This is a genomic window from Rhodobacteraceae bacterium IMCC1335 (assembly GCA_039640495.1).
Lineage (GTDB): Bacteria > Pseudomonadota > Alphaproteobacteria > Rhodobacterales > Rhodobacteraceae > Thalassovivens.
The window spans coordinates 2,520,344-2,751,029 of sequence record CP046864.1 but is presented as its reverse complement, the minus strand read 5'-3'; the positions used below and the strand labels follow the sequence as shown (position 1 = coordinate 2,751,029).

Here is a 230,686-nt window from a genome sequence, read left to right as displayed (position 1 = left end):
TTCTTTGACATTGCCAATCTGTAGCCTCTAGGATTTCTGCATCTCTTTTTATATCAGAAAGTTTATGGTCTTGGTTTCCGTGCTGTCCTTCGTCAATTTCTAAATATAACCTAAGTGATGGAAACGCTAAATCTGCAAGATAATGTCCTTCGTTCTTAGGTGGTTTGATATACTGCTGGCAGACATATTCTATATCTGGATCGTTTAATAAATGAATAACTCTGGTGATGACATAAAGCTCCCACCTCTTGCCAGAAATTTTTTGAAAATTTCTGGTCACATAGGTTTCTTTTGAGATAGAAGGCATATTATTACTCTAACCTGATATTTTTGGAATTCATTAGTTCTTTAAAGGGTGCCATATGCTGAATACCCCAAAAATTACTTAAACATATCTCTGCGTCTGCAAGCTTCAGCACCATATCTTTATTTGTAGCAATATCTTTTCTTTTGCTACTGACATAAAATCTAATTGTGCCAATCCCGCTGCGATGAATATCCATGATTTCTTCATAAGTCTTCCAGGCTTCATACTGACCTTTACGACTTCCATCAAAATCCTTGTCGAAAAAGTATTCCTTAAATTGTTCTAATGTAAGTTTCGGATTTTCATTCAGATAATTAGTTATAACACTATAAACATATTGATTTTTTGGTAACATTTTTCCAGAAAATTTAAATTTAGTTTGGTCATTTTTTTTCTTATCAGACTTAGAAATTGCAGTTACAGTTGCCTCTTGAATACTTTTATCAACCTTTTCATTAGATATTTCTAAATCTTTTCGACATTCCCCAGAGAAATTTGAAATCAATTTATATATTTCATTTTTATCTTCATCCTGAATTTCAACAATCTCACCATCTTCAGCGTAAACTTCATTTAGTTTATCAAAAATCTTCTGGAATGCCTGAATTACCTCATCACCAGCAAGCATTTGCAATCTAATTAGTGGGAATGGCAATCTATTTATTTCTTTTTGAGTTAACTGGCCATCGATAAGCATCTCACTGGTTATATCTAATATTTTTTGGTAAATTTTTACTTTCTCATCAAAGACTCGTTCACTCTTTTTAGATTCTTGTTCAATTTCGGTTTGCTTGTTAAGCAGGAACATAGTTAAAATTACTACAAATATTGCTCCGAATGAAGATCCAATAACTCTTGCAGCAATGCCATCTTCAATTAGCTCAAACAAAGGAGCAAATCCTATTGAAACTGCAAATGCTATAAGCAATAGAGCTAGTAAGGTTTGCCAGCCCTTTCGTTGCGTTTGGTCTGCGGTTTTCTTCACATTATGGCCTTTCGGCTTTTCATTCAAAGAGCTATACCTTCTTAAAACATAAAATTTTTTAAGGCTCAAGACATGACAAAACGTGACTATAGAAGAGCTAGTGATACTTTATATTTCAATTAGTAAAATGCGATAAATGCGTTTCAGCGTGATTGAAAATCGAAAACCGCTCTGATGTATAGATGTTCGTCAGTAACAATTGCCGCAAATTGCAACGGATGATCGAACGCTGGGCTAATGCCAGTAGTTTCGAAGTCGTAGAAAACGTAACGGGACACTAAAAAATATCCTCAGATTGGCGGCATTGGTTCAGATTACAAAGATCTTTAATTGCTTCTGTAACCATGAAGGGGTTTTGTTCTTTTGATATCAATCGATCTATTTTTTCAGCAAACTTACCTGCTACTTTAGCTCCGTTAGCTTTTCCCAACATACTTTTTAACAAAACTAAGGCCATAACGTCAACAATTACAAAGGCGCAGAGCTTGTCATCCTCGCCCCTTGACAATTTTACAGTTTCAGTACGAAGTTTCAGATAATAAAAAAAGAGAATTAAAAGAATTAGGTTTTGAATGGGCGCCGGTAAAAGATGCTTGGGATGCGGGATTTAGTCACTTACAGGATTTTTTGCTCAATGATGAAATCACACAGTTAAACACACAAACCATTCATAATGGCTATAATCTGGGAGGCTGGGTTTCAGATCAACGAAATAAAAGGGAACACTTGGAGCCGGACAAGAAGAAAAAATTAGACGAGTTAGGATTTATATGGGTGGCGAATACCGCAGCTTGGGACAGAGGGGTTTCTGAATTCAAAAAGTTTGTAGAGGAATTTGGACATTCAAAAGTTCCACAAGGGAACAAAATCCGAGAAGGATATGTAACACCCGACGGTTACAAATTAAGTAACTGGGTTGTTAAAGCCAGACAAAGCCGTAAAAATGATAAACTCCCACAACAACAAATTGAAGAATTAGATAGATTAGGATTCATTTGGGATCCCCGTACCCACGCATGGGAAGAGGGTTTCAATACTTTGTTGAAATTTTATACCCGAGAAGGTCACTCCAATGTTCCGGTATCACAAATTGAAGACGGTATAAAATTAGGCCAATGGATACGTTACCAGAGAAGGTGGCAGAAACAGTTAAGTTCAGCGCAGAAATCCAAACTCAGAAAAGTAGATTTCACTTGGGAATAGCTGTAATTTTCATTCACGTTAAATCTTAAGCACAACTGGCAAACAAATCATGAAATGTGTTGAAAACAGCATACAGTTGAGTTCTGGCGATCTCATTGGTCATCTTAATTGTGACCACCTTACATCTCTTAACGTCCAAGTTGCTAATAGGACATTAAATCAGCCCGATAGCTATGACCCACTGCTTCGCTTGTTACAGGAACGAGGCCAGAGGCATGAAGACGATTACATTGAACACCTCAGAAACAAGGGGTGTCAGATTACCGTCATAGACGGCGTAGACATTTCAGATGCTACTGTTGAGGCGACCAAAACCGCAATGATTGCAGGAGACGAATACATAGTTCAGGCCGCATTAAAAAATGAACGATGGGTTGGTCGTGCCGATATTTTACGTAAAGTTAATATTCCCAGTTCACTTGGTTCCTATTCATATGAAATCATTGATACAAAGCTCGCTCGTGAAACTAAAGGCGGCACATTATTGCAGCTTTGTCTCTACTCTGATTTGCTAGCACAAGTCCAAGGATGTGCGCCAGAACGAATGTATGTAGTCTCGCCCTGGAATAATTTGAGCCTGAAGAGTTTCGCTATGCTGACTACAGCGCTTATTATCGAGGCGTGAAGTTAGCAGCAGAAGTCGCTGTTGATCTATCTGCCCTGGCGGTGACGTATCCAGAACCTAAAATGCATTGTGACGTTTGCCGCTGGCAAAAAGACTGCGAAAAACGCCGCCGGAATGATGATCATCTCTGTCTGGTAGCTGGGATATCTAAAAATCAAATTAAAGAACTCGGCTCACATAACATCAACACAATGAAACAGTTTGCTAGTTGGCAGTTGCCTGAGGGCTTTAGACCGAAGAAAGTTTCTATTTCTTCATTTGAAAAGATATTGGCTCAAGCTTCAATTCAAGTTGAGGCCCGAGAAGCCGGCCATTTAAAATTTGAATTCCTTGAATTTGTCCCTGAAACTGGGTTGTCCGCACTACCCGAGCCCAACCCAGGGGATGTATTTTTTGATATAGAAAGTGATCAGTTCGTTGGCGAACACGGTATCGAGTACTTGTTTGGTTATAGCATAACCAATGATGACGGAGAACATGAGTATGTGGCCGACTGGGCATTAGATCGTGTCTCTGAAAAAGCTATTTTTGAACGGTTTGTAGATTTCGTTTGCCGAAGACGGCAAGAGTATCCAGGCATGCACATCTATCATTTTGGCGGCTATGAAGCTGGCGCTTTAAAGCGCTTGATGGGCAGGTATGCCACTCGTGAGAATGAAGTGGACAACCTATTGCGTGGGTTAGTTCTAGTAGACCTATTGTCTGTGACAAAGAATACTATTCGGGCAAGTGTAGAAAGTTATTCTTTAAAACAGCTTGAGGCATTTTGTGGGTACGAACGTAAGGTTTCATTGCATGATGCTAATGTTGCTCTGACGCAAGTGACCGCTGGGCTTGAGTTGAATAACATTGGTTCTATCAGCGATGAAGCAAAATCTATTGTAGAGGAGTATAATGCTGACGACTGTTATGCGACACTGAAGCTACGTGATTGGCTAGAAGATCTTCGCAATCAAAAATTATCTGAGGGCGCACCAATCACACGTCCAGCGCCTAAATACGATGAGCCTAGCGAAGAGCTAACTGCTCAGCAAAAGCGTATTCAAGAACTGATCGAAATATTGGTTCAGGATGTGCCAGTAGATGCAGCTGAGCAAAATAGTGAACAAACTGCCTTATGGCTTTTAGCTCATATTCTTGATTGGCACCGTAGAGAAAATAAGGCTGTGTGGTGGGAAAAGTTTAGGCTCCAAGATCTTAATGAAGCTGAACTTTATGATGAAAAAGCAGGTCTTTCCGGGCTAAGCTTTTTAGAAACTATTGCGGCGAGCAAAACGGGCATTCCAACTGATCGCTACAGCTTTGATATGCAGGACACTGATATTAGAGGTGGAGAAAGCGTTCATAATGTAGGTGGGGCAAAATTAGGTACAATATCCAATATCTCATTTGAAGAACAAACCATCGATATAAAAAAGTCAAAAGCATCCGCTGAGATACACCCAGAAGGTATCTTTGTGCATCAGTTCATCGATCCTAAGGAACAGGCAGCGTCACTACTTCGATTAGGGGAGTATGTTGCCGAAAATGGAATTTTAGGTGAAGGTCCATACAAAAGCTCAAGGGATCTCCTTCTTCGGTCCAAAGTCCCGATGGACAGCATTTCAGTTGAGGATGATAATACAACTGCTCTTTCTAGATCTATCGACTTAGCCAGCTTTTTGACTTCAGGAGTTCTTCCTATTCAAGGCCCTCCCGGGACTGGAAAGTCGTTTACTGGAGCACGGATTATCTGTGAGCTAGTCAGGCAGGGTAAAAAAGTAGGTATCACTGCCAATAGTCATAAAGTGATCCGTAACCTTCTTGATAAAACCCGTGAAGCAGCTGCCGAACTAAATATGGATTTAACCTGCATACAAAAGCCAGAAATGGGAAGCGTTGAGCCGAATTCGCCAAGCCTCATATTCGCTAAAACCAACGATAATGTGCTTGTTTCACTTAATGACGGGACTGCTCAGGTGGCTGGAGCAACTCACTTTTTTTGGAGCCGTGAAGATGCTTTTGAAGCGGTAGACGTCTTGGTGGTCGATGAGGCGGGTCAAATGTCATTAGCCAATGTGTTGGCTTTAGCTCATGCGGCACAAACAGTTATTCTTTTAGGTGATCCTCAGCAATTAGAACAACCAATGCAGGGTACGCATCCAGATGGTACTGGAGTTTCCGCCTTAGACCATTTGCTAGATGGACGAAAAACCATTGCCAGCAATGAGGGTTTATTTTTGGGCGTAACCTATAGGATGCATCCAAAAATCAGCAATTTTGTTTCCGAAATGTTTTATGAAGACAAGCTGACTGCTGTTTCTGGTTGCGAAAATCAGTCTGTTAATACTAGTGGCAAAATAGATGGCCCAGGCTTATACCTTCTTCCTGTGTCTCATGGCGGAAATACTAGTTCATCAGTTGAAGAGGCCACCGCAGTCCAGAAACTAGTGGCAGATATATTGGAAACTGGCGAGACTTGGACAGATCGTGGCGGTACTCAGAAAGTGATTACGCTAAACGATATTGTCATAATTGCACCTTATAATGCTCATGTATTCGAAATTCAAAAACTACTCCCAACAGCTCGAGTTGGGACCGTTGATAAGTTTCAAGGTCAAGAAGCAGCAATAGCTATTTTTTCAATGGCAACCTCTACTTATAGCGACGCCCCCCGTGGAATGGAATTTCTGTACAGCTCAAACCGTTTCAACGTTGCTATTTCTAGAGCGCAATGCGCTGCCGTTTTGGTGGCTTCAGACAATCTATTTAATGTAAACTGTATGACCCCTCGGCAAATGCAACTCGCCAATCCATTCTGCCGATACTCGGAAGTAAGCAAAAGATTATAATTAGACGTCAATCACAGAACTGTGCCTAGCAAATTGTACCAATTGAAATGCTAGCAATTTTTAATGATAAACCTTTTCTAAAAAAAATCATAAGTGTTTAAAAAGCAATTTAACGATATTTAATTTTAAGAATTTTTCCTTGTCACTAACGGCTCACTACTTTTAAGCTGAGACGTTAAATAAGGAATGCTGAATGTCTGAAATCGCAACCCAGTTAGAAGCAACTCGCAAGCGTTTAGTGGAAACAGGAACACGTAATAGGCTGATACATGTCAATCGTTCAACGAAGCGTGGAAACTTAATTAATGTAGTTAATGAGAAGTCGAATGAAATCTTCAAAATCTTAAAAGAAGATTCTAAGCGCATGAAATTTCTGGGTGTTGGCATTGAACAAGACGAGGTCTCAGAAGATGATATTTTGCTGGCTATATCTGAGGAAGTTGATGAAACCAGGTATACCGATTTAATAATCGAAACTGATCTGACGCCGGACGCTTTGCAAAAACGACTTCTGAAAATTTCTAGCGCAGCGAGAACGTCTGAAGAAGAACAAGGGTTGAATATTCTGTATTTAGCCATTGGTTTTCTGCGGTGGTATGAAGATGAAAAATCAGAAGTCTTGCGAGAGTCTCCTCTAATTCTTTTACCGGTAGAGTTAGTTAGAAATGCAAAGACTTCTACCCTTGATTTAGTGAGCCGTGACGAGGACATAGTCACCAACTTACCGCTGCAAGAACGTCTTTATAATGATTTTGGGATTGAACTGCCCGAAATTGAGGAAGTTGATGAATGGTCACCCACTGAATATTTTAACAAAATTGAAAGTATAATTGGTAACAAAGGTAGATGGTCAGTCGACCATGATGGAATGCAATTAGGTTTTTTCTCTTTTGCAAAACTTTTGATGCTTCGAGATCTAGATCCAGAGAACTGGACACTCCAAGATTTAACCCAAAATGATATTATTGATAGATTGCTAGTGTCTGGATTTGGGTCAGAAGAACCAGTAATCGGTCAAGGTGAGAAAATTGACGAAGTCCTTGATGTAAAAAACATCTTTCAAGTAATTGATGCTGATTCAAGTCAAACTAAGGTGATAGAAGAAGTTAATTCGGGTAAAAATCTTGTTGTACAGGGTCCGCCGGGTACTGGGAAATCTCAAACTATCACTAATATCTTAGCAGCTGCAGCTCACAGTGGAAAAAAAGTGTTATTTGTCGCTGAGAAAATGGCTGCTTTGAATGTTGTGTACCAAAGAATGGTTAAAGTTGGCCTTAGTGATCTATGTTTAGAATTACATTCGAAGACTGCGAATAAGAAGGCTGTGTTAGGCGAAATTGGTATGACCCTTTCAAAAAGCTCATCAATTGTGGAAGCACAGTCTGTCGATGAGGATCTCACCATTCATAGAGATAGATTGAACGAAATTTCAGGTATGCTGCATGAGGTAGTTGCCGATAGGGACTATTCTGCATTTTCGGTATTAGCAAAGATTTCAAGATTAATGGGTGAAGGAGTCGAGCCGCCGGAAATTTCATTGCCTGATCTTGAGCATTTAACTTTCAGTGAAATTGACGAGTTACTGCATTCTGTCAAAAAATATGTAGGACTAAAAGTAAAATATGGCAGCTATAATTCTCATCCATTCTTGGGGGTACAAAATTTAGACATACAACCCTTTGATGTTCAGAGGTTACCTAACGAAATTCGTAACTTCCAAAGACAATTTAGTGATTGGAAAGTTTTTGCTTCGACGATAGCAGACTTACTTGAAACTATGAATGATGCATCTGTAAATGCCGTAGCAGAGCATGTAGAGCTCGTAAAACACCTGAGGGATTTTCCAAGTTCTGATACAAATCTTTATGAACTGCTTAAACCCTTAAGTGAAGACGGACGTTTTTTTGATGGTCTCGAAGCGACAGCCACTTGGGCGTCATCTAAAAAAGCATTATCTGAAAAAGTAGCTGACACGGTATGGTCCTTGGACCATAATTCAATTAGGTCGGCTGTTGCTGCTGGAACGACAAGCTGGTTTAAACGAGTTTTTGGCCCCTACCGTAGAATTTGCAAAGATTTGCAAACCCATGTCAAATTTACTTTGCCCCATTCACCTAGCGATCGCTTAGATTTTATAGACGCCATAATTGTGGCGGCAAAAGAGAAAAAGTTATTTGAAGCAGAGGCTGGGTATCTTTCCTCGAAACTTGACTATGCTTGGAGAGCTGAAAGGACGGAAGTTTCAGAGCTTCAACAAGTGCTCAATTGGATCAAAAAGTTTCCTGCTGAAATGAAAGATTGTTCTCCACAAGTGATTGCAAAAGTAAAAGCCACTAACCTGGAGGAATTTGTAAATAACCAGGCGGAAGAATTGAGTTTAAACTTATTTGGGTCTTTAGATCTATTAAAAAGTAAGTTGATGTTGGACGATAACTCGTTGGATGTTTGCGACCAAAAGTTTCAACAAATTTTGGATCATCTTTCGTTGTATCCGGAATGGACTGAGTTTCACTTTTCTCGTCAAACACTCATCGAAAAAGGTATTGAGGCGTACTTAGAAGCACATGATGATAAAAAAATATCTGACAGTCTGCTTGCTAGTGAAATTGAATTCGCAATTTTCGAAGAGAAGTGGCGTATTTGCCAACACAAGTTTCCAGAATTAACTGAAATTTCTAAACTAGATAGACATAAACTAGTTAGTACTTTCTCATCTTTAGAAGAAAAGAAAGTGGATTTCACCTGTAAGAAAATTCTCAAATCTCATTTAGAGAATTTGCCCAAAGGTGCAGTGGGAGAAATGGGTTTAATTCGTGGCGAATTAGCAAAAAAGCGGAGACATAAATCTTTAAGATATATGATGACACATGCGGGTAATATGATCTCTCGTATTAAACCTATTTTTTTAATGAGCCCTATTTCTGTGGCTCAATATTTACCCCCTGAAAAGGTCGAGTTTGACCTACTTGTTATTGATGAGGCAAGTCAAGTGCGCCCTGAGGATGCTCTTGGGTCAATCGCCCGAGCCAAACAAATTGTAGTTGTAGGAGATCAGAAACAGCTGCCACCCACTTCTTTTTTTGACAGGCTAATAGATAATGCTGAGGCTGAAGATTTAGAAGATGAAAGCCCGTCAATTGTTCAGGCCGTAGAAATGGAGAGTATTCTTTCTCTATGTGAAGCGAGAGGCATGCATCAATCAATGCTGGAATGGCATTATAGGTCACGTGATCCTTCTTTGATTATGGTATCAAATATAGAGTTCTATGATAGCCGTTTAATTCTTCCACCAAGCCCTATGGCTCAAGATGGTTTTTTTGGTTTGTCCCTAAACCGAGTGCCCGGGGCATACTCTAGCGCAAGTAAAGGGCAAGGAAGGGCCGGAACCAATAGAATAGAGGCAGAAGCTGTAGTTGATCGATTAACTGAGTTAGCGTCAAGTCATCCTAATTTTTCCGTTGGGATCGTCACATTTTCAAAATCGCAAGCAGATATGGTAACAGAAATACTTGAATTCAAACGCCGCCATAATTCAGTGCTAGATATGTGTCTTCGGGAAAATAAACCTGAAAACGTTTTTGTAAAAAATATTGAGAATGTTCAAGGTGATGAAAGAGACATTATATTGATAAGTGTTGGTTACGGTCCATTTGAACCTAACCAGGCCTTATCAACAATGAACTTTGGACCAATTAATTCGGATGGTGGGGAACGAAGACTTAACGTACTATTTAGTAGGTCACGAGTAGCATGTGAAGTTTATACTTCATTTAATCCCGCTGATATTGATCCGTCGAGAACTTCAAAAGAAGGACCTAAAGTTCTTAAGAAATTTCTGCAATTTGCTGAAAATGGTTTTCTACCTGCGTTAGATGTTTCTACAGAAGAGCCTGATAGCGATTTTGAGGTTGATGTAGCTTTTGAAATCAAAAAAATGGGTTATGAGGTTGACTATCAGGTAGGTACTGCAGGTTTCAGAATTGATATTGGGGTTCGAAAGAGAGGCTCAAATAACTTTTTACTCGCCGTAGAATGTGATGGTGCAACATATCACTCAGCTTTGTGGGCCAGAGAACGTGACCGTTTAAGGCAAAATGTCCTGGAAGGATTCGGTTGGAAGTTCCATCGAGTTTGGAGCACTGATTGGTTTCATAGACGCAATGCAGAATTGGAGCGTCTAAAAACAGTTTTGGAAAATTGTGCAGAGTTGGAGATTGGAACTTTTATAAAAGGTTCCAACCATAACGCACCAAAAATCAAGAATGAAGTTGATACTCCTAAGCTTGATGAAATAATAATTTTGGAAACTAAAATAGAGGTTCCAAAGTATACTAAGGCCACAATAAGCGTTCCAAATGGTTTTGAGCCACATGAACAACCACTTTCGACTATTATGTCCGCATTATACGAAATCGTAAAAATTGAAGGTCCAATTCATGTTAACGAGCTGGCTCGTAGGTACACCACAGCGCATGGAAAGACTAAAGTTGGATCTCGGATCTTATCAGCCGTCAAGAATGCTGTGAAAAAATGCGTTTCTAATGGAATGTTTTTAGAAAAAATGAACTTTTTGGCAACTCAAGAACAATTTCATAAGGTTTCAGTAAGGGATAGATCAGAAGAAACTACTCCTACGACCAAGGCTGAATTTATATCCAAAGAGGAGATAAAATCCTGTGCCGAACTTATAACTGAAGAAAGTGGTGAAATTCCTATGGAAGAACTTGTCAAAGCAATTTCGGGAGTTTTGGGATTTAAACGTACGGGCCCAGATTTGCATGAAAGAATAGTGGACTGCATTGTGGATGATTAAGGGGCTCCTTTTGATATTGAACACTTTGAAAGGATTGGCAGCTAGTCACCGCTTCCGCCCACTATGCACCTCAGCATTCAGCAACGGGCTGTACTTACTATAATGCCTGTCTATCATCTCAGTGCTGTTACCAAGTTGTCTGCTTAATGCGTGTGTCGTCACACCACGTTCCAAGTTCAGCGTGGCATAGAAATGCCTGAAGCTATACAGCGTGCGTGTCCTACCATCTGCACCAGTCTTTAAATCCAATTCCGCCAGCAATGCGTTAAATGCTCGATTGAGATTGTGCACGGTAACTGTCTCACCAAGCCTTGTGGTAAATACTGGCTCGTCTAACTTAGCAGCAATCAAACTATCGAAGTCTGCTGCACGAATGCGTGGATTTAACTTTGCCTGACGCCAAAGAGAATTTTCAACGCTATCTCTAGCTATTGCTGTTCGCTTGTTTGTTTTACCATCCACATTGACTGCCAAGTAACGCTCACCATCACGCTCATACCATTCGATGTTGCGCCAACATAATCCCAGTGCTTCAGTGCCATGCCTCACACCGGTGTTGGCTAGGAATAACACATAGTTTCGGAGAGTTTCTCTTGTGGCGGCTGACTTCTCATTGGGTGTCTTTTTGTGGAACGTTCTTAGTGCGGAATAAATTACACGATATTCCTCAACGCTAAAGCTGCCTCTGCTCTGTGTCTTCACACCTTTGTTGAGCAGGGTAGGGCGCAGTGACTTTACTAACCAGCCATTGAGTTCTGCTTCGTCCAGTACACGGTTTAGTGCTGAGTTGTGATTATTGATGGTACTCTGCGCAGGCACCCGCCCATTCTGTGCCGTACGCCACGCATCAAACGCCGTTACAGCAGCCAAATCCAGCTTTGCTATATCAGTGGTGCCAAAGTAAGGAATGAGCCATTTGTTTAGAGCCTGAGTGTAGTCTCTGTATGCCTGCTTACCCACACCCTCACGTATTTCTGTTTCCATACGTGCGATGGCGTGTTTAGCAACATCCGCAAACTTACGGGTAGTTGCTGGCAGTTTGTTTTGAATGCGAGCATCAACTTCGTAATAAAGACGCAGCGCCACTTCTTTGGCTGTTTCTATATCTTCAGTCTTAGTTGTTTTAACCAGGCGTTTGCCATTTGGTAGTGTCAGACGAGCATACCAGTTGTCACTGCCTGCACGTTTATCCAGCCTCAGCTTCTTGTGTATTCGGATAGATTCTACGCCGTAGCTCATGCTAAAAAGTCCATAAGTATCTGTTTTTATGGAGTAACATGAATCTGTGAAAATTCATATCTAATTTTGTGTACAAATTGTGTACGGAAATTTAATGACTACATGTAGTTTGACGTGGTAGGTTTTAACTAACATCTACAAGATGTTGTGGAGGCGGGTACCGGAATCGAACCGGTGTACACGGATTTGCAATGGAATGTACGCGTTTAAATAATTGTAATTAAATAGTTATTTTTATTAAATGTACGGTGTGTATGTAAATGTGTAAGTCCGTGTGTTGTATTAAAGCAAGAATTGTGTGTTCAACACCACAAATGCGCTTATCGGAACCCTTAAGCCTCGGAAGTAACAGACTATTGCTCGAGATTAACTTTTTATCTTTTCCAGGTTTTTCCTAATCCACTGAGCGAGTTCATCTTCACTCATATCACTCGCAGCTACGCGTATGATCGTCTTATACTTGTCTTCAGGTGAGGCCGCTAAAAAGCGACGAACGGCGCTTTATTCCATGTACTTCATAACCTTTTGACAGCAAAAACTCTGCTAGATAAGAGCCATCCTGTCCAGTTATCCCAGTAATTAAAGCTCGCTTCATTTATCTTCTCCGTTAATTCCTGGAATATACATCTTCGTATCTGACGATACCGCCCACCAGCGCCCGAAGCCATCATCCCGATGGACCAAAGGCCGATCATGCACTAACTTTCAATATGGACCACTCAAGTGGGGCTGCTCAAAACGAGGTACTAGTGCTGTCAGAAAAGCAGAATTTATCCTGCACATTGTGTTCGCATTAGCAGTCTGAGGATCAACTTTTCCAGGGGCATAATTACCGTGTTCAACACCCTGATTTTGCTCAATTTTGTGTGAAAACTGTGTATCAACTGTGTAAGCTGATTTTGAAGGGTAAATTTCTCTTAAGTCGTTGTTTTTAAGTATTTAAATGGGAAGTTTGGGCGAGTGTAACTGTTTTTGCAATCCAGAAAGAGAGACTTCAAAAACAACGACTTAAGGGTGCAAAACACCCCCTGACAAAAAGTGAACAAAAAGCGAAAGTTTCAAAGCCAATTTCGCCGGTTCAAAACGAAAAAGGCCCCGTCACAGCGGCAACTGTGAACCGGGGCCAAATAGAAAAAGCCTGTCAGCTTTCAATGGACAATAGCATAGGCCCGTGCTGCACCGCAAACGCTCAGTCTGCTTTTTCATGGCCTCTGACCGGTGAGGTGGTCCAATGAGCTGGCGTATCGCAAACGAATGCGCCGAACGCCGCTTTGGCAGCGCCGCGCGCAAGCAGATCATCATGTTCCTGGCTGACAAGGCGAGCGATGATGGCTCGGGCATCTGGTGCTCCAAGGGCACGATCCAGCGCACCATCATCGACTTCCTGCGTGAAGGCATCTTGATCGAGACAGGGCGGCGACACTGCAAGAACGGCTACACTGTCATTTACCGCATCGTTCTGGAACGCGTGGCCGCGCTCGACCCCACCGCCGAGCCCGACATTGAGACGGGGGTCACTGTGAACCCCGTCCAGCCTGAACCCGGTACGGGGTCCACGGTGAACGGGGTACGGGGTTCACGGTGGACCCCAAACCATCCTAAAACCATCCATAAACCACCTACGCGCAGGCGCGAGGCGGCGGCGGAGGTTGAAGATTTTGAAACTGAGAAGATCTTGGCGGCCTATCCCGAAGACAGGATCCGAGACCGGCGGACTACTCTGCGCCTGATTGCAGCGGCTGAGAAAGCCGGTGTGGAGCCCGATGACCTGAAGCAAGCGATCAAAGCCTATGCCAACGAAAGCGAAGGCTACACGCGCAGCAAGGTCTGTTTCTCAGACAACTGGTTCAAGATGCGCCGGTGGGAGAAGGGGCTTGCCCAGGTGCAGGCCGACCGTGAGAAGGCGCGAGAGGCCGAAGCCAAAGGCCGTGCGAGCCTCGCCGAGTGGATTCACGAGCGCCATCCCCTGTGCCGCCATATCACGAACCGGCAGACCGAGGATTTGATTGCGTCAAAGCTGGTGACGCCCGAGCAGGTCTGCGCTGCGGGGCTGCAGTCGTGAGTGTAGCTCGCATGTTACGCTGTGGCGTAAAAATAAAATATTTACGTTGCGGCGTAATTTACTTTGATTTACGCTACTCCGTAAAAGGAGCCGCATCATGGACCTCACAGCACGCACGGCCGAGCAGATCGGCGAGGCACTTCGCCGGACTCGAAAGGCGCGCGGCTGGACCCAAAGGCAATTTCATTGCGTACGAAATCGTAGACCGCGCCAATACGGTCATGGGTCGCAAGAGCTTTCCACCCTCTTTCCGCAACCAACTGCTCAATCGACGGATGGCCGAAATTCAGGATTGGGGTGGCTGCTAACAGCCGGTCTTCTGCGCTCATCATACATCTCCTCGAATCGTCTTTGAGTAAGGTATAATTGCTACAGTGACTATAGGTTAAAGGCTTAACTTTAAGCGCTGCGTGAACCTAGGAGAATGACGGCAGCGCCAAAGAGGCAGACAGCCGCTCCCATTGCATCCCACCGGTCAGGCCGCTGGCCCTCAACCAGCCACATCCACGTAACTGATGCTGCGATATACACCCCGCCATAAGCCGCAAATGCTCGCCCCGCGACGGTGGTATCGACCTGCGCCAGCAACCAACCAAACGCTAACAAGGCGCATCCTCCCGGGAGTATCCAAAATGGGGTTGCCCCGAGCCGCCACCAGGTACAGATTGCGAAGCAACCGGCAATTTCGGCCAATGCGGCGAGTGGGTAAGCGGCCAGTGCTGGCATTACTAGGCTCCAATCTCATCGTGGTTGGTCAGGCACTGAGAATGATCGCGTAGAACTTCGAGAACCTTACAGTCGGCCGTATTGCCTCCGCTGCATTCGTGGATCATCCGTTTCAGCTCTGTGCGCAGCGCTTTCAAGCGATCCATCCGCAATTCGACCTGTTTGAGTTGTCGACGAGCGATGGAGCCGGCCTCATGGCAAGATCGATCCGGATTGTCGCTAAGATCAAGTAGCTCGCGGATCGCCTCCAGCGGAAATCCCAACTGGCGCGCGTGTCGAATAAAGGACAAGCGATCGACTTCGGCGTAACCGTAACGCCGCTGCCCGCCTTCAGTGCGACCCGGTTCGGGCATCAGGCCGATCTGTTCATAGTATCGAATGGTTTGGACTTTTGTTCCGGTCTTCTTTCCCAAGCTTCCAATTGTCAGCATGCAACCTCCATATCTATAGTGTTGGTAGCTATAGCTATTGGCATGCGCAAGCCAGCACTGTAATCACATGTCCGTGAAGGGCTGCTTCTTAGCCAAGAAATAGCTTGAACCTCTAGCAGCTAGAACATTTAGACTGCTGTAAAAATGGGCGGAATCGGGCGTAATACGACCAATGAGATTTTCTACGTTACAAAAAATGCTTTGGGGACTCGTCACAATCGCGATTGTTGGGTTCATTTGGCTGCAGGTTTCTACCAGAAGCGAACCGCGGGCTGATGATCCTGCGTTCCGGGCGGATTTCGAACTGACCGATCACCAAGGCAAGGTGCAGACGGACGAAGACTTCGCAGGGCGCTGGATGCTCGTGTTCTTCGGCTTTGCGAATTGCCCTGATGTCTGCCCCACGACCTTGGCCGAGGTTGCCGCCGTCATGGATGGGCTCGGCTCTAACGCGGCCCAAGTCCAGCCTCTTTTTATTTCGATTGATCCGGAACGTGATACGCCCGAACAACTGGCAGGGTTTGTCCCGGCCTTTGATGCCAATATCATCGGTCTCACCGGTACAGCGGATCAGATCAAGCGAACGTCCGAAACCTTCCGTGTATATTACGAGAAGATCGAAGAGGCGGCTTCGCCCAATGGGTACACGATGGGGCATTCCTCTCAGCTGTTCCTCTTTGATCCCCAAGGCGGATATGTCGGGGCTTGGACATATGGCACATCAGCTGAAGAAATTCTTTCTGACCTTAAGGCGCGGATGTCGATATGAGCCGATTGATGTCAAAAGAGACGGCTTTGACCGCCGCGTGGATCGTCGCTTTGGGAAGTTCCCTGGCCGTGCTCTATATCGGTGAGGTGCTGGGGCAGGCTCCGTGCAATCTGTGTTGGTTTCAGCGCGCTTTCATGTTTCCGCTAGCCATCGTTCTTAGCCTTGGTCTCTGGTGGGAAGATCATCGGGTCGGCCGCTACGGTGTTGCGCTCGCCCTTGGTGGGGCCGCCATCGCACTTTGGCATCTGGGCCTCTACACTGGAATTCTCCCGGAGCGCATCCAGCCCTGCACAGCGACCGGCCCGTCTTGCACCGATGACAATCAGGTCTTCCTCGGCGTCCCAATCCCGCTCTTGTCGCTGATCGCCTTCGGGTTGATCGTGGTCCTGTCCATTTTCTCCCTGAAGGAACCACGCACATGAAAAACAAATCGATCGTTCTATCGGTCCTTCTCGTCGGTCTTGCAGTCTTTGCGGCCGCCGTTTGGTTTCAGTCGCGCTCGGCCTCGGTGGTTCAGGTTGAGCTAGTCCAGCCGGAAATCGCGGAAACACTAATCCGGTCCTACTCTCCAATCATTGGTCCGGAAGAAGCCCCTGTGACTATAGTCGAGTTCTTCGATCCGGCTTGCGAAGCCTGCCGCGCCTTCCATCCGATTGTGAAGGACATACTGGCCGAGCATGACGGCGATGTACGCGTCGTGCTGAGATATACCCCCTTCCACGGTGAAGCCTCAGAACAGGCCATTCGTGTGCTCGAAGCGGCACGCATGCAGGGCGTTTTTGAGCCGGTCCTCGAAGCACTCCTTGAGTTCCAGCCCCGGTGGGCCTCCCATGGTGCCCCCGCGCCCGGTTTAATCCTTGCGATCGCTGAACAAGCTGGTCTTAACGCTGACAACGCGCAAACGCAGATGATGGCTCCTCAGACCGTTGGCGTTCTCAATCAAGATCGCGCCGATGTGGAAGCGGTTGGCGTGCGCCAGACACCCACCTTCTTCGTAAATGGAAAACCTCTTGATCCCTTCGGCGCAGATGAGTTGCGCGCCCTCGTGGCTGCGGAAGTCTCGGCGAATGGATCATGACCAGAAAACTATCAGGAACAAACCTATGAGAAAATCTACCTTCCATGCCCTTGCATTCAGTATTCTGGTCGGATTGCCTACAGCTTCCCTTGCGGGTTCGGAAGACATTGTGATCGAAGACGCATGGGCCCGCGCGTCTATCGGTACCAACCGTCCGGGCGTAGCCTACATGACCCTGCGCAACACGGGCACTGACCCGGTGACATTGGTCGGGCTGGAAACCCCATTGGCCATGATGCCGGACATCCACGAAACCACGACTGATTCAAATGGTGTCAGTTCCATGGGCCCTGTCGGTGAAATCAACATTTCTCCGGGCGAGAGTGTCTCGCTGGAGCCAGGCGGCATGCATGCGATGCTGATGCGGTTGCAAGCCAAGATGATCGAAGGCGAGACGTTTCAGCTAACCTTAAACTTTGCCGATGGCGGGACACTGACTGTTGACGTTCCAATTTTTGGCATTGCGGCGCTCGGTCCGGAAGGCTGATGAACCGAAGAACCCTTTTCACTTATGGTGCCGCAATAAGCGGGGCGCTTGCGCTCACGCTATTTATTGGCTGGTGGCGAGTGAACGGTCCCGGCGCGCCTGAACCTGTAGCTCAGCGACCCTTGCCGCTCACCCAGATGGACTTTCAGATGACCGATCAAGGCGGTGCAACCGTCGGACCCGCGTCGCTTCTGGGCAATCCATCCATGGTGTTTTTTGGCTTCACATACTGCCCCGATGTTTGCCCAACCACATTGTCGGATATTTCTGGCTGGCTTGACGACCTTGGAGATGATGTTGCGGACATGAACGTCGTGTTCATCACGGTCGATCCGGAGCGCGATACCGTGGACGCCATGGCGGAATATGTCAATTATTTTCACCCTGCTATCCAAGGCTGGAACGGGACGCTTGAAGAGACAGCGCGCGCTGCCGCTGGCTTCCGTGCGCGCTATGAAAAGGTCGCCACGGACGGCGACTATACGATGAACCATACGGCAAGCGTCTTTCTCTTTGATGCTGAGGGGCAGTTTTCCGGCACAATAGACTACCATGAACAACGGGAATTCGCGGTGCCAAAAATCCGCCGCGTCCTTGCAAGAACCGGAGAACAATCCTCATGAAGCTTTTTACGCTCGCAACCCTTTTTTCAATGAGCTTCGCCGCTCAGGCCATCGCCCAAGCGACCCAAATTGAAGTTATTAAGACGAATGGCTGCGGGTGCTGCCTAGCGTGGATGAAACACCTCGAAGAAAACGGCTTTGAACCCACAGGTGAGGATATGTTTGCAGGCCTTTTTGTACGCTTCAAACTCGATAATGGCGTTCCGCAACGTATGGTGTCCTGTCACACGGGGCTCATCGACGGATATGTGATCGAAGGCCATGTCCCAGCGGGTGATATACGCAGGTTACTCAGCGAAAGACCAGACGCAGTAGGCCTCGCGGTGCCGGACATGCCGCTTGGCTCGCCTGGTATGGATCAGAGCCGCTGGCGTGAGGCCTACGACGTGTTTCTCATCAACAACGACGGGTCGACAGAAGTCTTCTCAAGCTATTCTGGCGACTGAAGAGATTTACAACGAAAGATATAAATTTGGACACTCTCTCCCCCATCATGCTCGGATTTCTGGGTAGTCTTGCCGCAGGTTCAATGACCGCCATTGGCGCAATACCCGTGCTTTTTGGTCGCGTACCGTCTCGCGCTACCCGAGACCTCTCACTTGGTTTCGCAGCAGGCGTGATGCTGGCGGCATCGTTCTTTTCCTTGATTATACCGGCACTTGATGCTGCTGAACTACGGTATGTGAACGAGGCCGCACCGGCAGCTATTGTGTGTATTGCGATCCTCCTCGGGATGGGTGCCGTGGCACTCATGAACGAGAAACTCCCGCATGAGCATTTCAGCACAGGTCGCGAAGGGCCGGAGGCAGCATCCCTTCGACGGGTGTGGTTGTTCATTATCGCCATCACGATCCACAATTTTCCTGAAGGGCTCGCTGTTGGCGTCGGCTTCGGCGCGGACGGTGTGTCAGGTGGTATGCCGCTTGCGATCGGGATCGGGCTGCAGAACGCGCCCGAAGGTCTGGCCGTCGCGGTGTCACTGCTCGGCGAAGGGTATTCGAAAGTCCGGGCTTGGGGGATCGCCGCATTAACTGGCATGGTTGAACCCATTGGAGGGCTTTTGGGTGCGGGGATCATCACGATCTCCGAACCGCTTCTTCCTTGGGGTTTGGCGTTTGCCGCAGGTGCGATGCTCTACGTTATCAGTCACGAGATCATTCCTGAAACCCACCGAAGCGGTCATCAGAACAAGGCAACACTTGGCCTTGCGATCGGCTTGGTCATCATGCTGTTTTTGGACGTCTGGCTCGGATAAAAAAAGATGAAGATATTCATCCTTCCCGGCCTGACTACCGTGTTGATCGCTCTTTTCGTGGATCAAGTCACGAAGTTCTTTGTCATGGACAACGCATCCTCGTTTGCCACCGGCATTCAAATCTTACCCATATTCGACCTTGTGTATGTTCAAAATGATGGGGTTAGCTTCGGGATGTTCGGGGGCATGCCTTGGTGGGGACTGTCGGCATTGGCGCTTTTGATATGTGCCGTTCTCGGTGTGCTGCTTTTTCGCAGCGACAATCGTATCGAAGCTGTTGCACTTGGTGCGATCATTGGCGGCGCACTCGGAAACGTTGTAGATCGCTTCCGATTTCAAGCCGTTACTGACTTTCTGAGCTTCCACATCGCGGGCCTGTATTGGCCGGCCTTCAACTTGGCCGATGTTTTTGTCGTATGTGGCGTTGGCGTACTTTTGTTGTATCCGGTGTGGGACGCACGTCGTCAGGCATAAATGTCGATGGGCGTGCCATCGCGCACCATTGCATAAATCTCTTCAATCTGCCGATCACTGACCGCAATACATCCGGCGGTCCAGTCCTGCTTATTCGTTGGATCGATCCCCCGCCTCGGGCCACCGTGGATAAAGATATCACCCCCTGGAGACTGGCCCTGAGCTGCCGCAAAAGCGCGGTCGGCCGCATTCGGGTACGAAATGCCAATTGAGAGATGAAACAGGCTCTCGGGATTTCGGCGGTCGATGGTATAGGTTCCTTCGGGCGTGCGTCCGTCGCCCTCGAATTGCTTGTGTCCTTCCGGGGCAAAACCAAGCCCGACCGGGTAAGAGCGCAGCACGCCCTGCGCTCCATCGAGAACGAGCAGTCGTTGAGATTTGTAGAGGCGCAGGCGTGTCACGTCAGGGCCAGTGTACGAACTGAATTTGTTGGCGCATCCGGCCAAGAATGTCGCGACCGCACCAGATAGGAACAGCCGTCTCGGTAATTTTGTTATCATTACTGCCCAATGCCTTTTCTTCGGAGGTTCGTTTTGCCTATCTGATACAGCGTTGCCTTCCGCCAATCAATGGCCGTGAGCCAGCGCGCCCTTTGCCAATTCTTCGCCAACTTGCTCTCCGCCGCGCGGTCCTTGATCGTTGTCGCGCGCTCGTAACAACCGCAAGGCATTCGCGACAACGAGGAGCGAAACCCCGACGTCTGCCGCGATCGCGCCCCACATGGACGCCATGCCAAAGGCGGTCGCGACTACGAAGACTGCCTTGGTTGCTAAAGACAGGCCGATGTTCTGTTTGATGATCGACATGGTCCGGCGCGAATGCCCGATCAGCCATGGAACTTTGCCGATATCATCGGTCATGAGCGCGATGTCCGCCGTTTCAATCGCAGCGTCCGACCCAACTGCGCCCATTGCGATGCCGTAATGCGCACGCGCCATTGCCGGTGCGTCATTCACTCCGTCCCCGATCATTGCGACGGTGCTATATTGTGCGACCAGCTCCTCGATCGCTGTGACCTTGTCCTCGGGCAAGAGTTCTGCACGCACCTCGTCGATGCCGACCTCGGCAGCCACTGCACTTGCGGTGGCCGCGTTGTCACCCGTTAGCATGATGATCTTTTTAACGCCTTGAGCGTGCAAGCGCGCGATAATGCCCTTGGCATCTGGCCGGATCCGGTCACGCAGTTCGAGAACGCCGCTGACGCCTTTCGCGTCACCGATCGCCACAAGCGTGCTTCCAGCGCCTTCGATCTGATTGCGTAGATCAGCCGGGATATCCCCGCCAAGGCCCTTTTCCTCGGCAAACCGATCGGAGCCGAGCCATATGGACTGACCATCCATTTGACCCTCAAGGCCGCGTCCTGGAACGGTTCGGGTATCCTCGGCGGCGACAATTTTTATTCCGTCTCGCTCTGCACGGCCAAGGATCGCCCGTGCCAGAGGATGTGACGAGCGCGCTTCGAGGGCAACGGCCCGTGCCATAAGTTCGGCTTCGCTTGTGTCACCAAGCGGATAAATGGCCGCAACCTCGGGCTCACTCATGGTGATCGTACCGGTCTTGTCCATGGCCAGTGCTGTCGTGCGACCCGGGGCTTCGACATAGGCTCCGCCCTTGATCAGCACACCGTTGCGCGCCGAGGCGGCGAGGGCCGCGACAATAGAAACTGGAGTCGAGATCACCAAAGCACAAGGGCAGGCGATGACCAAAAGAACCAGTGCGTTGTAGAACCAAAAGCCCCAATCGCCGCCCGCGACAAGTGGGGGGATTACAGCAATGAGAATGGCAAGCACCATCACAACTGGCGTGTAAATGCGGGCGAACTTTGTCACCCATTGTTCGACCTCCGCGCGACGCGAATGCGCATCGCCAACCATGCGAATGATCTTGGACAGAACCGTGTCAGACGCGGCCTTCGATGCCCGTACAGTCAACGTGCCCTCACCATTTATGGTGCCCGCGTAGACATCGTCGCCTGCCTCCTTTGGCACCAAGGCGCTTTCACCTGTAATGGGGGCCTGGTCGACGGCTCCCGCCCCGTCGACAACTTCTCCGTCGAGAGGAATGCGGTCACCACCGCGCACGATGAACTTGGTTCCAATAGCAACGGCCGCTGCAGGCATATCAGCCTCAGACCCATCATCGTAAATAATCCGCGCCGTAGGAGGCGCGAGGTCGAGAAGTGCCGAGACAGCATTGCGTGCGCGCCCGACGCTCCAGCTTTCAAGATACAGTGAAAGTGAGAAGAAAAACGCAACAGTCGCGGCCTCAAAGAACTCTCCAAGTGCGATTGCACCGGCAACGGCAACCACCATCAACAGGTTCATATCAGGAGAGATCCGACGCGCAGACGACCATGCTTTAGGTGCGACCAGCCACACACCTAATAGAATAGCGCCAGCGAACAAGGCGATTTCCGCAATTGGCATCGCGGCTTCACCATGGCCGGAAAAAATGCCGATGGCCCCGCCGATGCCAGTTTCAACAAGGTGGTAAATGAACCCCGCCGCCCAAAAGCCTCCGCTCAGCATCGTGAACAGCTTTTGTTTCTTCAGATGTGCAGCCTGATCAGCGCTGGCGTCCTCGACATCCCACGGTTTGGCCGTCATGCCTGTTGATGCGACCGCCTTGATGATGTTGTCCGAGGACACTGACGTGCCACCTTCAAGAACGGTCATTCTGGCGTTAATGACGTCAAAGGCCAGAAATTCCGCCCCTCCGACCTCTGGACCGACGACTTTGTTGAGGATCGAGACCTCTTCCGCGCAGTCCAAACCGCTGACGTGAAAACTTCGCCCGTCGGAGGCGCTGACTTGCGTTGGCGCGATAGCATCACCGCCGCAGCAACTTGTACCTGTTTCTGAAGAAGAAGCAGCGGCATGATCGTGATCATGATGAGCAGCAACGTGTGGCATGAATTATCCCTAGATTCGCGACTATTTTGGCAAGGATACGAGCTACAGCAACTAGAGCTTCAAGAAGAAAAACGACAGCCCGTCCGATATTCGTTTAAACTACGAAAACCTGCCTCAATTAGTCACCATCGAACATTTGATGCCAAGCAAGAAAGTACCTGACGGTGTGATGACCACGCGCAAATTCAAACAGATCCTCTCTTCCATCAAAGAAATTGGATTGATTGAGCCGCTTTCTATAATCCCAACAGATGACCAAAACGAAACCTTCCTCCTACTCGATGGGAACCTACGCGTGCTCGCACTCAAGGAATTGGGCGAAGATCAGGCCCCTTGTCTTATCGCCAAAGATTTTGAGACCTACACCTACAACCATCGCATAAATAGACTGTCTACGGTGCAGGAGCACTATATGTTGCGTCGCGCAATCGACAAAGGTGTCAGCAAAGAGCGCTTAGCACGCGCGTTTAATGTCAATCTCTCAGCCATCAACACGCGTGTGAACTTGTTGCATGGTGTGTGCCCCCAGGCCGTTGAGCTCTTACAAGACCAACAGTTCAACCCAGAGGTCACACGTTTCCTGCGCAAAATGAAAGCTGCGCGCCAAGTGGAGGCCGTCGAGTTGATGATCGCCGCAGATAAAATCACAGGACCCCACGCTGAAGCCCTACTTAAGGCAACGCCGCCAGAACAGCGCACAGACACGGCGCCCTCCAAACCAGACATTCCTCAAGGAGATCCGTTAGAAAAGATCGTTAAATTGGAAAAAGAAATGAGCCAGGTGCAAACCAAGTACAAAGATGCAGAGGCCAATTACGGCTCAGACCTCCTTAATTTAGTCGTCGCGCGCGGGTATTTAAGCAAACTGATCTCCACACCAACCGTGAAAGATTACCTCACACAGAACCATCCTGATATTCTCGATACCTTTGAGCTTGTGGTGAATACCGTGAGCATGGACGAGGCCGTCAGCGGAGAAGGTCAAGATCCAGGTACAAGCTCAGACAGTGTGCATTCTGAAGACGATGACTCATCAGATGAGCCTTCGGACGATGAATAACAGTGAATGTGCTGCAAACCATTCTTGCTATGCCTGTCAGGCAACTGATTGGACAAGTCTAGAATGAATATATCTTCACAAAAATCATATATTTTTCATTATAAAACAGACACATGGCTGCGTTATTGCTCAACCCTCGTTTGCGCTCAATGCTCCAATAGGACGCACAGGCTTCACCTTGTCATAGTCGGCTTGTGAGATGCTGGTGCTGGTAGCTTGAGGCAAACCACTCACAGAGTCCTGCGGTTTAGGTGTGTTACGGGACTTTGGAATGGGAGGTGGCGCTGGTTTCGATAGCCCTATCCCCTTGCCAGACTTTGCAGGCTTTTTCTTCTTCACCTCGCCTGCCTTCAGCCTGCTATCGAGCTTGTTTGCCAAGAAGCTGGCCGTATTCGCAAAAGTCTTTAGATCATCGACTGCCTGCTCAATCGTATTGGATCCTGCAGACTTTTCGATCATGTCAATGAGGCGGCGCATTTCTTCACGATCATCCATGAGCAGCTCCTAGGTTTACATACTGGGGTGGCGCAAAATCACCACCCAGAACTGATAAGTACTTCCCTAGAAAAAACCGCAGTGCAAATTTTTTAGCTGCAAGACCCATTTCGAGCGCTGTCATAGACCCATCCTCTCGGGCTGCATCCACTTATGACGCGCTTTTTGGTCTAGGGCGCCCTCGCTTAATTTTTGATGTTTTCTTAGCAAGCGTGCCAGGGCTAGATGGTTGCTTTCTCCAGTCTGCTCAAGACGTTCTGCATAATAGCGTAATTTACTCGCAAAGGTTGAAAGTGCGTCTGCGCTTGGGTCAATGTTTTGAATGCGCAAAGTTCGCAGGTAACATTCACTTTTCCCAAGCCAAGCGCGGCAAAACTCCGTGGAATGCTGCACAAGTCCTGCAGAGATAAGTTCGCGGCGCGCTGTTTCTAAAATATGTCGTGACATCTAAAATTCCTCAACTGTTGGGCAGGAGGACCTGCCTCACAGTTATTTATCACTTAAACATCTGTTTTTATGAGGAATACACCTTAAAGGTGTGATGTGTTCTACTTATTGATGTGCGGGCAAACACTGCATGTTAACATGGCATTTATTTACAAGTGACCAAACAGTACTGTTTGAGCAAAGTGGGCAAACAGTACTGTTGCAAACACAGTGTTTGATTAGCGAACCTGTGGATAAAATGCACCCTAAGGTTGTTTATACTTGTTTTAACGGCCCACAAATTTTGGAAACTCACCCTTGCCGACATTCTCAATATACTGCCGCGCTGTGCGTAGATATCGACTGGTCTGATTGGCAATGCTTGTGCGCGCACGGTGATTGTGTGCTTTGACCTGCATCGCCTGTTTGGTCCGCCGTTCACCATATTTGGTCTCAGGCATAAGATTAGGCTTAAGCCCCGCTTTTACACCTAAGTCATATTTTGACATATCGGGATAATACAGGTGCAGATCCCAGAGTGTCAGTGTTTTGTACAGTGTGTGTGAAGAGACATTTTTATAGATTGGGTAACGTGCTGAGGAAGCACGCGTAGATTCATTATTTTTTAAAAGTGAATGTGCGCGTAAGTGCAGTGCTTTAGTCTCTTCGTGGATCTGATTGAAGGGTTTGCGAGGATCAAGCCAGTAGTTCAGGCCAATGCCTGCTTCTTCTGGCATTGCTTTATTCTGTTCTGCAAAGAGCAATTGATGACTTCGCCACCAAGATAAGAAGTCATTGCCAAAAACATTCCCAAAATCATTATAAAGCCACCCCAGTCTTCCATTGCCACTTTGGCGGCATGTGCGTTTGTATGCGGTGTTGCGCCGTAAGAAAGCCCACCACCAGTAATAAAGCGAGGCCATGAAGGCAGGTGCATCTTTATAGGGCGAATTTCTGGGCTCACGGAATCTCGTGCCTTTTAAATCGTCTATATTTGGCGGAGCTGTCATAAAGCTCAGTGGCGATTGCAGCTCAATGGTCGCGTCGTAGACCATAAAACCATCTCCTTCATGATGTATATGGTTTTAGTTTTTCAAGGTTCAAAGTCGATAGCGTGAGTCTCATTCTGTGCTTGTTTGAACCTACATGCCCGCAAATGACTGTTCACCTTAACTTTGTGTCATGAAGCGTCATCCAGCATCAGAGTTTGCAACCACCCCTGTGTTTTCAGGGGTTTCAATCAAATGTTCTGAAAGGAAAAACCAATGTCAGTTCAATCTCAAATTAAACACGACATCCATACGCGCCTCGAGCAAATGTCCGCCGCGCGCGTGGTCTGGGAAGAAGGCACAATGCGTGCCGCCACAACTGAGCTCTATGCAATCTTGGAGCAAATCTACGCACTTTATTCTGAGTTGAAGGCCGAAGTAGGCAAGCGTCGTGCCTTTGCCTCACTGCTCACAGATTTGGATCTAAAAATTCAGGCAAATACCAGCTTAGCACTGAAGGTCATTCGCTATGTCTTTGGTAAAGCAGGTCGGCGTGAGGACTCTTACGCCCGCGTGATTGCGATCGCCCATGACATGAAAGGTCCAGATCAAAGCTTCACCAGCTATGTGCAAGAATGTGGCGGCATTGAAGAGGTGCGCCGTGTTCCTAAGGCACAAAAAGCCAGCACAATGAGCAAGGATGATTATAAAAAGCTAGCGCTTGATGGCCTGGCAGAGGTCCAGGTCGGGGTCAGCACATTTGAGCTTCCTACCTTCATTCAACCAAATACAGACTATGAAGAAGATTATGCGGTTGCTCTTGTGCGCTGTCACGATGATGGCACAGGTACAATTGTCTACGGTTGCAACGAAGCAGGTGTCATTGACGCAGTCCTAGTATCTTCCGGCAAAGATCTGGATCAACGTGCCCAGGATAGCAAAGCGCAGGTTGATGCTGGTGATCTTGCAGAACGACGTGCACGCGATGTCCGCGAATTTACCTCCAAAATGATCACTGTGAGTTCAATGCCGAATGCCTCGATCAATGGAACAGCGATACGCACAAATGGCGCGACAGCTCCACATTATGGCTAAATTAAATTTCAACGGGCGGCTTCAAGGTCGCCCTTTTCCATTTTTCTCATGGAGGCAAACATGTCTTTTGATCTCAAACATCTTCCATCAACTTTTGAGGATCTCGTTATTGCCGATCCGCTCAACGCAGGCATCATACAGCAATACTGTACTGCTATACCCTCAAAGCCCCTATTACTCGTGGGCCCACCTGGCGCTGGAAAGACGGAAGCCGCGCGTGTCATTGCCCAGACATACTTCAAAACCAAAAACATCCAGAACATGACCTGGGAATTCAATGGGGGAAGTTCAGGGAAAGACCTGCAGTCACAAATTATGGCAGAGACTAATTTCCAGCTCTTTGGCAACTCAGATAAAGCTCTTGTGGTGATCAATGAAATCGACACGCTAGATCTTCGCACGCAGCAACCCTTGTTTCGCGATTTTATGGACGCAAAGCGCTCCTACATTCGCTTCATTGCCACCACCAACCACAAATCGCGGATACTCGGTGCCATCCTAAGCAGGTTTCGCGTTGTAGATCTTACCCCACCAACAAACCAAGACTGGGTGCCTCGTGCAAAAGCTATTCTAGAAGACGAAGGCATGTCGCCATCCACTCAAGACGTTGCACTCATGCTGCAGAGTTTTAAAGGCAGTGCTCGAGATTTGATCGATTTGTTGGAGGAGACCGTGATCGGATGGCGCACTGCACAGTCACCGGCGCCAATCACATCACATTCTTCAGGGAGGGCACTCTGATGAAAGATTTATTTGACGAAAAAGGTCTCTACGAGCTGGAGATGTCGCCTGAACAAACTGATTTCTTATGGTTTCTCGATCAGTGTGGATTTGATGTAAAGGTTCGCGCACTACGACACACTGACGTTTTTGATCGTGTGCGCGGTTTATTAATGCACAAAAATGAGCAGGAAAATCTAGCTCTCGAGTCGAGTCTCCATCACAACTTCCTATTAGACGGATACTCTAGAAATCCTTCCCCTGGACACCCAGCCGTGCGAAGGCATTACAATCGCTTCTGGGGGTATAAATTCCCCAGCAATCAAAAGAGCAATTTAATTCATGTAAAATTGCGCCAAATTGAAGCCGGCTTCACACCCGTACTTCCACATGAAAAACTTACTTTGCCAAAAGGAGTGCAAGATACGGGTAGCAAACGTGCACTCATGCTGATGCTCGCATTGCCCGACAGTATCACTGACCGCTATAAGGAATGGGCACAAAACCTGTGCTTTATTGATCAACTTTTAGAACTGAAGCCGGACTACAATCTATTGCATGAGTTGCGCGACGAATATCATGCAGAGTTTCTGAAGCTCTATAAAAGCGAGCTCAGGTATGCCAAACAGCCAGAGTATGGTAGGCGTAAGAATGGGGAAGCACTGGCGTTTTACAAAAAGCTCTTCAAGTTTCAGTATCCGGTAAAGCGCGATATTATTCGGTGTCTTTGTGAAGCAAAGCTGAACGCGTGATGGAACATAATTCAGACAGAAAGGCTTTTGAGGCTTGCATTGTAGAAATCGTGCAATGCTTAGCAGGTCTGTGTGATACTGAAATTGGTATCCACACTGATCTTAACCAGATTGCATCTTTATCTGATCAAGAAGAGAGCCAAATTCTAGGCTATGAAGTCGCACCAACGCCTCAGCATTTTCAATTTGATTGCGATCTCGTTCCCATTGAAGCCGCATATTTAAAGCATAAAGAATATGACCATTATGTGGCGCGTGTCGGGGTGCGCATTCATCTACCTAGTCAGATTGAAAACATCTTGCGTGCGCAGTTCTCAAGCAGCCTCATGGACCAAGTTGATTACGCGCTCACAGGACATTCAGATCTAGAATTTGAGATGGTATACGATGGTCTCTTAGTCTGTTTTTTAACAACGGGATTTGATAATTTTACTGTTGATGGCATGACAGATACGATGTTGCGGCATTCTTATGCGCAAATTGTACAAGACCTAGACCCTGTTATGCCATGGCTCAAGTTTGCGAGGTTTCTCTCACAACAGCACTATAACCGCGAGCAAATGGAAAATATCCAAAAACGACTGCCCAGTATTCTCGACAATGCGCTGCAAAACAAGGGCATTGCAGATGCACATGTGTTTACGCTTTGTGAACTCAGTGGATCATTTGATCCAGCGCTGCGCTTATTCAAAAAGCGTTATGGTGATCTGTTTGCAGATATTTCTGGTTAGTAATTAAGGAAGATTACAACTCAATATCCGTTGAAGGTTCATCCCTCCGAGCGTCAAAATCCGCGATATCTTCAGCATCTTCAGCCAAAAGCAGATACACAGCTTCATGGACAATATCTGAAACTGAACAATCATCTTGCGCTGCCTTTAACGTTAATTTTTTGTAAAGATCGGGCTCTATATCAATAGTAACCCGCTTTGACAGTTGGCTGGTCATATGTACCTCTCAAAACTAAAAAATTATAACATGATTGAATTCGCCCTCATATCACTGATTTGATACAATTTACCGCATTTGAGCCGGTTTTCTGCGTCTCGTGATAAATAAACGTGTAGGATGGAATAGTTGAACATGCCTCACACATATCGGTAACAGGCTCTATGCATTGGAAGATGCCCCAGGAAGATCCGAACACAGGTCACGCTGTGGCGGTGGATGTTAGGGACGCCCAGCAGTTTATGCCGAGCTGCTAATAAAACAACTGGCGCTTTTTGTCGTATAGCGCCCAAGCAAGAAAACGGCAGGAGTGGGAATACAAGGCTCAAATGAGAACCCCACGCCCGTGTCCACGGTTTGTCATGGCTTTGGATGCACTAGGGTGCGTTGCTGAAAAGGTAGCGCGTAAAGCTGACAGAGTAACCCCAGCTTCCTGTAACAAGGTTGTGCTCATGACAGACGGTAGCAACTCGGATGAGGTCATCGTCATACCAAGGCCGCAGTAAGCCTTGGTATGACTACACAATCTGGATGAGATCCCACTTATATAAATTAACAATCACAAAAGCTGTTTGAGCTTATTAAGTTTGAAATACATGACTGAAGCGGTTTGTGATTGAGCGCAAGCGAATGAACAAACAGCGATAGTCAGCTCGGCGAAGCTGAGCTTGATAGATGACAAATACTATAGGGTTGGAACAGCTCTGACTAAATGATCAGCGCGTTCTACGATCAGCCACATGCATGATGGCATCCAAATAACCCTGTACACTACCACAATCAAAGCGGCGTCCATTGAGCGTGACGGCTTCCACTGCATCTTTCGCGGCCTGTGTGTTGATGGCATCTGCCAGTTGGATTTCCCCACCCGCTCCTGCGGGTTGATTGCGCAGAATAAGCGTATCAATGCCCGCAGCAATCGCTTCCTCAGCCGCATACTGGATCAGAGGTTTGTCCACGATAGGCAGTAGCTCTTTGGGCATGGCTTTGGTCGCGGGCAAAAACCTTGTACCAAACCCTGCGACGGGGAAAACTGCTTTGCGAAGCTTCTGCATTTGGGGCCTCATTATTTTAACCTTAAGTATCCTGTGCCATCTATGATTATTTGAACATAAGTTCAATGCTGTGTGGGTGCCCGGATGAGCTGGACGACAGCGTCCATAATCTCATGTTATCTATATTTCATGAGATTATCGCGTAAGTTTTTGATTTTATTGATGTATGCAGCGGCGCCTCAAGTTGCGTCAAAATCAAATCTCACGATTTGTATTTAATCCAAACAAAACATGAGATTTTGGCCGAATTGGCCTTTTAAAATAAAGTAATTTGAGGGACAGAAACCGGTCGCCCAACCCAAACCTCAGACTTTATAGTGTTTATAGCGAGAAGATGAGATTTGAGGGTATTACGCCATGAGACATGCACAGACACTGAATGAAGCCCAGTTTCGCAAAGTTCTGCACTACTGTCGCACAAGACGACACGCCAATCGTGACACGGCAATTTTTATGGTGAGCTTTTTTGCCGGGCTTCGTGCTAAAGAAATTGCAGCGCTCAAGTTGGGGGACGTGTTTGACGCCGACGGTCGAGTGCGTGAACAGTTTACGCTTGAGAGCGACCAAACCAAGGGTGGGCAGCGGCGCAGCGTGTTTATCAACAAACGTCTCGCAAAAGCATTGGACGACTATGGCCTGGATAAAAACTTTAGCAATTTAGAGCGTCCTTTGTTTGAGAGCCAAAAAGGCGGGCACTTCTCACCAAACACAATGTGTCAGCTGTTTTTGGACATTTTGAAAAACTGCGGCTTTAAAGATGCCTCAAGCCATTCAGGTCGCAGAACCTATATTACCAGATTGGCAAACAAGGGAGTGGGTGTGCGCTTGCTGGCTGCACTTGCGGGGCATTCTCATATCTCCACCACACAAAGATATATCGATGTAAACGCAGACCAGATGAAAGAGGCGGTGGAGCTGCTTTAACTCAGCAGTTTTATCATTGCATCCTCTGACAGGCGTCCGTCTTCAAAAGCTGTGAGCGTGCGCAAGCGTAGGTCTTCGGCAAGTTCAAACCCACTGCGCTCCGCTCCAACAGTAATCAGCAGGGCTTTTTCTGAGAGCTTGCCAACATCAAAGAGATCGAAAGCTTTCTCATGCGCTGATGTTTTAGGGGCAGCGGGCTGATCTGAAGTGCCTGCGGCTTGTGCCGGCACTGTTTGATTGGCAACTGGCGCTTCTTGCAGCTCTCGGTCGCCCTCGGCTTTTGTTGTCGCTTGCTGCGGCTCTGTGGCGGTCTTTGCTGCGTTACGCTGTTCTTGCTGATCACGCCCTGAATGCAGTCCTGGGTTCATGAATGGCGACAGCTTTGAGTAGAAACGGTCCAACACGCCGGTGCTGTTGCCCATCTGCCTGCTGAGAGCGTGGGTGCTGATGCCGCGTTGAAGATCTAATGTGGCGTAGAAATGCCGCCAGCTGTAAAGCGTTCGCTTTTTACCATCGGCGCCATAAACGATTTTGAGAGATTTAAGCAGCGTTTCAAAGTTGCGCGAGAGATTGGGCCGCGCTGCCCGCTCGCCATAGCGGGTGACAAATACATAGTCTTCGCATTTGCTTTCAATTACTTCATCCAGCGTTTTGCCTTTGAGATTGGGATTGAGCTCTAATTGGCGCTCAAGGGGCCTTATAGCGCGATCCCGCGCAATCAGGGGCCGCTGACCCGTCTTGCCTGCCACAAACAGCCCAAGATAGGTCTGATCCTCTTCTTTGATCCACAGCAGGTTTTTCCACTTGAGGTTCAAAGCCTCAGTTCCATGCCGCATGCCGGTGTTGGCAAGAACCAGCACGTAGTTCCTAAGCACTTCACGCGTGGCCTGAGTATTGGGATTGTCAGACGCCTTATGAAACGTCCGCAGTGCCTCATAGATAGTTTTGTATTCTTCTTTGGTAAAACTGCCACGGCTTTCGGTCTTGATACCGTCATTGATGGGCTTGGGTCGAATGGCATGTGTGATCCACCCACGCTGTTCCGCTTCATCTAATACACGGTTCAATGCCGTGTTGTGTGTGTTGATGGTGCTGTGATGCGCTTTGCGTCCCAGCTGTTCTGTGCGCCACTTGCCAAAGTCCACCAGAGCTTTGGCATTGATATTGGCTACATCATATGAACCGAAGAACGGAATGAGATACTTATCAAGGGCAGTGATGTAATCTTTGTAGACGATGTGACCGCTGCCAGAGCGTAGTTCTTCTTGCATCCTGTCTCGTGCAAATTCTGCCACTCGACGAAACTTGCGTGTGCTTTGCGGCAGGTTGTTTTTGAGACGATCTTCAGATGTGTAGAAAAACTTCATCGCGACTTCTGTGGCGCGTTCTATGCTTTCTGTCTTGGTCGAAAATCTATGCCAAGAGCCATCAGCCAGTTTAACCCGTGCTTGCCACTTTGCACTGCCAGGCCTTGTATCCAGTCGAATGTGTTCGCTGACTTTGATGGTTCTCTTGGTCTCCTTCATAACCCAAGTGTACGATCAAAAGTCTCAAAGGAAAACGAAACTTTGCGTCTGTGATTACTGAGTTCGCAAAATCTTTGCTGGCAAACAGCAGAAAAGTGCCGTGCGAGCACAAATTGCTGGCAAACACGGTAAGTGCAATCACTGTGTTCAACACGGTGATTCTGCGCACACATACGCAGAAAACTGTGTATCGACTGTGTATGAGATAATTGTGAGGAAAAAAGCGGCTAAGTGCTTGATTTTATTGGAGGCGGGTACCGGAATCGAACCGGTGTACACGGATTTGCAATGAAATAAGTGTCTACAAATTATTGTTTTTAAACAGCTAAATTATCCAAATTTTCGGTGTGTATGAAAACGTGTAAAACCGCGTGCTACGCCAAAGCAATAATTGTGTGTTGAACACTGTGATTGTGCCTGAGGAGTATTTCAAATACTCTAGGAAATACATTTGAAATACAAAGGTTTCGAACACCCCAATTATTGTAAAGCTCACTGGCCGCTATTTTTTGTAGCCACCGGTCTGATGCCAGCGCCATGCGTCTGTGATCATCTGTTTCAGGTTGGACCGATCAGCCGACCAGCCCAATTCTGTCTTTGCGCGCAGCGACCCTGACACAAGTTTCGTGCAATCCCCAGGGCGGCGCGCACCATGGGTGACGACTATATTTTTTTGTCATCGACATAAGCCTAATAAATATTGGCCATACTTATTTTTGCCAAACAGCTCTGCACGTTTACGCAACTGATCTCTACTGATCCAATCAAGTTGATAGGCCACTTCATCCGGCGATCCGACTTGCAGACCTTGGCGTTCGGTCAGGGTGCGGACGAAGTTGCTGGCGTCTAGTAGGGATGCGTGGGTGCCTGTGTCCAACCACGCATAGCCGCGGCCCATTTTTTCGACGCGCAATGTGCCATCGGTTAGATAGCTTTCCAGTAAGGATGTGATTTCCAATTCCCCACGTGCTGATGGCGTGACCTGTCTCGCGCGTTCTGGGGCCGATCCATCGACAAAATACAGCCCCGTCACCGCATAGTTTGATGGTGGGACCTCGGGTTTTTCAATGATGGTCTTCACCGTACCATCAGCGTCAAAATCCACCACGCCATAGCGTTCAGGGTCTGACACGTGATAGCCGAACACAGTCGCGCCATTCTCTTGTGCATCCGCTGCCGCCAAAACCGGTGGCAGGCCATGGCCAAAGAATATGTTATCACCCAACACCATGGCCGATGGTGCGCCATCCAAGAAATCCTCGGCCAGGATAAACGCCTGGGCCAGACCATCTGGGCTGGGTTGTATTTTGTACTCCAGCCGAATGCCCCACTGGCTTCCATCGCCCAACAGGCGTTGGAATTGGTCCTGATCTTGGGGTGTTGTGATGATCATAATTTCGCGGATGCCCGCCAACATCAACACCGTCAGCGGGTAATAGATCATCGGTTTATCATAAATAGGCAACAGTTGTTTCGACACCGCTATCGTAAGCGGATACAGCCGCGTGCCGGATCCGCCCGCCAGAATAATGCCTTTGCGTTGCGTCATTTTGTACCCTCTAACTCCTGTAATATCATGTTCAATCCATCGCGCCAATCGGGGCGTGGAATGCCAAATGCCCGTTTTGTTGCGCCGCACTCCATCCGCGAATTCAGCGGGCGTTTGGCGGGCGTGGGATAGTCGGTCGTTGGAATGGGAGTGACTGTTACTGCCTTGCCCGTCTGTTCAAAAATCGCCCGCGCAAAATCAGCCCATGAGACATCTGGCGCGCCGCTGTAATGATAGGTGCCAGATTTCGACGGATCCGCGATCAGCTGTTCGGCGATCTGCAAACAAGCCGCTGCAATATCGCGCGAAGGTGTTGGCCCACCGATTTGATCCGCCACGATATTGAGCGTATCACGCGTGTCCGATAGGCGCAGCATGGTTTTGACAAAGTTCGACCCATGGGCCGATACCACCCAAGAGGTGCGTAAAATCGCATGTACGGTACCGCTGTTGCGAATGCCAATTTCTCCCGCCAATTTACTGCGGCCATAGGCATTTTGCGGCGCGGTTGGGTCATCGGGCTGCCAAGGCGCGTCACCCGTTCCCGCAAACACATAATCGGTTGAGATATGGATCAGAGGGATGTCCAGTTCATCACAGGCCTGCGCCATTGCTGTGGGCGCATCGCCATTGATGATTGTGGCCAAGGCCTCTTCTTCCTCGGCCTTATCCACAGCCGTATAGGCCGCCGCATTGATCACAACCCGTGGCGCATAGGTGCGAATGGTATTAGCACAGGCCGCCGCATCAGATAAATCTGCCTGATCCCGACCCAAAGCTACCACGTTACCAAGCCGCTGCAACTCTGTCGCCACTTGCCCGGTTTTACCAAAGACAAGGATCATGATTTCGTGCCCAAGCGTTGCCCAACACCGGTACGGTTCAACAGGGGCTGCCACCAGTTTTCATTGTCCAAATACCACTGCACGGTTTTTTCTAAACCTTCCTCAACCGTCACGGATGGGCGCCAGCCCAGTTCATCGCGAATGCGTGCAGGGTCAATCGCATAACGCGCATCGTGGCCTGGGCGATCCGTGACAAAGGTGATCAAATCGGCATAGCTGTCCCCATCGCGTGGGCGCAGGCGATCCAAAATGCTGCACAGCGTTTTAACCAGCTCTAGGTTCGTGCGTTCGTTTTCGCCGCCGATGTTATAACTGCGGCCCACAGCGCCCTTGGCCAAAACCAACAGTAGAGCATCTGCGTGATCCTCAACATACAGCCAATCGCGGATATTCCCGCCGTCCCCGTAAATGGGCAGCGGTTTGCCCGCCAGTGCGTTCAGGATCACCACGGGGATCAGCTTTTCCGGAAAGTGATAGGGGCCATAATTGTTCGAACAATTCGTTAGCACCACCGGCAGGCCGTAGGTTTCATGCCACGCGCGAACCAGATGGTCTGAACTGGCCTTGGACGCGGAATAGGGGCTGCGCGGGTCATAGGGGGTTTCTTCGGTAAACATGCCCGTCGGGCCCAGCGATCCAAACACCTCATCCGTGCTAATGTGATGGAACCGGAACGTATCGGGTCGGCCTTGCGCCTGCCAATAACTGCGCGCAGACTCAAGCATGTTAAAGGTGCCGTTGATATTCGTTTCGATAAAATCCGCAGGTCCGTCGATGGATCGGTCCACATGGCTTTCAGCCGCTAGATGCATCACTGCATCGGGGGTATGTTTGGCGAACACAGCGTCCAGCCCCGTACGGTCGCGAATATCAACCTGTTCAAACGAATAATTGGGATGATCCGCAACACTGGCCACATTGTCCAAACAGGCTGCATAGGTCAGCGCATCGACATTCACCACCTGATGTCCCCGCGCAATCGCCAAACGCACCACGACGGACCCAATGAAGCCCGCCCCACCGGTTACCAGTATTTTCATGAATTTTCACCATAGACAAAGGGGCTGTCAAAATCTGCCAAGGCCGGCGCAATCGCGTCCTTATCACTTAGGATCGGACCGACCGACAGGGGCCAGTCAATTCTACAACTGTCCCAACGCACCGCCCCTTCGGTTTCGGGGGCGTAATAATCGGTGCATTTGTACACGATTTCGCTGTCCGGTTCCAATGTCACGAACCCATGCGCAAAGCCAACCGGCACATACAGCTGATGACCGTTCTCTGATGTCAGTTCGTACCCTTCCCATTTCCCATAGGTCGGGCTGCCACGCCGAATATCCACCGCCACATCAAATATAGCCCCATGTCCACAGCGCACCAATTTCCCCTGTGCAGCGGGGGGCGCCTGAAAATGCAACCCTCGCAACGTCCCAACCGCGTGTGACAGTGAATGATTGTCTTGCACAAATTCAACATCTATCCCCATCTCTGCATACCGACGATGGCTATAGGTCTCACCAAAAAATCCACGTTGATCGCCATGGCGGGGGGGGTGATTCTAGTTGGGTTTAGCATCAAAGTTACTTTCTAAAATTCCATACGTGTGACAAAGTTCTAGGAGAAGACAACAACAAGAAGCCATTGCACAATACCCTATATCTTTTTGAACCAACTACCCGTACTGTAAGGTTCACGAAAATTCGCATAAGTTTTATCACAACTCCTTGTTCTTCTTTCTGCGCTAAACTTGCTTTTACGGTGGTGTCTCTGCCCAATAGGTTATGCCGTTTGGCAAAACGGATCAAATCGCTGTCATTGAACGGGTCGATCTTATTGCCGTTTTCTTTGTAGTAATCGAGGTAGGCAATCCTCAATGGTGCGCCTATCTTTTCACCAGTTTCAAAATAGTCATACGTGTAATTGCGAGATGTATACGATGCCATATTCAGCGTTTTCGCATTCAATAGTTCTGCGTATTCTCTAAATAACTCCAGAACTTCATATGTTTTATCCTGATCACGCACGGAGCCTCGGTTTGTAATACAATGAGGTTCGGCAGAATTAAATGAGCTTATGTGAGCAAAAAAGAGTGGATCACCATCGATCATATAAACGCCATCTACTATACGTAGTTTATTAAAGCGCTCGAACGCGTTCCAATAAGCAAAGTTGTATATGGGACTGCGCAAAACTTTGAAACAGTCAAAAAAAGCAAAGGCAACATTTAACCACTTTTGATCCGTCGATAGACCAAATTGCGTCTCAAAAAAGCACTGAAAAGTACAACGTTTATCCCACCAATCTAAAAACTCTTTACTTTGTTCACAAGTTCTCACCGCAAAAAAGCCAAGATTAAAAGCGCCGAACCTCATAAGTCCTACATCATCGTTCCACACATCTGATTGCTCAGGTGAGTTAAAATGCGGGGTGAGCAAAACGCTGGATTCACCAAAGTGATGTTGTAACTTATTCGCATCATCATAGAGAACAACATCTGGATCAAAAAAGTAAACATAGTCATGATTTTGGCAAAAATATTTTGTCAGGCGTGGTTTCAATGCAGTCGTCAACTCAACAACATCATAAATCATTGCAAGGTGTTGGAAATCTAGGAAGCCAAATTCTTCCGCAAAAAGTATCTCCGCACTTGAATTTAATTCTAGATCCGAAAATTTCTTTCTACTTTCGAATAAAACAATTTTTAGCTCTATTTTGCTAGTTTTTAGCATGGATTCTGCTAACACTAACGCTCTAGGTAAATAAGCGATATTACAAACTGTGAATGCACAAGATTTCATTTTTTTAACACCATCGACATAAATTGTTTAACATTGAAGCTAAGCCAGCTTTTAAAAAAATATTTCATAAACCAAAACCTTTTCGAAAATGCAGATCGAAAGATCAACCTTGCAATGCTTACGTTGAACTCCGCGTAACGTCTTAAAGGATAGATCCTCCATCTCACTCCCCACTTTCCAATTTTTTCATCAGCATGATGTACAAGAAGCCTTTCACGATCATAAATCAGAATTTTTCTACCGCGAACGTCAGCAGACAAACACCAAGCATAGTCTACACATTCAACGAATAGTTTTTCATCGAAGTTAGGCAAAAACATGTCTAGCTTCAATATTAGACCACTATTGATGAATATGCGTTTCTGCGTGGTTGAGGAATGATTGTTCAGCAAAAACATCCCTGATGCGTCGTTATTTTCGCTTAGAAGTGAAATCGGCTTAGACAACGCTCGATCTACATCATATAAATCTACTGATAGACGCGTATCCTGGTCCAAAATCAAAACGTACTCAAAGCCCTTGGCGCTTGAAATTCCAATTAGTTTATTATATGCGGCGGCGAGGCCTACATTGCGGAACTCTTCGTCTCTGTAAACATTGAGCATTCCGTAACATACACCACCCAAATTACCGTTATCCCAAACAATCACAGGAATATCATTTGCTTCTAAATTTTTGAGGTGACTTATATCTTCCTGTGTTGGCTTGTATAACACTGTCACTACGCAGAACTTGTGCTTCATAAAAAAGCCTTATTCAATTGCCGAATAAACCTCTGCTTCAGCTTTAATTGTTTTCCATCATGAGTGCCGGAGGTACTAAAACACAAATTCCTTATTCTTTGTTCGTTAACTGGGCTGATGAAGTGAGTTACATTACTTTCTGCTAGAGCACTTTTAACATGTAGCTGATCACGTTTTGGTCCTTGCAGGTATTTCGTCCACCAAGACATCGAGAAGGCCTTAGATAAGCTATTGTTCTTCATATAGATTAAATTACATTCAGGTAAACGCGTGATTTTATAATCAACAGCTACATAATTGAGCAAATTCAAAGCAAACGGTAGGAAAAAGTGCCCCGCTCTAGCACATTCTAGGAATTCCTCAATGAATGTTTCTCTCGCCCAGTGCCTGTAAAAACCAACGTCTACATCAGAAAATTCTTCAAAAATTACTTCCGGAGAAGAAATAACGGTTACATTTGAATCGATATAAATTGACTCCGTCAAATTCGAAGGCAAATATTTCCATGGATGAAATTTCACACTCCTGTTCAAAACAGCAGCATTTTGTTTTTCAAGATCAATATATTGTCCTATCCAACCGTGTTTGGATAAGTTTTCAGAAAAAAATTTTGACGGATTATTATGAAAATAAACAAAACTTAGTCCTTCAAAACTACTTACATTTCCACTTAAAAATGAATCGTATCCTCCGAAATTAGAAGTATAAACATATTTCATTATTTAAACCTAGAATTGATCCACAAGCAGAGCACATACACCTGAAATATTACCGATGACTCGTAATGCAAAGGGTCTAATTCACGATCACAAGATTTTGCCATCTGTTTAATTTTTGACAAGTTGATCAGTTGGCACTCACTGATCTCCGCTATAATTAAATCTAAGTTGACATAGACAAATTTTGAAATATTCAAAGAAAATCCCTTTTTTTGCGTAAAATCACAATCAGGTAATTCCTTCTGGAGCAAATCCAGTAAATGCTGTTTCGGATTTTCTTCATGATTTTGATCAATAAGGGCATTTATGACGCTGACGTCAAGAAAAGGAAAAACCACCTTTTTGACAAAAGCTGATTGTAGCCGCACCTTTTTTAGGTGCTGTTCGTTCGCCGCTAATGTGCATACTACATAAGACTTGATTTGGGATAGTGAAAACCTTGAAAGATCTTTTTCCACACTGTTCCATTTACTATGCGGAGGATTTTCAAACTGCACAATTTCATTCACATCGTGAGGCGTAGTCCTTGAAAGCATAAAGCGTTCCAGAAGGCTTCGACCAACATAATTTTTAAGCCTTGATCTAAATAGCCGTCCTACTAAGCGCCAGAAAAACTGGTATTTAAAGAAAAAGTGGAGAAAATGATCGCGTTTGTTTGTGGCAATTCCCAGATATTGATCATTGCCCCCACCGTCAATTAAGATGTCGTTTTTGGAGATTACATTATTAAACAACAACCAGGGATATTGTAAAATTACAAAGTCCGAAGCTGGCTCGCTCAACCTAGAAAAATATTCCCGCAAATAAAGCACAAACGCATCAGACATTCTGCCCAACTCTTCTAGCTGAATATGATTAAAGCCAAGATCTGTGCACAACCTTGCCGCAAAAACACTCTCATCGTTTAGTGCAATATCAGATTTAATTGTGACGCACTTAATTTCTTCTCGCAGATTTGCTTTGGCGGCTGCACACAAGAGCAAATTGCTATCTTTCCCCGAACTTAGCATCAAGACAGCTTGGTTGCCTGACACAGAACTAGCTAAATTATTCGCAAGTAAGTCTAAAACGTTGTCCTGTTTCAAAAATGAGCGTTTAGAATGCCACCAAGTCCTAAACTCGTTACGCCTCATAACAATTTTACCTTTTGAAATACATATTTCGTCATTGGCGGCGCACGTGAAAATATGCCGGTAAATAGTATATGGAGGAACTACGATACCGTTTCTCAAAAAATGATATAATGCGCTTTCATCCAAAATTGGCTTGATACCGATCTCATCCATGTACGTTAGACAGTTATCTAATGATCTGAACTCGACTAAAGTAGTGTCACAAGACAAAAAATAGTATTTATTCTCTAAATTCATTAGCTAAATACTTCTTCAGTGCCTGTACATATATTTCTCGTAGCGACGCACAAGTCATGATATTCAATTTGTGGGCCACAGCATTGTCGTGAACGAAAATTTTTCTAAATTTTGAACTTGAACCAAGCAATCTGGAGCCCCTAAAAAATTTTGGGAATAAAATATGGACTAACATTGAGTCAAATCTGTCATTTATCCACTGTGACCAGTAAGCGGAGAATTCGTATTCATCTTCTTCAATTCTTTGAATTTCGGATAGTTCCCGAGCAATCATTTCTTCATCCAGGCAGTCTTCCTCTATTGGAATATACTCGAGCTGGTAAGACCGTATATCATTGACATCAAGAAGCAAACTAGATCGCACGCTATCAAGATAGGAAGTAGCAGGTCTTCCGAAATTCTTAAAATAAAAATTTCCCAGCCCGTAGCATGTTAATTTTTCATCTCTTGTAAAGGTTCGAGATATTTTATGACTATGACTGTAAATTACGGCGTCAGCTCCTAACTCCATCAGCCGTAAGCAAATATCTTTCTGTTCAGCACTCGGCACCGCACTATGTTCAACCCCGCCATGTATGAACAAAATTAATTGATCATTTTTATTTTTTACATCGATAATTTTCTTTGCCACTTTCAAATGATCAAACGTGGTCAGTGAATCGAGTGCATCACATCCAATTTCGTTTTCACATACATTCAGAACACAAATTCCGGACCTGTCCGTATTTGAAAAAAAATATTCTGAGCCTGGTATATTCACTCCAATATATCTTTGGTTCTGCTCTCGGAGAATACGCAGGCATTTTTCTAATCCATCACGGCCATAGTCCATAGTATGATTGTTTGCCAAACACCAAACTATCTTATCGCTGCCTCTGAAATCAATCTTTTCAGAAGCCCTTAAATGTGGGCCGAATTTCGAAATCTTTCCCTTTTCCGAAAGCACGATCGGAGCCTCTAAATTTGCAAATATGATATCCGCTTTTTTATAATTATCCGTATTTTTGATAATGGTAAAAAACTCATCGAATTCTGATTGGTTTGTAAATACACAATCACCAATAAAATTAATTTTCATATCTACTCGACTTTACTGAAAAATGTAATCCAAGCCAAAACCACCACAGAGCTGTCTCAGTCACGACACTACCGAGCATAAACACTATATTGTAAGTAAAAAACATAAGATCCAATGTATCAAAAGCTCGTCGCCCATGGAAAACCGAAGCATATAAAAATGTCATCATAAAAAGTAAGAAGCCTACTAAGCCATAATTCACAAGGACCTCTATAACGGTGTTATGCGAATAAATACCAAGGGCGTTGTTCTTTTCGAAACCCATCAGACCAAAGCCAAAAAGAGGACGCTCTGCAATTAGTTCCATCCCAATAGTTACAAACGTCTCTCTTAAACTTATACTCTGCTCTTGAACCGCGCCCGAAATGAAAAGATACTGGATCAGCGTTGCCATTCTTTCAAAAAATCCACTGAAAAGCTCATAGTAGTAATAAATAAATGGCACAAACAAAAGACATCCGAAAAATACAGCGCCCAAATTCCCTTTGTGTATCCTTCCAACAAGCCAAGGTACCGAAACAACAATAAACTTCCTAGAAAAAGTAAACAACACTGTAACTATTGAAATGAACGAATAGCCCAAAAGCTGCCTAGAACTTGTATTGTGGTTAGCAACAGAGCATAAATAAAAATAAAACAACACAAAACTGCCAAAATAGTTTGGATTTATCTCCAAAACTATCTTCCTTACCAAGATAAAATTATCAACAAATACAATCAAGTATATTGTGCCCAATATCAACATCGAGATTAACGAAAAGCAGCTGTTTTTCAAATGACGAAGCAAACTTAGCCGACGTCCGAATAATATTCCCCAAAATACAGCAAATGGCGCGAAACTAAACCAAATTAAATTACCAGTGTAAAATTCATCCTTTTCAGACAATATGTTTCTGCAAAACATGTAGAGGAAATACAGGAATAAAATTAAAAAAAAGTCTAATTCGCTTCTACTAATTTTATAACTTCTATCCCGAAAAACCAAATTTAACGGCCAAAAAATGACCACGCATATAATAAATAAAGCAGTATACTTATTACCTACGGAACTGACGGGAACAACGAAAAAAATTGCAGATACAACAAAAACCCAAAACCTATTATATGTATTTTTGGATAAAATATTTGGCATCCTTTAAAACTGATACTGGCGAATTTTTCAAGATGAATAGCGTCGCCGCGATTAAGACTAGAGCCAAATTTTGCTTTTTATAACGATGATAAAGAACATATATGCTTTTGGCTTGATGAAACGTTTTTTTAATTTGTAATATATGTTTTCCAGTACTCGACAATCCCCCAAGATGTACACAGGGAAGTCGACTACTTTGGAAAATTGTTACATTCAACCTTTTCGCTAAAGTACCAAGCACAAATTCTTCGTTATATAAAAATATATCACTTGGCAATGGGGGACGTATCGTCCAGCGCGACATGTTGAACATTAACGCTGCTCCAGAAGGTACTTCGACCAGACTTCCATTTTCTACGATTTGAGCAGACTTCCGTTCACTCTGTGTACCAAAAACTATCTCACGAATTAAGTTTGTAACTGACTTAAGTTTTCGATAAAGGTTCCCATCGAGCTCACCATTTCGATCAAGTATTGCAAATGATCCGATAGCCGAACCGTTTTTATCTATATCAGAACCCATTTCTGATATGCTCGGAGCATTGAATACGAGGTCACTGTTTAAACAACATACAAACTTTAGTCCATGGCGCGCCAAGTAACTCAATCCAACATTATGCCCACAAGAAAATCCAATGTTTTTATCATTTCTTATTACTTTCAGCTCGAAATTATTTTTTAAAATATAAAATTCATATTTCTTAAAAAGTATCTTCCTAATTTCATTTTCATTAGTCGTACCGAAATAATCTTTTGTCGATAGCGAACCATTATCAATGATCACAATGGACAAACTCTGTTCAAAATCCAAAATACTTTTTAAATTTCTCTCCGTAGCGTGCCAATCTTCAAAGTTCAAAATAACAACACCAATCATAACCACATCACTCCAAGGGCAAGTGCTGATAACCATATCATAGCGAGGGTTTTGCTCACCTGGTAAAAGTGGGAATGCAAGAGATATTCCAGCATGGACTTAATAATCATACAGCCCATTAATCCATTGATTCCAAATATAATTCCAAAGGTTGGGTAAGTAAAAACCATGTACAGTATCATTAATGCGTCTATTTTCATAAGATGGTTAGCATTAGTATGTACGATAGAAAAATTGTAATAGTAGACATTAAATCCAACAAAAAAATAGTATATAGAGAGATATCTGGCGATATGGATCGCCGCTTGGTAATCTTCCGAAATCCAGCTGCCATAATCAATTTTAGTTACTGCTAAAAATATAACAAGGATTAACGAAAACGATACGTGGGGACCATATAAAAACTTTATAAAATCAGGAGTTCGCATAAATGAAAACTTCTTGTAACTTAGGCTAGAGTGCACCGTAGGAATAATTGTCGCCTTTTCGACGACTTGATTAGCTAGCATGTACGGCCCAAGAGCTCCAGGAACAAACATAGCCATCATAGCTTTATCAAAGTATCCACTTACGATGTTGCTGAAATAAGAAGAAAAACTCGAACTACTTTTAATTATCAATACTTTATACCACACCCAAAGACGCCGTCGTTTTATGTAGTGTGGAGAAATAAAACTAAACAAAATCATACACTTAAATAAACCCGAAACAAAAATAATTAGGTATATATTATTCGTGTAAAAACTCATCGGAAGTGTGGTTAGCGTTGTAGTAAGAGTGAGCAGAAAATTTAATAGAATGTATTGTCTATTTTTCTCTTCGCTTTGCAACCTAAGCAACACACTCCTTTGCAACAAGGACGCAACTAAAATTGGATAGAGCCAAAAAAATGTTTCAACAAAGCTCTCACCGAAAACAATTGAAGTTAACTTGCAAACATCAGCCAATAAAGCAACCAGAAATAACCAAATAGTTAATAAACAAACTGAGGCGATAATAAGCCTAAATACTCTGATTGAATTTACATGTGCTGCACTAGCTGAAAGCTTTTTTACTAAAAATCTACTGGACCCCATATCAAATATGTAAGCATATCCACATGTAACACTGAAGAATGTTAGTTTTCCATAACTCTCCAAGCTTAAATTACGTAGCAAAAACGGTATCGCAATAAGCGAGATAATAATTGAAATCACATTCAAAGTTATCCCGCTATAGAGCTGTTTCATTTTTGCAAAGCTGAATTCATACCTGGCGGAAAATCGGCTTGAGCCTGAATTAGATCCCAGTTTTCTTTGAACCACTCCATGTTCTTTTCAAGTGTGTCTTCAAAGGATTCTACTGGTTTGTAGTCAATCAGTTTACTCGCCTTTTCGATAGATGCCAGTAGCCGCGGTTTGGTATCCCACTTGCGTCGAGGCATAAAATTAGGCGGAGTGTCGTTCCCACAGGTTTTGTTGACGGCTTCCATCATATCTCTGATTCTTATTTCTCGCCCAGCCGCCAAATTGAAATTTTCTCCAATTGCGTCCTCATAATATCCAGCTTTTACTAATCCCTGAACTAAATCGTATACACTTGTGAAATCGCGAGTTTCGCTTCCATCTCCGGTAATAGGCAAAGATCTACCCAACATCGCCCAATAAACAAAATTTGGAATTACGTTTCTGTACTGTCCCGGGGCTTCTCCTGGCCCAAACGAGTTGAAAAAACGACAATTTACTGTTTTTAATCCGTAGTGATGATTATAAAAATTGCAATACATCTCCCCAGTCATCTTATTAATTTGATACGGAGTTGTAAGATGCATGGAAATAAAATCTTCACTTAAAGGTAGTTTTGGGTATGAACCGTATATTGCGCAGCCAGACGACGCATAAACAAACCTATCAATACCTTTAATTACAGAATAATCTAGCAACCGCGCAATACCGACAACATCTACATCTGCTGACTCTGTTGGGTAGTCTACCGAATTCTGGTTTGCAAAAAAGGCTGCTAGATGAAAGACAATGCTAATATCGCGCTTAAAGATACGATCCAAGCTCTGGCTACTACGAATATCACCAGATATGAAAAGTACATTTGACATATCCGGTACATTCCACGGGTCTTTACCCTTGGATGCCGTCAGATTATCAAGCACAATTACTTTACCTCGTTTGCCCACAAGGGATGAAAGTGCAATCACCAGATTGCTACCAATGGCACCCGCTCCACCGGTCACTAGGATCTCACGATTGTTGTAATAACTTGAAATCTCTGGGTCTAACTTCCAGCGATCAATACTCGATAGCATGTGCTCAATTCGAGTAGAAAATATTTGCTGCATTACGGCACCCTCTTGTTTATCTCTTCTAATAACCCATTTACGACTACGTCGATCACAAAGTTCTCTCTCGCATATGTATAGCCAGACTGGCCCATAGCTTTAAACATTTCGTAGTTGGATACAAAATCTAAAAAAGAACGTCCGATTTCTTTAGCGCCAATACCAGCAACCGTTGTTGCCCCACACTCAGCTGACGCAACCAGTTCATGCGCGTCGCTTTCTCTATTCAAAACGCAAAAAACGGGCACTTTTTTCTCCATGTAACCCAGAATTTTTCCTGGCACTACGGGTGTTTTATTAAGTTCAGACAAAAAGACTGTGCCTAATTGACATCCTGAAAGAACTTTTTGGTACTCATCTGGGCTTACAAAGTCTTCAAACTGAATGTTCGAAAGCTTGTATGCCTCTGCAAGACTTTGAATCTTTTTTCGTTCGGCACCGTCACCCAACACTAAAAAATGCCATTCAGGAGCGTCAACTTGTATTGTGTTAGCTAACTCAATCAAGTTATTCAGTCCTTGAGCGGGTCCCAATACGCCAGCGAAAATTGCGATTTTTTTATCACCAGCTATCCCATATTTTTTCCGAACATAAGCTTCATCTTTATATGATGTATTTTCAAACTTTTGCCAATTGTGCATTATGATAGATTTTCCGGAAAGCTCATTCATAAATTCTTTATTAGCAAGTTCGAGATTACTTTGGGAATGAAAGGTAACCAAATCATTATGCTTGTAACAAAAACGTTCAATGTAGCGAAAGAATTTTATAAGCAGAAAGTTTTTCAGAATACCTAGGTCAATAGCATTTTGCGGGAAAAGATCCTGAACATTAAGTACGGTGGTCTTAGCGAACCTTCGTTTGAGGTATGCGCCAAACAAGCCTAGCGTCAACGGCGGTGAGTAAATAATTACTAAATCATAATTTCGATTCAGGTGTTTCTTAAATCCTTTGTAAAAGTAGTATGGCATCAAGAGCTGAGATATACCTCTAATCACATAGGGCACATTATGGTGTTCCAAAACCTTAATGCGAACAGGCTCAGACACGCCCGCATCATCCTTAAACACGGATTTTTTATCAATGTTATACTTTGCTTCAGTCGTTATTACGTCTGTTTCAAATCCGAGATCCACTAAATGGGTCCGCAAATCATAAACCAGCTTGGATGCTGACCTTATCTCTGGTGGGTACGAGTCGCTTACGAGAAGGATTTTCATATTGAATTCCCTGCTAAAATATCTTCAACAGCAAAGCAAACTTCCATCACTTTACATAAATCATCAAACGATTGTTCTTCCGTTTTACCATGCATCAAATCGACAAATTCTTTGGTTTCTTCGAAATATCCAATATCTTGCCCCAGCGTTTTCTTTGTAGAAGACTTTCCATTACCAAATAGGCGCGTTTTTGAAAAATTGTCGATATGAGCACTATATCCGGAACCAAAAATATAAATATTTTCACGGCTCAACCCTCTATCGCCATTGGCGTAGTAGGAAAGATTACAAACAGCGCCGTTGTCCATTTTACAAACAACTGTCATATTATCTTTGACTATTTCCCGGTCATCAGCTCCATTAATTGGCACTACAGTCACGCTTTCGATTCTGGCACCGGTGATATACTGAAAAAAATCAAAGAAGTGACACATTTCACCTACTATTCTACTGCGGCCTTCCTTCTTTTCAAATACCCAATGATCACGAGGTACAAAACCGGCATTGACCACATAAGTGACATTCGTGATGCGGCCAGACGCGAAAAAGCTTTTGACCCTCTGTGTATGCGGAGAATACCGTCGATTATACCCAACCATAATACTAAAGTCGAAATCCTCTTTTAACGACCTCAAACCTTCCAGTTCAGAACGGTTAGTTACCATTGGCTTCTCGACAAGCACGTAACGATATCCCGCTCGAACAGCTTTTTCAATATAACTATAATGCAGAGAATGTCGCGTAGCGATCACTAGTGCGTTTGTATCTGGCACGTTTGCAAACAGTTTTTCAGGGTCACTGACATTAGAGTGGAACCGAAATTTATTTTTAGCTGAGACACTGCTAGACTGTGTTCTTGTTGCCAACCGATACAAATGTACGTTTTTATTTCTAGACAAGTTTGGTAACAATGCGGATCTTGCGAATTGCCCCGCACCAATCATATCCACTTTAATTTCACCTTTGTAAGCAAGAGGCTGACTATGCTTACTAAACTTTAACAAGTCTTCACTAATTTTCTTTGTATCGTTTTTCTCTAATTTATTCTGATCACTTTTAGAATAGTATATTACCGGCGCCAATCCATGATAGGTTCCTTTAATTATACTATCATAAAGTGATATTGCATCATCAACATATGTATAGCTGGATATAAGTGAACTCGGGTCAATCTTCCCTTCTTGCACCAAACGAAAGAACTCTTTCAGATTTCGTTTCTGAGACCACCTCGCGTATTGTATCGGTAAATCGATACCTTCCTGTTCATATAACTTATCTAACCCACCTGGACCACCAGCACGCGACACAATAAGCTCAATTTCCTTATGCCAAAGCTCGTTACGATCTGGATGTATATCAACAACACCGGTCACAACAATTTTTCCACCATTACGTGTGCTTTCTATAGCATCTTCAATAGGTACATTCGACTGTGTTGCAGCTGCAATTATTGTGGCGTCTCCTCCGGCACCGTTAGATAAATTGTGTAAACATTTTGTATAGGCTTGTCGGTCCGAAAAAACATTATCGAAACCAAATGATTTACACATTTCAATTTTTTCAACATCTGGATCAAAGCCGACAATCTGAAAACCATAGGCTACAAGTATTTGAGCAGTCAATATTCCCAGTAAACCTAACCCTATCACTCCAATCACAGAGCCGGGTTGTTGCGCACTGCATCTTACTCCATGCATAGCGATTATTCCAAGCATGCCGAAAGCAGCACTGTCCCCGATTTCACTATTGAGTTTCAGACACATCATTTCAGGCGCAACGATTATACTAGAATGTGAAGCTATATCCGCGCCAATAACAGCGACAAAATCGCCAGGTTTGATTTCTTCTACATTTTCGCCGACACGTATCACTGTTCCGCAGGCACTATACCCCAACGGAGTCAGTTTTTCCAAACGGCCTAATACATCTTTGTAAGTCTTGCTTATGCCCTCAGTTTGGACTTTCTCAATAACACGTTTGACTAAATCTGGACGAGCCTTTGCTTTTTGAAATAAGTTTTTCTTAGCTAGTGTGGATATTGATTTTTCAGTTCCCACACTAACCACGGAGCTGCGAGTTTGTATAATTATTTCATTTTCATTGCATGCTGGCACTTTAATGTCGATTAACTGTAATTTCCCGTCTCGATAATTCTGTACGATTGTTTTCATAGGAATTTCTAAAGCTCACTTTTTATTATTTCAGCTATTTTCACGCTAGCATCTCCAGTCCCGTACGGATTCATCTGCTTAGAAAGAGTCTCATAGAAATTTTTATTATCCAGTAGCCTTGAAACCTCCTCAACAATATTCACTCTTGAATAACCGACGAGAATACTTGTGCCTGATGTGATACCCTCAGGCCGCTCTGTATTTTCCCTCATAACGAGCACTGGCTTACCTAAAGCTGGAGCCTCTTCTTGAATGCCGCCGGAGTCAGTTAAAATCACAAATGCGCGATCCATTAGCGCAACAAAGCCTTCGTAATCGAGGGGTTTAGTTAGTCGAACATTATCTAGGCCGGAGAGGATTCGGTTTGCTGGTTCTTGCACATGTGGATTAAGATGAACAGGATACAAAAATAATGTTTGTGAATACTTTTTAGCTAGGTCTTTTATTGCAAGGCAGATTTGATTGAAGTTGTCACCAAAGTTTTCGCGCCGATGCCCGGTAATCAAAATCATTCGATCGAAGGAACTTATAAAATCTAACTCTTGTTCCAAAACATCGTTGGGCTCATAATCCGGTGAACTTATAATAGACCTGACCTTCAATAATGCATCGATTACCGTATTGCCGGTAATATAGACGTTACTCGGTGCAATACCCTCAGATATCAAATTCTGGGCATTCAATGGAGTCGGCGCAAAGTGAAATCGCGCTATTTGTGCAGTTAAACGACGATTTCCCTCCTCCGGCCATGGACTATTCAGATCACCAGATCTGAGCCCAGCTTCAATGTGACCTATCGGAATTTTCCGATAATAACATGACAACGCTGCAATAACAGATGTTGTTGTATCACCATGAACTAATACTAAATCTGGCTTCTCCACAGTGAGGACTGCGTCTATTGAGGACAATATGGATGCACTCAATTCCGAAAGATTCTGCCCAATTTTCATTAAATTTAAATCATGATCAGGGTCGATTTGGAACAAATTCAAAACTTGATCCAACATTTCTCTGTGTTGACCAGTCACACAAACCCTAACATCTAAACTAGGATCATTTTTCATATGCAAAATAACTGGAGCCATCTTAATCGCTTCTGGGCGAGTACCAAATACAAACAAAATTTTTCTCATTAATTTACTGTCCTCTGAAGCAGTATCTCGATTGGATAGTCGCTTTTGGTTATTTTCCGTGATAATAGTCTTTGAACCACTCAACAAACTTGGGAACTCCGTATTCGATTTTAGTGTCCGGACAATAGCCCGTTAAAGCTTTCAAATAGCTGATATCAGCCCATGTCTTTTCAACATCGCCTGCCTGAATTGGCAGGTAGTTTATTTCAGCATTGGCACCAAGGGCCTGCTCTAGCACTTCTATAAATCTTAACAACTTTTCAGGCTGTGAGTTACCAATGTTGATAATCCTAAACGGCGCAACGGTAGACATTGAATCAAAATAACATTGGCCGGATCTTGGGACGTTATCGATTAACAATCGGACAGCATGAACTAAGTCATCGATGTAAGTAAAATCTCTGTACATATTCCCTCCGTTGTAAACATCTATTGCCTCGCTTCTGAGGATGCTTTTTGTGAACTTGAAAAGCGCCATATCTGGACGACCCCACGGTCCATATACAGTAAAAAATCGAAACATCGTTATCGGCAAGTTGAACAGATGCGAGTAGCTATGTGCAAAATTCTCAGTAGCCTTTTTAGTAGCCGCATAGAAAGAAATTTGCTGATCTGATTTAGCGTTTTCCTTATATGGCATTACCTCATTTGCACCGTAAGCTGAGGAAGTAGATGCTATTAAGGTGTGCTTCGGTGGAAATGAACGCGCTGCCTCCAGCAGCTCAAAAGTTCCGTTTACATTACTTTCAAGATAAGCACGCGGGTTTTCAGTAGAATATCTGACACCTGCCTGAGCTGCTAAATGAAGAACTATCGACGGCTGCTCTTCTTGAAATAATTCGCACAGCATATTTGGAGTTTCCACTTTCTCATGAACAAACCTATATTTTGGATTTTTCCGCAATATACTTTCTCTTTGTAACTTTAATGAAATATCGTAGTAGTCAGAAATGCAATCGACTCCCACCACCCGCCAACCCTCATCTAGTAATAACTTGGAGAGATGGAACCCAATAAAACCAGCTGCCCCAGTAACAAGCGCAGTTTTTTTTAAATTATCAGCCAAAATTAATCACCTCCAAACAAATCACGCGTAAATACTTTTTCTTTCGTATCTAAAAGATCATCAGTTATTCTATTGGCCACAATTAGATCTGACTTCTCTTTGAAAGCACTGAAGTCTGTCTCTACATACGAGTTAAAGAAATGGCCAGTTTTTAACTCAGGCTCAAAAACTATTACCGTAATTCCCTTAGCTTTCAAACGTTTCATGATCCCTTGCACAGAACTTTGACGAAAATTATCGCTTCCTGCTTTCATTACTAATCGGTAAATACCTACCACCTTAGGCTTCCTCTTTATGATTTCATCGGCAAGAAAATCTTTACGAGTAGCATTCGCATTAACTATTGCTCCGATTAGGTTCTGTGGAATACTGTGATAGTTTGCCAATAGCTGTTTTGTATCTTTGGGCAAGCAGTATCCGCCATAGCCAAATGATGGGTTGTTATAACCATTACCGATCCTTGGATCCAAACAAACCCCATCTATAACCTGTCGACAGTTGAAATCTCCAGCAAATGCATAGCTGTCCAATTCATTAAAAAATGCCACGCGCATTGCAAGGTAAGTATTTGAAAATAACTTAATTGCTTCAGCTTCTCGCGCACCAGTTAATAAAATATCAACGTCAGACTTCAATGCTCCTTCAGCTAGCAAATTTGCGAACGTCTTTGCACGTTCTGATTTCTCACCAACAATAATACGGCTTGGATATAAATTGTCGTAAAGCGCCTTACCCTCTCGCAAAAACTCAGGCGAAAAAATCACTGCTTCAGTATTTAAACGCTCCCTGACATCCTCAATAAAACCAACCGGTATCGTGGATTTTACAACGATGCAGGAATTTGGTTCGGTCGCAATGACTTGTGCGATCACTTGCTCAACCGAGGAAGTGTCGAAAAAATTTTTATTTTCATCATAATTGGTTGGTGTCGAAACGATCACGTAGTGAGCGCCACGAACTGAAACGTTCAAATCAGTACTTGCTGAGATGTTCAAATCTTTTCTGGTCAGATATTCGGATAGCTCGGCATCAATAATTGGGGACTTCCGAGCATTCAGGGCATCCACGCGCTCCTGCGCGATATCGACACCAATGACTTCATTTTGCTGCGCTAGTAGAACCGCATTTGACAGCCCAACGTAACCCAAGCCCACAATAACAATTTTCATGAATTAAGTCTCAAATCTTGTATTTAAATGCGTTCGAAAACACAATAAGCTTGCTACAACATTGCAGTATCAAATCGAGAAAAGTACCCATTCCCAAACTACAATTGCCCATAACATTGCAAAGTCGGCCCCCATAAGTCTTTGTTTTGGGGGCGCTTATTGCACGACGCATGAGACGCTTGGACACCTTAGTATTGCAGGTGGAAGCAGTTAGCTCCATCACCCCTTAGCACCCTGTCCGCGGGCGTCGACTAACATTCACTAACCTTATACCCACTTGGGTTTTGGCTCTGCCAAGCCCAGGTATCTCTGCACATATCTGCGAGGCCCAGTTTAGCCGCCCAGCCCAAGCGGAACTGGGCGCGTTCACTATTTGCATAAAAGCTAGGCAAGTCTCCCGCGCGCCTAGCTACGGTGCTTGTTGTTATGGAGTGGCCGCATGCGATCTCAAAAGCCTTGACCATTTCCTTAACAGTGACCCCACGCCCAGTGCCAATATTAATGACTTCATGCCCTGCCTGGTTAGGTAGGGCGGCAAGTGATAGGACGTGGGCCTCTGCAAGGTCCACGACATGCAAGTAATCACGCTCCCCAGTCCCGTCTCTTGTGTCGTAGTCATCTCCAAATATTTGTAACTCTGACCTTGTGCCAACCGCCACTTGCGCAATGAACGGAATCAAATTGTTCGGCCGGCCGAGGGGATCTTCTCCAATGAGGCCAGACGGGTGCGCGCCAACTGGATTGAAGTAGCGCAGCGAAAGGGCTGACCTTTCGGAGGCAGCTGCAGACCAATCTGCAAGCATTTGCTCGACCACAAGCTTGGTCTGACCGTAAGGGTTAACCGGGGCAACAGGGTGATTTTCGTCGTATGGTAGGTATTGTGGTTCACCATAAACTGTGGCCGATGATGAAAAGACTATTTTGTTACAGCAGTGAGACTGCATGACTTCAAGGAGAACTCTAGAGCCGCTCACGTTCACATCGTAATAGGCCAAGGGATTTTCTACGCTCTCGCCAACCGCTTTGAGGCCTGCGAAGTGAATCACTGCGTCTGGAACAAATTCCGTAAAAATGCCGTCCATAAAAGATTTGTCCCGAATATCTCCCACTACGAGCTGAATGTCAGTACCCGTCAGTTTACTCACGCGTTTAACTGCCTCTGCGTGACCGTTGACGAGGCTGTCCACGACAACTGCCTTATGGCCCGCTTTAATAACTTCCAGAAGTGTATGGCTGCCAATGTAGCCCGCGCCGCCTGTAATGAGAACTTTCATCTTTTGTCTACCAAGTTGCTTTTGAGGCCACGCCTGACACCCTTTTTACGGCGTCGGAAAATTCGTTCGACTACCCGTAACCTTAAACAGTCGGAGGGCATAACGCGCTGGTGTTGTTACTCATAATGTGTCCAAAGCCGTAATATTTTCACGGCCTCTTCTGCTTCCAAAACCTGATAGACAAGACGGTGTTGAATATTGATGCGTCTTGAATACGCCCCGTTCAAGTCGCCCACGAGTTTTTCGAAGGGGGGCGGATTTTGCCAAGGGTCTTTCTCTAGTATCGCCAAGAGCTCCCGCGCCTTAGCTTTGAGGCCAGAGGAGGCGAGTTTTTTCGCATCTTTCTGGGCCTGCTTTGTGTAGTGAAGCGTCCAAGTCACCACTCTAACTCTGTTGATGTCTCGCCGAGGTTTTCCTGCATGCCTTCAATGATAGACTCGCGCATGCCAGGCACAGAGAGCAGATGCAAAGTCTCGTTGATCGCATTCCAATCGTCTTCTGACAGCAGTACTGCATTGCCACGCTTACCGGTAATGACCACCGGCTCGTGGCTCGCAGATGCATCATCGATCAATTTATACAGATTGGCCCGCGCCTCAGTTACATTCACTGTTGTCATGACAGTACCCCTTTTGCCTTAACGTACGCTAAAGCGTACTTTGCGTCAATCGCCACGCCACTCACCATCATCTGCATTCTAAACTTCAAGACACCCATAACCTTGGATTATCGGCAGGCTTAATCACGTGTTCCGCCAAGCAAGTCCGCAATCGCGCTCACATGTGCCGCCAGCGCGTCCGCATTGCCCTTGCCCTCAACATTCAACCGCACGAGCGGCTCGGTGTTTGAGCGGCGCAGGTTGAAGCGCCAATCCTCAAAGGCCAGGCTCACGCCATCTGTCTCATCTAAGGAGAGCGCATCAGCGCGGTAGGCTGGCAAAACATTCTCAATCGCCACGCCCGCGTCCGACACTGTGAAGTTGATTTCACCCGAACTCGGGAAGGCCGCATATCGATCTTTCACCCAATCCCCCAGCGAGCGGCCTGAGCGGGAGACAAGTTCTGCAATTAAAAGCCACGGGATCATGCCGCTGTCGCAATATGCAAAGTCGCGAAAATAATGGTGCGCCGACATCTCGCCGCCGTAGACGGCTCTGCGCGCGCGCATTGTCTGCTTGATGAAGGCGTGGCCCGTCTTGGACTGAACGGCGATGCCGCCCTTTTGAGCGACAATGTCTTGCGTGTTCCAAACCACTCTGGGGTCGTGGACAATCTTGCCGTCGGACTCTTTTTCTAAGAAAATGGATGCTAGGAGCCCCACGACATATTCGCCGGGAACAAATTGACCTGTCTCATCGAAAAAGAAGCAGCGATCAAAGTCGCCGTCAAATGCCACGCCAAAGTCGGCCTTCTCGGCCTTGACCACGTCAGCTGTCGCGGCGTGATTTTCCGGCAGAAGTGGATTGGGGATGCCATTTGGGAACGTGGCGTCCGGTGTGTGGTGCACGCGCACAAACTCAAGCGGTGCGCCAAGCGCCAAAAGCTGGCCTGCAATGGCGTCAAAGGTTGGTCCCGCGGCGCCGTTGCCCGAATTCACAACGATTTTGAGCGGCCGAAGGGCAGGGACGTCAACAAAACTTAACACGCGCCCCACGTAAGCCTGCCGCGCAGCCTCTGAGCGCCCAAACTCTCGACCAACGTCTGTCACATCAGACCACGCCTGAGAGCTTGCAAGCGCCTTGATGGCTTGAAAGTCGCCCAAATCCTCAAGGGGCTGAGACTGGGATTTGACAATCTTCATGCCGTTATAATGGATCGGATTGTGTGACGCGGTTACTTCAATGCCAGCGCAGGCGCCAAATTCAGTCACCGCCCAATACATCTCCTCCGTGCCAGCCATCCCAATGTTAATTACATCCGAACCAGCATCGCGCACGCCTTGTGACGCGGCGGCCGCGAAGGCTGGGCTGGTTTCGCGCGCATCAAATCCGATCACAACAGATGTGGCGCCCAAATGTTGGGCCACGGCGCGACCCACGCGGTAGGCGACGCCCTCATCAATATTGACGCCAATTTCACCGCGAATGTCGTAGGCTTTGAAGCAGCTAAGGTCAGTCATGTGGATTTGTCTCTTCGCGGCGAGGGGATCGCCTCTCCTGCAAGGCCCGCCTCCTCTTCAAGGGCTTTGATTTCTGCCTTCAAAGCCTCAAACTCTTCGCGCTTTCGCTCAATGAAGCTGTGGGTCAGCAAGGATTTCTCGCGGATCCCTTTCGGCGTCAGCAAATGGGCATACTGACCCTTGCGCGGATTTTTCTTGAAATTTCCAAGCTTCACAAAGCCCTTTTCAACAAGCGCGGTGAGCACGTAATAGGCGGACCCGTTTGAAATCCCAACTTCATCCGCAACCTGCCGTGTGGACATTTCAGGGTTTTGTGAAATCAACCGCATGACCTTCAAACGGATTTCCGCCTGCTGTTCTTCGCGCCGACTAGCCAAAGTGACGCTCCAGAACGGCTACCGCACCGAGCTTTGCGTTGCGTGCAGGCTCAGGTGTTAAATTCCAGCAATGTAGGTCAAGAATGTTCATGACTGTTCAGATTTGATGGATAGTCCAAAATCTCTATGACTACAATCAAAAAAATATCAGGTTGAGACGAAATACGTTCCTCCCGGCAGGGTTGCGGGGGGGGTAAACAAAGTGATTAATTTCAATAATTTATGTCATTCCTACGGTCGTGGGTCACCGCCAATTTAGACCAGGATAGGGAGTTTCGGCACGGCAATTGATAGGTTTGCAAGATGTTTCAAATCTGTTATGTTTGTTCAATAGTGAGCGTTAAGTCCGATAGGTGTCAAAATGAATCAGTGGTATTTGATACAGTTCAAGCCAAACAGCCATCGCCTGGCGGAGCGCAACTTGCAACGGCAAGGGTTTGAAACGTTTTTACCCATGCAGAAAATCACCCGCAGAAAAGCCTCCCGCTTTGTGAGTGATCTTAAACCTCTTTTCCCAGGATACATGTTTGTCAGCGTAAACTCTGAATTGGCCCCTTGGCGCTCGATAAATAGCACGATTGGGGTATCAAAGCTTGTGAGCTTTGAGGGCAAACCAAAGCCACTGCCACTCCAGTTGATTTCTGGCCTTATGCTCAGATGCGATGCATCTGGTGCATTGCTCCCACCCAAAAGTCTGAACGAGGGAGACAGTGTAGAAATGCTCACCGGACCTTTTGCCAATTTCATTGCAACGGTGGATACAATTGATCCTGAGCAGCGTATTTGGGTCCTTATGGATTTCATGGGACAAAAAACACGTATGCAGGTCAGTGCTGATCAATTGCAACTCGCTAAATAATCTCTTCCCAAATTTCCTAGCCTTTTCAATTCATTGAAATTTTTTCGGTCGTCCAAGTGCACGTCTGACCATACGCTTTTTGTGTAAACACATAAGGAGCGCATCATGGCACCACTGTCTAAACTTACATTGACGTCCTATCGACGCACGCAGCCCAATCGGGATCCTGTTGAAGAACGGCGTAGTAAAACCCTAACAGCACTTAAGCAGCAAAAACTTGTTTTAGCAGCCGCACAAAAAGGGCAAGAGCACACGGTTACAAAGCCAGGCTGGGCACGGGATACAAATGGCAACCGGCAGCGCGTAGAGAAAACACACGCGGTGCGCCCTTGGTTTTTTCAAGATGGGCAAGGCTGGGTTGTCCAACTCAAATATGGCGCACGCGTTGTCCCGCTTGATGCAGATAACAACGCTGTCATTGTTCATAGCCTAGATGACGTTGCTGCGGTGCTAGATCTATTCGCCAAAGCCGTTGAGGGAGGCGAATTAGACACCGCACTCGCTACACTAGCACAACGCAAAAAAGACCCGTCGGAGGCGCAACATGCTGACGACACATGATCCAACAAAAATAGCAGCGCTTAATGATGCGGCGCGCAAGTCTTTCTCAGGGTGTCGCGTTTACATGACTCCGGGTGTTCAGGCACTTTATCAAACGCAGGCCATTGTCGCGCGTGTGCAAGCTTATGATGCTTTCACAGAGCGCAATGACCCTTATGGTGAGCATGATTTCGGCAGCTTTGAATTTTGCGGCGAAACCATCTTTTGGAAAATCGAGTATTACGATCTCGATTTTCAAATGCATTCATTAGATCCGAGTGATCCAAATATCACGGCACGTGTTTTAACAATTCTGCTGGGCCATGAATACTGAAGCCCAGCATATAAAAGGTGCTTTCAAAGCTGCCCAATACGTACGGATGAGCACAGAGCACCAGCAATACTCCACACAAAACCAAGCGGATAAAATCCAAGAATACGCAGACAAGCGTGGAATTGAGATTATCAAAACCTATGCCGACGAGGGCAAAAGTGGCTTGAGCATTGGTGGGCGGGCTGCACTTCAACGGCTTATTTCGGATGTAGAAACAGGTATCGCGGAGTTTAACGTCATTCTTGTCTATGACGTCAGTCGCTGGGGGCGGTTTCAAGATGCCGATGAAAGTGCCTATTATGAATATATCTGCCGTCGCGCTGGTATCCAAGTGGCCTATTGTGCAGAGCAGTTTGAAAATGACGGCTCCCCAGTTTCCACAATCGTCAAAGGCGTCAAACGCGCCATGGCTGGTGAGTACAGTCGGGAGCTGTCTGCAAAAGTTTTCGCCGGTCAATGTCGCCTGATTGAATTGGGGTTTCGCCAAGGCGGGCCGGCTGGATATGGATTACGCCGTGTTTTGGTTAATGAACGCGGGGAGGTCAAAGGCGAATTAAAGCCTGGAGAGCACAAGAGCCTTCAAACAGATCGCGTAATCCTCATGCCGGGACCAGAGGAAGAAATTGCTTGGGTCAATCGCATGTTCTGCTGGCTTATTGACGAAGACATGAGCTTTCGAGAAATCGCCGATCGTCTGAATGAACATGGGATCGCGACAGATCTGGAGCGTCCCTGGACGACAACATCTGTGCGGACAGTTCTCACAAATGAAAAATACATCGGCAACAATGTTTTCAATCGTCGAAGTTTCAAACTCAAAAGACATCATGTGGAAAACCCGCCAGAAATGTGGATCCGCAAAGAAGGCGCCTTTGAAGCAATCGTCCCTATCGAAATGTTTATGACGGCCCAAGAGATCATCACCGCACGCTCAGCCAAAATGTCTGATGAAGAACTATTGGAGCACTTGCGACGTCTTTATGCGGAACACGGCCAAATTAGTGGTGTGCTTATTGATCAAAGCGACGCGCTGCCTTCGGCAAATGTGTACCGCACGCGCTTTGGATCTTTAAGACGGGCCTATGCTTTAATTGGCTATCAAACGAATTTTGATCACGAACGCGCCGAGATCAATGCGCGCCTTCGGGCAATGTATCCTGAGATAGTGCAAGACACGCTTTCGCAGATTAACACCATGGGCGGTGCTGTCACGCAGGCGCCAGACACAGGGCTTTTGAATATCAACAACGAGCTTGCAGTTAGTTTGGTCCTGTCACGGTGCCAAACATCAGGCGACGGAAGGTTTCGTTGGCGTGTGCGCTTTGATCCTGAGCGCTTCAAGGCTGATCTCTCACTGGTGGTGCGGCTAGATCACTACAATGAAGGCGCGCTCGATTATTACCTGTTGCCTTGGTTGGATTTGCCTAGAAACCACCTCGCCATTGACGCACGAAGCGCCACTCAATTCGAAGCTTTTCGATTTGATGATCTGCAGTTTTTCTATCGCATGGCCTGCCGGGTCAACATCTGGAGGCAGGCGTCATGAAGCGAAATCATCATACACAAAATATCCTAACCCAAATTTCTAATAGGAGTTGCTATGAACACTGACACACCAGAGCGGGTGACGCTCATTCCAATAGAGCGCATTGAGGTCCTGAATTCCCGAGACCGCAATGCCAAAGTCTTTGAAGAGATTGTCGAAAACATCCAAGATATTGGTCTTAAAAAACCAATTACAGTCACCGAGCGTGAGGGTTTAGACAGTGAACCCAAGTATCTGCTTGTGTGCGGTGAAGGGCGTCTAAATGCGTTTCGCATATTAGGAGAAACTCATATTCCAGCGCTGATTGTGGATGTCTCAGATGAAGATGCATTCATCATGAGCTTAGCAGAAAACATTGCGCGCAAGGGGCACCGACCACTAGAGATCCTCGCAGACATTGAACTGCTGCTTACAAGAAACACTGGCATCGACGACATTGTTGCAAAGACGGGCTTGTCGCAAAAATATGTACGCGACATCGTGTTTCTCCTGGAAAAGGGCGAAGAGCGTTTAATTGAAGCAGTTCAACATGGCACACTTCCACTGAGTGCCGCCATTCAAATCGCACGCGCCAAAACCGATGACGATAATTTAGGCGACATGCTGGAAGAAGCCTATCAATCGGGTGAGCTCAAAACCACACAGCTTTATGAAGCAAAACAGCTTCTCGCCAAACGCCGTGACCAAGGTCCAAAGGCTAACAATCGACCCAAACTACCAAACTCTGCGCATTCGCTCGTGAAGACATACCAGCGCGAAGTAGAGCGGCAGCACAAGATGGTTTTGAAGGCTGAACACGCCCAGCAAAAACTGCTGCTTGTAGAGCAAGGCCTCAGAACACTTTTTACCGACACAAATTTTGTGACGCTGCTGCGTGCAGAAGGTTTAGAAACACTGCCTCAATATCTCGCAGAACGGATTGAACTTAACACACTGAACGGAGGTGTATGATGAACGAACCAATGTCCATTCAAGAAATTTTCCCGGGAGCAGCAACTGAACTGCCAGAAGAGGACGCATTCGGCTTTCCAAAGGCGCCTCTCAATCTCACGCTGGGATTTAATTTGGAAACGCACCAGATCCCCATCGAACATTTGATGCCAAGCAAGAAAGTACCTGACGGTGTGATGACCACGCGCAAATTCAAACAGATCCTCTCTTCCATCAAAGAAATTGGATTGATTGAGCCGCTTTCTATAATCCCAACAGATGACCAAAACGAAACCTTCCTCCTACTCGATGGGAACCTACGCGTGCTCGCACTCAAGGAATTGGGCGAAGATCAGGCCCCTTGTCTTATCGCCAAAGATTTTGAGACCTACACCTACAACCATCGCATAAATAGACTGTCTACGGTGCAGGAGCACTATATGTTGCGTCGCGCAATCGACAAAGGTGTCAGCAAAGAGCGCTTAGCACGCGCGTTTAATGTCAATCTCTCAGCCATTAACACTCGTGTGAACTTGTTGCATGGTGTGTGCCCCCAGGCCGTTGAGCTCTTACAAGACCAACAGTTCAACCCAGAGGTCACACGTTTCCTGCGCAAAATGAAAGCTGCGCGCCAAGTGGAGGCCGTCGAGTTGATGATCGCGGCAGATAAAATCACAGGACCCCACGCTGAAGCCCTACTTAAGGCAACACCGCCAGAACAGCGCACAGACACGGCGCCCTCCAAACCAGACATTCCTCAAGGAGATCCGTTAGAAAAGATCGTTAAACTGGAAAAAGAAATGAGCCAGGTGCAAACCAAGTACAAAGATGCAGAGGCCAATTACGGCTCAGACCTCCTTAATTTAGTCGTCGCGCGCGGGTATTTAAGCAAACTGATCTCCACACCAACCGTGAAAGATTACCTAACACAGAACCATCCTGATATTCTCGATACCTTTGAGCTTGTGGTGAATACTGTGAGCATGGACGAGGCCGTCAGCGCAGAAGAACGGGATCCAAATACAGGCTCAGACGATGCGGATGCTGACAACGATGACCCATCAGATGAGCCTTCGGACGATGAATAATAGCATATGTGCTGAAAACCATTCTCGCTATGCCTGTCGTCTTCTTGATTGGGTAAGTCTAAAACTGACGATCTTTATGCAAATAATACACATTTTTCACTTAAAAACAGACACTTAAGTGCGTAACAAATCAACTCTCGTTTGCGCTCAACGCTCCCATTGGGCGCATGGGCTTCACCTTGTCATAGTCGGCTTGTGAAATGCTGGTGCTGGTAGCTTGAGGCATACCACTCACAGAGTCCTGCGGTTTAGGTGTGTTACGGGACTTTGGAATGGGAGGTGGCGCTGGTTTCGATAGCCCTATCCCCTTGCCAGACTTTGCAGGCTTTTTCTTCTTCACCTCGCCTGCCTTCAGCCTGCTATCGAGCTTGTTTGCCAAGAAGCTGGCCGTATTCGCAAAAGTCTTTAGATCATCGACTGCCTGCTCAATCGTATTGGATCCTGCAGACTTTTCGATCATGTCAATGAGGCGGCGCATTTCTTCACGATCATCCATGAGCAGCTCCTAGGTTTACATACTGGGGTGGCGCAAAATCACCACCCAGAACTGATAAGTACTTCCCTAGAAAAAACCGCAGTGCAAATTTTTTAGCTGCAAGACCCATTTCGAGCGCTGTCATAGACCCATCCTCTCGGGCTGCATCCACTTATGACGCGCTTTTTGGTCTAGGGCGCCCTCGCTTAATTTTTGATGTTTTCTTAGCAAGCGTGCCAGGGCTAGATGGTTGCTTTCTCCAGTCTGCTCAAGACGTTCTGCATAATAGCGTAATTTACTCGCAAAGGTTGAAAGTGCGTCTGCGCTTGGGTCAATGTTTTGAATGCGCAAAGTTCGCAGGTAACATTCACTTTTCCCAAGCCAAGCGCGGCAAAACTCCGTGGAATGCTGCACAAGTCCTGCAGAGATAAGTTCGCGGCGCGCTGTTTCTAAAATATGTCGTGACATCTAAAATTCCTCAACTGTTGGGCAGGAGGACCTGCCTCACAGTTATTTATCACTTAAACATCTGTTTTTATGAGGATTACACCTTAAAGGTGTGCTATGTTCTACTTATTGATGTGCGGGCAAACACTGCATGTTAACATGGCATTTATTTACAAGTGACCAAACAGTACTGTTTGAGCAAAATGGGCAAACAGTACTGTTGCAAACACAGTGTTTGATTAGCGAACCTGTGGATAAAATGCACCCTAAGGTTGTTTATACTTGTTTTAACGGCCCACAGATTTTGGAAACTCACCCTTGCCGACATTCTCAATATACTGCCGCGCTGTGCGTAGATATCGACTGGTCTGATTGGCAATGCTTGTGCGCGCACGGTGATTGTGTGCTTTGACCTGCATCGCCTGTTTGGTCCGCCGTTCACCATATTTGGTCTCAGGCATAAGATTAGGCTTAAGCCCCGCTTTTACACCTAAGTCATATTTTGACATATCGGGATAATACAGGTGCAGATCCCAGAGTGTCAGTGTTTTGTGCAGTGTGTGTGAAGAGACATTTTTATAGATTGGGTAACGTGCTGAGGAAGCACGCGTAGATTCATTATTTTTTAAAAGTGAATGTGCGCGTAAGTGCAGTGCTTTAGTCTCTTCGTGGATCTGATTGAAGGGTTTGCGAGGATCAAGCCAGTAGTTCAGGCCAATACCTGCTTCTTCTGGCATTACTTTATTCTGTTCTGCAAAGAGCAATTGATGACTTCGCCACCAAGATAAGAAGTCATTGCCAAAAACATTCCCAAAATCATTATAAAGCCACCCCAGTCTTCCATTGCCACTTTGGCGGCATGTGCGTTTGTATGCGGTGTTGCGCCGTAAGAAAGCCCACCACCAGTAATAAAGCGAGGCCATGAAGGCAGGTGCATCTTTATAGGGCGAATTTCTTGGCTCACGGAATCTCGTGCCTTTCAAATCGTCTATATTTGGCGGAGCTGTCATAAAGCTCAGTGGCGATTGCAGCTCAATGGTCGCGTCGTAGACCATAAAACCATCTCCTTCATGATGTATATGGTTTTAGTTTTTCAAGGTTCAAAGTCGATAGCGTGAGTCTCATTCTGTGCTTGTTTGAGCCTACATGCCCGCAAATGACTGTTCACCTTAACTTTGTGTCATGAAGCGTCATCCAGCATCAGAGTTTGCAACCACCCCTGTGTTTTCAGGGGTTTCAATCAAATGTTCTGAAAGGAAAAACCAATGTCAGTTCAATCTCAAATTAAACACGACATCCATACGCGCCTCGAGCAAATGTCCGCCGCGCGCGTGGTCTGGGAAGAAGGCACAATGCGTGCCGCCACAACTGAGCTCTATGCAATCTTGGAGCAAATCTACGCACTTTATTCTGAGTTGAAGGCCGAAGTAGGCAAGCGTCGTGCCTTTGCCTCACTGCTCACAGATTTGGATCTAAAAATTCAGGCAAATACCAGCTTAGCACTGAAGGTCATTCGCTATGTCTTTGGTAAAGCAGGTCGGCGTGAGGACTCTTACGCCCGCGTGATTGCGATCGCCCATGACATGAAAGGCCCAGATCAAAGCTTCACCAGCTATGTGCAAGAATGTGGCGGCATTGAAGAGGTGCGCCGCGTTCCTAAAGCACAAAAAGCCAGCACAATGAGCAAGGATGATTATAAAAAGCTAGCGCTTGATGGCCTGGCAGATGTCCAGGTCGGGGTCAGCACATTTGAGCTTCCTACCTTCATTCAACCAAATACAGACTATGAAGAAGATTACGCGGTTGCTCTTGTGCGCTGTCACGATGATGGCACAGGTACAATCGTCTACGGTTGCAATGAAGCCGGTGTCATTGACGCAGTCCTAGTATCTTCCGGCAAAGACCTAGATCAGCGCGCTCAGGACAGCAAAGCGCAGGTTGATGCTGGTGATCTTGCAGAACGGCGTGCACGCGATGTCCGCGAATTCACCTCCAAAATGATCACTGTGAGCTCAATGCCGAATGCAAGTGTTAACGGTGGCGCACTCCGCACAAACGGGGCTGCAACCCCGCATTACGGCTAAGGCGAAACGAAAGGGCGGCTTTCGGGTCGCCCTTCTCCCTTTCTCTCGTGGAGGCAAACATGTCCTTTGATCTTAAACACCTTCCATCCGCATTTAACGATCTCGTTATCGCTGATCCGCTGAACGCAGGCATCATAAAGCAATACTGTACTGTTATACCCTCAAAGCCCCTAATACTCGTGGGACCGCCAGGCGCTGGAAAAACTGAAGCCGCGCGTGTGATTGCACAGACTTACTTTAAAACCAAAAACATCCAGAACATGACCTGGGAATTTAATGGGGGAAGTTCAGGAAAAGACCTGCAGTCACAAATTATGGCAGAGGCTAATTTCCAGCTCTTTGGAAACCCGGACAAAGCTCTTGTTGTTATTAACGAAATCGACACGCTAGATCTTCGCACGCAGCAACCCTCATTTCGCGACTTTATGGACGCAAAGCGCTCTTACATCCGCTTCATTGCTACGACCAATCACAAATCGCGGATACTCGGTGCCATCCTAAGCAGGTTTCGCGTTGTAGATCTTACCCCACCAACAAACCAAGACTGGGTGCCTCGTGCAAAAGCTATTCTAGAAGACGAAGGCATGTCGCCATCCACTCAAGACGTTGCACTCATGCTCCAAAGTTTTAAAGGCAGTGCTCGAGATTTGATCGATTTGTTGGAGGAGACCGTGATCGGATGGCGCACCGCACAGTCACCGGCGCCAATCAGATCACATTCTTCACGGAGGGCACTCTGATGAAAGATTTATTTGACGAAAAAGGTCTCTACGAGCTGGAGATGTCGCCTGAACAAACTGATTTCTTATGGTTTCTCGATCAGTGTGGATTTGATGTAAAGGTTCGCGCACTACGACACACTGACGTTTTTGATCGCGTGCGCGGTTTATTAATGCACAAAAATGAGCAGGAAAATCTAGCTCTCGAGTCGAGTCTCCATCACAACTTCCTATTAGACGGGTACTCTAGAAATCCTTCCCCTGGACACCCAGCAGCGCGAAGACATTACAATCGCTTCTGGGGGTATAAATTCCCCAGCAATCAAAAGAGCAATTTAATTCATGTAAAATTGCGCCAAATTGAGTCTGGCCTTATTCCCGTGCTTCCGCTGGAAAAGCTCACTGTGCCAAAGCGTGTGCAAGATACAGGTCGTAAACGTGCACTCATGCTGATGCTCGCATTGCCCGATCGTATTACTGACCGCTATCATGAATGGGCTCAAAACCTTTGCTTTATTGATCAACTTTTAGAACTGAAGCCGGACTATAGCCTACTGCATGAATTGCGTGATGAATATCATGCAGAGTTTCTCAAGCTCTATAAAAGCGAGCTCAGGTATGCCAAACAGCCAGAGTATGGCAGGCGTAAAGATGGGGAAGCGCTGGCGTTCTACAAAAAGCTCTTCAAGTTTCAGTATCCGGTAAAGCGCGATATTATTCGGTGTCTTTGTGAAGCAAAGCTGAACGCGTGATGAAACATAATTCAGACAGAAAGGCTTTTGAGGCTTGCATTGTAGAAATTGTGCAATGCTTGGCAGGTCTGTGTGATACTGAAATTGGTATCCACACAGATGCTAATCAGATTGCATCTTTAGCTAATGAAGGCGGGACCCAAATTCTAGGCTATGAAGTCGCACCAACGCCTCAGCATTTTCAATTTGATTGCGATCTCGTTCCTATTGAAGCCGCATATTTAAAGCACAAAGAATATGACCATTATGCGGCGCGTGTTGGGTTGCGCATTTATCTACCTAGTCAGATTGAGAACATCTTGCGTGCGCAGTTCTCAAGCAGTCTCATGGACCAAGTTGACTACGCGATCACAGGACATTCAGACCTAGAATTTGAGATGGTATACGATGGTCTCTTAGTCTGTTTTTTAACAACGGGATTTGATAATTTTACTGTTGATGGCATGACAGATACGATGTTGCGGCATTCCTATGCGCAAATTTTACAAGACCTAGACCCTCTTATGCCATGGCTCAAGTTTGCGAGGTTTCTCGCGCAACAGCATTATACCCATGAGCAAATGGAAAATATCCAAAAACGACTGCCCAGTATTCTCGACAATGCGCTGCAAAACAAGAGCATTGCAGATGCACATGTCTTTACGCTTTGTGAACTCAGTGGATCATTTGAGCCAGCGCTGCGCTTATTTAAAAAGCATTATGGTGATCTGTTTGTGGAGGAATTGAAATAAGGCTTATCCATAAACGTTTTTGCGATGCCCTATCTTTACGACCTCAATAATGATTTCCTGCTCATTGATGGTATAGATGGCGCGATATTGTCCCACGCGAATTCTCCATCCGTCACGCCCTGTTAATGGCTTTGAATTTATCGGGCGCGGATCTTGAGCAAGATGCTCTAGAGCATTTAATATTCTTAGCACATCTTGCTTTGGGATGGATCGTAAGTCTTTCTTGACCGACGACTTGAAACGGATGCTATATAATTCCGTCATTCTTCAGTTCACTTACAAAGCTCGAATAGTCCATTGACGGCTCATTTTTGCGTGCATCATATTCAGCGATATCTTCTGCATCTTCTGCAGCAAGCAAGCTCACAGCTTCATTAACGATATCCGATACAGAGCGGTTCTCTTGCGCAGCCTTGAGTCTAAGTGCTTTGTGCATGTTCGGGTCAAAATAAATGGTTGAACGTTGTGATAATTGAGCCATGAGGATGTCTCCTAGTTGTCACGAGCAATATAGCATCAAAACGTTATAACGTCAATTTTGTGTTTAAACCACTTTTGAGCCGGTTTTCTGCGTCTCGTGATAAATAAACGTGTAGGATGGAATAGTTGGACATGCCTCACGCATCGGTAACAGGCTCAATGCATCGGAAGATGCCCCAGGAAGATCCGAACACAGGTAACGCTGTGGCGGTGGATGTTAGGGACGCCCAGCAGTTTACGCCGAGCTGCTAATAAAACAACTGGCGCTTTTTGTCGTATAGCGCCCAAGCAAGAAAACGGCAGGAGTGGGAATACAAGGCTCAAATGAGAACCCCACGCCCGTGTCCACGGTTTGTCATGGCTTTGGATTCACTAGGGTGCGTTGCTGAAAAGGTGGCGCGTAAAGCTGACAGAGTAACCCCAGCTTCCTTTAAAAAGGTTGCGCTCATGACAGACGGTAGCAACTCGGATGAGGTCATCGTTATACCAAGGCCGTAGCAAGCCTTGGTATGACTACACAATCTGGATGAGATCCCAAGTATATAAATTCAAAATCACAAAAGCTGTTTGAGCTTGTTAGGTTGGAAATACATGACTGAAGGTGTTTGTGATTGAGCGCAAGCGAATGAACAAACAGCGATAGTCAGCTCGGCGAAGCTGAGCTTGATAGATGACAAATACTATAGGGTTGGAACAGCTCTGACTAAATGATCAGCGCGTTCTACGATCAGCCACATGCATGATGGCATCCAAGTACCCTTGTACACTGCCACAATCAAACCGACGTCCATTAAGGGTCACGGCTTCAACCGCATTTTTAGCGGCTTGTGTATTAATGGCATCTGCCAGTTGGATTTCCCCACCCGCTCCTGCGGGTTGATTGCGCAGAATATCGAAGATGTCCGGGGTCAGCACGTAACGACCAATGCTGGCGAGGTTTGACGGTGCTTTGTCGGCGTCTGGTTTTTCAACAAGACCTGCAACTGATCCTGGTTCGCCATTTGGTACAACTACGCCATACTTGGAAATATCAGGCCCGTTGACTTCCATGACACTAAGTTGTGTCTTGCCGGATTTCTCAAATGCGCTTGCAAGATCAGCTATGACGCCTGCACCCTCATAGGTCAGAAAGTCATCTGCTAGCAGCACTGCAAATGGGTCATTGCCCACAGCACGTTCCGCACAGAGCACGGCGTGGCCAAGACCAAGTTGTTCCGGCTGGCGCACAAAGATACATTCAATACCTTCTGGCAGGATGTTCTTGACCATGTCCGCTTGCTCAGCTTTGCCTTTGGTGCGGAGTGCCATTTCAAGCTCTTGGTTGTTGTCAAAATGGTCTTCAATAGCACGCTTGTTACGACCCGTCACAAAGATCAGAGTGTCAATGCCCGCAGCAATCGCTTCTTCAGCGGCGTATTGGATCAGAGGCTTGTCCACGATTGGTAGCAGCTCTTTGGGCATCGCTTTGGTCGCAGGCAAAAATCGTGTACCAAAACCAGCGACGGGGAAAACTGCTTTGCGGAGTTTAATCATGGAAAATACTCAAAACTTAAAGGGTTGGTTGGATGCTCGGTACATAAAGAACAGCAGAAGTTCAATATCAGAACTCTTGGCACACCTGCGCTTTGCAAGCATCAAAGAGCTGGTTGAAGGCGATACCAGTATTCAATTTCCGATACCACGCTTTGCGGTCTCTGAGCGTTGCGCAAGATTGTTCCAATCAGGTTTGTCAATGAAACCGCTTGCGAAGCCTTGATCTACTGCATCACTCAATCTTTGTATCGCAGTTTGTTTTTGTTCAAACAAACGTAACGCATCTCGCACAACCTCACTTGCTGTTTCGTAACGGCCAGATGTAATTTCTGCTTCGATCAGCTGGTCGAAATACTCACCTAATATAAAAGATGTTGCTCTGCTCATCTCTTACTCCTTGCGCGATAGCAAAATATAAAATCCAGCTTCACTGAAAAAGAAGCGTAGCTTTTTGCTTTTAACTTACTGTACAACACACGAGACACAGTTTCATAGATATGCTGAACCACAGCGTCCAAAACCTCATGAAATACATATTTCATGAGATTATTGCATAAGTCATTGTTATCATTGATATATGAAGCAGCGTATTAATTTGCACCAAAATAAAACCTCACGATTTCTATTTAAAATTAACAAAACATGAGATTTCGGCCGACTTGGCCCTTTAAAATAGCGTAATTGTAGGTGCAGAAACCGGTCGCCCAACCCAAACCTCAGACTTTATAGTCTTTGTAGCGAGAAGATGAGATTTAAGGGTTTTACACCATGAGACATGCACAAACACTTAATGAAGCGCAGTTTCGCAAGGTACTGCACTACTGCCGCACAAGACGGCACGCCAATCGGGACACAGTCATCTTCATGGTAAGCTTTTTCGCTGGACTTCGTGCTAAAGAAATAGCTGCACTAAAACTGGGTGACGTGTTTGACGCTGAAGGTTGCGTACGTGAACAGTTTACGCTTGAGAGCGACCAAACCAAAGGTGGGCAACGGCGCAGCGTGTTTATCAATAAGCGTCTCGCAAAAGCACTAGATGACTATGGATTAGATAAAAACCTCAGCAACTTAGATCGTCCCCTTTTTGAAAGCCAAAAAGGTGGTCACTTCTCCGCTAATACAATGTGTCAGCTATTTCTAGACATTTTGAAAAACTGTGGCTTCAAAGATGCTTCAAGCCATTCGGGACGAAGAACCTATATTACCAGATTGGCAAACAAGGGAGTAGGTGTACGCTTGCTTGCAGCACTTGCGGGGCATTCGCATATATCGACCACACAAAGATATATTGATGTGAATGCAGATCAGATGAAAGAGGCTGTCGAGCTGCTTTAACTCAGCAGTTTAATCATAGCATCTTCTGACAGGCGTCCGTCTTCAAAAGCTGTGAGCGTGCGCAAGCGTAAGTCTTCAGCAAGCTCAAACCCACTGCGCTCTGCTCCAACTGCAATCAGCAGGGCTTTTTCTGAAAGCTTGCCAACATCAAAGAGATCGAAAGCTTTCTCATGCGCTGATGTTTTAGGAGCAGCGGTTTGATCTACGGCCGCTGCGGCTTGTGCAGGCATTGTTAGATTGGCAACTGGCGCTTCATGCAGCTCTCGGTCGCCCTCGGCTTTTGTTGTCGCTTGCTGCGGCTCTGTGGCGGTCTTTGCTGCGTTACGCTGTTCTTGCTGATCACGCCCTGAGTGCAGGCCAGGGTTCATGAATGGCGACAGCTTTGAGTAGAAACGGTCTAATACGCCCGTACTGTTGCCCATCTGCCTGCTGAGGGCGTGGGTGCTGATGCCGCGCTGCAGATCCAACGTTGCGTAGAAATGCCGCCAGCTGTAAAGCGTTCTCTTTTTGCCATCAGCGCCATATACGATTTTGAGAGATTTAAGCAGCGTTTCAAAGTTGCGGGAGAGATTGGGCCGCGCTGCCCGCTCGCCGTAGCGAGTGACAAACACATAGTCTTCGCATTTGCTTTCAATTACTTCATCCAGCGTTTTACCTTTGAGATTGGGATTGAGCTCTAATTGGCGCTCAAGGGGCCTTATAGCGCGATCTCTGGCAATCAGGGGCCGCTGACCCGTCTTGCCTGCCACAAACAGCCCAAGATAGGTCTGATCCTCTTCTTTGATCCACAGCAGGTTTTTCCATTTGAGGTTCAGAGCCTCAGTTCCGTGCCGCATGCCAGTGTTGGCCAGCACCAGCACATAGTTCCTGAGCACTTCACGTGTGGCCTGTGTGTTGGGATTGTCAGACGCCTTGTTAAACGTCCGCAGCGCTTCATAGATGGTTTTGTATTCTTCTTTGGTAAAACTGCCACGGCTTTCGGTCTTGATACCGTCATTGATGGGCTTGGGTCGAATGGCATGTGTGATCCACCCACGCTGTTCCGCTTCATCTAATACTCGGTTCAATGCCGTGTTGTGTGTGTTGATGGTACTGTGATGCGCTTTGCGCCCCAACTGTTCTGTGCGCCACTTGCCAAAGTCCACCAATGCTTTGGCATTAATATTGGCTACATCGTATGAGCCGAAGAAAGGAATGAGATACTTATCAAGAGCAGTGATGTAGTCTTTGTAAACGATGTGACCGCTGCCAGAGCGTAGTTCTTCTTGCATCCTGTCTCGTGCAAATTCTGCCACTCGACGAAACTTGCGGGTACTTTGCGGCAGGTTGTTTTTGAGACGATCTTCGGATGTGTAGAAAAACTTCATCGCGACTTCGGTGGCGCGTTCTATGCTTTCTGTCTTGGTCGAAAATCTATGCCAAGAGCCATCAGCCAGTTTAACCCGTGCTTGCCACTTTGCACTGCCAGGTCTGGTATCCAGTCGAATGTGTTCGCTGACTTTGATAGTTCTATTAGTCTCCTTCATAAACCAATTGTATGATCAAAAGTCTCAAAGGAAAACGAAACTTTGCGTTTGTGGTTACTGAGTTTCCAAAATCTTTGCTGGCAAACCGCAAAAAAGTGCCGTGCGAACAGAAATTGCTGGAAAACACCATAAAAGCAATAACTGTGTTCAACACATTGATTCTGCTCAAACATACACAGAAAACTGTGTATCGACTGTGTATGAGAGAATTGTGAAGGAAAAGTCAGCTAAGTGCTTGATTTTATTGGAGGCGGGTACCGGAATCGAACCGGTGTACACGGATTTGCAATCCGCTGCATAACCACTCTACCAACCCGCCTCAAGTGATGTTTTTTGCTACATTAACACTGAGGAATGTGCAAGAGGCCATCCTTTGTTAATTGAGATAAAAGCACTAATTTCTGGTGGTTTACGTATGATTTAATTGAGAAAAGCCCTGTGAACAGATCCTTCAGGTCAGGCATGTATTTCTGCTTGAAATACACCCAAAGGATGAAATGCGCCTCGTGATCTTTCATCTCAATCAAAACCTCACACCTTAGGGTTGTTAAGGCTTAGCTGCCAAGTCTTGTTCCGACGCAAGCCTAGAGTTTGAAGCGCATCCGGTAACACACTGATATTAGTTGAATTACAATTTAATGTTGTGTGCGCTCACGCTATTGATGTGAAGGCAAACACTGCATGTTAACATGGCATTTATTTACAAGTGACCCAACAGTACTGTTTGAGCAAAATGGGCAAACAGTACTGTTGCAAACACAGTGTTTGATTAGCGAACCTGTGGATAAGTTTTTGAAACATGCATAATTACAGAGTGTTACGTTGCTTTCGCATGTAAACCTTTATTTTGACGTTGGAGCTCTAATCCACGTCCTACATCCCAATACAACATTGTCCAAGAAGGCTCAGTATGTTAGACAGTACTATAATCAACACGATTGGAAGTACGCTATGCCAAGCATACCGGCAAATGAATTGAAGACCCGAGGCGTTACAGCGATCGAGCAAGCTTTGGCGGAGAACACTGAAGCGATTGTTTCCGTACGTGGTAAAGACAAGTATGTGGTTATGAGCTTTGAGCAGTACTCTCACTTGCGTACATGTGAGCTAGAAGCCGCCATTCACGAGACACGTAAAGATCTTGCAGAGGGGCGGTTTATCACCGAGAGTCCTGCAGCTCACTTGAAACGCCTTAAGGAGATGAAATGAGCTACAGGCTGGTCTTTACAGACAGCTATAACAAAAAGGCTGCCAAATGGATCAAGAAGCACCCAACCCTTAAAGATCAGTATCTCAAGACCCTTCAGTTGATAGAGCTCGACATTCAACATCCGTCGCTAAGACTGCATAAGCTGACTGGTAAACTGAGTGGATTAAGTTCTGTCTCAATCAATATGAGCTATCGCATTACGTTGGAACTTATTATCCAGGACAACGACATTATTTTGATCAACGTTGGTTCGCATGATGAGGTTAATAGGTGACGTTAGAAATCCGCGTCTGCAATAGGTATAATTCAAGCACGCGACTTTAGCCAGTTTCATTATGCCAACACGAAAGGCAGGAATACCCTGTTTAAATGCAGTTTGCGCAGGGGGTGCGAGTGCGTTTTGCTAATGCTAGCCAAAGGACAACATCTCAACTCATGAAACGAGGTACTAGTGCTGTCAGAAAAGCAGAATTTATCCTGCACATTGTGTTCGCATTAGCAGTCTGAGGATCGACTTTTCCAGGGGCATAATTACCGTGTTCAACACCCTGATTTTGCTCAATTTTGTGTGAAAACTGTGTATCAACTGTGTAAGCTGATTTTAAGGAGGAATTTCGCCTTAAGTCTTTGTTTATAATAAATTAAACAGGAAATTTGGACGAGTGTAACTGTTTTTGCAATCCGCTGCATAACCACTCTACCAACCCGCCTCAAGTGATGGCGTGTGTTACACAATGACGAAAAGATGTGCAAGCGGTGACTGGTTTCGCGTTAGTCCTGGTGGGCTGTTGCTGCGGTATGATTTATCCCCCTTTTACCGCTCATTCAATTCTAGGCTGAAACAACTCGCGTTATTGATGTGAAGGCAAACACTGCATGTTAACATGGCATTTATTTACAAATGACCAAACAGTACTGTTTGAGCAAAATGGGCAAACAGTACTGTTGCAAACACAGTGTTTGATTAGCGAACCTGTGGATAAGTTTTTGAAACATGCATTATTACAGCACGTTACGTTTTTTTTGCATGCAAGCTCATATTTTAAAGTAGGATCTCTAATCCATGTTTCAAAGGCCAGGACAACATTGCCCAATAGTATTCAGTATGTTAAACTGTACGATAAGCAGCACGATTGGAAGTATGCTATGCCAAACATACCGGCAAATGAATTGAAAACCCGAGGTGTTACAGCGATCGAGCAAGCCCTGGCGGACAGCACTGAAGCGATTGTTTCTGTACGTGGTAAAGACAAGTATGTTGTTATGAGCTTTGAGCAGTACTCTCACTTGCGTACATGCGAGCTAGAAGCTGCTATTCATGAGACACGTAAAGATCTTGCAGAGGGTCGGTTTGTCACCGAGAGTCCTGCAGCCCACTTGAAACGCCTTGAGACGATGAAATGAGTTACAGGCTGGTCTTTACAGACAGCTATAACAAAAAGGCTGCCAAATGGATCAAGAAGCACCCAAGCCTTAAAGATCAGTATCTCAAGACCCTTCAGTTGATGGAGCTCAACATTCAGCATCCATCGCTAAGACTGCATAAGCTGACTGGTAAACTGAGTGGACTAAGTTCTGTCTCAATCAATATGAGCTATCGCATTACGTTGGAACTTATTATCGAGGACAACGACATTATTTTGATCAACGTTGGTTCGCATGATGAGGTTTATCGGTGACGTTAGCAATCCGCGTGTGCAATTGGTGTAATTCAAGCGCGCAGTGTAGCCAGATTCATTAAGCCAACTCGAGAAGCAGAAACGCCCTGTTTAAATGCAGTTTGCGCAGGGGTGTGAGTGCGATATTCTAATGCTTGCCAAAGGACAACTTCTCAACTCATGAGACGAGGCGCTAGTGCTGTCAGGTCAAACAGCATTTATCCTGCTCATTGTGCTCGCATTAAAAGTTTGAGGAGCGACATTTTTGGGGGCATAAATACCGTGTTCAACACCCTGATTTTGCTCAACTTTGTGTGTAAACTGTGTATCAACTGTGTAAGCTGAATTTAAGGAGTGAGTTTCTCTTAAGGCATTGATTTTAAACAATTAAATGTAATATTTGGGCAAGTGTAACTGTTTTTGCAATCCGCTGCATAACCACTCTACCAACCCGCCTCAAGTGATGGCGTGTGTTACACAATGACGAAAAGATGTGCAAGCGGTGACTGGTTTCGCGTTAGTCCTGGTGGGCTGTTGCTGCAGTATGATTTATCCCCCTTTTACCGCTCATTCAATTCTAGGCTGAAACAACTCGCGTTATTGATGTGAAGGCAAACACTGCATGTTAACATGGCATTTATTTACAAGTGACCAAACAGTACTGTTTGAGCAAAATGGGCAAACAGTACTGTTGCAAACACAGTGTTTGATTAGCGAACCTGTGGATAAGTTTTTGAAACATGCATTATTACAGCACGTTACGTTGTTTTTGCATGCAAGCTCATATTTTAAAGTAGGACCTCTAATCCATGTTTCAAAGGCCAGGACAACATTGCCCAATAGTGTTCAGTATGTTAAACTGTACGATAAGCAGCACGATTGGAAGTATGCTATGCCAAACATACCGGCAAATGAATTGAAAACCCGAGGTGTTACAGCGATCGAGCAAGCCCTGGCGGACAGCACTGAAGCGATTGTTTCTGTACGTGGTAAAGACAAGTATGTTGTTATGAGCTTTGAGCAGTACTCTCACTTGCGTACATGCGAGCTAGAAGCTGCTATTCATGAGACACGTAAAGATCTTGCAGAGGGTCGGTTTGTCACCGAGAGTCCTGCAGCCCACTTGAAACGCCTTGAGACGATGAAATGAGTTACAGGCTGGTCTTTACAGACAGCTATAACAAAAAGGCTGCCAAATGGATCAAGAAGCACCCAAGCCTTAAAGATCAGTATCTCAAGACCCTTCAGTTGATGGAGCTCAACATTCAGCATCCATCGCTAAGACTGCATAAGCTGACTGGTAAACTGAGTGGACTAAGTTCTGTCTCAATCAATATGAGCTATCGCATTACGTTGGAACTTATTATCGAGGACAACGACATTATTTTGATCAACGTTGGTTCGCATGATGAGGTTTATCGGTGACGTTAGCAATCCGCGTGTGCAATTGGTGTAATTCAAGCGCGCAGTGTAGCCAGATTCATTAAGCCAACTCGAGAAGCAGAAACGCCCTGTTTAAATGCAGTTTGCGCAGGGGTGTGAGTGCGATATTCTAATGCTTGCCAAAGGACAACTTCTCAACTCATGAGACGAGGCGCTAGTGCTGTCAGGTCAAACAGCATTTATCCTGCTCATTGTGCTCGCATTAAAAGTTTGAGGAGCGACATTTTTGGGGGCATAAATACCGTGTTCAACACCCTGATTTTGCTCAACTTTGTGTGTAAACTGTGTATCAACTGTGTAAGCTGAATTTAAGGAGTGAGTTTCTCTTAAGGCATTGATTTTAAACAATTAAATGTAATATTTGGGCAAGTGTAACTGTTTTTGCAATCCGCTGCATAACCACTCTACCAACCCGCCTCAAGCGATGTTTTCAGGTATATGAACACTGAGGATTGTGCAAGAGGCCATCCTTTTTTTATTGATGTAAAAGCGTTAATTTTTGGCACTTTAGGTGTGAATTTTGTGCGGAACGCCCTGTGAGCTGATCCTTCATTTTACGGATGTATTTTATCTATAAACACATCTTTGAGCTGAAGTGCGTCGTGTTTTCTTTCATCTCAATTACAACCTCACACCTTAAAGTTGTTAAAGCTAAGCTGCCAAGTCTTGTTCACAAGCAAGTCTAGAGTGTGGGATGCCTTTCGTAACGCACTGATAATATTTAAATTACCACTTAATGGTGCGCACGCTCTCGCTAATGAAGTGTAGGCAAACACTGCATGTTAACATGGCATTTATTTACAAATGACCCAACAGTACTGTTTGAGCAAAATGGGCAAACAGTACTGTTGCAAACACAGTGTTTGATTAGCGAACCTGTGGATAAGTCGAGAGCTGGAATGCAGAGCGCGTGGAGCCCTAGGTACATTCACAAAGCAAACACGGGAAGCAGAAACACCGTGGTTAAATGCAGACTGTGCGAAGCTGAGAGTGCTATTTGCTGATGCTTGCCAGCAGACAATATTTTAATTCATGTGGCGAGGGATACACTGTTAGCACAAACCGCATTTATCCTGCACATTGTGCTCGCATAAGGAGCATGAGGGGCGACATTTTTGGGGGCATAAATACCGTGTTCAACACCCTGATTTTGCTTAATTTTATGTGTAAACTGTGTATCAACTGTGTAAGCTGATTTTGAGGGGAGATTTTCTCTTAAGTAATTGATTTTACGTGTTAAAATGATATATTTGAAAGCATGGGTCTTTTTTAAAAGATTTGAACCGCGCAAATTTGGCTGTAGATTTTGAAAGTGGCTCAATTCTCTCCGAATAAGTCGCGCGTGTAGGTTTTATCAGCTACATCCTTTAGCTCGGACGACATGCGGTTTGTCAAAATCACGTCGCAAGCCGCTTTAAAGGCCTCTAAGTCTCGCATAACCGGCGAGTTGAAAAACTGCTCTTGCGCGAGCGCAGGCTCATATATCACAACCTCAATTCCTTTGGCCTTAATCCGCTTCATAAGACCCTGTATTGAGGATTGTCGAAAGTTATCGCTGTTCGATTTCATGGTGAGGCGATAAATGCCAACTTTGCGAGGTGACCGCTTTAAGATATCTTCGGCCAGAAAGTCTTTACGCGTTGTGTTCGCATCTACAATTGCGCGGATGATGTTCTGCGGAACGCTGTCGTAATTAGCCAGTAATTGCCTTGTGTCCTTGGGCAAGCAGTATCCACCATAGCCGAAAGAGGGGTTGTTATAATGCGCTCCGATCCGCGGATCAAAAGAAACACCTTCAATAATTTCCCGGCTATCTAAGCCTCGCGACATCGCGTAACTGTCTAATTCGTTGAAAAAAGCCACACGCATTGCGAGATATGTGTTTGAAAAAAGCTTGATCGATTCCGCCTCGCGGGTGCCCGTAAGCAGCAAGGTCGGATCTTTTATATGTGCGGCCGACTGGAGCAATTCTGCGAATATTTTTGCTTTTTCAGACTGGTCCCCCACAATAATACGGCTTGGGTTTAAGCTATCGTATAGCGCAGAGCCTTCGCGTAAAAATTCCGGTGAGAAAAAAATATTTTGGCTCTGCAATTTGCTGCGCAACCCATCCACAAAGCCAACTGGAATTGTTGACTTTATCACCAAGCAGGCCTCGGGTGCGTGTTGCATGCATTCAGCAGCCACGTCTTCAACGGAACGCGTGTCGAAAAAATTCAGCTTCTCATCATAATTGGTGGGGGTTGCGATGATAACGTAATCACTGCCAGGTAAAGCCTCGTGCAGATTTGTTGTCGCGCTTAGATTTAGATCGCCCGCAGCAAGGAAATCGGGCAAGTCTTGATCCCCGATGGGAGATTTTCGGGCATTTAAAAGTGCCACCCGACTGGAAGAAACATCTACGCCTATCACCTCACAATGTTGCGCCAGAATGGCCGCATTGGCGATCCCCACATATCCCAAGCCTACAACAACTATTTTCATTTCTTAAACCTTCCGAGTGCCGCGGCGTGTTACGCGTTAGATTGCGCCTTTGATAATCGCGCAACTGAACGGTGTAAAGAAACGCATTGAGCGCAGGGCATGTGCAAACTGTGCTGATAGAGGGAATGGGCCCAGCATTTTCTGTTAGGCGCTTTATTTAAGCGGGAAGGCTTTAAGCGCAACTGGCTTTTGTTCTTATTTTATGGCCTGCGCTGGCATCATGATGCCCAGCGTACGCCGCTCTAAACCAAAAGAAACATTTGAGCCTATATCTTGGCCACCCGTTAAAAGGTGAACCAACCATGCAGCATGATATTGAGATTATTCCTGGCACATCGGGCACTATGGGCCATGAGCTGGGCTTGGTGTTGAATTACAAAATCCCTGCCTCGGGCAAGCCGGTTGATTTATCGGGTGCAGAATTGGTGTTTATCGCCAGCGCGGGGGGCAGCGCGGTTCTCACCAAAGCCACCCCAGATATCACATGGAACTCTGAAACAGGGCAGATCGTGGTGCCCTTTAGCGTTGAGAATACGCGGGCGCTGGGCGCGCATTCCTATTTGAAATACACGCTTGAGCGGCGCGAGGGCGCGGCGCAACGGCTTATTCTGCACGGTCAGATCAACGTGACCAAAGTGTATAATGATGACTGACGCGGTTGTTGAGGTGATCGAGGCGCGGCGCGTGATCGAGATTGCGCAGCACCTCAAAACCAGCCTTGAGGTTTTTGCGCCCAAAGCCGAGCTGGTTGAGCTGCCGCTTCTGCCCGCAGCGGTGATCGAGTTGCAAAACCAAAAAGATGCATTGCTCGAAATTGTCACCTCTGGCCCGCAGGGGCCACGCGGCGATAGCGGCGCAAAAGCCAGCGTGTCAGATCACCCCGATAACGCTTTGAGCGCAACGGCAGAGGGAACGCTGTTTGCGCCCTATTTGGAATATTCAACAACAGATTGGTAAGTATCATGGCCCGTTTTCAAATTCACAAAGTCACTGCTTTGCCATCGCCACTGGAAGCACATGCGATCTATCTTGTGACCTCTGGCACAGATTACGTTGAAATGTATGTCACAGGGGCCAGCGCTTCAACGGTGCGCCGCCATATCAATGAAGCGGATGTGCAAAGCCTGATCGATGCATCCGTTGGCGGGCTGGGCGCGATGGATATCGTGGATGATATTGCGGCCCGCGATGCGCTGGATCTAAGCGAGAATGCCATTGTGCTGGTGCTGGATGCCAGCGCCGATGCCACGGTATCCAGCGGCGCGGCCACCTATGCCTATCGCGCCAGCCCCGATCTTTGGGTAAAAATTAGCGAGGCTGAAAGCATGGATCTGGCGCTGACATGGGCCAGCCTGAGCGGCAAGCCGAGCAGCGCGGTGGCCGAGATTGATGATGCCGTGGCCAAAAAGCACAGCCATGCCAATAAAACCCAGCTGGATAAAATCGATGAGGTGGATGGGCAGCTCACCTATGCAGGATCGGCTGTCAGCACCGATTGGGCAACGATAGGCTGGTGAGCGCGTTTCGGGCGCATAAGCTGGTTGCCGCCTTGCCTGATCCGCTTGAACCCAACGCGCTTTATCTGCTGCGCACGGGCGCGGGGTTTGATCTTTATGCGAGCGATCAAACCGGCAGCGCGGCGCATAAGCTGAACGCGGGTGACGGGGGCGGGGGCGGCACAGGCGGCGGCTTTACGCCCGCCCGCCAAAGCGCGGCCCATGCGGCGTATATTTATTTTGATCTGGGCAATCGGATCAATCGCTGGGATCGCGCTGCAGAAACCATGCAAAGCGCGCCGGGGCTTTGGGCGGATCGGGAAGGCTTGAGCTACGCATGATATACGGTTCTGTTTGCTCTGGCGTAGAGGCCGCAACTGTCGCCTGGCATCCGCTTGGCTGGGAGCCGCAATGGTTTAGCGAAATTGAAAAGTTTCCGAGTGCTGTTTTGCACCACCATTACCCAAATGTGCCGAATTACGGCGACATGACAGCTTTTAAGGAGTGGCCCAATGACCCAATTGACCTTTTTGTCGGAGGAACCCCTTGCCAAAGCTTCTCAGTCGCTGGACTTCGAAAAGGACTTAGTGACCCACGCGGGAACCTTATGCTCACCTATCTTGCCATTGCTGCAAAGTATCAGCCCAAGTGGTTGGTTTGGGAGAACGTCCCCGGCGTCTTGTCATCAAACAAAGGACGGGATTTTGGCACCTTTCTCAGAGCGCTGGGGGAACTCGGGTATGGGTTTTCATGGAGAAGCCTTGACGCTCAATACTTCAGTGTGGCCCAAAGACGCAGGCGTGTGTTCGTTGTCGGATACGCTGGAGACTGGAAACGTGCCGCAGCGGTTCTTTTTGAGCGCGAAAGCTTGTCAGGGCATCCTGCGCCGAGCCAAGAAACGCGGGAAGAAATTGCCGGAACAATTGCTGCAAGCTCTTTCACAGGTGGCCCAAGCGGAAAGCCAGAAGGCGCAGCTGTAAATCATTTTGTGCCAGCAGTAAGCAATGCACTCTGCGCGCGTGACTACAAAGGCGCTAGGCCAGAGGCAGACCAGGACACGGCAAGTTGCATAGCATTCGGCGCACAAAACAGCGCAAGCCAAGGCGACAGCGTGTCAAAGCATGTCACGCCCACGCTCGACAAAAGCAAAACGCCAGCTGTGGCAACGCATTCGGTCGCTGGTATAATTATTTCACACAGTGGGTTTAGCAACAGCATTAACCACGCGGCGGCTGGATATATGGCCTTGCAACACATGCAAGTGCGCCGCCTAACGCCAACCGAATGCGAGCGCTTGCAGGGCTTTCCCGACAACTACACGCAAATCCCATACCGCAACAAGACAGCGGAAAGCTGCCCTGATGGGCCTCGCTACAAAGCTATGGGCAACTCAATGGCTGTGCCTGTGATGCGCTGGATTGGCGAGCGGATCAACATGGTGGAGAACCTCATTTGAGCATTCGCACGCATCTTACACAAACGCTGGGCGCAACGCATTTGCTGATGCTGGATAATGCCACCGCCTTGGGTGATGGTTTGCCGATTGCCTTTGACCCTTTGGGCGGCAGCTTTGAGGGTGCAAAGATTTGTGAAGGCATCAGCGCCAGCTATCGCGCCAGCGCCGATAAGTTTCAACGCGGCACCATCCCGCGCTGCGATGATATCAACAATAGAAAGGACATCTATCAGCATCGCAGTTTATGCGTTTGGTTTGCCAGCACCAGCGTGGATGCCCCAACGGGGATTTATGCCCAAGGCGGCGGGGGCAATAACTTCGCCATTCTGGTCGGGATTGCCCGCGCCATTACGGTGCAAGCAGCCGATGAAGGACAACCGTTTTTAATCGCGCAATCGGCATTTCTGGCCGAGGTGGATCGCCCCTATTTTATCTGTTTCATCTGGCAGCGCCCCAGCGAGCATGAGGGGGCGGGCACGCGGATTTTGCTTTATATCAACGGGGTGCACCAACACACGGTGGAAAAGGATGGCACCGAGCCCTTTCCTGGGCATAACGCTGATATTGGCATTGGCAACTGTAAGCTTGGGCTAAAAAGCTATAACGACGCGCAAATGCAAATGGGCGGCGTGATCAAAGATGTTGCCATGCTGGGCATGTTCAACAACCGCTCCTTCAGCGCAGCTGAGTGCCGCGATCTGTTCGAGCGCAGCGTTGTGCCGCTTCACGTGATTGAAGGCAATGTGGCGCAGCAACAAGCGGCGCTGGATGCGCTTTCGGGCACAGAATTTGCCGGTCAGAATTGCGCTATTCGGATTGTTCAGGCAACCAATGCCACCGATTACCGGCTGATCCTTGATAATCTGCTCTTTGAACAAGATCCCAATCTGCGCGATATCGCAGTGCAATATGTTGGGCCGCATGAATTAACCTTACTCAACGCCAATGGATCAAATGCAGCTGAGATCTGCACCCCGCCCGCGGTGGATTTGGATGGCATCACGGTTTTAGAGGGCGGTGGATCATTGGCGCTGGTGGAAAAGGTGATCCGCGCCGCAACGCCGGGGGTGGTGACGGGCGATGGCGATTTGCTGATTATCACCAGCCCTGGCGCTTATATTTTGGATGCCACGCGGATTCCGGTTGTGGAAAATATCAGCGGCGGGGCGGTGCAGCTTTCAGCGATCAACGGCGCGCAATCGCCAACAAGTTTGCTGGAAAGCTTTGGCAGCATCAGCTTGTCTTCTGCGATGCGGGTGCAGGATTTTGGCGGCGCCGCCACCAAATTGATTGTTTGGAATGCCGAAGATGTGGCGCAGGGCAAAGAGCTTTACCCCTATCAAGAGGCGATCAGCCATCGGTTTGACACCTCTGGGCTGACGCGGTTGCGGGTGGCGATTGATAAGCCTGGGCATTATGCGCAGGTTAAAGAGATCGATGTGCGCGAGATTGATCAGCTTGAATTCATGGCGTTGAACGCAACCCCAAATCTGGATGTAAACACCGATATCTCGGCGCTGATCACCGCTTCAGATATGGCGATCATTGCCGATCCTTACGGGGCAGGGTTTGATGTGCTGCGCGCCACGATTAGAGGTGATCATCCCAATATCACCACACAGCAATGGCTGCGCTTTACCGATTATGCGGCGGGCACAAAGGAAGGGCTGACCGCCTTGGGGCTTTATGGCTTAAGCGGCGAGGATGTTTATCAGGCCACGCCATCGGGCTTGGCGGTGCTGCGCCCTGTGATCGAGGCGCGGGCAGATGCCACCAATCGGGTTGAGGTTAAAGCCTATATCGATGCAAGCGGCGCAAAAGCGCTGTTCGCGGGCTATGAGTATGCGCCGCGCAACGCCGAGAATGTGGCCGTTCAAACCACCAATGCCGAGCCTTTGGTGGATTACAATCAGATGCAGTCGATCATGCAGGGCGCGATTGCGCTGACCGAAGATTACGCGCAGATCGCGGCGCAAAACACCCAAAAATAAGAAGGAGCGGATATGGTTGATCGAATGATAAATGCAGGGACATGGAGCGGGGCGTTTATCTCGGCCTTTGGCGCTTTAACGATCAATCAATGGTTGGCGATTGGTGGCTTTTGCCTCGCCGCAGCGGGGTTTCTGGTAAACTTCTGGTTTAAATACTCGTTGCTGAAAATTGAGCGCTCAAAACTCAGTAAAAACTCTGAAACTTGAGGGAGTTTACCCCCTTGGTGTAGGTGGCTAACACAAAGCCTCCGCGACTATTAAATATTTGACACCACTCGTGTAGGTTGTAATCTATCTCCATATTTTATGGAGAAATTTATGTTGAAGAGTAGATATGCAGTTTTCAGGTATACAATCATAGATGCCGGTAACCGAGATATTCATTCAGAACAACGTTTGGAACCCATATAATTAACTAGGCCCATTTGATGATCAGTATTCGATGTGGCCTGACTTTTTTTCGCACCAGAAATAAAACGCAGTTAAGCGCAAAAAGAAACAACCATTAATTTGGCTATTTCGTATAATCCCAAGCGCGGAACAATAGTTTGTGTGAACTTCGATTAGGGCTTTCGTGTTCCTGAAATGGTAAAGTCACGTCTTTGTATTGTAATCTCGCCGCCTATCAAGGCGCGGCCTGGGTTGTGCACAGTTATTCCCCTTAGCCAGTCCATGCCAAACCAAATACAAAAGTATCACTGCGAGATACAGATACCTTTCCAGATGCCGCGAAGATGGGGGAATGATCCCAGGTGGGTGAAGGGAGATATGGTTTGCGCTGTTGGCTGCCATCGGGTAGATCTGTTACGTTTAGGAAAAGACTCTAGCGGGAAGAGATCTTACCAGTTGAACACCCTTTCGAGCATAGATTTACGAGAAATTAGTAATTGTGTTCTACATGGGCTGGGTATTCCCCCTTTCACATAGAGAAAATTCGTGACTAAATTAATAAATGAGGTGGCACTGCTTCGGCATCCACATTGAGACCCTGACAAGGGCCACTGGCCAACTAAACGAAAGCAAGTTTTGGTCAGTGCTGTGAAGCCCCATTGGCGTAAGCTCTTGGGGCCTTTGCTTTCTAAGCAGCTAGTTCAGCATATAGGCCCTCAGCATTACTGTGGGCCTACGTTTCCCCGCCTTTTGGGGGCATTTTTTGTTTTGGAGATCCTATGCCGGGATGATATTGGCCGTTCTTGATTAAGCGCTTGAATGCTTTAATTGTGGATTACGGGGGGGCATTGGCTCTTTCCCATGTCAGTCGGCTTACGCTCCACTCTTGTCACAGAAGGCAAACCACATGAAAATCTCGCTTCCAAAGCTTTTGGATCAGGCATGGGGCCTTCTAGAGGAAGGGCAGGTGGATGGGCAGTCGCCCTTCCGTGTGATGTCCTTGGCGACAGTGGATAGAGAGGGCCAACCACAGGCGCGCCATGTGGTGCTGCGCGACGCTGATCGCGCGGGTGAAAATTTGGAATTTCATACCGATATTGGCAGTTCGAAATGCGCCGAGTTGCAGGCCAATCCACAGGCTCAATTATTGTTTTGGGATCCGGATCGCGCCATCCAATTGCGGCTTCACGTGCGCATCGCATTACGCCAAGATGCCCATCGCGATGCGCAATGGCAAAACGTACCCGGGCCTAGTCAAATTGCTTATGGCAAAACCCCGCGTACCGGCATTGCGATCCGTGACGCCTTTGCCTATGCGCTCACACCGTCGAAATCGCAGTTTATGGTTTGCAGTTGTGCGGTTCAAAAGCTTGAGTTCCTTTCGCTCAAAGAGCAACATTTCCGCGCGGCATTTCAAGCTGATGACCGCTGGGCCGGAACATGGCTTTCGCCCTAATGTGATCAACTAAAGAGATGTTTCAGGCGGCAAAACCCGCAAAAAATGTTAAGTGCCATTGCGGGATGGAGAGGGTGATTTTGTAAAACCTGGTTGCGCCGGTATTCAGCAACTGCGCAAAGCCGGGCAGTGGCGCCAAAAATCTTGGAAGACCGGCGCCTCGGGCGCGCGAAATTTTGAACGTAAAGCCCTGGCATGCAAAGACATAAGACACAAAACAAGAATGAGAGCAGCAGTAAAAATATCGCCTTAAGATCTGTTTTACTTGAGCTTTTTTACAAGCCCCACTTTTTGCCCTAATACGCAAACATATGTTTGGGTTTATCTGCGCCATCAGGCTGCAAATCCTGTAAGAGCTGCGGTTAAATTTGTGCCTAATTCTGGGCAAATATACCCGCCTTCTTGAACCAAAAGAATCGGGCAGCCCAAAGCGCTGATGGCCTGTCCAATTCGGGTGAAGCCCTCGCTGCTCACTGCAAGGCCCTGAAAGGGATCTCCTTCATAAGCGTCAAGGCCCAGGGCAACCACCAAACAATCGGTGCCATAGGCTTGAATGTGTTCCAAAGCTTGCGCAAGAGCGGTTAAATAATCGGCATCACCACTGCGGCGGGGAAGCGGCAGGTTCAGGTTATAGCCTGCGCCCAAACCAGCTCCGGTTTCAGCGTTGTGCCCCCAGTAAAAAGGATAAAACCGCGCCGGATCGGCATGAAGTGATACGGTGAAAACATCATTTCTGTGGTAAAAAATATTCTGCGTTCCGTTTCCGTGATGCACGTCTATGTCCAAAACGCTGACGCGCCGGCCGGCTTTGCTTAAAAGATCCGCAGCAATAGCGGCATTGTTCAAAAAGCAAAACCCGCCAGCCAATTCGCTCATGGCGTGATGGCCAGGGGGGCGGCATAGCACGTAGGCGCGGCTGCCCCCCTGCAGCATATGTTCTGCCCCAGCGATGGCTGATTGAGCCGACCAATAAGCCGCCTCCCATGTTTGGGCGGAAATTGGGCAGGCTGTATCGGCTTGATGAAACCCCGCCTGACCCACCGCAGAGGCTGGATAAGAATCCACTCGGTTGGCGGGGTGGATATTTGGTATCACCTCATCACCACCGTCTTTCATCCGCGACCAGCGGGTATAAATATTTTGTAAAAACGTCAGATAACGCGGAGAGTGGATGGCGCTGATGGGGACAAGCCCGTAATCGCGTGGGGCCTCAAAAGCACAGCCTGCGGCCTCAGCGCCTGCCTTTAAAATTTCAATACGTGCGGGGGTTTCGGGGTTCTCTGCTTGGCGGCCATTAAACATGAAATGCTTTGGATTGTGCAAAATTTGCCTTGGGTCTAAAAAACTTTTCATACGCATCCTCTTTTTGGCTGGGCCAAGCCTAACAGGCCCAACGCGGTGGGGATATCAAAATATCGCGGATCGCTGTGATGCCTCTATCTTGGCTGATAATTTTTTATCAGGGGCTACCATCTTTATTTAATAAAACCCGATTTCATCTATCCAAAGATCTGCGTGGTGGTCTTTTCCGTAGGCGACGATACCTAAGCTTGAAATACTCGCGGGGTCGATTTCTGTCCCCAAGACCCAGCCGGATCGTTCAAAGCTGGAAAACGGTATTGAAAAGCTTTGCCAGTCTGAATTGCTGTCAAAGCTGGCCTGATAATAATGCCAGGGAAGCCGCGTTTGTTTTGTCCGCAGATGCAGGTAATAGCGCTCTCCATTGCCTTTAACTGTGAGCGTCACACCTTGAGAATTAGGGTAATCGGAGCCGTTGATCTCGCGGCGTATTTGGATGAATCCACCATTATTCTGCGTGGTGACCCAACCCGACAAATGCGCGCTAAAGCGGGCATCGGCTTTAACGAAATTTGCTTGGCCTTGTGACAAACCGCCCATCACTTGATCGGAAAAATAACGCCAGCGGCGTTCCGGCTGCTCTTCAAATGCATCGATCATCTTTGTATCGCTCCAGCTGGGGCTGATGAGCAGGCTAAAAATCAACCCGTAGATCCATTTGGTCATCTGCAATTCCCGTAAATTTCAAAACCCTGACGAGGGAGAGCTAGCGCGCATGAGACGATCGCCAAGTCTGGGCGCTGCGCCAAATTAGGCGCGTGCAACGCGGTTTTTCAGCGATAGCTGCGCGCCAACTTGAACCTCAACAAGGTCACCCGGGCGCAAAAACGCTTTTGGGTTGCGGGCGCCGCCCGTCCCATCTGGAGAGCCGGTTGCAATAACATCTCCTGCTTCAAGCGGAAAAAGATGCGAGATATAGGCGATTTGCGCAGCGACTGAAAATACCATTTCTTTGGCGCGGCAGCTTTGGCGCAATTCGCCGTTCACAAAGGTTTTGAGGCGCAATTCATCCGGATCATCCAGCGCATCTTTGGTTAGAATTGCCGGTCCCCAAGATCCAGAATGATAAAAGTTCTTGCCTGCATAAATGCTGTGCTTTTGCCAATTGCGTACCGAGCCATCATTCAAGGCGGAATAGCCTAATACATGATCCAAAGCCGTTTCTTCGCTGATTTGAAACGCAGGCTTGCCAATCACCACGGCAATCTCGCCTTCGTAATCAAAGCTTTGGCCGGCCATGCCAGCGGGGGGCTGCAGCGGCTCGTGATGGGCCACCATGCTGCTTTGTTCTTTTCCAAAAAGAATAATATGCTCTGGATCAGGCGGCGCCACCCCGTCAACCGGATAGGGTTTTCGATAATTGAGCCCAACGCAGATGATTTTTGAAGCATTGGGGATTGGTTGGCGCAATGTTACCGCTTCTAAATCGATGCCCGCCTCCAGTTGCGCTTTTAAAACATCCAGCGCATCATCGGCGATCAGGTCTTTTAGGCTGGGCCAGCGCCCTAGAACATTCGCAGTCGCAGGAAAAAACAAGCTTGGCCCAAGCACGCCATAAACAGGGGTATTCTTTACGAAAGCAGAGGCAAGCAGCATAGCGTTAACCTTTAAAACTGGCTTCTTTGAGTCGGACTTTGGCGACCAAATCATCATTCACAGGGGTGGGAAGGCCCAGTTCTTTGCTCAACACAGGAACCATACCATTAATCGCGTCGAGCTCAGAGGGTTTTTGGGCTATGAAATCCAATAACATTGAGGGGCGCGCATCGGGCATCTGCGCTCCAAAAGCGGTTACATAGGCCACCGGATCTTCGAAGCTAAACGCGATATTTTTAGCTTGCCCCAACCGATAGGCCTCTTGCATTGCAGCCAGCGCAACCATCCAATGATCCGGATCCGCCATCAAAGCGCCTACGGTTTGCTCATAGACAGTGCAGGGCGCGCTAAAGGTGACGTTGCATAAAAACTTTTCCCAAATCAATGTGTTGATATTTTCAAAGGCTTTTGCGTTGAACCCGGCGTTTTGAAACAGCGCTTCCATTTCGCTGAGGCGGGGGGTTATGCCGCCCGTGATTTCACCGATACGGATAAGCTTCATCGCGTTGTGATGGGCGTGTCCGGGGCCTTTCATCGATGCCCCAAAGCCATCGGCCACCCCGAGCAGCACGTTGTGCATCGGCATATGCTGGGCAAGGCGCCGATCTGCACCCAAGCCATTTTGAATGGTTAAAACCAAACAATCGGGCCCGATGACAGGAGCAATGGCTTTCGCCGCGGCAGCAACGCCCGAGGCCTTCGTGGCAATCACGCAGATATCGCATCGCCCGACTTGTGATATATCAACGCTGGCCCTCAGCGTATTTATAACCCGATCACCGCTTGCCCCTGACAAGCGTAAGCCTTTAGCATTGATCGCCGCCACATGCGCCGTCCAAGAATCAATAGCCCATACCTCATGCCCGGCTTCGCTGAGCATACCGGCATAAATTGAGCCCATTGCCCCTACACCGATAATCGCAATTTTCATATTTGGCGCCCCCGGCCTTTTTGTTCGCTTGCTGGCGGTTGCCTGGGCAAGCCGCGTTATCTCGGGCCGTGAAGGTAACGGTCGTGATTTCTTTGTCCAGTTGCTTTTCAACTCTAAGCGATAAAGATCCGTATCGTGCGTTAGGTTTCGGCTCAAGGCAACATTTCGGGCAGCGGTTGTATGAAATTTACAGCGCTGGCCAGAAGCCATGATTTTTCAAACCCAAAATCAACGTGGCCGTTGCCCCTGCGCGCGCTTTATGTCAAAACGCGGGCAATTGTAGATTGATAGAGCGCCAATATGAGTGATTTCGCAGCCCGCCGTTTGATGATGGTTGATACCCAAGTCCGCCCTTCGGATGTAACCAAATTTCCGATTATTCAGGCCATGTTAACCGTTCAGCGGGAATTATTTGTGCCGCGGGACAAACGCGAAGCCGCTTATATCGGTGAAAATGTCGATTTAGGTGATGGCCGCGTTTTATTGGAGGCGCGCAGTTTGGCAAAAATGTTGGACGCTTTGGACCTTCAAAAAACAGATTTGGTGCTCGATATTGGCGCTGGGCTTGGATATTCCTCGGCAGTAATGGCGCGGATGTCTGAGGCGGTTGTGGCGCTCGAAGATACCCCCGAGCGCATCGCAGAGGCGCAAGATGCCCTCACCGAAGCTGAGGCATATAACGTTATTTTACAGCAGGGTGACCTGGCTGAAGGGGCGGCGCAGCACGGTCCTTACGATGTGATCGTGATTGAGGGTGCGGTTGAGATAGTGCCGCCAGGACTTGAAGCGCAGCTAAAAGAAGGTGGCCGGATTGCGTGTATTTTTTCTGATGCTGCGTTGGGCACAGCCAAAATTGGATATAAATTGAATGGTCGGGTGACGTGGCGGGCGCTGTTTAACGCGGGCGCTCCACTCTTGCCGGGCTTTCAGGCCGCGCGTGATTTTGCCTTGTAAAGCGCGCTCCTTGGGCTAAGCTTTTTTCAGGCAGGGTGGATATGTATTGTAAGGGTTGATGTGCACGATGAAAGTTTTCAAAACACTAAACTTGTTTATTTTATCGGTTGTGCTGGCGGCACCCGTAGGGGCTGGAAGCCTGCAACAAACGCTCGTGGATGCCTATAATAACAAGGGCCTTTTAACGCAAAACCGCGCTTTGCTGCGTGCCGCAGATGAAGATGTAGCGGTGGCGGCTTCTGCGTTAAAGCCGGTGCTGAGCTGGAGCTCGAGCTTGCAGCGACAGTTTGGTTCCAGAAACACCGCGCCACTGAATACCACGTCGGGTATATCCACGAATTCCGCAAACCTTGACGTGACAGCGGCGTTAACAATCTACGATGGTGGGCAAAATAAACTTGCTATAGCTGCCGCGAAGGAAGCAGTGCTCTCAACGCGTCAGTCGCTTATTTTGGTTGAACAACAAGTGTTGTTTTCAGCGATTGAGGCCTTTGTGAAAGTGCGCCGCGATATTGAAATCGTGGGGCTGCGTGAAAATAATGTGCGCGTGATTAAAGAGGAACTGAGAGCTGCTCAGGATCGCTTTGACGTGGGTGAAATTACCAAAACGGATGTCGCTTTTGCCGAAGCGCGCCTGGCTGCGTCAACCAGTGCTCTTGCCGCTGCGCAGGCGAATTTGGTTCAGGCAAAAGAATCTTACAAACAAGCGGTCGGCAAGGCGCCGGGAAAATTATCGGCGCCGAAAAAGGCGCCCAATCTTCCGGGCAAAGCGTCTGATGTAAAAGAAAAGGCGTTGCGGGTGCATCCCGAACTGATCGCGCTCCAGCATGATATCAAGCAAGCCGAGTTAAACGTGCTGCGCGCAGAAGCAGGCACTGGCATGACGGTAAAGCTTTCAGGCTCGCTGGGCTATTCAGACAGTGAAGGGGATAATTTCTCAAATTCAAATTCTTTTGGTGTCTCTGCAACGGGTCCGATTTACTCTGGTGGAAGATTGTCGGCTTTGGTGCGCCAAGCCAAAGCGCGGCGTGATGCGCAGCGGGCTGGTCTTTACGTGACAAAAGCCAAGATTGAGCAACAGGCGGGCAGTGCGTTTGCTCTGTTGCAGATGGCCCGTGCGAGCCGGGCGGCAACCGATGAGCAAATACGCGCCGCGGTGGTGGCGTTTGAAGGCGTGCGTGAAGAAGCCGCCGTGGGCGCGCGCACGACGCTGGATGTTTTGAATGCAGAACAAGAATTATTGGATGCCAAAGCAGACCGGGTAACCTCGCTTACCGATGAGGTGATCGCCGGGTACCGTGTGTTGATGAGTATGGGTCAGCTCACCGCAGAATCGTTAAATCTTCCAGTGCAAAAATTTGATCCGGCCGAATATTATAATTTGGTGAAATCTGCCCCCACCAAACGCAGCGTGCGGGGCAGCAAACTGGATCGTGTTTTAAAGGCGCTTTCGCCCTGAATTTAATGCGCAACACGCCTTGCCTAGGGTGATAATGTGGCAGTTTCTGCCTTTCACTTGTGCGTAAACTCTATCAACGTTATATTTTTGTGAAGGCTGGTAAAGGCGATCTGGATGGACGGACCTGTTTCACAAGCGAATCTGAGTGACCTTTTGGTATCGCTTAAGCAACTAATTGCGGATGAAGAAAGTGAAGCGGCAGATCCGGTTCTGCGGAAAAAAGCCGAAAGGTTGTTTTTAGACCCGTCCCTGCGGATCAATGCGGGCGGACAGGAGCCGGCTGTCGAGCGCATTGTGCGCACGCTTAGTTTAAAAGATAAAGTTGCAAAACTGGAAGGTTTAATCGATTTGGGTGCCGGCTCAGAGCCAGAGGTACAAAAAAGTATTCTGACTGATGATGGCCCCGAGATCTCAACTTTTTCTTCTGGCATGCCGATGCATGCGCGCGATCACAGACCGAGAACGCCAGAAAATTCAAGCGCGATACAGAGCTCGGATAGCTTGTTGCAAATGGATAACGAAGACCTTGAGCTGATGATTTCTGAAATCATTCGGCGCGAGTTGCGCGGTGTGCTGGGCGAAAAAATCACCAAGAATGTGCGCAATTTGGTTCAGCATGAGGTGCGCGCAGCGTTGAAAGCTAGTGACGGATAAGCGCAAGCGGATGAACAATCTGGGGAGGCTGCATGAAAAAGGCGCCAGATCTGAAGATCTAACGCCCAAAATCTAGTTCATAGCTGAGGTAGTTATGCCGCCTCTGCCTGCTGGGCTGCGTTGCGGCGTTCGCTTTCTTCGCGTGACAGCGCAACAGAGGTTCTGACGCCTTTGCCCACAAATTCCATCAAACCGCTCACCACGCGCTCATTTGGATCAATTCCAGCGCATGACAGAACTTCGCGTCCGTCGCGCGAACGAGCCCAACGGGCAATCTGCTCAGGTCCATTGCCGTATTTCTTATCATCAGCAATCGCATCATCTAGAGCGGCCAAAACCACAGCTGCAAATAATTTGCGGGCCCGGTTGCCTTGCTCGCTGTTAAACGCTGTTGCGTCCACAAAATCTTTCATTTCGCGTCCTTTATTCTTGCTCTTGTATTTTTGACGTAACGTTGCTTATGACCTATTTGAACCGATTCGGGTAGCCTTATTTTGCATATCTCCCATGCGTCCTGTGCATGCCTTGTGATCTGCTACCTTCCCTTCGAATAGGTTGCCAAGCCCTTGTGGCGTAGATATAGGGTGGCGCAACGTAAATTCAACTTCTTTATATCAGGTGTATGATGCCCAAAATAAATGGTAATGAAATTCGTCCAGGTAATGTTTTAGAGCATGAGGGAGGGCTATGGGCCGCCGTAAAAGTCGATCATGTGAAGCCGGGCAAAGGCGGTGCATTTGCTCAGGTTGAGATGCGTAATTTGCGCAACGGATCAAAACTTAACGAGCGTTTTCGCAGCGCTGACAAGGTTGAAAAGGTACGGCTCGAGCAAAAAGACCAACAGTTTCTCTATGAAAGTGACGGCATGCTGGTGTTCATGGACGCCGAAACCTTTGACCAGATCGAACTTCCTGCCGAGCTTTTGGGTGAGCGGCGGCCGTTTTTGCAAGATGGCATGACAATCGTGGTTGAATTTTACGAAGAAGAAGCGCTAAATGCGTCGCTACCGCAAAAAGTGGTGTGCCAAGTGGCTGAAACAGAACCTGTAGTTAAAGGTCAAACAGCGGCAAATAGTTTCAAACCTGCGATTTTGGATAATGGCGTGAAAGTGATGGTACCGCCCTTTATTGCGCAGGATGAAAATATCGTGGTGAACACAGAGCTGATGGAATATTCCGAACGCGCCTAAGCCGCTGTCATTTAGGCTGCGTGAAGAGATGCGATAGCACGCTGAGACAGAATGCGATCGCCGGACCGATGCCGAAGGCAAAAAACAGCGTTCCAAGGCCAAGCGTGCCACCAAGGGCAAAGCCTGCCAGAACCACCATCACCTCTAAGACGCTGCGCACCAAGGCCAGAGGGTGGTCGCTCAGCGCTTGCAGCCCGGTCATTAAACCGTCGCGGGGGCCGGGGCCTAAATTTGCAATAAGATAGATCGCTCCCCCTAGCCCCGTGGTGAAAACACCCAGAAATGCGAGAACAATCTGCAGTAGTAAATCTTCAGGCCTTGGCAGATACGGCAACGAAAAATCTAACATAAAGGCGATAATCAAGGCATTGAGCAAGGTGCCTAGCCCTGGTGTTTGGCGCAGCGGGATCCATAAAATCAACACGCTGAGACTGATCAAGAAGGTTGTGATGCCAAGGCTGAGATCTGCGGTTTTGGCGATCCCCTCGGCCAACACCGTCCAAGGGCTGACGCCGATTCCCGCCGCCACCAAAAGCGCCTCTCCCAAGCCAAAAAGGATCAACCCGAAGACCAAACCCAGAAATGATCTGAAGGGCGGGCGCACGGTTAAAGCGCGCGGGGCGCTCCACCACAAGCGCGGAACCGATTTAACGGTTAAAAATTTGAAGGTGATCGGCATGATATAATGCCTATCTCTTTGGGCGATCTAGAGGTAGCGGCCGTATAGGTTCGGGCAGAGGCTTGTGACGCGGGCGCCAGCACATCGGCCGTTCGCGGATGATAATTGAGGTGTGTATAAAACACTAAATCTTCACTCCTCTGCGCGATCTACAACCGTAACGGGCACGCCGGCCGCCGTCATCTCATCGCTGATGCGGTCAAAGCGCAGATAAGCCAAGGCCGCAGTGCCGCTTTGGGCGCCGATAAACCCGACCTCTTTGCCTTTGGAAAGAATTGGCGTGTGAGGTGCAACCGCCTCGGCGCAGGTGACGCGGCGCAATCCTTTGCGCAATTGGGTTTTATGCTTCATTCTTGCGATGATTTCTTGTCCGACATAACAACCCTTTTTGAAATCAACGCCGTTCATCTGTTCGAACCCCATTTCTAAAATATAGCTATCGGGTGTTAATTCGCTGGGGGCTTCGGGAATGCCCAAGCGAATGCGATGGGCCTGCCAATCAAATGGCATTTCTGGGGGCAGGTCTTGACCGTAAAGTCGCCAGCCCATCTTTGGGTGCCGTGGATCTTGCAGCGCGCCCTCAGGCGCCCTCTCCACGCCGCGCACCAAGCTCAAATCTGTTTTCTCAAGGTGAACGTCAGCGCGTAAGCGGTATAGCATCAACTTTTTTTGCAACGCGGCCGCCATCTCTTGGTCAATATCCATCATTACATCTTCGCCATCCGCGAATAGAAAGAAATCATATTGAAATTTCCCTTGGGCGCTGAGCAATGCCGCATAGACCAGACCGTGGTCGGTTTTATGGATGTCATTGGTGATCAATCCCTGCAAGAAGCTGCGATTGTCTTTTCCCGAAATCCGAATAATGCAACGCGCATTGGGTTTTTTTTCTGCTAGCATAGTAGGGCCTCCAAATTGGTTGCAATATAAGGCGCCGCGTCGGAAAACGAAACCGGGTTTTGCCTGATGTTACCGGGCGTAAAAGAGCCCTGATTGCCTTCATGGTGTTTTTAGCGGCATTGGCAAAACTGCTTTTTTAGAGGGTCGTTTAAAACATATCCATGACAACAATGTGGCCACATCTAATTTTTCTGTTATCGCATTCATTCGATACCAATTGTGAGGCGGAGTAACGCTTAGCGCCATCGGCTTTATCCCCGCAGCCGCCCCTGTTCCAAAGTGATGGTGCGATCCATACGCGATGCCAGCGCAGGGTTATGCGTTGCGATCAGCGCGGATAGCCCGGTTCGGCGCACGATGCGTAACAAGGCGTCAAACACTTGCTCAGATGTGGCTTGATCCAGGTTTCCGGTTGGCTCGTCGGCCAATAACAATTTTGGGCTATTTGCCAAAGCTCGGCAAAACGCGACGCGCTGTTGCTCGCCCCCTGACAATTCGGCGGGCCGATGTTGGGCGCGTTTTAGCAACCCTACGGCCTCTAATAAGTGCAAAGCGCGGGTTTTGGCCGCAGATTTTCGATGTCCATCCGCCATTTGCGGCAACATAATATTTTCAGCTGCGGAAAATTCAGGCAGCAAATGGTGAAATTGGTAAATAAACCCAATATCGCGGCGGCGAATGATCGTGCGGCGGCGTTCCGATATGCCCGCCAGATTTTGCCCAGCCACCAGCACATCCCCCGTATCGGCTTGATCCAAAAGCCCTGCGATATGCAATAATGTGGATTTTCCCGCCCCTGAAGGTGCGGTCAGCGCCACAACTTCGCCCTTTTCAAGCAGCAGATTGGCCCCCAAAAGCACATCAATCTGATTGGATTTATTTTGGTTATAGGATTTCTTTAAATCCTTTAATTCCAATATTGCATCACTCATAGCGAAGCGCTTCCACAGGGTTTAAACGCGCCGCCCGGCGGGCGGGAAATAGGGTGATGAAAAAGCTAAGGCCCAAAGAAAGCCCGATGGCCGATAAAACATCCGACAGGTATAATTCTGCGGGGATTGCGTAAAGGCCGCGGATGCTTGGATCCCAAACCCCGCCGCCGGCCAGATAATTGACCAGAGAAAAAATCGTATCGATATAGATCGCAAACAGGCATCCCAAAACCACGCCAAAGACTGTGCCGATCAACCCGGTTCCGGCGCCGCAGATGAAGAAGATGCGCATAATCGCGCCTTCACTCAGCCCCATCGTGCGCAATATTCCGATATCACGGCCTTTGTTTTTCACCAGCATCACAAGGCCAGAAATAATATTCATTGCTGCAATCAACACCAAGATCGACATAATAATAAACATCACATTATCTTCTATCTGCAAGGCGCGCAGGAAATTGCCCGATGCCTCCTTCCAGCTCCAAAGCTGCGCGCGCGGGCCTGCGGCGTGCAGCAAATCGGGGGTCAAGCGTTCGATCTGTTCTGGATTGGTGACCATCACCTCGATTTCATCTGCGGCGCCTTCCATATTGAAATAGGCCTGAGCTTCGGAAAACGGCATATAAAGGCGGGTCTTATCAATATCATAGCGTCCTGCGGTGAAGATGTAGGTGATCGGATAGCTTTTGACCCGCGGGCTGGTGCCAAAGGCCGTTTTGACACCATCGGGCGAAATAAGCTTTATGCTATCGCCCAAGCGGGCGTTTAAAAGCCGCGCGACGCCTGATCCAATCGCGATGCCGCGGTCAAAATCTTCTATTCTGCCTTGAAAGTTTTCCGGGGCGGCGATGCGGGGCAAACTGTTCAGATCCTTTGGAGATAAGCCAAACACTTGAACACCGGTGTTCGTGCCGCCATAGCTTGCCATCACTTGACCTTTGACCAATGGCGCGGCGCGCGACACGCTTGGAAGCGCGCGCAATCGATCGGCCATGTCTTGATAGTCGTAAATTTTACGGTCCAATTTGCCGGCCTCATTGGCAATGGGAAGCTGATACACTGTGATATGGGCATTGGCGCCCAAAATAGTATCGACCAGCTCGCTGCGAAAGCCGGAGCGCACCGCCAATGTGGCGATCAACGCAAATACGGCCAGCGTGATTCCGATCAGGCTGATCCAGGTCATCACGCTTACACCGCCCTCGGCGCGACGCGCGCGCAAAAAGCGCCAAGCGATCATCCATTCAAAAGCGGCAAACGGGGCGGGGTTGCGTGACACTTAAGCCTCTTTTTTGGTTTCCTCAGCAGTACACGGCTTGGCAAAAGATCACAAACCTTTGCTGCTGCTTTCGCGAAAAATATATCACTGACGCAGAAAATCTAAATTTGCAGCGCGGCGGGTCATTGTGCTCTTGATGCTTGAGATAAAATATTCCTAAACTGCCCGCATGACACATGCGCGTTTCACCTCTCTTCTGTCGCAATTGCCGGCAAGCGTTCCTTTCGTTGGCCCCGAAACCCAAGAACGCGCGCGTGGCAGCGCGTTCGATGCGCGCCTTGGCGCCAATGAAAACGTGTTTGGCCCATCTCCGAAGGCCATTGCAGCGCTGCAAAGCGCCAGCGCCGAGATTTGGAAATATGGAGATCCGACCAGTTTCGAATTGCGGCGGGCTTTGGCGCACCATCATAAAGTCTGCCCTGAGAATATTGTGGTGGGAGAAGGCATAGATGGGCTCTTGGGCTATCTGGCGCGCATGATGATCGACCCGGGTGACGCTGTGGTGACCTCGGATGGTGCTTATCCAACCTTTAATTACCATGTCAGCGGGTTCGGCGGGGTTTTGCATAAAGTGCCTTATAAAGAGGATGCTGAAGATCTGCCGGCTTTGTTGGAAGAAGCTGGCCGCGTTGGGGCTAAATTGGTGTATTTTGCCAATCCGGACAATCCGATGGGCACATGGCATAGCGGCGCTTTTATTATAGAATGTTTGGCCCGCCTTCCCAAGGAAACATTGCTTATCTTGGATGAAGCTTATATTGAGTTTGCTCCTGATGGTACGGCGGTTCAGGTCGCGATAGAGGATCCGCGTGTCATCCGCATGCGCACCTTTTCAAAAGGCTATGGTTTGGCGGGTGCGCGGGTCGGCTATGCGCTTGCTGCGCAAAATTTGATTGGTCAATTTGAAAAAATCCGCAACCATTTTGGGATGAATCGCGCGGCGCAAAGCGCCGCCGAGGCGGCTTTAAACGATCAGGCTTGGCTGCATTGTGTACGCGACAAAGTCGAGGCGTCGAAACAAGAAATTGCGCGTATTGCGGCCGAAAACGGATTGAACACCGTTGAGTCAGCCACCAATTTTATAGCCATTGATTGCGGGCGCGACGGGGCGTTTGCTCAAGCCGTTTTGACGCATTTGGTACAGGCAGGGCTGTTCGTGCGCATGCCGTTTGTGGCCCCGCAAAACCGTTGCATTCGGGTTAGTGCAGGCCGGCCAGAAGATATGGATTTGCTGCGCCGCGCGCTGCCCAAAGCTTTGGCCGCTGCCTCAGCGGGCTGAGCCAATCACCCGTGCAGCAGCCTCTAGTGCACCTGCCCCATGCGGTAGAGACAGGGCGCATAACCCGGCTTCAACGCTGCCCAAAAGCGCCATAATCATTTGTGCATTGACATGGCCCATATGGCCAAAGCGGAAAAATCCTTTTCCGTCTGGATCTGTTGGCGTTGTCATGCCCAAACCGATGCCCACAGTGACCCCGGTGTTTTGTTCGAGCCATTGGCGAAGATTTTGCGTGGCCGGCACCCCCATATGCATGGCTGTGACGGCATGGCTGCGCTGCGCGGGATCTGTGATATTCAGGGCCATCGTTCCCCCTGCTTGCCCCCAAATATCAACCGCGCTCCAAATCGCTTGCGCCAAGGTTTCATGGCGCGCCCAAATATGCGGTAGACCCTCATCTTTCAACATATCAAGCGCGATGCGCAATCCGAAGAGATGATGGGTGGGCGCCGTGCCGCAGAAATATTCATAAAATAATTGCGGGGCAACGCGCGGTGCCCAATCCCAATACGAACTGACATGGCGCAAAGCCTTTTGACGTTTTGCGGCTTGTTCGCTGAAAAACACGAAAGACAGGCCCGGTGGCACCATCAATCCTTTTTGGCAGCCCGCCACCATTACATCGACGCCCCAAGCGTCAAATTCAAATCGGTCACAGGCCAAAGAGGCGATGCAATCTACCGCCAACAGGGCAGGGTGGTCCACCGCATCCATCGCCTGTCGTATCTGCAAAATATCATTGCGTACGGAAGTTGAGGTATCGACATGGCAGATAAGCACCGCTTTGATCTGCCGGTTACGATCATCTTTGAGAGCCTGCGCAATTTGGGCCGGCTCTGCCATACTTTGCATTCCAAAATCGATCAGCTCTACGCCAATTCCCATACGCCGCGCCATCTCGGCCCAACCATGCCCGAAACGTCCCGTTGCCGCCACCAAGACTTTATCCCCAGGCTCGGCAATATTGGCCAATGCGGCCTCCCATGCGCCATGGCCATTGGCAATATAAATCGCCACATGTTGGGTGCTGCAGGCCACCCATTTCAGATCCTCAACGATGCTTTTGGTCAGATCGACTAGAGGCCCTTCGTAAATATTAGGCGCAGCTTGATGCATCGCTTGCAGCACAGCATCAGGGATCACGGAGGGCCCAGGAATTGCAAGATAGCCGCGGCCTTGGGATAATGTCATCGGTTTCATCTCATCATTTTCTTCATAGGTAATCGTTTGGCAGATAAGGTCAATCTATGGTTTGGCTTGTCACTCTGGCGCAGACGATCTACACCTCGCCAACTTGTGTAAAAAGGGACCTTAATGCTGAAAAAGATTGCTCAGCGGCTGAAAGCCTCGCACCAGCGGTTGCGCTGCGCCTATGCGTCCAAGTTATCTCCAACGCAGGATAACTTTTGGGCGCGGGTTGATTACTATTGGTTTGACCATGCCATACTGCGTACGTTTTGGACCAATTTTTTCGAAATTGCACCTGGGATTTACCGATCCAATCAACCCACTGAGCGGCGTTTGGAAGACTTTAAGAAAATGGGCGGTAAATCTGTTTTAAACCTGCGCGGTGAAGATGGCTATGCCCATTTTCTTTACGAATTATGGGCCTGTGAGAAATTGGACCTGACATTGGTCTCTAGAAAGCTATGGGCGCGTGATGCCCCTGCGCGCGAGGCTATTCTGGATGCCATTGAGGCGTTTAAAACGCTGCCCAAACCGCTTTTATTTCATTGCAAATCCGGTGCAGATCGCGCCGGGTTTACAGCGGCAATGTATTTGATGGTCTGCGAGGGGCGCCCGGTTGCAGAAGCGAAAAAGCAGCTAGGGTTGCGCTATATTCATCTGGATTTCACGGCTACCGGCGTGCTTGATTACATTTTGGCGGTTTATGAAGCGCGGGTTGAACAGCATCCTATTGATTTTGAAGATTGGATCCGTAGAGAATATCATCAAAAGCTGCTTCAACAGGGGTTTAACCTGCGGCGTCCGCTTGCCGAAACGCTGGACCTTATTGCGCAGTCACAATAACGCAATCTCAGCCCGAAAAGACGAGGAGGCATTATGCCAAAAATATCAATTGATGAAATTGAAACCACGGCCAAAACTGCCTTGATCAAACATGGGGCGGATGACGCGATTGCGCGACATGTTGCGCGCGCTGTCGCGCAAGCGGAAAGCCTAGGCAACCGCATATGTGGCCTTTATTATCTGGAAAGCTATTGCGTTCAGCTGCAAAGCGGCCGCGTGCGCGGCGATGTGACCCCCGCGGTCAGCCAGCCAAAACCCGGTGTGGTGCATGTCGATGCGAAATTTGGCTTTGCGCAGCCTGCTTTTGCCGCCGGATTGCCCGCGGCGCTTGCGGCAGCGAGGCAAAACGGCGTGGTCAGCTTGGGGATAGGTCATGCGCATACATGTACGTCTTTAGGCTATTTTACCCAGCAAATTGCCGAGCATGGGATGATTGGTCTTGGGTTTACAAATGCCTCGCCCATCGTAGCCCCCCCCGGCGGTAAGGCCCGCACCATCGGCACCAATCCAATTGCGTTTTCTGTGCCCGATGGCCGGGGCGGCGTGGCCTTGCAATTTGATCAATCAACCACGGTTGTGGCTTTGGGCAAGATCACCATGGCAAAAGCAGCGGGTGAAAAAATTCCATTGGGTTGGGCTTTGGATAGCGAGGGGCGTCCAACGACGGATCCAGATGCCGCATTGGCGGGATCTTTGGTCTCTATTGGCGGCTATAAGGGCTGGGGCTTTGGCGTTATGGGAGAGTTATTGGCCGCTGGCATGGCAGGGGGGATTTTGTCGCGCGATGTAAAGCCGCTTAAGGCGGCCGATGGCGCACCGCATGATTTGGGTCAATATTATATCCTGATTGATCCGGGCCATGGTCATGCGTTTTCCGAACGGCTAGAGGCGTTGGCAGAGATTGTGGCCCAAGAGCCGGGAACGCGCTTGCCTGGGCAGAATAAAAAGCCAAACCAGACGGTCGATATCCCCGAGGCGCTTTGGGCTTTGAGCCTTAGATTGGCCGCAGGTTAGCTGTTTTTGTGATCCGCACGGATGGGGAATGCCCTTGGCCTTTTTTAGGGGTTCCTTTCGGTTTGGATTTCATGGCTTTTACAGATAGCTTCTAAGAAATAAGAAAGGCGATTGTTTTTGGCACGCTATAAAACCCAGCAAAACCTGAAGTATTTGATTTATGCATCAAAGCCATTTGGCTTTGATCAAAGCGTTTTAAACGGAATCTTGGTGACCGCCAAAACCAATAATCAACGGGTTCAAATCACTGGTGCGCTGATTTGCCGATCAGACTTATATTTACAGTTTTTAGAGGGCCCTACTTCTGAAATTGATCGTATTTATCAAAATATCCGCCGCGACGATCGGCATGTTGAGATCACGCTTTTGGCCGAAGGTGGAGCGCAAGCGCGGCTTTTTCCTGATTGGGCGATGCGCGATGACCCAGTGCGTAGCTGGATGTGGAGCCGCGAAGAAATCGCGGATGGGGCGTTGGAAACCGTCTCTGCCAGCGAGGCGTTTGCACTCTTTTTGCGCCATGCAAAAGAATTGCTCTGACCGGCAACGTGACGCTGGCTGCTTTGCGTTTGGAATTTGAACAATTGGATGCGCTTGGGCTGTTATGATTGGCCCGGGGAGTGGCTTTCGTTAAACGTCAAGCTCTTCCACAAATTTTGCATTTTCTTGGATATATTGAAACCGCAATTCAGGTTTTTTGCCCATCAATTGTTCCACCAAACTGCCCGTTTCGCCAGGTTCATCTTCATCAATATTGACGCGGATCAATTTCCGGCTTTTGGGGTCCATCGTGGTTTCTTTGAGGTCTTTGGCATCCATTTCACCAAGCCCCTTAAAGCGGCTCACGTCAATTTTGCCTTTGCCGCCAAGGCCCTTTTCAAGCCAATGATTGCGTTCAACTTCATCCTCGCAATATACGCGCACCGCCCCTTGCGTTAGGCGGTAAAGCGGCGGGCAGGCCAGATAAAGATGGCCACTATCGATCATCGGACGCATTTGAGTGAAGAAAAACGTCATTAATAGGGCCGCGATATGCGCTCCATCTACATCTGCATCGGTCATGATAATCACTTTATCATACCGCAGATCGTCCAGATTAAAGCGGCTGCCCAGCCCCACCCCCAGCGCTTGGGAAAGATCATTAATCTCTTGGTTTGTGCTAATCTTATTGCTGGCAGCTCCCAGAACATTCAGAATTTTACCGCGCAATGGCAGCAGCGCTTGAGTTTTGCGGTCGCGGGCCATTTTGGCCGATCCGCCGGCGCTATCCCCTTCGACCAAAAACAGCTCGGTGCCGGCCCGGTTGGTTGCAGAACAATCCACTAGCTTCCCCGGTAACCGCAGTTTTTTGGTGGCGGTTTTGCGCTGCGTTTCTTTTTCTTGCCGACGGCGCATACGCTCTTCGGCGCGCAAGACCAGAAAATCCAAAATTGCACCGGCCGATTTGGTATCAGCGGCCAGCCAATTGTCAAAATGATCGCGGACTGAATTTTCCACCAGCCGTTGGGCTTCATTGGTGGCAAGGCGATCTTTGGTTTGGCCAACAAATTCAGGTTCGCGGATAAAGCAGCTGACCAAGGCACAGCCGCCGGTAATCAGATCTTCGCGGGTGATCTCTTTGGCTTTCCGGTTATTGATCAATTCGCCATAGGCGCGAATACCTTTCAAAACCGCAGCCCAGAAACCGGCTTCATGGGTGCCGCCCTCTGGTGTTGGCACCGTGTTACAATAAGATTGGATGAACCCGTCGCGCGATGGGGTCCAATTGATGGCCCATTCTACTTTGCCCGGAACTCCGAAGCGCTCTTGAAAATCAACCGTTCCGGCGAACGGGTTTTCGGCATAGGTTGAAGCGCCGTTCAACGTTTCCGAGAGGTAATCGGCCAATCCGCCGGGGAAATGAAAATTGGCTTCGGTGGGCGTATCGCCATCTTCAATGGCTGATTTCCAGCGAATTTGAACGCCGCTGAACAAATAAGCCTTTGACCGCATCGACTTGAACAAACGCGCAGGTTTAAACTTTAAGCTGCCAAAAATCTCTGGATCTGCGTGGAAGGTTACATTGGTTCCGCGCCGGTTTGGCGCCGCTCCAATTTTTTGAATGGGGCCTAAGGGAAGGCCGCGGCTAAATTTTTGTTCATACAGCTCTTTGTTGCGCGCCACTTGCACAACCATCCTGTCTGACAGCGCATTCACAACAGATGCACCAACGCCGTGTAGACCACCCGAGGTTTGATAGGCCTTGCCGCTGAATTTACCGCCCGCGTGCAATGTGCATAAGATCACCTCAAGCGCTGATTTATCGGGGAATTTGGGGTGTGGATCAATCGGGATGCCGCGGCCATTATCCCGAATGGTAATCGAATAATCCGCGTGTAATTCAACATCTATGCGATTGGCATAACCTGCCACCGCCTCGTCCATTGAATTGTCGAGCACCTCGGCCACCAAGTGATGCAAGGCGCGCTCATCCGTACCGCCAATATACATACCGGGCCTTTTTCGAACGGGCTCTAGACCTTCTAAAACCTCGATCGAACTAGCGTTATAATCCTCGCCCTGGGCTTGGTTTAATAGATCACTCATTTGACTGCTCATTATTCTTTTTTCAGCACTATGTCATTTTGACGGGTCTAGGGAAAGAGCTCATGCAGATAATTGCGTCAGCTGTTTTATACCTAGGGGCTTAGGCAAGCTGCAAGAAGAACTGAACTTGGCATGAATCTGTATCGTTATAGTTTGACATAATACAGTTTTGTGACATGACGTGTTGTAGCGAGCCTGACGCTAGTTTGCGTCAAAACGCTTTTTTTTGATCGTTAAATTTAAAATATTATGAGGATTTTATTTTTTATTTGAGGTTATTTTTATAATAAGTAAATTAAATAGTGAGAAATATTTTGAGATTTCAGGCAAAAGACAAATGTGCCTTTTAACAGACGGTAAAGGAATATAACTACTCAGCTTTGTGGCGCATTCTGATACATCCTCCCTCAAAAAAATGTTTGAGAGAGCTTGTTGGTATTGCAGGCTCTTCATGGCGGGAAGAGCAAGGCAGGGCGAGTAATGACGGCCGGTATTTCGCTCACCTTGCCGGTTGTGTTGTGGCCCAAACAGAAAATAAGTACAAATTGTCTTTCTGTTTGGGCTACATTGACTATTTAAATTTGACCTGTCTTAAAAACGTGTCTTGAAAACTTGCCTCTTGAAACACCTGATAATTTTTTTGCAATCGACTTTGGAAGCACTTTTTTGCAACCTGGCAATTGCCACGTCTGAAAATCCCTGACGCGGCTGGCGATTTAAAGCTTGCTGTTGCGGATCTATGGCCTATCAAGGTGCAGGAGGCCAACTTGACCCGCTATCAACATTTCCGAGCCATTTGTTCGTTAGGATTGCCGCTAATCCTTGGAAATATTGCCCAAATCTCCATCGGCGTTGTCGATACCGTGATGACTGGATGGTATTCTGTTGAGGCGCTGGCCGCCTTGGTTTTGGGCAGCTCTTTTTTCTTCGTTGTGTTCATATTAGGCGCAGGGTTTGGGCATGCTCTTTTGCCGCTGGTAGCAAGCGCAGCGGCGCGCGAGGATGCGGTTCAAATTCGCCGCGTAACCCGCATGGGCTTGTGGTTATCCATCATTTATTCCACGGGGGTATTTTCGCTTTTTTGGAGTTCGGAATTTGTTTTCATGGCGCTGGGGCAAGACCCAATACTGGCAGGCTTGGCGCAGAATTACCTGCGGATTTTAAGTTTTGGGTTGATCCCCGCTTTGGTGGTTTTGGTGCTGAAAAATTATCTTGCCGCCCTTGAGCTGACGCAAGTGGTATTGGTGATTACGGTGGCGGCGCTTTTGCTCAATATTCCGCTGAACTACCTGCTTATCTTTGGCAAATATGGAGTGCCCGAGCTCGGCGTAGCTGGCGCGGCTTGGGCGTCACTGGCCGTGCATCTGCTCAGCGCGCTGGCCATCGCGTTTTATGCGTGGTGGCGCTTACCTGAGCATAAATTATTCCTACGTTTTTGGCGGCCTGATTGGGGCATCTTTTCAAAACTGTTCAAGATAGGCATGCCGATTGGATTGACGCATTTGGCGGAAGCGGGATTATTTTACGCCTCTTCAGTGATGATGGGCTGGTTGGGGGTGATTGCGCTTGCTGCGCATGGTATCGCTCTACAAATTTCAAGCGTTACGTTTGTGGTACATCTAGGCCTGGCGGCGGCGGCAACGGTGCGGGCAGGGGCCGCCTATGGGCGCAAAGATTTTGTCGGTTTACGCGATGGTGCCGTGGTTGCAACCTTGGCCTCAATTGGTCTTTCTACAATGACATTGATCCTGTTTGTAACCTTTCCAACGGTTTTGGTGGGTCTTTTCATCGATGCGCATGATCCTGCCCGCGATCAAATTCTTGCGCTGGGCGCGATTTTACTTGTGGTGTCTGGGTTGTTTCAATTCGTTGATGGCGGCCAAGTGATGGCGTTAAGCCTCTTGCGCGGCATTCAAGATACTTCAGTGCCGCTGCTTGTTGCGGTGATCGGATATTGGGCTATTGGGCTTCCGGTAGGGTATGTTTTGGGGTTCTGGCTGGGGTTTGATGGCGTCGGTATTTGGGCAGGTATTGCGGTAGGGCTGGCGATCGTGGCCCTGACCTTGGGCCACCGATTTGTTAAGCTGCTGGGTCAGATGCTGGACCGGAACGTTTTGCGCTCAAACTCTGGTGCTGTTTCAAATTAGGCGTTCACAAAATTGGGCAATTCTGGTGCAGGCTTCGCTAAGCTGGGTTTCCGACGTGGCATAACTGATCCGAAAATTGGGCGACAATCCAAAAGCGGCCCCAAAAACCGCTGCAACGCCCGTATCTTCCAACAAGGCGATCGCAAAATCTTCGTCAGTTTCAATAACCTTCCCACCGGGCGTGGTTTTACCGATCAAACCGGCGATTGACGGATAGACGTAAAAAGCGCCCTCGGGGATCGGGCAGGTGATACCGTCAATCGCGTTTAATCCGGCAACGACCAAATCGCGCCGGCCTTTGAACAGGGTTTGGTTGTCTTGCAGAAACGCTTGCGGTCCCTCTAACGCTTCGAGCGCGGCCCATTGGCTGATCGAACAGGGGTTTGAAGTGGTTTGGCTTTGTACTTTGCGCATCGCTGCGATCAAAGCCTCGGGGCCTGCGGCATAGCCAATGCGCCAGCCGGTCATGGCATAGGCTTTTGAAACGCCATTGCAGGTTAAGGTGCGCGCGTAAAGCCGCGGTTCGACCTGGGCAGGGGAAACAAATTGGAACCCATCATAGGTGAGATGTTCATACATATCATCCGACATCACCATAACATCAGGAAAATCAAGCAAGACATCCGTCAGCGCCTTTAATTCGGGTGCTGAATAGCCCGCGCCGGTTGGGTTTGAGGGCGAATTGAAAATAAACCATTTTGTGTTTGCGGTGATGGCGGCGCGCAGCGCTTTTGCGGTCAGTTTATAATTGTCTTTCACATCGGTGGCCACAATCACCGGGGTTCCACCTGCCAGAAGCACCATATCAGGATAGCTGACCCAATAGGGTGCGGGAATGATCACTTCATCCCCTGCGTTCAATGTGGCCATCAGGGCATTAAACAAGGTTTGCTTGCCACCGGTTCCGACCGAGATTTGGCTAGGATGATATTCTAAAGCGTTTTCACGGGAAAATTTCTTACAAATTGCTTGCTTCAGTTCGGGCATACCGTCAGGTGCGGTATATTTTGTTTTGCCCGCTGCGATTGCTGCGGCTGCGGCCTGTTTTATGTGTTCGGGCGTGTCGAAATCGGGCTCGCCAGCGCTGAGGCTGATAATATCCCTTCCTTGGGCTTTCAGCTCTTGAGCCAAAGTGGTCATGGCGATTGTGGGCGAGGGTTTGACACGTTTTAACGAGAGCGATTGCATGGGGTGCGCCTATTTGAACTTACGATTGATATACCATAGGGTGCCGCTGAGAGGCCTTCAAGCGCCCATCAAAATGTTAGGAAAACCTATGACGGATTTGGCAACAGACTGGTATGGTGGCCATATCGCCACGTTTGGCGACCGCCTGGCAGCGGCGCGGGATGCGGCGCAACTGAGCCAGCAGCAGTTGAGCAAACAGCTTGGTGTTAGGTTGAAAACGTTGAAAAGCTGGGAAAATGACAGCTCAGAGCCGCGCTCAAATAAGCTATCGATGATCGCTGGGATTTTAAACGTATCTTTGATTTGGCTTTTAACCGGCGAGGGGGAGGGGGTTCTGGCCCCTGATGATATGCCCCAACCCGCCCCAGAACTGGCTCGAGTAATGAGCGATATAAAAGATTTGAAAGAAATTGTGGCAAGCGCGGCAGAGCGTTTGGAGCAACTGGAAAAACGGCTTCCAACGGTGTTGAAGGCGCTGCGATGAGCGAATTGCCGGCCATTCGCCTGAAGCGACTGCAGATGCGATCGATGCGCCGTGGTATCAAAGAAATGGATTTGATTTTATCGCGTTATGCGCAGGCAAAATTGGCCGTTTTTGACGCGGCGAGTTTGGATTGTTACGAAGATTTGTTAAATGAAAATGATCAGGATTTGTATCAATGGGTCTCTGGGCAAGCGCCTTGCCCCCCCCGTATTTCAGAAATGATTGAAGATATTCAAGCCTTTATCGCGCAGGCCCGCGGTTAGAGTCATCCCTTAACCGATTGTTTGGACTTAGGGGCGAGACTGGCGTTGATTTTGACTTAATGGCGGAGCTTTTTCATGAACAGTCCAACCCCGGTTGAGGCCAGCAAACAAGCGCTGTTTATGAGCAATTATCTTGATACATTATGTTTGGTCGAGCGCTTGCACCGTTTGCTTCTTGATGTGATCAAGGATGAATTTGAACGATTGGATATTTTTGACATCAACGCGGTTCAAGGCCTTTTGCTGTTCAATATCGGTGACAATGAGGTATCCGCCGGCGATTTGAAATCGCGTGGTTATTATCAAGGCAGCAATGTCAGTTACAATCTGAAAAAACTGGTTGATATTGGCTATATGCATCACCAGCGCTGCCGGATTGATCGGCGGGCAGTCCGCGTTGGCCTGACGCAAAGCGGCCGAAACATCCGTGATATCATTGCGCGTTTATTTGCCCGCCATGCGCAAGGCTTGATCGAAAGCAATGCGCTTGAGGCGCAATCAGTGATGGATATTTCGCATATTTTAAAACGTATTGAGCGGTATTGGAAAGATCAAATCCGCTATATTTATTGATCCTGTGGCCCCTCAAATGGGGGGCGCACTGAATATGATTTTGCTCTAGCAACGCAGAATTTGGTTCCGTCATTTCGCTGGATGAGCGGGATTTACCAATGGCCGGTATTGTCCATAGATACCCAAGGCTCAGCGGGCGGTAGCGCATCGCCCTTTTGCAGCAGTTCAACCGAGATATTATCGGGCGAGCGCACGAAGGCCATATGTCCATCACGGGGGGGGCGATTGATCACAACCCCATTCTCCTGCAAATGCTGGCACATGTCATAAATATTATCCACCAAATACGCCAAATGGCCAAAATGCCGGCTGTCGCTTGGCAAGCCTTCATCGCCATCCCAATTGTAAGTCAACTCGACAGGGCAATCTTCTTGGCCCTCGGGCGCCATGAAGACTAAGGAAAACCGACCTTTTTCATAATCCGAGCGCCGCGTTTGAACCAACCCCAGTAACTTGAAAAATGCGATTGATTTATCAAGGTCTTTGACCCGAACCATCGTATGTAAATATCGCGTGCCCATGCGTAACTCCTTTATTTGATTATTCCTTTTACGCTATCATGACAGCGGCTTCTGTCTAGAGGCAATCGCCGCGTTTAAGGCAAAAGTGATTTAAATTTTCCAATGCAGGGTCCACGCATGAAGCTGCAAGCAAATTTTTTGACAATTTCCGCCGTGTTTTTCTAAAATCTCCTTCATATCGCGGTTTTTTGTTTGCGAGCCTCAAGATATAGTAGGAGCACTGCAGCAGTAAAAAGGATTCGTCAAATGCCCCTTTCATCCGATCAGCAGGCGGAAATCGCGGAACAGCGCCGCCATACGCAGCCGACTTTAAGGGCTGTCAGCCAGGGGATGGAGGATCACCTATACACTGCCTATCCCGTGCTGGATCACGGGTTTGTGCGTGTGATTGATTACATGGGCGATGATGCGGCGATTTGCCAAGCGGCGCGGGTGAGCTACGGCAAAGGCACCAAATCGGTTCAAAATGATGAAGGGCTTGTGCGCTATTTGATGCGGCATTGGCACTCAACGCCTTTTGAAATGTGCGAAGTGAAGCTGCATGTGAAGCTGCCGGTTTTTGTGGCGCGTCAATGGATCCGCCATCGTACGGCCAATGTGAACGAATATTCGGCCCGCTATTCTATCTTGGACCGCGAATTTTACATCCCAGCGCCCGAATCCCTTGCATCGCAATCTGTGGTGAACAATCAGGGGCGCGGCGCGGCGCTTAGCGGGCAAGAAGCCGAGCGGGTTCTGCGCTATCTGCGCGATGATGCGATGCGCGCCTATGATCATTATGAGGAAATGATTTCTCAGGAGGGTCAGGATGGCTTGGCCAGAGAATTGGCGCGTATGAATTTGCCTGCGAATATTTATACGCAATGGTATTGGAAGGTGGATTTGCACAATCTGTTGCATTTTTTACGTCTGCGCGCTGATGCGCATGCGCAATATGAAATCCGCGTCTATGCGGATGAAATTTGTAAACTGGTGGCCGATTGGGTGCCCTTCGCCTATCGGGCGTTTGAAGATTATCGTATGGGGGGGGCAACGCTCTCAAGCACTGCGTTGGCTTGCGTGCGGCGGATGCTCAGAGGCGAGGCGGTCACGCAGGAAAACTCTGGGATGAGCGCCGGCGAATGGCGTGAGTTTCAAACAACGCTGGCAGATTAGCTGGTGGAGACGCGCTACTGGGTAATCTCAACGGTTTGGAACAGTTTACCTTCGGGTGTGAAAAGTAAAATTGTATTTTCTTGGGTTACCACAGCATACCAGTCGCGGGTTTGCGTGAACGCAATCGGTGTGACGCCGCTGGGCAACGTAATTTCTGGGGGAACGCTCAGTTTATCTTGCTGAAAACGAATGACAAACAAGATGATTAAGATTATCATTCCGCCAATCATCGTGGCGCTTAGCAGCGTTACCAGCCGCCGTAAATAATCGAGATGCGGCACCTTATTTTCAGGCTCTGTAGGTTGCTCCATGACGACTACCCTTATTGAATTTCAGATCGCAGCGGACCCTCCTGCGCGCCTTGATAAAGCGCTTTTTCGCGATGCACCAGCGCAGGCTGAGCTTTCCCGTACATATTTAACGCGTTTGATCCTGGCTGGTGCGGTTCGGATCAATCAGGCGCCCCAAAACAACCCAAAAGCCAAAGTTATGGAAGGGGCGCAGGTTCAGATTGAACTTCCCTGCTCTGCCGAGCTTGATTTAACGCCCGAAAATATTCCTTTGCGCGTGGTCTATGAAGATGACGCGTTGATCGTGATTGATAAACCCGCCGGGATGGTCGTGCATCCCGCGCCCGGATCGCCCACCGGCACGCTGGTGCATGCTTTGTTGCATCATTGCGCCGATAGCCTGTCGGGGATTGGCGGTGAAAAGCGCCCGGGAATCGTGCATCGCATTGATAAGGACACATCCGGGCTTTTGGTGGTTGCGAAATCGGATAAGGCGCATCACGGTTTGGCCAAGCAATTTGAATTGCACAAAGTAGAGCGGGCTTATCGCGCGATTTGTTACGGTGTGCCAGATGCCAATGAACCCCGGTTAAGAGGGGTGCGCGGGGTGAATTTTGAAGCGGGAAATGTGATGAAAATCACCACGCATCTGGCCCGCCATCGTACGGACCGCCAGCGTCAAGCGGTATTTTTTGAAGGTGGCCGCCATGCCGTAACCCGGGCGCGATTGCTGGAAAGTTATGGACGCCCTGCGACCCTTTCGTTGATTGAATGCCAGCTCGAAACCGGGCGCACGCATCAAATTCGCGTGCATCTGGCGCATACTGGCCACGGCCTCTTGGGGGATCCAGTTTATGGCGGCCGGCGAAAGATTGCTAAAAAAGCTTTGTCCGAGGCCAGCTTGGCCTTGGTAAGTGGTTTTTCAAGGCAGGCTTTGCATGCGGCTGTATTGGGGTTTGAACACCCGATGTCCGGCAAGAAGATGCGATTTGAAGCGCCATACCCCACCGATTTAAAAACCCTCCTAGAGGCGCTGGAAAAAGATGGCTAAAAGCGCGGGATTGCCAGCGCGACTGATTTCGCTTTTCCGTTATTTTTTCTGTAAATTTTTCCTGAAGTACTGGGCCTGATCTTGAAATACCAAAGCCCGGCTCTTATCTGCTTTTTATAAGACGTGTGTAAGAGGTAACCAATGGCAAATTATTCTAACCTTCCCGCTCCAACCCCAGAAGGGGGTTTAAGCCGATATTTGCAAGAGATCCGTAAATTTCCAATGCTTGAGCATGAAGAAGAATATATGCTGGGCAAACGTTGGGTGGAAAAACAGGATACACAAGCTGCGCATAAAATGGTGACCTCGCATTTGCGGCTGGCGGCAAAAATTGCCATGGGCTACCGCGGCTATGGGTTGCCGCAGGCAGAAGTGATTTCAGAGGCCAATGTTGGTTTGATGCAGGCTGTAAAGCGCTTTGATCCTGAAAAGGGGTTTCGCCTTGCCACCTATGCCATGTGGTGGATAAGGGCGAGCATTCAAGAATATATTTTGCGCAGCTGGTCTTTGGTAAAAATGGGCACCACAAGCGCGCAAAAGAAGTTGTTTTTTAATCTTCGCAAAGCCAAGTCGCGCATCGGCGCGCTGGAAGATGGGGATATGCATCCCGATAAAGTGCATAAAATTGCAACAGATTTGGGCGTCAGCGAAGAGGAGGTGGTGAATATGAACCGCCGTCTGTCCGGCGGGGATGCCTCTTTGAATGTACAAATCGGGGCTGATGGCGAAGGCTCGATGCAATGGCAGGATTGGCTGGAAGATGAAGACGCGGATCAAGCGGGCGATTATGAGGCCAAAGATGAGCTAGAGCTGCGTCGCGCCATGCTTGAGCAAGCGATGGAAGTGTTAAACCCGCGTGAGAAAGATATTTTGATCAAACGCCGGCTTGATGAGCAATCAATCACTTTGGAAGATTTGAGCGAAGAATATAACGTAACCCGTGAACGTATTCGCCAGATTGAAGTGCGCGCTTTTGAAAAGTTGCAACAGGAAATGCGGCGGCTTGCTGTTGATAAAGGCATGCTCAGCGCCGTCTAGGGCTTTTGCGGATCACTAAAACCCGCTAGCCTGAAGGAAAAAGGCAATCGGGAGAATATATAATGACGAAGACAGTGCGCTGGGGAATATTGGGGGCGGCTAACTTCGCCAAACAGCATATGGCGCCGGCGATGCAACTGGCCCGCAACACAGAATTGGTGGCGCTTGGCACCTCGGATGGTGCAAAAGCAGCTCCGTTCAAAGCCCTAGCCCCTGGGCTGAAAGTGCATAACAGTTATGACGCCGTTTTGAACGATCCTGATATTGACGCTGTCTATATTCCCTTGCCCAACCATCTGCATGTGGCATGGGTCAAAAAAGCCATTGCCGCTGGCAAGCATGTTTTATGCGAAAAACCGATTGCGATGCAGGCGTCGGAAATTGATGAGCTTATTGCGCTGCGCGACAGCGCGGGTTTGATGCTGGTCGAAGCTTATATGATCGTTCATCATCCACAATGGCAGTACGCAAAGGCACTTTTTGAAAGCGGTGTGATCGGAGATCTGGTGCAGGTCGATGGCGTCTTTTCATATAATAACGCAGAAGATGTGGCTAATATCCGCAACCGACCGGATACGGGTGGCGGCAGTTTGCCCGATATCGGGGTTTATACATTTGGCAGTGCGCGCTATGTGACCGGACAAGAGCCTGAGACGATTTTGGACGCCACGATAACGTGGGAAAACGGGGTAGATGTTTGGGCTGGCGTCACGGCGCAATTTCCCGGCTTTCGGTTTATGGGCGTGACATCAATGCGCATGGATGCGCGGCAGGAAATGAATTTTCATGGAACCAATGGGTTTATTCGCCTCACCGCGCCTTTCAATCCGCAGGTTTTTGGACAGGCAGAGGTTGAACTGCACCAAGGGGGCGAGGCGAAACAAGTCAAACGCTTTCCAAATGAGAACCATTATACGCGCCAGCTTGAAGCGTTTCAGGCCAGCCTTCATGAGGGCGCGGACTATGCTTGTCCGTTAGAGTTTTCACAAGGCACGCAACGGATGATTGATCAGGTTTTCCAAAAAGCGCGCGGCTAAACCTTGCGCTGAGTTGCTTTTTTGGAGCGTGTTTCTTGGCGCCGTTTGCTGTTCGCATCGATAAATTCGAGCACCAAGGGGCGAATGTTGTTGCGCCAACTTTTGCCAGCAAAAATACCATAATGCCCGGCATCGGGTTCTAAATGGCTGGCTTTCTTATCCGCTGACAGCCCCGTGCAAAGCGCCAGCGCTGCGACGCATTGGCCCGGCGCTGAGATATCATCTTTGGCACCTTCTACGGTTTTGATGGCCACATCCGTTATTGCGCCAAAATCAATCGCCTTACCCGCGATGCTAAACGTGTTTTGCGCGATCTCGCGCGATTTGAAAATGCGTTCAACGGTGCTCAGATAAAATTCAGCGGTCATGTCCATAACTGCAAGATATTCGTCATAGAACTTGTTATGCGGATCGTGATCCGATGCCTCGCCGCGGATCACTTTCAAAACTTGATCGCGAAAGGCCAGCGTGTGGCGCTCGGCATTCATCGACATAAATGAGGATAATTGAAGTAACCCGGGATAAACTTTTCGGCCAACGCCAGCATATTTAAACCCAACGCGCTGGATCAGGGTCTGTTCAAGCTGCCCCATTGTGACGCGATGGCCAAAATCAGTGACATCGGTTGGGTTTGCATCCGGATCAATTGGCCCCCCGATTAAGGTCAGGCTGAGGGGCTGGGCTTTTGGATCTTCTTGCGCCAGATAGGCTGTGGCGGCCAGCGCCAAGGGCACGGGTTGGCACACGGCGATTACATGCGTGTCGGGTCCCAGATGGCGCAAATAATCCACCAAATAAAGCGTATAATCTTCAATATCGAATTTACCATCCGATACAGGAATGTCCCGCGCATTATGCCAATCGGTGATATAAACTTCACAATCGGGGATCAGGCTTTTCACTGTCGAGCGCAGCAAGGTCGCATAATGGCCCGACATGGGTGCCACCAACAACACTTTTCGCGGCGCGGTGGGCCGATCTTGTACGTCAAAATGCACCAAGTCGCCAAAGGGGGCTTTCAAAACGGCTTTTGGCTCTACCAAATGGTCCCGCCCATCTGCACCGGGCATGCTATCAATTCCCCAATCGGGTTTTACGCTCATCCGTTGGAAACTGCGCTCGGTTACTTGCCCCCAGGCGGCCATCCATTCAAGCGCAGGGTTAGGCATCATTGCGAAACCGGGATTTGAGGCAAAGGCTTGTGCGCTTGCACCAATCCATTGGTTGGTATTGCGCATGGTTTCCATAAAATCATAATTCGCCATAAACCGCATTTTCTGCTCCAAACTTATCCATTTTGCCGCTTTGCATCGACGCTTGGAATTTTTATCCGGCGCTGTTATGCTGCATAGCAGAAATATAAACTGAAAAATGCCGAAATGACAAGAAAAGACAATGCAGTTGCAGAAAAAGCTGACCAAATGAGTGAGAACTTGGTCAAGCTGGAAGAGCTGTCGCAGCGCTTTTTAACGCTTGTGCAAAAGAAACAAGCGGTCGCCCCGGCTTTGAGCGGCCCCGGCCCGGATTTGATGGTCAAAGCTTCGCATGCTTATTGGGAAGAGGCGGTAAAGAACCCGGCGCGATTAATGGCGCAGCAAGTTGAATATTGGGGTAAATCTCTAAGCCATTTTGCAACGCTGCAGCAAAGCCTTGGCGGAATGCAAAGCGCGGGTGAAGAATCATCAGCCACCAATCCGGATCCCCGGTTTTCCAATCCGATGTGGCAGAGCCATCCTTATTTTAGTTTTGTAAAAGACCAATATTTGCAAAATGCGGCAGCTTTGCGCAGCGCGGCGCGCAGCATGGATGGCTTGGCACCCGTCGAACAAAAACGCCTGTCATTTTTTACCGATCAAATCATTGATATGATGGCGCCCACAAATTTTCTTGGCACCAATCCAGATGCGCTGGAACGCGCGATCGAAACAGATGGTCAATCTTTGATCGATGGGTTGGAAAACCTAATCTCGGATTTAGAGGATAACCAGGGTGAACTGGTTGTGAAGCTGGCAAATGACAAAGTGTTCGAATTGGGGGTCAATATTGCCAATAGCCCGGGCAAGGTTGTTTTTGAAAATCGGATGTTTGAATTGCTTCAATACAGCCCCTCCAGCGAAGGTGTCTACGCGATTCCCTTGCTGATTTTTCCGCCTTGGATCAATAAATTTTACGTTTTGGATCTAAAAGCCCAGAACAGTCTTATTAAATGGCTGACAGAGCAGGGCTTTAGCGTGTTTGTGGTATCTTGGGTGAATCCGGATGACAGTTACCGTGATGTTGGGTTGGAAACATATATCGAAGATGGGTTTTTAACCGCGATCCGCGAAGTGAAAGCGCGTACCGGACAGAGCCGGGTGAACGCGGTTGGCTATTGCATTGGCGGCACAACATTAGCGCTGACCTTGGCGCTGCTGAAGAAACGCGGAGAGTCTTCGGTGAATTCGGCAAGCTTCTTCACCACATTAACGGATTTCTCACAACAGGGAGAATTCACCCCATTCCTGCAAAATGATTTTGTCGATGGGATTGAACAAGAAGTTGCGCAGCGCGGTATGCTGAAAAGCTTTGTTATGGCGCGTACGTTCAGCTTTTTGCGCGCCAATGATCTGATTTATAAGCCGGCGATAAAAAGTTACATGATGGGCGAAGCGCCGCCGGCGTTTGATCTGCTTTTTTGGAACGGGGATGGTACCAATCTTCCCGGGCGGATGGCGGTGCAATATTTGCGCGAATTATGCCAAAGTGATGCCTTCGCCACACAAGGCATAATGCTGCTGGGGGAGCGTCTGCATTTAAAAGATGTCAGCGTTCCCGTATGCGCGATTGGCTGCGAGACCGATCATATCGCCGCCTGGAAAGACAGTTATCGGGGCGTGCAGGGGATGGGCAGCCGCTCAAAAAAGTTTATTTTATCCCAGTCAGGCCATATCGCAGGAATTATAAACCCTCCTAGTAAAAAGAAATATGGCCATTTCACGAATCAAGATTTAGCCCTCTCTAGTGACGTTTGGCAAAAAACAGCAGATTTTAATTCTGGCAGTTGGTGGCCCAGTTGGAGCGCATGGCTGAACCGTCGGTCCGGTAAAAAAATCGCCGCGCGCCATTTTTCCGAAGCTGAGCGTGAAAGCCTTCCCGATGCACCCGGGCGTTATGTGCGGCTCTAGACGCTTTGGGCGTTGATTGCGCAGCGTTTAACTTTTTATGCTGCATTGCAGAAAAAAAGCTTGCAATGCTGCGCTGCAGCAAGTATATAAGAGTCAAGTGATCGCGGATACTGCCGCCCAAATGAGGAAAGTAGAATGAAAAATTTGAACGATATGACGGGTTTTTTCAAAGATATGATGGGTGCATTTCCTGTTGATACAAAGGCTTTCGAAGAAGCGATGAAAGGCACGACAGCCCTGAATGAGAAATTTGCCAGCGTGGCAGTGGAAGCTGCGGAAAAAAGCGCTGAAATCTCAAACAAATGGACAAAAGAGACATTGTCGCGTTTGAGCGCAATTTCGAAAGCGAAAGCAGAGCCAGCCGATTATGTAAAGGCGATGACAGAGTTTGCCTCTGCGCAGGCTGAAGTTGCGGCTGAAAATATGGCAGCCTTTGCTGAAGTGGCAAAGAAAGTTCAGACTGACACGGTTGATTTGATGATGACCGCGGGTAAGGATTTCAGCGAAGACGCATCTGCTGCGGTTAGGAAAGCCACCAAAAAAACGGTGGCCTAAGCAAATAGGTCCATGTAATAGGTTTGCCTTTCCTCCCAGAGGCAATCTACAGTAAAGGGTGCGTTTCGGCGCACCCTTTCTTTTCTTTCCGCAAGCGCGTAATGTTTTTCTGCACTGCTGCATTTTTGGGAGGTCTTCGTGTCTACAGCCAATAAACCTTTGTTGATCAAGCGCTACGCGAGCCGGCGTTTATATAATACGGAAACCAGCGATTATGTGACGCTTGAAGATATTGCAGGCTTCGTGCGTAACGGGCGCGACGTTCAAATCGTTGATTTGAAGTCTGGCGATGATTTAACCCGCCAATATTTATTGCAAATTATCGCCGAGCATGAAAGCCGCGGTGAAAGCGTTCTTCCAATCAATGTATTGAATGATTTGGTGCGCAGTTACACGACGCAGGCATCGAGTATCGTGCCGCAGGTCTTAGCCATGTCTTTTGATATGATGCGCGATGGTCAAGCGAAAATTTTTGAAAATATGGGCGGGGGTAACGCTTTGTCGCAAATGCCCGGTTTTGATGCTTTGCGCGCGCAGCAAGAGGCGTTTGTGAAAGCGATGACATCGGGCTTCGCGGCCTGGCCAGGTACGGCCGAGGATAATCCCGCAGCGGCAAGCCCAGCGCCACAGGCCGCGCCTACAACGTCAAGCGCGGCTGATGAAGATTTGCAGCAAATCAAAAGCCAATTGGCGGATCTTCAAGAAAAGCTGAGCAAGCTGGGATCTTAATGGTCTCCGCGAGGGATATCAGCCTGTTTGCCGCGGCATAGGCCCTGTTAAAGCCCCAATCGGTCGCGCAAACTGTACCAGGTCATGGCCATGACTAGCAGCGGCAGGCGGGCGTAGCGGCCCCCCGGGAATGGGCGCTGAGGAATTTGCGACATAGTATCAAATCCGTTGGCTTGGCCTATAATTGCCTGTGCGATTAATTTTCCGGCATGGGTCGCGGTGCCCACACCATGGCCCGAATATCCCGAAGCTGTGATGATGTTTTTTGACATCCTTGCAAAATAGGGCGTTCGGCGCATGGTGATGCCAAGCGTGCCGCCCCATGCATATTCAAGTTTAACATCTTTGAGATGCGGAAAAATTTTCAACATCGGTTTGCGGACTTTGGCCGCAATATCGGCGGGAAAGCGATAGCCGTAGCTTTCTCCTCCGCCAAAGAGCAACCTTCCATCATGCGACAATCGGAAATAATTCACCACGAATTTGGTATCTGCAACCGCCACATCTTGGGTTAATACGCGTGTGGTTGCCGGGCCCAGCGGTTCTGTTGCGGCAATAAAGTTATTTATAGGCATCACGTGCCGGGCTATTTTTGGGTGGAGTTTGCCTAAATAGCCATTGCAAGCCAAAATTACCTGCGCGCAGGTGATCTGCCCGTTTGCAGTTGTGATGGTTGGCTTAACCCCATCTTTTAGATCGGTGACGCGGGTATTTTCATAGATGCGAATGCCCGCGGCTGCGGCTGCTTTTGCCAATCCCAAAACATAGCGCAAAGGATGCAGATGCGCGCTTCCGTGATCCAAAACCCCGCCCTTATAAAGCGGAGAGGGGCAGAGCGCTTGGCTCGCCGCTTCATCGAGCAGCGTGATCTTATCATAGCCATAGCGCTTATGTAAAAACGCTGCACCACGATGAAGGTCTTGCCTGTCTGCGTTTGAAAACCCCAGTTCGGCGATGCCGGGTTTTAAAAAGCAATCAATATTGTGCCGTTTAATCAAGGATTTGCTACAATCTACAGCTTCTTCCGCCAGATCCCACAGGGCATCCGCCGATTGTGGCCCCAGCCAACGCAGCAAGGTTTCTTGATCCAACCTTTGCCCTGACCCTAACTGGCCGCCATTACGCCCCGATGCGCCAAACCCAACGCGCTGCGCCTCTAAAAGCGTGACCCTACACCCCTGATCGGCCAAATGCAGCGCCGCTGATAAGCCGGTATATCCGGCTCCGATAATGCAAATATCCGTATCATCGGTTCCCTCAAAGCTGGGAAAGGGTGGCAAGAATTGCGAAGTCGCAGCATACCAACTGGGCGGGTATTGCCCGGGTTGATCATTGGCGTCGAGCAGGTTCATACGTTTAACAGAAGATGTTCGCGCTCCCAGGGGCTAATGACCTGTAAAAACTCGTCATATTCCGCGCGTTTTACGATAGAATACACCCGCGTAAATTCGGATCCTAAAATTTCATGCAATTCGGACGCGTCTTCAAAAAGCCCAAGCGCTTCGCCCATGCCGCGGGGCAGGTCTTCGCGCCCCTCATATGCATCGCCGCGATATTGTTTCGAGGGCCGCAATTCATTTTTCATTCCCAAATATCCGCAGGCCAAAGACACAGCGATCCCCAAATAGGGGTTGCAATCCATCCCCGCGATCCTGTTCTCAACCCGCCTTGCCTGAGGCTCAGAAATCGGAATGCGGATTCCCGCTGTCCGATTGTCACGCGCCCAAGATAGGTTAATCGGGGCGGCATGGTCTTTGACATAGCGGCGATAGGAATTCACATAAGGCGCCAGAACCGCAATCGCCGATGGCAGATGCGTTTGCAACCCTGCGATGAAGTTATAAAACAAATCTGTTTCGCCGCCTTGGGGGCCGGAAAACACATTTGCCCCCGTTTCGATATCGATGATCGAATGATGAAGATGCATCGCGCTGCCGGGTTCTTCGGCAATTGGTTTGGCCATAAAAGTAGCAAAGCAATCATGGCGCAGCGCCGCTTCGCGTATCAAACGCTTAAAATAGAATACTTCATCTGCAAGCCGCACCGGATCTCCATGGCGGAGATTGATTTCCAGCTGACCGGCGCCGCCTTCTTGGGTGATCCCGTCAATCTCAAACCCTTGAGCTTCTGCAAAATCATAAATATCGTCGATCACTGGGCCGAATTCATCCACCGCAGTCATAGAATAGGACTGGCGCGCCGCCGCCGGACGCCCCGAACGCCCCATCATGGCTTCGATGGGTTTGGCCGGATCAATATTGCGGGCGACCAGAAAAAACTCCATCTCCGGAGCGACAACTGGTTCCCAACCCTCTTTTCTGTAAAGCTCGACAACCCGCTTTAGCACGTTGCGGGGGGAAAATAAGATTGGCTCATTTTTTCGGTCATAAGCATCATGGATCACTTGCAGCGTAAAATCACCTGTCCAGGGCGCGGCAGTTGCGGTGGAATAATCCGGTTTCAACAACATATCGCGTTCGATAAACCCACCATCTCCCGCGGCTTCACCCCAGCCGCCCGTGATGGTTTGATAAAAGATTGAATCGGGCAAATAAAACGTGTTTTGCCGCGCAAATTTGGTTGCTGGTACAGCTTTGCCGCGCGCGATCCCGGGCAAATCGGCGATCACGCATTCGATCTCATCCAGCTTTTGATCTTTCAAATAGGCCAAGGCGGCCTTGGGCATTTGTTTAAAAATTTCATCAATACTGGGCATCTTAACCTGCTTTCGATTTGAAAAATGTGGCAATTTTTTCTGCTAAAATATCGTTTGAATTCGGATCAGATAATTTGCTTTGGGCCGTTTCCAGCAATGTTTGCGGCACGGTTTTTTGGCCGCGGAACTGGATCAGCCCTTGGATGAAGGCACTGTTGAATTCCGGATGCGCTTGCAGCGAAAAAATAGCGTCTTCATATTCGAGGAAGGCGTATTTGCAAAAGTCGCTAGAGCCTGTGCAGCGCGCTTTTGGGGGCAGAGTGACCACCTGATCTTGGTGCCAAGCGTTTATCCGCACCTTCTGGCCTTCAAATTGATAGTCGGTCAGGCCGATGCTCCAACCGCCGGAAAACTTTTCAACATGCCCACCCATCGTTTGGGCGATGATTTGGTGGCCAAAACATATGCCAACCAATGGTTTTTTCGCAGCAACAATGCGTAAGATGAGCGCCTTTAAAGGCTTGATAAAGGGCAGATCTTCGTAAACCCCGTGGCGCGATCCGGTGATCAACCAGGCATCGGCTTGCAATTCATCTTTTGGAAACTGCTCATTGACGACGCTGAACACGTCGAAGTCAAAGCCGTGCCCGTCTAATAAATTGGCGCAGAGCACGCCGTAATTCTCTGTCTGCGGGCGCATTTCGTCAGGGGCGTGGCCAGCCTGTAAGATGCCGATTTTCATAAAACCCTACTTGCCGTTCGGAAGGCGTTGTATCGTTGCAGGTTCAGTTTACACGGTTTCAAGATATGTTTTCCAGTGCTCTTCTTGCGGAATATTCTTCAAGCCGTCAAGTTCTTGGCGTTTGGTTAAAGAAAAGTTTTCAATAAGTTGTGCGGGTAAGATTCGGGCAATCATCGGATCGTTTTCAAACATATCTATCGCTTCAGACCAGCTATGGATCAATTGTGGTAGATCTTGGCTGTAAGCGTTGCCTGTGATGGGCGGCGGCGGTATAAGATCATCTTCGATGCCAAGCAACGCCGCACCCAGTATAAGGCCGAGCGTCAGAAAAGGATTTATATCGCCGCCTGCGACACGATGCTCGATCCGCCGAGCACTGGGCGCGCCTGCGGGAATGCGCAGCGCGGTCGTGCGGTTTTCATATCCCCAACAAATTGATGTGGGGGCGTGGTTTTCTGGATCCATACGCGCATAGCTATTGGCATGAGGTGCAAAGCCAAGGGTGGCGGCACGCATCGTGGCAAGGCAGCCTGCGATGGCGTTTTGAAGCAGCGGTGATCCCTGTTTTGTGCCGTCATCAAAAATATTTCCTCCAGCCTCATCAATCACCGAAAAATGCAGATGTAAGCCGTTTCCTGCATCGTTTGGATAGGGTTTGGCCATAAAGCTTGCGGCATAGCCATGCTTGCGTGCCACGCCTTTGAGCAAGGTTTTGAACAGCCATGTGTCATCCGCAATGCGCAATGCATCGCCATGTTGAAGGCTGATTTCGAATTGCCCGATGCCCGCTTCAGATGAGGCGGCTTGCGCGTTGATCCCCATCTGCGCGCAGCTTTGATAAAGCTCTGAGAAGAAGGCTTCAAACGCGTCTAACTGTTGCAAAGATAGAATCGCGCTGGAGTTGATTTTGCGATTGCTGGCGGGGTCTTTCGGCGGCCTCGGGCTTTCAGCACTGTCATCGATCAGATAAAATTCAAGCTCGGTGGCGGCCACAGCTTGCCATCCGCGCGCGGCGTAGCGGTCCAGAATTTGGGCCAATGCGTGCCGAGGATCCCCTTCAAAAGGGCGGCCATCCTCTTCAAACATCCACATTCCCACCAATGCGCTTGGCTGGTCAAGCCAGGGCATTGGTACAGGCCCGCGATTGGTTGGCAGCAGATAGCCATCGCCATCACCAGAGGCAAATAAGAGCGGGCTATTGGCAATATCGGCCCCCCAAATATCTACGTTTAACGCAGATAATGGCATACGCAGATCGCCGGAGGCTAATTTTCCCTGATCTTTTTGGGGCATGCGCTTGCCGCGCATTTGGCCGTTTAAATCGCAGGTTGCAATTCGAAACGTATCGAAATCATCCAGATCCATTGGTCTGCCCTTGTTTGTCTATTTGAATCACTCACAGCATCCTAGCGGTGGGGTTGGACAGATTTTGCATAAAGAAAATGGCTTGAAAAATCTAGCGAATTAGCATTGGACGCAGTTTCAAGCGCGCGGTTTGATCGGGGGGCAGGTGCCGGTTAAGGCGTTTGTTGATAAGGCCAAAAAGGACCAAAATCAAAAAAGTCAGCAAAACAAAATACCCGGCTAAAATTGGATAGGGAATAAAAGGGTTGAATGTTTTATCGGCAAAGTAATTGGCGTAATATAAGGCATCTCCGCGTTGCTGCCAGGCGGGAAAGGCTGAAAAAAACACCAGCGTTGTAGAGTGAAATAAAAAGATTGCCTCATTGGTGTAACCAGGCCAACCCAGCCGCAACATGGTCGGCCAGATGATCCGGCGAAACCGCGCCCATCCAGAGATCGCATAAGCATCAGCAGCATCCAAATCCCCCTTTGGAATGGATTGCAGCGCGCCATAAAAAATTTCGGCAGAATAGGCGGCTGTGTTCAAAAACAGCACCAGCAGCGCACCCATCCAGGCCGAGGTTAAAGGCGCAAAGGCGGGCACGTTGCTTTTCAAACCCAGAAATAAAAAATACGCGAAAAAAAGCTGGATAAACAAAGGCGAACCGCGGAATATAAAAATAAACCACTCACAGGGTTTGCGTAAAAGGCGGCGGTGTGACGCTTTGCCAAGCGCCAGCGCTGTGGCCAAAAAGAAACCAGCTGCCAAGGCCAAAACGCCAAAATACACGTTCCAGATCATCCCCGAGCCGATCAGCGTGAATTGTTGACACAGCGTGAAATCCGAGCGTGGTAAGAGCCGCTCGCCGATGCCCAGCGATCTAAGGCCATACTCTGCAATTGTGTCCCAACAGCTCATGCGGATCCTCGCGCTTGCGCTTGGCCGCCCAGCGTGGCTTGGCCTTGGTTGAGCCGCCGCATCAAGCGGGTTTGAACGTTTTCAGATAATTTTGTGAAGGCCAGATAGAACACCAGCAGTGCAAAGAAATACCACATGCGGTAATCGCCATGCGGATAATCGGTGAATTTTGCGGTTTTTGTGCCACCCAATTCGCGGGCCCAATACACGATATCTTCAATGCCAAGCAAAAACAGCAGGGGTGTGGCTTTTATTAAAAGGATCCAAATATTACCAAGCCCGGGCAGCGCATATACCCACATCTGCGGCACTAAAATGCGCCAGAAAACTTGGCTTTGGCTCATTCCATAAGCAGCGCCTGTTTCAAGCTGTGCTTTTGGTACTGCGCGCATCGCGCCATAGATGACGTTGGAGGCAAAGGCCCCAAATACAATACCAAAGGTGAAAACCGCCAGCGCAAACCCGTATAGATCATGCACCCAAGGGGCGGCGCTGGACAGCGGCAATTTGGCCGCATCGCAGACCACAAAATCATTGCCTTGGCGAATGGGCTCTGACCAATCGCGGCACAATGCCTTGTGGCGCATCCATTCGAGGATTTGATCCAAAGCAATAACGAAAAACAGAAAATACGCGATATCGGGAACGCCGCGCACGATCGCGACATAGCCCCGGCCGAGCAGGCTGAAAATAAGCGTGCTTGATCGCGCGGCCATTGCGCCAAGAAATCCCAGAGCTAATACCACGGGCGCGGTGATCAATAATAGCAGCAAAACGGTGCCCACAGCCCTATACAATCCAACATGTTTGCCGGTTGTCAGGTAACAGGCCCACCACTGCGCATCTGCCAGCAGATCAGGATTTGTACAAAAAGAAAAAATAACATCCCCCAATTGGTGTTGGGATGGGAAAGATCGGACCTTTTAGCCAAAGCCAAGGCCCGATCAAAACGGTGTTTCGGCTTAGAATGTTTCGCCGATTTCCCATTTGGTAATCAAAGCGTTCAAGCTGCCATCGGCTTTCATCGCGTCAATCGCTGCGCTAAATTTTGCTTTCAATGCGCCATCGCTTTCACGAATGCCCATGCCAACACCACCGCCCAGCATCACTTTATTACCCACCAGCATCAGATCGGCGTTTTCATCCGCGATTGGGGTCAGATAGGCCATATCGGCCAGAACTGCATCAGCTTCGCCATTGCGCACCGCGGCAATGGTTTCTTCTGGTGTCGCAAATTCCACCAAAGTGGCACCGGAAGAGGCGATATAGCTTGATTGAATGGTGTTTGATTGCGCTGCAATCACGCCGCCGCTCAAATCAGCCGACTCCGATAATGCCATATAGGCAGATGGATCAGGCTGCGTGTAATTGCTTGTAAAATCAATTACTTCATCCCGCTCGGCTGTGATCGACATACCGGCGATGATTGTGTCATAATTGCCGGATACCAAATTTGGGATAATGCTGTCCCAATCATTGACAACCCACTCGCAGGTTAAAGAGGCACGCGCGCAGAGCTCGTCGCCCAATTCGCGCTCAAAGCCGTCAACCTCGCCAGCATCATTGATGAAGTTATATGGGGGATAGGCTCCTTCTGTGCCCATGCGCACCACATCGCCGGCAAATGCAATGCCAGTTGACAGCGCCAATGCTGCCGCAGTTAAAAGACGGATAGTCATGATAGATCTCCCTTTGGTCATGTTACGCCGCCACAGTCGAGCTTAAAAACTGTCGCAGCCGGTCAGATTTCGGCGCGTCGAAAACGGTTTTCGGCGCGCCTTGTTCTTCGATAAGCCCTTGGTGCAAAAATATAACATGATTTGACACATCAGTGGCCAATTTCATGTCGTGAGTAACGAGCAGCATCGTGCGCCCTTCGGCCGCAAGATCTTTGATCACGCGGATAACTTCTTGTTCCAGCTCAGGGTCAAGCGCTGAGGTGGGTTCATCAAATAGTAAGGCTTCGGGCTCCATGCATAGCGCCCGCGCAATCGCCGCGCGCTGCTGTTGCCCCCCTGATAATTGCGCCGGATAGGCATCGCATTTATCGCCAATGCCCACCTGCTCAAGATAGCGGCGGGCGCTTGTTTCAACCTCGGGCCGGGGGCGTTTGAGCACGGTGACGGGTGCCTCCATCACGTTTTCCAATATGGTCATATGCGCCCATAGATTAAACTGTTGGAACACCATAGATAGATTGGTGCGTATCTTTTGCACCTGCTGTTTATCGGCTGGCATACGGTTATATTTCCCCGCGCTCCAAAGCACTGCCTCGCCGTTAAACAGGATCTCGCCCTGTTGGCTATCTTCCAGTAAGTTCACACAGCGCAGCAATGTGGATTTTCCCGAACCGGAAGATCCGATCAGCGATACCACATCCCCCTTACGGGCGGTCAGGCTCACGCCTTTAAGAACCTGCAAATCTCCATAGGATTTGTGAAGTTTGGAGATCTCAATAACATCTTTTGGCTGTGGCAATATCAACTCGGCGTTTTGTTCAGGCTCGCACTACGCCGTAAAATAAAAGGTTATGCAATCAAAAAATATCTGCTCGCAGATGTTTTTGCGGTTTTTTAGCTGTGCGGGTGGCCTTGTTTCTTATGCCTGCATCACGCGGCGGCGTGCAGAGGCGCTATCGACATCTGTAACCCCCAGCAAACTGACAACCAGACGCAACAGCGCGTCTTCTTCCGCGTCGCGATTGCCATCGGCCAAGGCCACCTGCCATAAGGCTTCCACAACTGCAATCCGGTCTTCATAGGCAACGCGGTCTTTAATGGCGCGGGTAAAACGCACGGTGTCAGGAGCCTCTTGTTCCAAAGTTTCTGCGGTTTCGCGCAGTGCGATCGCCTCTGGTTCGGCCAGTTTGTAGCGCGCCATAATCACCTGCGTTATGCGGTGGATTTCTGCGGCTGCATATTCATTATCCGCGCGGGCCAAACGCACCAGCAAAGCGGTCATAGCGAGGCGCGCATCCTCGTCGTGAAGCGGCTCTGCTTGGGGTTCGAGCAAGGATTTTAAAAAAGATCCGAACATATGTGATGCTTTCTGAGTAAGGGCCCTAATAGATCAGATAGGGCGGGAGATTAAATTTCAATAAAGGTAGCGCTGCGGTTCGTTTGCGCGCCGGTTACTGCGTTTGGCCTTTTTTAAAGCAGAAAGACAGGCGTGCCAATTCATCCATTAGCCCATAGGGCGGATTGATGAAGAAGAGGCCAGAGCCAACCATTCTATGGGTTTCTCTTGCGGGAGGAAAAACAACTTCATGGCGCAACCCTTCTGGATATATCGTTTCCAACTGCGCCAACATTTCCTTATGGGCCGCGCTGCGTAGCAGGGGATACCAAAGCATCATGCTGCCCACGTTCCATTTGCGCGTTATTTTTGTAAGCACTTTGGGGATTTCAGCATAATCTTGTTTAAGTTCATAGCTGGGATCCATCAAAACCAAACCGCGCCGCGGGGTGGGTGGGCAGAGCGCTTGCAGCAACTCCAAGCCATTCTGGAGGTAAAGCTTGGCTTTATATTGCGCCAGATTATCCCGCAAAGCGGCGTGTTCTTGCGGGTGCAATTCGGCCAGATGAAGATGATCTTCTTTGCGCAGCTGTGAGGCGGCAATCATGGGCGAGCCCGGATAGGCATGCGGCCCATGCAAGGCGCGACAGTCTTGCAGGGCACGCAAATAAGGGTGCGCGGGCTCAAACCATTCGGCTTTTAACGCCAGTGTGATCCCCGCCTCGGCCTCGCCCGTTTTCACAGATTCGCGCGAGGTAAGATCATATAATCCGCGGCCTGAATGGCTTTCAATATAGCTCAGAGGTTTGGGTTTTTTAAGCAGATAGCTCAACACCCATGCCAAAGCCGCGTGTTTGTGAATATCTGCCAAGTTCCCGGCATGATAGCTATGTTGATAAGAGAGCATAGCGATGCTTTAAACGTGTTTGGATGGTTGAAGAACGCCAAAAACCACAGCCATATTCCAAGCCGTTTTCAAATTCAAACCAACCGTGAGACGTCTTTTGCGGCGCGAATGAAATCTTTGAATAGCGGGTGCGGATCAAAGGGTTTTGATTTCAGCTCGGGGTGAAACTGAACGCCGATAAACCAGGGATGATCTGTCCACTCGACAATCTCTGGCAACCGGCCATCAGGGGACATGCCGGAAAACCGTAGCCCCGCAGCTTCCAGCTGGTCACGATATTTGATATCCACCTCATAGCGATGCCGGTGGCGTTCATCGATCTTTTGCGTGCCATAAATGTCTGCAACTTTTGAGTTTTCTAGCAAAGCGGCGTCATAGGCGCCAAGGCGCATCGTGCCGCCTTTGTCATCTGAGACGCTGCGCGCCACTTTGTGATTTCCTTGCACCCATTCTTTCAAATGATACACCACGGGTTCAAAGCGCCGTTTTCCGGCTTCATGGTCAAATTCTTCTGACCCTGCAGCTTTCAGCCCAACCACGTTGCGCGCCGCTTCGATCACGGCCATTTGCATGCCAAGGCAAATACCCAGATAAGGCACGTTGTGCTGGCGGGCAAATTCGGCGGCTTTGATCTTGCCTTCTGTGCCGCGCTCGCCAAACCCGCCTGGCACCAAGATCGCGTGGAAGCCTTGCAGATGCGGCGCCACATCTTGGCTTTCGAAAATTTCCGCATCGACCCATTGAATTTGCACGCGCACGCGATTGGCCATGCCGCCATGGGTAAGGGCTTCCGCGATCGATTTATAGGCATCTTCCAATTGCGTATATTTTCCTACAATCGCAACATTCACTGCGCCTTCGGGGTTGTAAATCCGATCGGCCACGTCTTCCCAACGCGCGAGATCCGGCTTCGGAGCCGGAGCAATCTGAAACGCGTCAAGCACCGCCTGATCCAAGCCTTCGCGGTGATAGGCCAAGGGAGCCTCATAGATCGATTTTAAATCTTGCGCGGCGATCACGCTTTCCGGCCGCACATTACAAAACAGCGCCAGTTTTTCGCGCTCTTTTTCAGGAATCTGGCCCTCTGAGCGGCAGACCAAAATATCTGGGGCAATGCCGATTGAGCGCAATTCTTTAACGCTATGCTGGGTGGGTTTTGTTTTCAGCTCGCCACTGGCTTTGATGAATGGCAACAAGGTCAAATGCATGAAAAGACATTCGCCGCGCGGCTTTTCCTGCGAGAATTGACGAATGGCTTCAAAAAATGGTAGGCCCTCGATATCGCCAACCGTCCCGCCGATTTCACAAAGCATGAAATCAACTTCATCCTCGCCAATTTTGATGAAATCTTTGATTTCATTGGTCACATGCGGGATCACTTGAATGGTTTTACCCAAATAATCCCCGCGGCGTTCTTTTTCCAAAACCGTAGAATAGACTCTACCGGAAGACACAGAATCGGTTTGCCGCGCCGCCACGCCCGTGAAACGTTCATAATGACCCAAATCTAAATCGGTTTCAGCGCCATCATCGGTCACAAACACTTCGCCATGTTCAAACGGGCTCATCGTGCCAGGATCTACATTCAGATAAGGATCGAGCTTGCGCAATCGCACACTATAGCCGCGGGCCTGCAGCAAAGCGCCCAAGGCGGCCGAGGCCAATCCCTTGCCCAAAGAAGAAACAACGCCGCCTGTGATAAAAATAAATCTTGCCATATTTGGCTGTCTCCCGTGGGTTTCTCGGTGCAAATTTTCCGAATGTACCGCCTGAATTCACGCGTGAAACAGGCAGGCTCACGGGGGTTAAGCAATAAAGGATTCGGTGCCGTTAGGCAATATCACCACAAGATAATGTTGCAGTGATTTCACCACCCTCAAGGATTGGCTGCTCAGTCGGCGCTTGGAACCAGGGGCGCTTCGGTTGGGGGCGTCGGTGGCAAAAGCGCATCGGTATCCAGCGAGTCGCCTTGTTGCTCGCTTTGAACGGCGCTTGCGCCGCCTAGCCGGTCAATAACTGAAGAGCCGGCTGATTTGCGCGCGGCGATCGCCGTTAAGGTTAATGACGTGATGATAAATGCCACCGCGAAGATCCATGTGAGCTTGGTTAAGGCCGATGCAGCTGACCGCCCAGACATCACGCCATCGCCACCGCCACCGCCGCCAAGACCAAGGCCGCCGCCCTCAGAGCGTTGCAGCAGCACCAAAGCGATCAGTGCCAAAGCCAGAAGCAAATGAATGGTCAGAACGACGTTTTCCATGTCAAACCCAATTTTATACAAGCTCCGGCTAGATAGGTAAGTTTTAGCCTCGGGGCAAGGGGCAATAGCCGCTTGACCTGCGACAAACGCCTTGTCAGAGTGTTTTAATGCCCCATGATCATTCAGATGACGCGCATCCGCATAGTTTGCTGCCTTCAGATCCTGCCCTGCGGGTGAAGGCGCTCGAAAGCCTTTTGGTCGAAAAAGGGCTGGTGGATCCGGCTGCGTTGGACGCGATTATCGAGACATATGAACATAAAATTGGCCCTCAAAACGGTGCGGCCGTTGTGGCGCGCGCTTGGCGAGAGCCGACATTTCGCGCAGCGCTTTTGACAGATGCAACCGCTGCAGTTTCCCAGATGGGGTTTTATGGCCGTCAAGGCGAACATATTGTGGCGTTGGAAAACACCGATCGGCAGCATAATCTTGTCGTTTGTACTTTATGCAGTTGTTATCCTTGGCCCCTTTTGGGGATACCGCCAGGCTGGTATAAATCGGATGCATACCGCGCCCGCGCGGTGCGCGAGCCGCGAAAAGTTCTGGCAGAGTTCGGGCTTGAATTGGCGCGGGATGTCGCCTTGAAAACTTGGGATTCAACCGCCGAAATTCGGTATTTGGTGATCCCGCAGCAACCCGCGGGTACGCAAGGGTGGAGCGCCGAGGCGTTGGCCGCATTGGTCACGCGCGATGCGATGATTGGCACCGCCATCGTTCAGAGCCCGGCATGAGCCGCGTGCATGATATGGGCGGACGGTTTGGTGATGGCCCCGTTCGCAGAGAGGCGGATCCCGAGCCGGTTTTTAAAGAAGAGTGGCAAGCCCATGCTTTGGCGCTTACGCTCGCGGCCGGAAGCCTCGGGCGATGGTCGCTGGATGAATCACGCCACGCGCGCGAATGTTTGGAGCCGCGCGATTACATGCGGTTTTCCTATTATGAAAAATGGCTCGCAGGCTTGACAGATTTGCTGGTGGCAAAATCAATTGTCACCGCAGAAGAGCTGACGTCTCTATCCGCCCAACCGGCCGCCCCAGAGCTGCAACAGCGGCGTTTGCCGGCTGCTAAAGTGGCGGCTGTCTTGTCCAGCGGCGGCCCCACATTGCGCGCAGAGGCCGGTAACGGTATCGCGTTTGAACTTGGGCAAAAGCTGCGGGTGCGCAGAAGTGGCAACCTTGCTGTTGCTGGTGGGCATTCGCGTATTCCCGCCTATGTTATGGGGCAGGTGGGCACCATCATCAGGCTTCATGGCAACCATGTTTTTCCCGATAGCAACGCCCATAGCGCGGGTGAAGCGCCGCAGCCACTATATACGCTCAGCTTTGCTGCGAGTGATCTGTGGGAAGATGCTGAGAGCGATCTGGATCAGGTGATGCTGGATTTGTGGCACAGTTATTTGGAACCGCTATGAGGGCCGAGTTACCCGCACCCGCCTTTGAGCAACCATGGCACGCGGATCTTTTTGCTGTGACCGTTTGTTTGAATGAACAGGGGCATTTTTCCTGGAGCGAGTGGACGGGCTGGTTCGGGGCAGGGCTGGCGCGCCGCGGTTTGGATAAGCAATTAAACGGCGGCGAAGATTATTTTTTGGTTTGGTTGGAAACCCTCGAAGCCGTTTTGCAGCGCTTGGATATGGCCAGCTTAGACCAGCTTGCGAGCGTGAAAACCGCATGGCAAAAAGCTTATGTATCAACGCCGCATGGGGCGCCGGTGCGCTTGCCCGATTGAAAATGAACTCTTAACAAAATTCGAGGTTCACTCTTGGGCAAAGCCTCGTTATACGGGCGCGGGTTTTAACTTATTTTGAAAGGTCCTTTATGGCAAACGTCGTTGTGGTCGGCGCTCAGTGGGGCGATGAAGGAAAAGGCAAAATAGTCGATTGGCTGAGCGAACGCGCCGATGTGATCGTGCGGTTCCAAGGCGGTCATAATGCTGGTCATACGCTGGTGATTGAAGGCCAAGTGTATAAGCTTTCGCTTTTGCCCTCTGGCATCGTTCGAGGCGGAAAATTATCGGTGATTGGCAATGGCGTGGTGCTGGATCCCTGGCATCTGCGCGAGGAAATTGCCAAGTTGACGGGCCAAGGGGTCGAGATTAACCCTGAAAACTTGATGGTGGCGGAAAATACCCCTTTGATTCTTCCCGTTCACGGAGAATTAGACCGAGCCCGCGAAACGCAAAACAATGTGGCGAAAATTGGAACAACAGGCCGAGGTATCGGCCCCGCCTACGAGGATAAAGTTGGGCGGCGCGCGATACGCGTTGCAGATCTGGCCGATCCGGCCACGCTTGAAACGCGCGTCGATCGTATGTTGCAACATCACGATACATTGCGCCGTGGTATGGGGCTGCCTCAAGTTGACCGCACAGCTTTATTGGCTGCGCTGCAGGAGATTGCGCCAAGCGTGCTAAAATTCGCGGCGCCCGTTTGGAAAGTTTTGGCAGAAAAGCGCAAAGCAGGGCATCGCATTTTATTTGAAGGCGCGCAGGGCAGTTTGCTTGATATTGATTTTGGAACCTATCCCTTTGTAACCTCGTCAAATGTGATCGCGGGTCAAGCGGCGACAGGATCCGGCGTTGGGCCAGGATCCATTGATTTTGTTCTGGGCATTGTTAAAGCCTATACAACCCGCGTGGGTGAGGGGCCATTTCCCACCGAACTTGACGATGCGGATGGGCAGCGTTTGGGAGAGCGGGGCCATGAATTTGGCGTTGTCACGGGGCGTAAGCGCCGCTGCGGCTGGTTTGACGCAGCCCTCGTACGCCAAACTTGCGCCACCTCCGGCGTGAGCGGCATCGCCTTTACAAAACTGGATGTTTTGGACGGGTTTGAGACCTTGAAAATCTGTACAGGCTATATGCTTGATGACACCCAATTGGATTATTTGCCGACAGCTGCGGATGAGCAGGCCCGCTGCGTTCCAATCTATGAGGAAATGGCAGGTTGGAGCGAAAGTACCGAAGGCGCGCGCAGCTGGGCAGATTTGCCCGCCAACACAATTAAATACGTGCGCCGCGTGGAAGAGTTGATAGGGTGTCCGGTTGCGCTAGTTTCAACCTCACCCGAGCGGGATGACACGATTTTGGTGACAGATCCTTTCGCGGATTAAAACGGTTTAGGTTTGGCTAACAGGGAGATAGGATTTGGAGTTAAGTTATAAAGCTCGGCGGCGCTGGTCATTATTTGTGTTGGTGATTGGATTGCCGCTTTACGTGGTGGCGGCGGTTAATCTGGTTGGCGTCTTTGAGCGCCCCTCAATTTTTGTTGAGCTGCTTGTCTATGTGGTGCTTGGGGTGCTTTGGGCGTTTCCATTGCGGTTTATATTTCGCGGTATCGGACAAGCTGATCCCGATCAGGATGATGCGCTATAGCGCGGCTTTGAACCGCGAATTGCCGGCATTGCCGGATGTTGTGACGCCGCCTGAAGGCAGGTGTAACCGCAGGGCTGCGGGTATGAACTTGCTCTGGCGGTTTTTGCCGAAAGATGATCTGAAAAAGGGATGATCCCGATGGAGCCGCAATTTTCTTACTCGCATCCGGTCACGTTGGTTGGCGCAGCGCCGCTTGCCGCGGATTTGCTGCGCTTTGCGCTTAATTTTGCTCCGAAAGCGATTGCTGCAGATGGGGGGGTGAACCATTTGCGCGCACTGGGCGTTGACCCGCTGGCGGTGATTGGAGATATGGATTCTGTTGCTTTGGAACACCAGCAGCTGTGGGAGCGTAACCTATTTTTTCCAATTGCTGAACAAGACAGCACCGATTTTGAAAAATCGCTGGCTCGCCTTGCCGCCCCGATGATCTTCGGGGTCGGCTTTTTAGGGGGACGGTTTGATCACGCTTTGACAGCTCAAACCGTATTGGTGCGCTATCCCCACCGCAAATGCATTCTTTTGGGATCTGAGGATATCGTCTTTTTGGCACCGCCGCGGCTTTCGCTGGATTTACCGCTTGAAACGCGGCTGTCTTTATTTCCTATGGCACCGGTCAAAATCTTATCAGAGGGCCTATATTGGCCCACGCACGGCCTAACATTCCAACCCGATGGTCAAGTTGGAACGTCAAATAAGGTGAGTGGTGCGCTTCGGCTTCAGCCAGAGAAGGCCAAAATGTTGGTTATTCTGCCGCGATTACATCTTGCGCAGGTCGCTGCAGCGCTGGACGCTGCGCCGTCTTGGCCTGCTCGTGGAACATAACGTATAGACCTGAGGCCATCGTTATCACAATGCCCGCCGATGCAAGTGGGTTCGGCAGTTCTGAGAAAAGAAGCCAACCAAATAAGGTGACGATCGGAATTTCCAAATATTGCAGCGGCGCCGTGGTCGCTGAGGGCAGATAGCTGAGCGACCAGGTCATGCTGAGCAAGGCAAAGGTGCCCACAGAGCCAAAGCTGATCAACAAAAAGATTTTATTCGAGCTGATGGTGGAAAAATCAAACAGTGGCACAGAGCCGTCCTTAAAGATCAGCAGCGCAGGGGCAATCAGAACCACCGCCATAACACCGTTCACGGTTTGGACTTTAATCACATCGTTTTCTTGGGTGATGAAACGCGTAATCAACATGAAAATTGCGAAAATAAACGCCACGAGAAGCGGTAGAAGCGCATAGAAACCCACCTCTTGAAATGACGGTTGTATGACCATCAATGTACCTATGAAGCCCACCACGCAGGCCAGTAAGCGTTCTTTGCTGACGTCTTCTTTTAACACGGCCCAGCCGAGTAAGATCACCAGCAATGGCAGGATGAAAACAATAGCAACAGCATCGGCAAGCGGCAAATATTGTAAGGCCACTACCATTATCGCGATCCCCGTGATTTGCAGCACTGTGCGAATTGCAGAGAGGGTTAAAAACTTGCCAGAAAAATGCCAGCTGCCTCCGATGGCCAAAGCCATTGGCGCCAAGATGATCACCTGTATGGCGAAGCGAATGAAAATGAGCGGTCCCAGAGCGACGGTCTGGCCAAGGATTTTGGCTAAGGCGTCGCCTAGCGGGGCAAGTGTACAGAAAAGCAGCATAAAGCCGATACCGAGAAGGGTGCGATTTTGTTCCATGTTTCTACTATAGGTTGAAACAAGACCAGTTGCAATCTAAAGTTGTTTTAATTTTTCAAGCTTCCGCTCACGGTAAAACACATAGAGCCCGGAGCCGATGATAATGCTTGTACCGATGATGGCCGTCTGGTTGGGAATATCGTTAAAAATCAAATAGCCAAAGAATAAAGCACTCACGATTTCAAGATAGTGCAGGGGCGCCAAAGTGGTTGAGGGCGCAAACTTTAACGCATAGCTGATCAGCAGGTGTGAGATAGAGGCAAAGGCGCCCACAGCGAATAACCAAAGCCAAAAAATCCCGACTGGCATCACCGGTGCGAAAAGGGGTGATTCTGTTGAAGACCCCCAGATCAAGAAAGGCAAACACAAAAACGTTCCCGCCACGGCGGTGTGAAATTGCAAGGGAATTGGGTGAAGGCTTTGCGATATGCTGCGCGTCACCAACATGTAGAGCGCAAAGGTCAGGGCGGTTGCCAAAGGAAAGAAAGCCACGGCTCCAAAGGCTGAAAAACTGGGTTGTATTACCAAAATCACTCCGCAAAACCCCACAAGGCTAGCGGTTAATCTGCGCGAACCAACTGGTTCGGAAAAGAAAAACCGCCCCAAGAGCAAAAGAATAAACGGTTCGACAAAAACGATCGCTAATGCATCGGCGATCGGCATCACCGCAATTGCCGCAACGAAACAATAGGTTGAAGCAATTAAAAATACAGCACGGGCAATCAATGGCCCCATCAAAGCCCGCGGTACTCGAAGAGAAAAGCCCAAAAGCAACGCCACCGGAAACATGATAACGCTCTGCACCGCAAAGCGCGCGGTGGTAATCTGTGCCACTGGAATTTCATCTGCCGCCAGTTTTGCGGCCACATCTAACAAAGGCGCGCAGGCACAAAATCCAAGCATCATGGCGATGCCCAGAACAACCCGATCGCTGCTCAGTGCTGAAGGGGCGCTCGTCGGTACAGACATTGGTCTTCCTTATTATTCAGCGCGGCTGCTGAAGATTTTAAAAGGCGCTGGTGCTCCGCAGGGTTTTAGCAATTGGGAACATTTACCGCCAAACCGCCCAGCGAGGTTTCTTTGTATTTGGCATTCATATCCTCGCCAGTTTGTCGCATCGTTTCAATACAGGCATCTAACGGAATCAGATGTTGACCATCGCCGCGCAACGCCAAACTGGCGGCGGAGACGGCTTTAATCGCGCCAAGGCCATTGCGTTCGATACAGGGCACTTGCACCAAACCTGCAACCGGATCGCAGGTCATCCCAAGATGATGCTCTAAGGCAATTTCAGCCGCATTCTCGATTTGCTCTGAGCTGCCTCCAAGCACAGCGCAAAGACCAGCTGCGGCCATCGCGCTGGCGCTTCCGACTTCTGCCTGACATCCGGCTTCGGCGCCGCTGATTGAGGCATTATATTTGACCAGCCCGCCAATCGCGGCCGCCGTCAGCAGAAAAACTTCAATTTTAGCACTATGCGCGCTGGGCACATGATCCAGATAATAGCGGATCACCGCGGGCACAACGCCGGCCGCGCCATTGGTCGGCGCCGTGACCACTTGCCCTCCGGCTGCGTTTTCTTCGTTAACGGCCATCGCGTATACGCTCATCCAATCGTTGATCGTATGCGGCGGCGCAAGGTTTAACCCGCGCTCTGCCCGCAGCTGATCCACCACACCTTTGGCGCGGCGGCGCACTTTTAAACCGCCAGGCAAAATTCCCTCGCTCGCAAGACCGCGATCAATGCAATCAGACATTACGCCCCAAATCTGCGCGACGTTGGCTTTAAGCTGCGCTGGTGTAATGCGGGTTAATTCATTGGCCCGCTTCATCTCGGCGATGCTGCGCCCCGATGTGCGCGACATCTCCAACATTTCTTTGGCAGAGTGAAACGGATAGGGCACTGCGGGGCCGGTATCAACATCTTTGCCTTGCGCCAGTTCCGCCGCGGTTAATACAAACCCACCACCGATCGAATAATAGGTTTCTTGTAGAACGACATCACCCTGCGCATCAGTGGCCATTACAACCATTCCATTGGCATGCCCGGGCAGATTTGGTCCGTAATCAAACACCAAATCTTCTTTCTTATTAAACTTAAGGCTGGGTAAATCTGGCGGTGTAATTTCCCCGGTAGAGGCAATTTGTGCCAAAACGGTTTCGGCGGCCTCGGCATTATAAGTGGCAGGGGTGAAACCCGCTAATCCAAGAATAGAGGCCCGATCCGTGGCATGCCCAATGCCAGTAAAGGCCAAAGACCCATGAAGGCGCAGTTTGATCCCGCCAAATTCAAAGGGCGATTGACGCATCATGTTTAAAAACCGCCCAGCGGCACGCATTGGCCCCATCGTATGCGATGAAGACGGGCCAATCCCAATTTTGAATAGATCAAAAACAGAGAGGAACATGATCATTCATCCTTTTAAAATCAGATCCTGTAAACGAATGATGCTTCAATATCAAAATAGTATCACGTTTCAAAGTTAGAGGCCGATGCGCCTCTCTAACTTTGCATCTGTTTAGATTTAGACAGAAAAACGACCTTTCGATAAGAAATTCGCCGCTGATAGGACAAAAAGCAACCCAAAGTCGATTGGATTAACACAAAAGCCCCCTCGCACATCGAGCAAGAGTGCTTTATGGATGGCGGAGGTTTAAAAGGGAGATCGCGTGATGAGCCAACCGCTGGCTGCTGCAGATGCGGCGAAATTCGCTGCTGCCAAACGGGCGTCTGAATTGGTTGAAACGGGTATGAAGGTTGGCTTGGGCACTGGCAGCACCGCAGCGTGGTTGGTCCGCGCCCTGGCGGCGCGCCAACACGAGGAAGGTTTGCGCTTTCAAGCCGTGCCAACATCCAAGCAAACCGCGGCGCTGGCCGGTGCGCTTGGGATCCCATTAACCACGCTCGATGCAGCCGGTTGGCTTGATTTAACGATTGATGGGGCCGATGAGGTGGACGCCCAGTTTTCTTTGATAAAGGGCGGTGGCGGCGCGCTGCTGCAAGAAAAAATTGTTGCCAAAGCCAGTGATCGAATGGTGGTGATCGCCGATTCTGACAAGCAAGTGGCGCGGCTGGGTAAGTTTGCATTGCCCGTGGAAGTGATCGGCTTTGGCAAACGCGCAAGCGAAACTTTGATCAAAGCCGCCTTGGAAGATTTGGGACTCGCCAATCCTGATATCAAATTCAGGCCGGGCCAAGCGGGCCTTTTTGTTACCGATGAGGGCAACCATATTTTGGATCTTGAACTTCAGACTATTCCCGATCCCGCAGCCTTAGCGCAGGCGTTGAACCAAGTGCCGGGGGTGGTTGAAAATGGATTGTTCATTGGTATCTGCAGCGCATTGGTGATCGGCCATTCGGATGGGCGGGTATCTTATACGGATGTCGCCACAGGCACTGAAGAGGCCAGCCAGATCGATCTAGATCAAGCCGCACGCTTGGCCGATTTAGGGCGCTGAAGATGCGGTTTGATTTCAATTTATTCGTTATTGGCGGTGGGTCCGGCGGCGTGCGCGCGGCGCGCGTTGCGGCTGGTGAGTTGGGGGTGAAAGTCGGCCTTGCCGAAGAAGATCGCTATGGCGGCACCTGTGTGATTCGGGGCTGCGTGCCGAAAAAGCTGATGGTTTATGCCAGCGAGTATAGCCAGATGCCCAGCCAAGCAAAAGCCTATGGCTGGCAGATCGATAATGTCCGGTTTGATTGGTCGAAATTGCGCGGCAATTTGCACGCCGAGCTTGATCGGCTAGAGGGGGTGTATCGGCGCTTGCTCAGCGGGGCCGGCGTTACAAGTTTTGACGCCCGCGCCCGCATCGTGGATCCGCATTGCGTTGAGCTGGCAGATGGCACGCGCATAACGGCAGAGCATATATTGGTGGCCACTGGCGGCCGCCCAGTTTTGCCGGATATCCCCGGGATTGAGCATGCGATCAGTTCAAATGAAATGTTTTTATTAAAGACCCTGCCCAAACGCATTTTGATCGTCGGCGGTGGGTATATCGCCTGTGAATTTGCAGGGATTATGAACGGGCTTGGCGTTGCAACCACGCAGTTTTACCGCGGAGAACAAATTTTACGCGGCTTTGATGACGAAGCCCGCAGCCATTTGGCCGCGCAAATGCTGCTGCGCGGGGTTGATCTGCGCCTCAACGTAAATGTTGTATCGATCGAAAAAACCGAGAAGGGCCTTTTGGTTGCCGATAGCAATGGCGAAACAGCCATGTTTGACCAGGTGATGTTTGCAACTGGTCGGCGCGCCAATAGTGATGCTTTGGGCTTGGAAACGCTGGGGGTAAGGCAAAAGCCGAATGGTGCCATCGAAGTGGATGCCTATTCGCAAAGCTCTGTGCCCTCGATCTATGCGATTGGCGATGTGACCGATCGGGTGAACCTTACGCCTGTGGCGATCCGCGAAGCTATGGCGTTCACCTCCACCGTGTTCCAAGGCCAGCCGGTGGCGGTTGACCATGATTTGATCGCTACGGCCGTGTTCACCCAGCCAGAATTGGGCACGATCGGGCAGAGCGAGGCAGAAGCACGCGCCAAAGGCCCGGTTGATATTTACACCACCCAATTCAAGCCGATGCGCCAAGGCTTTGCGCAAGAGGACGAAAAAACCTTTATGAAATTGGTTGTCGATCAAGCTTCCCAAAAGGTTTTGGGCTGTCATATCATCGCCCCCGGAGCCGGCGAAATGATCCAAATGGTTGCGATTGCGATCAAAATGGGGGCGAGCAAAGCGGATTTTGATCAAGCCGTGGCGGTCCATCCGACATTGGCCGAAGAACTGGTTACGATGCGGCATCCATCACGCAGCGGTTGAAATTGAAAATAATACGCCCATGTAGAGAGTTGGGGAAATTCACAAATATGCAAGGTCAAATAAGGGAACGAATTTAATGACTGGAAACTCAGGTGGCCCATGGGGCCGCGGCGGCGGTGGCGATGATAATGATGATCGCAACCGTCCCAATGGCAACGGCGGCGGCGATCGTCGTCCGCGCAATGATGGCCCGCAAATGCCACCAGAATTGGATGATATGCTGCGCAAAGGCCAAGAGCAGCTGAAGGTTCTATTGGGCGGCGGTTCGGGCGGAGGCTCCAACGGATCTTCGCAACAATCCGGCCCCGGCATGGGCCGCAGCGGCTATTTATTGATTGCGGCTTTATTGGTGGCGTTTTGGAGTTTTTCCAGCTTTTACACTGTAAAGCCGGAAGAAAAGTCGGTTGAGTTATTCCTTGGCAAGTTTTCCTCTATTGGCAATCCGGGTTTGAACTTTGCCCCTTGGCCCCTTGTCACCCGTGAAGTGTTGCCGGTAACCCGAGAACAAAATGAAAGCATTGGCGTGGGTGGCCGCGGAAGTGACGCGGGTTTGATGCTGACGCGCGATGAAAATATCGTGGATATTGATTTTGAGGTGGTCTGGAATATTAGCGATCCCGCAAAATATTTGTTCAACTTGCGCGATCCACAAATGACCATTCGCGCCGTGTCTGAATCTGCGATGCGCGAAATTATTGCCCAATCTGAATTGGCCCCGATCCTGAACCGTGACCGGGGTTTGATCGCTGCAAATCTTGAAACCCTCATTCAAGAAACGCTTGACAGCTATGGCAGCGGCGTGAGCCTGGTGCGGGTGAACTTTGATCGGGCCGATCCGCCCGAACAGGTGATTGACGCGTTCCGCGCCGTGCAGGCCGCCGAGCAAGAGCGCGACCGTCTGGAAAAACAAGCGGATGCCTATGCCAACCGCGTTTTGGCGCAGGCCCGTGGTGAATCTGCGCAGGTCTTTGAAGAAGCCGAAGGATATCGCGCGCGCGTGGTGAATGAGGCGACCGGTGAAGCCAGCCGCTTTAGTGCGGTTTTGGAAGAATATAGCAAAGCCCCGGAGGTAACCCGCAAACGGCTATATCTGGAAACCATGGAAGAAGTGCTAGGTGGGCTTGAGAAGGTGATCATCGATGATCAAATCGGCGGTCAGGGCGTGGTGCCCTATCTGCCATTGAACCAATTGCGTCAGGAGAAAAACTAATGCGTAAGTTAAGTTTTATTGTGCCAGTCGCAGTCGTTTTGATTGCGCTGTTCATGTCAACCGTGTTCATCGTGGATGAGCGGAATAAAGCGCTGGTTTTGCAATTTGGCCGCGTGGTGGCGGTGAAAGAAGATCCTGGTTTGGCGTTTAAAATCCCCTTTATTCAAGAGGTTGTTTTCTATGATGACCGAATTTTGAGCCGCGATGTTGACCCGCTGGAAGTTACGCCTTTGGATGATCGCCGCTTGGTGGTGGATGCGTTTACGCGATATCGGATCACAGATGTGAACCAGTTTCGTGAAGCCGTTGGCACCGGGGGCGTTCAAGTGGCAGAAAGCCGCTTGGACAGTATCTTGAAAAGTGAGATGCGTGAAGTTCTAGGCTCGGTTAGCTCGAACGATATTCTTAGTTCGGATCGGGCTGTTTTGATGTCGCGGATCCGCAACGCGGCGATTGAAAAAGCGCTGCCGCTGGGCATCGAAGTGGTTGACGTACGCTTGAAACGGACCGATCTACCGCGCGCCAATTTGGATGCAACCTTCGCCAGAATGCGCGCCGAGCGCGAACGTGAAGCCGCAGATGAAATCGCGCGCGGGAACGAAGCCGCGCAACGGGTACGGGCTTTGGCGGATAGAACACAAGTTGAGATCGTATCCGAGGCGAGACGCGAATCTGAAATCATCCGCGGTTTGGCGGATGCAGAACGAAATGCGATCTTTGCCAGTGCGTTCGGGGCAGATCCGGAATTCTTCGAATTTTACAGATCTTTGGCTGCTTATCGAACCGCGTTGAAGGGGCAGAATTCGACGATGGTTATGTCGCCGGATTCCGAGTTTTTCAACTATTTGAAATCGGATGTAATCGCTAAATGATCGAAATCTGCCTCTGGGCGATTGGATTGATTTTAGTTTTTGAGGGGCTGGTCTATGTGCTGGCCCCTTCTATGGTGGAGGCGATGTTGCAATATTTGCAAGCCTTGCCGCTATCGCAGCGCCGGTTCATTGGGGCCGTCATCGCTTTGCTGGGCGCTATTATTTTATGGGCTGCGCGGATAATCGCCTAGCGCGCCGTATCAGCACACGTTTGTTCACATTTAGCTGAAGATTGGCTGTGGCCCTTGTCTGTTGGGGGGGGCGGGCTTATCTAAAGGCGGAGGCCGGATATTTTGATAATCTCCAAAAGATCCGCGGTCGAGCAAACCACATTGAGCAAATGACAAGGAGTTGCATTTATGAATATTAAGCGAGGCAGCGCATATGTGCCCGTTATAACCGCAAAAGCCCCGGGGCAGATAAGCTTGAAAGCCGTGAAACTGGCCTTTCTGGTGACAATTTTGGTGCTGTTACAAAGCCTGATGGCGGCGGCGCGCAGCGCTCCGGAAAGCTTTGCTGATCTGGTTGAAGAGATTAGCCCCGCTGTGGTGAATATTACCACAACAACAAAAATGTCGGAAAATGTAATGCCACGCGGCGTGGTGCCCGAGGGCAGCCCATTTGAGGATCTTTTTCGCGATTTTAATGAGCGTGGCCCCTCGCGGCCCGGGCCGCGCAGAGGCTCGGCGCTTGGGTCAGGCTTTGTGATTTCAGAAGATGGCTATGTGGTGACCAATAACCACGTGATCGAAGGTGCTGATGAGATTATGGTTGAGTTTTCCGATGGGGCAGAGCTTTCTGCAACATTGGTTGGAGTTGATAAAAACGTTGATATCGCGGTTTTGAAAGTGGAGGCAGAGGGTCCGCTTGCTTTCGTTGCCTTTGGCAATAGCGATGTGGCGCGCGTGGGCGATTGGGTGATGGCCATCGGCAATCCTTTAGGGCAGGGATTTTCGGTATCGGCAGGGATAATTTCGGCTAGAAATCGTGAATTGTCAGGTAATTATGATGATTACATTCAGACGGATGCAGCGATCAATCGCGGCAATTCGGGCGGCCCTTTGTTCAATATGAACGGGGATGTGATCGGTGTGAACACGGCCATCCTCTCGCCGAATGGCGGCTCGATCGGGATTGGTTTTTCCATGTCGTCCAATGTGGTTGTGCCCGTTGTCGATCAAATCCGGGAATTTGGCGAAGTGCGTCGGGGCTGGTTGGGCGTGAATATTGGCAATGTCACCGATGAAATGGCGGATGCGCTTGCGATGGATGAACCATCTGGTGCCATTGTGTTGGATGTTTTTGATGGCCCTGCGAAAGCGGCAGGCCTGCAAGTAACCGATGTGATTGTGATGTTTGACGGGCAGGCGGTTACCGATTCTGGTTCCTTGGTCAAATTGGTTGGTAAATCGCCCGTCGGCAAAGTGGTAAAAACCGTCGTAATGCGCGCCGGGCAGCGTAAAACGCTTGACGTGATTTTGGGGCAACGGCCGGGTGAAGATGCAATTTTGGCAACCGCGCCAGTGCCAGAGGAAACGATAGAGGTGCCAAAAGCCGAGCTGCTTGGTTTAACGCTTTCAAACATCACTGATGAGTTGCGCGAAGACAATGCTTTGGATGGCAGCGTTGAAGGGTTGTTAATCACCAATGTCGATGAAAGTTCGGATGCTTATGAAAAAGGGATCCGCGCGGGCGATATTATCACTGATGCGGGGCAGAAAAAGATCAGCGATGTTGCCGAACTTGAAGCGCAAATTGTTGCAACGCGTGAGGCGGGTCGACAATCGGTTCTTGTATTGGTGCGGCGGGAAGGCCAACCGCGTTTTGTTGTGCTAAGCGTCGAATAGGCAAGGTTAAAAAAGAAGGCACGGGGCAGATTATGTTCTGTTCCGCGCCTGAATGAGGGCGTTTAAGCGGAATGCGATGCGCTTTGTTCTTTATCCTGCTTAAGCAAGTGATCCAGCAAAGGTGAGATATCTTCAATCTCTCGGGCAATAACATGCGTTACACCCGCTTCGCGCTGCAAATGGCCCGTGACCCGCATCAGCCGCGCCGACAGAATAGCCCGCCGAAACTGTTCATAAACTTTGCGCCAAACCACGATGTTAATCGTGCCTGTTTCATCTTCTAAGGTGATAAAAATTACCCCTTTCGCAGTGCCGGGCCGTTGCCTTAAAATGACCAATCCGGCCACGCATATGCGATCAGCGGTGGCGGCATAGGGCAGGTGATCCGCCGGACAGGCCGAGGGGGGCTTTGGATATCTGGGAAAATGGAGCTTTCGCATGAGAACAAATATAGAACATTTAACTTTTATGACAAGTTGTAAATTTTCGCTCTCGCAAAATGGCGCTACAATGCGTATCAGCATGATTGAACAAAGCGAAGTGTTTAAGGCAGGCTGCAAATGGCAAAGATAACATATATTGAACATAACGGCACAGAACATAGCGTAGAGGTGGCCAATGGGCTCACCGTGATGGAAGGCGCGCGGGATAATAATATTGCTGGAATTGAAGCCGATTGCGGTGGCGCCTGCGCCTGTTCAACCTGCCATGTTTACATCGATCCTGCATGGGTCGAAAAGCTGCCAATGCGTGAGGCGATGGAAGAGGATATGCTCGATTTCGCCTATGAGCCCGATCCCGTACGCTCGCGCCTGACCTGCCAGTTAAAAGTGACGGATGCGCTTGACGGATTGATTGTGCAGATGCCCGAAAAGCAAATTTAAGCCAATCATCAAGTTCTGAGCATCCTAAAAAACCCGATCGGGCGCTTACAGGGCCCGCCATCCGATATCAGTGCGGTGGAAGCCCTCTGGCCAATCAACCTTTTCCAGCAGCTTATAGGCGCGGCTTTGTGCCGCGCTCAACGTTTCTGCGCGCGCGGTGACGTTTAAAACCCGCCCCCCATTTGCGCGCAGCGTTGTGCCGTCTTGTTTCGTGCCGGCATGAAACACCATCTGCTTGGAATCAAAAGCCATATCGTCCAAGCCTTTTATCTCGCTGCCCTTTTGATAGGCGCCCGGATAGCCTTGGCTTGCCAACACCACGGTGAGCGCGTGATCATCCGCCCAATTTATTTTGGCGGTGTTCAGTTGACCCTGCGCCGTTGCCAGCATCAGATCAAGCGCTTGCGCACCAAGACGCATCATCAGCACTTGGCACTCGGGATCGCCAAATCGGACGTTATATTCCACAAGCCGGGGCTGCCCTTCTTTGATCATCAGCCCTGCATAAAGCACGCCTTGATAAGGTATCCCGCGCCGGCGCATTTCGGCCATCGTGGGGCGGATAATTTCATGCAATGCTTTCTCAGCAATCTCCTGTGTCAGCACCGGCGCTGGCGAGTAGGCCCCCATGCCGCCGGTATTAGGGCCGCTATCGCCATCGCCCACGCGCTTGTGATCTTGCGCGCTGCCCATCGGCAACACAGTCTCGCCATCGCAGAGCACAAAAAAAGAGGCTTCTTCTCCTTCCATGAACTCTTCAATCACGACTTCTGCGCCTGCGCTGCCAAATTCGCCCGCGAACATGTCATCCACGGCGGAATAGGCTGTTTGGATATCTTCGGCGATAATCACGCCTTTGCCTGCGGCCAGGCCATCGGCCTTCACCACGATTGGTGCCCCTTGCGCGGCGATATAGGTTTTCGCGCTTTGCGCATCGCTAAAATGCCCATAGGCTGCGGTTGGCGCTTTGGCGGCATCACAAATTTGTTTGGTGAAGTTTTTGCTTGATTCCAGCGCCGCGGCGGCTTTGCTAGGGCCAAAGGTTAATATATCAGCCGCGCGCAACGCATCCGAAACGCCCAGCGCCAGCGGGGCTTCTGGGCCGATAATCACAAAATCAATTTGCTTCTGCTCGACGAATGTCAGGATTGCGGCCGCATCCTCAATATCCATGGCAACGCATTCTCCCAACGCCGCCATACCCGGGTTTCCTGGCGCCATCCAGAGCCGATCACATTTTGGGTTCTGCTGTACGGCCCAGGCCAAAGCATGTTCGCGCCCCCCGCTGCCCAATATTAAGATATTCATTGCGCCTGCTCCTCTTGGCCTTTGCTTCACGGCGTTCTAAGCTGGCCGTCAGCAAGACACAAGTGAGGCGTTTATGTCCGATTTAATCGATAATCCGGTCGTTGGTTTTAACCAGCCGGAATTCACTGTTTCGGAAATTTCTGGTGCGATTAAACGGCTGATCGAAGGTGAGTTTTCGCATATCCGCTTGAAGGGTGAGATTGGACGCGTGTCCTATCCGAGATCCGGCCATGTCTATCTGGATCTAAAAGATGAAAAATCTGTGATTTCGGCGGTGGTCTGGAAAGGCGTTGCCGCGCGCCTGCCAATGCGCCCCGAAGAAGGGCTGGAAGTGGTTGCAACCGGGCGGGTGACCACTTTTGCTGGCCAGTCAAAATATCAATTGATTATAGAAGATCTTAAGCCTGCCGGTATGGGCGCATTGATGGCGATGTTGGAAAAGCGCAAAGTCCAGCTGGCGGCGGAAGGTTTGTTTGATGCCGCGCGTAAAAAGCCTTTGCCCTATTTGCCCGACGTGATTGGCGTGGTGACATCGCCTTCCGGAGCGGTGATCCGCGATATTTTGCATCGATTGCGCGACCGCTTTCCCCGCCAAGTGCTGATTTGGCCGGTGGCTGTGCAGGGTGAGCGCTGCGCGGGCGAGGTCAGCCGCGCCATAGCTGGCTTTAACGCGCTTGAGGCGGGCGGAGCAATTCCACGCCCCGACTTGCTGATTGTGGCGCGTGGTGGCGGCTCTTTGGAAGATCTGTGGGGGTTTAATGAAGAAAGCGTGGCGCGCGCCGCGGCTGCGTCAGGCATTCCGCTTATCTCGGCTGTGGGTCATGAAACCGATACCACATTGATTGATTATGTCTCAGATAAGCGGGCGCCAACCCCCACTGCTGCGGCCGAACTGGCGGTGCCTGTGCGCCATGAACTGGCGGCTTGGGTGAACGCTCAGGACGCGCGGATGAGCCAAGCTTTAAGCACATCTTTTGGCCGAAACCGGCAACGTTTGGCTGATTTGGCGCGGGCCTTACCGCGATTAGAGACGATTTTAGAAAATCCTCGGCAAAGGCTGGATTTTTTGTCAGAGCGTTTGCCCAACGCTTTGCGCGGCTTGGTGCAAAGCCGGCGTTTAGCGCTTTCCGAAACTGCAGGCCGCCTCAATTTTGACGGGTTGAGGCAACGTCTGAAAACGGCGGGTTTGAAATTGCACGCCAGCGAGCATCGTTTGGATCCGGCATTGCGTCATGGATTGCAACGCAAGCAAGATATTTTGGCGCAAAAAACGCAACAACTGCATCCGCGCGCGCTGCGCCGTGACATTGCGCAAGGGCGCAAAGATCTTGCGCAATTGGCGCGCCGGTTAAGTGATGCAACCGATGCCGTGCTGTTAAAGTCCAAGCAGCAATTGGACGGGTTGGAGCGCTTGCGCGAAACCCTCGGCTATAAGGCAACGTTGCATCGCGGCTATGCGGTTGTGCGCGCGCAAGATACAGTGATTACTTCGCGCCAAGCCGCCAAAGCCGCCTCTGGATTAGAAATTGAATTTGCCGATGGGCGTTTTGCGTTGGGCGAGCCGCGCGTTAAAACAGCGCGGCCGCCGTCTAAATCTTCCGATCAAGGCTCATTATTCTAGGGGCTTCAGCGACGTTTGGCTGTTTCTTGGCGCGTGGCTATGAGCGTGGCGACAATTACTTTCTGCGCGGTTCCTGCGTTTTAAGGCTCAGTTTTTGCGTTGAAGAATTTCTGCTGCGTGGTGAGATTATTTTTTATCATGCATAGTTTTTTTGCAGATAGGTGTAGCGCAACACGCCGGTCCGAGATGGCTGTGCGATTTGCCCGAAGCGCGGTTTTTACCGCGCTTTCACACAGTAGAATGTTTCCGATCCGCGCCTTTTTCTCGGATATTGTTAAGCTGAGAACGTATCTGCACAGCGCTATGTCGTTTTTGGGCTTCATAAAACCGGCCAAGCACAGCTAGGGTGGCGCGAGAAGCGCAGGAGCAGATCGCATGGCATTGGATGAACGTAAAGGCGTTTGGAAATCGGGCAAAGGCAAAGGGCGCCATACGCCCAAGGGCCGCCAATATGAAGATCAAGCGCTGCAAGAGGTGCAAATGCTGCTGGGCGCGCAGCCGCGCAAGCGGGATTTACTGATCGAGTTTTTGCATCTTATCCAAGATGAGTATGGGCATTTATCCGCGGCGCATTTGCGGGCTTTGGCGGAAGAACTGCGCTTGTCGATGGCTGAAATATACGAAGTGGCCAGTTTTTATGCGCATTTTGACGTGGTCAAAGAAGGCGAAACACCGCCCCCTGCATTCACCATTCGAGTTTGCGACAGTTTGAGCTGTGAATTGGCGGGGGCCGCGAGTTTACAAAAAGCTTTGCAGGATGGGTTAGATTCAAGCCAAGTGCGGGTGCTGCGTGCGCCCTGTATGGGGCGTTGTGATACCGCCCCCGTGCTAGAGCTTGGCCATAATCACATTGACCATGCCACAGTTGATGCCGTCGAACGGGCGATTGCGGCGCAGGCCACGCATCCAATAATCCCAGATTATGAAACCCTTTCTGAGTATCAAAAAAATGGCGGCTATCGGGCGCTGCAAGAGCTTCGCCAATCTGGGGATTGGGAAGCACTACACGATCAGGTTCTGGCCTCTGGTTTGCGCGGGCTTGGTGGTGCAGGTTTTCCATCGGGTAAAAAATGGGGCTTTGTTCGGGCCAATGAAGGCCCACGTTATTTGGCTGTGAATGGCGATGAAGGCGAGCCGGGCACATTTAAAGACCGCTATTATCTTGAGCGCATGCCGCATCTTTTTCTTGAGGGTATGTTGATGGCGGCATGGGCGGTTGAGGCGGAAAAGGCCTTTATTTATATGCGTGATGAGTATCCGGCTGTGTTGAAAATTTTAGCCGATGAGATTGCGGCGCTTGAAGCGGCGGGTCTTGTGCCTGCGGGCTATATTGACCTACGGCGCGGAGCCGGGGCCTATATCTGCGGCGAAGAAAGCGCGATGATCGAAAGCATTGAGGGCAAGCGCGGCATGCCCCGCCATCGCCCGCCTTTCGTGGCGCAGGTTGGCGTTTTTGGGCGCCCGACGCTGGTACATAATGTGGAAACCCTGCATTGGGTGTGCCGGATCGCTCGCGAAGGTCCGCAAATTCTTAGCAGCGTAGAAAAAAATGGGCGCACAGGTTTGCGCTCATATTCTGTGTCAGGGCGGGTCCAAAACCCTGGCGTTTACCTTTTGCCGGCGGGTTCTACGATTGCCGATATAATCGCGGCGAGCGGCGGGATGGCGCAGGGGCATGCATTCAAGGCCTACCAACCGGGGGGCCGTCTTCGGGCCTATTGCCCGCTTCAATGAATGATATCCCGCTGGATTTTGATACGCTGCAGCCGTATGGATCCTTTATTGGCTCTGCCGCGGTTGTTGTTCTGTCAGATCAGGACCGGGCCCGCGATGCGGCGCTGAATATGCTGCGGTTTTTTGAAGATGAGAGTTGCGGCCAATGTACCCCGTGCCGCGTTGGCTGCGAAAAGGCTGTGAAGCTGATGCAGTCTGAGAGCTGGGATCAACCATTGCTGGGGGAATTGTGCACTGCGATGCAAGATGCCTCGATTTGTGGTTTGGGGCAGGCGGCGCCAAACCCGATTTTGATGACGATGAAGCATTTTTCGGACGAGATATAACCAACTTTTTTCAGATGGCGCGCGCTTAACATGCTATTTATCGCTTAACGCGGGCGATAAGCGGGCAATGTGATGTGATGGCAGGAAGAGCCGTAAGCCTGCTTCTGCTTTGTCCCCTCTTCCATCTGGCGCTGATGTCGCTTAGGTGAAGGAGAAGACGCGGAGGCAGCCATGGCATTTTTTAAAAAGCTTAAAGATCGTTTGTTTCGATCATCCTCAAAGCTGGAAGACGGCTTGGACTCAATTGTGGCCGATGGTGGAAGCCTTGAGCAGGATATTGCGGAAAACCCGCAAACAAGCGCCGAGTCCTCTGTTCTGGTGGATACAGAACAACAAAGAGCGTCAAACGATGAAGCCGATCCAAGCCCAGGCGGAAAAAAGCCTTTAGATGACCATTTCACAGTGCAGACCGATCAGCAGATATCTGCTCCCTCTTTGACACCGCAAGCCAAGCCTGCAGAGGCGGTTGATGCGCCCTTGAGCGACAGCGCCCATGCGCACCAAGTTGAGAGTTCGAAGACCACTCCCCCCCAACATCAGCCCAAGCCTCTGCACGCGGCGCGATGCCGCCGCCGGTCGATCCTGCGGCAGAAGAAATGACAGAGGAACAGGCTCAAATAATGGGCACAACAGAGGCGGATCTGGGCATCGATGCAGATCGCATCGCCGCAGCGCCTGCGGCGGATGAAATAGAAATAGAAGCCGCTGTTAACCAAGCTGCCTCCGGCCAAGCCGCGCAGCCCCCTTCAAGCAAAACCGCGCCGGAAGAAGGCTCTGTATCTAAATCTGCAGATGCGGGGCAAAGCGGGCAAAACCAATCGACACCAGGGTTTTTTGGACGTTTAATGGGGCGGATGCAATCGGTGGGCGTTTTAAAACGCAAGCTGGATGATGAGATGCTCGAGCAGCTTGAAGAATTGCTGATCACCTCGGATATGGGCGTGGATACGGCTTTGCGGGTGACGGGCAATATTGCAGAGGGTCAATTTGGCAAAAGGCTTTCGGTGGCTGAGCTGAAATCTATGTTGGCGGATGAGATCACGCGCATTATGGATCCCGTCGCGCGGCCTATGCCGCTGTATTCACAAACCCCGCAGGTGGTATTGGTGGTCGGCGTCAATGGCTCGGGCAAAACCACCACGATTGGAAAATTGGCCAGCCAGTTCAAAGCGGCGGGCAAATCCGTGGTGATTGCTGCGGGTGATACGTTTCGCGCTGCCGCAGTGGAACAATTGCAGATTTGGGGTGAGCGGGCTGGTGTTCCGGTGCTCACGGCCCCAGAAGGCTCTGATCCGGCCAGTTTGGCCTTTGACGCGATGACGCAGGCGCAGGCCGATGGCGCTGATTTGCTGCTGATTGATACCGCCGGACGGTTGCAAAATCGCGCAGATTTGATGGAGGAATTGGCAAAAATTGTGCGCGTGATCCGCAAAAAAGATCCAGAAGCACCGCATAACACCCTGTTGGTGTTGGATGCGACAACTGGTCAAAACGCGCTGAGCCAGGTGGAAATCTTCAAATCTATATCGGATGTCTCTGGTTTGGTGATGACCAAGCTGGATGGAACCGCAAAAGGCGGTGTGTTGGTGGCCTTGGCGGATAAATTCGGCTTGCCCATTCACGCGATCGGCGTTGGGGAACAGATTGATGATCTAGCACCTTTTGATCCGGCAGAATTTGCCAGCGCCCTTACTGGGGCAGACCTGTCTTGAGCGATAGATTGCCCGCCGCTGGCGATTTGGGGTTAGGGCGCCGCTGCGCCGGCTACAAACGTTGAGGTTATCGCAGTGAGCGCTTGGATTCTGACGGTTGAGGGGACGGAAATAGGCCACCAGCTTGCGATGGTTTTGGCTCTATCAGCAGCGTTTTTGCACGCGGTTTTCGGCGCTTTGCAAAAAGGTCAACACGATCCCTGGCTGTCACGCGGTGCGATTGATATTTGCTATTTTATGATGGCAACGCCGATTGCCGTCTTCGTGTTGCCTTGGCCAGAGCCAGGGCTCTGGCCAATATTTGCAGGAATGGTGATCATTCATTTGATCTATAAGTTGATGCAGGCGGCAGCCTATAGCCGCGGGGCTTACACGGTGGTTTACCCTGTGGTGCGCGGCACCGGCCCGGTGTTTACGGTTTTGGGGGCTTATTTGATTTTTGGTGAAACCTTCACGACGCTACAATGGGTAGGGGTGGCGGTTTTGGTGCTGGCGCTATTTGGCTTGGCGCTTTATAACGCGGTTTATCTGATCGAAGATCGAGCGACCTTGCGCGCCGCTTTGGGCTTTGCGCTGGTGACTGGGTTATTTGTTGCGCTTTACACCACCTATGATGCCTATGGCATTCGCGCGGCGCAAGATCCCTTTGTTTTCTTAATATGGTTTTTTGTTTTGGATGGTCTGTCGATGCCGCCCTTTGCTTATTTGCGATGGCGTAAGATGCACAATCGACCAGATCTATTGCCTTTGTTTTTGCGCGGCATGATCGGGGCTTGGGTGGCGTTTTTTAGCTTTGGGTCGATTATGTTGGCGACACGTCTGGACAAAGTTGGAGAAGCCGCGATATTGCGGGAAACGTCAACGGTGTTTGCGGCTTTGATCGGGTGGTATTTTCTGAAAGAAGCAGTGGGCCCAAGGCGCGTTGCGTTGATTTTGTCAATCGCCGCTGGGGCCGTAATTGTGGAAGTTGCAGGATAGGAGTTCCGCTATGTCGGAGAAAAACAATTCACCTCTTTTGTCATCCTTGCTTGAAATTGGGCCGGTGATCATTTTCTTTGCCGTGTTCATTTGGCGCAAGGGCGAAGTGATGGTGATTGGTGGGGTTGAATATTCTAGCTTAATTCAAGCCACCGCGATTTTTGTGCCTTTGATGATCGCCTCTACCTTTATCGGCTGGTTGGTCAATGGGCATCTCTCCAAAGTGCAGGTTTTGACGCTTGTCTTGGTGATTTTCTTCGGGGCGTTAACGGTGCTGTTGAATGATGAACGGTTCTTTAAAATGAAGCCGACTTTGATTTACGTGCTGTTTGGCGCGGCAATCACCTATGGGCAGATGCGGGGAAAAGGCTATTTGCAAGCGTTGCTGGGCGAGCGGATCCCAATGGAGGATATTGGCTGGCAGCTTATCAGCCGCAGATTGGCGATTTTTTTCTTTGCCCTGGCCGCTTTGAACGAAATTATTTGGCGCACACAATCCAGCGAAACATGGGTTTACTTCAAAACCTTCGGACTGACATCGGCCGTATTTATTTTCATGATTCTGCAATATCCAATCCTAAAGAAATATGGCCGGATGGACGGGCTTTAAGCACGCCGATATATCGGGCGTTGCCATCGGATGGCAAAACCAGGCTAGGTTTGACGGAATAAGAGCTTTTGGGCCTCTCGGTCTTCTTCCAATTGCGTTGTGCGGCGCGCGGCTTCTAAAGCCCGCCCCGCTTGAACGCCGGGTCGCTGCTTCACAGTCTCAAGCCATCGGCTGAAATTGGGCTTGTCATCAAGAGTTTGCTCTTGGCGCCGCCAAAGCGAGGCCCAAGACCAAATCGCCATATCCGCGATGGAAAAGAAATCTCCGGCCACGAATTCGGCTTCTGCAAGCTGCTTATCAAGCAGGGTGTAAAGCCGTTTGGTTTCGGCCCGATAGCGATTTTGCGCATAGGGTAGGATTTGGGGGGGATCCATGGCTGGCGCGTATCTTAGAAAATGATGGGCTTGGCCCGCCATTGGCCCAACGCCGCCCATTTGCCACATCAGCCATTGATCTACCGCGATGCGTTGGCGCTCGGTTTCGCCGTAAAACAGCCCAGTTTTTCTGGCCAGATATTGCAGGATTGCACCCGATTCAAACAGCGAAATCGGGGCTCTATCTGGCCCGTCAGGATCGACAATCGCGGGCATTCTACCATTTGGTGAGAGTTTCAAAAACGCCGCGTCAAACTGTGCCCCTGCATTGATATCAATAAGATGGACCTTATACGGCAATCCCATTTCTTCTAAAGCAATCGAGATTTTCCAACCGTTTGGGGTAGGCCAATAGTACAGATCAATGGGCTTTGTCACAATATACTCCTTAAAAGTGTTGGTATAATAAAGGTTTGTTCTGCACCGCAAGCATAAACGCTTTTGAGGTACGGATTTTCAAAGCAACGCGCTTTGTTGGGATGCCGCATGCTGCGCATAAAAGATCCGCGACATGCGTATTTGGCTTTTCAGGCATAGCATGGCTGCATACGCGCAGGGCTTCGGGGCAAAGCTTGCTGAATTCGCTTCATATGCTTGACCCAATTAAAGCGCTGGGGTACCCACGCGCATGTGGTGATTTGAGTCCAGATTGCGGGCCACATAAAACATATTCCGCTAAAAGGTCAGGAGAAAGCCCCCCTTTCGCTTGGCTGCGTTTGATAGGGGTTTTGACGCCGCGTATGTGGCAGGAGTTTGTAATGAAAAAGAGTTTAAAAAGCCGCACCAAAATGGTGCATGCGGGCCATCGGCGCAGCCAGTTCAACGAGGTCAGCGAAGCAATTTATTTAACTCAAAGCTACGTTTATGACAGCGCCGAGCAAGCTCAAGAACGCTTCGATGGGGATGATGAGGGTCATTTTATTTATGCGCGCTATGGCAACCCGACTGTGGCGATGTTTCAAGAGCGTATGGCTGCGTTGGAAGGGGCCGAGGCGGCCTTTGCCACTGCCTCTGGTATGGCTGCGGTCAGCGGCGCACTGCTGGCCACGGTAAAGGCGGGCGATCATGTTGTGGCAGCGCGCGCGCTTTTCGGCTCTTGCCTTTATATTTTGGAAGAAATCCTACCTCGCAACGGTGTTGAGGTCACTTTTGTTGACGGAACCGATTTAAAGCAATGGGTGCAGGCGGTGCGCGCGGATACGAGATTGGTGTTTTTTGAGTCAATTTCAAACCCGACTTTGGAGGTGATTGATCTGTCAAAGGTAGCGCAAATCGCGCATGCGAATGGCGCGTTGGTGATGGTGGATAATGTGTTTTCAACGCCGGTTTTTTCGCGGGCTTTGGAGCAGGGGGCGGATGTGGTTATTTATTCAGCCACCAAGCATATTGATGGGCAGGGGCGCATGCTTGGCGGCGTGATTTTATCAAATGCTGAGTTCATTTCAGGCACGATAGAGCCCTATATGAAACATACGGGCGGTGCGATGAGCCCGTTCACGGCTTGGGTGATGCTAAAAGGATTGGAAACAATCGAATTGCGGGTTCGGGCGCAAGCCGAAACTGCGGCTCTGATCGCCCAAGATCTATCGGGACATTCAGCCTTAACGCAGTTGATCTATCCCGGGCATCCTGCGCATGCACAATATGAGTTGGCGCAAGCGCAACTTGGCACAGGCGGTACGCTGATCTCGGTTGAATTAAAGGGTGGCCAGAGGGCGGCGTTTGCCTTTTTGAACGCGCTGCAAATTATTTTGATTTCAAATAATCTTGGGGATGCAAAATCCATCGCGACGCATCCTGCCACCACGACGCATCATCGCCTACCGGCCGAGCAGAAACGGCATTTGGGTATCAGCGATGGGTTAATCCGGATCAGCATTGGTTTGGAAGATGGTGAGGATCTGATTGATGATCTGCGACAGGCCTTGGCAGCTGCTCAAGCAGCGTGTAATATGTAAAGTTAAAGTGACAAAAGTGATCCAGCGAGATGGGTCGCCCGTATAGGATATAATGAAATAAAGATCTTGTTTGGTTTCCATCAGTAACGCGGTCTTATGCAAAAAGGGCATATCATGAATATTCATACCCGTAACGCGAACACACAGCCTGATCAAAACGCCGTTGAAGAGGCGTTAGATATATTGCGTAACTGGGTAGGTCACGCGGATGAAACTGAGGTAGCATCGCTGGATGCCGACCTGCTTGCGCAGATATTGCCGCAACAATACCCTGAGTTTTCCGCAAAATATAATGCTGAATTTAGGGTCAATGAGGCTTATCGCGACAGTATGCCCGATTTGCAAAACGGGCCCACCGCGCTGATCCGCGGCGCGAAGCAGCAGATCCAGCATGTTGGGATTTCGAACTTCCGCCTGCCGATTAGTTACCAAACCCGCAACGGCTCAGAGCAGACCTTGCAAACATCGGTCACCGGTACAGTCAGCCTTGATGCCGATAAAAAGGGCATCAATATGTCACGGATCATGCGTAGTTTTTATCGCCATGCCGAGAAAAGTTTTAGTTTTGATGTGATGGAGCATGCGCTTGATGATTACAAAAGCGATTTAGAAAGCTTTGACGCGCGCATCCAAATGCGTCTGTCTTATCCAATGAAAATGGACAGTTTGCGTTCTGGATTGCAGGGCTATCAGTATTACGATATCGCGTTGGAGCTGGTTGATCAGGGTGGCATACGCAATAAAATCTTGCATCTGGATTATGTGTATAGCTCAACATGCCCCTGCTCACTGGAATTGAGCGAACATGCGCGAAAAGAACGCAACCAATTGGCGACACCGCATTCGCAACGCTCGGTGGCACGTCTCTCAGTGGTGCTGAGCGGCGAAGACTGCTTGTGGTTTGAAGATATTATCGATCTATGCCGTAAAGCGGTGCCCACGGAAACTCAGGTCATGGTGAAGCGCGAGGATGAGCAAGCTTTTGCGGAACTGAATGCGGCCAACCCGATTTTTGTTGAAGATGCGGCGCGCTTGTTTTGCGCTGGCCTGAAAGCGGATGGACGCATCGGGGATTTCAGGGTGATCGCCAGCCATCAAGAAAGCCTGCACAGTCATGACGCGGTATCTATTCTGACCGAAGGCTGTACTTTTGCACAAACCTCGCTTGACCCTAAAATGCTCGCGAGTTTGATCCATAGCGGATAAGCAAAACTTCGTTTCCGCTCTTGACAGAATTGGCCTGATTGTCCAACCGTCAGCGCTATGATCGATTTTCGACCCGTCGGCTATGTGATTGGAATGCTTCTTGGCATTCTGGGTGCTTCAATGGTGTTCCCGCTCTTGGTTGATATTGCCGAGGGTCGCGGCCAATGGCCTGTTTTCATGTATAGTGGCATTCTGACAGCCCTGTTTGGCAGCTTGCTTGCTATGGGCTGTTCAACGGGGGTTAAGCAAGGGCTTAGCATCCAACAAACCTTTTTGTTAACCACGGGCGTGTGGGTCGCTTTGCCTTTATTTGGCGCGTTGCCCTTTGTTTTTGGGGCCACCGAGGCCCGCTATGTTGATGCGTTCTTTGAGGCCATGTCGGGGCTTACAACAACCGGATCTACGGTGTTTACCGGCTTGGAAGATTTGCCCAAAGGTCTGCTGCTGTGGCGGGGTATTTTGCAATGGTTGGGCGGTATCGGGATTATCGTTGTGGCCATGGTGTTTCTGCCTGAACTGCGCGTTGGCGGCATGCAAATTTTTAAAGCCGAGGCCTTTGATACTTTGGGGAAGATCTTGCCACGGGCCACAACAATTTCGATACAGATTTCGATCATCTATATCGCAATTACGATGGCCTGCACTTTGGCGTATTTTGCAGTTGGGTTGTCAGCCTTTGATGCCACTGTGCACGCGATGACCACCGTCGCCACGGGTGGATTTTCAAATTATGACCGCTCATTTGCGGCGTTTTCATCAGCGGCGGAATACGTGGCGGTGGTTTTTATGATTTTGGCGGCGCTGCCCTTCGTGCGCTATGTTCAGCTGATCAATGGACAAAAAACTGCTTTGCTGCAAGACCGGCAAATTCGAGGATTTTTGATGGGCTTGGGGCTGATTGCGCTGACCAGTTGGATCGTTTTAACGTCGCAAACCAATATGCCCGCAGCAACGGCCCTGCGCAAAGCCTTGTTCAACATCACCTCAATTATCAGTGGCACCGGATATACAAGCGCGGATTACATGCAATGGGGTGGGTTTATGGTCACGCTGTTTTTCCTTGTTGGATTGATCGGAGGCTGCGCTGGCTCAACCAGCTGCTCCATCAAGATCTTTCGCTACCAACTCGCCTTTGCATCTATCTCGACCCAATTGCGCAGAATTCGATCGCCCAACGGCGTGTTTCAACCCCGTTATGATGGGCGCAAAGTTGACGAAGATGTGCTTACCTCGGTGATGTCGTTTTTCATGCTGTTCATGGTCACCTTGGCGGTGGTGGCAACGCTTTTGGGCCTGACCGGGCTCGATTTCATCACGTCACTATCTGCAGCCAGCGCAGCTTTGGCAAATATTGGCCCTGGGCTGGGGGATCAAATCGGCCCTGCGGGAAATTTTGCGGGTTTGAATGATGCGTCAAAGTGGATTTTATCGATCGCCATGCTCATCGGACGATTGGAGCTATTGGCGGTATACACGCTGCTAACCCTGCAATTTTGGAGAGCCTAATATGTCGCAACGTTCTATGGCGCCGCTGGGTACGCAAATTTCTTATGCCCTGAAGGCGCGGGGTGTCGAGGTGGTTTTTGGAATTCCGGGGGTGCATAACCAAGAATTATATCGCGGATTGGAAGAGGCCGGGTTGCGCCATATTCTGGCCCGTCATGAACAAGGGGCGGGGTTTATGGCCGATGGCTATGCGCGGGCCACGGGCCGCGCGGGCGTTGCCTTCGTGATCACCGGCCCTGGCCTGTGCAACATTATGACGGCTTTGGGGCAAGCCTATTCGGACAGCGTGCCCTTATTGGTGTTTTCGTCCTGTTTGGATGATATCGAATCCCGCAAGGGTCAATTGCATCAGATGAAAGATCAGCGTGCGGCAGCGGCAACCGTTTGCGATTGGTCAGAACTGGCGCAATCTGACGCGCAGGCCTATCGTCTTATGGATCAGGCTTTTGCAGAATTTGCCCAACAGCGGCCGCGCCCCAAGCATATCCAGATACCGATCGCGTCTTTGGCCGCGGCCGCGCAAGCCGCGCCGGCTGCGCAACCGCTGCCCCGCGCCTCTGCGCCAGAGGCGGAAGACATCGCAAAAGCTGCCGAGATGCTGCGCTTGGCGAAAAAGCCTTTGGTTATTTTAGGGGGTGGCGCGCGCGCGGTCTCGGTGATGCCGTTGCTGCAGCAGCTGGGCGCGGCAAGCTTTACCACTTACGCAGGGCGGGGGGTGGTTGATCGCATTTATCCGCTTCATTTTGGATCTTTACTGGCGCGTTCCGGCGCGAAATCGGTTCTTGGATCGGCTGATTTGGTCTTGGTGATTGGTAGCGAATTGTCCGAAGGCGACCTTTGGCGCGCCGAGCTGGGCCATAAGGCTCCTTTGATTCGGGTGGATCTAGACCCGGAGGTGCTGACGGATAGCCATCAAGCAGAGCTGACAATTTCGATGCGGGCAGAGGCATTTGTGCCCGCGCTTTTATCGCAGCTGCGGGGGCATAAAGCGCACACGGTTTGGTGCGCGCAAGAAATCCAAACGCAGTGTCGGGCGTGGCAGCGGCAAGTGGATTTGGAACGCCCAGGCATCCTGCCAATCTGTCGCGCTTTGCAGGCTGCGCTGCCCCAAGATACAATGATCTTTTCGGATATGACCCAATTTGCCTATCTGGCAAAAGAAATTTGGCCGATGTCAAAACCGGGCCATTGGCATCACCCGACCGGATTTGGAACTTTGGGATATGCGCTGCCCGCTGCGATTGGAGGTGCCATTGGCCGCCCCGGTTTGCCGACGGCGGCGATTATCGGTGATTACGGGTTTCAATATTCCTTGCCGGAATTGGGCGTTGCAGCGGAGCTTGGATTGTCGCTTCCGATTATCCTATGGGACAACACCAAGTTGCAGGAAATTGAAGATAGTATGATCTCTGCCCAAATTGCGCCTCAGGCCGTCCAGGCGTCAAACCCGAATTTCTTAACCTTGGCACAAGCCTATGGGTGCGCCGCCTGCAAGCCCAGCTTGCTCGCCGACTTGCCGGGTATAATAGAGGCCACTTTTTGTGCAGGCCGCCCGACAATAATTCACCTCACGCCTGATATGATTTGATGGATTTATTGGGGCCAGCAACTGACCAAAGCGGCAAGTGGCCTGGCCGCACGGGTGATTTGAATGTCCAATAATGGCTCTGAGGAGAGCTTGGTATCCGCGATCAATCCGGCATTAAACAAAAGTTCTTTGAGCGGTTCTGCTTTAAACGCATGATGGGTTTTATCGGGTAAACTGCGCGCTCCGGGTCGGGTTGCCAAAAGCAATCCCGCCACCGCACCACTGCGATCGAGCAAAGGCCCTCCGGCATCGCCGGGCAGCGCCTCTAATGAGAGCCGGAGCTTATTCTCTTCCCCGCCTAGGCCTTTAAGATCTTCAATTTTCGCTGCTGTAACGCTGGCTCCACCCAACCGTCCCTCGAAGGAATGACCCGCCAATAAAAGCGGATCGCCAAAACCCGCGGCGCGACGAGAAAATTTCGCAACAGCGATGGGGGATAGCATCGTTTGAGGTTGCAACAACGCCACGTTTCCGCTGATATCCGTTGTCAGAATTTTCGCATCAAAGGAATCTTCTAAAGTCATCCGACCACATTGGCTTAAGTCCAACGCATCTGTCAGCACATGGCCTTGATTTGATACATAGATGCCCGAGCGTACAAAGATGGGTTTTTTGGTGTCTAAACCATAGACCTGATCGGGCATCTTTGCATAGGCGCGCCCTAAATCAGGATCCAACGCACCGCTTAGCACGCCAAAGCTTTGCCGCATTTCGCGCAATAAACGCTTTTGCTGGCTTTTTTGCTGCGCCGGCCAAACCAAAACAAAGCCTTTTATGCTGCCCTCTACCAATTCAGCCTGCGCGAAAGAAATGATCGCACGATCCTCGCCTCTGATCGTAAAGCTGTCATCATAAAGCCGGCGTGGTCCATTCTCGGGGATGATTTCGGTTGATCCCAAGGCTTTATAGATGGCGCGCAAAGCTTTCGAATCGCCTGCTTGCGAAATGAGATAGATCGCTGCGGCGCTGTCATCTTTAGCTTTGAAATGCGCAAGCGGAGGCGCATAGCGTTCAAATTCCACCAAGCCCATTGGCATTTTTAAGCTGATCCCGGCTTCTAGATCAGTCATCAACCTCAGATCAAGATCTTCAAGAACCGCATTATATTGCGCCAAAAGCTCTTGTCTTTGTTGGCTGGTTAAAACCCCCGTCGCTTCAAACCCATTATCCTCTTGCCAAGCTTGCATAGAGCTGCGGGTGCCTTGCCCGAATAGGCCATCAATAACAGATGTGTAATAACCTTCGCTTTTCAGCGCGGTTTGCAGGTTTTTCTTTTCGGGCATGCTCAATTGGGATTCCGTTAGCCGCGCCTGTTCCAGGGTTTCCTCTTCGAAATCTGTTTGCACGCTTAAATCCTTAAGCGGTTCAGTGATGATGCGGCGTTGCGTGCGGCCCGTACCGCTTTGTGGGGCGAGCGTCGCAGTTTCCACACCGCTTCCGCTTTGCAGGTTGCTTGGCCAGATTTGCGGCCCATAGCTCGACCCGGAAGTGACAAAACTATCGCCTGGAATGGCCAAGCGTGATTGCAAATCGCGGCGCTGCGCGTCTGCAATTTCTTCGCTGAACGGGCCCATCGCGATCACATACCAGCCTGATCCAAGCGAAAAAGCGTTGATGTTGGGAAGCTTGGCGGAATAGGCTCGGGCGCGATCTTCAATTTCAAGCAAGCTTGGCCGGGTTTCGATCTGGATCCAAACCGGTGTTTGGGCCATCACAAAATTCGAAAATGTTATGCTCAAAACGGCACACCATAACACTACCCGATAAAAAACCACTGCGACCCCTATTGCTTGCCCCGTTTGGGTTTATAGTTCAATTTTAAGATGCTCTTTGTTTACGGGAGAAGCGTTTATTTGGAAAGTCCTTTCGAGCAGAGTTTTTGCCTAGTTGAATGACTTTTTTAGCGCCCAGGCCGCCATGTTCCGTTTGTTTGTTGACCCCTGTCACGGCTTTGCCTAGGTAGGGCGGGCGCATAACTTAATGATGAAGACATAAACCCATGACCCAATCGCCTCCGCGTTGCTTTCAAGATATTATACTTAGACTGCAAGCCTATTGGGCAGCGCAAGGCTGCGCCATTATGCAACCTTATGATATGGAAGTGGGCGCGGGCACGTTTCACCCAGCGACCACGTTGCGCTCGCTGGGCGCACGGCCTTGGGCAGCGGCCTATGTGCAGCCTTCTCGGCGGCCCACTGATGGCCGCTATGGGGAAAACCCAAACCGATTGCAGCATTATTATCAATATCAAGTTTTGATAAAGCCCAGCCCGCCAGAATTGCAGGCGTTATATTTAGGCTCGCTGGAAGCGATTGGTATCGATATGGCGCTGCATGATATTCGGTTTGTCGAGGATGATTGGGAAAGCCCGACCTTGGGCGCTTGGGGGCTGGGTTGGGAAGTGTGGTGCGATGGAATGGAAGTGTCGCAATTTACCTATTTCCAGCAGGTTGGCGGGCATGATTGCCACCCGGTCTCGGGCGAATTGACCTATGGTTTAGAGCGATTGGCCATGTATGTGCTGGGCGTCGATCATGTGATGAATATGCCCTTTAACGCGCCCGATGCCCCGATCCATCTGTCATATGGCGATGTGTTCAAACAAACCGAAGAAGAATATGCGCGGTGGAATTTCGATGTTGCCAATACCGATCAATTGCTGCGCCATTTTGAAGAAGCGGAGGCGGAATGCGCCGCGATTTTGGAGCAAGAGCATATCGACCCCAAAACCCAGAAGCGCATCATCATGGCGCATCCGGCCTATGATCAATGCATCAAGGCCAGCCATCTGTTCAATCTTTTGGATGCGCGGGGTGTGATTTCGGTCACCGAACGCCAAGCCTATATTGGCCGGGTGCGCGCGCTGGCCAAGCAATGTGCCGATGCGTTTGTTTTAACCGCCGCTGGGGGCCAAACCCAATGACCGGCAAACTTCTTGCATTGAGCATTATCCTTGCCGCAATGGTGGCGGGTATTTCGATTTATTACCTTCAGATCTACGCGTTTTACGATGAGGTTGTGGCAGATGGGAAAACGGATGTGGTGTTAACCCGGCGTGGTGATGGCGCAGTGACCCCGATCGCCTATCAGGATTTTCAGGCGATTGACTCGAGCAGCTCGCCAATCCGATATCGAGCGTGTTTTACAACTTCTGAACCGTTGGCGGCGCTTCAAAGCAAATTTGTGACGCTTGAGACGGCCGAACCCTTGGTGGCTCCAAAATGGTTTGACTGTTTTGACGCCGCGTTTTTAGGGGCGCAAATCGAACAAGGCAAAGCGCGCGCGTTCCTAGCTGTGGAAAACTTGACGTATGGGATCGATCGCATCGTGGCGATCCTGCCGGATGGACGGGGCTATGCGTGGACCAAGATTAACCGCTGCGGCAAGGTGGTTTTTGATGGGAAAACTGCCCCCGAAGATTGCCCCAAGCCTGTCGAAAGAGACTGACATGCCCGATTTATTGATAGAATTATTTTCCGAAGAAATTCCGGCGCGTATGCAGGCCAAAGCCGCTGCGGATTTGCAAAAGGCGATGACGGATGGTTTGGTCGAGGCTGGGCTAACCTATGCCGGTGCCGCCGCTTTCGCCACGCCCAGACGGTTGACACTGACCGTGCATGGACTGCTGGCGCAAAGCCCCAGCCTGCGCGAAGAGCGTAAAGGCCCGCGCGTTGATGCCCCCGAACAAGCCATAGCAGGGTTTTTACGCGGCGCAGGCGTGGCCCGCGAGGCGTTAAGCGTTCGCGCCGATAAAAAAGGGGATGTCTATATCGCCATGATCGAAAAGCCGGGTCGTCCGGCGGCGGAGATTATTGCCGAAACGCTTGAAAAAACCGTGCGGCAGTTTCCATGGCCAAAATCGATGCGCTGGGGCTCTGGCAACCTGCGCTGGGTGCGCCCATTACACTCGATTATCTGCCTGCTAAGCGATGAGGCGGGCGCCGATATTATTCCCATTGAGATTGAGGGCGTAAGCGTTGGTCATACCACTTATGGACACCGTTTTATGGCACCAGATCCGATTTCCGTAACCGGTTTTGACGATTATCAAGCCAAATTGAAACGGGCGTTTGTGCTGTTAGATGCAAAAGAGCGCAAAGAGTCGATTTGGCAAGAGGCCTCGAACCAGGCATTTGCCGTAGGTCTTGATCTTGTGGACGATCGTGGGTTGTTGTCTGAAGTGGCCGGATTGGTCGAATGGCCGGTTGTTTTGATGGGCAAAATTGACGCGCAATTTCTGTCATTGCCCGCTGAAGTGTTGCAGACATCGATGAGAGAACATCAAAAATTCTTTTCTTTGCGCAACCCGAAAACGGCGCAGATAGAAGGGTTTATCACGGTTGCGAACCGAACCACCGCGGATCAAGGCGCAACAATTTTGGCAGGCAATCAAAAGGTTCTGTCCGCGCGCCTGGCAGATGCGAAATTCTTTTGGGAAAACGATCTCCGTTTGGCGCAGAATGAGGGTATGAGCCGATGGGTTGATCGTTTATCGAATGTGACGTTTCACAACAAACTGGGAAGCCAAAAACAACGCGTTGATCGGTTGGTGCAATTGTCATCAGATCTGGCAGCGCTGATTGGCGCGGACCCGGCTTTGGCAGCGCAAGCCGCCAGCGTGGTGAAGGCCGATCTGTCTTCAGAAATGGTGTATGAGTTTCCCGAATTGCAAGGGCTTATGGGAAGCTATTACAGCCATGCGGCGGGTTTGCCCGATGATGTGGCCAAAGCCTGCATCGAACATTATGCGCCGCTTGGGCCCAGCGACCAGGTGCCGCAAACGCCGCTGTCTGTAACGGTGGCTTTGGCTGATAAAATTGATCTTTTAACAGCTTTTTGGGCGATCAATGAAAAACCAACGGGCAGCAAAGACCCATTTGCTTTGCGGCGTGCAGCGCTTGGGGTGATCCGATTACTGCTTGAGAATAACGTATCTCTTTCCTTGCTTTCGGTGCTGCAAAAAGCCTATCCGAATGCAGATTTGCAAGATTTATTAGGATTTTTCCACGATCGGCTGAAAGTATTTTTGCGCGATCAAGGACTGCGCTATGATATTATTGATGCCTGTATCGCGGTGTCGGGAAATGATAACTTGACGCTGTTGGTAAAGCGCGCGGAGGCTTTATCGCAATTCTTGAAAACCGATGATGGTGACAATCTTCTGCAAGCCTTTCGACGCGCGAATAACATTCTCAGCCAGGCCGAGGCAAAGGATGGCGTAGAATATTCTTACGGCGCCGATGTGAAATATGCCCAGAACGCGCAAGAACGCGCTGTCTTTGAAATATTGGACCGGCAAGAGCCGCTTATTGAGCAGGCGATGAATGCTGCTGAGTTTTCAAATGCGCTGGCTGGTCTTGCTGCGCTGCGCGCGCCGCTTGACGGTTTTTTTGAGGCGGTTCAAATAAATACCGAAAATGCGGTGATCCGCCGAAATCGGTTGAACCTGCTAAGCCGGATTCGCGCGCTGGGCGTTGAAGTTGCAGATTTAAGTAGGGTTGAAGCGTAATTTAAGCGGCGCGGTGGCGGCGCCAAAGGGCGCGCGACCTTTGGCTTGAAACTGGCTTTATTCTAGCTATGCTGCAGAAGAGAAAGAAGGGTGCCGCAGTGCAGCAAAAGCAATTGGATATCACGCTTGTGACCCCCACTGCGGCTATGTCGGCAGAGGCCTATGGCGGCCGCGCAAAATGCTTGCAGCGCTTGGTTCGTTTGGATTTACCGGTTCCTCGGACGGTGGCCTTGTCTTTCAAGGCCGTGCATAAGATCGCATCGGGCAGTCCTGTCGATGTCAATGCTATCCTTGGCTATTTTGATCATTCGGATTTGATTTGTGCGCGCCCGTCATCGCAAAGCGCCGATTGGGGTGGCCCGGGCGCTGTGCTGAATATTGGAATGAATAAGGCGCGCTATGCTCTGTTATGCGATACGCTGGGCGCAGAGGCGGCGGCGATATTATATCTAAGCTTTGTGCAGGCCTATTCTATTCACGTGGCTCGCCTAGACGCTGATATCTTCGATCATATCAAAGGCCAAGATCACGCGGCCCTAGAACAGGCTTTGCGGGCCTATGAGGAAGAGGCAGAGGAAGCGTTTCCACAAGAGCGCGATGCCCAATTAACGCAAGTACTGGCATCAATGGCGCGCGCCTGGGAGGGCACATCGGCACGGTTGCTGCGTCAAGCCAAAGGCGCTCCGGCGGGGGCTGGGCTTGGCTTGGTGGTGCAGCAAATGGCGTTTGGGTTGGGGCAGGGCGAATGCGGCTCGGGGCTGTTGCAATTGGTGAACAGCGCCACCGGCCAATCTCAAGTGACCGGGCGCTATAAGCGGCAAAGCCAAGGCCGCGAAGGTCTAAGCGGCGATCAGGGGGCAATTTTCCTGACCAGCGATCAGCGCGGGGCCTCTTTGCAAGAGGCTGCACCAGAGATTTTTGAAACTTTGATCGAGCAGGCCAAACTGATGCGCATTCGGTTGCGCGAAGAAATGCAAATTGAATTTACCATCCAAGATGGGCAGCTTTACATCCTGGATGGGGTGCGCGTGCAGCGGCGTGCCCCGGCAGCGGTGCGCATCGCGGTGGCTTTGGCAGAAGATGGTATTATTTCGCAAAAAGAGGCTTTGTTGCGCGTGGATCCAAGGTCATTGGGTGAATTATTGCACCGCCAAGTGGATCCGGATGCAGCGCGCGATGTGCTGTGTGAGGGGGTGGCGGCCAGCCCCGGCGCCGCGGCTGGAAAGATCGTGTTTACCTCTGAAGCCGCGCAGGCCAGCGCGGCGCGCAATGAAGCCTGCGTGTTGGTGCGCCGCGAAACCAGCCCCGAGGATATTCGCGGGATGCATGCCGCCAGCGCCGTTTTGACCGAACGCGGCGGGATGACCAGCCATGCGGCAGTGATCGGCCGCGGCATCGGGCTGCCTTGCGTGGTCGGGGCCAATGAGATTTCGCTCAACCTGTCCGACAAAACCTTAACCACACCCAATGGACAGGTGTTTCAAGAGGGCGATGTGATCACGGTAGATGGCACCAATGGCCAGATTTTGGCCGGCCAACCTGCGATGATTGAAGCGGCTTTGAATGACGCTTTTCAATCTTTGATGGCATGGGCTGATACGCATAGTGACATTAGGGTGCGCGCCAATGCGGACACGCCGGCCGATGCGCAAACGGCCCGGAATTTCAACGCTCATGGCATAGGTCTTTGCCGGACCGAGCATATGTTTTTTGAAGCTGATCGGCTGACCTTGATGCGCGAAATGATCTTTGCTGATGACAGCAATGAGCGGCGCGCCGTGTTAGATCGTTTGTTGCCGATGCAGCGCTCAGATTTCATCAAATTGTTTAAAATCATGCAAGGTATGCCGGTTTGTATTCGCTTGTTTGATCCCCCTTGCATGAGTTTCTTCCCTCAGATCGTGCTGGCATCCGTGAATTGGCCGATGCGCTTGATTTGCCGATTTCACATGTTAGCCGCCGCATTGAAGATATGGCCGAATACAATCCGATGCTAGGCCTGCGGGGGGTGCGTTTGGGCGTAACGGTGCCGGAAATTTATGAAATGCAAGCGCAGGCGATTTTTGAAGCCACGATTGAGGCCAGTCAAGATGGTGATCCGGTGGTGCCTGAAATTATGATCCCTTTGGTCAGCGCGAAGCGTGAGGTAGAGCTGGTTAAGGGTAATATTGACTCCGTAGCCGCTAGGGTTCGAACCTCGTCAGGCGTTAATTTCGCATTCAAGTTGGGGGTTATGGTGGAAACGCCGCGCGCTGCGTTACGCGCCAATGAAATTGCCCAGCATTCTGCTTTTCTGAGCTTTGGAACCAATGACTTAACGCAGATGACCTATGGGTTGTCGCGCGATGATGCAGGGCGCTTTATGTCGCGCTATGTACAAAAACAAGTGTTTTTGGAAGATCCGTTCCATGTGCTTGATACGGATGGCGTGGGTGAGTTGTTGCAATTGGGCGCAGAACGGGCCCGAAAAGCCCATCCTGATGTGACAATTTCGATTTGCGGCGAGCATGGCGGTAACCCTGAATCAATTGCCTTTAGCCGCGCGCATGGGTTTGATTATGTGTCTTGTTCGCCTTTTCGGGTGCCCAGCGCTCGGTTGGCAGCGGCGCAGCTTGCAATTCAGGAAGAAACCGCCTATTTGGACGCTCAATAAGCCAGCCTGACGCTTCATCAGGCGTAATATTGTGAAATATCTGACGTCTTATTCGCCCATTTGGAGATATGCTTTGAGCTTGTTCAAATCGCTTTTGCTATTTGTTTTTATGGGGTTTGCGGCCAGTGCCGCGCAGAGTGATACTCCCAAAGAAATGGTGGTGCTGGGTCTGCAGGTCGATCAGCAGTTTCGCCAAAAAATTCCTGCTTGGAGTTTTAACCAGATTTTGTCGCGGCAAAAAGCCGCTCAAAACATGTTATACTCGGCCACCTATATAGAGACATTGCCCGTTGCCACGGGTGGTAAGCAATGGAGCTGTTTGGCAGAAGCGCTTTATTTTGAAGCCCGTGGAGAGTCGATTGCAGGCCAATTTGCTGTCGCAGAGGTGATCATGAACAGGGCGGATAGCCGGGCGTTTCCAAACACAGTATGCGGTGTTGTTAATCAAGGGATAGGGCGCCGACATGGCTGTCAATTCAGCTATAATTGCGATGGGCTGGCAGAACGCATTCACGATAAAAAGGCCTACCAGCTGGCGGGTAAAGTGGCTGACCTTGTGCTGAATGGCGCGCCGCGGCGCCTGACATCGGGGGCCATGTTTTATCATGCTAAATCGGTTGCGCCGCGCTGGGCAAAAAAACTAGATCGCACAACCACCATCGGGGAACATCACTTTTATGCCCATCAGGCCGGAAAAAGCTGATAAAACTTTACCGGAAAAATGACGCAACTGACGGCTTTGGTGACGCCTCTGATCGCAGCCAAAGGAAAGATCTCTTGTATCGCTGTGATAAAGCTGGAAGAGAGGCCTCCGCATGACAGAAGAGATCAGGCTGGCGTTTGCCCATCCATTGGAACGTGCGCAAGCCAGCGCTGAAGGCAAATATGACCGGATTTCTCTGCGCGACCATATTGTTGAGGTTGAGATTGGTGCGTTTCAAAGTGAACGGGGCGTTACGCAACGGGTGTGTTTCAATGTGGTGGTGGAAGTGCGGCCCACGGCAGAATATAGCGATGATGTAGATCAAATTTTATCCTATGATCGGGTGACCGAGGCCATCGCAGCCGAGCTGAATTTTGAACGGTTGAATTTGTTGGAAACCTTGGCAGAGCGCATAGCGGGGCGCATCTTAAGCGAAAAGCAAGCGGTACGGGCCTTTGTGCGGATTGAAAAGCTTGATCGGGGTCCGGGTGCGCTGGGGGTTGAAATCGTACGCTCAAGCACTTCCGCTTTGCCCGCCTTTAAAAAGGCGGAAGAAGATCGCCTCAGACCGCGGATTATACACCTTTCGAATTCGGCGGTGACCTCACCTTTTTTGACCGGCTGGCTTGATGCATTGGAACACAACCAACAGCCTGTGATTTTATGCGTAGGCCTGCCAGAGTTGCCCCAACCAAAGGCAGAAAATGCGCAAGTGGCGCGGCGTATTGGGTTGCTGGCGATTGAGCAGAATGCTTGGCTGCTTGCGGCGCAGGATCCACGCTGCGTTGTGGTTGCCACGCATACAGAGCTGGATTGGGCGATGAAAAACGGTCAAATCAGCGTTTGGGCGCCGTCAAAGATGGTGCTTGATGCGACGCACCCACCGCAAGGTGATCTGCGAAACAGCCTGTCCTTAACGCATTGGCTTATTGACCTTTTGGAGGCGCAGGATGGTTTGTATATCGGCGCTGAGGTGCCGGTTGATTCTGCGCCGCGCTTGCGCAGCCAGCCGATCCAAGCGCAGCTTTTGTAAGCTTGCAATAGGCCAGATTTTTGCGCATCACTGCATTATGACAGAGTATTATCGCCCTTTGCTGAGTAGAGCCTATCCGCGCCCCGCCGCGGCGCTGATTTGTGCAGGGGGAAATGCGTGGTTTCAATTCGTTGAAAAGATCACCCGCGAGGGTGGCCGTGAAGTGGTTGATGCCAACAGCCTGCCAAGCGAGTGGAAGAGCAAATTGACCCGGCCTCGGCCAAATTTTTGCGGTATGGACTTTCACCGTGCGAATATCATGGGTATTTTGAACGTAACGCCCGATAGTTTTTCGGATGGCGGCACGTTCTTAGATCCGAACTTTGCGGTTGAGCAAGCGGTTCAGATGGCCGAGGACGGGGCTGATCTTATCGATATTGGCGGCGAGTCGACACGGCCGGGGGCAGTTGAAATTTCGGTTCAAGAAGAAGTTGCGCGGGTGATACCGGTTATCGGAGCGCTTGCGCAAAAGATAAGCGTAGCGATCTCTGTTGATACGCGCAAATCGGCGGTGGCTGATGCGGCCTTTGAATCGGGCGCGCGTTTGGTCAATGATGTGTCCGGTTTTACCTTTGATCCTGATCTTTTGACGGGCTGTGGCGAAAATATGCGCCCGGTTTGCGTGATGCATTCCCAAGGCCTTCCCGAAATGATGCAGAACAATCCGCAGTATGATGACGTGGTTTTAGATGTGTATGATTTTTTGCAGGCGCAGATCGCCAAATTGGTGGCCGCGGGGGTACCCGAGCGTTGCATCTTAGCTGATATCGGGATTGGTTTTGGCAAAACACTCGCACATAATTTGGCGCTTCTCAATCGGATTAGTTTGTTCCATGGTTTGGGCGTGCCCTTGCTCTTGGGTGTGTCGCGAAAGGGTTTCATTGGCCAGATTGCCGGTGTAGAAGACCCCCAACAGCGATTGGCTGGATCTCTTTCGGTGGCGCTTGCTGCACGGGCGCAGGGGGTTCAGGTGTTTCGCGTTCATGAAGTCAGGCAAACCCGAGAGGCGTTTGATCTTGATAAAGCGGTGGAAAAGGGCGAGGCAGATGGGGCGTAAATATTTTGGAACCGATGGTGTGCGCGGCCCAGCGAATAGCTTTCCGATGACCGCCGATATTGCGCTGAAACTGGGCGCAGCGGCGGGCCGATATTTCCAAAAATCGAAAAACCTTTCTAAGCGGGTCGTGATTGGAAAAGACACGCGGCTCTCTGGCTATATGTTTGAAAATGCCCTCACGGCAGGGCTGACCTCAACCGGAATGAATGTTTTGTTGCTCGGGCCTGTTCCGACGCCGGCGGTTGGATTGTTGACGCCGTCGATGCGGGCTGATTTAGGGATTATGATTTCGGCAAGCCATAATGGGTTTAAAGATAATGGCATCAAATTCTTCGGGCCAGACGGGTATAAATTATCCGATGAGGTGGAAAATCAAATTGAAACTCTGCTCGATGAAGGGGCAAACGGTTTGGCCCCTGCCGATCAAATAGGCCGTGCGCAGCGGATTGATGATGGTTTGTTTCGTTATGTAGAGCGTGCCAAGTCAAGCTTTCCCAGCGACGTGCGGCTGGATGGTATGAAAGTGGTGATCGATTGCGCCAATGGGGCTGGATATAAAGCGGCTCCGGAAGTTCTTTGGGAATTGGGGGCCAACGTTATCCCCGTTGCCGTCAATCCAAACGGAAGAAACATAAACCATAATTGTGGCTCGACCAAGCCGCAGGTGGCGGCAGAAACGGTTGTGGCGCATGGCGCTGATCTGGGAATCTGCCTGGATGGTGATGCCGATCGGGTGATTTTGATCGACGAAAAAGGCCGGGTTGCAGATGGGGATCAATTGATGGGTCTTTTGGCGCAAAGATGGGCGTCTGAGGATCGGTTGCAGGGCAATGCTTTGGTCGCCACTGTGATGTCGAATTTAGGTTTAGAGCAGTTTTTGAAAGGCCATAAAATTGATCTTTTGCGCACCAATGTCGGGGATCGTTACGTTGTTGAAAAAATGCGCCAAGGCGGGTTTAACCTGGGCGGGGAGCAATCTGGACATATCATCATGACAGAGCACGCGACCACCGGCGACGGTTTGATGGCCGCGCTGCAATTTTTGGGCGAAATGAAGCGCAGCGATACCTCCGCAAGCGATTTGGCAAATGTGTTCGAGCCTGTGCCGCAACTTTTGAAAAATATTCGCTTTGCTGCGGGGGACAGGCCACTTGAGGCTGAACCTGTGCAAAAAACCATTGCGGCTATGGAAACAAAGCTTGCCGGTCAGGGGCGGTTGTTGATCCGCAAATCGGGTACGGAGCCGCTGATCCGAGTGATGGCTGAATGCACGGAACCAGCTTTGCTTGAACAGGTTGTGGATGAGGTTGTTGGGGCTGTTGAAGCCGTTTGCCAAGCGTGAGCAAAGTGCATTTTTTGCCCTGTTTTTGCTTGGATATCGGGTTGAACGTTTAAAATATGCATGCGACTTAACGCGCGCATGCCTATTTTAACCTTTAGGACTTGGCCCCAAAGAAAAGCCTATTAAGTGCTTTATACTGGCTAAGATAAACGCCAATGATGATCAATAGCAAGGCCACCAGCAAGCGGATTTGAAACGGCTCATTTAACAAGAGAATTCCAAAAATAACAGACCAAAGCGGCACTTGATAATTGGTCAAACTCATGAAAACAGGGCCGGCGGTTCTGATCACCAGCACCCGCAAAAGATTTGCCAGCGCGGTCGGAAAAAGGCCTAAAAAAATCAATAATCCCCATCCGTTGCTGCTTATTGCAGGGGGCGGGCCCTCGATCACAAAGGCTGTAACAATCACAAAGCCACTGCCGATCAGCAGGCTCACAGCCGCCAAGCCGATAGGATCCATAGGCGCCAGGCGGCGCATCACAACCGAACTGATCGCATAGCAACTGGCCGCGCCAAAGCAAGCGATGCGGCCGGGCCATTCAAGATCTGCGCCTGTCATGTCTAAGGCTTTTGAGCCAATTAGAACCAACACGCCCACAAATCCGATGCCAAAGCCGATCGAGCGGCGCAATGTCATTTTTTCGCCTGGTATCAATAGATGAGAGAGCGGAAGCACCAAGAGGGCAACCGCTGCCATGGTAACGCCCGAGAAGCTTGATGTTACATATTGCTGCGCCCAGCTGATCAATTGAAACGGGATTGCAGTGCTGAGCAATCCCACGCAAATCAGCCCGCCCCAGCTGCGCGTTTTATCCAGATGCAAGCGGCGGCCGCGCAATTGCCAAAGCGCTCCGGTGACAACGGTCGCAAACACGATGCGCCCAGCGGTCAGCCAAAACGGCGTAACATGCTCAAGGGCCAGTTCGATGACCATAAAGGTGCTGCCCCAGATCACGCCCAGAGCGGCAACCATAAGCCAGCTGGCCTTCGTGATATGCGGGGTGTCCTTCATATTTTGGGGCAGTCCTGTTCAGGAAAAGCAAGTGGACGCCAATGCCCCAATGTGATCAAGGGCGCCCAAATCTTTTTTAGTTGCGCTCTTTGTCAACCATTTTACCGGCAGAGATCCATGGCATCATGCCGCGCAAAGTTTCCCCGACGGCTTCGATTTGATGCGCATCATTCATCCGGCGTGTGCCCTTAAAGAAAGGCTGGCCAACTGCGTTTTCTTGCATGAAATCGCGCACAAACTTGCCCGTTTGAATATCGCTGAGGATAGATTTCATCCGTGCTTTGGTTTCATCATAGGGCAAAACGCGCGGTCCGCTGACATACTCACCATATTCGGCCGTGTTTGAAATTGAATAGTTCATGTTGGCGATGCCGCCTTCATAAATCAGATCGACGATCAATTTTACCTCATGCAGGCATTCAAAATAGGCCATTTCAGGCGCGTATCCGGCTTCTACCAGCGTTTCAAAGCCCATGCGGATCAGTTCAACCAAGCCGCCGCATAAAACCGCCTGTTCGCCGAATAAATCGGTTTCACATTCTTCGCGGAAATTCGTTTCAATAATGCCAGAGCGCCCGCCACCGATTGCCGAGCAATAGCTCAGACCGATTTCCAGAGCCTTGCCTGATGCGTCATTATCAACGGCTACAAGGCACGGCACGCCGCCGCCTTTGGTGTATTCCCCGCGCACGGTATGGCCAGGGCCTTTGGGGGCCATCATGATCACGTCAACCCCGGGTTTGGGATCGATCAAGCCGAAATGTACGTTCAAACCATGCGCGAAGGCAATCGCCGCGCCTTCGCGGATATTGTCATGCACATATTTCTTATAGGTCTCGGCTTGCAGCTCATCGGGCATGGTGAACATGATCAGATCACACCAGGCCGCCGCTTCCGCGATGCCCATCACGGTTAAGCCCTCTCCTTCGGCCTTTTTCGCCGAGGCCGAGCCTTCGCGCAGCGCAACGACCAAGTTTTTGGCGCCGCTATCGCGCAAATTCAGCGCATGGGCATGGCCTTGTGATCCATAGCCCAAAATCGCTACTTTTTTGTCTTTGATCAGATTAATATCGCAATCGCGGTCATAATAAACGCGCATCAGAAACCCTCCATTTGCATTTCAATCTGCAGCGTTATATCGGTATTTTTAGAATACAGGTTTCTTATTTGGTATTAATCTGCTAAATATGGTATAAATCATTCTTTATTTTTTATTAAAAAGAAAAAATCATGCTTGATGCTACTGATCGGCGCATATTGCGGGTTTTCCAAAGTAACCCGTCGCTTTCAATGTCGGATCTGGCCGCATTAGCGGGAACAACGCCTGCGGTTTTATCGCGCCGGCTGGCTCGGCTGCGTGACACAGATGTTTTATTGGGCCAGGAGGCGCTTATCGATTGGTCAGCGCTGGGCTACAGTGTGGAAGTGTCTTTAAGGGTGGCGTTGGATAAAACCCAAGCCACCGCCTTTGAGGTATTTTGCGCAGCGGCGCGTTTGGTGCCAGAAGTCACCGAAATCCAAAGTTTTCTTGGCCGGGTGGATATTCGCTTATCGGTCATTGCCCGCGATATGGCGCATTATCAATCGATTTACCGCAACCATATTCTCGCACTGCCGCATATTGCCGATATCGAAGCTTTGATGCATGTGGCGCGGATTAAATCGGATGAAGTATTGCCGGTATGATCGAGATTGATGCCATTGACAGAGCGCTTTTGCGCGCCCTGGTTGAGGATGCGGGGCAAAGCGCTGGCGCGCTGGCCCGCGTTCTGGGGATGTCGCAGCCTGTAATATGGCGGCGGATAAAGCGTTTGCGCGACACAGGGGTGATCAAGGGCACACGGCTGCGGCTTGATAAGGCGGCTTTAGGATTCGGAGTGACGGTGTTTTTGGGCATAAAGCTTGCCACTAAGGGCCGCGTCAGTTTGGACGATTTTGAACGGGCTGTGACGGGTATTCCTGAGGTGCAGACCGTTGAGCATGTTTTGGGGCTCTATGATTATCGCTTGCGGGTTGTGGCGCGCGATATATCTGATTTCGAACGTATTTTACGGCGCCGAATCATGACCTTACCAGGGGTTGGTGATGTTGAGGCAAATGTCTTGCTTAGCGAAGAGCGCCGCCCGGGCCCGCTAGATGCTTTGGAAATCTAATCGGGTGTGGCTAAGCCGTTTCGCTTTGTCTCGCGCTGGAGGCTGTGACAGAAGGCCCCGCTTAGCAACTAGACTTTGCCTTTAGGGGCGCGCTGCCCTATTTATAAAGCAAAATAAAAGGAAAAACGCGATGCCTGCTTTGCTAAAGACAGTAGATCCCGAGGGACTAGAAGAATTTTCAGTCGTCTTTACGGATAGATCCTTAAACCATATGTCGACGGTTTTTCAATCCGTGATGACCGATATTTCTGCCATGTTGAAACAGGTTTATAACGCGGATGCGGTGGCCTTGATCCCGGGTGGCGGCACTTTTGGGATGGAAGCCGTAGCCCGCCAGTTTGGCCGCGATGCGGATGTTTTGGTGGTGCGCAACGGATGGTTTTCCTATCGATGGTCGCAAATTTTTGAAGCCACATCTGGCGCCGCGGCTGTGGAGGTGATGAAAGCCCGACAAGCTGGCAATGGCGCACAAGAGCCTTTTCGGCCCGCTGCGATTGAAGATGTGGTTGCAAAAATCCATGACATGCGGCCAGATATTGTGTTTGCACCGCATGTTGAAACCTCGGCGGGGGTGATCTTGCCGCCCGACTATCTGGCGGCTTTGTCTTCAGCGGCCCATGAGGTTGGGGCTTTGATGGTGTTGGATTGTATTGCTTCGGGCTGCGCTTGGGTAGATATGCAGGCCAGCGGCGTGGATGTGCTTATTTCAGCGCCTCAAAAAGGCTGGTCCGCATCGCCCTCAGCGGGGTTGGTAATGCTGTCTCAGCGGGCGGTCGAGCGCATGGAACATACGGCCTCTGACAGTTTTGCGATTGATTTGAAAAAATGGCATAGCATCATGCAAATTTACGAAAATGGCGGCCATGCTTATCATGCCACTATGCCAACTGACGCATTGCGCGCGTTTCGTGATACGATGCTGGAAACCCGCGAATTCGGGTTTGATAAATTGGAAGCGGCGCAATGGGAATTGGGAAATCAAGTGCGTGCGATGCTGAAAGCGAAAGGGATTGTGTCGGTGGCAGCCGACGGGTTTGGCGCGCCGGGTGTTGTCGTGAGCTATACCAGCGATCCAAAAATACAAAACGGGTCAAAGTTTTCGGCGCTTGGGATGCAGATTGCAGCCGGCGTTCCATTGGCTTGCGATGAGCCAGAAAATTTCATGACTTTCCGTCTTGGGCTTTTTGGCTTGGATAAATTATACGATGTCGACGCAACGGTCGCGCGGCTTCGGCGGGTGATCGATCAAGTGCTGTAAACAGCCCTTGTTTGCAATCCAAGACGCATCATCGCTTTGCGCAGTGGCGCGGGGCTATGCAGCGCATTTAGGCCAAGCGCCCTTGCGTCGCGCAGCGCCTGTGCCTGCGCCTGCGAGACTGAATTTAGCAGGGAAACACCGGCAACGCGCAGGCGTAAATCACCAATGCGCTGGCGGTGGTAGCGATCCAGCATTTCAGCATCCCCCAAACGCGCAGGATCCGCTTTGGCCAGCGCGAGCAGTGCATCTATATCCCCCAAACTCATATTCAAACCTTGCGCGCCAATAGGGGGAACAACATGCGCCGCTTCGGCGATCAATGCCACGCGCTGTCCGCTTAATCGGTTTGCCAATTGGCTGATGATCGGCCAAAGGCTGCGCCGTGTCACCAAGCGCAAAGGTCCCAGATGGCTGCAAGAGCGCGCGCTCATTTCTGCTTCAAAAGCCTCGGTGGGCATGTTCGATAAGGCCAGCGCATTCGGCCCGGTTTCCATCCAAACCACCGCAGAAGAGGGCTGCCCCTGATAATCTGGAAGCGGCACCAGCGTGAACGGGCCACCGCTGCGATGGATTTCCGTTGACACGTTTTGATGAGGAATAGGATGGGTGACCGCAAACGCCAATGCTTTTTGTCCAAACCGCGTGGTGCTTACAGAAATTCCGGCCTGGTTTCGAATTTCAGAGCTGCGTCCATCTGCTCCGAGAACCAAACGGGCCTTGACCTGCGTGCCATTGCTTAAGGTGATTTTGGCCTCTTGATCGCGGGTGAACAGCTTTGTGCTGGCCACGCCGGGCAGAAATTGAACCCGCGGTTCCATCTCTAAAGCAAGGGAAATTTCGCGCCGCGACAGCCAGTTTGGAACGTTCCACCCAAAGGGTTGGTCTGAAATGTCAGAGGCTTTAAAATCTTTGATCTGGCGCGGCTCGGGAGTCGTTTCAGGCCCGCCCGCATCAATAATGCGCATTACCTCAAGCGGCATGGCGTGATGTTCAAGCACAGACCAAAGGCCAATATCGTCTAAAAACGCCTTTGAGGGCTGCAGGAAAGCGGTTGTGCGTAGGTCAGAATTACCTTCGTTTCGGGATAGAACGGGTGGGATCGGATCTGCGCATATGACCGAAAAGCCAGCCCTGCCGAAGGCGAGCGCTGCAATCAATCCGGCCAGACCACCACCAGAGATGAATATATCCGCTTTCTCCATCACACGAATGCCTTTCTTACATTCCCAACACTTAACCTGATATCGGGGCAAGTCCAACGGAAGCGAGGGGCTTAGACGATCTGCCGCAGAAACTGTACGAGATTATCCGTTTGATAATCAATATGGGGTGTATCCCCGGTTTGAGAGGCATTCACCAAGATCGTTTTCAACCCCAGCTGATGCGGCACGTCTAAATTGCGAGGATCATCTTCAAACATAGCGGCTTGCGTTGGCCGCAAATCTTCGCCGTCGAAAATAATGGCATAGGCTTGTGATGCGGGCTTGGGGTGATACGCCGCGTGCTCAACACCATAAAATGCATCGAATTGTCCCGCCAACCCCAGAGCATTCACCACTTGCCGGGCGTAAGGCGCGGTTCCGTTCGTGTAAATAATTTTGCGCCCCGGTAAAGCCTCAATGGCTTTCGCCAGCGCCTCGCTTTTGGGAAGGTTTGAAAAATCGATATCATGGACCTGCTCTAGGAATGGATCGGGGTCTATATCATGTTCCTGCATCAAACCGGCCAAAGTTGTGCCATAGCGCCGCCAGTAGGCATCGCGCAGCGTATCTGCCGCTTGCGGGGTCAGCTGAAGGTTTGACACGATGTAATCGCGCATTTTCACTTCGATTTGATCAAACAGCCGGATAGAGGGGTGATAGAGCGTATTGTCCAGATCAAAGACCCAATGGCGGATATGGCGCAGCTTCTGGGGCATGATGGTTAATCCTTCTTGCAAAAGCTGCCTGGTTGGGGTTGCTTTCCAAAATCCTAAATCGCTAAATTAAGGACTTATCACCGGAGTGCAATATGGCCCTTAACCGATTACATCAAAAAGACGCCTATACGCTGATTTTAGAGGCGATTGATATGGGAGTTTTTAAACCGGGTGATCGGTTGGTTGAAAGCGATTTGGCAGAGCGCTTCGGCGTTTCGCGTACGCCCATTCGCGAGGCGCTGCAGCGTTTGGAAACGCAATCGCTTCTGAACCGGGATGGCCGCAGCCTTTTTGTCTCGTCTCTTGATCACAATCAAATCGCAGATCTGTATGTCGTGCGCGCTGAATTAGAGGGGCTGGCGGCAAAATTGGCGGCGCGCACCGCGACCAATGAAGAACAGCGGGTGCTGGTTGAGATGGTCGAGCAAGATTTTGAACTGGTCGATGATCCTTCAGCTTTGGCGCGGGCCAATCGGCGGTTTCACAAGCAAATCCATCTTTCAACGCATAACCGGTATTTGGTACAGCAGCTCGATCTTGTTCACCGCTCAATGGCGCTGATGGCGACCACGTCGCTCGCCGCGGATGGTCGTGGCTTAGAGGCGATGAAGGAACATCAGGCGATTGTCGCTGCGATTGTCAATCGCGATGAAGAAGCGGCGTATCAGGCGTTGAAACATCATTTATCTTCGGCTTTCGTCACCCGCTTGAAGCAAAAATCTGAGTCGACATAGGGGGCGGGTAAGCCAGCCCAGCTTTGGCTAAATTGATCACCATGCGTGGTTTTCGCCCAATGAAAGCGGTTAACAATTAGGCCATAAAACGCTTTATAAGCCGAGAGGGTTGCCATTGCGAAATATATAAGTTGCAGCGGCAGCCAGCGTTTAAGACCTTTATGCCCGGATTTTTCCGCCGCCATCACTCCGATCGCACCATCGGCGAGCAAGGCCAGTGCGAATAGCACACCGATTGCATTGCTATAGCCATGGGAAAGTGCCAGATCTTGCCGCGCCACCAGCCCTGCCGCCACGCACCAAAAAATCCAAAAAAGTGGCGCAAAAAGGAAGGTGACAATCGCAGGAAAGAATAATGCATGCACCCCAAACCAGCGCCAAATACCCAGATCGGCCAGCAACTGTTTTGGAGATCTATTATGGCACCAATAGGTCATAAAATAGCCCTTTTGCCATCGCGAGCGTTGTTTGATCCACGTTAAGGGCGTTTTGGTCGCCTCTTCAAAGGTTTTGCTATCAAGTAACGCGCAGCGTAAGCCCGCCCGTGACAAACGCAGGCCGAGATCGGCATCTTCGGTAACGTTAAACGCATCCCAGCCCTTCAGATCGATCAAAGCCGAGCGCCGGATATACATGCTGGTTCCCCCAAGCGGAAGCGCAAACCCAAGCCGTGCCAAACCGGGCAACATAACATGAAACCATGCCGCATATTCCAAAGCAAAACAGCGCGTCAGCCAATTTCTATGCGCGTTGTAAAAATCCAAGCGCCCTTGAAGGCAAACGAGGCGAGGATCGGCCAAAGCGAACTGGTTTGCAACTTTTAAAAGCTGATCTTTTTCTGGGGCATCTTCGGCATCCAAAACGCCGATAATATCGCCGCGGCTGAAGCCAAGGGCAAAGTTCAGCGCGCGTGGTTTGGTTTTTACGCGCCCTTTTGGCACCGTTATGACGCAGCACCAACTTGGCAGCTTGGCCGCCAATAATGCGGTTTGGGTTTCCACATCACCGTCTTCCAAAATTAGCATAACCTCAAGATGCGTGCGCGGATAGTCAAGCCTTTGCAAATGATAGAGAAGGTGATGCAGGATCCTTGGTTCTTCGAGCAAGGGGATCAAAACTGTGACACGGGGCAGAACTTGGGGCCGCTCGGATGGCGCTGCAGAGGCTGGCTTTTGACCAAGGGCGCCAATAAAAATTGTGATTTTCAAGATGGTTGATAGGCTTAAGCTTGCCAAGGCCACGCCCAAGAATATGTGGAATAGGCTCAATATCGCAGTGAGCTCGCTGCGCAGCATCACACCCGTCACAACGCAACACAGAGCGATAAGATATGGGAGTTTCAGGTTGAGGGATCGGCAGCTTTGATGGCTGGGCAAACCCGTTTCTGCCTGTTCAAGCAATTGCGATGAAAAAAGCTGCAGCGTTTGGTTTCGAATTTGCGTAGGGCTGGCGAGAACCAGACTAAAATCACCGCAGATCTGGTGCAAATCTCTAAAATTTTTGTAAAAATCCTGAACATTCGTGCAAGCAATCTGCCAATGGCCATTTGTAAACCGCCAAGGAACCAACCCTGTCTTTAACCAGAAACCTGCTTCCGATTTGGGAAAAGCTGAAGGCTTATCGGGGGTTTTCGCGTGGTTTAGGCCCTGCTGCTGCGCCAAGGCTTTCGCTATATTGTAATGAGAGACTGTTTTTTCTGACACCAAAAGCTCGCCTAAAGGGCAGGGGTGTAGGGTTTGTTGTTGCAAGGCAAGTCTGAGCTTCGGCGCAGAAATTTGGCCTTGTTCAAGAAGTATCTGCCCCAGTTTTTTACCAAATTCAGGCATCTAAACAGAGGTTAAGGTTAAGGTCGCGGGTGCGGGCCTTTGCAAGCTGAATTCACGTGCCATACGGCAAAGAACGCCAAAATAATTAAAATTAACCTAAAGGTTTACGCGTCGACCTTGGCCTTCATCGAGGCAGCGAAACGTTCAAACAGATAAAAACTATCTTGCGGCCCCGGGCTTGCTTCGGGATGATGTTGCACCGAAAACACCGGACGGTTCTGCATTTTTAACCCGCAATTTGATCCATCAAACAACGAGATATGCGTTTCAACCACGCCCTCAGGCAGCGATTGCCCATCGACAGCAAACCCATGATTCATCGAGGTGATTTCAACTTTACCACTTTCTTGATCGCGCACAGGATGATTGGCACCGTGATGGCCATGGTTCATCTTTATGGTTTTTCCGCCAAGCGCTAAGGCCAGCATTTGGTGACCAAGACAAATACCAAATATTGGCAAATTGGTGCTCTCAAGGATTTCTTGTATCATTGGCACCGCATAGCGGCCGGTCGCAGCAGGATCGCCTGGGCCATTCGATAAAAACACCCCGTCCGGTTTTAGCGCCAAAACTTCTTGCGCACTCGTTGTTGCAGGCATCACTGTGACATCGCAGCCTGCAGAGGCCAAACAGCGCAAAATATTACGCTTGGCACCATAATCAATCGCCACGACTTTATGTTGCGCGTGCTGCTGAGGCTTGTGGCCATCTTTCCAGGTCCAACGTTGCTCATTCCAATGATAGGTTTGGCGGCACGTGACCTCTTTGGCCAAATCCATGCCTTCCAACCCGTTGAAGCCGCGGGCTTTTGCGATCAACGCCTCGCGGTCTATTTTACCGTCGGGATGATAGGCTATGGCGACATGTGGGGCCCCTTGTTGGCGGATCACGCGCGTCAAGCGGCGGGTATCGATACCACCAATCGCAATGCGGCCGCGGGCGCGCAGCCAGTCTGATAATTCTGTTTGTGCGCGCCAATTTGAAGCATGCGTTGGATCCCATTTCACCACCATTCCCGCAGCAACCGGATCCACCGCTTCATCATCTGAAATATTCACCCCAACATTGCCGATATGTGGAAAGGTAAAGGTGATGATTTGGCCGCAATAAGATGGATCAGTCATAATTTCCTGATACCCCGTCATCGCCGTATTAAAGCACAATTCGGCCACAGCTTCCCCCGGGGCACCAAAGCCATTGCCATAAAATACGGTGCCATCGGCCAATGCAAGGCAGGCGGTCGGCTCAGATCTGAGAGAGGGGGCCATTTTTTCACTTTCTGGAGGAGTAAATTTGCGGCAATCTAGTGAGTTGTGCCCTAAGCGTCAAGCGGCTCGGCCTCGGCAATTCCTTGCTGATTTTTAATCTGTGCTTGCTCTTGGCGGTGGTTTTCTCTACTGCTTGCCGCCGTCACGATGATAGAGGTGTTTTATGGACCTTCGCGCCCGAATAATGGCTTCTATGAAGCAAGCGATGAAAGAAAAAGATGCCGAGCGTCTTTCGACCGTGCGCTTGATCAGCGCGGCGATCAAAGACCGAGATATCGCTGCGCGCGTTGAGGGCAATGATGACGGCGTCGACGAAACCGAAGTCATGGCGATTCTTGGCAAAATGTCCCGCCAACGCCAGGAAAGTGCCCGCACATATGAAGAAGCTGGCAGGTTGGATTTGGCCGAGCGTGAAATGGCTGAAATCAAGGTGATTGAAGAGTTTTTGCCCAAACAGTTGAGCGCGGATGAGATTTCTCTTGCGGTTGAGACAGCGATTGCAGACATGAACGCCAGTTCTATCCGGGATATGGGGCGCGTCATGGGCGTTTTGAAAAGCCAATATGTCGGTCAGATGGATTTTGGCCAAGTTGGCCCCTTGGTGAAAGAGAAGCTGACAGCTTAGAGAAAGCCCGAATGGATTTTATCAAGCTGCGAGGCGCCCCTTATCTGGAACCGCTTCACAAAACGTTCTTTGAATTTGCCTTAGGTGAGGCGGCAGGCGATTGAAATTTATCATCACGACAGCTTACCTTTTAGCTATTTTTCATAAAAGTGCGTTAAATACCTGATCATTAGATTATTAACCAACGCCAATTCTACCATACCGCTAACGCTAAATGTAATGAGTGTGCATTACAAACCACGTCGTTGAATTTCTATTTATGAAGGATACGCCTTCTCCCATCAAAATCTGAATTTGTTTTAAATTTGTTACAATGCCTCGCGGGTTCATTCGCATTTTGCCATCTAGACGTCTTTTTCTCAAGTATAGCATTGGAACTAGTCAATTGGAATTGCTCACAGGCGCAACTCTCGGTTATAAAAAGTATACCATGAAGTTGAGAGTTCGGATAAGCGAAAACGTCAAGTTTGAAGCATTTTCAAATTAATCAAGTTGAGTTGGATATATTTTAGTTATTTGCGTAAGCTCTCCGAAACGATCAAAACTAGACAAGAATGAATACAAGAGATAACGGTCCCCTATTTGGAAAAGGTGGTCTTTGTGGCAATATATCCCGTTTTACTCGCTGGTGGATCTGGAACGCGCCTTTGGCCCTTGTCGCGGAAATCCTATCCTAAGCAGTTCTCTAACCTTATCGGTAAGAAGACGTTGTTTCAATTTACTGCTAAACGTCTTATGTCATCCGACATCATTGAGTTCGCTTCACATATTACTCTGACAAACGCTGACTTCCGCTTTATCATTGGAGAACAATTGCAGGAAATTGGTATTGATCCCGGCCCCATTTTGATTGAGCCGGAAGCAAAAAATACAGCCGCTGCCATATTAGCCGCAAGCATATTTGCACATGAAAAGGACAAGGACGCCGTTTTACTTGTTGCACCATCTGACCATGTAATCCCCGACACAGCTATCTTCCATGAGGCAATTAAGGTCGGATTATCCCATGTTAAAAATCAAAAGATAGTCACATTTGGCATAAAGCCAACGCATCCAGAGACAGGGTATGGGTATTTAGAACTATCAACAGATCCTCTTGATGATAACGGTACATCTGATATTAAGAACTTTGTTGAAAAACCCAATCTGCAGGATGCGAAGCAGATGCTGGAAGCTGGCCACTATCTTTGGAATGCCGGGATATTTCTATTCCACGCGCAGGACATGATGGATGCCTTTAGTGCTTACGCACCGGAAACTTTAGATTTGGTCTCACAATCCATAAATGAAGCCTCTACAGATCTAGGCTTTTTACGCTTGGCAGCAGAGCCTTGGTCCGAGATCGAGGATATCAGTATTGATTACGCCATTATGGAGAAGGCACAGAACCTCGTTGCGGTTCCTTTTGCATCAAAATGGTCCGATCTTGGTGGATGGGATGCAGTCTGGTCAGAGAGTAGGCTTGACGGGTCAGGCAATGTGACTTCAGAAACTGCACATGCGATTGAATGTTCAAATAGCTTACTGCGCTCTGAGAGCAGCGGCCAGCAAGTTGTAGGTATAGGTTTGAATGACATCATGGCAATTGCTATGCCTGATGCGGTCCTTGTCGCTCCGAAAGAGCGAGCGCAGGATGTCAAAAAAGCGGTTGAGTTGCTCAAGTCAAAAGGCATTGCTCAAGCAGAGATATTCCCTAAGGATTATCGCCCATGGGGTTGGTTTGAGAGCCTAGCGTTGGGAGAACGCTTTCAGGTGAAGCGTATCCGTGTGAAGCCTGGAGCGTCGCTGAGTTTGCAGAGCCATAAGCATCGGTCAGAGCATTGGATTGTCGTTGAGGGGACGGCAAAAGTCACAATTGACGACGAGGTTAAACTTGTGAGCGAGGGCCAATCAATATACGTACCGTTAGGTGCCAAGCACCGCATGGAAAACCCTGGTAAGCTGCCAATGGTTCTAATCGAAGTTCAGATTGGAACTTACCTTGGCGAGGACGACATTATTCGATACGAAGATGTATACGCTCGTAATTAGAAGAGACATAAAATGAAGCGCGCATTAATCACAGGCATTACTGGCCAAGATGGCTCTTATCTTGCTGAATTTTTGCTAGAGAAAGGCTATGAAGTACATGGCATCAAGCGCCGGTCGTCTCTTTTTAATACACAGCGCGTTGATCATATTTACCAAGACCCACATATTGAGAATAGCAGGTTTAAGCTTCACTACGGCGATTTATCGGATACCTCAAATTTAACGCGTATCCTTAGCGATATTGAGCCTGATGAGGTCTATAACCTGGGTGCTCAGTCTCATGTAGCTGTAAGCTTTGAAAGCCCTGAATATACTGCTGATGTAGATGGCGTTGGTACGTTGCGTATGCTTGAGGCCATTCGGTTTTTAGGCTTGGAGCAGAAAACAAAGTTCTACCAGGCCTCTACCTCGGAGCTTTATGGTTTGGTACAAGAAACACCACAGAAAGAAACGACACCGTTTTATCCACGTTCGCCTTATGCGGTTGCCAAGCTTTACTCGTATTGGATCTGTGTGAACTATCGAGAGGCATACGGACTATATGCCTGCAATGGCATATTGTTTAATCATGAAAGCCCGCGCCGTGGCGAAACTTTCGTTACGCGCAAAATTACACGTGGGTTGGCCAACATTGCGTTGGGGCTAGAAAGCTGCCTGCATATGGGAAACATTGATGCCTTGCGCGACTGGGGACACGCAAAAGATTATGTGCGCATGCAGTGGATGATGCTTCAGCAGGATGAAGCGCGTGACTACGTAATCGCGACAGGGAAGCAGTACTCAGTGAGAGAATTTATTACGTGGTCAGCGAACGCACTTGGCATTGATATAGAGTTCAAAGGGACAGGTTTAGATGAGGTTGGTGTGGTAACTAGAATCTCAGGTGATCTTGCACCGAAGATCTCAGTGGGACAGGAAATTGTTAGAATTGATCCGCGCTACTTCAGGCCTGCAGAAGTTGATACACTTCTGGGCGACCCATCTAAGGCAAAAGCTGAATTAGGATGGGAGCCAGAGATAACAGCGCAAGACATGTGTAAAGAAATGGTTGCAGAAGACCATAAGGCGGCGCGGCGCCTTGCACTTCTAAAAGAGCATGATCTTGAATTTCCTGTATCGATCGAGAACTGAGGTTAAGTGATGAAAAAGATTTTTGTCGCAGGTCACAGGGGAATGGTTGGCAGTGCCATTTGTAGACAATTACAAAAGCAGGCGGATGTCGAACTCATCACGCGCACGCGCGATGAGTTAGATTTGTGTAATCAGTCAGCAGTTCATGAGTTTATGAAGTCAGAAAAGCCTGACGAAGTTATTCTAGCAGCGGCAAAAGTCGGGGGCATCCATGCAAATAATACCTACCCCGCGGAATTTATTTATCAAAACCTACAAATACAAAACAACGTTATCCACGCAGCGCATATAAATGATGTGCAGAAATTGCTCTTTCTAGGCTCATCGTGTATTTACCCAAGACAGGTGCAGCAGCCAATGCGAGAAGACGCCCTTCTAACCGGGGTACTTGAGCCCACCAATGAACCTTATGCGATTGCAAAGATTGCGGGGATCAAGATGTGCGAAAGCTATAATCGTCAGTATGGCAGGGATTACCGCTCTGTAATGCCAACCAATCTATATGGACCTGGAGATAACTATCATCCGGAGAATAGTCACGTTGTTCCTGCACTCATCAGGCGTTTCCATGAGGCCAAAATAAACAATCAAGACGAAGTGGTAGTATGGGGGTCAGGGACACCAAAAAGAGAATTTTTGTTTGTAGATGATATGGCTAAAGCGAGCTTGTTTGTTCATAATCTCGACAGTAAAAAGCTTATAGGTAAAGTTAATTCAATGCTGTCTCATATCAATGTCGGCACTGGAACTGATGTAACGATCAAGGAGCTCGCTGAAACTATAAAGGAAGTTGTTGGGTTCACTGGAACCCTTGTGTTTGATCGAACCAAGCCAGATGGAACGCCAAGAAAACTGCTGGATACAGCATTATTAAAAAGGTTGGGATTTTCCAATACTATTAGTTTGAAAATTGGATTGGAGATTGCTTATGAAAATTTCACCTCTTTAAATGGAGAGTGTCGGAGTAAAACATCGGATGTATAATGAGCCAATGTAAAGTTTTTTGTGAATTCAAAAAGATGACGGATATTGGATAAAACCTTAGCTTAATGATGCGCATTACATTTAGTCCGTGCCGTAGTATTACTTTACGGTTCGTACAATGATTTGTCATATTGTTGCACTGATGACGCAGAAATCTAGTGGATATTGAGCTTTATAGACGATCTTTCAAATTTATTCACATTATGATGACTTCCTCGCTTTATTTGCGTCTTTATTCCGCCAACTTTATTGTTTAGGCGGTAAAAGGCTTGGTAAATGTTGTATGATCAAATGCAAATCGGCCAATAAAAAAGTACTTTACTGATTATAGGTTTAAATTGAATATTCTACTCTGGTAACTTTTGCTGACTTCTTTTAATTAGATGACGTCAACGGCTCGAGGGTTATAGGAATAGATGGTACAACGAGTGTTGGTAACAGGAAGTGGTGGAATTGTCGGAAGTCATGTAGTTAATGCACTTCAGTCAAGGGGGGAAGCTATCGAGATTGTTTGCTTCTATGGCGATTTGACAGATAGCGCCAATACTAAGGCTTTCATCAATGAAGCGGGTAAACTGGATACGGTTATTCACTTAGCTGCGAAAGTAGCTTTGGACAAAGTAAAAAAAGATCCCTCGCATGCATATTTGGTGAACGTTGGTGGTACGATCAATCTTCTTAATGCGATCGCTGAAATTGAGCATAAGCCCAGTCTTTTCTACTGTTCATTGCCGGACCGATGATGGCAAAGTCTTTCGAACACTAAATATCATTGATGAGTTCAGCCGGGACTGTTTAGCTATCAAAGTCGATCGGAAGCTGAACTCAACGAACGTCATAGATGCTCTAGCCGATCTATTCACAATGCGTGGCTCTCCAGCATTTATACGGTCGGACAACGGCCCTGAGTTCATCGCTAAAGCCGTAAGAGATTGGATTGCGGCTGTTGGAGCAAAGATGGCTTATATCGAACCAGGTAGCCCTTGGGAGAATGGGTACCTTGAGAGCTTTAATGGCAGGTTCAGAGATGAACTGCTCAATGGAGAGATCTTCTACAGCCTTCGGGAAGCACAGATCATCATCGAAGAATGTAGGAAAGACCACAACACAGAGAGACCACACAGTGCATTGGTCTATCACCCACCAGCTCCTGAAGCCATTTTAGCAATGGATCAAAGGCCAAACATGCACTAACAATTAACCTGGCCCAGTCAGATGAGGCTGCTCAAAAGTTAGGAACTACAGCAACTATTTTAAATAACGGATAAAAAATGAAAGTACGCCTCCCAAATTTCTTTTCGATAAAGCAAGCAACGGATTTAGTCAGAATCGGAAGAGATTATGATGGTGGCTATCTCGTTTCGAAGTCAGATATTGAAAAAACAGATGTACTTATAGGATTAGGTATATCTGATGATTGGAGTTTTGAAGAAGATTTCCTAAGTAGAAAAATCGTATCAGTCTTTGCATATGATGCGAGTGTGAGCGATAGGTTTTTTAGAAGGAATTTCTTTAAGTCACTAAGGTATATTTACAATCCAAAGTTAATTTTCAAACGATTAGTAACATGGCTGTCATATCGAAAGTTCTTTTATAAACCTAATGTCCAGCACATCCAAAAATTTGTTGGCTTAAATTCAATCGATAACATCCATTGCACTTTTGCAGACGTGTTAAATGAAATTAACAGTAAGAATATTTTTTTAAAAATTGATGTAGAAGGTTCTGAATATCGTTTCTTGCAAGACATTATTGCTAACGAAGAAAGAATAACTGGAATGGTTATTGAGTTGCATGATGTTGATATACATTTAGATAAACTCGAAGAGTTTTTTAATAAATTTAGTTTAAATTTAGTTCATGTTCATGCCAATAATTATGCTCCGATATCGGCAGATGATGATTTGCCTCTAGTTTTGGAATTAACATTTTCCAAATACTCTAATAATTCAACAGAGTGTAAATTACCTCATAATATGGATATGCCTAACAACAAAAACTGTTCGGAGTATGAAATATTAGTTAATGGAACATAAAATCCACTTTGAAATTTAATTAAATATTTGTTTTGGTGTGATTTCGAAAATCAACATTTTTGCGGACAAGGTTGTCATCGAGGAAAACAAGCTCTTAACAATTCTATAATATAAGACTGACACGCAACCAACGAAGGTATAAGGTAAAATCTTATATCGAGTTGAAAGCTTAATGGAAGCGATTCAGCAACAAATGGTTGAAGCGAAGAAGAACGAACGTGCCAACACGCTGAAAGAAGTGAAGCGTCTATGCGAAGATTTTGGCTTTACTGCTAGCACGATTAAGGGCGCACTTGCTAAGGAGCGAGGTGAAAAATGAGAAAGCCTCTTACATCATCGAAAGTGTTGATAGTCGGTTTGGTTCGGAATTGTGAAAATGCTGTAGAGCGCGAAGTTCTTACAATTAGTTCTGCGTTTTCAGAAGCAGAAGCAGTAAGTTTTCTGATAATTGAGTCTGATAGTGATGATGGAACTTTAACGAAGCTCGAAAATTTGAGTGGAAATGAAAACTTTGAATTTATAACACTCGGAAACCTTCGAAATCAATATCCGAAACGAACTGAGCGAATATCTATATGTAGGAACCATTACTTAGAAGAGCTTAGAACAAGAAAGAAATATAAGGATATTGATTATGTTGTTGTCGCTGATTTCGATGGAGTAAATTCAGAACTAACTTCATCCGCAGTTGAATCGTGCTGGAATTTGACTGAAGATTGGGATGCTTGTTTCGCGAATCAGTCTAAAGCCTACTATGATATCTGGGCTTTACGTCATAAAACGTGGTGTCCAAATGATTGTTATCAAACTTACAGTTTTTTATTTAATAATGGTGTTAGTAAATCTGCAGCTAAACAGGCGGCAGTATACTCACGTATGATAAACATAAATCAAGAAAAAAATCCTATCGAGGTTGATTCCGCTTTTGGTGGTTTGGGAATATACAAAAAAAGTGCAATATTATCGGGCGCATATGTTGGATTAGATGACAGTAAAGAAGAATTTTGTGAGCACGTACATCTGCATACAGTTATGCGTGACAAAGGCTTAATGCTTTACATCGTGCCAAGTCTTATTAACGGTGGATGGAACAATCATTCAAAGAAATTGAAAAATATTGCAAGATTTAAACGATTGCGCCATTCGCTAAAAGTATTCATCACACTATTCGTTTCAAAGGAAAGGCGTAAGGAGCTACTCATGAAATCCAAATGAGTGAGTGGTACAAAAATCATGAACAACATTGCAGCAACTTCCATAAGTTGCTGCAAGAAAGAATTTAGCAAGCTAATCTGCGTCGCAAGCTAACCTTTGAAGAAACGAAACAGCTTAACAAGTTAGAGACAATAGCTGATAAGCTAAAGCTTGGATAAAACGTGCAAAACCGTCAGCTCCAAACTTGGCTCAGCGATGATAAGTAAGGACAGATTGAAACGGAATGGCAAGAACAGCTTGAACTACGTGAAGATCTTAAAGACAAGCCAAGCGACTTAAAGCGATACAAAGAAAAGCTGCGAGAAGCTAAGTTTAACTATAATCGCGCAGAAGGCTACAGCCGTAAAGTTAAGCACAATATTGCTAAGATTTTCTACAACAAGACTGAAAGCCTTTACGAAGATACGCTAGAGATACTGCAAGAAATTCTGCACTATGACATCAGCCTTCGCATTTGGTTTGATAGGGATATTAACTTTGAGTTAGGTAGCGGTTTAAGCGCAATCATCACAATCTTACAGATGAAGATATTATGCGGGTTAGCGAAGCCTTCCTGACGATTGCTTGTCCCTATGATGAAGAGTGAATCTAAAAATTGCCTTTAAGAGGTCCATCTACCTGTGAGTTGAACTTTTTTGAACGAGATTTAGGTTTTTTATAAATAGAGTCGTAATCTGTAATTTTGAAGGAAATGGGATTTATCGTTACAAGGTGAGGAAGCTGATAATGCTTTTAAGTTTTTTCAGATCAGGAAATTTCAAACTAAGTTTACACATTACGGTAATTTGGTGATCGCCCTTCTGCAAGAGTATCTGCCGACTTTTGTATCTGTGCTAATATAGCTTCTCGGGCAAGGAGCGTTTTGGCGCGATATGCTTCAAAGTTTTGTACCATAGCCATGATTTTTAATGCAAAATCAGCACTATCTGTAGCCGCCTCTGCATTGCCGAAGTTTAGAAACTCCTCCATCCCGATCCCATTTGTATAAACAATGGGTTTTTCGGCCAATACACCATCGATGATGATACCCGATCCGCGGGCCTGATATGCTTTTAAGTCGTAGGGAATTAGCAAAAAATCTACCGAATGAATGGTAGCGACAAATTTCTCAGTCGATAATTCTTCGGGCAGGAGAGTGAGGTTTATTTTTTTTCGGGGCTTTACAGTATTTTGTAGACTACGACGCATTTTATAATCATGAATTACCTTTCGTAATCTTGTTTTGTGCTTTGGCGTTTGCATCACTAACTCAAATGACAGCTTTTTATCGAAATTGTTGAGCAAGTTTTTTAAATCTGCAAAAATTTGTGGTAATTTGTCTAAGCCTTGTTCTTTTCGCCCACCTCCAAGATAGCCAATCTTAAAATGTGAGCCAATGCTTGCCTCATGGTGAGGTGTGTTATCCTTCGGATCAACAGAGCAGGGCAATAAAAATTTATTTTGCGCATTGATTCGGTATTTACTTCTTAATAGCTCGGATAAAGCTTCCGTTTCGGTGACAATGCTGATTAATCCGGCCTCGACATAGCTTTGTAGGCTTGCTCGCTCAGATTTAGTGAGTTTGTTAACGCACTGATAAGTTAGAACTCTTAGAGTGAAAACTATCTTAGTACTATTTCCAGCAAGCAGATTCATGCAGACTAGGAGCTCATGTTTTTCAGCAGTTGGTACTAGGATGCGCAAATTTTTGCTATCATTTGCTTGGCTAAATATATTTTTGAGAACAGAAACATCATGTTGGAGTGCTTTTACTTTTTTTTTCTTTTGCTCTCGCCGGGTCGATAATACACGTTTGACATTATAGGCGGGTGGCAAAAGTACATTCGAATTGCATGCCGTCAGAATGATCAAATCTTCATCTTTCGCAAGACTTTCTACGGCCTTAATTTGCGACAGCCAATGTCCAGCAGTCTTATCAAGACGTTTTTCGATTATTGTTATCATTCAGATTTTACCTTATTTAAGTCGACGTACTTTAAGCATTATTACTAAAAACTAACCGCTCAAAATGTCTATTCAAAGCGTTGACCTCTAGAAATTCAAATAGCTCAATAAATTAATACGGCTTATTAGCAAGTGACATAATCTATGAAAAAAACAGAATACTCTAGGATCCGTGACATGAGTGCGTGTAAGTGTCACGTGCGAGCTTATCATTATTTAGCTTGGCGTCAAAGCTCACTCTATTTGTTTACAAGAAACACCTCCACGGCGCTTTAAATTGCAACTAATTTATCGATCGCGTCACTAATACTATCTGCCGGATTTCATGTTTCAAAAATAGAGATCAGAAAGAAGATGCGGTATTTACCTTTAATAATTCTATAGACGTTACCAGTCGATTTATTAGGGATTATTGAAACGTTTGTACCGATCTTAAAAATGCGACTTCCGTTAGTGAACGAAAACTTATAACAAATAATGCCGAACTGACTACTTGGATGCCAAATGATTACAGAACTTGTTATAGCGACTTTCCAGAAACCGAGGTATTTGGCGACTGTGCTGCAATCTCTCCGAAAACAGCAATGTTTGCCAAACGGAATTTGCATTGCCGACGATGGTTCAGATCGCAATACAGAAAATGTTATTCGAAACTTTCAGTATGCAAACCCCAGCTTAAAAATTCGCCATTTATGGCATGAAAACCAAGGGTTTCGAAAAAACCTTATCCTTAACGATGCGGTGTATTCCAGCCAAGCTGATTACATAATTTTTATTGATGACGATTGCGTAATGCATCCTTGTTTTATTTCAAGCCATTTGAAAAGAGCTAAAGAGGGTCACTTCGCAACTGGCTCGGTAATAAGGCTAACGAAATGTTTCTCAGATAAGATACTTGAGCGAAGAGAAATATCTTGGTCCAAACAAGGGCTACCAGAAGGGTGGCGACCAAGGTCAATTTCAGAAAAATTAAAATCAATGCCGTTTGATTATCGAGTTATGGGTGTATTAGATTCTTTATCCCCGGTGCGCTGTTCTTGGGCAGGGGGCAATGCATCTACGTTTAGAGACCACATTCTGAAAGTTAATGGTTTCGATACACAAATGGCTTATGGTGGAGAGGATAAAGAGTTTGGTGCAAGACTTATTAATTTAGGGATCAAAGGGCGCCACTTGAGATACACTGCTCCACTCTACCACCTCTATCATGATCGGGGTTATGTGAATAGATCTCAGCTGCACAAGAATCGTGCGATATTAGAACAGACACGCTCTTCAAAAAAAATTTTCACAAATAACGGAATTTTTACTAAGTAGCTTTATCAAATTTATGTTATGTGTCTTGCCAATATTAAATTTATAACGGTACGCGGATTTATACATGTTCGTCATAACAGACAACGTGTGACGGTCTTCAATCGCTCGAACAATCGATAGAAAGCGCTTGGGCTGCAGGGTCTTTGAACAAAGTCGGGGCTATGAACTTGAAGCCGTTGAACTATGCGGAAAAAACCTTAAGAGCGTTGTAGGGGGGGATACAAATTCCTTGACCTTACAGGGCATGTCTAATGCAGCATACCGAGCAGGGAACGCAATCAATATTTCTAAAACAACCGCAGCGCATGCATGGTCCTATGGGATTACCAATCATCATGGAATACCCCATGGGCATGCGGTTTGGTTAACGCTGCCAAAAATATTTAAAATGCATGCCACAGCCGATACCGAGCAGGTTAGCGATGCAAGAGTACACAAGCATTTACAAGAAATCATGCACAAATTGATGAAATCTCTAAATATTGAAGTTGCTGAACAGGCTGATACGATTTTGGAAAACTTTATGATAAGTCTCGGTGTTCCACATAACTTTACGATGATTGGAGCAGATACAGCAGAACAACGGGCTTTTCTTGCCAAACAGGCAAATATGGAACGTATGTCCAATAATCCGGTTAGCTTCACTGACCGCGATATCTCTGAAATATTTTCACTAGATTAGATATATAAGACCTTATTGTGTCTTAGAGCACAGGCACTTATGGGCTTATATGATATCGTATTTAAATAAGTTATGTGGTTTCCAAGGATTAGAGTGACAACAGTATTTCTCGGTCTCATTTGAATTAAAACTATTAGGAAGTTTGCCTGCAAACAGCATTTTGCTTTATTAAGGTTGAAAAGGGGCCTTAGCTGGCTGCATGACCATGTTTGTTCATATTCGGATCACACAGGATCAGGGGCATTTCGTTCAGGATTGTGATAGTTGGCGAGGGCAGATTTTAATTCCTTAAAAAGCGATTTGCGTTCGTCTTCGCTTAAAAAAGCGCCAATTTCGACCTCTCTCCCATTGCCGCTCAGGGTCACGTAATTGGGAAGCGGCCCTTCGGTGCGGTATAAATGCGCGCGCGCCCAATATCCGTTACACTCCCATGATTTAATCTCGCCTTTTGGCTCTTGGCGCATCAAGTGCAAATTATCGGCGGTGAAGCGCAATTGCTCTAATATTTGGCTGTCAAAATAGTTGCGCCGCAACGCCCACCAGATTGCCCAAACGGTGAGCATTAAAAAGGGCAGCAAGGCCCAGAAGAGTTTTGTACCCAGCAAAGCGTAAAGCGGAAGCGTAATCAAGATGAAGGTCGTCATGATGAAAGCGGCAAAGCCCTGTGGCGGCAAAGAGCGATGCGGCCACAGCTCTAAGCTGGCCTGCGCTTTATCCTCTGTCTGTTCTAACCAAATATATGGCATTTTACCTACCCACCTCTCACCTTCCAAGTTATTGCGCGTATATGCAAAGAAAAGGGTCTGGCCGGATTTGCGTTTAAAAAATCCATTTAAATGCGTTTATTTAGCGCGTTTTTATCTACAAAACGGGCCGACTTCGTAAATTGCTATATGAGGGCTTGGATCATTCGCCCTTTCTAATAGAAGCGATCACTTTATATGGACCGTTAACCATCGCATTTGATATAAAAAACCCCCGCCTTTCGAGCTTATATAAGCAAAGGCGAGGGATGTTTCTTTTAGAGGTACGATCGCACCAATATCAGCCCATTTTTGTTAATGGCTAGGGGCCTTGTCCCATTCTTCCTGCTTCGGCAGGATTTCGAATGTGTGCTCTGGAGGCGGTGAGGGAAGCGTCCATTCCAGCGTATCAGCATATTCGTTCCAATAATTATTCTCGGTCACCTTCGCACCGCGCAGCAGCGAATAGGCAATGATGCCGAAGAAGAAGATGAAAGAGGCGAAAGACAGGAATGCCCCCCAGCTTGACCATTGGTTCCAGTAGGCAAAGGCTTCCGGATAGTCGATGTAGCGACGTGGCATACCCTGACGGCCTAAGAAATGCTGTGGAAAGAACGTAAGATTTGCACCAATAAACATCATCCAGAAATGCAACTTACCAGCCCATTCAGGGTAAGCCCGCCCCGTCATCTTGCCGAAATAATAATAGATCCCGGCAAAGATGGTGAACACGGCACCAAGGCTCATCACATAGTGGAAATGTGCCACCACGTAATACGTATCATGATACGCCCGGTCTACGCCCGCTTGCGCCAGAACGATGCCGGTGACCCCGCCCACTGTGAACAGAAACAAGAAGCCAAATGCCCAGAGCATTGGGGTTTTGAATTCAATTGATCCGCCCCACATGGTGGCAATCCAACTGAACACTTTAACGCCAGTGGGCACCGCGATCACCATAGTTGCCAGCATGAAATAAGATTGCTGCGTCAGCGACATGCCGACGGTGTACATGTGATGCGCCCAGACAACAAAACCCAAAGCGCCAATCGCGATAATCGCCCATACCATAGGCAAATAGCCAAATACCGGCTTGCGCGAGAAAGTTGCGATCACATGGCTGATCAAGCCAAAGCCGGGAAGGATAATAATGTAAACCTCTGGATGACCAAAGAACCACAGAATGTGCTGGTACAAAATCGGATCTCCACCACCGGCGGGATCAAAGAAGGTCGTGCCAAAGTTACGATCCGTCAGCAACATGGTGATCGCGCCAGCAAGAACCGGAAGCGACAGCAAGATCAGCCAGCTGGTCACGAAGATTGACCATGAAAACAGCGGCACTTTGAAAAGCGACATTCCTGGGGTGCGCATATTCAAGAATGTGGTAATCATATTGATCGCACCCAGGATGGAAGAGGCGCCCGAGACATGCACCGCGAAGATCGCTAGATCCATCGACATACCGCCTTCGTTCACCGAGAGCGGTGGATACAAAACCCAGCCCACACCAGAACCTAGCTGATCATTGCCACCTGGTGCCAGAACCGAGCAGATTGCCAGCGTCGTGCCCGCCACATACAGCCAGAAGGACAGGTTGTTCATGCGCGGAAATGCCATATCCGGAGCACCAATTTGCAACGGCATGAAGTAATTGCCAAATCCGCCAAATAATGCCGGAATAACCACGAAAAACATCATCAAAATGCCATGACCGGTGATCAAAACATTCCAAAGATGGCCGTTCGGAGTACAAGGGGTAGAGGCATCTGCAAACATCCGCGCGCCTTCGAGGCACATATATTGAACGCCCGGATCCATCAATTCAAGCCGCATGTAAACGGTGAAGGCAACCGATACAAATCCGACAAACGCCGATGTGATCAGGTACAGGATTCCGATGTCTTTATGATTCGTAGACATAAACCAACGCGTGAAAAACCCTCGTTGATCTTCATGTTCGTGGCCATGAATGGCTGCATCTGCCATAATTGCCTCCTAATTAAGTTATTGTGGTGGAATTAACCGGTCTGATAATTCCTTGGCTTGAGCTTGCTTTTAGTGTGCATTTGCGGGCTCGGCAATGTATGACTTTGCCGCAGGGTGGGAAAAAATGACGCGCCCAGATGCGGCTATGGTTGTCATCCTTGCTTTGGGCCCGCTTTCTGATGTGTTTATGGTGTCAAAAACTGTTTTTCAAACTGGTCTTTTAAAGCCATATCAAGATCCGCCATGCTCACGGGAAGCCCAAGATCCACCAAACTTGTTACGCCATATTCGCGAATGCCGCAGGGTATGATCCCCTCGAAATGCGATAAATCGGGATCAACATTGATCGAGAGCCCGTGAAACGACACCCATTTTCGAAGCCGTATTCCGATCGCGGCGATTTTATCTTCTTGGCGCAACCCTGCCGGCGTTAACGGCTTTTCCGGTCGATCAACCCATACGCCGATACGACCATCGCGTATGGCCCCTTGCACGTTAAAGCAAGCCAAAGTGGAGATCACCCATTGCTCTAGCTTTTGCACAAATGCGCGCACATCCTTGCCATGCTGGTTCAAATCGAGCATCACATATACAACCCGTTGGCCCGGCCCATGATATGTATATTGGCCGCCGCGTTTGCTGCTGAACACAGGAAATCTGTTCGCATCAATCAAATCCTTGCGGTTGGCGCTGGTCCCCGCAGTGTAGAGGGCGGGGTGCTCAACCAACCAAATGGCTTCCGACGCATTGCCCTTGGCGATGGCATCGGCGCGCGCTTCCATAACCTGCACGGCCTGCAGGTACCCGGTCAGCCCATCGCTAATGTTCCATTCAATTGGCCGCATCGTCTCTTGTGATTCTGAGTTGCTATCCCGGCAAAGCTACCTTTGGATCACTGTTTTTTCAACCAAAGGCGTCGTAAATCATAATCCATCAAAAAATCGACGATTTCGTTGTTTTCTTTGACGGAAACGAATGGCGCTTTGCTGTCAGAAACTAATTTGAATGCGTCTTCTGTCGTATTCTCAATATCTATTTCTGGCATGCCATCGCTGAGAGACTTCAGCGATTCATAGGCTTCTGTATTCTTCGCCATGGTTTCCATCAAACGGCCTTTGGCAGCCGCCAAAATCGAAAGGATCCCGACGAATTTTCCATCAGCTTCGATCGGAAGGTTTCGAAAACGCCCCTCGATCATTATTTTCAGAGCGTCGATACACAGCATCTCTGGCGTGCCCGTTTTGGGATTTGCCGTCATAAGGGCATCTACGGTAAGGTTTTCTTCAATCACGCGATGCGTGCCCATATATAAAACGATATCGCGCCCGGTGACGATGCCGACCACGTGGTTATTTTCGTCCACCACGGCAAGGCTGGCTTCGCGCGGATCGGATAAAGTGACGATCATATCCAAAACTTTATCGGTTACTTTGCAGTATAACGGGATATCCGATGTATCTTGCGTATACCAATCTGCAACTCTGCTGCGTTTTTCGGCAAAATAGTCTTTGATCTTCATAGGGGCGCCCTCTTGCACTCTGTTTGCAATAGAATACACGCCACATCCTGCTAATCAACGCATAATACGGCGCGGTCTTTGGCTTCCCCCGGCAATTATGGATATACCTCTAGCCTTGATGAAAAACCAGGCAAGAAAGATTTGTGCGAGATTAAGTGCGAACGTTTAGAGTTGGGTTAAACGGGGCGCATGCCAGCGTCCGAATTTTGGCGGCAAAGCGCAGTCCGCAAGCGATAATGCTGAAAAATGAGTGATTTACTATCTTCCTGCGACAAGATCGGACGGGCGGGTTTTGGAGCATAGTGGGGCGGGGCGTCGTGAAGTTGCGGGAATATCTGATATATTTCTGCGCGCGCTTCCGCGCCAAGCATCTTTAATGCTTCTGGCCCGGTATACAAGCTTTCGGATGCGGCACCTTCTGCAAACACCACTTGATGTTGATCGCAGATAAAATGCCAATAGGTGATTTCGGTCAGGTCGATAGCGATTTCTATGCCCGGGACGCCGATTAAATCCTTTGCAGAGATAAATATTTCTTTGGATCCGGTTTCCGCAGAGCTCAAATCTGAGCTGACAACCATCCGATGATGTTGTGAGACAATCAAATCACGGTTGGGCAGGCCTTTGCCCATAGCACCGGCTTTTATGCGAATTGGCACCAAGTTGGGGTGGGCTTGCAGTTCGGCATAGAAAATCGTTCTGCCGCCGATCCAGCGTATGGGGCGGTGGCCATTGCCACCTGTTTTCACCAAATCGCCAGGTTTTAGGCGCTCGATGGCTTTGGGCCCCTCGATGGTTTCAATACGCGTTGCTGCACCATAGCAGACCACGCCGGTATTTTCTTGCGTTAGATCCGAGGCGTTGATGAAAGCCCCGTTATTCATCAGGTTAATCGGATCTGCATCGGTGTCGAGCCCCGTCAAGCCATCGTTTCCGGCTTGATCTGATTTCAACCACTGTAATGGGTTGCTAAAGGAATTATTGGGGTTCTCTTCATTCCAACGCGCCAGCGTATCAAAGTTGTAAATATCGTCTAGATCAATTTTGTCTTCCTCTATGTCAAAATCCGCGACCGTATCGCCCGCATCTACTATAAACTCGTCTTGGCCGGCCCCTCCGGTCAGCGTATCGGCGCCGGTGCCGCCATCCAAAACGTCATTGCCGTCACCACCGTCTAAACTATCGTCACCATCGCCGCCTTGCAGATCATCTTGACCACCCCCACCTTTTAAGCTGTCATTGCCCGTATCACCCCTCAGCAAGTCATTGCCCGAGCCGCCATCAAGCGTGTCATCTCCCACGCCGCCATTCAAAATGTCGTTTCCAGTTCCGCCATGAATTATATCATTGCCCTGACCGCCATCGACAATATCATTGCCGCCTTTGGCATCAATGTAATCATCATTGCCATCGTCGCCGTCAACTTTATCACCATCCAGGTCGGTGTAAGGGGTATTATTTGGCCCGCTTGTCGGGTTGATCGTATCGTCGTTCTCTGTTCCGTCTATATCTCCGGTTTTTTTGAAACTTTGTTTATGTTGTATAGAAGGAGATTTGGTCACCGTTAAAGTGAATTCATAGGTTCCATCACGCAGCGACTGAAGCTCCTCCGCGCTGGCGCTAAATACGGCTTTATTCGCTTCGACGGTTGCCGAAACTGGCGTCATACTTACCCCATCGGTGGAAATTGATATGGTAGCCCCATCTTCTATATTGGCCGTCTGAACCGTTAAATCTGCCTGCTGATCCATTTCATCTGGGGTTAATAGCGCTCCAAAACTCATCTCAGCGCTGAGGATGGCTGGCGTGATGGCTGGCGTGGCTGTATCGATGGTGATGGTTTGCGTGGCGATGGGGCTGATATTGCCGGCGGGATCTGTCTGGGTGAGGGCGAGATCTGTATCTCCCTCTCCCATTGCGGTGACATCCGCCTGCGTAACGGGGATGCTCCATGTGTCGTCATTTTGGACAGTGGCGGTATTTCCGCCCTCTAATGTCGGCGGCTTTGCGAGGGTGATGGTTGCGCCTGGCTCTCCTGTGCCCGTGATGTTAAATCCAGCCTCTGCTTCGCTGGCATTGATGAGGTTATCACTGGTCACCTGGTTGAGTGTTGGAGCCTCTGGGGCGGTTGTATCGATGGTTTCGCCGCTGAGTTCAACGCTTGTGAAGGCGGGGCCTGTATTATTTGCGGGATCTGTGAAGGCCAGATTGGCGCTTGCATTGCCGCCATCTGAGAGATCTGGATCGCCCTCTTGTACGGTATAGGTGGCGCTATAAGTGCCATCGCCATTATCTGTGATATCTGTGAGGGTTTGCCCGTTGAATGTGGTCGAGCTCAGGGTGAGGCCTGGCTCATTATTGGTGGCGGTGATGGTGAGGGGGACGGGATCGCCGATGCCATAGCTGCCATCTGCAAGCGTGACGCTGGCAATGGTTGGGGCGGTTGCATCGATGGTTTCGCCGCTGAGTGCGACGCTTGTGAAGGCGGGGCCTGTATTATTTGCGGGATCTGTGAAGGCCAGATTGGCGCTTGCATTGCCGCCATCTGAGAGATCTGGATCGCCCTCTTGTACGGTATAGGTGGCGCTATAAGTGCCATCGCCATTATCTGTGATATCTGTGAGGGTTTGCCCGTTGAATGTGGTCGAGCTCAGGGTGAGGCCTGGCTCATTATTGGTGGCGGTGATGGTGAGGGGGACGGGATCGCCGATGCCATAGCTGCCATCTGCAAGCGTGACGCTGGCAATGGTTGGGGCGGTTGCATCGATGGTTTCGCCGCTGAGTGCGACGCTTGTGAAGGCGGGGCCTGTATTATTTGCGGGATCTGTGAAGGCCAGATTGGCGCTTGCATTGCCGCCATCTGAGAGATCTGGATCGCCCTCTTGTACGGTATAGGTGGCGCTATAAGCGCCATCGCCATTATCTGTGATATCTGTGAGGGTTTGCCCGTTGAATGTGGTCGAGCTCAGGGTGAGGCCTGGCTCATTATTGGTGGCGGTGATGGTGAGGGGGACGGGATCGCCGATGCCATAGCTGCCATCTGCAAGCGTGACGCTGGCAATGGTTGGGGCGGTTGTATCATCGGCGCTGACTTTCGTGTTCGCTTCGGTCAGATCTGCAGAGGTGATATTGTTGGAGAAAAAAACAGTATTACCCGCTTCATTCGCGTCGGAGCGGCCAAGTTGCAGGGTTTTTGCTGCCGCATCGCCTTCCGGATCATCGCTGCCGTTAAAATCGGCACGCAACCAATCGAGCGCCGATTGATAGATTTTTGTCGGATTTGCTGCATTCCATGCCGCCAAACTGGTGGCATTGTAATAGGCACTGAGGTCAAGCGTATCTGCCCCGGTACCAAAATCGGTGATGGTATCTTTGTGGGAGGTCTCAGATGTTACACCAGAGGTGACGTCAAAAACATCGTCGCCTGCGCCGCCGGTCAGCGTGTCACTGCCGGCACCGCCGATCAGCGTGTCATTGCCACTGTCACCGTCGATGGTGTCTGCGTCTGCTCCGCCATCCAATTGGTCATCGCCATAACCGCCAGAAATATTATCTTCTCCGGCCTCGCCGTAGATGACATCGTTAGAGCTGGCGGAAGCTGCACTTTCAACGGTGACACTTTTTATAAAAGTATCATTATAAGTGCCATTGGCGTCATCCGTGGCATCCACATGAGCGTAGTTTTTTTCTACCCATGTTACGGTGACTTTGCCCTCACCGGCGTCCAGAATGTTCACATTTTCATATGCCGAAGTTTCTGGGCCGTTGGTTCGTTCGTTGCCTTGAGCATCAAGATATTGGTAACTACCAAATAGTTGAACTGTGACTATGTCCTCAAGCGATACAAAATTGTCCGACGAATCCAGATTGACAAAACGGGTTTTAATGCCGGCCGTGCTCCAGTCGGCCCAATTTACATTATTAGTGTCCATATAATATCCGTCATTCACCCATGCGATGGCCAAATTACCATCGCTGGTTTTTGCTATTGCCGGATATTTGTTATCGCCAAGCTCGTAGCCCTCGCTGGTTTGTTCTCCGCTGATTTTGTGGGCCGGAGCGATCATATTGCCATTTTTATCATACAAGCGCAGATAGATCTGATCGATATTGTTCGAGCTATTGTTAAAATTGTCGATGCTTTGGCCATAGACGACGGCAAATCCACCATTATCTAAAGCAACGCTATCATGCTGGTATTCGGTGGCGGTTGTTTCGTCGTCAGAAATTGACTCGGTCAGAGAGATTTTTGTAAAATCAAATTCGTTCGCAATGGTTTCCGGATCAAACAGAAACCCCTCGATATTATAATTGGTTTTGGATCCTATTGAAGCCAAAACCTGCCCATTTTCAAGCTCGATGATATTCGAATGTTTGTAACTGGCAGTGATTGTTCTCCACTCTATATCGGTGGTCAGTTCTTGGTGATTGCTATGGGAATAACTGCCATCCTGTTGTTTTTGATAGATGCGGATAATATCGTTACCCGATCCGTGGACCGATGTGCCCGTTGCTATAATCGTATCGTTGGTTGTGACGAAACTGGCATAGGTGCTGTAGGTCGTGGTGTTGAGGGTAGCGGATCCATCCGGTGTGAGGTAAATCGTGCTGTTTGTGGTGCTGTTGGTGGGATCATCTGGGTTGAAAACATGCAACGTGCCTTTGTCGTTTGCACTCCCCGTGTATCCTAAAAGAACGCGGCCATCCGAAAGCGCCGACAGTTCAAAAGCGCGGTCAATTCCTTCCGTGCCCGTATTGAAAATGGTAAACACACTGCCTTCAGCGGTGCCCTCGGCATTGACAAGCCGGCCCTGAAATTCCTTTGCCGCCGTGTTTGACCAGACGACGAGGCTGCGACCGTCACTTAAATTCACAGTTGCCGAGTTCCATTTGTCTTCGGCAGAGATGCCAGACAATGTAATTGCCTCGGATAGGCTGGCTTCGGGCGTGCCGGAATCGCCGGTGATGGTATCATTCCCGGTGCCGCCATAAATGGTGTCATTCCCGGCGCCGCCATCGAGTGTATCGTCTGCGTCGCCTCCGTCGATATAATCATCTCCAGAGCCGCCGGTTATCGTATCGGCGCCTAAGCCGCCAATAACAGTGTCATCTCCGCCCGCGCCGTTTACTATGTCATCGCCAGATCCCGCATCTATCCAGTCATTTTCGGATGTTCCTGTAATCGGATCCGCACCGTCTGTGCCTTCGGCATTTTTTGTTTCATAAATGATGACTGTCTGTTCTGTGACTGAACCGTTTTCGCCTGCATCATTTACAACACGGAACTGAATCCGGGTTGAGGTTGTCAGCGCATTGTCGACGTAAGATACGTTGGTGTCATTGGTGATGTTTTCAGCAGGAATATTGATCCAAGTGGTGCCCCCATCACTACTATATTGCAGCGTTTCAGTCGGTTGAAGAGCGGCCGAAAGCATAGCGGTGACGGTTAAACCATCTTTGTCTTTGGTGATAAAATCATCGGCTGAGCTATTGTCAGAGGTGGTGTCTTCGTTGATGCCGGTAATGGTGATTATGTTGGTTGGAGCGGTCATTTTGAAAACTCTTTATGCTGAAAGTTATGCTTAAATCATTGAGGTTTAATTGGTTTGTCTGGCTTTGTAGCGGATCTGCAGAATGTTATTTAAAATTTAAAGTAATAGTGCGCGCGTGGCGGTAATATTTAGAGCGGATCAGTTAGGAAAGTTTTTTATCCGCCTTTCAGACGGTTGGACTGACGCCTTCTTTTAGAAGGACAGGATGAAGGGGGCAAGTAGGGTTGTTCAATTTGTGAAGCATGAATTTGGGTTCGAATAAAAAGGGCTGATGTTTTAAAAAACTAGGTCAATAATAAGGCGTCTTTATGGCAGCTTGGATCTGCCCTCTTGGGGTTAAATGTTAAGAACGGTATTTTTATATTCCGCTCGTCTATATACCCTTTGGTATTAAAATCAATCCCATTTTTTAAATTGATTAATAATTGGTTTACGAAGGTGTTTTTTTAATGCCACAGATCCTGACCGCCCTTATGCAGGTTTTATTTTTTTGCCGGATCGGGCATGTTTATTTCAACATTATCGTTTTTGTTGCGAAATAGGCTGCCAAGGCTTTGATCTCGGCTTTGCTAAGGGATTTGGCAATCAAGCTCATGCGGCGGTCTTGGCGGGCGCCGGTTTTATAATCGGTCAGGCTTTTTTCAAGATAAAGTTTGGGCTGGCCGGCCAGATTGGGCGCTTCGGGGTCTTTGCTTAGGCCGTTTTTCCCGTGGCAAACGGCGCAGGGCTTGGCCAAAGCCGCGCCCAAGCTTTCGGCCTGCAGTTCAGGCGGGCAAGCGGCCGCCCCCCATATTATGGTAGCGGCAAACAGGGTGGTTGCGTTGTGCATATCAGGCTCCTGACAAAAGAATATGAGTGGGCAGGCCTGTCGGCAGGGGCCGCCGCGTGCTGGCCCCTGTTAGTGGCAAGAGCGCATTCAGTTGGCGTAAGTGATGCGATAGATCGCATTGGCAAAATCATCTGATACCAGAATTGAGCCATCTTTCATTTGCGCCACATCTACGGGGCGGCCATCATATTCTCCGTTTTTGTTCAGCCAACCCGAGGCGAAGACCATGGTTTCGCCCACGCTGCCATCGGGATTCACCCCCGTGAACATGACGCGCGCGCCGATCGGATCGGTGCGATTCCATGACCCATGCTGGGCAGAGAATATTCCACCATGATATTTGGCTGGGAACATATCCCCGGTGTAAAAACTCATGCCCAAATCGGCGGCATGGGCATCCATTTCGACCACGGGCATCACCACCTCAACAGGCACGTCTTGGCCGCGGTATTCATTGGTGCGCACATCGCCGCCGCCATACCAGGGATGGCCAAAATGCTGGCCCATTTCGGTTTGCCGGTTAAGCTCGCCGGGTGGAATTAAATCGCCCATGCCGTCAACTTGGTTGTCAGTCCACCATAATTCGCCATTGGCGGGGTTGAAATCATGGCCCACGGAATTGCGCACGCCATAGGTATAGACTTCTCGGTTGGATCCATCGCGATCCATGCGGATAATCCCGCCAATACCGGTTTCATTGTACAGCGCAAGCTTCTCTGGGGGGGCCACGTTGAAGGGTTGGCCCAATGAGATGTAAAGCTTGTTATCGGGGCCCACTTTTATCACCCGCGCGGTATGATTGTAGCTTTCTTCTTCGACCGGGATCAAACTGCCTTTTGGCACGATCGGCACCGCGACCACATCGGGGCTTTCGTGAAAAAATTCAGCCGCAGGATACATCATAACGCGGTTGCGCTCGGCAATGAACAGAAACCCGTCATCCGAAAACGCCACCCCGTTGGGAATATCAAACGTTAATGAGGGCGCAAAATCTTTTACTTCATCGCCGATATTATCGTCATCGCGATCCATCACGACCCAGACTTTTTCTTTCTTCGTGCCCACGAAAAGGGCTGTGCCTTGGGGCGCCATCGCCATGTGGCGGGCATCGGGCACCAACGCGTATAGGTCAATTGTGAAGCCGGGGGGCAGCTCGATCGAGCGCAAGATGTTCCGGATCGAATTTGCGGCGGGCGCGTCCTGTGCAATGGTTGTGAACTCGGTCACGCCGGTGGTTTTAAATTGCCCCAGCTTGGTTAAATTGTCTTCTGCAAGCGCGCCACCGGCCAAAAGGATCGTCGATAAGGCCGGCAACAGCGTTTTACTCCGCATGCGTTTCATAAGAACCTCCGAATATGTTGAAGGGTCTTTATACAGGAAATCACACCAAGATATATACTTTTAATTATAAATTAATCCAAAAGTATATATCTTGTGAATTGAGTTGCCATTTTGTTACAGGTGTGGCGTTCCGTTGAGCGACGATGGGTTCAAATTGTAAGCACCGTGCTGCCCATTGTTTCGCGGCTTTCCAGCGAAAGATGCGCGGCGGCAACATCCTGCAATGCGAAGCGTTGGTCAATCCGGATCTTTACCGCACCTGTGGTGACTTTATCGAATAAATGCCGGGCCATAGTTTGGCAGGTTTCATGCTGCGCGATATGGGTGAAAACCGAGGGCCTGGTAATTTTCAACGATCCAAGCGGCGCAAGCTGGGCAAGGTCAAACGGGGGGGTCTTTCCCGAGGAATTGCCGAATGTGATCATCATCCCGAAGGGTTTTAAACAGGCAAGAGATTTATCAAATGTATCTGCTCCGACCGAGTCCATCACCACATCAACGCCTACGCCGTTGGTCAGTTTTTTAACCTCGCTCAGAAAGTCATCACGTTGATAATTTATGCAATGCACCGCGCCATGGTTCAGCGCGCGTTGGCATTTTTCATCGCTGCCTGCAGTGCCGATCAACGTGATCCCTTCAGATTTTGCCCATTGGCAGGCGATCAAGCCTACCCCGCCCGCTGCTGCGTGGAACAAAACCGTGTCGCCGGCTTTCAAAGGTGTGGTGCGGTGGAAAAGATATTGCACCGTCAGGCCTTTCAGCATCATTGCAGCGCCTTCTTCAAAGCTGATCGACTCGGGCAAAACGCAGACCTGATCCGCGGGCATAACGCGCATTTCGCAATAGGCGCCGGCAGGGGCGTTGAACGCATAGGCGACCCGATCGCCCGTTTTCAGATGCGTGACATCGCTGCCAACCGCGTCAATAAGGCCGGCGGCCTCTGTGCCCAATGTATGCGGCAAGGGCATCGGGTATAGCCCTGTGCGTTGATAGATATCGATGAAGTTTAAGCCGCAGGCTTTATGCGCAATACGCACTTCATTCGGCCCCGGCTCACCAACCTGTTCTTGGATGACCTTCAATTGGTCGGCCCCGCCAAATTCTTCGATTATGATTTTTTTACTCATCCTGTGGTCTCTTTTTTTGCGATTACACCTCGTGATCTAGCGCAGCCAGCGCTCATAGCCATCCCGCGGCAAGGCTGTTCATGGCCAGTGCGTGCTTTTTATTGGTATTCAAAAGCTTTACGCGGCGCCTGCTTGCGGGCCTGATGCGCGGTTAGGTTAATGATTTATACATTTGCAGCTCGCTCCAGATCTTTTCATTCGTGCTATTGGCTTCGGTCAGGCGGGTTGCCAAAGCGCGAATAATGCCCTTAATTGCGGGGTCTACTTTTTCCATTTTTTGAGTTAGCACTGCCGAAGAGACATGCGTTAAAATGCAATCGGTGCGCGCAATTGCATTCACGGTTCGCCGTTCGTCGAGCAATTGACCAATTTCGCCAAATATTTCGCCCGCGTGCAATGTGGTCAGATGCATATGGCCGGGGGACACTAGATCCACCTCGCCCGAATGCACGATATAGGCGCCATCGGGCATCGTGGAGGCTTTGTAAATTGTTTGTCCGGCCTTAAAGTTAAAAAAGACAGCCATACGAGGAATCCTATCATAATTTAAGAAGACATGCGCCGGTCAATCTTTGCAGTCTTGCCTGAATACGCCCGCTTCTGCTTCCAGCGAAAGCGAAATTTCTTCGCAGATCAAGCGTTAATTTCGACGACATGTAGATTTGGCAACACAGCCAAGCTACCTGAAGCGGGCGGAGCCGCCCATTGGACCGGGAAAGAGCGTGGTGCGGCGATGGCGAGACCTGCGGTGTTTTATGGCGCGCCGCCACGCGCGCTGGTTCACAAGATGCTGCCGCGTAGCCCTTTAACATAAGTCCGGTTGCGCTTGTGGGAGGACAAGCGCAGCCGCTGAGGTTTGAAAATACCTGGGAATTACGAATTTTCGAGTTGCCTTTTACAGCGCGTTTGCCGCGTCCTGTGCTAAACGGCGAATTGACGCGCGGCTTAACCCTAAATCGGACAGATCCCGATCGCTCAACGCACTCAACTCGTTCACGGTTGTGCGGTAAACCCTCCGGCGCTGCATTGCTTCGGTCAGTTTGTTAAGGGCTGCGAAAATGCCGCCAAACACGGCTGGTTTTGCGAATGAACTGTCAGCTGTGAAAGCCATATTTTTATCCTTTGTGAGATGGTTGTCTCTGCGTCTCTGATGCTGTTGAAGATACGTTTATTCTGCGCCTGCACAATAGATAAGCGCGCAATGCCGCTATGCAGCATTTGCATGATTGGGGTTGGGGCGCTAGGTCGCGCAGGCGGATATATGATCCGGCTTGCATGTTTGTTCTAAATTCGGCATGCCGGCATTGAAGCGATGAAAGGCAAGAACATGCGCGATCAAATTTTTCAAGAATTAGACAAAATTAAGATGCCAAACGGCCAATCTATCGTCGCGCTTGATATGGTGCGGGCGCTCACGATCGACGAGAGCCATGTACAATTTGTGATCGAAGCCCCCTCTGCTGCAGTGGCCGGCGCGCTAGAGCCGCTGCGCCAGCAAGCGGTTGAGGCCGTTACCGCCTTGGCCGGTGTGACCAAAACCAGCGTCATTTTAACCGCGCATAGTGGCGCTGCCGAAAAGCCCGAGCCGCCTCAATTGAAAATTGGCGGCCACCCTAAGCCTCAGGCAGCACCGATGAAGCCCGCGGGTGTGGCGCGCATTCTGGCCATCGCCTCTGGAAAGGGAGGGGTGGGAAAATCGACCGTTTCATCCAATTTGGCGGTTGCTTTGGCCAAACAGGGCCGCCGCGTGGGCTTGTTGGATGCTGATATTTATGGGCCATCGCAGCCGCGTATGATGGGGGTGCAACAGCGCCCGGCCAGCCCGGATGGTAAAACCATTATACCGCTTCAGGCCCATGGGGTCACGATGATGTCGATTGGTCTGATGCTTGATCCGGACAAAGCGATTGTGTGGCGCGGGCCGATGCTGATGGGCGCGTTGCAGCAAATGATTTCGCAAGTGGCCTGGGGGGAGCTGGATGTTTTAATCGTTGATCTTCCGCCTGGAACGGGCGATGTGCAGCTGACTCTGTGCCAAAAATCAGAAGTTAGCGGGGCGATTGTGGTGTCAACGCCGCAGGATGTTGCGCTGCTCGATGCGCGTAAAGCGCTGGACATGTTTTCCACGTTGAAAACACCCGTGCTGGGGCTGATCGAAAATATGTCGGTGTTTCATTGCCCGCATTGTGGAGAGGCCAGTGAAATTTTTGGGCATGGTGGCGTGGCAAAAGAGGCCGAGACGCTCAATCTTCCGCTCTTAGCGACATTGCCGATTGATCTTGAAACCCGCAGAGCCGGCGATGCGGGACGTCCCGTCGCGGCGGGCACTGGCCCGGTGGCCGAAGCCTATGGGGCGTTGGCCGCGCGTCTTGTGCAAGGCGGTATGGCCTGACTGGGCGTGTTTGCGCAGGGCCTTGCACGAAAGGTTAACGGCGCTGGGGCCTTAAAGAACGCAGGTTTCACAAGAGTTGGGAATTCGTGGGAAATCTCTATGTGAGGTCTCTCTGCCGCAAATTTTTTCGTAAGAAAGCTCAAAATAAATTTTTGCATTTAAAAAATCTAATAGTTTCTCTGCAAATTTGTGAGAATTGAGTGGTGAGAGCGGATTTTTGCTTATCGTGCTTCCCTCAACAGATAATCTATATTTAGTATTTTGAGATGAAATGAATACACTATGTAGGGGCAATTGGGTGATTTGATTTAAGTCTCAATTTCGATCTACATTTATTTCCCATAATTTACCATAAAATCCCAAATTTTTCTTGATATTAGCCGGCTACCATGGCATGAATGGCCCTAGGTAAAGCGGGATATCAAAATACGGACGCTAAGATCCGAATTCCTTTGGCAGGTTTCATGCAGGCCCCGACTTTACCGCAGCAAGATGTCCGGCGCGCTCACGTTCTCCCCCCCAGGTCTGCGCCGCCGGACGTTTTCGCCCCGCGGAGCAAGATCGGCGGATTGGGTCTATGTCTCCTGATCCGCCGCTTTGTTTTAAAGGGTGTTGGGGGAAAGGCGTTGGGCGCGAATGCGAAGATTTAGAGGCGAAAGTCTGCATAAGATCGATACGAAGGGCAGGGTGTCAATCCCCGCGCTTTTTCGCCGCGTAATCCAAGCCTGCGATCCCAATTGGCAAGAAGGCTTGCCCCCCGAATTGGTCATTGTCTACGGCGATGCGCGCCGACCCTTTTTGGAATGTTATACGGTTGAGGCCATCGAAGAGGTGGATCGTAAGATTGACCAATTGCCGCGCGGATCGGTTGGGCGAAAAACGCTAGAACGGTTATTTCACGGACAAAGCTATCCTACCTCTGTTGACGAGACGGGGCGTTTGGTCTTGCCCGCCAAGCTGCGTCAGAAAATTGCGGTCGAGAGCGAGGCCTATTTTATCGCCGCCGGTGACACGTTTCAAATTTGGAACCCCGGCCGCTACAGCGAGGATCAGGCCAAAACCGAGGCGTGGTTGAGCGATCAACCGGATGATTTTGATCCGCTAAGCTTTTTGGATGGCGGTCAGGAAGGGTAAGGGTGGCCTCTGTGGCGATTGCACAGTCAGACAAGCCTCACATCCCGGTTCTGATCGAGCAAATCCTTTCGCAGATCGCTCCGGTTTCGGGCCGCTGGTTGGACGGTACTTTTGGCGCCGGCGGCTATACGCGTGCGCTGCTAGAGGCTGGGGCTGAAAAGGTTTTTGCGGTGGATCGTGATCCTGCTGTTTTTGATATGCCGCGGGCTTGGCCGGCGGCTTTGCAAACCCGTTTGGAGTTTATTCCGGGTTTGTTTTCGAAGCTTGATGACTATGCGCAAGAGCTGGATGGGATTGTTTTGGACCTAGGGGTCTCTTCCATGCAGCTTGATCAGGCGGAGCGGGGGTTTTCCTTCATGCGCGATGGCCCGCTGGATATGCGGATGAGCCAGTCGGGCCCCAGCGCGGCTGATTTGGTGAATGGGTTGCCCGAGGCCGATATTGCCAATCTGCTATATTTATACGGAGAAGAACGCGCCAGTCGCAGAATTGCCAAATCGATTGTGCAGCGCCGCAGTGATGCCGTTTTTGAAACCACGATGGATCTGGCGCAGCTTATCGAAAAAGCGCTGCCGCGCAGCAAGCCTGGACAATCCCACGCGGCGACGCGCAGCTTTCAGGCGCTGCGCATCGCGGTGAATAATGAATATGGTGAGCTTTTCGCAGGTTTGCTTGCGGGAGAGCGTGCGTTGCGTGCGGGCGGTTTGTTTTGCGTTGTGAGCTTTCACTCGATTGAAGATCGCATGGTCAAACGGTTTTTTCAAATGCGTGCGGGCCGCGCGGGTTCAAACAATCGTTACGCGCCGCATACTGCGCCATTGCCCACCCAATTTGAACTGGTTTCGCGCAAGCCGATTTTGGGAACGCCCGAAGAAATTGCACAAAACCCACGCGCACGCTCTGCAAAGTTACGTATTGCGCGGCGCACCGCCAGCGCGGCAGGCGGGGTTGTTACACCTTCAGACTTGGGCATGCCGCTCATGGATTTACCGCTATGATGCGCAGTTTTCTTTATATTACCACGGCAAGCGCTGTGATTGCATTGGCCTATTGGGCCTATACGGAAAACATAAAAACGCAAGCGGCCATAACCCATACCGAGCAGTTGCAGGTTGAAATCGGCAAGCAGCGGGCCCGCTTGGCCATTTTAAAAGCCGAATGGGCCTATCAAAACCGGCCCGGACGGTTGCAAGATTTGGCCAATCTGAACTTTGATCGTTTGCAATTACTGCCTTTGCGTGCGGATCATTTTGGCCTTGTTGAGCATGTTTCCTATCCGCTTTTGCCCAGCTTTGATTTATTGCTGGTTGATCCCGTTGATGTGGCAGAAAGGTCGGTGGAACGTGACTGATTTCAGCCAATTTTCGGGACTGCGCAGCCCATTGCGTCCGCTCAGTCAGATTTTGCCGGCGCGGGCGCGTGGCGAAGATACGCGCCAAATCGAACGAGACAATATCAAGGCGCGGCATTTTGCAACGCGCGATAAATCCCGCCTTATGGCGCAGGGGCGCATTCTGGTGCTTGGGGGGTTTTCTTGTGCTTATATGCGGTATTGGTTGTGCGTATTGGCTTGTTGTCCAGCGCTGAGCCGACGGAACCCACCGCGCAAGATTTGGGTCTGTCAATTGTGGCGCAACGGGCGGATATCGTGGATCGCAAAGGCCGCATTCTTGCGACCAATATGGAAACCCATTCCTTATACGTTGAAACCCCGCATCTGGTGGATGCAGCCGGCACGGCGCAGGCTTTGGCGCGTATCTTTCCCGATTTAGACCCTGAAAAACTGTCGAAAAGTTTCACAGATGGGCGAAAGTTTTTGTGGATTAAGAAAAAGATAAGCCCAGAGCAAATGCAGCGCGTGCATGATATTGGCGATCCAGGGTTGCGGTTTGGGCCCCGGGAAATGCGGCTTTATCCCAATGGAAATTTGGCTGCGCATATTTTGGGGGGCACCAGCTTTGGTCGCGAGGGTGTGCATTCGGCCGAGGTAGTGGGCGTTGCGGGTGTAGAAAAATCTTACGATGCGCGTTTGCGTGATCCCAGCCAATCCGCCACAGCTCTGAAATTATCGATTGATTTATCGGTTCAGGCCGCAACCGAACAGGTTTTATGGGGCGGTATGCAATTGATGAATGCTAAAGGCGCGGCGGCGGTGCTCATGGAAGTTGAGACCGGTAAAGTGATTTCATTGGCGTCTTTGCCCGATTTTGATCCCAATGATCGCCCGGCGCCGCCGGTTCAGGGGCAAGCTGCTGACAGCCCTTTGTTCAATCGCGCCGTTCAGGGAGTGTATGAGTTAGGCTCTACGTTTAAGATTTTTGCCGCAGCGCAAGCGATGGAGCTTGGGCTGGTTAACCCGCAAACGATTATCGATATTCGCGGCCCTATTCGGTGGGGCCGGTTTTCAATCCGAGACCACCATTATCTTGATAAAGAGCTGTCAGTGGCAGATATCATCATCCGCTCAAGCAATATCGGAACTGCGCGGATCGCACAATTGATCGGCGCCGAGCGCCAGCAGAGCTTTTTGGGGCAGCTTGGTCTGCTAACACCCATCCCGTTTGAAATGATTGAAGCCAGCGGTGGCAAACCAATTCTGCCTCCAAAATGGTCCGAGCTCTCGGCGATGACGATTTCTTATGGCCATGGGCTCTCGGCCACCCCGCTGCATCTGGCCAGCGCTTATGCCACCATTGCAAATGGCGGATTTAAAGTGCAGCCAACCTTGTTTGATGCGCCGCGCTCTGGTGAAAAAGAACGGCTGATCTCACCAGAGGTGGCCAGCGCGTCTTTGGCTATGTTGCGCGAAGTTGTGCACGGCGAGCAGGGCACAGCGTCCTTTGCCCGATTGCCCGGTTACGCGGTTGCTGGTAAAACGGGCACAGCCGATAAGCCAAATCCGCGTGGCGGCTATTACAAGGATAAGGTCTTGGCCACGTTTGCTTCGGTTTTCCCGGCAGATAATCCAAAATATGTGTTGGTTGTAACGCTTGACGAGCCAGAAGAACGTTCGGGCAAAAAGCCCCGCAGAACCGCCGGTTGGACCGCCGTTCCCGTTGCCAGTGAGCTGATTGCCCGCATCGCACCGCTTCTGGGTGTGCGCCCTCAGATTGAAACCCAGCCACAGGCTGCTATAACCTTCGCATCCAGCAATTAAGGGAGGGCGCAGACCTATGGCCCGCTGTCTTGGTTTTCAAATCCGACGATGTCTTCGGATTATGAGGGCGCTGCTTTGAAATCCCTGGCTGAGCTGGGTCTCACCGCTTTAAGGCCATTTTCAAAGTCTCTTTCGGGGCTGTTTATCGACAGCCGACTGGTGCAGGAGGGGGGGCTGTTCATCGCTTTGCCTGGTACACAAAGCCACGGGGCTGAATTTGCAGCGCAAGCGGTTGAGAATGGCGCAGCTGCGGTTCTGACCGACCAAGAGGGTCACACGCTTATGCGCCAGTCTTTGCCTGAAATATCGGTCGCGCTGGTGGTTGTTGAGGATCCGGCCGCCGCGCTTGCATCGGCCGCGGCCCTTTGGTTTGAGGTGCAGCCAAAAAAAATTGTTGCGGTGACTGGGACTAATGGGAAAACTTCGGTGACGCATTTTTGCCGACAAATTTGGACAGAGCTTGAGTATCAAGCAATCAATTTGGGCACCAATGGTGTGCAAGGGGCGTTTACGGCGCCTTTATCTTACACCACCCCAGATGCGCTTCTTTTGCAGTCGCTTTTGGCAAAAGCGGCTTTGGCCGGGGTAACGCATGCGGCAATCGAAGCCTCCAGCCATGGTTTGCAGCAGCGCCGGCTGGACGGGGTGAAACTTTGCGCCGCAGGCTTTACCAATTTCACGCAAGATCATTTGGATTATCACAAAGATTTTGAGGATTATTTTCGCGCCAAAACGGGCTTATTCGATAGATTGTTACTGCAAGATCAGCCCGCTGTTTTAAATATTGATGATCCTAAACTGGCTGAGCTGGCGGCGCGGCTTGAACAATCAAATCAGGCGATAATCACGATTGGGCACCGTCCCGAGGCTGATATCTGCATCGATAATTTGCGCTTTACCGCTACTGGGCAGGAGATGCGATTTACGTATGAGGATATGCCGCGGCTTGTTAACCTGCCGCTGCGTGGAAAATTTCAAGCTGAAAATGTTCTGATGGCCGCGGCCCTGGTGATTGCGGCCGGTGCAAAGCCCGCGGCGGTGTTTGAGACTTTAGAGCATCTCACGACCGTACGGGGCCGAATGGAATTGGCGGCGCAGCGTGAAAATGGGGCTTTGGTCTTTGTTGATTTTGCGCATACACCCGATGCGCTTGAAAAGGCTATTTCAGCTTTACGGCCGCATGTTTTGGGGCGTTTGGTGGCGGTGATCGGGGCCGGCGGGGATCGTGATCCCTTCAAACGCCCATTGATGGGGGCTGCAGCTGCGGGCGCGGCTGATTTTGTGTTTGTGACCGATGATAATCCGCGCAGCGAAGATCCAAGCGAAATTCGCAAAATGGTGATCAGCGGTATGCCAGAGCCCGCGCATGTAAAAGAGGTGGGGGATCGTGCCGAAGCTATTTTGCGCGCGGTTGATATGCTGAAGCCAGGTGATGCGCTATTGATTGCTGGCAAAGGGCATGAAACCGGTCAGGTGATCGGTGATGATATTTTGCCTTTTGATGATGTTGAGCAGGCCAGTTTGGCCGTGGCTGCGCTGGATGGAGGGCTTGTATGAGCTTGTGGAGCGCGCAAGAAGCAGCCTTGGCCACGGGCGGAGAGACTGCTGGAGACTGGCAGGCAGAGGGCGTTTCGATTGACACCCGCACCCTTCAGGCGGGGGATTTGTTTGTGGCGCTTGCGGATCAGCGCGACGGTCATGATTTTGTTGCTGATGCGCTGCAAAAAGGCGCTTCAGCAGCGCTGGTCTCGCGTCGACCTGCAGATGTTTTGAGCGATGAAAACCTGCTTTATGTTCAGAATGTTCAAGCAGCACTTGAAGGCTTGGCACGCGCGGCGCGCCAACGCAGTGCGGCGCAGGTGATCGCGATCACTGGATCAGCAGGAAAAACATCTACCAAAGAAATGCTGCGCGTAATGCTGCAAGCTCAAGGCAAAACCCATGCCTCTTACGCCAGCTACAATAATCATTGGGGCGTGCCCTTAACTTTGGCCAGCTTGCCGCGCGACGCGGCTTTCGCAGTGGTTGAAATTGGCATGAGCAATCCAGGTGAAATTGCGCCTTTGGCGCGCTTGGTGCGCCCGGATGCCGCTTTAATCACTACGGTGGCGCCGGCGCATTTGGCAGCCTTTGAAAACCTTGAGGGTATCGCGCGTGAGAAAGCCGCGATCGTGCAGGGCCTTACTGCGCAAGGTTATGCGGTTTTAAATGCCGAAGCGCCCTGCATATCGGTGATGGAACAGGCGGTCGCAGCGAAAGGATGCCAGAGCCTCTGGTTTGGAACCGGCGCGGCGCAGGCCAGGATGACGCAACTGAGCGTAAAAGATGGCCTGATGCAGGTGATGGCCAGCATTGGTGATTTATCCCTAAAGTTCGAACTGCATACAGTGGGGCGGCATTTTGCCATGAATGCGCTGGGTGCGTTGGCGCTCTTGTCTAAACTGAACGCGGATGTTGAAAAAGCAGCGCGAGTGCTGGCGCAGTGGCAGCCTGCAGAAGGCCGGGGGATGCGCCACCAGTTGCACGCGTCCTTTGGCGCGGTTGAATTGATCGATGATGCCTATAATGCAAACCCTGTCTCGATGCAGGCGGCTCTGGATGTTTTGGCGCAAGCTACGTCATCGCGCAGGGTGGCTTTTTTGGGTGATATGAAAGAATTGGGCGCGGATGAGCGGGCGCATCACAGCGCCTTGGCGCAGCTGCCCGCCATAAGAAATATTGACCTCATCCATACGGCAGGCCCGTTGATGGCAGCCTTGCATCACAGCTTGCCGGTGGAAAAGCGCGGGCAGCATTTTGCCAATGCGAAAGAGATGGCGGCCTGTGTTGAAGATTTTCTACAGGCAGATGATTGCATTTTGGTAAAGGCCTCTTTGAGCAGCGGTTTGCGGCAAGTGGTTGACGCGATCAAAATAATCAGCCAATCCGATCCGGATTGCGCGGCGCGCCCGGTGGAAAGGAAACGTTAATGCTGTATTGGCTAACAGCTCTGTCAGACGGGGGAGATGCTTTTAACCTTTTCCGCTATATTACCTTTCGCGCCGGCGGAGCGTTTTTCACCGCGCTGATATTTGGCTTTTTATTTGGTCCGCCTTTGATCAATGTGTTGCGTCGCCGTCAGGGCAAAGGCCAGCCCATTCGCGCCGATGGACCGGAGGGGCATTTTGCCAAGGCGGGCACGCCCACGATGGGGGGGTTGCTGATCCTTTTGTCCGTGCTGAGCTCTACCCTGCTTTGGGCGCGGCTTGACAACGGATTTGTTTGGATTGTGCTTTTTGTAACCTTTTCTTTCGGCTTGATCGGTTTTGCTGATGATTATGCGAAAGTCAGCCGGCAAACCGCGGCGGGTGTACCGGGCAAGCTGCGGTTGGCTTTGGGCTTTGCAATCGCGGCAATTGCGGCCTATTTCGCCACGTCTTTTCATCCTGATCCGCTTCAATATCAGGTCGCCATGCCGGTTTTTAAAAATCTTTTGCTGAATTTCAGCTTCTTATTCTTACCCTTTGCGATGCTGGTGATCGTCGGTTCGGCGAATGCGGTCAATCTAACCGATGGGCTGGACGGGCTTGCGATTATGCCTGTTATGATCGCCGCGGGGGCGCTGGGCGTGATCGCTTACGCCGTTGGTCGGGTCGATTTCACCAGTTATCTTGATGTTCATTATGTGCCTGGAACAGGCGAAATTCTGATTTTCTGCGCCGGATTGATTGGCGGTGGTATGGGGTTTTTGTGGTATAATGCGCCCCCTGCAGCAGTGTTTATGGGCGATACGGGATCTTTGGCCTTGGGGGGCGCGCTGGGCAGTATCGCGGTGATCACCAAACATGAAATCGTTTGGGCGATTATTGGTGGTTTATTCGTGCTCGAGGCGCTGTCGGTGATCATTCAGGTCTTGTCGTTCAAACTTACGGGTCGGCGGGTGTTCTTGATGGCGCCCATTCATCACCATTACGAAAAAAAGGGCTGGGCTGAGCCCACAATCGTGATCCGGTTTTGGATTATTGCACTGATCCTTGCGATGATTGGTTTGGCGACCTTAAAGGTGCGCTAACGCCTCTGCCGGAGGCTTGTTTGTAAGAAGGCTGCCGCTTGTTTTAACCGCTTGTCAGATCAGGCTTGGGCGATAAATATGGGCGTACTTGCCAGTAAGAAAGGTGTGATATGATACCAGCGCAGGGTGTGACGGGCAAAAACGTAGTTGTGCTCGGGCTAGGCCGTTCGGGTTTAACCGCGGCGCTAGCGTTGCGCGCTGGCGGAGCTGAAGTGCGCGTGTGGGATGATCAAGAGCCGGCGCGGCAAGCTGCCGAGGCGCAAGATCTTATTTTAGAAGATTTCGGCGCGCGTACAGATTGGACGCAGATTGATCTGTTGATCGTCAGTCCGGGCATTGCGCATCTCTATCCAAAGCCACATCCGGTGATCGCTGCCGCGCAGGCTGCAGGTGTGCCCGTTGACAATGATATCGGTTTGTTTTTTCGCTCTTTTGCAACGCGTGAGTGGGATGAGTTTGATCGCCCTGCAAAAATTGTTGCGGTGACAGGCTCTAACGGGAAATCCACGACATGCGCGTTGATCCATCACATTCTGGACCAAAACGGCATGCTTACGCAGCTGGCGGGGAATATCGGTCGCGGCGTTATGGATCTTGAGCCGGCGCGCTCAGGCGAAGTAATCGTTTTGGAACTGAGCAGTTATCAAACCGAACTTGCGCGCAGCTTAACGCCCGATATTGCGGTTTTTACGAATTTATCCCCCGATCATCTTGATCGCCACGGGGGGCTTGGCGGTTATTTTGCGGCAAAGCGCCGGCTTTTCGCAGAAGGCGGGCCGGATCGGGCTGTGATCGGCATTGATGATGCTGAGGGCCGCCTTTTAGCGGCGCAACTGCAACAAGGGCGCGATGATGACAGCGTGCTTCAAGTATCGGCCTGCAGAAAATTAACCGGCCCGGGATGGATGGTGTTTGCCCATAAAGGGTTCTTGTCGGAATATCGCAAAGGTCGACAGGTTGCCGCTTTTGATTTGCGCCAGCATGCAGCCCTTCCCGGAGCGCATAATCATCAAAATGCCTGCGCGGCCTACGCGGTTTGCCGCGCGCTCGGCCTTTCGCCCAAAAAAATTGAAACCGGGATGGCAAGTTTCGCTGGTTTGCCCCATCGCTCACAATTGGTTGCTGAAATTAATCAGGTGCGGTTTGTAAATGACAGCAAAGCCACTAACGTCGAAAGTGCCAAAAAAGCATTGATGGCTTTTTCAAATATACGTTGGATTTGCGGCGGTGCTGAAAAAGAAGGTGGCTTGGATGCGTTGCAAGGCGCAGCAAGCGCTGTGCGCAAAGCCTATGTCATTGGCGCTGAGGCGGCAGCCTTCGCGGCTCAGTTGCCATGTCCTTTTGAAATTTGTGAAACAATGGATGTGGCCGTAAAGGCCGCCAATGCCCAAGCGCAACCGGGGGATGTGGTTTTGCTGGCGCCGGCCGCGGCCAGCTTTGATCAATATCAAAGTTTTGAGCAGCGCGGCGAAGATTTTGTAGCACAGGTTGCGGCATTGTAACGGATGTCAAAACCGAACTTAGCGGGGCGCTTCGGATTGATGTGCAATCGCTTGCCCTGCGGCCCATCCTGAGGACCAGGCCCATTGGAAATTATATCCGCCGAGCCAGCCTGTGACATCCACAGCCTCGCCTATGAAATAAAGCCCGGATACGGTTTTGCTCATCATGGTTTTTGAAGACAGTCCGTTTGTATCCACCCCGCCCAAGGTGACTTCTGCGGTGCGATAACCTTCGCTGCCGGCGGGCCTGAGTTGCCATGCATGAAGTTGCTGCGCCAAAGCATGCAGGGCTTTATCAGATTGATCGGCTAGATTTCCAGTTAATCCAAGATCCTGCAGGATGAAATCAGACAGGCGCGCCGGCATCAACCCCGCCAAGATGGTGGATAAGTTTCGCGCGCCTTTCTGTTGGCGCTGCGCGCGCAACGCGTCATAGATCGAGCTGTTGGGAAAAAGATCGATTTCAAACGTTTCGGTTTCTTCCCAATAAGAAGAAAGTTGCAATATTGCCGGCCCAGACAGGCCGCGATGGGTAAAAAGAACCGCCTCTTCAAAGCTGGTCTTTGCGTTTGAAACGCGCGCTTCAATCGCAATACCTGCCAAAGTCTTGAAACGCTCTGGCTCAAAAGTCAATGGAACCAGCGCGGGGCGTGTTCTGGTCACATTCATATGAAATTGTGCAGCAATCTCATAAGCCAGCCCTGTGGCGCCCATTTTGGGAATAGATTTGCCACCGCAGGCGATCACCAAATTGCGGCAGCTTATGGCGTATCGTTGCCCCTCGCGCTCAAGGTTTAACGCAAACCCCTGATCGGTTTTGTTAAGAGCTGTGAGGCGCGTGTTTATCCACAACTCTGCGCCGCGCGCATCCAGCTCATCCAAGAGCATTGTGATAATCTGTTTGGCGCTGATATCGCAAAATAGCTGGCCCAACGTTTTTTCATGATAGGCAATTTTATGTTTTTCGACCAAATTGATGAAATCCCAATGCGTGTAGCGGCTGAGCGCACTTTTGTGGAAATGGGGATTATTGGATAAAAACCGATCGGGTTGAATGTTCAGGTTGGTGAAGTTGCAGCGACCACCGCCTGAAATACGAATTTTTTCGCCGGGGGCTTTGGCGTGATCAATCACCAAAACCCGCCCCTGCGCCTGCGTTGCGCACATCAGGCCGGCTGCACCCGCTCCGATTATCAGTGTATCAAATTGCATAGATGATCCGATGCAGGGTTTTGCTCGGTTTGACAAGAGTGAAGCTTTTTATCTGGTCTTGAGACAATATATTGCATATGTTTGGCGCAAGATCCCATAAATGGGGCAGAGCAGGTTTGAATAGGCAGGTTAGGCGCGTCGTATGACAGAAATGGTCTATGGGTCAGCCCCGGTGCATCGGGATGAGCCGTTACTTTCAAAATGGTGGAGAACGATCGATAAATGGAGCTTATCCGCTGTGCTGATCTTGTTTGGCATAGGGATATTGCTTGGCTTTGCCGCCTCTCCTCCGCTGGCAGAGAAAAACGGGTTTCAGCCGTTCCATTACGTCCATCGGCAAGTAATTTTCGGCGGATTGGCCCTTTTCGCAATGCTGATTACCTCGATGATGTCGACGCGTTTGGTACGACGCTTGGCCGTTTTGGGATTTATAGGGGCTTTTGTGGCCGTTATGCTACTGCCGTATTTTGGAACAGATTATGGCAAAGGCGCGGTCCGCTGGTATGCGCTTGGATTTGCCAGCGTGCAACCCTCAGAGTTTTTGAAGCCTGGGTTCATCGTGGTGACAGCTTGGTTGATTTCTGCAGCCGATGAAATTAACGGCCCCCCGGGAGGCTTTGGTCTTTCCTTCTGGCGGTTACAGTGGCGGCTTTATTGGTGATACAGCCGGATTTTGGGCAAGCCTGTCTGATTTTATTCGGCTGGGGCGTTGTTTATTTTATTGGGGGTGCACCGCTTTCGCTTTTACTGGCATTGGCCAGCCTGGTCAGCGCGGCGGGGGCGTTCGCTTATAATATGTCGGAACATTTTGCGCGTAGAATTGATGGGTTTCTGTCGGCGGATATCGATCCGCGGACCCAATTGGGCTATGCCGCCAATGCCATTCAAGAGGGCGGGATCTTTGGCGTTGGGCCCGGGGAAGGGCAGGTTAAATGGTCATTGCCCGATGCGCATACGGATTTTATCATCGCGGTCGCTGCCGAAGAATATGGCTTTGTCATGGTTGTGCTGATCATTGCGATCTTTGCCAGTATTGTGATCAACTCCTTATTCCGCTTGCTGCGCGAGCGCGACGCGTTTAACCGATTGGCGGGTGCTGGTTTGGTCTGCATGTTTGGCGTGCAAGCAATGATCAATATTGGGGTGGCTGTGCGCCTTTTACCCGCAAAAGGTATGACTTTGCCTTTCGTAAGCTACGGAGGGTCGTCCTTGATCGCAGGTGGTATTGCGATTGGTATGGTACTGGCTTTTACGCGAAAGCGGCCGCAAAGAGATGTGTCTGATCTGCTTGGAGCCCGGTCATGAGCGGCAAACCGCTTTTGGTTCTGGCTGCCGGGGGCACCGGTGGCCATATGTTCCCGGCACAGGCCCTTGCAGAACATATGCTGGCGCAGGGTTGGCGCGTGAAACTGGCAACGGATCGGCGCGGAGCGCGCTATGCAAAGGGCTTTCCTTCCGAGGTAAAGCGGGTTGTCCTTTCCTCTTCAACATTTGCCCGCGGGGGGATTTTCGCAAAACTGATTGTACCGTTTCAGATTATTTTTGGGATTTTATCGGCGCTGCTTACGATGCTGATCGATCGCCCCACCGTGGTGGTCGGCTTTGGCGGATATCCCAGTATTCCCACGCTTAGCGCCGCATGGGTGTTAAAATGTCCGCGTTTGCTGCATGAACAAAATGGCGTTTTGGGGCGGGTTAACCAGATTTTTGCCAAACGTGTGGATGCGGTTGCCTGTGGTTTGTGGCCCACTGCGCTTCCGGAAGGTGTTAATGGGCATCACACCGGCAATCCAGTGCGCGCGGCCGTCAGAGCCCGCGCCAAGGCGCCTTATATCATGCCCGGGGATTACCCGTTATCGGTTTTGGTGATCGGGGGCAGCCAAGGCGCGCGCATTTTATCGGATGTGGTGCCGCCGGCTTTGGCGGATTTGCCTTGGAAAGTGGTGCAAAACCTCAGGGTCAGCCATCAAGCGCGGATTGAAGACCAGCCGCGCGTGTCTCAGTTTTACGCTGAAAATGGGATCACGGCAGAGGTTGAAACATTTTTTGAGGATATCGCCAAGCGGATGAGTGAGGCCCAGCTGGTGATCAGTCGGGCAGGGGCGTCTTCGGTTGCAGATATTGCCGTGATTGGCCGACCGTCTATATTGGTGCCTTTGGCGATCGCGCTGCGCGATGAGCAAAGCTCGAACGCGTCCGTTCTGGTGCAAGCGGGGGCAGCTATTTTATGTAAAGAGGCTGATTTTGAAGTCGGGCCTTTAAATGCAATCCTGACCGATTTTTTTGACAAGCCGGAGGCTGCCTTGAAAATGGCCCAAGCGGCGGGCAAGTCAGGGGTTGAAAACGCCACCGACCAGCTGGCGGCATTGATGCATAAGGTGATTGAGGGTGCAAAGTTATGAGCGCGATGACCAAATTGCCGATCGATATCGGGCCAATTCATTTTATCGGCATTGGTGGCATAGGCATGTCTGGGATTGCGGAGGTTTTGCTTAATCTGGGCTATCAAGTGCAGGGCTCAGATTTGAAGGAAAGCAAAATCACGGCGCGGCTTGAGGCGCTTGGCGCAACGATTTTTATTGGGCAAAGTGCAGATAATTTGGGCGCGGCAGAGGTGATTGTGATTTCCTCGGCGATCAAAGCGGGCAATCCTGAACTGGACGCGGCGCGGGTTGCCAGCTTGCCGATTGTGCGGCGGGCCGAGATGCTGGCCGAATTGATGCGGCTTAAATCCAACGTGGCGATCACGGGCACGCATGGCAAAACCACAACCACAACGATGGTTGCCGCGCTTTTGGATGGGGGAGGTCTTGACCCTACGGTCATCAACGGGGGGATTATCCACGCTTATGGGTCCAACGCACGATTGGGGCATGGCGAATGGATGGTGGTGGAGGCAGATGAAAGCGATGGTACCTTTACCCGCTTGCCGGCTACCATTGCTATCGTGACCAATATTGATCCCGAGCATATGGAGCATTGGGGGGATTTTGAGGCATTAAAAGCTGGTTTTTTGAACTTTATCTCCAACATCCCCTTCTATGGGGTGGCGGTGTGCTGCACGGATCACGCTGAAGTGCAGGCATTGGTTGGAAAAATAACCGACCGTAAAGTGATTACCTATGGGTTTAATGCCCAAGCTGATGTGCGCTGTCTGAATCTGCAATATAAGAATGGGTCAGCCTTTTTTGACGTGGCTTTGCAAAATGAAGACACCCTAATCACGGGCTGTCATTTGCCGATGCCAGGGGATCATAATGTATCAAATGCGCTGTCAGCGATTGCGGTGGCGCGGCATTTGGGGCTCTGCGCCGCCGAAATTCGCGCCGCGTTAAGCGGCTTTAAAGGCGTGAACCGACGCTTTACGAAAGTTGGTGAGGTCAATGGCGTTACCATCATTGACGATTATGGACATCATCCGGTTGAAATTGCGGCTGTATTAAAAGCAGCTCGGCAAAGCTGCTCTGGAAAAGTAATCGCCGTGCACCAACCGCATCGCTACACCCGATTGCACAGTTTGTTCGATGATTTTTGCACTTGTTTTAATGATGCGGATGTTGTGGCCATTGGTGATATTTTTGCCGCTGGTGAGGCGCCGATTGCGGGGGCAAGCCGCGATGATTTGGTGGATGGGCTTTTGCGCCATGGGCATCGGGATGCCCGGGCTTTGGCATCAGAAGATGCGCTTGAAGCCTTGGTGCGGGCGCAGGCGGCGCCAGGCGATATTGTCGTGTGCCTTGGCGCGGGCACGATCAGCGCTTGGGCCAATCGCTTGCCCGACCGTTTATCCGGGTCCCATCTTTAAGGCTTTTTAAAAACCGCGCTAAAACGGCTTATCCCAGAGATCAGAATAACTGTGGCTGTGATCCGAAACATGTGATGCACCGTGATCAAGGCCGGGCTGGTTTGCAGACTAAGAGCGATCAATGACATTTCGGTCACCCCGCCCGGCGACAAGCTGATTAGCAAAACGTCAAATGGTAAACCGGTATAAAGCGAGAGCAGCGCGCTGAGGGCAAGCGCGAGGCTCAGCATGGCCAGAGCGCTTAACAATCCAAGGCTGGCGCTGCGCCTGAGCGCGGCGTAGCCAAATCCAACAAAGCGGCTTCCCAAGCTGACCCCGATTATGATCTGGGCGATGATCAAGATATTATTAGGCAAGTATACGCTGCCATAGCCGGACAGGTTGAGAAGGCCGGCGGCTAAAGCGGGCCCAATGAGCTGCCCTGCTGGCAATTTCAGCCGGCGCCCCAAATATAAACCGATTAAACCAACCACAAGCGTGAGCAAGAGGTTTTGAGTCGTCAACAGCGAAGGGTCAGATCCGGGTAAGGCAAGGCCGGCAGCGCTGCCCACAGGGCTTCCCATCCAAAGCGACAGACCGCTTGGAACCAGGATGATAACAAAAATTACCCTTAGAAATTGCTGCAGGGTTAAAATGCGGCTGTCACAGCCATATGTTTCTCCAAGCGCAATGCTTTCCAACAACCCGCCCGGGGCGCTGCAAAAAAACGCCGTTGCAGGATCATATCGGCCCAAGCGTCTGAAAATCAAAAAATTGACGCTCAAAGCTAGGCCGATAAACGCGATTAAACCAAGCAAGCTGGGCAGTATATTGGGCACGTGTTGTATCACTTTCCAGGTGATTTGGCTGCCAATCATCACGCCGATCACGGCAATGAACAGCATACGAAACCTATTCGGGAATTGATAAGAAGAAGGAATGTTTCCCCATCCAAAAATGCTTAAAAGAGCCGTTGCCACCAACGGGCCCAGCATCCATGGTAATGGCAAAAGGGTTTTGCTGCAGATAAAGCCCGCAAGCACCCCCAGGCCAATCAGCGCGGCTGTTGTTTTTAAAACCATGGCTTTTTTCACCGTCTCACTCAGGTAGTACTGCGGGAATGCTGCAAAGCAAGAGGCATGTCAAATCGCTTAGGCGTCACGCCGGTTTTGTACCAAAAACGCATGCAATTTTTCGGCTAGGGGATGGTTGCTTTCAAGCGCAAAAATATAGGCTTGAGTTGTAAGAAAGCATTGCTCGTCAAGCGTTTGAGCGGCGGCGCTGCCTGCGGCATAGAGCTCTGCCAATGCGGCGGCATCTTGGCGGGCATGCGCCGCTTGCAACTGAATATCGAGCTGCGTCACGGGGCAGGAGCACCGGCAGAGGCGGGCGCATGCTGCGCCGGTTGGTTTTGCGCTTCTGTCAGCGTCTTGGCGACCCATGCGTGAAAGCAATGCGTTGGAGCATCCATCGCGGGTGAAAACCGCCCTCCGTCAAACCCCGGTCCATGGCGCCCGCGTTGCATCCCCTCGACAACAAAAATATCTTCTTCCAAGACAGATTTCCACTGCGCGGTGTTTTTTGCCCGTAAGGTTGGTTCGGTTGCGTTTGTGGCATAATATAAATGCACATGCTCGATGCTTTTTTCAGGCCCAGAGGGCGCGATAATTACCGCAAAAGCATGATCACGATGGGTACCAAGCAGCACATTGGGATAAATGGCCAGATATTCAGCAGCTTGGCTCCATTTGCTGCTGAGATTTTTGAAATCAGGAAATTTTTCGGCGCGATTCCCGGTCAATTGCCGGTAGACGTTAGTGCCTTGGCCAGAATAACACCCCGCAGATTGAATGTTGTAATGATCTTCGAGCCGCGAATAGCTGTTTAACCCGGGATGCACCCACGGCAAATGATAGCTTTCGCAATAATTCTCAACCGCCAATTTCCAGTTGGTATTCAACGCAAGCTCAAAACGGCTATCTGCGCCACCATGAAAAAGCGGTTGGTCAAATTCAGACCAACGTTCCATCGGCTCGGCCATGGCTATTTCAAACGCGGGCGCCGTGCCTGAAAGGTTGATCCATACAATATCGCGCCAAATATAACTTGTAACTTCGATAAGCCCCAGCGCGTCTCGATCTATGTCTTCATGGGTATTTATACCCGGACCGCCCACATGGGGGGTGCTGATCAATCGACCATCTGTGGCATAGCACCAGCTATGATAGGGGCATCTGATTGCGCCTTCGATTTTCTTAGGCGCGTCGATCAAGATCATACCGCGATGCCTGCAGATGTTTTGAAACACTCTAACGCGATTTGAGCGATCGCGTATCATCACCAGCGGTACGCCTAAGAAATCAACCGGTTTTGCATCCCCCATCTGTGGAATATCTGCGGCAACCCCCAAGCCCGCCCATTGCCGAAACAGCAAGGCATGTTTTTCAGCCTCATAGACGGACAGGTCGGTGTAATGCACGTTTGCAAGCCCTCTGGCCCGTGCAACGGGGTTTTGGACCGCCTTTAAATCAGAAAATGGTTCCATGTTTTGCCTCACGGGTTTGCTTGAAGCCTATGGGCAGTCAAGTCTTCAAATTTGCTTTGATGCGCGTCAATTCGCGACCTGTCGATGCCGTAACTCGCCCAATTCAGGAAAATACGTCCTCGGGTTTGAGTAAAGTTTTGTGGTAGGGAACCAAATCATCAGCCTCGCAAAACCCTGCATTGCGCGCGGTTGAAAAGATTGCGGATCGGTTTTGCCCAAGATGCTCATAAACCAACCGGGTGACCCGATCGCCGGTTGGTTTTTCTTGCACGGTGCGGGTGCTATATCCAAGCCAGTAATTGTTTTCAAATGAGGGAACCGGCGTTAGAAAATTAAAAGAACAACTCATGGATCCGCGCCGAAAAACCAAAGCCGCTAGGCCCCCTTCCTGCGCGATTACAAAGCCTCGAAATTCGCGAATTTTGGGCAGGCTTTCTAAGCCTTGCCCCGAAATAGCCTCTTTGGCCTCCATGCCGCGCAAAAAGCATTTCTTGTTTTTACGATAGACAAAAATCAGCCCTTGGATAAAACGTTGATCATCCACAAAACTGCGCCGCGAGAAGCGGTAAAAGCCGCTGGGAAAGCTGTTTGGGCTCACACGGCTTGAGTCGGCGGTGAGAAAATCCTCCATCTCAGCGCTGAAAATCACATCCGTATTGCTATTTTGTACTTCATGTAAGGGCTGCAACAGGATCCGTGCATCCACTTTAAAATAGGCGCAGATTCTTTGTAAAATATCTGGCCGCGGAAAGCTTTCACCCGACAGGTAGCGGTTAAATTGGGTGCGGTTTATGCCCAATTCGCGGCACAGCGCCGAGACCGACGCGTAGGGCTGACATAAAAGGCGCAGATTGCGTCCAAACATGGCACGAAGCTCGGCTGGCGACTCGGATCTTTCTGAATGGTTTTCTATCATCTTCATTAATCGTGTTTAAATTTAAAATACTAATTAAAATCAACCCTAACGGGTGCAGTGATCGTTAAACGTGTAAATTTATGCTTTGTCGCGTCAGCGGCGACACAATATGAAACTATGTTGAAGTTTTTCGACACAAATTGCAAGTCAGTGTTCAGATTCAAAGATAGAGTATGGCCCGCTTTTCCCGCAAAATCAGTTCATGGTTAGGAAAGGATGATGTGATGAACGGCGTTATTATTTGGAGTGAACAAGCATCGAAGCGCGCAATTATCTGGTGTGAGGATCATGGGCGTTTGGCATTTTTCAAAGCTGAGGACACGCTTAAAGGTGAGTTATCGCGCAAAAATCAGGTATTTGCCTATGAAAATGGCGATATGGTGTCTTTCACCGTAGATGAGCAAGCTGATTTACGGCTCGCCCGCGATTTACAATGGGTTAGCCGTCAGAAATATCCGCATCTTGCCGAGCAATTGAAAGCGGGTTCTTCTTCTGTCGCTGCGGTTGCGCGCCCCTCGGGGAACATTATTCAATTCAGATGCGTTGAACCAACGGATCCGGGTGCTGAAGCTTATGAGGTGGCTTGAAGCTTAAAGTATAAATCTGCAAGGCTGTGCCTCTGAAACACAACTGGCTTGGCAATGCGGAATGTAGACCCAAGGCAAAACCTTCTTAAGTGCAGGCATACCTTTGTCAGGGATGTGTCAAAGCCTGAGCAAGCCATGCAAAAACCCTAACCGTTTATATGCGCGGCGCAGGAAGATAAAACGGAAAAAAAGGAAGTAATCAAATGGGCATTCATCAAATTTTATACGATAGAAGCGTGCAAGAGGCTTTAGATGCGTATAATGCGGCACATGGGTCTGATCTTGTTTTACGGTGTGGCCCCGATGACCTTTGGGCTTTCATGTTAACCGTAGAAGCTCTTGGCCCTCAGGCAGAGTTGCCTCCAGATTTATTGGCTTGTTTGCAGCATGCGCCGCAATGCAAAACGAAATCAAGGATCGTAAATGAATAGCAGGTGCCAAACTGCAGCTCAATTATACGCTGCATCCAGTCTTAACGATCTGCGTCAAACGAGGCCGCGCGACACCGTAGTCAGGATGGCCGGTTGAACGCCTGAAACACCCTCAGCATCCAAAAACCATAGCAGTTTAGCCGCGCGAAAGCGCCGCCACGCCCGTGCGCGCTATTTCGGTCAAACCGAGAGGGCGCATCAGATCGGCAAACGCGTCTACCTTTTCGATCGTACCGGTGATCTGGAACACGAAACTGTCGAGCGTGCTGTCCACAACATTCGCGCGGAAAATATCTGCCAGGCGCAGCGCCTCAACCCGTTTTTCGCCTTTTCCCGATACTTTTATCAGAGCCAATTCGCGCTCAACCGATTGGCCCTCGACGGTGAGATCGCGCACTTCATGCACGGGCACAATTCTGCTCAGCTGGGCTTTGATTTGCTCGATCACTTGAGGTGTCCCTGTGGTTACGATTGTGATCCGGCTGAGATGGCCTTTATGGTCAATCTCGGCAACCGTTAGGCTATCGATATTATACCCACGGCCTGAAAATAAACCAATCACCCGCGCAAGCACGCCCGCCTCATTATCGACCAAAACCGTTAGAGTATGCGGTTCTTCCATTTCAGCATAATTGGCGCGCAAGTTGTACGCCGAATGCTTTGACGAACCTTTTTCGATTTTTAAAGCTGACATGCCATTTCCTTTAATGCGCGGCTAAACCGCTGGTTACACCAACACGGCGCCTGTGCTATCGATCGCGTCTTGCGTTGACGCCTCACCCAAAAGCATTTTATTATGTGGCTGCCCTGATGGGATCATCGGAAAACAGTTTTCGTGCTTTTCAACCAAACAATCAAAAATCACTGGGCCATCATAGGCCAACATTTCCATGATAGCATCATCTAGATCGGCCGGATCGCTGCATAAAATACCTTTGCAGCCAAATGCCTCTGCCAATTTAACGAAATCGGGCAGGGCTTCCGACCAGCTTTGCGAATACCGCTCTCCATGCAGTAATTCTTGCCATTGGCGAACCATGCCGAGCCGCTCATTGTTTAAGATAAACTGCTTGACTGGGGCGCGATATTGAACCGCAGTGCCCATTTCTTGCATATTCATCAACCAACTGGCTTCCCCCGCCACGTTGATCACAAGCGCATCTGGATGGGCGATTTGAACGCCAATCGATGCAGGAAACCCATATCCCATGGTTCC

222 protein-coding genes, 1 tRNA gene, 9 pseudogenes and 1 riboswitch (2 of these 233 cut by a window edge) are annotated in these 230,686 nt (G+C 49.5%); of the genes and pseudogenes, 123 read left to right on the top strand and 109 right to left on the bottom strand.

Annotated elements, in window-relative coordinates:
* From GN241_13265 to GN241_13250, 4 genes are all read right to left on the bottom strand, one after another.
* Nucleotides 1–307: the 5' portion of a hypothetical protein gene (locus GN241_13265; GenBank protein XAT58237.1), read on the bottom strand. 578 nt of this gene lie to the left of the window's left edge; only the first 307 of its 885 coding nucleotides appear in the window; it begins with the start codon at nt 305–307; its stop codon lies beyond the left edge, outside the window.
* 4 nt (nt 308–311) lie between these two features.
* Complete coding sequence (locus GN241_13260) at nt 312–1,319, bottom strand: hypothetical protein (protein XAT58236.1); 1,008 nt, start codon at nt 1,317–1,319, stop codon at nt 312–314.
* Between the two features lie 116 nt (nt 1,320–1,435).
* On the bottom strand, nt 1,436–1,570 hold the full coding sequence (locus GN241_13255; GenBank protein XAT58235.1) for a hypothetical protein: 135 nt from the start codon (nt 1,568–1,570) through the stop codon (nt 1,436–1,438).
* On the bottom strand, nt 1,570–1,749 hold the full coding sequence (locus tag GN241_13250; protein XAT58234.1) for a hypothetical protein: 180 nt from the start codon (nt 1,747–1,749) through the stop codon (nt 1,570–1,572). Before GN241_13250 ends, GN241_13255 begins: the two co-directional genes overlap by 1 nt.
* 44 nt (nt 1,750–1,793) lie before the next feature.
* On the opposite strand from GN241_13250, the gene GN241_13245 reads away from it, so the two are divergent.
* From GN241_13245 to GN241_13235, 3 genes and pseudogenes are all read left to right on the top strand, one after another.
* On the top strand, nt 1,794–2,495 hold the full coding sequence (locus tag GN241_13245) for a hypothetical protein (protein XAT58233.1): 702 nt from the start codon (nt 1,794–1,796) through the stop codon (nt 2,493–2,495).
* A gap of 49 nt (nt 2,496–2,544) precedes the next feature.
* Nucleotides 2,545–5,951, top strand: a pseudogene (locus tag GN241_13240) (TM0106 family RecB-like putative nuclease).
* A 193-nt stretch (nt 5,952–6,144) separates the two neighbouring features.
* Nucleotides 6,145–10,764 (top strand): DUF3320 domain-containing protein, encoded by a 4,620-nt coding sequence (locus GN241_13235; GenBank protein XAT58232.1) that lies wholly within the window; start codon nt 6,145–6,147, stop codon nt 10,762–10,764.
* Between the two features lie 45 nt (nt 10,765–10,809).
* On the opposite strand, the gene GN241_13230 is transcribed toward GN241_13235, so the two are convergent.
* Nucleotides 10,810–12,003, bottom strand: coding sequence for a site-specific integrase (locus GN241_13230; protein XAT58231.1), 1,194 nt, complete (start codon nt 12,001–12,003; stop codon nt 10,810–10,812).
* A gap of 478 nt (nt 12,004–12,481) precedes the next feature.
* A pseudogene (locus GN241_13225) lies at nt 12,482–12,598 on the bottom strand (NAD-dependent epimerase/dehydratase family protein).
* Nucleotides 12,599–13,234: 636 nt separating this feature from the next.
* Here GN241_13225 and GN241_13220 point away from each other — a divergent pair.
* A complete protein-coding gene (locus tag GN241_13220) occupies nt 13,235–14,065 on the top strand; it encodes a hypothetical protein (GenBank protein ID XAT58230.1) in 831 nt (276 codons plus the stop codon).
* A 104-nt stretch (nt 14,066–14,169) separates the two neighbouring features.
* Here the strand turns inward: GN241_13220 and GN241_13215 are convergent, their stop codons facing one another.
* From GN241_13215 to GN241_13205, 3 genes are all read right to left on the bottom strand, one after another.
* Nucleotides 14,170–14,394, bottom strand: coding sequence for a hypothetical protein (locus tag GN241_13215; protein XAT58229.1), 225 nt, complete (start codon nt 14,392–14,394; stop codon nt 14,170–14,172).
* A gap of 70 nt (nt 14,395–14,464) precedes the next feature.
* The gene (locus tag GN241_13210; GenBank protein XAT58228.1) at nt 14,465–14,791 is read right to left on the bottom strand and encodes a YnfA family protein; all 327 of its coding nucleotides are present in this window, start codon (nt 14,789–14,791) and stop codon (nt 14,465–14,467) included.
* A gap of 2 nt (nt 14,792–14,793) precedes the next feature.
* Nucleotides 14,794–15,222 (bottom strand): MerR family DNA-binding protein, encoded by a 429-nt coding sequence (locus GN241_13205; GenBank protein ID XAT58227.1) that lies wholly within the window; start codon nt 15,220–15,222, stop codon nt 14,794–14,796.
* Nucleotides 15,223–15,394: 172 nt separating this feature from the next.
* On the opposite strand from GN241_13205, the gene GN241_13200 reads away from it, so the two are divergent.
* From GN241_13200 to lspA, 8 genes are read left to right on the top strand one after another with little or no spacing between them, the layout of a single operon-like run.
* Nucleotides 15,395–15,991 carry a redoxin domain-containing protein gene (locus GN241_13200; GenBank protein XAT58226.1) on the top strand — a complete coding sequence of 199 codons (597 nt, stop codon included), beginning with the start codon at nt 15,395–15,397 and terminating at the stop codon, nt 15,989–15,991.
* Nucleotides 15,988–16,413: a disulfide bond formation protein B gene (locus tag GN241_13195; protein ID XAT58225.1), complete on the top strand. Its 426-nt coding sequence runs from the start codon at nt 15,988–15,990 to the stop codon at nt 16,411–16,413. Before GN241_13200 ends, GN241_13195 begins: the two co-directional genes overlap by 4 nt.
* A complete protein-coding gene (locus GN241_13190; protein ID XAT58224.1) occupies nt 16,410–17,069 on the top strand; it encodes a thioredoxin domain-containing protein in 660 nt (219 codons plus the stop codon). The genes GN241_13195 and GN241_13190 overlap by 4 nt, the downstream gene beginning before the upstream one ends.
* A gap of 25 nt (nt 17,070–17,094) precedes the next feature.
* Nucleotides 17,095–17,556, top strand: coding sequence for a copper chaperone PCu(A)C (locus tag GN241_13185; protein XAT58223.1), 462 nt, complete (start codon nt 17,095–17,097; stop codon nt 17,554–17,556).
* The gene (locus GN241_13180) at nt 17,556–18,179 is read left to right on the top strand and encodes an SCO family protein (GenBank protein XAT58222.1); all 624 of its coding nucleotides are present in this window, start codon (nt 17,556–17,558) and stop codon (nt 18,177–18,179) included. Before GN241_13185 ends, GN241_13180 begins: the two co-directional genes overlap by 1 nt.
* The gene (locus GN241_13175; protein XAT58221.1) at nt 18,176–18,625 is read left to right on the top strand and encodes a DUF411 domain-containing protein; all 450 of its coding nucleotides are present in this window, start codon (nt 18,176–18,178) and stop codon (nt 18,623–18,625) included. The genes GN241_13180 and GN241_13175 overlap by 4 nt, the downstream gene beginning before the upstream one ends.
* Nucleotides 18,626–18,651: 26 nt before the next feature.
* On the top strand, nt 18,652–19,434 hold the full coding sequence (locus GN241_13170; protein XAT58220.1) for a ZIP family metal transporter: 783 nt from the start codon (nt 18,652–18,654) through the stop codon (nt 19,432–19,434).
* A 6-nt stretch (nt 19,435–19,440) separates the two neighbouring features.
* On the top strand, nt 19,441–19,908 hold the full coding sequence (lspA, locus tag GN241_13165; protein XAT58219.1) for a signal peptidase II: 468 nt from the start codon (nt 19,441–19,443) through the stop codon (nt 19,906–19,908).
* On the opposite strand, the gene GN241_13160 is transcribed toward lspA, so the two are convergent.
* Together GN241_13160 and GN241_13155 are read right to left on the bottom strand one after the other, a co-directional pair.
* A complete protein-coding gene (locus GN241_13160) occupies nt 19,899–20,408 on the bottom strand; it encodes a L,D-transpeptidase family protein (GenBank protein XAT58218.1) in 510 nt (169 codons plus the stop codon). The genes lspA and GN241_13160 overlap by 10 nt on opposite strands.
* 66 nt (nt 20,409–20,474) lie before the next feature.
* On the bottom strand, nt 20,475–22,820 hold the full coding sequence (locus GN241_13155; protein ID XAT58217.1) for a heavy metal translocating P-type ATPase: 2,346 nt from the start codon (nt 22,818–22,820) through the stop codon (nt 20,475–20,477).
* Nucleotides 22,821–22,959: 139 nt separating this feature from the next.
* On the opposite strand from GN241_13155, the gene GN241_13150 reads away from it, so the two are divergent.
* A complete protein-coding gene (locus tag GN241_13150) occupies nt 22,960–23,880 on the top strand; it encodes a chromosome partitioning protein ParB (protein ID XAT58216.1) in 921 nt (306 codons plus the stop codon).
* A 129-nt stretch (nt 23,881–24,009) separates the two neighbouring features.
* Here the strand turns inward: GN241_13150 and GN241_13145 are convergent, their stop codons facing one another.
* From GN241_13145 to GN241_13135, 3 genes are all read right to left on the bottom strand, one after another.
* Nucleotides 24,010–24,375, bottom strand: coding sequence for a hypothetical protein (locus tag GN241_13145; GenBank protein ID XAT58215.1), 366 nt, complete (start codon nt 24,373–24,375; stop codon nt 24,010–24,012).
* A 120-nt stretch (nt 24,376–24,495) separates the two neighbouring features.
* The gene (locus GN241_13140) at nt 24,496–24,822 is read right to left on the bottom strand and encodes a hypothetical protein (protein ID XAT58214.1); all 327 of its coding nucleotides are present in this window, start codon (nt 24,820–24,822) and stop codon (nt 24,496–24,498) included.
* Nucleotides 24,823–25,088: 266 nt separating this feature from the next.
* Nucleotides 25,089–25,856, bottom strand: coding sequence for a hypothetical protein (locus GN241_13135; GenBank protein XAT58213.1), 768 nt, complete (start codon nt 25,854–25,856; stop codon nt 25,089–25,091).
* A 210-nt stretch (nt 25,857–26,066) separates the two neighbouring features.
* Here GN241_13135 and GN241_13130 point away from each other — a divergent pair, with 210 nt between their 5' ends.
* Genes GN241_13130 through GN241_13115 form a run of 4 tightly spaced genes read left to right on the top strand, consistent with a single transcriptional unit; the run spans nt 26,067 to nt 29,088 of the window.
* Entirely contained in the window at nt 26,067–26,885 is an 819-nt protein-coding gene (locus GN241_13130; protein XAT58212.1) for a hypothetical protein, read from the top strand.
* A gap of 48 nt (nt 26,886–26,933) precedes the next feature.
* A complete protein-coding gene (locus tag GN241_13125; protein XAT58211.1) occupies nt 26,934–27,626 on the top strand; it encodes an AAA family ATPase in 693 nt (230 codons plus the stop codon).
* Nucleotides 27,626–28,357, top strand: coding sequence for a hypothetical protein (locus GN241_13120; GenBank protein ID XAT58210.1), 732 nt, complete (start codon nt 27,626–27,628; stop codon nt 28,355–28,357). The genes GN241_13125 and GN241_13120 overlap by 1 nt, the downstream gene beginning before the upstream one ends.
* Nucleotides 28,357–29,088, top strand: coding sequence for a hypothetical protein (locus GN241_13115; GenBank protein XAT58209.1), 732 nt, complete (start codon nt 28,357–28,359; stop codon nt 29,086–29,088). The genes GN241_13120 and GN241_13115 overlap by 1 nt, the downstream gene beginning before the upstream one ends.
* A gap of 13 nt (nt 29,089–29,101) precedes the next feature.
* Here GN241_13115 and GN241_13110 read toward each other — a convergent pair whose 3' ends face one another.
* Both GN241_13110 and GN241_13105 read right to left on the bottom strand, forming a co-directional pair.
* Nucleotides 29,102–29,305: a CopG family transcriptional regulator gene (locus tag GN241_13110; GenBank protein ID XAT58208.1), complete on the bottom strand. Its 204-nt coding sequence runs from the start codon at nt 29,303–29,305 to the stop codon at nt 29,102–29,104.
* A 716-nt stretch (nt 29,306–30,021) separates the two neighbouring features.
* A complete protein-coding gene (locus GN241_13105) occupies nt 30,022–30,360 on the bottom strand; it encodes a hypothetical protein (GenBank protein XAT58207.1) in 339 nt (112 codons plus the stop codon).
* A gap of 357 nt (nt 30,361–30,717) precedes the next feature.
* On the opposite strand from GN241_13105, the gene GN241_13100 reads away from it, so the two are divergent.
* Complete coding sequence (locus tag GN241_13100) at nt 30,718–31,284, top strand: tyrosine-type recombinase/integrase (GenBank protein XAT58206.1); 567 nt, start codon at nt 30,718–30,720, stop codon at nt 31,282–31,284.
* Here GN241_13100 and GN241_13095 read toward each other — a convergent pair.
* The 25 genes and pseudogenes from GN241_13095 to GN241_12975 all read right to left on the bottom strand — a co-directional run bounded on the left by GN241_13095 (nt 31,281) and on the right by GN241_12975 (nt 56,784).
* Nucleotides 31,281–32,810 (bottom strand): hypothetical protein, encoded by a 1,530-nt coding sequence (locus GN241_13095; protein ID XAT58205.1) that lies wholly within the window; start codon nt 32,808–32,810, stop codon nt 31,281–31,283. The two genes, GN241_13100 and GN241_13095, sit on opposite strands and share 4 nt — an antisense overlap.
* Before the next feature lie 502 nt (nt 32,811–33,312).
* A pseudogene (locus GN241_13090) lies at nt 33,313–33,462 on the bottom strand (UDP-glucose 4-epimerase GalE).
* 24 nt (nt 33,463–33,486) lie between these two features.
* A complete protein-coding gene (gene rfbA / locus GN241_13085; GenBank protein ID XAT58204.1) occupies nt 33,487–34,359 on the bottom strand; it encodes a glucose-1-phosphate thymidylyltransferase RfbA in 873 nt (290 codons plus the stop codon).
* Complete coding sequence (rfbD, locus tag GN241_13080; GenBank protein ID XAT58203.1) at nt 34,356–35,204, bottom strand: dTDP-4-dehydrorhamnose reductase; 849 nt, start codon at nt 35,202–35,204, stop codon at nt 34,356–34,358. The genes rfbA and rfbD overlap by 4 nt, the downstream gene beginning before the upstream one ends.
* Nucleotides 35,201–36,244, bottom strand: a complete 1,044-nt coding sequence (rfbB, locus tag GN241_13075) for a dTDP-glucose 4,6-dehydratase (protein XAT58202.1) — start codon at nt 36,242–36,244, stop codon at nt 35,201–35,203. Before rfbB ends, rfbD begins: the two co-directional genes overlap by 4 nt.
* Nucleotides 36,241–36,756: pseudogene (rfbC, locus tag GN241_13070) on the bottom strand (dTDP-4-dehydrorhamnose 3,5-epimerase). Before rfbC ends, rfbB begins: the two are co-directional and overlap by 4 nt.
* Before the next feature lie 28 nt (nt 36,757–36,784).
* Nucleotides 36,785–38,002, bottom strand: a complete 1,218-nt coding sequence (locus tag GN241_13065; GenBank protein ID XAT58201.1) for a hypothetical protein — start codon at nt 38,000–38,002, stop codon at nt 36,785–36,787.
* Nucleotides 37,999–38,745, bottom strand: a complete 747-nt coding sequence (locus GN241_13060) for a hypothetical protein (GenBank protein ID XAT58200.1) — start codon at nt 38,743–38,745, stop codon at nt 37,999–38,001. Before GN241_13060 ends, GN241_13065 begins: the two co-directional genes overlap by 4 nt.
* Nucleotides 38,742–39,464, bottom strand: coding sequence for a hypothetical protein (locus tag GN241_13055; protein XAT58199.1), 723 nt, complete (start codon nt 39,462–39,464; stop codon nt 38,742–38,744). The genes GN241_13060 and GN241_13055 overlap by 4 nt, the downstream gene beginning before the upstream one ends.
* Complete coding sequence (locus GN241_13050; GenBank protein XAT58198.1) at nt 39,464–40,834, bottom strand: hypothetical protein; 1,371 nt, start codon at nt 40,832–40,834, stop codon at nt 39,464–39,466. Before GN241_13050 ends, GN241_13055 begins: the two co-directional genes overlap by 1 nt.
* Nucleotides 40,818–41,912 carry a hypothetical protein gene (locus GN241_13045; protein ID XAT58197.1) on the bottom strand — a complete coding sequence of 365 codons (1,095 nt, stop codon included), beginning with the start codon at nt 41,910–41,912 and terminating at the stop codon, nt 40,818–40,820. The genes GN241_13050 and GN241_13045 overlap by 17 nt, the downstream gene beginning before the upstream one ends.
* Nucleotides 41,902–42,588, bottom strand: a complete 687-nt coding sequence (locus tag GN241_13040) for a hypothetical protein (GenBank protein ID XAT58196.1) — start codon at nt 42,586–42,588, stop codon at nt 41,902–41,904. Before GN241_13040 ends, GN241_13045 begins: the two co-directional genes overlap by 11 nt.
* Nucleotides 42,589–43,012: 424 nt before the next feature.
* Nucleotides 43,013–43,921, bottom strand: coding sequence for a hypothetical protein (locus GN241_13035; GenBank protein ID XAT58195.1), 909 nt, complete (start codon nt 43,919–43,921; stop codon nt 43,013–43,015).
* On the bottom strand, nt 43,918–45,150 hold the full coding sequence (locus GN241_13030; protein ID XAT58194.1) for a hypothetical protein: 1,233 nt from the start codon (nt 45,148–45,150) through the stop codon (nt 43,918–43,920). The genes GN241_13035 and GN241_13030 overlap by 4 nt, the downstream gene beginning before the upstream one ends.
* Nucleotides 45,147–46,253: an NAD-dependent epimerase/dehydratase family protein gene (locus GN241_13025; GenBank protein ID XAT58193.1), complete on the bottom strand. Its 1,107-nt coding sequence runs from the start codon at nt 46,251–46,253 to the stop codon at nt 45,147–45,149. The genes GN241_13030 and GN241_13025 overlap by 4 nt, the downstream gene beginning before the upstream one ends.
* Nucleotides 46,253–47,473, bottom strand: a complete 1,221-nt coding sequence (locus GN241_13020; GenBank protein XAT58192.1) for a glycosyltransferase — start codon at nt 47,471–47,473, stop codon at nt 46,253–46,255. Before GN241_13020 ends, GN241_13025 begins: the two co-directional genes overlap by 1 nt.
* Nucleotides 47,470–49,644 (bottom strand): zinc-binding dehydrogenase, encoded by a 2,175-nt coding sequence (locus GN241_13015; GenBank protein ID XAT58191.1) that lies wholly within the window; start codon nt 49,642–49,644, stop codon nt 47,470–47,472. The genes GN241_13020 and GN241_13015 overlap by 4 nt, the downstream gene beginning before the upstream one ends.
* 8 nt (nt 49,645–49,652) lie before the next feature.
* On the bottom strand, nt 49,653–50,780 hold the full coding sequence (locus tag GN241_13010; GenBank protein ID XAT58190.1) for a UDP-N-acetylglucosamine 2-epimerase (non-hydrolyzing): 1,128 nt from the start codon (nt 50,778–50,780) through the stop codon (nt 49,653–49,655).
* Between the two features lie 49 nt (nt 50,781–50,829).
* Entirely contained in the window at nt 50,830–51,846 is a 1,017-nt protein-coding gene (locus tag GN241_13005; protein XAT58189.1) for an NAD-dependent epimerase/dehydratase family protein, read from the bottom strand.
* Between the two features lie 2 nt (nt 51,847–51,848).
* Nucleotides 51,849–53,015, bottom strand: a complete 1,167-nt coding sequence (locus GN241_13000; protein ID XAT58188.1) for a nucleotide sugar dehydrogenase — start codon at nt 53,013–53,015, stop codon at nt 51,849–51,851.
* Nucleotides 53,016–53,266: 251 nt separating this feature from the next.
* Complete coding sequence (gene galE / locus GN241_12995) at nt 53,267–54,289, bottom strand: UDP-glucose 4-epimerase GalE (GenBank protein XAT58187.1); 1,023 nt, start codon at nt 54,287–54,289, stop codon at nt 53,267–53,269.
* 116 nt (nt 54,290–54,405) lie between these two features.
* On the bottom strand, nt 54,406–54,669 hold the full coding sequence (locus GN241_12990; protein XAT58186.1) for a Txe/YoeB family addiction module toxin: 264 nt from the start codon (nt 54,667–54,669) through the stop codon (nt 54,406–54,408).
* Nucleotides 54,666–54,908 carry a type II toxin-antitoxin system prevent-host-death family antitoxin gene (locus tag GN241_12985; GenBank protein ID XAT58185.1) on the bottom strand — a complete coding sequence of 81 codons (243 nt, stop codon included), beginning with the start codon at nt 54,906–54,908 and terminating at the stop codon, nt 54,666–54,668. The genes GN241_12990 and GN241_12985 overlap by 4 nt, the downstream gene beginning before the upstream one ends.
* 119 nt (nt 54,909–55,027) lie before the next feature.
* Nucleotides 55,028–56,407 carry a phosphomannomutase gene (locus GN241_12980; GenBank protein XAT58184.1) on the bottom strand — a complete coding sequence of 460 codons (1,380 nt, stop codon included), beginning with the start codon at nt 56,405–56,407 and terminating at the stop codon, nt 55,028–55,030.
* Nucleotides 56,404–56,784 (bottom strand): MarR family EPS-associated transcriptional regulator, encoded by a 381-nt coding sequence (locus tag GN241_12975; protein XAT58183.1) that lies wholly within the window; start codon nt 56,782–56,784, stop codon nt 56,404–56,406. Before GN241_12975 ends, GN241_12980 begins: the two co-directional genes overlap by 4 nt.
* A gap of 361 nt (nt 56,785–57,145) precedes the next feature.
* Between GN241_12975 and GN241_12970 the strand changes: the two genes are divergently transcribed.
* The 6 genes from GN241_12970 to GN241_12945 all read left to right on the top strand — a co-directional run bounded on the left by GN241_12970 (nt 57,146) and on the right by GN241_12945 (nt 62,081).
* Nucleotides 57,146–57,643: a transcriptional activator RfaH gene (locus tag GN241_12970; GenBank protein ID XAT58182.1), complete on the top strand. Its 498-nt coding sequence runs from the start codon at nt 57,146–57,148 to the stop codon at nt 57,641–57,643.
* A gap of 321 nt (nt 57,644–57,964) precedes the next feature.
* The gene (locus GN241_12965; protein ID XAT59287.1) at nt 57,965–58,204 is read left to right on the top strand and encodes a hypothetical protein; all 240 of its coding nucleotides are present in this window, start codon (nt 57,965–57,967) and stop codon (nt 58,202–58,204) included.
* Nucleotides 58,188–58,517 carry a DUF3768 domain-containing protein gene (locus GN241_12960; protein ID XAT58181.1) on the top strand — a complete coding sequence of 110 codons (330 nt, stop codon included), beginning with the start codon at nt 58,188–58,190 and terminating at the stop codon, nt 58,515–58,517. Before GN241_12965 ends, GN241_12960 begins: the two co-directional genes overlap by 17 nt.
* Nucleotides 58,518–58,563: 46 nt before the next feature.
* Nucleotides 58,564–60,063, top strand: a complete 1,500-nt coding sequence (locus GN241_12955) for a recombinase family protein (protein ID XAT58180.1) — start codon at nt 58,564–58,566, stop codon at nt 60,061–60,063.
* A gap of 54 nt (nt 60,064–60,117) precedes the next feature.
* Entirely contained in the window at nt 60,118–61,014 is an 897-nt protein-coding gene (locus tag GN241_12950; protein ID XAT58179.1) for a chromosome partitioning protein ParB, read from the top strand.
* An 11-nt stretch (nt 61,015–61,025) separates the two neighbouring features.
* Nucleotides 61,026–62,081 (top strand): chromosome partitioning protein ParB, encoded by a 1,056-nt coding sequence (locus tag GN241_12945; GenBank protein ID XAT59286.1) that lies wholly within the window; start codon nt 61,026–61,028, stop codon nt 62,079–62,081.
* 130 nt (nt 62,082–62,211) lie between these two features.
* Here GN241_12945 and GN241_12940 read toward each other — a convergent pair whose 3' ends face one another.
* From GN241_12940 to GN241_12930, 3 genes are all read right to left on the bottom strand, one after another.
* Entirely contained in the window at nt 62,212–62,577 is a 366-nt protein-coding gene (locus GN241_12940; GenBank protein ID XAT58178.1) for a hypothetical protein, read from the bottom strand.
* 120 nt (nt 62,578–62,697) lie between these two features.
* Entirely contained in the window at nt 62,698–63,024 is a 327-nt protein-coding gene (locus GN241_12935; protein XAT58177.1) for a hypothetical protein, read from the bottom strand.
* Nucleotides 63,025–63,290: 266 nt separating this feature from the next.
* Nucleotides 63,291–64,058, bottom strand: a complete 768-nt coding sequence (locus tag GN241_12930) for a hypothetical protein (protein ID XAT58176.1) — start codon at nt 64,056–64,058, stop codon at nt 63,291–63,293.
* 210 nt (nt 64,059–64,268) lie between these two features.
* Between GN241_12930 and GN241_12925 the strand changes: the two genes are divergently transcribed.
* From GN241_12925 to GN241_12910, 4 genes are read left to right on the top strand one after another with little or no spacing between them, the layout of a single operon-like run.
* A complete protein-coding gene (locus tag GN241_12925; protein ID XAT58175.1) occupies nt 64,269–65,087 on the top strand; it encodes a hypothetical protein in 819 nt (272 codons plus the stop codon).
* A 59-nt stretch (nt 65,088–65,146) separates the two neighbouring features.
* A complete protein-coding gene (locus GN241_12920; GenBank protein ID XAT58174.1) occupies nt 65,147–65,827 on the top strand; it encodes an AAA family ATPase in 681 nt (226 codons plus the stop codon).
* Entirely contained in the window at nt 65,827–66,558 is a 732-nt protein-coding gene (locus tag GN241_12915) for a hypothetical protein (protein ID XAT58173.1), read from the top strand. The genes GN241_12920 and GN241_12915 overlap by 1 nt, the downstream gene beginning before the upstream one ends.
* On the top strand, nt 66,558–67,289 hold the full coding sequence (locus tag GN241_12910; GenBank protein XAT58172.1) for a hypothetical protein: 732 nt from the start codon (nt 66,558–66,560) through the stop codon (nt 67,287–67,289). Before GN241_12915 ends, GN241_12910 begins: the two co-directional genes overlap by 1 nt.
* Before the next feature lie 3 nt (nt 67,290–67,292).
* Here GN241_12910 and GN241_12905 read toward each other — a convergent pair whose 3' ends face one another.
* The 4 genes from GN241_12905 to GN241_12890 all read right to left on the bottom strand — a co-directional run bounded on the left by GN241_12905 (nt 67,293) and on the right by GN241_12890 (nt 69,689).
* Nucleotides 67,293–67,553, bottom strand: coding sequence for a type II toxin-antitoxin system mRNA interferase toxin, RelE/StbE family (locus tag GN241_12905; protein XAT58171.1), 261 nt, complete (start codon nt 67,551–67,553; stop codon nt 67,293–67,295).
* On the bottom strand, nt 67,537–67,770 hold the full coding sequence (locus GN241_12900; GenBank protein XAT58170.1) for a CopG family transcriptional regulator: 234 nt from the start codon (nt 67,768–67,770) through the stop codon (nt 67,537–67,539). The genes GN241_12905 and GN241_12900 overlap by 17 nt, the downstream gene beginning before the upstream one ends.
* Nucleotides 67,771–68,480: 710 nt before the next feature.
* Complete coding sequence (gene galU / locus GN241_12895; protein ID XAT58169.1) at nt 68,481–69,302, bottom strand: UTP--glucose-1-phosphate uridylyltransferase GalU; 822 nt, start codon at nt 69,300–69,302, stop codon at nt 68,481–68,483.
* A gap of 132 nt (nt 69,303–69,434) precedes the next feature.
* Nucleotides 69,435–69,689 (bottom strand): type II toxin-antitoxin system ParD family antitoxin, encoded by a 255-nt coding sequence (locus tag GN241_12890; GenBank protein ID XAT58168.1) that lies wholly within the window; start codon nt 69,687–69,689, stop codon nt 69,435–69,437.
* A 381-nt stretch (nt 69,690–70,070) separates the two neighbouring features.
* Between GN241_12890 and GN241_12885 the strand changes: the two genes are divergently transcribed.
* Nucleotides 70,071–70,637 carry a tyrosine-type recombinase/integrase gene (locus tag GN241_12885; GenBank protein ID XAT58167.1) on the top strand — a complete coding sequence of 189 codons (567 nt, stop codon included), beginning with the start codon at nt 70,071–70,073 and terminating at the stop codon, nt 70,635–70,637.
* Here the strand turns inward: GN241_12885 and GN241_12880 are convergent.
* Together GN241_12880 and GN241_12875 are read right to left on the bottom strand one after the other, a co-directional pair.
* The gene (locus GN241_12880) at nt 70,634–72,163 is read right to left on the bottom strand and encodes a hypothetical protein (GenBank protein XAT58166.1); all 1,530 of its coding nucleotides are present in this window, start codon (nt 72,161–72,163) and stop codon (nt 70,634–70,636) included. The two genes, GN241_12885 and GN241_12880, sit on opposite strands and share 4 nt — an antisense overlap.
* A gap of 245 nt (nt 72,164–72,408) precedes the next feature.
* Nucleotides 72,409–72,482 (bottom strand) — tRNA-Cys (locus GN241_12875).
* Between the two features lie 632 nt (nt 72,483–73,114).
* Here GN241_12875 and GN241_12870 point away from each other — a divergent pair.
* From GN241_12870 to GN241_12845, 6 genes are all read left to right on the top strand, one after another.
* The gene (locus GN241_12870; GenBank protein ID XAT58165.1) at nt 73,115–73,372 is read left to right on the top strand and encodes a type II toxin-antitoxin system Phd/YefM family antitoxin; all 258 of its coding nucleotides are present in this window, start codon (nt 73,115–73,117) and stop codon (nt 73,370–73,372) included.
* On the top strand, nt 73,369–73,647 hold the full coding sequence (locus GN241_12865) for a plasmid stabilization protein (protein ID XAT58164.1): 279 nt from the start codon (nt 73,369–73,371) through the stop codon (nt 73,645–73,647). Before GN241_12870 ends, GN241_12865 begins: the two co-directional genes overlap by 4 nt.
* A gap of 872 nt (nt 73,648–74,519) precedes the next feature.
* Nucleotides 74,520–74,777, top strand: coding sequence for a type II toxin-antitoxin system Phd/YefM family antitoxin (locus tag GN241_12860; protein ID XAT59285.1), 258 nt, complete (start codon nt 74,520–74,522; stop codon nt 74,775–74,777).
* Nucleotides 74,774–75,052, top strand: a complete 279-nt coding sequence (locus tag GN241_12855; protein ID XAT58163.1) for a plasmid stabilization protein — start codon at nt 74,774–74,776, stop codon at nt 75,050–75,052. The genes GN241_12860 and GN241_12855 overlap by 4 nt, the downstream gene beginning before the upstream one ends.
* A gap of 871 nt (nt 75,053–75,923) precedes the next feature.
* Complete coding sequence (locus GN241_12850; protein ID XAT59284.1) at nt 75,924–76,181, top strand: type II toxin-antitoxin system Phd/YefM family antitoxin; 258 nt, start codon at nt 75,924–75,926, stop codon at nt 76,179–76,181.
* Nucleotides 76,178–76,456: a plasmid stabilization protein gene (locus GN241_12845; protein XAT58162.1), complete on the top strand. Its 279-nt coding sequence runs from the start codon at nt 76,178–76,180 to the stop codon at nt 76,454–76,456. Before GN241_12850 ends, GN241_12845 begins: the two co-directional genes overlap by 4 nt.
* 1,335 nt (nt 76,457–77,791) lie before the next feature.
* Here GN241_12845 and GN241_12840 read toward each other — a convergent pair.
* The gene (locus tag GN241_12840) at nt 77,792–78,958 is read right to left on the bottom strand and encodes a nucleotide sugar dehydrogenase (GenBank protein ID XAT58161.1); all 1,167 of its coding nucleotides are present in this window, start codon (nt 78,956–78,958) and stop codon (nt 77,792–77,794) included.
* Nucleotides 78,959–79,260: 302 nt separating this feature from the next.
* On the opposite strand from GN241_12840, the gene GN241_12835 reads away from it, so the two are divergent.
* The 9 genes from GN241_12835 (at nt 79,261) to GN241_12795 (ending at nt 85,747) form a co-directional block, all read left to right on the top strand.
* Nucleotides 79,261–79,611 (top strand): hypothetical protein, encoded by a 351-nt coding sequence (locus GN241_12835; GenBank protein ID XAT58160.1) that lies wholly within the window; start codon nt 79,261–79,263, stop codon nt 79,609–79,611.
* Entirely contained in the window at nt 79,604–79,915 is a 312-nt protein-coding gene (locus GN241_12830) for a hypothetical protein (protein XAT58159.1), read from the top strand. Before GN241_12835 ends, GN241_12830 begins: the two co-directional genes overlap by 8 nt.
* Before the next feature lie 101 nt (nt 79,916–80,016).
* A complete protein-coding gene (locus GN241_12825; GenBank protein XAT59283.1) occupies nt 80,017–80,475 on the top strand; it encodes a hypothetical protein in 459 nt (152 codons plus the stop codon).
* A complete protein-coding gene (locus tag GN241_12820; protein XAT58158.1) occupies nt 80,472–80,795 on the top strand; it encodes a hypothetical protein in 324 nt (107 codons plus the stop codon). The genes GN241_12825 and GN241_12820 overlap by 4 nt, the downstream gene beginning before the upstream one ends.
* The gene (dcm, locus tag GN241_12815) at nt 80,792–81,910 is read left to right on the top strand and encodes a DNA (cytosine-5-)-methyltransferase (protein ID XAT58157.1); all 1,119 of its coding nucleotides are present in this window, start codon (nt 80,792–80,794) and stop codon (nt 81,908–81,910) included. Before GN241_12820 ends, dcm begins: the two co-directional genes overlap by 4 nt.
* Nucleotides 81,907–83,901 (top strand): hypothetical protein, encoded by a 1,995-nt coding sequence (locus GN241_12810; GenBank protein XAT58156.1) that lies wholly within the window; start codon nt 81,907–81,909, stop codon nt 83,899–83,901. The genes dcm and GN241_12810 overlap by 4 nt, the downstream gene beginning before the upstream one ends.
* A gap of 12 nt (nt 83,902–83,913) precedes the next feature.
* A complete protein-coding gene (locus tag GN241_12805; protein ID XAT58155.1) occupies nt 83,914–84,108 on the top strand; it encodes a hypothetical protein in 195 nt (64 codons plus the stop codon).
* Nucleotides 84,109–84,486: 378 nt separating this feature from the next.
* A complete protein-coding gene (locus GN241_12800) occupies nt 84,487–84,828 on the top strand; it encodes a type II toxin-antitoxin system PemK/MazF family toxin (protein XAT58154.1) in 342 nt (113 codons plus the stop codon).
* Nucleotides 84,829–85,198: 370 nt separating this feature from the next.
* Nucleotides 85,199–85,747, top strand: a complete 549-nt coding sequence (locus tag GN241_12795) for a pyridoxamine 5'-phosphate oxidase (protein ID XAT58153.1) — start codon at nt 85,199–85,201, stop codon at nt 85,745–85,747.
* A 333-nt stretch (nt 85,748–86,080) separates the two neighbouring features.
* On the opposite strand, the gene GN241_12790 is transcribed toward GN241_12795, so the two are convergent.
* From GN241_12790 to GN241_12775, 4 genes are all read right to left on the bottom strand, one after another.
* Nucleotides 86,081–87,100 (bottom strand): histone deacetylase family protein, encoded by a 1,020-nt coding sequence (locus GN241_12790; protein XAT58152.1) that lies wholly within the window; start codon nt 87,098–87,100, stop codon nt 86,081–86,083.
* A gap of 126 nt (nt 87,101–87,226) precedes the next feature.
* Nucleotides 87,227–87,706 carry an NADH ubiquinone oxidoreductase gene (locus tag GN241_12785; GenBank protein ID XAT59282.1) on the bottom strand — a complete coding sequence of 160 codons (480 nt, stop codon included), beginning with the start codon at nt 87,704–87,706 and terminating at the stop codon, nt 87,227–87,229.
* Between the two features lie 150 nt (nt 87,707–87,856).
* The gene (locus GN241_12780) at nt 87,857–88,702 is read right to left on the bottom strand and encodes an FAA hydrolase family protein (GenBank protein ID XAT58151.1); all 846 of its coding nucleotides are present in this window, start codon (nt 88,700–88,702) and stop codon (nt 87,857–87,859) included.
* 4 nt (nt 88,703–88,706) lie between these two features.
* Entirely contained in the window at nt 88,707–89,633 is a 927-nt protein-coding gene (locus GN241_12775; GenBank protein ID XAT58150.1) for a 2-dehydropantoate 2-reductase, read from the bottom strand.
* 300 nt (nt 89,634–89,933) lie between these two features.
* Here GN241_12775 and GN241_12770 point away from each other — a divergent pair, with 300 nt between their 5' ends.
* The 3 genes from GN241_12770 (at nt 89,934) to GN241_12760 (ending at nt 92,700) form a co-directional block, all read left to right on the top strand.
* Nucleotides 89,934–90,587, top strand: coding sequence for a methyltransferase domain-containing protein (locus tag GN241_12770; GenBank protein XAT58149.1), 654 nt, complete (start codon nt 89,934–89,936; stop codon nt 90,585–90,587).
* Nucleotides 90,588–90,654: 67 nt separating this feature from the next.
* Nucleotides 90,655–92,046, top strand: coding sequence for a TolC family outer membrane protein (locus tag GN241_12765; protein XAT58148.1), 1,392 nt, complete (start codon nt 90,655–90,657; stop codon nt 92,044–92,046).
* Nucleotides 92,047–92,160: 114 nt separating this feature from the next.
* Complete coding sequence (locus tag GN241_12760; protein XAT58147.1) at nt 92,161–92,700, top strand: hypothetical protein; 540 nt, start codon at nt 92,161–92,163, stop codon at nt 92,698–92,700.
* A gap of 92 nt (nt 92,701–92,792) precedes the next feature.
* Here the strand turns inward: GN241_12760 and GN241_12755 are convergent, their stop codons facing one another.
* A complete protein-coding gene (locus GN241_12755) occupies nt 92,793–93,113 on the bottom strand; it encodes an elongation factor P (GenBank protein XAT58146.1) in 321 nt (106 codons plus the stop codon).
* A gap of 212 nt (nt 93,114–93,325) precedes the next feature.
* On the opposite strand from GN241_12755, the gene efp reads away from it, so the two are divergent.
* Nucleotides 93,326–93,889 carry an elongation factor P gene (efp, locus tag GN241_12750; GenBank protein ID XAT58145.1) on the top strand — a complete coding sequence of 188 codons (564 nt, stop codon included), beginning with the start codon at nt 93,326–93,328 and terminating at the stop codon, nt 93,887–93,889.
* A 7-nt stretch (nt 93,890–93,896) separates the two neighbouring features.
* On the opposite strand, the gene GN241_12745 is transcribed toward efp, so the two are convergent.
* From GN241_12745 to GN241_12730, 4 genes are all read right to left on the bottom strand, one after another.
* A complete protein-coding gene (locus GN241_12745) occupies nt 93,897–94,568 on the bottom strand; it encodes a hypothetical protein (GenBank protein XAT58144.1) in 672 nt (223 codons plus the stop codon).
* Between the two features lie 132 nt (nt 94,569–94,700).
* Nucleotides 94,701–95,468, bottom strand: coding sequence for a folate-binding protein (locus tag GN241_12740; GenBank protein XAT58143.1), 768 nt, complete (start codon nt 95,466–95,468; stop codon nt 94,701–94,703).
* Nucleotides 95,469–95,719: 251 nt separating this feature from the next.
* Nucleotides 95,720–96,400: an ATP-binding cassette domain-containing protein gene (locus tag GN241_12735; protein XAT58142.1), complete on the bottom strand. Its 681-nt coding sequence runs from the start codon at nt 96,398–96,400 to the stop codon at nt 95,720–95,722.
* Nucleotides 96,393–97,679 carry a lipoprotein-releasing ABC transporter permease subunit gene (locus GN241_12730; protein XAT58141.1) on the bottom strand — a complete coding sequence of 429 codons (1,287 nt, stop codon included), beginning with the start codon at nt 97,677–97,679 and terminating at the stop codon, nt 96,393–96,395. Before GN241_12730 ends, GN241_12735 begins: the two co-directional genes overlap by 8 nt.
* A 169-nt stretch (nt 97,680–97,848) precedes the next feature.
* On the opposite strand from GN241_12730, the gene GN241_12725 reads away from it, so the two are divergent.
* Nucleotides 97,849–98,958: a pyridoxal phosphate-dependent aminotransferase gene (locus tag GN241_12725; GenBank protein XAT58140.1), complete on the top strand. Its 1,110-nt coding sequence runs from the start codon at nt 97,849–97,851 to the stop codon at nt 98,956–98,958.
* On the opposite strand, the gene GN241_12720 is transcribed toward GN241_12725, so the two are convergent.
* Nucleotides 98,947–100,149 (bottom strand): aminotransferase class V-fold PLP-dependent enzyme, encoded by a 1,203-nt coding sequence (locus GN241_12720; protein ID XAT58139.1) that lies wholly within the window; start codon nt 100,147–100,149, stop codon nt 98,947–98,949. The genes GN241_12725 and GN241_12720 overlap by 12 nt on opposite strands.
* Nucleotides 100,150–100,272: 123 nt before the next feature.
* On the opposite strand from GN241_12720, the gene GN241_12715 reads away from it, so the two are divergent.
* The 3 genes from GN241_12715 (at nt 100,273) to GN241_12705 (ending at nt 102,540) form a co-directional block, all read left to right on the top strand.
* Nucleotides 100,273–100,989 carry a protein tyrosine phosphatase gene (locus GN241_12715; GenBank protein ID XAT58138.1) on the top strand — a complete coding sequence of 239 codons (717 nt, stop codon included), beginning with the start codon at nt 100,273–100,275 and terminating at the stop codon, nt 100,987–100,989.
* Between the two features lie 33 nt (nt 100,990–101,022).
* Nucleotides 101,023–102,003 (top strand): Ldh family oxidoreductase, encoded by a 981-nt coding sequence (locus GN241_12710; GenBank protein XAT58137.1) that lies wholly within the window; start codon nt 101,023–101,025, stop codon nt 102,001–102,003.
* Between the two features lie 144 nt (nt 102,004–102,147).
* The gene (locus GN241_12705) at nt 102,148–102,540 is read left to right on the top strand and encodes a blue light sensor protein (GenBank protein XAT59281.1); all 393 of its coding nucleotides are present in this window, start codon (nt 102,148–102,150) and stop codon (nt 102,538–102,540) included.
* A 90-nt stretch (nt 102,541–102,630) separates the two neighbouring features.
* Here GN241_12705 and parE read toward each other — a convergent pair whose 3' ends face one another.
* Complete coding sequence (gene parE / locus GN241_12700; GenBank protein XAT58136.1) at nt 102,631–104,586, bottom strand: DNA topoisomerase IV subunit B; 1,956 nt, start codon at nt 104,584–104,586, stop codon at nt 102,631–102,633.
* 767 nt (nt 104,587–105,353) lie between these two features.
* Between parE and GN241_12695 the strand changes: the two genes are divergently transcribed.
* Nucleotides 105,354–106,733: an MATE family efflux transporter gene (locus GN241_12695; protein XAT58135.1), complete on the top strand. Its 1,380-nt coding sequence runs from the start codon at nt 105,354–105,356 to the stop codon at nt 106,731–106,733.
* On the opposite strand, the gene GN241_12690 is transcribed toward GN241_12695, so the two are convergent.
* Nucleotides 106,725–107,921 carry an aminotransferase class I/II-fold pyridoxal phosphate-dependent enzyme gene (locus tag GN241_12690; GenBank protein ID XAT58134.1) on the bottom strand — a complete coding sequence of 399 codons (1,197 nt, stop codon included), beginning with the start codon at nt 107,919–107,921 and terminating at the stop codon, nt 106,725–106,727. The two genes, GN241_12695 and GN241_12690, sit on opposite strands and share 9 nt — an antisense overlap.
* Nucleotides 107,922–108,009: 88 nt before the next feature.
* On the opposite strand from GN241_12690, the gene GN241_12685 reads away from it, so the two are divergent.
* From GN241_12685 to GN241_12675, 3 genes are all read left to right on the top strand, one after another.
* Nucleotides 108,010–108,405 carry a helix-turn-helix domain-containing protein gene (locus GN241_12685; GenBank protein XAT58133.1) on the top strand — a complete coding sequence of 132 codons (396 nt, stop codon included), beginning with the start codon at nt 108,010–108,012 and terminating at the stop codon, nt 108,403–108,405.
* A complete protein-coding gene (locus GN241_12680; GenBank protein ID XAT58132.1) occupies nt 108,402–108,668 on the top strand; it encodes a succinate dehydrogenase assembly factor 2 in 267 nt (88 codons plus the stop codon). The genes GN241_12685 and GN241_12680 overlap by 4 nt, the downstream gene beginning before the upstream one ends.
* Before the next feature lie 120 nt (nt 108,669–108,788).
* Nucleotides 108,789–109,241: a winged helix DNA-binding protein gene (locus GN241_12675; protein XAT59280.1), complete on the top strand. Its 453-nt coding sequence runs from the start codon at nt 108,789–108,791 to the stop codon at nt 109,239–109,241.
* Nucleotides 109,242–109,333: 92 nt separating this feature from the next.
* On the opposite strand, the gene GN241_12670 is transcribed toward GN241_12675, so the two are convergent.
* Nucleotides 109,334–109,762 carry a lactoylglutathione lyase gene (locus GN241_12670; GenBank protein XAT58131.1) on the bottom strand — a complete coding sequence of 143 codons (429 nt, stop codon included), beginning with the start codon at nt 109,760–109,762 and terminating at the stop codon, nt 109,334–109,336.
* A 246-nt stretch (nt 109,763–110,008) separates the two neighbouring features.
* Between GN241_12670 and GN241_12665 the strand changes: the two genes are divergently transcribed.
* The gene (locus GN241_12665; protein ID XAT58130.1) at nt 110,009–110,917 is read left to right on the top strand and encodes an FAD-dependent thymidylate synthase; all 909 of its coding nucleotides are present in this window, start codon (nt 110,009–110,011) and stop codon (nt 110,915–110,917) included.
* 14 nt (nt 110,918–110,931) lie between these two features.
* On the opposite strand, the gene GN241_12660 is transcribed toward GN241_12665, so the two are convergent.
* Entirely contained in the window at nt 110,932–111,228 is a 297-nt protein-coding gene (locus GN241_12660) for a hypothetical protein (protein XAT58129.1), read from the bottom strand.
* Between GN241_12660 and GN241_12655 the strand changes: the two genes are divergently transcribed.
* The 3 genes from GN241_12655 (at nt 111,227) to GN241_12645 (ending at nt 114,333) form a co-directional block, all read left to right on the top strand.
* Nucleotides 111,227–112,258, top strand: coding sequence for an RluA family pseudouridine synthase (locus GN241_12655; GenBank protein ID XAT58128.1), 1,032 nt, complete (start codon nt 111,227–111,229; stop codon nt 112,256–112,258). The two genes, GN241_12660 and GN241_12655, sit on opposite strands and share 2 nt — an antisense overlap.
* A 141-nt stretch (nt 112,259–112,399) precedes the next feature.
* Complete coding sequence (gene rpoH / locus GN241_12650) at nt 112,400–113,296, top strand: RNA polymerase sigma factor RpoH (protein XAT58127.1); 897 nt, start codon at nt 112,400–112,402, stop codon at nt 113,294–113,296.
* A 62-nt stretch (nt 113,297–113,358) separates the two neighbouring features.
* Nucleotides 113,359–114,333 (top strand): gfo/Idh/MocA family oxidoreductase, encoded by a 975-nt coding sequence (locus GN241_12645; protein ID XAT58126.1) that lies wholly within the window; start codon nt 113,359–113,361, stop codon nt 114,331–114,333.
* Here the strand turns inward: GN241_12645 and phaZ are convergent.
* Nucleotides 114,330–115,607 (bottom strand): polyhydroxyalkanoate depolymerase, encoded by a 1,278-nt coding sequence (phaZ, locus tag GN241_12640; protein XAT58125.1) that lies wholly within the window; start codon nt 115,605–115,607, stop codon nt 114,330–114,332. The genes GN241_12645 and phaZ overlap by 4 nt on opposite strands.
* Nucleotides 115,608–115,712: 105 nt before the next feature.
* Here phaZ and phaC point away from each other — a divergent pair, with 105 nt between their 5' ends.
* The 3 genes from phaC (at nt 115,713) to phaR (ending at nt 118,781) form a co-directional block, all read left to right on the top strand.
* Nucleotides 115,713–117,497 (top strand): class I poly(R)-hydroxyalkanoic acid synthase, encoded by a 1,785-nt coding sequence (gene phaC, locus GN241_12635; protein ID XAT58124.1) that lies wholly within the window; start codon nt 115,713–115,715, stop codon nt 117,495–117,497.
* A gap of 135 nt (nt 117,498–117,632) precedes the next feature.
* Nucleotides 117,633–118,052 carry a phasin, PhaP gene (locus GN241_12630; GenBank protein XAT58123.1) on the top strand — a complete coding sequence of 140 codons (420 nt, stop codon included), beginning with the start codon at nt 117,633–117,635 and terminating at the stop codon, nt 118,050–118,052.
* Nucleotides 118,053–118,190: 138 nt separating this feature from the next.
* Complete coding sequence (gene phaR / locus GN241_12625; protein XAT58122.1) at nt 118,191–118,781, top strand: polyhydroxyalkanoate synthesis repressor PhaR; 591 nt, start codon at nt 118,191–118,193, stop codon at nt 118,779–118,781.
* 47 nt (nt 118,782–118,828) lie between these two features.
* On the opposite strand, the gene GN241_12620 is transcribed toward phaR, so the two are convergent.
* From GN241_12620 to secG, 12 genes are all read right to left on the bottom strand, one after another.
* On the bottom strand, nt 118,829–120,133 hold the full coding sequence (locus GN241_12620) for an FAD-dependent oxidoreductase (GenBank protein XAT58121.1): 1,305 nt from the start codon (nt 120,131–120,133) through the stop codon (nt 118,829–118,831).
* Nucleotides 120,130–121,467, bottom strand: a complete 1,338-nt coding sequence (locus GN241_12615; GenBank protein XAT59279.1) for a glutamine synthetase — start codon at nt 121,465–121,467, stop codon at nt 120,130–120,132. The genes GN241_12620 and GN241_12615 overlap by 4 nt, the downstream gene beginning before the upstream one ends.
* 31 nt (nt 121,468–121,498) lie before the next feature.
* Nucleotides 121,499–122,179 carry a type 1 glutamine amidotransferase gene (locus GN241_12610; protein XAT58120.1) on the bottom strand — a complete coding sequence of 227 codons (681 nt, stop codon included), beginning with the start codon at nt 122,177–122,179 and terminating at the stop codon, nt 121,499–121,501.
* A gap of 48 nt (nt 122,180–122,227) precedes the next feature.
* Nucleotides 122,228–123,544, bottom strand: coding sequence for a glutamine synthetase (locus tag GN241_12605; protein XAT58119.1), 1,317 nt, complete (start codon nt 123,542–123,544; stop codon nt 122,228–122,230).
* 91 nt (nt 123,545–123,635) lie between these two features.
* Nucleotides 123,636–124,442 (bottom strand): ABC transporter permease subunit, encoded by an 807-nt coding sequence (locus tag GN241_12600; GenBank protein ID XAT58118.1) that lies wholly within the window; start codon nt 124,440–124,442, stop codon nt 123,636–123,638.
* The gene (locus tag GN241_12595; GenBank protein ID XAT59278.1) at nt 124,439–125,323 is read right to left on the bottom strand and encodes an ABC transporter permease subunit; all 885 of its coding nucleotides are present in this window, start codon (nt 125,321–125,323) and stop codon (nt 124,439–124,441) included. The genes GN241_12600 and GN241_12595 overlap by 4 nt, the downstream gene beginning before the upstream one ends.
* A gap of 81 nt (nt 125,324–125,404) precedes the next feature.
* Nucleotides 125,405–126,121 (bottom strand): transporter substrate-binding domain-containing protein, encoded by a 717-nt coding sequence (locus GN241_12590; GenBank protein ID XAT58117.1) that lies wholly within the window; start codon nt 126,119–126,121, stop codon nt 125,405–125,407.
* 22 nt (nt 126,122–126,143) lie between these two features.
* Nucleotides 126,144–126,920, bottom strand: a complete 777-nt coding sequence (locus tag GN241_12585; GenBank protein ID XAT58116.1) for an ATP-binding cassette domain-containing protein — start codon at nt 126,918–126,920, stop codon at nt 126,144–126,146.
* A 120-nt stretch (nt 126,921–127,040) separates the two neighbouring features.
* Nucleotides 127,041–127,478: a TerB family tellurite resistance protein gene (locus GN241_12580; protein ID XAT58115.1), complete on the bottom strand. Its 438-nt coding sequence runs from the start codon at nt 127,476–127,478 to the stop codon at nt 127,041–127,043.
* A gap of 94 nt (nt 127,479–127,572) precedes the next feature.
* Complete coding sequence (gene rlmJ, locus GN241_12575) at nt 127,573–128,364, bottom strand: 23S rRNA (adenine(2030)-N(6))-methyltransferase RlmJ (protein ID XAT58114.1); 792 nt, start codon at nt 128,362–128,364, stop codon at nt 127,573–127,575.
* Nucleotides 128,365–128,438: 74 nt separating this feature from the next.
* Nucleotides 128,439–130,082 carry a CTP synthase gene (locus GN241_12570; GenBank protein XAT58113.1) on the bottom strand — a complete coding sequence of 548 codons (1,644 nt, stop codon included), beginning with the start codon at nt 130,080–130,082 and terminating at the stop codon, nt 128,439–128,441.
* Nucleotides 130,083–130,255: 173 nt separating this feature from the next.
* On the bottom strand, nt 130,256–130,624 hold the full coding sequence (gene secG / locus GN241_12565; protein XAT58112.1) for a preprotein translocase subunit SecG: 369 nt from the start codon (nt 130,622–130,624) through the stop codon (nt 130,256–130,258).
* A 107-nt stretch (nt 130,625–130,731) separates the two neighbouring features.
* On the opposite strand from secG, the gene nthA reads away from it, so the two are divergent.
* The 6 genes from nthA to GN241_12535 all read left to right on the top strand — a co-directional run bounded on the left by nthA (nt 130,732) and on the right by GN241_12535 (nt 134,812).
* The gene (gene nthA, locus GN241_12560) at nt 130,732–131,352 is read left to right on the top strand and encodes a nitrile hydratase subunit alpha (GenBank protein XAT58111.1); all 621 of its coding nucleotides are present in this window, start codon (nt 130,732–130,734) and stop codon (nt 131,350–131,352) included.
* Complete coding sequence (gene nthB, locus GN241_12555; protein XAT58110.1) at nt 131,349–132,029, top strand: nitrile hydratase subunit beta; 681 nt, start codon at nt 131,349–131,351, stop codon at nt 132,027–132,029. Before nthA ends, nthB begins: the two co-directional genes overlap by 4 nt.
* Nucleotides 132,026–132,346, top strand: coding sequence for a nitrile hydratase accessory protein (locus GN241_12550; GenBank protein ID XAT58109.1), 321 nt, complete (start codon nt 132,026–132,028; stop codon nt 132,344–132,346). The genes nthB and GN241_12550 overlap by 4 nt, the downstream gene beginning before the upstream one ends.
* 89 nt (nt 132,347–132,435) lie before the next feature.
* Entirely contained in the window at nt 132,436–133,728 is a 1,293-nt protein-coding gene (locus GN241_12545) for an adenylosuccinate synthase (protein XAT58108.1), read from the top strand.
* Nucleotides 133,729–133,762: 34 nt separating this feature from the next.
* Nucleotides 133,763–133,990, top strand: coding sequence for a DUF2842 domain-containing protein (locus GN241_12540; GenBank protein ID XAT58107.1), 228 nt, complete (start codon nt 133,763–133,765; stop codon nt 133,988–133,990).
* Between the two features lie 138 nt (nt 133,991–134,128).
* The gene (locus GN241_12535) at nt 134,129–134,812 is read left to right on the top strand and encodes a thiamine diphosphokinase (GenBank protein XAT58106.1); all 684 of its coding nucleotides are present in this window, start codon (nt 134,129–134,131) and stop codon (nt 134,810–134,812) included.
* Here the strand turns inward: GN241_12535 and GN241_12530 are convergent.
* The 3 genes from GN241_12530 to GN241_12520 form a co-directional block, all read right to left on the bottom strand.
* The gene (locus GN241_12530; protein ID XAT58105.1) at nt 134,733–135,671 is read right to left on the bottom strand and encodes an EamA family transporter; all 939 of its coding nucleotides are present in this window, start codon (nt 135,669–135,671) and stop codon (nt 134,733–134,735) included. The genes GN241_12535 and GN241_12530 overlap by 80 nt on opposite strands.
* 36 nt (nt 135,672–135,707) lie before the next feature.
* Entirely contained in the window at nt 135,708–136,574 is an 867-nt protein-coding gene (locus GN241_12525) for an EamA family transporter (GenBank protein XAT59277.1), read from the bottom strand.
* A gap of 131 nt (nt 136,575–136,705) precedes the next feature.
* Nucleotides 136,706–138,079, bottom strand: a complete 1,374-nt coding sequence (locus GN241_12520; protein XAT58104.1) for an L-serine ammonia-lyase — start codon at nt 138,077–138,079, stop codon at nt 136,706–136,708.
* 265 nt (nt 138,080–138,344) lie between these two features.
* Between GN241_12520 and rpiA the strand changes: the two genes are divergently transcribed.
* The 6 genes from rpiA (at nt 138,345) to GN241_12490 (ending at nt 144,420) form a co-directional block, all read left to right on the top strand.
* Nucleotides 138,345–139,130, top strand: coding sequence for a ribose-5-phosphate isomerase RpiA (gene rpiA / locus GN241_12515; protein XAT58103.1), 786 nt, complete (start codon nt 138,345–138,347; stop codon nt 139,128–139,130).
* 2 nt (nt 139,131–139,132) lie between these two features.
* Nucleotides 139,133–140,491 (top strand): glutathione-disulfide reductase, encoded by a 1,359-nt coding sequence (gor, locus tag GN241_12510; protein XAT58102.1) that lies wholly within the window; start codon nt 139,133–139,135, stop codon nt 140,489–140,491.
* A 76-nt stretch (nt 140,492–140,567) separates the two neighbouring features.
* Entirely contained in the window at nt 140,568–141,701 is a 1,134-nt protein-coding gene (gene hflK / locus GN241_12505; protein XAT58101.1) for an FtsH protease activity modulator HflK, read from the top strand.
* Nucleotides 141,701–142,573, top strand: a complete 873-nt coding sequence (locus tag GN241_12500) for a protease modulator HflC (GenBank protein XAT58100.1) — start codon at nt 141,701–141,703, stop codon at nt 142,571–142,573. The genes hflK and GN241_12500 overlap by 1 nt, the downstream gene beginning before the upstream one ends.
* Nucleotides 142,570–142,764, top strand: coding sequence for a DUF2065 family protein (locus tag GN241_12495; GenBank protein XAT58099.1), 195 nt, complete (start codon nt 142,570–142,572; stop codon nt 142,762–142,764). Before GN241_12500 ends, GN241_12495 begins: the two co-directional genes overlap by 4 nt.
* Nucleotides 142,765–142,932: 168 nt before the next feature.
* The gene (locus GN241_12490; GenBank protein ID XAT58098.1) at nt 142,933–144,420 is read left to right on the top strand and encodes a Do family serine endopeptidase; all 1,488 of its coding nucleotides are present in this window, start codon (nt 142,933–142,935) and stop codon (nt 144,418–144,420) included.
* 62 nt (nt 144,421–144,482) lie between these two features.
* On the opposite strand, the gene GN241_12485 is transcribed toward GN241_12490, so the two are convergent.
* Complete coding sequence (locus GN241_12485) at nt 144,483–144,860, bottom strand: hypothetical protein (protein ID XAT58097.1); 378 nt, start codon at nt 144,858–144,860, stop codon at nt 144,483–144,485.
* A 120-nt stretch (nt 144,861–144,980) separates the two neighbouring features.
* Between GN241_12485 and GN241_12480 the strand changes: the two genes are divergently transcribed.
* The gene (locus GN241_12480) at nt 144,981–145,304 is read left to right on the top strand and encodes a 2Fe-2S iron-sulfur cluster binding domain-containing protein (GenBank protein ID XAT58096.1); all 324 of its coding nucleotides are present in this window, start codon (nt 144,981–144,983) and stop codon (nt 145,302–145,304) included.
* Between the two features lie 45 nt (nt 145,305–145,349).
* Here GN241_12480 and purD read toward each other — a convergent pair whose 3' ends face one another.
* Entirely contained in the window at nt 145,350–146,612 is a 1,263-nt protein-coding gene (gene purD, locus GN241_12475) for a phosphoribosylamine--glycine ligase (protein ID XAT58095.1), read from the bottom strand.
* Between the two features lie 73 nt (nt 146,613–146,685).
* Between purD and GN241_12470 the strand changes: the two genes are divergently transcribed.
* The 6 genes and pseudogenes from GN241_12470 (at nt 146,686) to GN241_12445 (ending at nt 153,593) form a co-directional block, all read left to right on the top strand.
* Entirely contained in the window at nt 146,686–148,233 is a 1,548-nt protein-coding gene (locus GN241_12470) for an exodeoxyribonuclease VII large subunit (protein XAT58094.1), read from the top strand.
* A 375-nt stretch (nt 148,234–148,608) separates the two neighbouring features.
* Nucleotides 148,609–150,293 (top strand): annotated as a pseudogene (locus GN241_12465) (NADH-quinone oxidoreductase subunit F).
* Between the two features lie 171 nt (nt 150,294–150,464).
* Nucleotides 150,465–150,893: a hypothetical protein gene (locus tag GN241_12460; protein XAT58093.1), complete on the top strand. Its 429-nt coding sequence runs from the start codon at nt 150,465–150,467 to the stop codon at nt 150,891–150,893.
* Nucleotides 150,857–152,005 (top strand): signal recognition particle-docking protein FtsY, encoded by a 1,149-nt coding sequence (gene ftsY / locus GN241_12455; protein XAT58092.1) that lies wholly within the window; start codon nt 150,857–150,859, stop codon nt 152,003–152,005. The genes GN241_12460 and ftsY overlap by 37 nt, the downstream gene beginning before the upstream one ends.
* Nucleotides 152,006–152,080: 75 nt before the next feature.
* On the top strand, nt 152,081–152,983 hold the full coding sequence (locus tag GN241_12450; GenBank protein ID XAT58091.1) for an EamA family transporter: 903 nt from the start codon (nt 152,081–152,083) through the stop codon (nt 152,981–152,983).
* Between the two features lie 10 nt (nt 152,984–152,993).
* Nucleotides 152,994–153,593: a septation protein A gene (locus tag GN241_12445; GenBank protein ID XAT58090.1), complete on the top strand. Its 600-nt coding sequence runs from the start codon at nt 152,994–152,996 to the stop codon at nt 153,591–153,593.
* Nucleotides 153,594–153,637: 44 nt separating this feature from the next.
* Here the strand turns inward: GN241_12445 and GN241_12440 are convergent, their stop codons facing one another.
* Nucleotides 153,638–154,345, bottom strand: a complete 708-nt coding sequence (locus GN241_12440) for a glutathione S-transferase family protein (GenBank protein XAT58089.1) — start codon at nt 154,343–154,345, stop codon at nt 153,638–153,640.
* Between the two features lie 242 nt (nt 154,346–154,587).
* Nucleotides 154,588–154,666, top strand: a riboswitch (SAM riboswitch).
* Between the two features lie 59 nt (nt 154,667–154,725).
* On the opposite strand from GN241_12440, the gene metZ reads away from it, so the two are divergent.
* The 4 genes from metZ to GN241_12420 all read left to right on the top strand — a co-directional run bounded on the left by metZ (nt 154,726) and on the right by GN241_12420 (nt 160,225).
* The gene (gene metZ / locus GN241_12435; protein ID XAT58088.1) at nt 154,726–155,925 is read left to right on the top strand and encodes an O-succinylhomoserine sulfhydrylase; all 1,200 of its coding nucleotides are present in this window, start codon (nt 154,726–154,728) and stop codon (nt 155,923–155,925) included.
* Between the two features lie 114 nt (nt 155,926–156,039).
* Nucleotides 156,040–157,131 (top strand): GTP cyclohydrolase I FolE2, encoded by a 1,092-nt coding sequence (locus GN241_12430; protein XAT58087.1) that lies wholly within the window; start codon nt 156,040–156,042, stop codon nt 157,129–157,131.
* 57 nt (nt 157,132–157,188) lie between these two features.
* Nucleotides 157,189–158,637 (top strand): potassium transporter TrkH, encoded by a 1,449-nt coding sequence (locus tag GN241_12425; protein XAT58086.1) that lies wholly within the window; start codon nt 157,189–157,191, stop codon nt 158,635–158,637.
* Between the two features lies 1 nt (nt 158,638).
* The gene (locus tag GN241_12420; GenBank protein ID XAT58085.1) at nt 158,639–160,225 is read left to right on the top strand and encodes an acetolactate synthase isozyme1 large subunit; all 1,587 of its coding nucleotides are present in this window, start codon (nt 158,639–158,641) and stop codon (nt 160,223–160,225) included.
* 5 nt (nt 160,226–160,230) lie between these two features.
* Here GN241_12420 and GN241_12415 read toward each other — a convergent pair whose 3' ends face one another.
* Complete coding sequence (locus tag GN241_12415) at nt 160,231–161,964, bottom strand: peptidoglycan-binding protein (protein ID XAT58084.1); 1,734 nt, start codon at nt 161,962–161,964, stop codon at nt 160,231–160,233.
* A 260-nt stretch (nt 161,965–162,224) separates the two neighbouring features.
* On the opposite strand from GN241_12415, the gene GN241_12410 reads away from it, so the two are divergent.
* The 8 genes and pseudogenes from GN241_12410 (at nt 162,225) to GN241_12375 (ending at nt 172,522) form a co-directional block, all read left to right on the top strand.
* The gene (locus GN241_12410; protein XAT58083.1) at nt 162,225–163,148 is read left to right on the top strand and encodes a glycine--tRNA ligase subunit alpha; all 924 of its coding nucleotides are present in this window, start codon (nt 162,225–162,227) and stop codon (nt 163,146–163,148) included.
* On the top strand, nt 163,145–163,672 hold the full coding sequence (locus GN241_12405) for a histidine kinase (protein XAT58082.1): 528 nt from the start codon (nt 163,145–163,147) through the stop codon (nt 163,670–163,672). Before GN241_12410 ends, GN241_12405 begins: the two co-directional genes overlap by 4 nt.
* 1 nt (nt 163,673) lies before the next feature.
* Complete coding sequence (locus tag GN241_12400) at nt 163,674–165,734, top strand: glycine--tRNA ligase subunit beta (protein ID XAT58081.1); 2,061 nt, start codon at nt 163,674–163,676, stop codon at nt 165,732–165,734.
* Nucleotides 165,735–165,802: 68 nt separating this feature from the next.
* Nucleotides 165,803–168,387, top strand: a pseudogene (locus GN241_12395) (pyruvate, phosphate dikinase).
* Between the two features lie 109 nt (nt 168,388–168,496).
* Complete coding sequence (locus GN241_12390) at nt 168,497–169,090, top strand: cell wall hydrolase (GenBank protein ID XAT59276.1); 594 nt, start codon at nt 168,497–168,499, stop codon at nt 169,088–169,090.
* 112 nt (nt 169,091–169,202) lie between these two features.
* Nucleotides 169,203–170,123, top strand: a complete 921-nt coding sequence (locus tag GN241_12385; GenBank protein ID XAT58080.1) for a diguanylate cyclase — start codon at nt 169,203–169,205, stop codon at nt 170,121–170,123.
* Nucleotides 170,124–170,160: 37 nt separating this feature from the next.
* Nucleotides 170,161–171,180: a dihydropteroate synthase gene (gene folP, locus GN241_12380; protein ID XAT58079.1), complete on the top strand. Its 1,020-nt coding sequence runs from the start codon at nt 170,161–170,163 to the stop codon at nt 171,178–171,180.
* Nucleotides 171,170–172,522 carry a phosphoglucosamine mutase gene (locus GN241_12375; GenBank protein XAT58078.1) on the top strand — a complete coding sequence of 451 codons (1,353 nt, stop codon included), beginning with the start codon at nt 171,170–171,172 and terminating at the stop codon, nt 172,520–172,522. Before folP ends, GN241_12375 begins: the two co-directional genes overlap by 11 nt.
* Before the next feature lie 94 nt (nt 172,523–172,616).
* Here GN241_12375 and GN241_12370 read toward each other — a convergent pair whose 3' ends face one another.
* Both GN241_12370 and ilvC read right to left on the bottom strand, forming a co-directional pair.
* Nucleotides 172,617–173,537, bottom strand: a complete 921-nt coding sequence (locus GN241_12370; GenBank protein ID XAT58077.1) for an EamA family transporter — start codon at nt 173,535–173,537, stop codon at nt 172,617–172,619.
* A gap of 76 nt (nt 173,538–173,613) precedes the next feature.
* Nucleotides 173,614–174,636 carry a ketol-acid reductoisomerase gene (gene ilvC, locus GN241_12365; GenBank protein ID XAT58076.1) on the bottom strand — a complete coding sequence of 341 codons (1,023 nt, stop codon included), beginning with the start codon at nt 174,634–174,636 and terminating at the stop codon, nt 173,614–173,616.
* A gap of 131 nt (nt 174,637–174,767) precedes the next feature.
* Between ilvC and GN241_12360 the strand changes: the two genes are divergently transcribed.
* The 3 genes from GN241_12360 to GN241_12350 all read left to right on the top strand — a co-directional run bounded on the left by GN241_12360 (nt 174,768) and on the right by GN241_12350 (nt 176,948).
* Nucleotides 174,768–175,223: a winged helix-turn-helix transcriptional regulator gene (locus tag GN241_12360; GenBank protein ID XAT58075.1), complete on the top strand. Its 456-nt coding sequence runs from the start codon at nt 174,768–174,770 to the stop codon at nt 175,221–175,223.
* On the top strand, nt 175,220–175,690 hold the full coding sequence (locus GN241_12355; protein XAT58074.1) for a winged helix-turn-helix transcriptional regulator: 471 nt from the start codon (nt 175,220–175,222) through the stop codon (nt 175,688–175,690). Before GN241_12360 ends, GN241_12355 begins: the two co-directional genes overlap by 4 nt.
* A 130-nt stretch (nt 175,691–175,820) precedes the next feature.
* Nucleotides 175,821–176,948 carry an aminotransferase class V-fold PLP-dependent enzyme gene (locus tag GN241_12350; protein XAT58073.1) on the top strand — a complete coding sequence of 376 codons (1,128 nt, stop codon included), beginning with the start codon at nt 175,821–175,823 and terminating at the stop codon, nt 176,946–176,948.
* Here the strand turns inward: GN241_12350 and GN241_12345 are convergent.
* Nucleotides 176,936–178,153: a UbiH/UbiF family hydroxylase gene (locus GN241_12345; GenBank protein ID XAT58072.1), complete on the bottom strand. Its 1,218-nt coding sequence runs from the start codon at nt 178,151–178,153 to the stop codon at nt 176,936–176,938. The two genes, GN241_12350 and GN241_12345, sit on opposite strands and share 13 nt — an antisense overlap.
* Nucleotides 178,154–178,221: 68 nt before the next feature.
* On the bottom strand, nt 178,222–178,866 hold the full coding sequence (locus GN241_12340) for a pyrimidine 5'-nucleotidase (protein XAT58071.1): 645 nt from the start codon (nt 178,864–178,866) through the stop codon (nt 178,222–178,224).
* Between the two features lie 92 nt (nt 178,867–178,958).
* Between GN241_12340 and GN241_12335 the strand changes: the two genes are divergently transcribed.
* Nucleotides 178,959–179,600 (top strand): FCD domain-containing protein, encoded by a 642-nt coding sequence (locus GN241_12335; protein XAT58070.1) that lies wholly within the window; start codon nt 178,959–178,961, stop codon nt 179,598–179,600.
* Here GN241_12335 and GN241_12330 read toward each other — a convergent pair.
* Nucleotides 179,546–181,426 carry a glycosyltransferase gene (locus tag GN241_12330; protein XAT58069.1) on the bottom strand — a complete coding sequence of 627 codons (1,881 nt, stop codon included), beginning with the start codon at nt 181,424–181,426 and terminating at the stop codon, nt 179,546–179,548. The genes GN241_12335 and GN241_12330 overlap by 55 nt on opposite strands.
* 104 nt (nt 181,427–181,530) lie before the next feature.
* Nucleotides 181,531–182,694 carry a glutamine-hydrolyzing carbamoyl-phosphate synthase small subunit gene (gene carA / locus GN241_12325; protein ID XAT58068.1) on the bottom strand — a complete coding sequence of 388 codons (1,164 nt, stop codon included), beginning with the start codon at nt 182,692–182,694 and terminating at the stop codon, nt 181,531–181,533.
* Nucleotides 182,695–182,857: 163 nt separating this feature from the next.
* On the opposite strand from carA, the gene GN241_12320 reads away from it, so the two are divergent.
* The 9 genes and pseudogenes from GN241_12320 (at nt 182,858) to GN241_12280 (ending at nt 190,716) form a co-directional block, all read left to right on the top strand.
* Nucleotides 182,858–183,319 carry a GatB/YqeY domain-containing protein gene (locus GN241_12320; GenBank protein ID XAT58067.1) on the top strand — a complete coding sequence of 154 codons (462 nt, stop codon included), beginning with the start codon at nt 182,858–182,860 and terminating at the stop codon, nt 183,317–183,319.
* A gap of 600 nt (nt 183,320–183,919) precedes the next feature.
* Entirely contained in the window at nt 183,920–185,350 is a 1,431-nt protein-coding gene (locus GN241_12315) for a mannose-1-phosphate guanylyltransferase/mannose-6-phosphate isomerase (GenBank protein XAT58066.1), read from the top strand.
* Between the two features lie 12 nt (nt 185,351–185,362).
* On the top strand, nt 185,363–186,481 hold the full coding sequence (gene gmd / locus GN241_12310; GenBank protein ID XAT58065.1) for a GDP-mannose 4,6-dehydratase: 1,119 nt from the start codon (nt 185,363–185,365) through the stop codon (nt 186,479–186,481).
* A 9-nt stretch (nt 186,482–186,490) separates the two neighbouring features.
* The gene (locus GN241_12305; GenBank protein ID XAT58064.1) at nt 186,491–187,465 is read left to right on the top strand and encodes an NAD-dependent epimerase/dehydratase family protein; all 975 of its coding nucleotides are present in this window, start codon (nt 186,491–186,493) and stop codon (nt 187,463–187,465) included.
* A 416-nt stretch (nt 187,466–187,881) separates the two neighbouring features.
* Nucleotides 187,882–188,208, top strand: a complete 327-nt coding sequence (locus tag GN241_12300; GenBank protein ID XAT58063.1) for an NAD-dependent epimerase/dehydratase family protein — start codon at nt 187,882–187,884, stop codon at nt 188,206–188,208.
* Nucleotides 188,198–188,659 (top strand): annotated as a pseudogene (locus GN241_12295) (transposase). The gene GN241_12300 and the pseudogene GN241_12295 overlap by 11 nt, the downstream one beginning before the upstream one ends.
* 77 nt (nt 188,660–188,736) lie before the next feature.
* Nucleotides 188,737–189,501, top strand: coding sequence for a hypothetical protein (locus tag GN241_12290; GenBank protein XAT58062.1), 765 nt, complete (start codon nt 188,737–188,739; stop codon nt 189,499–189,501).
* Between the two features lie 172 nt (nt 189,502–189,673).
* Entirely contained in the window at nt 189,674–189,820 is a 147-nt protein-coding gene (locus GN241_12285; GenBank protein ID XAT58061.1) for an H-NS histone family protein, read from the top strand.
* Nucleotides 189,817–190,716: a hypothetical protein gene (locus GN241_12280; protein XAT58060.1), complete on the top strand. Its 900-nt coding sequence runs from the start codon at nt 189,817–189,819 to the stop codon at nt 190,714–190,716. Before GN241_12285 ends, GN241_12280 begins: the two co-directional genes overlap by 4 nt.
* A gap of 768 nt (nt 190,717–191,484) precedes the next feature.
* Here the strand turns inward: GN241_12280 and GN241_12275 are convergent.
* Entirely contained in the window at nt 191,485–192,660 is a 1,176-nt protein-coding gene (locus GN241_12275) for a hypothetical protein (protein XAT58059.1), read from the bottom strand.
* Nucleotides 192,661–193,164: 504 nt separating this feature from the next.
* On the opposite strand from GN241_12275, the gene GN241_12270 reads away from it, so the two are divergent.
* On the top strand, nt 193,165–193,977 hold the full coding sequence (locus tag GN241_12270) for a glycosyltransferase (protein ID XAT58058.1): 813 nt from the start codon (nt 193,165–193,167) through the stop codon (nt 193,975–193,977).
* A gap of 100 nt (nt 193,978–194,077) precedes the next feature.
* Complete coding sequence (locus tag GN241_12265; GenBank protein XAT58057.1) at nt 194,078–194,659, top strand: iron-containing alcohol dehydrogenase; 582 nt, start codon at nt 194,078–194,080, stop codon at nt 194,657–194,659.
* A 224-nt stretch (nt 194,660–194,883) separates the two neighbouring features.
* Here the strand turns inward: GN241_12265 and GN241_12260 are convergent, their stop codons facing one another.
* From GN241_12260 to GN241_12215, 10 genes are all read right to left on the bottom strand, one after another.
* On the bottom strand, nt 194,884–195,405 hold the full coding sequence (locus GN241_12260) for a DUF2244 domain-containing protein (GenBank protein XAT58056.1): 522 nt from the start codon (nt 195,403–195,405) through the stop codon (nt 194,884–194,886).
* Between the two features lie 312 nt (nt 195,406–195,717).
* On the bottom strand, nt 195,718–197,391 hold the full coding sequence (locus tag GN241_12255; GenBank protein ID XAT58055.1) for a cytochrome c oxidase subunit I: 1,674 nt from the start codon (nt 197,389–197,391) through the stop codon (nt 195,718–195,720).
* Nucleotides 197,392–197,576: 185 nt separating this feature from the next.
* A complete protein-coding gene (lipB, locus tag GN241_12250; GenBank protein ID XAT58054.1) occupies nt 197,577–198,236 on the bottom strand; it encodes a lipoyl(octanoyl) transferase LipB in 660 nt (219 codons plus the stop codon).
* 47 nt (nt 198,237–198,283) lie between these two features.
* A complete protein-coding gene (locus tag GN241_12245) occupies nt 198,284–198,910 on the bottom strand; it encodes a CBS domain-containing protein (protein ID XAT58053.1) in 627 nt (208 codons plus the stop codon).
* A gap of 176 nt (nt 198,911–199,086) precedes the next feature.
* Nucleotides 199,087–204,462 (bottom strand): hypothetical protein, encoded by a 5,376-nt coding sequence (locus GN241_12240; protein XAT58052.1) that lies wholly within the window; start codon nt 204,460–204,462, stop codon nt 199,087–199,089.
* A gap of 508 nt (nt 204,463–204,970) precedes the next feature.
* Nucleotides 204,971–205,291, bottom strand: a complete 321-nt coding sequence (locus GN241_12235; protein XAT58051.1) for a c-type cytochrome — start codon at nt 205,289–205,291, stop codon at nt 204,971–204,973.
* Between the two features lie 87 nt (nt 205,292–205,378).
* On the bottom strand, nt 205,379–206,623 hold the full coding sequence (locus GN241_12230; protein XAT59275.1) for a sorbosone dehydrogenase: 1,245 nt from the start codon (nt 206,621–206,623) through the stop codon (nt 205,379–205,381).
* A 158-nt stretch (nt 206,624–206,781) separates the two neighbouring features.
* Nucleotides 206,782–207,759 carry an NADPH:quinone reductase gene (locus GN241_12225; GenBank protein ID XAT58050.1) on the bottom strand — a complete coding sequence of 326 codons (978 nt, stop codon included), beginning with the start codon at nt 207,757–207,759 and terminating at the stop codon, nt 206,782–206,784.
* A 151-nt stretch (nt 207,760–207,910) separates the two neighbouring features.
* On the bottom strand, nt 207,911–208,285 hold the full coding sequence (locus GN241_12220; GenBank protein XAT58049.1) for a cyclic nucleotide-binding domain-containing protein: 375 nt from the start codon (nt 208,283–208,285) through the stop codon (nt 207,911–207,913).
* Between the two features lie 369 nt (nt 208,286–208,654).
* Nucleotides 208,655–208,870 (bottom strand): DUF1127 domain-containing protein, encoded by a 216-nt coding sequence (locus GN241_12215; protein ID XAT58048.1) that lies wholly within the window; start codon nt 208,868–208,870, stop codon nt 208,655–208,657.
* A gap of 216 nt (nt 208,871–209,086) precedes the next feature.
* On the opposite strand from GN241_12215, the gene GN241_12210 reads away from it, so the two are divergent.
* The 9 genes and pseudogenes from GN241_12210 (at nt 209,087) to GN241_12170 (ending at nt 219,995) form a co-directional block, all read left to right on the top strand.
* The gene (locus tag GN241_12210) at nt 209,087–210,151 is read left to right on the top strand and encodes a P-loop NTPase (GenBank protein XAT58047.1); all 1,065 of its coding nucleotides are present in this window, start codon (nt 209,087–209,089) and stop codon (nt 210,149–210,151) included.
* A 636-nt stretch (nt 210,152–210,787) separates the two neighbouring features.
* Complete coding sequence (gene mraZ, locus GN241_12205) at nt 210,788–211,285, top strand: division/cell wall cluster transcriptional repressor MraZ (GenBank protein XAT58046.1); 498 nt, start codon at nt 210,788–210,790, stop codon at nt 211,283–211,285.
* Nucleotides 211,286–211,296: 11 nt separating this feature from the next.
* On the top strand, nt 211,297–212,283 hold the full coding sequence (gene rsmH / locus GN241_12200; protein ID XAT58045.1) for a 16S rRNA (cytosine(1402)-N(4))-methyltransferase RsmH: 987 nt from the start codon (nt 211,297–211,299) through the stop codon (nt 212,281–212,283).
* Nucleotides 212,283–212,636: a cell division protein FtsL gene (locus tag GN241_12195; GenBank protein ID XAT59274.1), complete on the top strand. Its 354-nt coding sequence runs from the start codon at nt 212,283–212,285 to the stop codon at nt 212,634–212,636. The genes rsmH and GN241_12195 overlap by 1 nt, the downstream gene beginning before the upstream one ends.
* Nucleotides 212,605–214,442 (top strand): annotated as a pseudogene (locus GN241_12190) (penicillin-binding protein 2). The gene GN241_12195 and the pseudogene GN241_12190 overlap by 32 nt, the downstream one beginning before the upstream one ends.
* A gap of 48 nt (nt 214,443–214,490) precedes the next feature.
* The gene (locus GN241_12185; protein ID XAT58044.1) at nt 214,491–215,999 is read left to right on the top strand and encodes a UDP-N-acetylmuramoyl-L-alanyl-D-glutamate--2,6-diaminopimelate ligase; all 1,509 of its coding nucleotides are present in this window, start codon (nt 214,491–214,493) and stop codon (nt 215,997–215,999) included.
* Nucleotides 215,996–217,411 carry a UDP-N-acetylmuramoyl-tripeptide--D-alanyl-D-alanine ligase gene (murF, locus tag GN241_12180; GenBank protein ID XAT58043.1) on the top strand — a complete coding sequence of 472 codons (1,416 nt, stop codon included), beginning with the start codon at nt 215,996–215,998 and terminating at the stop codon, nt 217,409–217,411. Before GN241_12185 ends, murF begins: the two co-directional genes overlap by 4 nt.
* Nucleotides 217,411–218,493 carry a phospho-N-acetylmuramoyl-pentapeptide-transferase gene (locus tag GN241_12175; GenBank protein ID XAT58042.1) on the top strand — a complete coding sequence of 361 codons (1,083 nt, stop codon included), beginning with the start codon at nt 217,411–217,413 and terminating at the stop codon, nt 218,491–218,493. Before murF ends, GN241_12175 begins: the two co-directional genes overlap by 1 nt.
* Before the next feature lie 110 nt (nt 218,494–218,603).
* Nucleotides 218,604–219,995, top strand: coding sequence for a UDP-N-acetylmuramoyl-L-alanine--D-glutamate ligase (locus GN241_12170; GenBank protein XAT58041.1), 1,392 nt, complete (start codon nt 218,604–218,606; stop codon nt 219,993–219,995).
* An 18-nt stretch (nt 219,996–220,013) separates the two neighbouring features.
* On the opposite strand, the gene GN241_12165 is transcribed toward GN241_12170, so the two are convergent.
* On the bottom strand, nt 220,014–221,207 hold the full coding sequence (locus GN241_12165; GenBank protein ID XAT58040.1) for an aminoacetone oxidase family FAD-binding enzyme: 1,194 nt from the start codon (nt 221,205–221,207) through the stop codon (nt 220,014–220,016).
* 142 nt (nt 221,208–221,349) lie between these two features.
* Here GN241_12165 and GN241_12160 point away from each other — a divergent pair.
* From GN241_12160 to GN241_12150, 3 genes and pseudogenes are all read left to right on the top strand, one after another.
* Nucleotides 221,350–222,512, top strand: a pseudogene (locus GN241_12160) (cell division protein FtsW).
* Nucleotides 222,509–223,609, top strand: coding sequence for a UDP-N-acetylglucosamine--N-acetylmuramyl-(pentapeptide) pyrophosphoryl-undecaprenol N-acetylglucosamine transferase (locus tag GN241_12155; GenBank protein XAT58039.1), 1,101 nt, complete (start codon nt 222,509–222,511; stop codon nt 223,607–223,609). The pseudogene GN241_12160 and the gene GN241_12155 overlap by 4 nt, the downstream one beginning before the upstream one ends.
* Nucleotides 223,606–225,012: a UDP-N-acetylmuramate--L-alanine ligase gene (locus GN241_12150; GenBank protein ID XAT58038.1), complete on the top strand. Its 1,407-nt coding sequence runs from the start codon at nt 223,606–223,608 to the stop codon at nt 225,010–225,012. The genes GN241_12155 and GN241_12150 overlap by 4 nt, the downstream gene beginning before the upstream one ends.
* Here the strand turns inward: GN241_12150 and GN241_12145 are convergent.
* The 4 genes from GN241_12145 to GN241_12130 form a co-directional block, all read right to left on the bottom strand.
* The gene (locus GN241_12145; protein XAT58037.1) at nt 225,009–226,073 is read right to left on the bottom strand and encodes an AbrB family transcriptional regulator; all 1,065 of its coding nucleotides are present in this window, start codon (nt 226,071–226,073) and stop codon (nt 225,009–225,011) included. The genes GN241_12150 and GN241_12145 overlap by 4 nt on opposite strands.
* A gap of 69 nt (nt 226,074–226,142) precedes the next feature.
* Entirely contained in the window at nt 226,143–226,355 is a 213-nt protein-coding gene (locus GN241_12140) for a hypothetical protein (GenBank protein XAT58036.1), read from the bottom strand.
* Nucleotides 226,352–227,536, bottom strand: a complete 1,185-nt coding sequence (locus GN241_12135) for a Rieske 2Fe-2S domain-containing protein (protein XAT58035.1) — start codon at nt 227,534–227,536, stop codon at nt 226,352–226,354. The genes GN241_12140 and GN241_12135 overlap by 4 nt, the downstream gene beginning before the upstream one ends.
* Nucleotides 227,537–227,639: 103 nt before the next feature.
* Nucleotides 227,640–228,401: a helix-turn-helix domain-containing protein gene (locus GN241_12130; protein XAT59273.1), complete on the bottom strand. Its 762-nt coding sequence runs from the start codon at nt 228,399–228,401 to the stop codon at nt 227,640–227,642.
* A 275-nt stretch (nt 228,402–228,676) separates the two neighbouring features.
* Between GN241_12130 and GN241_12125 the strand changes: the two genes are divergently transcribed.
* On the top strand, nt 228,677–229,039 hold the full coding sequence (locus GN241_12125; GenBank protein XAT58034.1) for a hypothetical protein: 363 nt from the start codon (nt 228,677–228,679) through the stop codon (nt 229,037–229,039).
* Nucleotides 229,040–229,242: 203 nt separating this feature from the next.
* The gene (locus tag GN241_12120) at nt 229,243–229,470 is read left to right on the top strand and encodes a hypothetical protein (GenBank protein XAT58033.1); all 228 of its coding nucleotides are present in this window, start codon (nt 229,243–229,245) and stop codon (nt 229,468–229,470) included.
* Between the two features lie 136 nt (nt 229,471–229,606).
* Here the strand turns inward: GN241_12120 and ilvN are convergent, their stop codons facing one another.
* Both ilvN and GN241_12110 read right to left on the bottom strand, forming a co-directional pair.
* Nucleotides 229,607–230,164: an acetolactate synthase small subunit gene (ilvN, locus tag GN241_12115; GenBank protein XAT58032.1), complete on the bottom strand. Its 558-nt coding sequence runs from the start codon at nt 230,162–230,164 to the stop codon at nt 229,607–229,609.
* 33 nt (nt 230,165–230,197) lie between these two features.
* A protein-coding gene (locus GN241_12110; protein ID XAT58031.1) for an acetolactate synthase 3 large subunit crosses the window boundary here: on the bottom strand, nt 230,198–230,686 show its 3' portion. Its footprint extends 1,269 nt past the window's final position; only the last 489 of its 1,758 coding nucleotides appear in the window; its start codon lies beyond the right edge, outside the window; its stop codon occupies nt 230,198–230,200.

Excerpts from the sequence above, each read along its gene's own strand:
- GN241_13250 (XAT58234.1), bottom strand. The coding sequence starts at position 1,749 with ATGGCCTTAGTTTTGTTAAAAAGTATGTTGGGAAAAGCTAACGGAGCT.
- GN241_13235 (XAT58232.1), top strand. The coding sequence starts at position 6,145 with ATGTCTGAAATCGCAACCCAGTTAGAAGCAACTCGCAAGCGTTTAGTG.
- GN241_13230 (XAT58231.1), bottom strand. The coding sequence starts at position 12,003 with ATGAGCTACGGCGTAGAATCTATCCGAATACACAAGAAGCTGAGGCTG.
- GN241_13220 (XAT58230.1), top strand. The coding sequence starts at position 13,235 with ATGAGCTGGCGTATCGCAAACGAATGCGCCGAACGCCGCTTTGGCAGC.
- GN241_13215 (XAT58229.1), bottom strand. The coding sequence starts at position 14,394 with ATGAGCGCAGAAGACCGGCTGTTAGCAGCCACCCCAATCCTGAATTTC.
- GN241_13210 (XAT58228.1), bottom strand. The coding sequence starts at position 14,791 with ATGCCAGCACTGGCCGCTTACCCACTCGCCGCATTGGCCGAAATTGCC.
- GN241_13205 (XAT58227.1), bottom strand. The coding sequence starts at position 15,222 with ATGCTGACAATTGGAAGCTTGGGAAAGAAGACCGGAACAAAAGTCCAA.
- GN241_13200 (XAT58226.1), top strand. The coding sequence starts at position 15,395 with ATGAGATTTTCTACGTTACAAAAAATGCTTTGGGGACTCGTCACAATC.
- GN241_13195 (XAT58225.1), top strand. The coding sequence starts at position 15,988 with ATGAGCCGATTGATGTCAAAAGAGACGGCTTTGACCGCCGCGTGGATC.
- GN241_13190 (XAT58224.1), top strand. The coding sequence starts at position 16,410 with ATGAAAAACAAATCGATCGTTCTATCGGTCCTTCTCGTCGGTCTTGCA.
- GN241_13185 (XAT58223.1), top strand. The coding sequence starts at position 17,095 with ATGAGAAAATCTACCTTCCATGCCCTTGCATTCAGTATTCTGGTCGGA.
- GN241_13180 (XAT58222.1), top strand. The coding sequence starts at position 17,556 with ATGAACCGAAGAACCCTTTTCACTTATGGTGCCGCAATAAGCGGGGCG.
- GN241_13175 (XAT58221.1), top strand. The coding sequence starts at position 18,176 with ATGAAGCTTTTTACGCTCGCAACCCTTTTTTCAATGAGCTTCGCCGCT.
- lspA (XAT58219.1), top strand. The coding sequence starts at position 19,441 with ATGAAGATATTCATCCTTCCCGGCCTGACTACCGTGTTGATCGCTCTT.
- GN241_13160 (XAT58218.1), bottom strand. The coding sequence starts at position 20,408 with ATGATAACAAAATTACCGAGACGGCTGTTCCTATCTGGTGCGGTCGCG.
- GN241_13155 (XAT58217.1), bottom strand. The coding sequence starts at position 22,820 with ATGCCACACGTTGCTGCTCATCATGATCACGATCATGCCGCTGCTTCT.
- GN241_13150 (XAT58216.1), top strand. The coding sequence starts at position 22,960 with ATGCCAAGCAAGAAAGTACCTGACGGTGTGATGACCACGCGCAAATTC.
- GN241_13145 (XAT58215.1), bottom strand. The coding sequence starts at position 24,375 with ATGGATGATCGTGAAGAAATGCGCCGCCTCATTGACATGATCGAAAAG.
- GN241_13140 (XAT58214.1), bottom strand. The coding sequence starts at position 24,822 with ATGTCACGACATATTTTAGAAACAGCGCGCCGCGAACTTATCTCTGCA.
- GN241_13135 (XAT58213.1), bottom strand. The coding sequence starts at position 25,856 with ATGGTCTACGACGCGACCATTGAGCTGCAATCGCCACTGAGCTTTATG.
- GN241_13130 (XAT58212.1), top strand. The coding sequence starts at position 26,067 with ATGTCAGTTCAATCTCAAATTAAACACGACATCCATACGCGCCTCGAG.
- GN241_13125 (XAT58211.1), top strand. The coding sequence starts at position 26,934 with ATGGAGGCAAACATGTCTTTTGATCTCAAACATCTTCCATCAACTTTT.
- GN241_13120 (XAT58210.1), top strand. The coding sequence starts at position 27,626 with ATGAAAGATTTATTTGACGAAAAAGGTCTCTACGAGCTGGAGATGTCG.
- GN241_13115 (XAT58209.1), top strand. The coding sequence starts at position 28,357 with ATGGAACATAATTCAGACAGAAAGGCTTTTGAGGCTTGCATTGTAGAA.
- GN241_13110 (XAT58208.1), bottom strand. The coding sequence starts at position 29,305 with ATGACCAGCCAACTGTCAAAGCGGGTTACTATTGATATAGAGCCCGAT.
- GN241_13105 (XAT58207.1), bottom strand. The coding sequence starts at position 30,360 with ATGCAGAAGCTTCGCAAAGCAGTTTTCCCCGTCGCAGGGTTTGGTACA.
- GN241_13100 (XAT58206.1), top strand. The coding sequence starts at position 30,718 with ATGAGACATGCACAGACACTGAATGAAGCCCAGTTTCGCAAAGTTCTG.
- GN241_13095 (XAT58205.1), bottom strand. The coding sequence starts at position 32,810 with ATGAAGGAGACCAAGAGAACCATCAAAGTCAGCGAACACATTCGACTG.
- rfbA (XAT58204.1), bottom strand. The coding sequence starts at position 34,359 with ATGACGCAACGCAAAGGCATTATTCTGGCGGGCGGATCCGGCACGCGG.
- rfbD (XAT58203.1), bottom strand. The coding sequence starts at position 35,204 with ATGATCCTTGTCTTTGGTAAAACCGGGCAAGTGGCGACAGAGTTGCAG.
- rfbB (XAT58202.1), bottom strand. The coding sequence starts at position 36,244 with ATGAAAATACTGGTAACCGGTGGGGCGGGCTTCATTGGGTCCGTCGTG.
- GN241_13065 (XAT58201.1), bottom strand. The coding sequence starts at position 38,002 with ATGAAATCTTGTGCATTCACAGTTTGTAATATCGCTTATTTACCTAGA.
- GN241_13060 (XAT58200.1), bottom strand. The coding sequence starts at position 38,745 with ATGAAGCACAAGTTCTGCGTAGTGACAGTGTTATACAAGCCAACACAG.
- GN241_13055 (XAT58199.1), bottom strand. The coding sequence starts at position 39,464 with ATGAAATATGTTTATACTTCTAATTTCGGAGGATACGATTCATTTTTA.
- GN241_13050 (XAT58198.1), bottom strand. The coding sequence starts at position 40,834 with ATGAATTTAGAGAATAAATACTATTTTTTGTCTTGTGACACTACTTTA.
- GN241_13045 (XAT58197.1), bottom strand. The coding sequence starts at position 41,912 with ATGAAAATTAATTTTATTGGTGATTGTGTATTTACAAACCAATCAGAA.
- GN241_13035 (XAT58195.1), bottom strand. The coding sequence starts at position 43,921 with ATGATTGGTGTTGTTATTTTGAACTTTGAAGATTGGCACGCTACGGAG.
- GN241_13030 (XAT58194.1), bottom strand. The coding sequence starts at position 45,150 with ATGAAACAGCTCTATAGCGGGATAACTTTGAATGTGATTTCAATTATT.
- GN241_13025 (XAT58193.1), bottom strand. The coding sequence starts at position 46,253 with ATGCAGCAAATATTTTCTACTCGAATTGAGCACATGCTATCGAGTATT.
- GN241_13020 (XAT58192.1), bottom strand. The coding sequence starts at position 47,473 with ATGAAAATCCTTCTCGTAAGCGACTCGTACCCACCAGAGATAAGGTCA.
- GN241_13015 (XAT58191.1), bottom strand. The coding sequence starts at position 49,644 with ATGAAAACAATCGTACAGAATTATCGAGACGGGAAATTACAGTTAATC.
- GN241_13010 (XAT58190.1), bottom strand. The coding sequence starts at position 50,780 with ATGAGAAAAATTTTGTTTGTATTTGGTACTCGCCCAGAAGCGATTAAG.
- GN241_13000 (XAT58188.1), bottom strand. The coding sequence starts at position 53,015 with ATGAAAATTGTTATTGTGGGCTTGGGTTACGTTGGGCTGTCAAATGCG.
- galE (XAT58187.1), bottom strand. The coding sequence starts at position 54,289 with ATGAAAGTTCTCATTACAGGCGGCGCGGGCTACATTGGCAGCCATACA.
- GN241_12985 (XAT58185.1), bottom strand. The coding sequence starts at position 54,908 with ATGACAACAGTGAATGTAACTGAGGCGCGGGCCAATCTGTATAAATTG.
- GN241_12980 (XAT58184.1), bottom strand. The coding sequence starts at position 56,407 with ATGACTGACCTTAGCTGCTTCAAAGCCTACGACATTCGCGGTGAAATT.
- GN241_12970 (XAT58182.1), top strand. The coding sequence starts at position 57,146 with ATGAATCAGTGGTATTTGATACAGTTCAAGCCAAACAGCCATCGCCTG.
- GN241_12960 (XAT58181.1), top strand. The coding sequence starts at position 58,188 with ATGCTGACGACACATGATCCAACAAAAATAGCAGCGCTTAATGATGCG.
- GN241_12955 (XAT58180.1), top strand. The coding sequence starts at position 58,564 with ATGAGCACAGAGCACCAGCAATACTCCACACAAAACCAAGCGGATAAA.
- GN241_12950 (XAT58179.1), top strand. The coding sequence starts at position 60,118 with ATGAACACTGACACACCAGAGCGGGTGACGCTCATTCCAATAGAGCGC.
- GN241_12945 (XAT59286.1), top strand. The coding sequence starts at position 61,026 with ATGTCCATTCAAGAAATTTTCCCGGGAGCAGCAACTGAACTGCCAGAA.
- GN241_12940 (XAT58178.1), bottom strand. The coding sequence starts at position 62,577 with ATGGATGATCGTGAAGAAATGCGCCGCCTCATTGACATGATCGAAAAG.
- GN241_12935 (XAT58177.1), bottom strand. The coding sequence starts at position 63,024 with ATGTCACGACATATTTTAGAAACAGCGCGCCGCGAACTTATCTCTGCA.
- GN241_12930 (XAT58176.1), bottom strand. The coding sequence starts at position 64,058 with ATGGTCTACGACGCGACCATTGAGCTGCAATCGCCACTGAGCTTTATG.
- GN241_12925 (XAT58175.1), top strand. The coding sequence starts at position 64,269 with ATGTCAGTTCAATCTCAAATTAAACACGACATCCATACGCGCCTCGAG.
- GN241_12920 (XAT58174.1), top strand. The coding sequence starts at position 65,147 with ATGTCCTTTGATCTTAAACACCTTCCATCCGCATTTAACGATCTCGTT.
- GN241_12915 (XAT58173.1), top strand. The coding sequence starts at position 65,827 with ATGAAAGATTTATTTGACGAAAAAGGTCTCTACGAGCTGGAGATGTCG.
- GN241_12910 (XAT58172.1), top strand. The coding sequence starts at position 66,558 with ATGAAACATAATTCAGACAGAAAGGCTTTTGAGGCTTGCATTGTAGAA.
- GN241_12905 (XAT58171.1), bottom strand. The coding sequence starts at position 67,553 with ATGACGGAATTATATAGCATCCGTTTCAAGTCGTCGGTCAAGAAAGAC.
- GN241_12900 (XAT58170.1), bottom strand. The coding sequence starts at position 67,770 with ATGGCTCAATTATCACAACGTTCAACCATTTATTTTGACCCGAACATG.
- galU (XAT58169.1), bottom strand. The coding sequence starts at position 69,302 with ATGATTAAACTCCGCAAAGCAGTTTTCCCCGTCGCTGGTTTTGGTACA.
- GN241_12890 (XAT58168.1), bottom strand. The coding sequence starts at position 69,689 with ATGAGCAGAGCAACATCTTTTATATTAGGTGAGTATTTCGACCAGCTG.
- GN241_12885 (XAT58167.1), top strand. The coding sequence starts at position 70,071 with ATGAGACATGCACAAACACTTAATGAAGCGCAGTTTCGCAAGGTACTG.
- GN241_12880 (XAT58166.1), bottom strand. The coding sequence starts at position 72,163 with ATGAAGGAGACTAATAGAACTATCAAAGTCAGCGAACACATTCGACTG.
- GN241_12870 (XAT58165.1), top strand. The coding sequence starts at position 73,115 with ATGCCAAGCATACCGGCAAATGAATTGAAGACCCGAGGCGTTACAGCG.
- GN241_12865 (XAT58164.1), top strand. The coding sequence starts at position 73,369 with ATGAGCTACAGGCTGGTCTTTACAGACAGCTATAACAAAAAGGCTGCC.
- GN241_12860 (XAT59285.1), top strand. The coding sequence starts at position 74,520 with ATGCCAAACATACCGGCAAATGAATTGAAAACCCGAGGTGTTACAGCG.
- GN241_12855 (XAT58163.1), top strand. The coding sequence starts at position 74,774 with ATGAGTTACAGGCTGGTCTTTACAGACAGCTATAACAAAAAGGCTGCC.
- GN241_12850 (XAT59284.1), top strand. The coding sequence starts at position 75,924 with ATGCCAAACATACCGGCAAATGAATTGAAAACCCGAGGTGTTACAGCG.
- GN241_12845 (XAT58162.1), top strand. The coding sequence starts at position 76,178 with ATGAGTTACAGGCTGGTCTTTACAGACAGCTATAACAAAAAGGCTGCC.
- GN241_12840 (XAT58161.1), bottom strand. The coding sequence starts at position 78,958 with ATGAAAATAGTTGTTGTAGGCTTGGGATATGTGGGGATCGCCAATGCG.
- GN241_12835 (XAT58160.1), top strand. The coding sequence starts at position 79,261 with ATGCAGCATGATATTGAGATTATTCCTGGCACATCGGGCACTATGGGC.
- GN241_12830 (XAT58159.1), top strand. The coding sequence starts at position 79,604 with ATGACTGACGCGGTTGTTGAGGTGATCGAGGCGCGGCGCGTGATCGAG.
- GN241_12825 (XAT59283.1), top strand. The coding sequence starts at position 80,017 with ATGTATGTCACAGGGGCCAGCGCTTCAACGGTGCGCCGCCATATCAAT.
- dcm (XAT58157.1), top strand. The coding sequence starts at position 80,792 with ATGATATACGGTTCTGTTTGCTCTGGCGTAGAGGCCGCAACTGTCGCC.
- GN241_12805 (XAT58155.1), top strand. The coding sequence starts at position 83,914 with ATGGTTGATCGAATGATAAATGCAGGGACATGGAGCGGGGCGTTTATC.
- GN241_12800 (XAT58154.1), top strand. The coding sequence starts at position 84,487 with ATGGTAAAGTCACGTCTTTGTATTGTAATCTCGCCGCCTATCAAGGCG.
- GN241_12795 (XAT58153.1), top strand. The coding sequence starts at position 85,199 with ATGAAAATCTCGCTTCCAAAGCTTTTGGATCAGGCATGGGGCCTTCTA.
- GN241_12790 (XAT58152.1), bottom strand. The coding sequence starts at position 87,100 with ATGAAAAGTTTTTTAGACCCAAGGCAAATTTTGCACAATCCAAAGCAT.
- GN241_12785 (XAT59282.1), bottom strand. The coding sequence starts at position 87,706 with ATGATCGATGCATTTGAAGAGCAGCCGGAACGCCGCTGGCGTTATTTT.
- GN241_12780 (XAT58151.1), bottom strand. The coding sequence starts at position 88,702 with ATGCTGCTTGCCTCTGCTTTCGTAAAGAATACCCCTGTTTATGGCGTG.
- GN241_12775 (XAT58150.1), bottom strand. The coding sequence starts at position 89,633 with ATGAAAATTGCGATTATCGGTGTAGGGGCAATGGGCTCAATTTATGCC.
- GN241_12770 (XAT58149.1), top strand. The coding sequence starts at position 89,934 with ATGAGTGATTTCGCAGCCCGCCGTTTGATGATGGTTGATACCCAAGTC.
- GN241_12765 (XAT58148.1), top strand. The coding sequence starts at position 90,655 with ATGAAAGTTTTCAAAACACTAAACTTGTTTATTTTATCGGTTGTGCTG.
- GN241_12760 (XAT58147.1), top strand. The coding sequence starts at position 92,161 with ATGGACGGACCTGTTTCACAAGCGAATCTGAGTGACCTTTTGGTATCG.
- GN241_12755 (XAT58146.1), bottom strand. The coding sequence starts at position 93,113 with ATGAAAGATTTTGTGGACGCAACAGCGTTTAACAGCGAGCAAGGCAAC.
- efp (XAT58145.1), top strand. The coding sequence starts at position 93,326 with ATGCCCAAAATAAATGGTAATGAAATTCGTCCAGGTAATGTTTTAGAG.
- GN241_12745 (XAT58144.1), bottom strand. The coding sequence starts at position 94,568 with ATGCCGATCACCTTCAAATTTTTAACCGTTAAATCGGTTCCGCGCTTG.
- GN241_12740 (XAT58143.1), bottom strand. The coding sequence starts at position 95,468 with ATGCTAGCAGAAAAAAAACCCAATGCGCGTTGCATTATTCGGATTTCG.
- GN241_12735 (XAT58142.1), bottom strand. The coding sequence starts at position 96,400 with ATGAGTGATGCAATATTGGAATTAAAGGATTTAAAGAAATCCTATAAC.
- GN241_12725 (XAT58140.1), top strand. The coding sequence starts at position 97,849 with ATGACACATGCGCGTTTCACCTCTCTTCTGTCGCAATTGCCGGCAAGC.
- GN241_12720 (XAT58139.1), bottom strand. The coding sequence starts at position 100,149 with ATGACATTATCCCAAGGCCGCGGCTATCTTGCAATTCCTGGGCCCTCC.
- GN241_12715 (XAT58138.1), top strand. The coding sequence starts at position 100,273 with ATGCTGAAAAAGATTGCTCAGCGGCTGAAAGCCTCGCACCAGCGGTTG.
- GN241_12710 (XAT58137.1), top strand. The coding sequence starts at position 101,023 with ATGCCAAAAATATCAATTGATGAAATTGAAACCACGGCCAAAACTGCC.
- parE (XAT58136.1), bottom strand. The coding sequence starts at position 104,586 with ATGAGTGATCTATTAAACCAAGCCCAGGGCGAGGATTATAACGCTAGT.
- GN241_12690 (XAT58134.1), bottom strand. The coding sequence starts at position 107,921 with ATGCAATCGCTCTCGTTAAAACGTGTCAAACCCTCGCCCACAATCGCC.
- GN241_12685 (XAT58133.1), top strand. The coding sequence starts at position 108,010 with ATGACGGATTTGGCAACAGACTGGTATGGTGGCCATATCGCCACGTTT.
- GN241_12680 (XAT58132.1), top strand. The coding sequence starts at position 108,402 with ATGAGCGAATTGCCGGCCATTCGCCTGAAGCGACTGCAGATGCGATCG.
- GN241_12675 (XAT59280.1), top strand. The coding sequence starts at position 108,789 with ATGAGCAATTATCTTGATACATTATGTTTGGTCGAGCGCTTGCACCGT.
- GN241_12670 (XAT58131.1), bottom strand. The coding sequence starts at position 109,762 with ATGGGCACGCGATATTTACATACGATGGTTCGGGTCAAAGACCTTGAT.
- GN241_12665 (XAT58130.1), top strand. The coding sequence starts at position 110,009 with ATGCCCCTTTCATCCGATCAGCAGGCGGAAATCGCGGAACAGCGCCGC.
- GN241_12655 (XAT58128.1), top strand. The coding sequence starts at position 111,227 with ATGACGACTACCCTTATTGAATTTCAGATCGCAGCGGACCCTCCTGCG.
- GN241_12660 (XAT58129.1), bottom strand. The coding sequence starts at position 111,228 with ATGGAGCAACCTACAGAGCCTGAAAATAAGGTGCCGCATCTCGATTAT.
- rpoH (XAT58127.1), top strand. The coding sequence starts at position 112,400 with ATGGCAAATTATTCTAACCTTCCCGCTCCAACCCCAGAAGGGGGTTTA.
- GN241_12645 (XAT58126.1), top strand. The coding sequence starts at position 113,359 with ATGACGAAGACAGTGCGCTGGGGAATATTGGGGGCGGCTAACTTCGCC.
- phaZ (XAT58125.1), bottom strand. The coding sequence starts at position 115,607 with ATGCGGTTTATGGCGAATTATGATTTTATGGAAACCATGCGCAATACC.
- phaC (XAT58124.1), top strand. The coding sequence starts at position 115,713 with ATGACAAGAAAAGACAATGCAGTTGCAGAAAAAGCTGACCAAATGAGT.
- GN241_12630 (XAT58123.1), top strand. The coding sequence starts at position 117,633 with ATGAAAAATTTGAACGATATGACGGGTTTTTTCAAAGATATGATGGGT.
- GN241_12620 (XAT58121.1), bottom strand. The coding sequence starts at position 120,133 with ATGAACCTGCTCGACGCCAATGATCAACCCGGGCAATACCCGCCCAGT.
- GN241_12615 (XAT59279.1), bottom strand. The coding sequence starts at position 121,467 with ATGCCCAAGGCCGCCTTGGCCTATTTGAAAGATCAAAAGCTGGATGAG.
- GN241_12610 (XAT58120.1), bottom strand. The coding sequence starts at position 122,179 with ATGAAAATCGGCATCTTACAGGCTGGCCACGCCCCTGACGAAATGCGC.
- GN241_12605 (XAT58119.1), bottom strand. The coding sequence starts at position 123,544 with ATGGATCTGGATGATTTCGATACGTTTCGAATTGCAACCTGCGATTTA.
- GN241_12600 (XAT58118.1), bottom strand. The coding sequence starts at position 124,442 with ATGAGCTGTTGGGACACAATTGCAGAGTATGGCCTTAGATCGCTGGGC.
- GN241_12590 (XAT58117.1), bottom strand. The coding sequence starts at position 126,121 with ATGACTATCCGTCTTTTAACTGCGGCAGCATTGGCGCTGTCAACTGGC.
- GN241_12580 (XAT58115.1), bottom strand. The coding sequence starts at position 127,478 with ATGTTCGGATCTTTTTTAAAATCCTTGCTCGAACCCCAAGCAGAGCCG.
- rlmJ (XAT58114.1), bottom strand. The coding sequence starts at position 128,364 with ATGCTCTCTTATCAACATAGCTATCATGCCGGGAACTTGGCAGATATT.
- GN241_12570 (XAT58113.1), bottom strand. The coding sequence starts at position 130,082 with ATGGCAAGATTTATTTTTATCACAGGCGGCGTTGTTTCTTCTTTGGGC.
- secG (XAT58112.1), bottom strand. The coding sequence starts at position 130,624 with ATGGAAAACGTCGTTCTGACCATTCATTTGCTTCTGGCTTTGGCACTG.
- nthA (XAT58111.1), top strand. The coding sequence starts at position 130,732 with ATGCCCCATGATCATTCAGATGACGCGCATCCGCATAGTTTGCTGCCT.
- nthB (XAT58110.1), top strand. The coding sequence starts at position 131,349 with ATGAGCCGCGTGCATGATATGGGCGGACGGTTTGGTGATGGCCCCGTT.
- GN241_12550 (XAT58109.1), top strand. The coding sequence starts at position 132,026 with ATGAGGGCCGAGTTACCCGCACCCGCCTTTGAGCAACCATGGCACGCG.
- GN241_12545 (XAT58108.1), top strand. The coding sequence starts at position 132,436 with ATGGCAAACGTCGTTGTGGTCGGCGCTCAGTGGGGCGATGAAGGAAAA.
- GN241_12535 (XAT58106.1), top strand. The coding sequence starts at position 134,129 with ATGGAGCCGCAATTTTCTTACTCGCATCCGGTCACGTTGGTTGGCGCA.
- GN241_12530 (XAT58105.1), bottom strand. The coding sequence starts at position 135,671 with ATGGAACAAAATCGCACCCTTCTCGGTATCGGCTTTATGCTGCTTTTC.
- GN241_12525 (XAT59277.1), bottom strand. The coding sequence starts at position 136,574 with ATGCTTGGATTTTGTGCCTGCGCGCCTTTGTTAGATGTGGCCGCAAAA.
- GN241_12520 (XAT58104.1), bottom strand. The coding sequence starts at position 138,079 with ATGTTCCTCTCTGTTTTTGATCTATTCAAAATTGGGATTGGCCCGTCT.
- rpiA (XAT58103.1), top strand. The coding sequence starts at position 138,345 with ATGAGCCAACCGCTGGCTGCTGCAGATGCGGCGAAATTCGCTGCTGCC.
- gor (XAT58102.1), top strand. The coding sequence starts at position 139,133 with ATGCGGTTTGATTTCAATTTATTCGTTATTGGCGGTGGGTCCGGCGGC.
- hflK (XAT58101.1), top strand. The coding sequence starts at position 140,568 with ATGACTGGAAACTCAGGTGGCCCATGGGGCCGCGGCGGCGGTGGCGAT.
- GN241_12500 (XAT58100.1), top strand. The coding sequence starts at position 141,701 with ATGCGTAAGTTAAGTTTTATTGTGCCAGTCGCAGTCGTTTTGATTGCG.
- GN241_12495 (XAT58099.1), top strand. The coding sequence starts at position 142,570 with ATGATCGAAATCTGCCTCTGGGCGATTGGATTGATTTTAGTTTTTGAG.
- GN241_12490 (XAT58098.1), top strand. The coding sequence starts at position 142,933 with ATGAATATTAAGCGAGGCAGCGCATATGTGCCCGTTATAACCGCAAAA.
- GN241_12485 (XAT58097.1), bottom strand. The coding sequence starts at position 144,860 with ATGCGAAAGCTCCATTTTCCCAGATATCCAAAGCCCCCCTCGGCCTGT.
- GN241_12480 (XAT58096.1), top strand. The coding sequence starts at position 144,981 with ATGGCAAAGATAACATATATTGAACATAACGGCACAGAACATAGCGTA.
- purD (XAT58095.1), bottom strand. The coding sequence starts at position 146,612 with ATGAATATCTTAATATTGGGCAGCGGGGGGCGCGAACATGCTTTGGCC.
- GN241_12470 (XAT58094.1), top strand. The coding sequence starts at position 146,686 with ATGTCCGATTTAATCGATAATCCGGTCGTTGGTTTTAACCAGCCGGAA.
- GN241_12460 (XAT58093.1), top strand. The coding sequence starts at position 150,465 with ATGGCATTTTTTAAAAAGCTTAAAGATCGTTTGTTTCGATCATCCTCA.
- ftsY (XAT58092.1), top strand. The coding sequence starts at position 150,857 with ATGCCGCCGCCGGTCGATCCTGCGGCAGAAGAAATGACAGAGGAACAG.
- GN241_12445 (XAT58090.1), top strand. The coding sequence starts at position 152,994 with ATGTCGGAGAAAAACAATTCACCTCTTTTGTCATCCTTGCTTGAAATT.
- metZ (XAT58088.1), top strand. The coding sequence starts at position 154,726 with ATGAAAAAGAGTTTAAAAAGCCGCACCAAAATGGTGCATGCGGGCCAT.
- GN241_12430 (XAT58087.1), top strand. The coding sequence starts at position 156,040 with ATGAATATTCATACCCGTAACGCGAACACACAGCCTGATCAAAACGCC.
- GN241_12425 (XAT58086.1), top strand. The coding sequence starts at position 157,189 with ATGATCGATTTTCGACCCGTCGGCTATGTGATTGGAATGCTTCTTGGC.
- GN241_12420 (XAT58085.1), top strand. The coding sequence starts at position 158,639 with ATGTCGCAACGTTCTATGGCGCCGCTGGGTACGCAAATTTCTTATGCC.
- GN241_12410 (XAT58083.1), top strand. The coding sequence starts at position 162,225 with ATGACCCAATCGCCTCCGCGTTGCTTTCAAGATATTATACTTAGACTG.
- GN241_12405 (XAT58082.1), top strand. The coding sequence starts at position 163,145 with ATGACCGGCAAACTTCTTGCATTGAGCATTATCCTTGCCGCAATGGTG.
- GN241_12400 (XAT58081.1), top strand. The coding sequence starts at position 163,674 with ATGCCCGATTTATTGATAGAATTATTTTCCGAAGAAATTCCGGCGCGT.
- GN241_12390 (XAT59276.1), top strand. The coding sequence starts at position 168,497 with ATGGGGTTTGCGGCCAGTGCCGCGCAGAGTGATACTCCCAAAGAAATG.
- GN241_12385 (XAT58080.1), top strand. The coding sequence starts at position 169,203 with ATGACAGAAGAGATCAGGCTGGCGTTTGCCCATCCATTGGAACGTGCG.
- folP (XAT58079.1), top strand. The coding sequence starts at position 170,161 with ATGACAGAGTATTATCGCCCTTTGCTGAGTAGAGCCTATCCGCGCCCC.
- GN241_12375 (XAT58078.1), top strand. The coding sequence starts at position 171,170 with ATGGGGCGTAAATATTTTGGAACCGATGGTGTGCGCGGCCCAGCGAAT.
- GN241_12370 (XAT58077.1), bottom strand. The coding sequence starts at position 173,537 with ATGAAGGACACCCCGCATATCACGAAGGCCAGCTGGCTTATGGTTGCC.
- ilvC (XAT58076.1), bottom strand. The coding sequence starts at position 174,636 with ATGCGCGTTTATTATGACCGCGATTGCGATATTAATCTGATCAAAGAC.
- GN241_12360 (XAT58075.1), top strand. The coding sequence starts at position 174,768 with ATGCTTGATGCTACTGATCGGCGCATATTGCGGGTTTTCCAAAGTAAC.
- GN241_12355 (XAT58074.1), top strand. The coding sequence starts at position 175,220 with ATGATCGAGATTGATGCCATTGACAGAGCGCTTTTGCGCGCCCTGGTT.
- GN241_12350 (XAT58073.1), top strand. The coding sequence starts at position 175,821 with ATGCCTGCTTTGCTAAAGACAGTAGATCCCGAGGGACTAGAAGAATTT.
- GN241_12340 (XAT58071.1), bottom strand. The coding sequence starts at position 178,866 with ATGCCCCAGAAGCTGCGCCATATCCGCCATTGGGTCTTTGATCTGGAC.
- GN241_12335 (XAT58070.1), top strand. The coding sequence starts at position 178,959 with ATGGCCCTTAACCGATTACATCAAAAAGACGCCTATACGCTGATTTTA.
- GN241_12330 (XAT58069.1), bottom strand. The coding sequence starts at position 181,426 with ATGCCTGAATTTGGTAAAAAACTGGGGCAGATACTTCTTGAACAAGGC.
- carA (XAT58068.1), bottom strand. The coding sequence starts at position 182,694 with ATGGCCCCCTCTCTCAGATCTGAGCCGACCGCCTGCCTTGCATTGGCC.
- GN241_12320 (XAT58067.1), top strand. The coding sequence starts at position 182,858 with ATGGACCTTCGCGCCCGAATAATGGCTTCTATGAAGCAAGCGATGAAA.
- gmd (XAT58065.1), top strand. The coding sequence starts at position 185,363 with ATGAAGCGCGCATTAATCACAGGCATTACTGGCCAAGATGGCTCTTAT.
- GN241_12305 (XAT58064.1), top strand. The coding sequence starts at position 186,491 with ATGAAAAAGATTTTTGTCGCAGGTCACAGGGGAATGGTTGGCAGTGCC.
- GN241_12300 (XAT58063.1), top strand. The coding sequence starts at position 187,882 with ATGGTACAACGAGTGTTGGTAACAGGAAGTGGTGGAATTGTCGGAAGT.
- GN241_12290 (XAT58062.1), top strand. The coding sequence starts at position 188,737 with ATGAAAGTACGCCTCCCAAATTTCTTTTCGATAAAGCAAGCAACGGAT.
- GN241_12285 (XAT58061.1), top strand. The coding sequence starts at position 189,674 with ATGGAAGCGATTCAGCAACAAATGGTTGAAGCGAAGAAGAACGAACGT.
- GN241_12280 (XAT58060.1), top strand. The coding sequence starts at position 189,817 with ATGAGAAAGCCTCTTACATCATCGAAAGTGTTGATAGTCGGTTTGGTT.
- GN241_12275 (XAT58059.1), bottom strand. The coding sequence starts at position 192,660 with ATGATAACAATAATCGAAAAACGTCTTGATAAGACTGCTGGACATTGG.
- GN241_12270 (XAT58058.1), top strand. The coding sequence starts at position 193,165 with ATGATTACAGAACTTGTTATAGCGACTTTCCAGAAACCGAGGTATTTG.
- GN241_12260 (XAT58056.1), bottom strand. The coding sequence starts at position 195,405 with ATGCCATATATTTGGTTAGAACAGACAGAGGATAAAGCGCAGGCCAGC.
- GN241_12255 (XAT58055.1), bottom strand. The coding sequence starts at position 197,391 with ATGGCAGATGCAGCCATTCATGGCCACGAACATGAAGATCAACGAGGG.
- lipB (XAT58054.1), bottom strand. The coding sequence starts at position 198,236 with ATGCGGCCAATTGAATGGAACATTAGCGATGGGCTGACCGGGTACCTG.
- GN241_12245 (XAT58053.1), bottom strand. The coding sequence starts at position 198,910 with ATGAAGATCAAAGACTATTTTGCCGAAAAACGCAGCAGAGTTGCAGAT.
- GN241_12240 (XAT58052.1), bottom strand. The coding sequence starts at position 204,462 with ATGACCGCTCCAACCAACATAATCACCATTACCGGCATCAACGAAGAC.
- GN241_12235 (XAT58051.1), bottom strand. The coding sequence starts at position 205,291 with ATGCACAACGCAACCACCCTGTTTGCCGCTACCATAATATGGGGGGCG.
- GN241_12230 (XAT59275.1), bottom strand. The coding sequence starts at position 206,623 with ATGCGGAGTAAAACGCTGTTGCCGGCCTTATCGACGATCCTTTTGGCC.
- GN241_12225 (XAT58050.1), bottom strand. The coding sequence starts at position 207,759 with ATGAGTAAAAAAATCATAATCGAAGAATTTGGCGGGGCCGACCAATTG.
- GN241_12220 (XAT58049.1), bottom strand. The coding sequence starts at position 208,285 with ATGGCTGTCTTTTTTAACTTTAAGGCCGGACAAACAATTTACAAAGCC.
- GN241_12215 (XAT58048.1), bottom strand. The coding sequence starts at position 208,870 with ATGGCTTTCACAGCTGACAGTTCATTCGCAAAACCAGCCGTGTTTGGC.
- GN241_12210 (XAT58047.1), top strand. The coding sequence starts at position 209,087 with ATGCGCGATCAAATTTTTCAAGAATTAGACAAAATTAAGATGCCAAAC.
- mraZ (XAT58046.1), top strand. The coding sequence starts at position 210,788 with ATGCGAAGATTTAGAGGCGAAAGTCTGCATAAGATCGATACGAAGGGC.
- GN241_12195 (XAT59274.1), top strand. The coding sequence starts at position 212,283 with ATGCGCAGTTTTCTTTATATTACCACGGCAAGCGCTGTGATTGCATTG.
- GN241_12185 (XAT58044.1), top strand. The coding sequence starts at position 214,491 with ATGTCTTCGGATTATGAGGGCGCTGCTTTGAAATCCCTGGCTGAGCTG.
- murF (XAT58043.1), top strand. The coding sequence starts at position 215,996 with ATGAGCTTGTGGAGCGCGCAAGAAGCAGCCTTGGCCACGGGCGGAGAG.
- GN241_12175 (XAT58042.1), top strand. The coding sequence starts at position 217,411 with ATGCTGTATTGGCTAACAGCTCTGTCAGACGGGGGAGATGCTTTTAAC.
- GN241_12170 (XAT58041.1), top strand. The coding sequence starts at position 218,604 with ATGATACCAGCGCAGGGTGTGACGGGCAAAAACGTAGTTGTGCTCGGG.
- GN241_12165 (XAT58040.1), bottom strand. The coding sequence starts at position 221,207 with ATGCAATTTGATACACTGATAATCGGAGCGGGTGCAGCCGGCCTGATG.
- GN241_12155 (XAT58039.1), top strand. The coding sequence starts at position 222,509 with ATGAGCGGCAAACCGCTTTTGGTTCTGGCTGCCGGGGGCACCGGTGGC.
- GN241_12150 (XAT58038.1), top strand. The coding sequence starts at position 223,606 with ATGAGCGCGATGACCAAATTGCCGATCGATATCGGGCCAATTCATTTT.
- GN241_12145 (XAT58037.1), bottom strand. The coding sequence starts at position 226,073 with ATGGTTTTAAAAACAACAGCCGCGCTGATTGGCCTGGGGGTGCTTGCG.
- GN241_12135 (XAT58035.1), bottom strand. The coding sequence starts at position 227,536 with ATGGAACCATTTTCTGATTTAAAGGCGGTCCAAAACCCCGTTGCACGG.
- GN241_12130 (XAT59273.1), bottom strand. The coding sequence starts at position 228,401 with ATGTTTGGACGCAATCTGCGCCTTTTATGTCAGCCCTACGCGTCGGTC.
- GN241_12125 (XAT58034.1), top strand. The coding sequence starts at position 228,677 with ATGAACGGCGTTATTATTTGGAGTGAACAAGCATCGAAGCGCGCAATT.
- GN241_12120 (XAT58033.1), top strand. The coding sequence starts at position 229,243 with ATGGGCATTCATCAAATTTTATACGATAGAAGCGTGCAAGAGGCTTTA.
- ilvN (XAT58032.1), bottom strand. The coding sequence starts at position 230,164 with ATGTCAGCTTTAAAAATCGAAAAAGGTTCGTCAAAGCATTCGGCGTAC.